Annotated in this window: 173 protein-coding genes, 26 pseudogenes and 1 riboswitch (1 of these 200 cut by a window edge); of the genes and pseudogenes, 97 read left to right on the top strand and 102 right to left on the bottom strand. The window is 57.2% G+C overall.

Annotated elements, in window-relative coordinates; genetic code table 11:
- The 5 genes and pseudogenes from PSPTO_RS24490 to PSPTO_RS30385 all read left to right on the top strand — a co-directional run.
- Positions 1 to 410: the 3' portion of an IS66-like element ISPsy5 family transposase gene (locus tag PSPTO_RS24490; protein ID WP_003409202.1), read on the top strand. Its footprint begins 1,144 nt before the window's first position; 410 of the gene's 1,554 nt are visible here — the last part of the coding sequence; its start codon lies beyond the left edge, outside the window; it ends in the stop codon at positions 408 to 410.
- An 89-nt stretch (positions 411 to 499) separates the two neighbouring features.
- Positions 500 to 835, top strand: a pseudogene (locus PSPTO_RS24485) (transposase); the annotation flags it as partial.
- A gap of 85 nt (positions 836 to 920) precedes the next feature.
- Positions 921 to 3,443: an ATP-dependent helicase HrpB gene (gene hrpB, locus PSPTO_RS24480; RefSeq protein WP_011105140.1), complete on the top strand. Its 2,523-nt coding sequence runs from the start codon at positions 921 to 923 to the stop codon at positions 3,441 to 3,443.
- A gap of 478 nt (positions 3,444 to 3,921) precedes the next feature.
- A pseudogene (locus PSPTO_RS24475) lies at positions 3,922 to 4,152 on the top strand (phosphoribulokinase); the annotation flags it as partial.
- 97 nt (positions 4,153 to 4,249) lie between these two features.
- Entirely contained in the window at positions 4,250 to 5,056 is an 807-nt protein-coding gene (locus tag PSPTO_RS30385) for a hypothetical protein (protein ID WP_226992658.1), read from the top strand.
- Positions 5,057 to 5,834: 778 nt separating this feature from the next.
- Here PSPTO_RS30385 and PSPTO_RS24465 read toward each other — a convergent pair.
- The 3 pseudogenes from PSPTO_RS24465 to PSPTO_RS24455 all read right to left on the bottom strand — a co-directional run.
- Positions 5,835 to 6,227, bottom strand: a pseudogene (locus PSPTO_RS24465) (hypothetical protein); the annotation flags it as partial.
- A 161-nt stretch (positions 6,228 to 6,388) separates the two neighbouring features.
- A pseudogene (gene xopG / locus PSPTO_RS24460) lies at positions 6,389 to 7,015 on the bottom strand (XopG/HopH/AvrPtoH family type III secretion system effector).
- A gap of 119 nt (positions 7,016 to 7,134) precedes the next feature.
- Positions 7,135 to 7,698 (bottom strand): annotated as a pseudogene (locus PSPTO_RS24455) (IS5 family transposase); the annotation flags it as partial.
- Between the two features lie 86 nt (positions 7,699 to 7,784).
- Between PSPTO_RS24455 and istA (PSPTO_RS24450) the strand changes: the two are divergent.
- Together istA (PSPTO_RS24450) and istB (PSPTO_RS24445) are read left to right on the top strand one after the other, a co-directional pair.
- On the top strand, positions 7,785 to 8,807 hold the full coding sequence (gene istA, locus PSPTO_RS24450) for an IS21-like element ISPsy4 family transposase (protein ID WP_002551322.1): 1,023 nt from the start codon (positions 7,785 to 7,787) through the stop codon (positions 8,805 to 8,807).
- On the top strand, positions 8,804 to 9,613 hold the full coding sequence (gene istB / locus PSPTO_RS24445) for an IS21-like element ISPsy4 family helper ATPase IstB (protein ID WP_005741073.1): 810 nt from the start codon (positions 8,804 to 8,806) through the stop codon (positions 9,611 to 9,613). The genes istA (PSPTO_RS24450) and istB (PSPTO_RS24445) overlap by 4 nt, the downstream gene beginning before the upstream one ends.
- A gap of 50 nt (positions 9,614 to 9,663) precedes the next feature.
- On the opposite strand, the pseudogene PSPTO_RS24440 reads toward istB (PSPTO_RS24445), so the two are convergent.
- A pseudogene (locus PSPTO_RS24440) lies at positions 9,664 to 10,083 on the bottom strand (transposase); the annotation flags it as partial.
- Positions 10,084 to 11,004: 921 nt separating this feature from the next.
- Between PSPTO_RS24440 and xopAG the strand changes: the two are divergent.
- A complete protein-coding gene (gene xopAG, locus PSPTO_RS24435) occupies positions 11,005 to 12,486 on the top strand; it encodes a XopAG/AvrGf1 family type III secretion system effector (RefSeq protein ID WP_011105137.1) in 1,482 nt (493 codons plus the stop codon).
- 233 nt (positions 12,487 to 12,719) lie between these two features.
- On the opposite strand, the gene xopB is transcribed toward xopAG, so the two are convergent.
- The 3 genes and pseudogenes from xopB to PSPTO_RS30380 all read right to left on the bottom strand — a co-directional run.
- The gene (xopB, locus tag PSPTO_RS24430) at positions 12,720 to 14,252 is read right to left on the bottom strand and encodes a XopB/HopD1 family type III secretion system effector (protein WP_005888834.1); all 1,533 of its coding nucleotides are present in this window, start codon (positions 14,250 to 14,252) and stop codon (positions 12,720 to 12,722) included.
- Between the two features lie 253 nt (positions 14,253 to 14,505).
- Complete coding sequence (locus PSPTO_RS24425; protein ID WP_010213957.1) at positions 14,506 to 15,483, bottom strand: IS5 family transposase; 978 nt, start codon at positions 15,481 to 15,483, stop codon at positions 14,506 to 14,508.
- 85 nt (positions 15,484 to 15,568) lie between these two features.
- Positions 15,569 to 16,069 (bottom strand): annotated as a pseudogene (locus tag PSPTO_RS30380) (Effector protein AvrPphD); the annotation flags it as partial.
- Between the two features lie 777 nt (positions 16,070 to 16,846).
- Between PSPTO_RS30380 and cmaL the strand changes: the two are divergent.
- From cmaL to PSPTO_RS24405, 4 genes are all read left to right on the top strand, one after another.
- Positions 16,847 to 17,143 carry a coronamic acid biosynthesis protein CmaL gene (gene cmaL, locus PSPTO_RS24420; protein ID WP_005888835.1) on the top strand — a complete coding sequence of 99 codons (297 nt, stop codon included), beginning with the start codon at positions 16,847 to 16,849 and terminating at the stop codon, positions 17,141 to 17,143.
- A 503-nt stretch (positions 17,144 to 17,646) separates the two neighbouring features.
- Positions 17,647 to 19,053: an effector protein hopD2 gene (locus PSPTO_RS30560; protein ID WP_011105134.1), complete on the top strand. Its 1,407-nt coding sequence runs from the start codon at positions 17,647 to 17,649 to the stop codon at positions 19,051 to 19,053.
- Positions 19,054 to 19,440: 387 nt separating this feature from the next.
- Entirely contained in the window at positions 19,441 to 19,833 is a 393-nt protein-coding gene (locus PSPTO_RS24410; RefSeq protein WP_007251972.1) for a CesT family type III secretion system chaperone, read from the top strand.
- Between the two features lie 9 nt (positions 19,834 to 19,842).
- The gene (locus PSPTO_RS24405; protein WP_226992657.1) at positions 19,843 to 21,090 is read left to right on the top strand and encodes a type III effector; all 1,248 of its coding nucleotides are present in this window, start codon (positions 19,843 to 19,845) and stop codon (positions 21,088 to 21,090) included.
- Between the two features lie 189 nt (positions 21,091 to 21,279).
- On the opposite strand, the pseudogene PSPTO_RS24400 reads toward PSPTO_RS24405, so the two are convergent.
- Both PSPTO_RS24400 and PSPTO_RS29975 read right to left on the bottom strand, forming a co-directional pair.
- Positions 21,280 to 21,381, bottom strand: a pseudogene (locus PSPTO_RS24400) (IS5/IS1182 family transposase); the annotation flags it as partial.
- Between the two features lie 53 nt (positions 21,382 to 21,434).
- A pseudogene (locus tag PSPTO_RS29975) lies at positions 21,435 to 21,602 on the bottom strand (hypothetical protein); the annotation flags it as partial.
- Between the two features lie 447 nt (positions 21,603 to 22,049).
- Here PSPTO_RS29975 and PSPTO_RS24395 point away from each other — a divergent pair.
- Entirely contained in the window at positions 22,050 to 23,423 is a 1,374-nt protein-coding gene (locus PSPTO_RS24395; RefSeq protein WP_024691294.1) for a hypothetical protein, read from the top strand.
- A 182-nt stretch (positions 23,424 to 23,605) separates the two neighbouring features.
- Here PSPTO_RS24395 and PSPTO_RS24390 read toward each other — a convergent pair whose 3' ends face one another.
- The 3 genes from PSPTO_RS24390 to PSPTO_RS24380 are packed head-to-tail and all read right to left on the bottom strand — an operon-like array spanning position 23,606 to position 24,809.
- Positions 23,606 to 24,025, bottom strand: coding sequence for a hypothetical protein (locus PSPTO_RS24390; RefSeq protein WP_005888840.1), 420 nt, complete (start codon positions 24,023 to 24,025; stop codon positions 23,606 to 23,608).
- 9 nt (positions 24,026 to 24,034) lie between these two features.
- Positions 24,035 to 24,286: a hypothetical protein gene (locus PSPTO_RS24385; protein WP_024691293.1), complete on the bottom strand. Its 252-nt coding sequence runs from the start codon at positions 24,284 to 24,286 to the stop codon at positions 24,035 to 24,037.
- A gap of 25 nt (positions 24,287 to 24,311) precedes the next feature.
- Complete coding sequence (locus tag PSPTO_RS24380; protein ID WP_011105131.1) at positions 24,312 to 24,809, bottom strand: hypothetical protein; 498 nt, start codon at positions 24,807 to 24,809, stop codon at positions 24,312 to 24,314.
- Positions 24,810 to 25,638: 829 nt separating this feature from the next.
- Here PSPTO_RS24380 and PSPTO_RS24375 point away from each other — a divergent pair.
- A pseudogene (locus tag PSPTO_RS24375) lies at positions 25,639 to 25,839 on the top strand (IS5/IS1182 family transposase); the annotation flags it as partial.
- Between the two features lie 152 nt (positions 25,840 to 25,991).
- Here PSPTO_RS24375 and PSPTO_RS24370 read toward each other — a convergent pair.
- From PSPTO_RS24370 to PSPTO_RS30365, 14 genes and pseudogenes are all read right to left on the bottom strand, one after another.
- Positions 25,992 to 26,603: a LysE family translocator gene (locus PSPTO_RS24370; RefSeq protein ID WP_005888844.1), complete on the bottom strand. Its 612-nt coding sequence runs from the start codon at positions 26,601 to 26,603 to the stop codon at positions 25,992 to 25,994.
- A gap of 18 nt (positions 26,604 to 26,621) precedes the next feature.
- Positions 26,622 to 27,260, bottom strand: coding sequence for an alanyl-tRNA editing protein (locus PSPTO_RS24365; protein WP_005888845.1), 639 nt, complete (start codon positions 27,258 to 27,260; stop codon positions 26,622 to 26,624).
- A gap of 5 nt (positions 27,261 to 27,265) precedes the next feature.
- Positions 27,266 to 28,027, bottom strand: coding sequence for a thioesterase II family protein (locus PSPTO_RS24360; protein WP_007251966.1), 762 nt, complete (start codon positions 28,025 to 28,027; stop codon positions 27,266 to 27,268).
- A gap of 9 nt (positions 28,028 to 28,036) precedes the next feature.
- Positions 28,037 to 28,459, bottom strand: coding sequence for a coronamic acid synthetase CmaC (cmaC, locus tag PSPTO_RS24355; RefSeq protein WP_005888847.1), 423 nt, complete (start codon positions 28,457 to 28,459; stop codon positions 28,037 to 28,039).
- Positions 28,460 to 28,468: 9 nt separating this feature from the next.
- On the bottom strand, positions 28,469 to 29,398 hold the full coding sequence (locus PSPTO_RS24350; protein WP_005888848.1) for a chlorinating enzyme: 930 nt from the start codon (positions 29,396 to 29,398) through the stop codon (positions 28,469 to 28,471).
- Positions 29,385 to 31,172 carry an L-allo-isoleucine:holo-[CmaA peptidyl-carrier protein] ligase gene (cmaA, locus tag PSPTO_RS24345; protein ID WP_011105130.1) on the bottom strand — a complete coding sequence of 596 codons (1,788 nt, stop codon included), beginning with the start codon at positions 31,170 to 31,172 and terminating at the stop codon, positions 29,385 to 29,387. The genes PSPTO_RS24350 and cmaA overlap by 14 nt, the downstream gene beginning before the upstream one ends.
- Positions 31,169 to 32,017, bottom strand: coding sequence for an alpha/beta fold hydrolase (locus tag PSPTO_RS24340; protein WP_005888850.1), 849 nt, complete (start codon positions 32,015 to 32,017; stop codon positions 31,169 to 31,171). The genes cmaA and PSPTO_RS24340 overlap by 4 nt, the downstream gene beginning before the upstream one ends.
- A 10-nt stretch (positions 32,018 to 32,027) precedes the next feature.
- On the bottom strand, positions 32,028 to 32,258 hold the full coding sequence (locus PSPTO_RS24335; RefSeq protein WP_005888851.1) for an acyl carrier protein: 231 nt from the start codon (positions 32,256 to 32,258) through the stop codon (positions 32,028 to 32,030).
- A gap of 233 nt (positions 32,259 to 32,491) precedes the next feature.
- Positions 32,492 to 32,668 (bottom strand): hypothetical protein, encoded by a 177-nt coding sequence (locus PSPTO_RS24330; RefSeq protein ID WP_007251965.1) that lies wholly within the window; start codon positions 32,666 to 32,668, stop codon positions 32,492 to 32,494.
- 227 nt (positions 32,669 to 32,895) lie between these two features.
- Positions 32,896 to 34,371 (bottom strand): sensor histidine kinase, encoded by a 1,476-nt coding sequence (locus PSPTO_RS24325; protein ID WP_005888854.1) that lies wholly within the window; start codon positions 34,369 to 34,371, stop codon positions 32,896 to 32,898.
- A complete protein-coding gene (locus tag PSPTO_RS24320; protein ID WP_011105129.1) occupies positions 34,368 to 34,967 on the bottom strand; it encodes a response regulator in 600 nt (199 codons plus the stop codon). The genes PSPTO_RS24325 and PSPTO_RS24320 overlap by 4 nt, the downstream gene beginning before the upstream one ends.
- A 150-nt stretch (positions 34,968 to 35,117) precedes the next feature.
- Positions 35,118 to 35,369, bottom strand: a complete 252-nt coding sequence (locus PSPTO_RS24315; protein WP_005906196.1) for a type III effector — start codon at positions 35,367 to 35,369, stop codon at positions 35,118 to 35,120.
- A 329-nt stretch (positions 35,370 to 35,698) separates the two neighbouring features.
- The gene (locus tag PSPTO_RS24310; protein ID WP_007247571.1) at positions 35,699 to 36,676 is read right to left on the bottom strand and encodes an IS5-like element ISPssy family transposase; all 978 of its coding nucleotides are present in this window, start codon (positions 36,674 to 36,676) and stop codon (positions 35,699 to 35,701) included.
- Positions 36,677 to 36,889: 213 nt separating this feature from the next.
- A pseudogene (locus PSPTO_RS30365) lies at positions 36,890 to 37,109 on the bottom strand (type II toxin-antitoxin system RelE/ParE family toxin).
- 61 nt (positions 37,110 to 37,170) lie between these two features.
- Here PSPTO_RS30365 and PSPTO_RS24305 point away from each other — a divergent pair.
- From PSPTO_RS24305 to PSPTO_RS24295, 3 genes and pseudogenes are all read left to right on the top strand, one after another.
- Positions 37,171 to 38,020: pseudogene (locus PSPTO_RS24305) on the top strand (IS5 family transposase).
- A 953-nt stretch (positions 38,021 to 38,973) separates the two neighbouring features.
- Positions 38,974 to 52,569 (top strand): amino acid adenylation domain-containing protein, encoded by a 13,596-nt coding sequence (locus tag PSPTO_RS24300; protein ID WP_011105127.1) that lies wholly within the window; start codon positions 38,974 to 38,976, stop codon positions 52,567 to 52,569.
- A gap of 94 nt (positions 52,570 to 52,663) precedes the next feature.
- Positions 52,664 to 53,514, top strand: a pseudogene (locus PSPTO_RS24295) (IS5 family transposase).
- Between the two features lie 449 nt (positions 53,515 to 53,963).
- Here PSPTO_RS24295 and PSPTO_RS24290 read toward each other — a convergent pair.
- Positions 53,964 to 54,568: pseudogene (locus tag PSPTO_RS24290) on the bottom strand (IS5 family transposase); the annotation flags it as partial.
- A 33-nt stretch (positions 54,569 to 54,601) separates the two neighbouring features.
- A pseudogene (locus PSPTO_RS30075) lies at positions 54,602 to 55,736 on the bottom strand (IS3 family transposase); the annotation flags it as partial.
- A 151-nt stretch (positions 55,737 to 55,887) separates the two neighbouring features.
- Here PSPTO_RS30075 and tnpB (PSPTO_RS24280) point away from each other — a divergent pair.
- From tnpB (PSPTO_RS24280) to PSPTO_RS30725, 3 genes and pseudogenes are all read left to right on the top strand, one after another.
- Complete coding sequence (gene tnpB / locus PSPTO_RS24280) at positions 55,888 to 56,247, top strand: IS66 family insertion sequence element accessory protein TnpB (protein WP_003409203.1); 360 nt, start codon at positions 55,888 to 55,890, stop codon at positions 56,245 to 56,247.
- Positions 56,248 to 56,264: 17 nt separating this feature from the next.
- The gene (locus PSPTO_RS24275; protein ID WP_003409202.1) at positions 56,265 to 57,818 is read left to right on the top strand and encodes an IS66-like element ISPsy5 family transposase; all 1,554 of its coding nucleotides are present in this window, start codon (positions 56,265 to 56,267) and stop codon (positions 57,816 to 57,818) included.
- A gap of 347 nt (positions 57,819 to 58,165) precedes the next feature.
- A pseudogene (locus PSPTO_RS30725) lies at positions 58,166 to 58,457 on the top strand (multidrug transporter MatE); the annotation flags it as partial.
- Between the two features lie 12 nt (positions 58,458 to 58,469).
- Here the strand turns inward: PSPTO_RS30725 and hopAD1 are convergent.
- From hopAD1 to PSPTO_RS24215, 13 genes and pseudogenes are all read right to left on the bottom strand, one after another.
- Complete coding sequence (gene hopAD1 / locus PSPTO_RS24270) at positions 58,470 to 60,368, bottom strand: type III secretion system effector HopAD1 (protein ID WP_011105124.1); 1,899 nt, start codon at positions 60,366 to 60,368, stop codon at positions 58,470 to 58,472.
- Positions 60,369 to 61,053: 685 nt separating this feature from the next.
- Positions 61,054 to 61,220: pseudogene (locus PSPTO_RS30360) on the bottom strand (carbon storage regulator); the annotation flags it as partial.
- Positions 61,221 to 61,366: 146 nt separating this feature from the next.
- Positions 61,367 to 62,110: a thioesterase II family protein gene (locus PSPTO_RS24265; RefSeq protein WP_005894403.1), complete on the bottom strand. Its 744-nt coding sequence runs from the start codon at positions 62,108 to 62,110 to the stop codon at positions 61,367 to 61,369.
- 55 nt (positions 62,111 to 62,165) lie between these two features.
- Positions 62,166 to 63,371, bottom strand: a complete 1,206-nt coding sequence (ccrA, locus tag PSPTO_RS24260) for a crotonyl-CoA carboxylase/reductase (protein ID WP_011105123.1) — start codon at positions 63,369 to 63,371, stop codon at positions 62,166 to 62,168.
- A gap of 49 nt (positions 63,372 to 63,420) precedes the next feature.
- Entirely contained in the window at positions 63,421 to 63,864 is a 444-nt protein-coding gene (locus tag PSPTO_RS24255) for a PaaI family thioesterase (protein WP_005894402.1), read from the bottom strand.
- The gene (locus tag PSPTO_RS24250; RefSeq protein WP_011105122.1) at positions 63,861 to 70,061 is read right to left on the bottom strand and encodes a type I polyketide synthase; all 6,201 of its coding nucleotides are present in this window, start codon (positions 70,059 to 70,061) and stop codon (positions 63,861 to 63,863) included. Before PSPTO_RS24250 ends, PSPTO_RS24255 begins: the two co-directional genes overlap by 4 nt.
- Positions 70,062 to 70,066: 5 nt before the next feature.
- Entirely contained in the window at positions 70,067 to 78,226 is an 8,160-nt protein-coding gene (locus PSPTO_RS24245; RefSeq protein ID WP_011105121.1) for a type I polyketide synthase, read from the bottom strand.
- Entirely contained in the window at positions 78,114 to 79,532 is a 1,419-nt protein-coding gene (locus PSPTO_RS24240) for an AMP-binding protein (RefSeq protein WP_007252518.1), read from the bottom strand. The genes PSPTO_RS24245 and PSPTO_RS24240 overlap by 113 nt, the downstream gene beginning before the upstream one ends.
- Entirely contained in the window at positions 79,529 to 80,062 is a 534-nt protein-coding gene (locus tag PSPTO_RS24235; protein WP_011105120.1) for a coronafacic acid synthetase, read from the bottom strand. Before PSPTO_RS24235 ends, PSPTO_RS24240 begins: the two co-directional genes overlap by 4 nt.
- Complete coding sequence (locus tag PSPTO_RS24230) at positions 80,059 to 81,168, bottom strand: beta-ketoacyl-[acyl-carrier-protein] synthase family protein (RefSeq protein WP_005894389.1); 1,110 nt, start codon at positions 81,166 to 81,168, stop codon at positions 80,059 to 80,061. The genes PSPTO_RS24235 and PSPTO_RS24230 overlap by 4 nt, the downstream gene beginning before the upstream one ends.
- Before the next feature lie 29 nt (positions 81,169 to 81,197).
- Positions 81,198 to 81,695: a 3-hydroxyacyl-ACP dehydratase FabZ family protein gene (locus tag PSPTO_RS24225; RefSeq protein ID WP_011105118.1), complete on the bottom strand. Its 498-nt coding sequence runs from the start codon at positions 81,693 to 81,695 to the stop codon at positions 81,198 to 81,200.
- An 11-nt stretch (positions 81,696 to 81,706) separates the two neighbouring features.
- Positions 81,707 to 81,958: an acyl carrier protein gene (locus PSPTO_RS24220; RefSeq protein WP_005894385.1), complete on the bottom strand. Its 252-nt coding sequence runs from the start codon at positions 81,956 to 81,958 to the stop codon at positions 81,707 to 81,709.
- Positions 81,959 to 82,044: 86 nt separating this feature from the next.
- On the bottom strand, positions 82,045 to 83,574 hold the full coding sequence (locus PSPTO_RS24215) for a class I adenylate-forming enzyme family protein (protein WP_005894383.1): 1,530 nt from the start codon (positions 83,572 to 83,574) through the stop codon (positions 82,045 to 82,047).
- Positions 83,575 to 84,333: 759 nt separating this feature from the next.
- On the opposite strand from PSPTO_RS24215, the pseudogene PSPTO_RS24210 reads away from it, so the two are divergent.
- Together PSPTO_RS24210 and PSPTO_RS24205 are read left to right on the top strand one after the other, a co-directional pair.
- A pseudogene (locus PSPTO_RS24210) lies at positions 84,334 to 84,844 on the top strand (recombinase family protein).
- Positions 84,828 to 85,142, top strand: a pseudogene (locus PSPTO_RS24205) (IS481 family transposase); the annotation flags it as partial. The pseudogenes PSPTO_RS24210 and PSPTO_RS24205, both read left to right, overlap by 17 nt.
- A gap of 1,546 nt (positions 85,143 to 86,688) precedes the next feature.
- On the opposite strand, the gene PSPTO_RS24200 reads toward PSPTO_RS24205, so the two are convergent.
- Positions 86,689 to 87,153 carry a helix-turn-helix domain-containing protein gene (locus tag PSPTO_RS24200; RefSeq protein WP_005894372.1) on the bottom strand — a complete coding sequence of 155 codons (465 nt, stop codon included), beginning with the start codon at positions 87,151 to 87,153 and terminating at the stop codon, positions 86,689 to 86,691.
- 199 nt (positions 87,154 to 87,352) lie between these two features.
- On the opposite strand from PSPTO_RS24200, the gene PSPTO_RS30355 reads away from it, so the two are divergent.
- The 4 genes from PSPTO_RS30355 (at position 87,353) to PSPTO_RS24190 (ending at position 89,878) form a co-directional block, all read left to right on the top strand.
- Positions 87,353 to 87,817: a hypothetical protein gene (locus PSPTO_RS30355; protein ID WP_005894370.1), complete on the top strand. Its 465-nt coding sequence runs from the start codon at positions 87,353 to 87,355 to the stop codon at positions 87,815 to 87,817.
- A 57-nt stretch (positions 87,818 to 87,874) separates the two neighbouring features.
- On the top strand, positions 87,875 to 88,654 hold the full coding sequence (locus PSPTO_RS24195) for an SIR2 family NAD-dependent protein deacylase (RefSeq protein ID WP_005894368.1): 780 nt from the start codon (positions 87,875 to 87,877) through the stop codon (positions 88,652 to 88,654).
- Complete coding sequence (locus tag PSPTO_RS30555; protein WP_310886738.1) at positions 88,596 to 88,922, top strand: BPSL0761 family protein; 327 nt, start codon at positions 88,596 to 88,598, stop codon at positions 88,920 to 88,922. The genes PSPTO_RS24195 and PSPTO_RS30555 overlap by 59 nt, the downstream gene beginning before the upstream one ends.
- A 683-nt stretch (positions 88,923 to 89,605) precedes the next feature.
- Positions 89,606 to 89,878 (top strand): hypothetical protein, encoded by a 273-nt coding sequence (locus PSPTO_RS24190; RefSeq protein WP_032710924.1) that lies wholly within the window; start codon positions 89,606 to 89,608, stop codon positions 89,876 to 89,878.
- Positions 89,879 to 90,379: 501 nt separating this feature from the next.
- Here PSPTO_RS24190 and PSPTO_RS24185 read toward each other — a convergent pair.
- Both PSPTO_RS24185 and PSPTO_RS29970 read right to left on the bottom strand, forming a co-directional pair.
- Complete coding sequence (locus PSPTO_RS24185; protein WP_005770253.1) at positions 90,380 to 90,637, bottom strand: hypothetical protein; 258 nt, start codon at positions 90,635 to 90,637, stop codon at positions 90,380 to 90,382.
- A gap of 57 nt (positions 90,638 to 90,694) precedes the next feature.
- Positions 90,695 to 90,853, bottom strand: a complete 159-nt coding sequence (locus tag PSPTO_RS29970) for a hypothetical protein (RefSeq protein WP_005770251.1) — start codon at positions 90,851 to 90,853, stop codon at positions 90,695 to 90,697.
- A 58-nt stretch (positions 90,854 to 90,911) separates the two neighbouring features.
- Here PSPTO_RS29970 and PSPTO_RS24180 point away from each other — a divergent pair, with 58 nt between their 5' ends.
- On the top strand, positions 90,912 to 91,904 hold the full coding sequence (locus tag PSPTO_RS24180) for a serine hydrolase domain-containing protein (protein ID WP_005770249.1): 993 nt from the start codon (positions 90,912 to 90,914) through the stop codon (positions 91,902 to 91,904).
- Between the two features lie 133 nt (positions 91,905 to 92,037).
- Positions 92,038 to 92,841 carry a hypothetical protein gene (locus tag PSPTO_RS24175; RefSeq protein ID WP_005770247.1) on the top strand — a complete coding sequence of 268 codons (804 nt, stop codon included), beginning with the start codon at positions 92,038 to 92,040 and terminating at the stop codon, positions 92,839 to 92,841.
- Positions 92,842 to 92,856: 15 nt separating this feature from the next.
- Here the strand turns inward: PSPTO_RS24175 and PSPTO_RS24170 are convergent, their stop codons facing one another.
- Together PSPTO_RS24170 and PSPTO_RS24165 are read right to left on the bottom strand one after the other, a co-directional pair.
- On the bottom strand, positions 92,857 to 93,999 hold the full coding sequence (locus PSPTO_RS24170) for an endonuclease/exonuclease/phosphatase family protein (protein ID WP_005770245.1): 1,143 nt from the start codon (positions 93,997 to 93,999) through the stop codon (positions 92,857 to 92,859).
- Positions 94,000 to 94,034: 35 nt separating this feature from the next.
- Positions 94,035 to 94,697, bottom strand: coding sequence for a YciC family protein (locus PSPTO_RS24165; protein ID WP_005770243.1), 663 nt, complete (start codon positions 94,695 to 94,697; stop codon positions 94,035 to 94,037).
- A 195-nt stretch (positions 94,698 to 94,892) separates the two neighbouring features.
- Here PSPTO_RS24165 and PSPTO_RS24160 point away from each other — a divergent pair, with 195 nt between their 5' ends.
- The 4 genes from PSPTO_RS24160 (at position 94,893) to PSPTO_RS24140 (ending at position 98,420) form a co-directional block, all read left to right on the top strand.
- Entirely contained in the window at positions 94,893 to 95,597 is a 705-nt protein-coding gene (locus tag PSPTO_RS24160) for a DUF2076 domain-containing protein (RefSeq protein ID WP_046463346.1), read from the top strand.
- Between the two features lie 270 nt (positions 95,598 to 95,867).
- A complete protein-coding gene (locus tag PSPTO_RS24150; RefSeq protein ID WP_011105112.1) occupies positions 95,868 to 96,344 on the top strand; it encodes an NYN domain-containing protein in 477 nt (158 codons plus the stop codon).
- Positions 96,345 to 96,365: 21 nt separating this feature from the next.
- On the top strand, positions 96,366 to 96,977 hold the full coding sequence (locus PSPTO_RS24145) for a 3'-5' exonuclease (RefSeq protein WP_046463347.1): 612 nt from the start codon (positions 96,366 to 96,368) through the stop codon (positions 96,975 to 96,977).
- A 114-nt stretch (positions 96,978 to 97,091) separates the two neighbouring features.
- A complete protein-coding gene (locus PSPTO_RS24140) occupies positions 97,092 to 98,420 on the top strand; it encodes a DEAD/DEAH box helicase (protein WP_011105110.1) in 1,329 nt (442 codons plus the stop codon).
- An 84-nt stretch (positions 98,421 to 98,504) separates the two neighbouring features.
- Here PSPTO_RS24140 and PSPTO_RS24135 read toward each other — a convergent pair whose 3' ends face one another.
- Both PSPTO_RS24135 and PSPTO_RS24130 read right to left on the bottom strand, forming a co-directional pair.
- Positions 98,505 to 99,743 (bottom strand): TIGR03862 family flavoprotein, encoded by a 1,239-nt coding sequence (locus PSPTO_RS24135; RefSeq protein WP_007243792.1) that lies wholly within the window; start codon positions 99,741 to 99,743, stop codon positions 98,505 to 98,507.
- Between the two features lie 89 nt (positions 99,744 to 99,832).
- The gene (locus tag PSPTO_RS24130; RefSeq protein WP_011105109.1) at positions 99,833 to 100,750 is read right to left on the bottom strand and encodes a histone deacetylase family protein; all 918 of its coding nucleotides are present in this window, start codon (positions 100,748 to 100,750) and stop codon (positions 99,833 to 99,835) included.
- Between the two features lie 134 nt (positions 100,751 to 100,884).
- Here PSPTO_RS24130 and PSPTO_RS24125 point away from each other — a divergent pair, with 134 nt between their 5' ends.
- The 3 genes from PSPTO_RS24125 to PSPTO_RS24115 all read left to right on the top strand — a co-directional run bounded on the left by PSPTO_RS24125 (position 100,885) and on the right by PSPTO_RS24115 (position 103,048).
- Positions 100,885 to 101,454, top strand: a complete 570-nt coding sequence (locus tag PSPTO_RS24125; RefSeq protein WP_011105108.1) for a GNAT family N-acetyltransferase — start codon at positions 100,885 to 100,887, stop codon at positions 101,452 to 101,454.
- 137 nt (positions 101,455 to 101,591) lie between these two features.
- On the top strand, positions 101,592 to 102,461 hold the full coding sequence (gene tesB, locus PSPTO_RS24120) for an acyl-CoA thioesterase II (protein ID WP_011105107.1): 870 nt from the start codon (positions 101,592 to 101,594) through the stop codon (positions 102,459 to 102,461).
- A complete protein-coding gene (locus PSPTO_RS24115) occupies positions 102,458 to 103,048 on the top strand; it encodes an HAD family hydrolase (protein ID WP_046463348.1) in 591 nt (196 codons plus the stop codon). The genes tesB and PSPTO_RS24115 overlap by 4 nt, the downstream gene beginning before the upstream one ends.
- 176 nt (positions 103,049 to 103,224) lie before the next feature.
- Here the strand turns inward: PSPTO_RS24115 and PSPTO_RS24110 are convergent, their stop codons facing one another.
- From PSPTO_RS24110 to PSPTO_RS24085, 5 genes are all read right to left on the bottom strand, one after another.
- The gene (locus tag PSPTO_RS24110; protein ID WP_005770225.1) at positions 103,225 to 104,214 is read right to left on the bottom strand and encodes a hypothetical protein; all 990 of its coding nucleotides are present in this window, start codon (positions 104,212 to 104,214) and stop codon (positions 103,225 to 103,227) included.
- 4 nt (positions 104,215 to 104,218) lie between these two features.
- The gene (locus PSPTO_RS24105; protein ID WP_004397257.1) at positions 104,219 to 105,109 is read right to left on the bottom strand and encodes a KPN_02809 family neutral zinc metallopeptidase; all 891 of its coding nucleotides are present in this window, start codon (positions 105,107 to 105,109) and stop codon (positions 104,219 to 104,221) included.
- A 136-nt stretch (positions 105,110 to 105,245) separates the two neighbouring features.
- Positions 105,246 to 106,529, bottom strand: coding sequence for an MFS transporter (locus tag PSPTO_RS24100; RefSeq protein ID WP_005770220.1), 1,284 nt, complete (start codon positions 106,527 to 106,529; stop codon positions 105,246 to 105,248).
- A 948-nt stretch (positions 106,530 to 107,477) separates the two neighbouring features.
- Positions 107,478 to 108,563 carry a tRNA (uridine(54)-C5)-methyltransferase TrmA gene (gene trmA / locus PSPTO_RS24090; RefSeq protein WP_011105105.1) on the bottom strand — a complete coding sequence of 362 codons (1,086 nt, stop codon included), beginning with the start codon at positions 108,561 to 108,563 and terminating at the stop codon, positions 107,478 to 107,480.
- Entirely contained in the window at positions 108,560 to 109,855 is a 1,296-nt protein-coding gene (locus PSPTO_RS24085; protein ID WP_011105104.1) for an NCS2 family permease, read from the bottom strand. Before PSPTO_RS24085 ends, trmA begins: the two co-directional genes overlap by 4 nt.
- Positions 109,856 to 110,119: 264 nt before the next feature.
- Here PSPTO_RS24085 and PSPTO_RS24080 point away from each other — a divergent pair, with 264 nt between their 5' ends.
- Genes PSPTO_RS24080 through PSPTO_RS24070 form a run of 3 tightly spaced genes read left to right on the top strand, consistent with a single transcriptional unit; the run spans position 110,120 to position 113,834 of the window.
- The gene (locus PSPTO_RS24080; RefSeq protein WP_011105103.1) at positions 110,120 to 110,650 is read left to right on the top strand and encodes a (2Fe-2S)-binding protein; all 531 of its coding nucleotides are present in this window, start codon (positions 110,120 to 110,122) and stop codon (positions 110,648 to 110,650) included.
- A complete protein-coding gene (locus tag PSPTO_RS24075) occupies positions 110,647 to 111,636 on the top strand; it encodes an FAD binding domain-containing protein (protein WP_011105102.1) in 990 nt (329 codons plus the stop codon). The genes PSPTO_RS24080 and PSPTO_RS24075 overlap by 4 nt, the downstream gene beginning before the upstream one ends.
- Positions 111,633 to 113,834 (top strand): xanthine dehydrogenase family protein molybdopterin-binding subunit, encoded by a 2,202-nt coding sequence (locus tag PSPTO_RS24070; protein WP_011105101.1) that lies wholly within the window; start codon positions 111,633 to 111,635, stop codon positions 113,832 to 113,834. Before PSPTO_RS24075 ends, PSPTO_RS24070 begins: the two co-directional genes overlap by 4 nt.
- A 216-nt stretch (positions 113,835 to 114,050) precedes the next feature.
- Here the strand turns inward: PSPTO_RS24070 and PSPTO_RS24065 are convergent, their stop codons facing one another.
- A complete protein-coding gene (locus PSPTO_RS24065; protein ID WP_011105100.1) occupies positions 114,051 to 114,224 on the bottom strand; it encodes a hypothetical protein in 174 nt (57 codons plus the stop codon).
- A gap of 3 nt (positions 114,225 to 114,227) precedes the next feature.
- Here PSPTO_RS24065 and PSPTO_RS24060 point away from each other — a divergent pair, with 3 nt between their 5' ends.
- Genes PSPTO_RS24060 through PSPTO_RS24050 form a run of 3 tightly spaced genes read left to right on the top strand, consistent with a single transcriptional unit; the run spans position 114,228 to position 116,867 of the window.
- Positions 114,228 to 115,667, top strand: coding sequence for a cytochrome ubiquinol oxidase subunit I (locus PSPTO_RS24060; protein WP_011105099.1), 1,440 nt, complete (start codon positions 114,228 to 114,230; stop codon positions 115,665 to 115,667).
- Positions 115,668 to 115,670: 3 nt separating this feature from the next.
- Complete coding sequence (gene cydB / locus PSPTO_RS24055; RefSeq protein WP_011105098.1) at positions 115,671 to 116,678, top strand: cytochrome d ubiquinol oxidase subunit II; 1,008 nt, start codon at positions 115,671 to 115,673, stop codon at positions 116,676 to 116,678.
- Positions 116,679 to 116,699: 21 nt separating this feature from the next.
- Positions 116,700 to 116,867 (top strand): DUF2474 domain-containing protein, encoded by a 168-nt coding sequence (locus tag PSPTO_RS24050; protein ID WP_003381744.1) that lies wholly within the window; start codon positions 116,700 to 116,702, stop codon positions 116,865 to 116,867.
- Between the two features lie 87 nt (positions 116,868 to 116,954).
- Here the strand turns inward: PSPTO_RS24050 and PSPTO_RS24045 are convergent, their stop codons facing one another.
- Together PSPTO_RS24045 and PSPTO_RS24040 are read right to left on the bottom strand one after the other, a co-directional pair.
- A complete protein-coding gene (locus tag PSPTO_RS24045) occupies positions 116,955 to 118,079 on the bottom strand; it encodes a methyltransferase (protein WP_005770191.1) in 1,125 nt (374 codons plus the stop codon).
- Positions 118,080 to 118,208: 129 nt separating this feature from the next.
- The gene (locus tag PSPTO_RS24040; RefSeq protein WP_005770190.1) at positions 118,209 to 118,442 is read right to left on the bottom strand and encodes a helix-turn-helix domain-containing protein; all 234 of its coding nucleotides are present in this window, start codon (positions 118,440 to 118,442) and stop codon (positions 118,209 to 118,211) included.
- Between the two features lie 118 nt (positions 118,443 to 118,560).
- On the opposite strand from PSPTO_RS24040, the gene PSPTO_RS24035 reads away from it, so the two are divergent.
- The gene (locus tag PSPTO_RS24035) at positions 118,561 to 119,538 is read left to right on the top strand and encodes an IS5-like element ISPssy family transposase (protein ID WP_007247571.1); all 978 of its coding nucleotides are present in this window, start codon (positions 118,561 to 118,563) and stop codon (positions 119,536 to 119,538) included.
- A gap of 433 nt (positions 119,539 to 119,971) precedes the next feature.
- On the top strand, positions 119,972 to 120,748 hold the full coding sequence (locus PSPTO_RS24030; protein ID WP_011105097.1) for a ferredoxin--NADP reductase: 777 nt from the start codon (positions 119,972 to 119,974) through the stop codon (positions 120,746 to 120,748).
- A 199-nt stretch (positions 120,749 to 120,947) separates the two neighbouring features.
- On the opposite strand, the gene mscL is transcribed toward PSPTO_RS24030, so the two are convergent.
- Positions 120,948 to 121,394, bottom strand: coding sequence for a large-conductance mechanosensitive channel protein MscL (gene mscL / locus PSPTO_RS24025; protein ID WP_007243783.1), 447 nt, complete (start codon positions 121,392 to 121,394; stop codon positions 120,948 to 120,950).
- A 194-nt stretch (positions 121,395 to 121,588) separates the two neighbouring features.
- On the opposite strand from mscL, the gene radA reads away from it, so the two are divergent.
- Positions 121,589 to 122,956: a DNA repair protein RadA gene (radA, locus tag PSPTO_RS24020; RefSeq protein WP_005770187.1), complete on the top strand. Its 1,368-nt coding sequence runs from the start codon at positions 121,589 to 121,591 to the stop codon at positions 122,954 to 122,956.
- A 20-nt stretch (positions 122,957 to 122,976) separates the two neighbouring features.
- Here radA and PSPTO_RS24015 read toward each other — a convergent pair whose 3' ends face one another.
- On the bottom strand, positions 122,977 to 123,345 hold the full coding sequence (locus PSPTO_RS24015) for a PilZ domain-containing protein (RefSeq protein WP_005770186.1): 369 nt from the start codon (positions 123,343 to 123,345) through the stop codon (positions 122,977 to 122,979).
- A gap of 285 nt (positions 123,346 to 123,630) precedes the next feature.
- Between PSPTO_RS24015 and PSPTO_RS24010 the strand changes: the two genes are divergently transcribed.
- The 3 genes from PSPTO_RS24010 to yjiA all read left to right on the top strand — a co-directional run bounded on the left by PSPTO_RS24010 (position 123,631) and on the right by yjiA (position 127,004).
- A complete protein-coding gene (locus tag PSPTO_RS24010) occupies positions 123,631 to 125,706 on the top strand; it encodes a carbon starvation CstA family protein (RefSeq protein ID WP_005770185.1) in 2,076 nt (691 codons plus the stop codon).
- A gap of 27 nt (positions 125,707 to 125,733) precedes the next feature.
- Positions 125,734 to 125,931 (top strand): YbdD/YjiX family protein, encoded by a 198-nt coding sequence (locus PSPTO_RS24005; protein WP_011105096.1) that lies wholly within the window; start codon positions 125,734 to 125,736, stop codon positions 125,929 to 125,931.
- A gap of 95 nt (positions 125,932 to 126,026) precedes the next feature.
- Complete coding sequence (gene yjiA, locus PSPTO_RS24000) at positions 126,027 to 127,004, top strand: GTPase (protein ID WP_005770183.1); 978 nt, start codon at positions 126,027 to 126,029, stop codon at positions 127,002 to 127,004.
- Between the two features lie 27 nt (positions 127,005 to 127,031).
- On the opposite strand, the gene PSPTO_RS23995 is transcribed toward yjiA, so the two are convergent.
- From PSPTO_RS23995 to PSPTO_RS23980, 4 genes are all read right to left on the bottom strand, one after another.
- Entirely contained in the window at positions 127,032 to 127,601 is a 570-nt protein-coding gene (locus PSPTO_RS23995) for a YdcF family protein (RefSeq protein WP_011105095.1), read from the bottom strand.
- A 454-nt stretch (positions 127,602 to 128,055) separates the two neighbouring features.
- On the bottom strand, positions 128,056 to 128,343 hold the full coding sequence (locus PSPTO_RS23990) for a hypothetical protein (RefSeq protein ID WP_044391909.1): 288 nt from the start codon (positions 128,341 to 128,343) through the stop codon (positions 128,056 to 128,058).
- Positions 128,340 to 129,053 carry a peptidoglycan recognition protein family protein gene (locus PSPTO_RS23985; RefSeq protein WP_011105094.1) on the bottom strand — a complete coding sequence of 238 codons (714 nt, stop codon included), beginning with the start codon at positions 129,051 to 129,053 and terminating at the stop codon, positions 128,340 to 128,342. Before PSPTO_RS23985 ends, PSPTO_RS23990 begins: the two co-directional genes overlap by 4 nt.
- A gap of 6 nt (positions 129,054 to 129,059) precedes the next feature.
- On the bottom strand, positions 129,060 to 129,593 hold the full coding sequence (locus tag PSPTO_RS23980) for a PAAR domain-containing protein (protein ID WP_011105093.1): 534 nt from the start codon (positions 129,591 to 129,593) through the stop codon (positions 129,060 to 129,062).
- Between the two features lie 217 nt (positions 129,594 to 129,810).
- Between PSPTO_RS23980 and PSPTO_RS23975 the strand changes: the two are divergent.
- Positions 129,811 to 130,226, top strand: a pseudogene (locus PSPTO_RS23975) (helix-turn-helix domain-containing protein); the annotation flags it as partial.
- Positions 130,227 to 130,263: 37 nt separating this feature from the next.
- Here PSPTO_RS23975 and glyA read toward each other — a convergent pair.
- The 3 genes from glyA to PSPTO_RS30720 all read right to left on the bottom strand — a co-directional run bounded on the left by glyA (position 130,264) and on the right by PSPTO_RS30720 (position 136,499).
- Positions 130,264 to 131,517 carry a serine hydroxymethyltransferase gene (gene glyA, locus PSPTO_RS23970; protein ID WP_007243779.1) on the bottom strand — a complete coding sequence of 418 codons (1,254 nt, stop codon included), beginning with the start codon at positions 131,515 to 131,517 and terminating at the stop codon, positions 130,264 to 130,266.
- Between the two features lie 164 nt (positions 131,518 to 131,681).
- Positions 131,682 to 135,518 (bottom strand): sensor domain-containing protein, encoded by a 3,837-nt coding sequence (locus PSPTO_RS23965; protein ID WP_011105092.1) that lies wholly within the window; start codon positions 135,516 to 135,518, stop codon positions 131,682 to 131,684.
- A 786-nt stretch (positions 135,519 to 136,304) separates the two neighbouring features.
- Complete coding sequence (locus tag PSPTO_RS30720; protein ID WP_226992706.1) at positions 136,305 to 136,499, bottom strand: antitoxin Xre/MbcA/ParS toxin-binding domain-containing protein; 195 nt, start codon at positions 136,497 to 136,499, stop codon at positions 136,305 to 136,307.
- A 903-nt stretch (positions 136,500 to 137,402) separates the two neighbouring features.
- Here PSPTO_RS30720 and PSPTO_RS23955 point away from each other — a divergent pair.
- Positions 137,403 to 137,687, top strand: coding sequence for a helix-turn-helix domain-containing protein (locus PSPTO_RS23955; protein ID WP_011105091.1), 285 nt, complete (start codon positions 137,403 to 137,405; stop codon positions 137,685 to 137,687).
- Between the two features lie 740 nt (positions 137,688 to 138,427).
- A complete protein-coding gene (locus tag PSPTO_RS29965; protein WP_162839073.1) occupies positions 138,428 to 138,595 on the top strand; it encodes a hypothetical protein in 168 nt (55 codons plus the stop codon).
- Positions 138,596 to 139,644: 1,049 nt separating this feature from the next.
- On the opposite strand, the gene PSPTO_RS23950 is transcribed toward PSPTO_RS29965, so the two are convergent.
- Together PSPTO_RS23950 and PSPTO_RS23945 are read right to left on the bottom strand one after the other, a co-directional pair.
- The gene (locus tag PSPTO_RS23950; RefSeq protein ID WP_226992655.1) at positions 139,645 to 142,101 is read right to left on the bottom strand and encodes a P-loop NTPase fold protein; all 2,457 of its coding nucleotides are present in this window, start codon (positions 142,099 to 142,101) and stop codon (positions 139,645 to 139,647) included.
- Positions 142,102 to 142,475: 374 nt separating this feature from the next.
- On the bottom strand, positions 142,476 to 142,727 hold the full coding sequence (locus tag PSPTO_RS23945) for a hypothetical protein (protein WP_057443232.1): 252 nt from the start codon (positions 142,725 to 142,727) through the stop codon (positions 142,476 to 142,478).
- A 321-nt stretch (positions 142,728 to 143,048) separates the two neighbouring features.
- Between PSPTO_RS23945 and PSPTO_RS23940 the strand changes: the two genes are divergently transcribed.
- Positions 143,049 to 143,435: a hypothetical protein gene (locus PSPTO_RS23940; protein ID WP_057443230.1), complete on the top strand. Its 387-nt coding sequence runs from the start codon at positions 143,049 to 143,051 to the stop codon at positions 143,433 to 143,435.
- A 276-nt stretch (positions 143,436 to 143,711) separates the two neighbouring features.
- Here PSPTO_RS23940 and istB (PSPTO_RS23935) read toward each other — a convergent pair whose 3' ends face one another.
- Positions 143,712 to 144,521: an IS21-like element ISPsy4 family helper ATPase IstB gene (istB, locus tag PSPTO_RS23935; protein ID WP_005741073.1), complete on the bottom strand. Its 810-nt coding sequence runs from the start codon at positions 144,519 to 144,521 to the stop codon at positions 143,712 to 143,714.
- Positions 144,518 to 145,540, bottom strand: a complete 1,023-nt coding sequence (gene istA / locus PSPTO_RS23930) for an IS21-like element ISPsy4 family transposase (protein WP_002551322.1) — start codon at positions 145,538 to 145,540, stop codon at positions 144,518 to 144,520. Before istA (PSPTO_RS23930) ends, istB (PSPTO_RS23935) begins: the two co-directional genes overlap by 4 nt.
- Before the next feature lie 261 nt (positions 145,541 to 145,801).
- Between istA (PSPTO_RS23930) and PSPTO_RS23925 the strand changes: the two genes are divergently transcribed.
- Entirely contained in the window at positions 145,802 to 147,421 is a 1,620-nt protein-coding gene (locus PSPTO_RS23925; protein WP_011105087.1) for a methyl-accepting chemotaxis protein, read from the top strand.
- Between the two features lie 125 nt (positions 147,422 to 147,546).
- Here PSPTO_RS23925 and PSPTO_RS23920 read toward each other — a convergent pair.
- Positions 147,547 to 147,882: pseudogene (locus tag PSPTO_RS23920) on the bottom strand (DUF1264 domain-containing protein); the annotation flags it as partial.
- A 222-nt stretch (positions 147,883 to 148,104) separates the two neighbouring features.
- On the opposite strand from PSPTO_RS23920, the gene PSPTO_RS23915 reads away from it, so the two are divergent.
- On the top strand, positions 148,105 to 148,329 hold the full coding sequence (locus PSPTO_RS23915; protein ID WP_003425025.1) for a DUF6555 family protein: 225 nt from the start codon (positions 148,105 to 148,107) through the stop codon (positions 148,327 to 148,329).
- A gap of 87 nt (positions 148,330 to 148,416) precedes the next feature.
- Here PSPTO_RS23915 and PSPTO_RS30345 read toward each other — a convergent pair.
- Positions 148,417 to 148,625: pseudogene (locus PSPTO_RS30345) on the bottom strand (hybrid sensor histidine kinase/response regulator); the annotation flags it as partial.
- A gap of 137 nt (positions 148,626 to 148,762) precedes the next feature.
- The gene (locus PSPTO_RS23910) at positions 148,763 to 149,197 is read right to left on the bottom strand and encodes a MerR family transcriptional regulator (protein WP_003425026.1); all 435 of its coding nucleotides are present in this window, start codon (positions 149,195 to 149,197) and stop codon (positions 148,763 to 148,765) included.
- Between the two features lie 91 nt (positions 149,198 to 149,288).
- On the opposite strand from PSPTO_RS23910, the pseudogene PSPTO_RS23905 reads away from it, so the two are divergent.
- The 10 genes and pseudogenes from PSPTO_RS23905 to PSPTO_RS23860 form a co-directional block, all read left to right on the top strand.
- Positions 149,289 to 149,927: pseudogene (locus PSPTO_RS23905) on the top strand (arsenic resistance protein); the annotation flags it as partial.
- A gap of 115 nt (positions 149,928 to 150,042) precedes the next feature.
- Positions 150,043 to 150,366: a DUF190 domain-containing protein gene (locus tag PSPTO_RS23900; protein WP_003425054.1), complete on the top strand. Its 324-nt coding sequence runs from the start codon at positions 150,043 to 150,045 to the stop codon at positions 150,364 to 150,366.
- Between the two features lie 95 nt (positions 150,367 to 150,461).
- A riboswitch (Fluoride riboswitch) is annotated at positions 150,462 to 150,534 on the top strand.
- Positions 150,535 to 150,614: 80 nt separating this feature from the next.
- Positions 150,615 to 151,961, top strand: a complete 1,347-nt coding sequence (locus PSPTO_RS23895) for a voltage-gated chloride channel family protein (protein WP_011267047.1) — start codon at positions 150,615 to 150,617, stop codon at positions 151,959 to 151,961.
- Entirely contained in the window at positions 151,958 to 152,323 is a 366-nt protein-coding gene (locus PSPTO_RS23890; protein ID WP_003317538.1) for a hypothetical protein, read from the top strand. Before PSPTO_RS23895 ends, PSPTO_RS23890 begins: the two co-directional genes overlap by 4 nt.
- Positions 152,324 to 152,403: 80 nt before the next feature.
- Entirely contained in the window at positions 152,404 to 152,727 is a 324-nt protein-coding gene (locus PSPTO_RS23885; protein ID WP_003425060.1) for a DUF190 domain-containing protein, read from the top strand.
- A gap of 42 nt (positions 152,728 to 152,769) precedes the next feature.
- Positions 152,770 to 153,036, top strand: a complete 267-nt coding sequence (locus PSPTO_RS23880) for a hypothetical protein (protein WP_003317536.1) — start codon at positions 152,770 to 152,772, stop codon at positions 153,034 to 153,036.
- 94 nt (positions 153,037 to 153,130) lie between these two features.
- Complete coding sequence (locus PSPTO_RS23875; RefSeq protein WP_003317535.1) at positions 153,131 to 153,472, top strand: hypothetical protein; 342 nt, start codon at positions 153,131 to 153,133, stop codon at positions 153,470 to 153,472.
- 73 nt (positions 153,473 to 153,545) lie between these two features.
- Entirely contained in the window at positions 153,546 to 154,829 is a 1,284-nt protein-coding gene (eno, locus tag PSPTO_RS23870) for a phosphopyruvate hydratase (protein WP_011105084.1), read from the top strand.
- Between the two features lie 115 nt (positions 154,830 to 154,944).
- Positions 154,945 to 155,490 (top strand): inorganic diphosphatase, encoded by a 546-nt coding sequence (gene ppa, locus PSPTO_RS23865; protein WP_003317533.1) that lies wholly within the window; start codon positions 154,945 to 154,947, stop codon positions 155,488 to 155,490.
- Positions 155,490 to 156,092 (top strand): uracil-DNA glycosylase, encoded by a 603-nt coding sequence (locus PSPTO_RS23860; protein ID WP_003317532.1) that lies wholly within the window; start codon positions 155,490 to 155,492, stop codon positions 156,090 to 156,092. The genes ppa and PSPTO_RS23860 overlap by 1 nt, the downstream gene beginning before the upstream one ends.
- Positions 156,093 to 156,100: 8 nt before the next feature.
- Here the strand turns inward: PSPTO_RS23860 and PSPTO_RS23855 are convergent, their stop codons facing one another.
- The gene (locus PSPTO_RS23855) at positions 156,101 to 157,270 is read right to left on the bottom strand and encodes a TDT family transporter (protein WP_011105083.1); all 1,170 of its coding nucleotides are present in this window, start codon (positions 157,268 to 157,270) and stop codon (positions 156,101 to 156,103) included.
- Between the two features lie 117 nt (positions 157,271 to 157,387).
- Between PSPTO_RS23855 and PSPTO_RS23850 the strand changes: the two genes are divergently transcribed.
- The 3 genes from PSPTO_RS23850 (at position 157,388) to PSPTO_RS23840 (ending at position 160,145) form a co-directional block, all read left to right on the top strand.
- The gene (locus tag PSPTO_RS23850; protein WP_003317531.1) at positions 157,388 to 158,284 is read left to right on the top strand and encodes a LysR family transcriptional regulator; all 897 of its coding nucleotides are present in this window, start codon (positions 157,388 to 157,390) and stop codon (positions 158,282 to 158,284) included.
- A gap of 157 nt (positions 158,285 to 158,441) precedes the next feature.
- Positions 158,442 to 159,434, top strand: coding sequence for a beta-propeller fold lactonase family protein (locus PSPTO_RS23845; RefSeq protein ID WP_057443217.1), 993 nt, complete (start codon positions 158,442 to 158,444; stop codon positions 159,432 to 159,434).
- 330 nt (positions 159,435 to 159,764) lie between these two features.
- The gene (locus PSPTO_RS23840; RefSeq protein WP_003317528.1) at positions 159,765 to 160,145 is read left to right on the top strand and encodes a COG4315 family predicted lipoprotein; all 381 of its coding nucleotides are present in this window, start codon (positions 159,765 to 159,767) and stop codon (positions 160,143 to 160,145) included.
- Positions 160,146 to 160,859: 714 nt separating this feature from the next.
- Here PSPTO_RS23840 and PSPTO_RS23835 read toward each other — a convergent pair.
- The 6 genes from PSPTO_RS23835 to PSPTO_RS23810 form a co-directional block, all read right to left on the bottom strand.
- Entirely contained in the window at positions 160,860 to 161,822 is a 963-nt protein-coding gene (locus tag PSPTO_RS23835; protein WP_003425065.1) for a tyrosine-type recombinase/integrase, read from the bottom strand.
- Between the two features lie 366 nt (positions 161,823 to 162,188).
- Positions 162,189 to 164,666, bottom strand: a complete 2,478-nt coding sequence (locus PSPTO_RS23830) for a hypothetical protein (protein WP_057443220.1) — start codon at positions 164,664 to 164,666, stop codon at positions 162,189 to 162,191.
- A gap of 411 nt (positions 164,667 to 165,077) precedes the next feature.
- Positions 165,078 to 165,476: a hypothetical protein gene (locus PSPTO_RS23825; protein WP_011105079.1), complete on the bottom strand. Its 399-nt coding sequence runs from the start codon at positions 165,474 to 165,476 to the stop codon at positions 165,078 to 165,080.
- Positions 165,477 to 165,478: 2 nt separating this feature from the next.
- Entirely contained in the window at positions 165,479 to 167,716 is a 2,238-nt protein-coding gene (locus PSPTO_RS23820; RefSeq protein WP_011105078.1) for a hypothetical protein, read from the bottom strand.
- A complete protein-coding gene (locus PSPTO_RS23815; protein WP_011105077.1) occupies positions 167,713 to 169,308 on the bottom strand; it encodes a site-specific integrase in 1,596 nt (531 codons plus the stop codon). Before PSPTO_RS23815 ends, PSPTO_RS23820 begins: the two co-directional genes overlap by 4 nt.
- Positions 169,305 to 170,570, bottom strand: a complete 1,266-nt coding sequence (locus tag PSPTO_RS23810; RefSeq protein WP_011105076.1) for a site-specific integrase — start codon at positions 170,568 to 170,570, stop codon at positions 169,305 to 169,307. The genes PSPTO_RS23815 and PSPTO_RS23810 overlap by 4 nt, the downstream gene beginning before the upstream one ends.
- Before the next feature lie 147 nt (positions 170,571 to 170,717).
- Here PSPTO_RS23810 and ettA point away from each other — a divergent pair, with 147 nt between their 5' ends.
- A complete protein-coding gene (gene ettA, locus PSPTO_RS23805; protein WP_011105075.1) occupies positions 170,718 to 172,409 on the top strand; it encodes an energy-dependent translational throttle protein EttA in 1,692 nt (563 codons plus the stop codon).
- Between the two features lie 52 nt (positions 172,410 to 172,461).
- On the opposite strand, the gene PSPTO_RS23800 is transcribed toward ettA, so the two are convergent.
- Positions 172,462 to 172,959 carry a GreA/GreB family elongation factor gene (locus PSPTO_RS23800; protein WP_005770161.1) on the bottom strand — a complete coding sequence of 166 codons (498 nt, stop codon included), beginning with the start codon at positions 172,957 to 172,959 and terminating at the stop codon, positions 172,462 to 172,464.
- Between the two features lie 76 nt (positions 172,960 to 173,035).
- Positions 173,036 to 173,389, bottom strand: coding sequence for a lipoprotein (locus PSPTO_RS23795; RefSeq protein WP_005770159.1), 354 nt, complete (start codon positions 173,387 to 173,389; stop codon positions 173,036 to 173,038).
- Between the two features lie 198 nt (positions 173,390 to 173,587).
- Between PSPTO_RS23795 and PSPTO_RS23790 the strand changes: the two genes are divergently transcribed.
- Together PSPTO_RS23790 and PSPTO_RS23785 are read left to right on the top strand one after the other, a co-directional pair.
- Positions 173,588 to 174,061, top strand: a complete 474-nt coding sequence (locus PSPTO_RS23790) for a CesT family type III secretion system chaperone (protein ID WP_005770157.1) — start codon at positions 173,588 to 173,590, stop codon at positions 174,059 to 174,061.
- A gap of 12 nt (positions 174,062 to 174,073) precedes the next feature.
- Positions 174,074 to 174,430: a type III effector gene (locus tag PSPTO_RS23785; RefSeq protein ID WP_011105074.1), complete on the top strand. Its 357-nt coding sequence runs from the start codon at positions 174,074 to 174,076 to the stop codon at positions 174,428 to 174,430.
- Positions 174,431 to 174,564: 134 nt separating this feature from the next.
- On the opposite strand, the gene PSPTO_RS23780 is transcribed toward PSPTO_RS23785, so the two are convergent.
- Both PSPTO_RS23780 and PSPTO_RS30715 read right to left on the bottom strand, forming a co-directional pair.
- Positions 174,565 to 175,542, bottom strand: a complete 978-nt coding sequence (locus tag PSPTO_RS23780) for an IS5-like element ISPssy family transposase (protein WP_007247571.1) — start codon at positions 175,540 to 175,542, stop codon at positions 174,565 to 174,567.
- Positions 175,542 to 175,835, bottom strand: a complete 294-nt coding sequence (locus PSPTO_RS30715) for a hypothetical protein (protein ID WP_327437556.1) — start codon at positions 175,833 to 175,835, stop codon at positions 175,542 to 175,544. The genes PSPTO_RS23780 and PSPTO_RS30715 overlap by 1 nt, the downstream gene beginning before the upstream one ends.
- A gap of 128 nt (positions 175,836 to 175,963) precedes the next feature.
- Between PSPTO_RS30715 and PSPTO_RS30520 the strand changes: the two genes are divergently transcribed.
- The 7 genes and pseudogenes from PSPTO_RS30520 to PSPTO_RS30710 all read left to right on the top strand — a co-directional run bounded on the left by PSPTO_RS30520 (position 175,964) and on the right by PSPTO_RS30710 (position 181,098).
- The gene (locus PSPTO_RS30520; RefSeq protein ID WP_230853349.1) at positions 175,964 to 176,167 is read left to right on the top strand and encodes an ADP-ribosyltransferase domain-containing protein; all 204 of its coding nucleotides are present in this window, start codon (positions 175,964 to 175,966) and stop codon (positions 176,165 to 176,167) included.
- 12 nt (positions 176,168 to 176,179) lie between these two features.
- Positions 176,180 to 177,076 (top strand): ADP-ribosyltransferase domain-containing protein, encoded by an 897-nt coding sequence (locus PSPTO_RS23770; protein ID WP_011105072.1) that lies wholly within the window; start codon positions 176,180 to 176,182, stop codon positions 177,074 to 177,076.
- Between the two features lie 5 nt (positions 177,077 to 177,081).
- Positions 177,082 to 178,251 (top strand): type III effector, encoded by a 1,170-nt coding sequence (locus PSPTO_RS23765; protein ID WP_007243772.1) that lies wholly within the window; start codon positions 177,082 to 177,084, stop codon positions 178,249 to 178,251.
- 346 nt (positions 178,252 to 178,597) lie between these two features.
- Positions 178,598 to 179,503: pseudogene (locus tag PSPTO_RS23760) on the top strand (ADP-ribosyltransferase domain-containing protein).
- A gap of 102 nt (positions 179,504 to 179,605) precedes the next feature.
- Complete coding sequence (locus PSPTO_RS23755; RefSeq protein WP_225982976.1) at positions 179,606 to 179,908, top strand: type III effector; 303 nt, start codon at positions 179,606 to 179,608, stop codon at positions 179,906 to 179,908.
- 168 nt (positions 179,909 to 180,076) lie between these two features.
- Positions 180,077 to 180,550 (top strand): CesT family type III secretion system chaperone, encoded by a 474-nt coding sequence (locus PSPTO_RS23750; protein WP_007243769.1) that lies wholly within the window; start codon positions 180,077 to 180,079, stop codon positions 180,548 to 180,550.
- 260 nt (positions 180,551 to 180,810) lie between these two features.
- Positions 180,811 to 181,098, top strand: a complete 288-nt coding sequence (locus PSPTO_RS30710; protein WP_005771667.1) for a hypothetical protein — start codon at positions 180,811 to 180,813, stop codon at positions 181,096 to 181,098.
- On the opposite strand, the gene PSPTO_RS23740 is transcribed toward PSPTO_RS30710, so the two are convergent.
- Both PSPTO_RS23740 and PSPTO_RS23735 read right to left on the bottom strand, forming a co-directional pair.
- A complete protein-coding gene (locus tag PSPTO_RS23740) occupies positions 181,037 to 182,890 on the bottom strand; it encodes an Lnb N-terminal periplasmic domain-containing protein (protein WP_005771665.1) in 1,854 nt (617 codons plus the stop codon). The genes PSPTO_RS30710 and PSPTO_RS23740 overlap by 62 nt on opposite strands.
- 62 nt (positions 182,891 to 182,952) lie before the next feature.
- Entirely contained in the window at positions 182,953 to 183,441 is a 489-nt protein-coding gene (locus tag PSPTO_RS23735; protein ID WP_003379721.1) for a DUF3015 domain-containing protein, read from the bottom strand.
- A gap of 276 nt (positions 183,442 to 183,717) precedes the next feature.
- Between PSPTO_RS23735 and PSPTO_RS23730 the strand changes: the two genes are divergently transcribed.
- From PSPTO_RS23730 to PSPTO_RS23710, 5 genes are all read left to right on the top strand, one after another.
- Positions 183,718 to 186,153, top strand: a complete 2,436-nt coding sequence (locus tag PSPTO_RS23730) for a Lon protease family protein (protein WP_005771663.1) — start codon at positions 183,718 to 183,720, stop codon at positions 186,151 to 186,153.
- Positions 186,154 to 186,360: 207 nt separating this feature from the next.
- Positions 186,361 to 186,657, top strand: a complete 297-nt coding sequence (locus PSPTO_RS23725; RefSeq protein WP_024666223.1) for a hypothetical protein — start codon at positions 186,361 to 186,363, stop codon at positions 186,655 to 186,657.
- 125 nt (positions 186,658 to 186,782) lie between these two features.
- Positions 186,783 to 187,271, top strand: a complete 489-nt coding sequence (locus PSPTO_RS23720; protein ID WP_003379718.1) for a TIGR00645 family protein — start codon at positions 186,783 to 186,785, stop codon at positions 187,269 to 187,271.
- A gap of 111 nt (positions 187,272 to 187,382) precedes the next feature.
- Positions 187,383 to 187,691, top strand: a complete 309-nt coding sequence (locus PSPTO_RS23715) for a DUF6482 family protein (RefSeq protein WP_007243764.1) — start codon at positions 187,383 to 187,385, stop codon at positions 187,689 to 187,691.
- Between the two features lie 154 nt (positions 187,692 to 187,845).
- Positions 187,846 to 188,463, top strand: a complete 618-nt coding sequence (locus PSPTO_RS23710; RefSeq protein ID WP_005736691.1) for an FKBP-type peptidyl-prolyl cis-trans isomerase — start codon at positions 187,846 to 187,848, stop codon at positions 188,461 to 188,463.
- Positions 188,464 to 188,544: 81 nt separating this feature from the next.
- Here PSPTO_RS23710 and PSPTO_RS23705 read toward each other — a convergent pair whose 3' ends face one another.
- Positions 188,545 to 188,787 (bottom strand): PA4570 family protein, encoded by a 243-nt coding sequence (locus PSPTO_RS23705; RefSeq protein WP_002555214.1) that lies wholly within the window; start codon positions 188,785 to 188,787, stop codon positions 188,545 to 188,547.
- A gap of 349 nt (positions 188,788 to 189,136) precedes the next feature.
- Positions 189,137 to 190,720: a peptide chain release factor 3 gene (locus PSPTO_RS23695; protein WP_011105068.1), complete on the bottom strand. Its 1,584-nt coding sequence runs from the start codon at positions 190,718 to 190,720 to the stop codon at positions 189,137 to 189,139.
- A 344-nt stretch (positions 190,721 to 191,064) separates the two neighbouring features.
- On the opposite strand from PSPTO_RS23695, the gene PSPTO_RS23690 reads away from it, so the two are divergent.
- The 4 genes from PSPTO_RS23690 to PSPTO_RS23675 are packed head-to-tail and all read left to right on the top strand — an operon-like array spanning position 191,065 to position 194,507.
- Positions 191,065 to 191,778 carry an ABC transporter permease gene (locus tag PSPTO_RS23690; RefSeq protein WP_011105067.1) on the top strand — a complete coding sequence of 238 codons (714 nt, stop codon included), beginning with the start codon at positions 191,065 to 191,067 and terminating at the stop codon, positions 191,776 to 191,778.
- Between the two features lie 14 nt (positions 191,779 to 191,792).
- Positions 191,793 to 192,686, top strand: coding sequence for a glycine betaine ABC transporter substrate-binding protein (locus PSPTO_RS23685; protein ID WP_005771655.1), 894 nt, complete (start codon positions 191,793 to 191,795; stop codon positions 192,684 to 192,686).
- 13 nt (positions 192,687 to 192,699) lie between these two features.
- Positions 192,700 to 193,353 (top strand): ABC transporter permease, encoded by a 654-nt coding sequence (locus tag PSPTO_RS23680; protein ID WP_003400010.1) that lies wholly within the window; start codon positions 192,700 to 192,702, stop codon positions 193,351 to 193,353.
- Positions 193,350 to 194,507 (top strand): osmoprotectant ABC transporter ATP-binding protein OsmV, encoded by a 1,158-nt coding sequence (locus PSPTO_RS23675; RefSeq protein WP_003368676.1) that lies wholly within the window; start codon positions 193,350 to 193,352, stop codon positions 194,505 to 194,507. Before PSPTO_RS23680 ends, PSPTO_RS23675 begins: the two co-directional genes overlap by 4 nt.
- Before the next feature lie 47 nt (positions 194,508 to 194,554).
- On the opposite strand, the gene PSPTO_RS23670 is transcribed toward PSPTO_RS23675, so the two are convergent.
- On the bottom strand, positions 194,555 to 197,038 hold the full coding sequence (locus tag PSPTO_RS23670; protein WP_011105066.1) for a M60 family metallopeptidase: 2,484 nt from the start codon (positions 197,036 to 197,038) through the stop codon (positions 194,555 to 194,557).
- Between the two features lie 433 nt (positions 197,039 to 197,471).
- Between PSPTO_RS23670 and PSPTO_RS23665 the strand changes: the two genes are divergently transcribed.
- From PSPTO_RS23665 to PSPTO_RS23650, 4 genes are all read left to right on the top strand, one after another.
- The gene (locus PSPTO_RS23665; protein WP_005769400.1) at positions 197,472 to 198,635 is read left to right on the top strand and encodes a type III PLP-dependent enzyme; all 1,164 of its coding nucleotides are present in this window, start codon (positions 197,472 to 197,474) and stop codon (positions 198,633 to 198,635) included.
- A 275-nt stretch (positions 198,636 to 198,910) separates the two neighbouring features.
- Entirely contained in the window at positions 198,911 to 200,110 is a 1,200-nt protein-coding gene (locus PSPTO_RS23660) for an alpha-xenorhabdolysin family binary toxin subunit A (RefSeq protein ID WP_011105063.1), read from the top strand.
- 35 nt (positions 200,111 to 200,145) lie between these two features.
- Complete coding sequence (locus tag PSPTO_RS23655) at positions 200,146 to 201,159, top strand: alpha-xenorhabdolysin family binary toxin subunit B (RefSeq protein WP_011105062.1); 1,014 nt, start codon at positions 200,146 to 200,148, stop codon at positions 201,157 to 201,159.
- Between the two features lie 147 nt (positions 201,160 to 201,306).
- Positions 201,307 to 203,829, top strand: a complete 2,523-nt coding sequence (locus PSPTO_RS23650; RefSeq protein WP_046463395.1) for a PepSY domain-containing protein — start codon at positions 201,307 to 201,309, stop codon at positions 203,827 to 203,829.
- Positions 203,830 to 203,944: 115 nt separating this feature from the next.
- Here PSPTO_RS23650 and PSPTO_RS23645 read toward each other — a convergent pair.
- From PSPTO_RS23645 to PSPTO_RS23580, 14 genes and pseudogenes are all read right to left on the bottom strand, one after another.
- Positions 203,945 to 204,613: pseudogene (locus tag PSPTO_RS23645) on the bottom strand (oligopeptide/dipeptide ABC transporter ATP-binding protein); the annotation flags it as partial.
- A 43-nt stretch (positions 204,614 to 204,656) separates the two neighbouring features.
- Positions 204,657 to 206,210, bottom strand: a complete 1,554-nt coding sequence (locus PSPTO_RS23640) for an IS66-like element ISPsy5 family transposase (RefSeq protein ID WP_003409202.1) — start codon at positions 206,208 to 206,210, stop codon at positions 204,657 to 204,659.
- Positions 206,211 to 206,227: 17 nt separating this feature from the next.
- On the bottom strand, positions 206,228 to 206,587 hold the full coding sequence (tnpB, locus tag PSPTO_RS23635; RefSeq protein WP_003409203.1) for an IS66 family insertion sequence element accessory protein TnpB: 360 nt from the start codon (positions 206,585 to 206,587) through the stop codon (positions 206,228 to 206,230).
- A gap of 84 nt (positions 206,588 to 206,671) precedes the next feature.
- Positions 206,672 to 206,986, bottom strand: a pseudogene (locus PSPTO_RS23630) (ATP-binding cassette domain-containing protein); the annotation flags it as partial.
- The gene (locus PSPTO_RS23625) at positions 206,986 to 207,954 is read right to left on the bottom strand and encodes an ABC transporter ATP-binding protein (protein ID WP_011105060.1); all 969 of its coding nucleotides are present in this window, start codon (positions 207,952 to 207,954) and stop codon (positions 206,986 to 206,988) included. The gene PSPTO_RS23625 and the pseudogene PSPTO_RS23630, both read right to left, overlap by 1 nt.
- Positions 207,955 to 207,964: 10 nt before the next feature.
- The gene (locus tag PSPTO_RS23620) at positions 207,965 to 208,876 is read right to left on the bottom strand and encodes an ABC transporter permease subunit (protein ID WP_007243753.1); all 912 of its coding nucleotides are present in this window, start codon (positions 208,874 to 208,876) and stop codon (positions 207,965 to 207,967) included.
- 10 nt (positions 208,877 to 208,886) lie between these two features.
- Complete coding sequence (locus tag PSPTO_RS23615; protein WP_005769384.1) at positions 208,887 to 209,897, bottom strand: ABC transporter permease subunit; 1,011 nt, start codon at positions 209,895 to 209,897, stop codon at positions 208,887 to 208,889.
- Positions 209,898 to 209,971: 74 nt separating this feature from the next.
- Complete coding sequence (locus PSPTO_RS23610; RefSeq protein ID WP_005769383.1) at positions 209,972 to 211,567, bottom strand: ABC transporter substrate-binding protein; 1,596 nt, start codon at positions 211,565 to 211,567, stop codon at positions 209,972 to 209,974.
- Positions 211,568 to 211,632: 65 nt separating this feature from the next.
- A complete protein-coding gene (locus PSPTO_RS23605) occupies positions 211,633 to 213,012 on the bottom strand; it encodes an OprD family porin (RefSeq protein WP_005769381.1) in 1,380 nt (459 codons plus the stop codon).
- Positions 213,013 to 213,167: 155 nt separating this feature from the next.
- On the bottom strand, positions 213,168 to 214,760 hold the full coding sequence (locus PSPTO_RS23600; protein WP_011105059.1) for an ABC transporter substrate-binding protein: 1,593 nt from the start codon (positions 214,758 to 214,760) through the stop codon (positions 213,168 to 213,170).
- Between the two features lie 329 nt (positions 214,761 to 215,089).
- On the bottom strand, positions 215,090 to 216,712 hold the full coding sequence (locus tag PSPTO_RS23595; protein ID WP_011105058.1) for an ABC transporter substrate-binding protein: 1,623 nt from the start codon (positions 216,710 to 216,712) through the stop codon (positions 215,090 to 215,092).
- Positions 216,713 to 216,969: 257 nt separating this feature from the next.
- A complete protein-coding gene (locus PSPTO_RS23590; RefSeq protein ID WP_011105057.1) occupies positions 216,970 to 218,577 on the bottom strand; it encodes an ABC transporter substrate-binding protein in 1,608 nt (535 codons plus the stop codon).
- A 96-nt stretch (positions 218,578 to 218,673) separates the two neighbouring features.
- On the bottom strand, positions 218,674 to 220,230 hold the full coding sequence (locus PSPTO_RS23585; RefSeq protein ID WP_044393109.1) for an HET-C-related protein: 1,557 nt from the start codon (positions 220,228 to 220,230) through the stop codon (positions 218,674 to 218,676).
- 207 nt (positions 220,231 to 220,437) lie between these two features.
- Positions 220,438 to 221,151: an SIMPL domain-containing protein gene (locus PSPTO_RS23580; protein WP_005769371.1), complete on the bottom strand. Its 714-nt coding sequence runs from the start codon at positions 221,149 to 221,151 to the stop codon at positions 220,438 to 220,440.
- Positions 221,152 to 221,344: 193 nt separating this feature from the next.
- Between PSPTO_RS23580 and PSPTO_RS23575 the strand changes: the two genes are divergently transcribed.
- From PSPTO_RS23575 to PSPTO_RS23535, 8 genes are all read left to right on the top strand, one after another.
- On the top strand, positions 221,345 to 222,604 hold the full coding sequence (locus PSPTO_RS23575; RefSeq protein ID WP_011105055.1) for an ATP-binding protein: 1,260 nt from the start codon (positions 221,345 to 221,347) through the stop codon (positions 222,602 to 222,604).
- Positions 222,601 to 223,164, top strand: a complete 564-nt coding sequence (locus tag PSPTO_RS23570; protein WP_003395104.1) for a response regulator transcription factor — start codon at positions 222,601 to 222,603, stop codon at positions 223,162 to 223,164. Before PSPTO_RS23575 ends, PSPTO_RS23570 begins: the two co-directional genes overlap by 4 nt.
- 89 nt (positions 223,165 to 223,253) lie before the next feature.
- Entirely contained in the window at positions 223,254 to 224,987 is a 1,734-nt protein-coding gene (locus tag PSPTO_RS23565) for an ABC transporter ATP-binding protein/permease (RefSeq protein ID WP_011105053.1), read from the top strand.
- Positions 224,988 to 225,084: 97 nt separating this feature from the next.
- Entirely contained in the window at positions 225,085 to 225,834 is a 750-nt protein-coding gene (locus PSPTO_RS23560) for a FadR/GntR family transcriptional regulator (protein WP_007243745.1), read from the top strand.
- 290 nt (positions 225,835 to 226,124) lie between these two features.
- Positions 226,125 to 227,036, top strand: a complete 912-nt coding sequence (gene kdgD, locus PSPTO_RS23550) for a 5-dehydro-4-deoxyglucarate dehydratase (RefSeq protein ID WP_005620479.1) — start codon at positions 226,125 to 226,127, stop codon at positions 227,034 to 227,036.
- A 165-nt stretch (positions 227,037 to 227,201) separates the two neighbouring features.
- Entirely contained in the window at positions 227,202 to 228,587 is a 1,386-nt protein-coding gene (locus PSPTO_RS23545) for an MFS transporter (RefSeq protein ID WP_005769363.1), read from the top strand.
- A 10-nt stretch (positions 228,588 to 228,597) separates the two neighbouring features.
- Complete coding sequence (gene garD / locus PSPTO_RS23540) at positions 228,598 to 230,151, top strand: galactarate dehydratase (protein WP_011105052.1); 1,554 nt, start codon at positions 228,598 to 228,600, stop codon at positions 230,149 to 230,151.
- Positions 230,152 to 230,317: 166 nt separating this feature from the next.
- The gene (locus PSPTO_RS23535; RefSeq protein WP_011105051.1) at positions 230,318 to 230,557 is read left to right on the top strand and encodes a PLD nuclease N-terminal domain-containing protein; all 240 of its coding nucleotides are present in this window, start codon (positions 230,318 to 230,320) and stop codon (positions 230,555 to 230,557) included.
- The last annotated feature ends 129 nt before the right edge of the window (positions 230,558 to 230,686 follow it).

Raw genomic sequence — 230,686 nt, 5'->3', positions numbered from 1 at the left:
GGCAGGAGAAAAGCCTGCCAATCTTGGCTCAGTTGAAAAGCTGGCTGGATAAAACTCAGTCCCACGTGACGCCGCAAAGCGTGCTGGGCAAGGCAGTTGGTTATCTGGCGAATAACTGGAGTCGGCTGAAGCGTTACGTGGAAGCCGGCTTTTTACCGATCGACAACAACCCGGCAGAGCGCGCAATAAAGCCGTTTGTTATTGGGCGCAAAGCCTGGCTGTTCAGCGACACGCCTAAAGGCGCCACCGCCAGTGCACAGATCTATAGCTTGGTCGAGACCGCCAAGGTCAACGGCCAGGAGCCCTATACGTGGCTGCGCCACGTACTGGAGAGGTTGCCACTTGCGCAGTCGGTGGCCGACTATGAGGCGTTGCTGCCGTGGAACTGCTCACCGGAAATGCCAAGATAAACGGAAGCCGCATCTGATGGTAGGTGTGGTTGGTGGATCGCTTACGATCAAGCTGCTGCGTGACCGTATTTTTGGTCGAAAGTCCGAACAAAAGCGTGCTGGGCAAGGCAGTTGGTTATCTGGCGAATAACTGGAGTCGGCTGAAGCGTTACGTGGAAGCCGGCTTTTTACCGATCGACAACAACCCGGCAGAGCGCGCAATAAAGCCGTTTGTTATTGGGCGCAAAGCCTGGCTGTTCAGCGACACGCCTAAAGGCGCCACCGCCAGTGCACAGATCTATAGCTTGGTCGAGACCGCCAAGGTCAACGGCCAGGAGCCCTATACGTGGCTGCGCCACGTACTGGAGAGGTTGCCACTTGCGCAGTCGGTGGCCGACTATGAGGCGTTGCTGCCGTGGAACTGCTCACCGGAAATGCCAAGATAAACGGAAGCCGCATCTGATGGTAGGTGTGGTTGGTGGATCGCTTACGATCCACCGGGTATACTACTCTCTTGATTTGGGAGCTCCGATGATTTCTCTGCCTATCGACCTCGTTTTGCCAGACCTGCGAGAGGCGCTGGTCAACCGCAATGAAGTGATCCTTGAAGCGCCTCCAGGTGCGGGCAAGACCACTCGAGTACCTCTGGCGCTGCTGAACGAATCTTGGCTTGGCGACCAGAAGATCTTGATGCTCGAACCTCGGCGACTGGCCGCTCGGGCCGCTGCTGAACGCTTGGCGAGTGAATTGGGAGAGAAGGTTGGGGAAATTGTCGGCTACCGCATTCGCCTTGAAAGCAAGGTAGGGCCGCGCACTAAGATTGAAGTGGTCACGGAAGGTATCCTGGCTCGCCGGCTCCAAGATGATCCTGCGCTGGATGGTGTTGGCGTGGTCATCTTCGACGAGTATCACCTGCGCAACCTGCACTCTGACCTTGCACTGGCTCTTTGCCTGAGTGGCCGTGACCTGCTACGTGATGACCCACCACTGAAACTGCTCCTGATGTCCGCAACGCTGGAGGGAGCTCGTCTTTCTAAGGTTTTGAACAATGCTCCTGTGATCACCAGTGAAGGCCGGATGTATCCGGTCTCCACGATCTGGGGCAGCCCGTATCAACCGGGTGAGCGTATCGATGCGCGAGTTACGGACACCTGCTTAGCCGCCATCAATGAGCAGCAGGGAAGCATCCTGGTTTTCCTTCCTGGGCAGGCAGAGATTCGTCGAGTAGCCGATTTTCTCGAAGAGCAACTCAGCAACCGTTCAGACGTGACCGTATGCCCGCTGTATGGAGACCTTGATCTCAATGCCCAGCGCGCCGCGATAAATCCGGCACCAACTGGCTCGCGGAAGATCGTTCTGGCCACAAACATTGCTGAGACCAGTTTGACCATCGAAGGCGTAAGAGTGGTCGTGGACAGCGGCCTTGAGCGAGTACCAAAATTCGATCCTCGCAGTGGTATGACTCGCCTCGACACTCAGCGCATCTCGAAGGCCAGCGCTACTCAGCGTATGGGGCGAGCAGGGCGCTTGGAGCCAGGTGTGTGCTATCGCCTATGGTCGGAAACGCAACACGAGCAAATAGCCGGCTACAGCACCCCTGAAATCCTGCAGGCGGATCTCTCAGCCTTGGCACTTCAGTTGGCCCGATGGGGAATGAAGCCAGAGGAAATGACTTGGCTCGACCAACCTCCGTCAGCTCCCTTCGCCCAGGCCAGAGACCTGCTGAAGCGCCTAGGCGCACTCGATGCTGCTGGCCAGCTCACATCGCACGGATCCGCCATGAGCGAGCTTCCAGCGCATCCACGGATCGCTCACCTTCTCATCAAGGGCAATGCGATGGGGCTGGATGACCTTGCGTGCAACATTGCCGCGTTGCTGGGTGAGAAAGATATCCTGCGCGGTGCAGGCGCCGATCTTCACACTAGGCTGAGTGCCTTGTCAGGCGAGCATTACTCACGTCGAGGTGGTGGTTCCTTCCAGCGGGTAAAACAGTCTGCTCGGCAGTATCGATCCCTGCTGCGTGGGAGGGCCGCCAGCCCTGTTAGTGAGCCCGATCACCTAAGGTGGGTAGGGTGCCTACTGGCATTCGCTTACCCTGATCGAATCGGTCTCCAGAGGCGTGCGAATGCCTCTGACTACCGTCTCTCCAACGGGCGGGCTGCTGTGTTCTCAGAGCCTGATGCTCTCACTAAACATGAGTGGCTAGTAGTGGCCGATCTGGGTAGCCGGCAAGGGCAGCGCGAGGAGCGGGTCTACCTTGCGAGCGATCTCGATCCTGCTTTGTTCGATGGCGAGCTGGCTGACCTTGTAGGGTCAGTCGATGAGGTTGACTGGGACGAGAGGGAGGGGGTACTCAAGGCTGAGCGGCAGCTAAAGGTGGGGCAGTTGGTACTGTCCGCAACACCTTTGCCAAGCCTTGATGAGCAAGCTCGTTCGCTAGCCTTGGTCAATCTGGTGAGGCGCAAAGGCATCGAACTTCTGCCTTGGAACCCTGAGTTGCGCCAGTGGCAAGCGCGGGTTGATATGCTGCGTCAGCTGGATATCCAAAATGGCCAAGCAGAAAGCAAGTGGCCTGATCTCAGCGATACCAGCCTTCTAGAAACGCTGGAAAAGTGGCTCGCACCGTACTTGGGCAAAGTCACGAGGCTCAGCCACTTCAGCCACCTGGATCTGTCATCGATTGTCATAAATCTTCTGTCTTGGCCGCTTCCACAGGAGTTGGAGACTCAGGCACCTCTGACCATCCAGGTGCCGTCTGGGTCGAATATCCGAATCGACTATTCGCAGCATCCTCCGATCTTGGCTGTGAGGCTGCAGGAGCTTTTTGGTCTGTCAGATACACCTCGGATTGCCCAAGGTAAACAGCTCCTGACGTTGCATCTTTTGTCGCCGGCGCGGAGGCCTGTACAGGTCACCCAAGATCTAGCCAATTTCTGGCGCAGCACCTACGTGGAAGTGAAGAAGGATCTTAAAGGCAGATACCCAAGACACTACTGGCCCGAAGATCCATTAGTGGCTGAGGCGACGGCCAACGCCAAGCCCCGAAAGTCCTGACCTTCGGGCCAAATCATCCTCACGTCAGGCCCGCTTCTTCGCCTACCGTCGCAGGCAAAATAGCCTAAGGCCATTAGGCGTGGACGTCACATGTGTTTTTCCATGGCCTTGGGCATCAAAAGCGATGGAAGTAGGTGATGGACTCAAGCAATGCGGGGGGCGTACCTATGCCACGCACCTGCAGGCATTGTCTTACACGACTAAGCCGGACGCCACCGATGCGGGTAGCGTCGTAGGCATCACATCCGTCCAGAACCACAATTTCGATCCACCTGATCCTTCGCCGCTTTTTGTACACCCTCCGGTGGTAGCTACTACCGGAGGGTAGCAATCTAGTAAAGTCTAGAGGATCTAATCTGTCTTTCCTTGAGATACTTTATGAACGGTGAGTTAACTGAAGAAGAAATGCGGCGCGCGCTGTTCGGTGAAACTGCTTCCCCTATTCCGGACGTCGCCCCCACACAGGTAGAGGAGGCCGTACTTGACCGGCGACAAACCTGTCTCAGCTGAGTTTGTGGCGTCCGTGCTGTCCCGGCAACTGGATGATTTGGAGCCTACCCTGACACGCCATGGCTATCGCATCAAGGATCTGGTCGAGCAGTTCGACGCCAAGCCTACCGAGATCAAGGCACTGTTTAGTAACGCACTCGATCCGGCTCGCACTACAGAACTGCGCGACTGGATGCTGGCGGCGGGGTTGCCGATCTGAGGCTCGGGCCAGTTGCAGTTGATCTGCCCGAAGCCACGCTTGTCGCAGGCCATTGCAGGTAGCATTGCAGGACAGCGCATTCAGCTAAAGAGCAGCCATGAAAGTAGGGATAGCAGTAACAATTACATTCGGGGCTTTTGTTAAGTGGATGCCGAACTCAGATACCGGCAAAGACAAAAGCCAAGACATATACAAATTTTCGCAGGGGGCTGCGATAATAGAGCAGTTCGGGAATGCCCATCTGCGCAGAGTAAAGCTCTGGCGTCGTCCACGTTTGCGGGGAACCAAATCCGCCTCAAAGTCCACTCAAGCCTACGTCATAGGAAGATACAATAAGGGATCGGAGTTTCGAGCAGCAGAGCTATTGTGCAGAACTTGTGAGCGCCGTCATTGTGCTATGGATCAATTTTTAGAGGCCGGCATGCAAACCTATATACCCTATCCAAAAAACCCTCCCACCGTTGGTACAGTTCTGCTGACTTCCTATGGCTCATTCGCCCATGAAAACGAGATACCTAAATCTTGTGCTGCCGACGCTTTAAGAGTAGGCAAAGAGCTCGCTGATGGTTTCGATGGCGAGGTTCATCATCTAGGCGCTCTGATGCTGATGATTTCCGACTTTCCAGCAGAGCCGCTGCTGAAAGCATCTGCTGCTAAGAAAGGTTCTTTGCTAGGAATTACTTCGCTTGGCTACCTATTATCCTATGGATCTACTGGTGAAAAAGCGAAGCGAATCATCGAAGCAGGTTGTGGTATTTTTCTCGTCAGAGTGAGTGGTGATATTGAAAACCCTAAAGCAAAAATTGAAGTTTATAGCTCTTGGTCTGAATACCAGAAGTTCCTTGAACCCATTTTGAAGACAGGTGACTTTTATCCAGTGAAAACGTCGTCGTTTTCCGAATAACAGTTATTGAGGGCTGGGTTGGAATCCGGCACAAAAACGTCGCCGTTACAGGTCTAAAAAGGGGATCATTGCCACTCGATGCGCGACCGGCGCAGGCCGGGCAGCCATGAAACTGCGAGGCATCAACCTATACTCTCAGCACCAATGCAAGCTTGTATTGGTCGCTGGTTTCGGTCTGCACGTACGCCTCAAGCGTTGTCCGTAAACCCTCGTGCTGCTTGGTCGGCTCGATAAAGCCACCGTCTGGTGGACTCCAAAATCATCGATTTTTCAGTCGCATTTAATCTTGGTCGGCCGCGCTCTATTGCAGGTCGAAGCGGATGAATGCGGGTTCGTTTGCAGTCAACACTGGTTCGCGGAGCCAGATAGACTCAATTAATGTCGGTCGAAAAACGCGATGATTACAGGTCGGCGCCATTTCGATTGCAGATCGTTACAGCTACAGACTGCTATTTGGTCACCAACGAACGCCCCCGGCTCTTTACGACAAACTGGCCAGCAGCTTTAAAGTCATGGTCACACTGACCTGCATCGGAATATGCTTGCGGGCTGACTTTTCAGACAACCCTAGCACACGGCAAGGAGGATAAGACGGCAAAGGTTCGTGTGTAGTATTCAAAACCCTACACATCGAGAGGGCAGCTAGAAAAAGAATATGCTTCGTCACCGGCTCAGCTGACAGGCATGACAGAGTGACCACCAAGTATTGTCTTCACTCTGCCAGGCCATCGTCGCTGCCAAACAAGGAGGCCTGTTTCCTGTAGGCATTTGCCGTGGGTCAATCCGGGACTGCCGTCGACTGGACAAGCGCAGATTTGGATAAAGCGGACATCAATAATTTTGCTTTCTCTGGATGCGTTACATCATCTGGACCTACTTGCTCTAGAACACCAAATCCCTCTGAGTGTGTAGCTTTGGGTTTAAAGAGCAGTTTCGCCGCGCCCGGGACTGAGGCCATTAATGTCAGAAGATCATACAGGTTTAGCTCCGTCACTTTAGGCCAGATATCATCAAACGACCTCTCTTTATTTTTATCCATCTGTGCTGCTTCAATCTGTGCATTCGGCATGAACGTCCGAAAGAACCACGAGTCATCCAACCCAGGAAGCAATCCAGCTTGAATACCTTCCCAGAGGCCTTTCAACGCACTCTTCTGAACGTCTCTCAGGTATTGGTCTACTGGGTGTGCAAGCATCTCGCGCTGTGCAGAAGTCAATAACGTTGGCGCACTTTTCGATCGCTCCAAAGCTGGGCTGCTCATACTTTTTTGCTGAGGAAGTGCTGATTACACGCTACTTTCCGATGGGGTACGTGATATCTGTTTTGATTGATCTAGGATGAGGCGTGAAGTGGTACAGACTGTGGTGATAGAGGCAGCCCGTGTTCAGCACGGATGGAGTTCTCTGAAGGCTTTTTTGTAACTGAATAACGATAATTCTCTAGTCCAGCGGCGTGCAGCTCCTCTTTGCCAGAACCTGTCCGGGGATTATAGCGGGCCCCGTCATCGGCTAAGGAACTGCCACTCAAAATATGTCGAGCATTGACAAACTCATGAGCCAATGTCGTTATCTTGTCCACATTGTCCATTCCGAGGTGTAACGGCGAGCTATTTTGGTTTAAGCGGATACTTGCTTTGTTTGGTGATCAGCTAATAATCGCATTGCTTCCTTCGCCCTTAGTAAAGGTTCCCTTTCGTGAAAGGTGTGATGCAATGCACTTATTCTCGGTGAGATCTTTTGGTTTGTACTTTTCCAGTTGTCTCCTGCTCAGAACAGGTTCCGTATAGCATTGGTTATTTATTTCAATCTCTTTTAGGGTTATTTTTCTTTCTTTTTGACTGCTAAGGGTAGATATTTTTCGCAAAAGTTTATCGCCAGAGGGACCTGCGTTGGTATGGTCCAGCGCCTCCTCTGCCTTTTCTTTGAAAGCGTTCGCTGCAGTAAGATCATTGCTAAGGATGCTCCGATCAACTTGCTACGCAGCGGCGGCGAGTCGCAATTTGCCCGGCACCCAGCGCTATTTGCTGAAAATGGCCTGATGCAACGCGCGTTGAGGGCGTTTCCGCCCGGTTTTCCGTGTTAAACGCGCAACTCACCCATACCCATCAGCTGTTTTCGAGCCATCCACAGATTCGACAGGGCGAACAGCGTGGTCAGCTGAGCTGTGTTTTTCATCAGCCCACGAAAGCGCACTTTCACATAGCCAAACTGACGCTTGATTACCCGAAACGGATGCTCGACCTTGGCCCGTGTCTGAGCTTTGCAGTACTCGATCTTGCGCTTGGCCTTGTAGAGCACGCTGCGTTTATTGAGCCTGGAATACGTGCTGCGCCGCGCCGCGATTTGCCAGATGACCTCACGACTTTCATGCTCTTCACGCTTCTCGACACCGGTGTATCCAGCGTCTGCATACACCGCGCTTTCTTCGCCGTGGAGCAGTTCGGCGACCTGCGTGACATCGGCCACATTGGCCGCAGTGCCATGAACATGATGAACCAGTCCCGACTCCGCATCGGCGCCGATATGCGCCTTCATGCCGAAGAAGTATTGGTTACCTTTCTTCGTCTGATGCATCTCGGGATCACGCTTTCCTTCCTCGTTCTTGGTCGAGCAAGGGGCATGAATGATGGTGGCATCGACGATGTGTCACCGCCACTGTAAAAATGACCCCCTAACGCCAACCTAGAATTGACCCCCCTGGGTAAAACTGGCGGCTTTGAGCTGCCAATATGTTGACCCAGGAGCAGTCTGTGGAAATTAAAGTGTTGGCCCGTCAGGGCCATGGCATCAAATTCATCGCCCGTGAGCTGGGTATTTCGCGTAACACCGTGCGCAAGTACCTGCGAAAGGCCCGGTCGCTACCCAGTGACAAGGTGAGACCCGCACGTCCGTGCAAAATCGACCCCTTCAAGGACTACCTGCACGAGCGTATTGAGGCGGCGCGCCCACACTGGATTCCGGCGACCGTCCTGCTGCGTGAGATCACGGCATTGGGGTACAGCGGCGGCGTCAGTCGTCTGAAGGCTTATATTCGCCCCTTCAAACGTAAGGCAGAAGAGCCGGTGGTACGTTTCGAGACACTGCCCGGCAAGCAGATACAGGTGGACTTCACCACCATTCGACGAGGCCGTCAGCCGCTTAAGGCGTTCGTGGCGACACTTGGTTTTAGTCGAGCAAGCTTTGTCCGTTTCTCCGAGCGAGAGGACAGCGAAGCCTGGCTGACAGGGCTTCGGGAGGCGTTCGCTTACTTTGGCGGCGTGCCCGAGCAGGCATTGTTTGATAACGCCGGAACCATCATCACCGAGCGAGATGCTTTTGGGGAGGGCCAGCACCGTTGGCATCCCCGATTGGCTGCGCTGGCCGATGAGTTTGGTTTTATTCCCAAGGTCTGCCGCCCTTACCGTGCCCAGACCAAGGGCAAGGTTGAGCGCTTCAACGGGTATCTGAAGGGCAGTTTCATTACCCCGTTGGCCGCTACGCTCAAGAGTGCGGGTCTGACGCTGGATGTGGTGACGGCCAACGCACATATCGGCCAATGGCTCGACGAAGTCGCTCATCAGCGGATTCACGGCACGACGGGTGTTCAACCGGCGGTACGTCTGGCCCAAGAGCAGCAGGTACTATTACCACTGCCAACACAGAGCCTGCGCCCACAACCCGCCCAAGGCCTACGCCTGGGACGGGTCCTGCCGTACGAGAGCTTGCAGCATCCGCTGTCGGTTTATGAGCAACTGCTGGAGGTGAGAGCATGAACCTTCAACATGCTCGCCTGACAGAACTATGCAAGGGGCTAAAGCTTGAGCGCGTCGGGGTGGACTGGCCGCACCTGGCCCAACAAGCAGCAAGCGGCGAAGACAGCTTTGCCGACTTCCTCGAAAAGCTGCTGGCTGCCGAGACCGATGCCCGAAGTGAACGCTCTCGACAGGCCCTGCTGAAAACTGCCGCGCTGCCCGCTGTGAAAACGCTGGAGCAATACGACTTCGCGTTTGCCACCGGCGTCCCCCGGGCACAGCTCCAGGAGCTGGCAGCACTGAGTTTTGTTGGACGTGCCGAGAACATCGTGTTCCTGGGGCCTAGTGGTGTAGGCAAGAGCCACCTGGCTATCGCCCTGGCCTACCGGGCAGTGATGGCCGGTATCAAAACCCGCTTCGTCACGGCGGCTGACTTGATGCTGCAACTGACCGCTGCGCACCGCCAGGAACGGCTCAAGGAATACTTCAGTCGTGTGGTGATGGCCCCTGGGTTGTTGGTCATCGATGAAATCGGCTACCTGCCGTTTGGTCGTGATGAAGCCAACCTGTTCTTCAATGTTGTCGCCAAGCGCTACGAGCAAGGCAGCCTGATCCTCACGAGTAACTTGCCGTTTACCCAGTGGGCCGGAACCTTTGCGGATGATCAAACACTGACAGCGGCCATGCTGGACAGGCTGTTACATCATGCCCATATCGTGCAGATGACAGGTGAAAGCTATCGACTCAAGGACAAGCGCAAAGCAGGAACCAAATCTTCTCGGGCCGAACCGGCTCGAAAATATGAACCCGAGGGGGGTCAAAACTAAGTTGGCGATTTAGCACGGAAGGGGGTCACTTTTTAGTTGGCGTTGACAACGATGGTGCCCTGGCGCAGGGACAGGCCTTTGTCTTGCAGATAACCATTGATGACCGCGAGGATCGCAGGGGCCAGTTGATGCTTTTCCAGCAGGTGCCGGAAGTTCATGATCGTGGTGTCTTCAGGTATCGGGGCGCTCAAGGTCAGGCGTGCAAACTGGCGCATGGGCGTGATTTCGTAGAGCGCTTCTTCCATGGCCGGGTCGCTCAGGGAGAACCAGTTTTGCAGCAGATGAATGCGCAGCATGGTTTCCAGAGGATAAGGTTTTCTGCCTCCGCCGGCCTTCGGGTAGAACGGCTCGATCAGGCCCAGTAGACCTGTCCAGGGCACGACCTGATCCATCTCGGCGAGAAAACGTTCGCGGCGTGTCTGCTTACGCTTGCCGGCATATTCGAAATCGGAAAAGCTCATCTGGCTCATGGGCGGCTCGGATCAGGTGGTCAGGCGTATTTCATCACATTTGGGGACTTGTTCGGAGATTCCCTAAGAGGCGCAATATAGATGCCTGGGTATCGCGATGGGGTTATCATAAGTTTCCCTGATAGGTGGTCAAACTAATCTAATAAGTAAGTGATTTTTGAAGCTTCTCAATGAGCGCTGAGTGATGGATGGATCTAGTTTTCTGGTAATTTTTCGAAAGTTTATTCTAAAGCTTGTGCCGCTATTGTTTTCATAGTCGCACACTACAAGTGCATCACTGTAATTGTGCTTCTGATAAGTATGTTTGCATTTTTTGAATGATATTCCATTTCACAGGTGGCCTCATTGTTTGAAAATTAACGTGCGTCGGGCGTAACTCTTATTTAACTGCGACAATGCAGATGTGGTTTCCCTCTGGAAGCCAAGAAGCCACTTCGATCTGGATTGTCGGACGTTTCGACGTAGATGCCAATAAAGCTAGTTGGATTAATGCGGGGCATGGGGGGAGTCCAGTGATCACGGAGAGGCTAAGTGGCTCCGTGTGGGAAGATAGTTCCATCCTCCATGACCTCGCTTCAACGGAATCGCTGTCGCCTTGGCTGCTCGGCTGCTCGCAGGTCCTGTAGTTTTGTAGCTGTAGTGGCTTGCAATCGAAAACGGCAATGCTCGCAATCAGTGCGCATTTCGGATCAGATAACTATGACAATCTCTGACTCATGTTAATAGTTAGTTGATTTTGTCTAGCGGACAGTAAACCGTCCAGAGCGTCGGCAAGATGAACAACCTGAATGCGTTCTGGGCTGGCGCTGGAGAACGAAGAAAACTTACTAGTGGAACTCTACGCTTGGCGATGACCACGTATGACCACGTATGACCTTGTAAAATGAGCTAATGACCCGCAGCACATAGGATATGTAGATTATGCAAATAAAGAACAGTCATCTCTATTCAGCTTCAAGAATGGTGCAGAATACTTTTAATGCCTCGCCTAAGATGGAAGTAACTAATGCAATAGCAAAAAATAATGAACCTGCTGCGCTGAGCGCTACGCAAACTGCAAAGACACACGAAGGCGATTCAAAAGGCCAATCCAGCAATAACTCTAAATTGCCCTTCCGCGCCATGAGGTACGCTGCATACCTTGCAGGCAGCGCCTACCTCTACGATAAAACTGCCAATAATTTTTTTCTTTCTACCACTTCTCTGCATGATGGCAAAGGTGGTTTTACCAGCGATGCCAGGCTTAACGATGCACAAGATAAAGCGCGAAAGCGCTACCAAAACAACCATAGCAGCACTCTTGAAAATAAAAACTCGCTTTTAAGCCCGCTTAGGCTTTGCGGAGAGAATCAGTTCTTAACGATGATTGATTATCGTGCAGCAACTAAGATTTACCTCTCCGACCTAGTTGACACGGAGCAAGCGCACACATCAATTCTGAAGAATATTATGTGCCTGAAAGGTGAGCTTACCAATGAAGAGGCAATAAAAAAACTCAACCCGGAAAAAACACCAAAAGACTATGACCTTACAAATAGCGAAGCCTATATAAGCAAGAACAAATATTCTTTGACCGGCGTTAAAAATGAGGAGACGGGATCTACTGGTTATACATCTCGTTCTATCACAAAGCCATTTGTGGAAAAAGGCCTGAAACACTTTATAAAAGCGACTCATGGCGAAAAAGCTCTCACGCCCAAGCAGTGTATGGAAACTCTTGATAACTTACTTCGAAAAAGTATCACGCTCAACAGTGATTCCCAATTCGCAGCAGGCCAGGCACTTTTGGTTTTCAGACAGGTCTATGCGGGTGAAGACGCTTGGGGGGATGCGGAACGGGTCATATTGAAAAGCCATTATAATCGGGGCACTGTACTCCAAGATGAAGCTGATAAAATAGAACTAAGTAGGCCGTTCTCAGAGCAAGATTTAGCAAAGAACATGTTTAAGAGGAATACCAGCATTGCAGGGCCAGTGCTCTACCACGCATATATTTATATACAAGAAAAAATCTTCAAGCTACCCCCCGACAAAATAGAAGATTTGAAACATAAATCAATGGCAGACTTGAAAAACCTGCCTTTGACTCATGTTAAGCTTAGCAATTCCGGTGTGGGATTTGAAGACGCCTCAGGGTTAGGAGACTCGTTTACAGCTCTCAACGCGACGTCCTGTGTTAATCACGCAAGAATAATGAGTGGTGAGCCTCCCTTGTCAAAAGATGATGTTGTGATTCTGATAGGTTGCCTCAACGCCGTATACGACAATTCGAGCGGAATAAGGCATTCTCTCCGCGAAATTGCACGAGGGTGCTTTGTGGGTGCTGGTTTTACGGTCCAGGACGGTGACGACTTCTACAAACAGATCTGCAAAAACGCCTCTAAGCAGTTTTACAACGGCTAAAGTGTGGGGACGGTCGACATAAAGCATGCCGATCGTCCCTCCGGTCTCAGGATGGTTGTCGCCTCTCAGATGTTTCCTAGGGTTTGTCTGAAAAGTTGCTTTGAATTCCCAGAGCGTCATATCGGCTGCAGTCGAAGCCGACTTTGAAAGCGCGACGCAATTCAGCCGAGGCTACACGCGGGTACCCGCTTGGCCGCTCCTCGTGTAGTCCGGCAGATCGCGGCGACTATGGTTCAGGGGGCGGGCTGACGCGGCGAGTCGCGCACAGCCAGGTCTTGATACGGAATACGTTCGGCCAACGGAGCCTCACCATATCCAAGCTTCCGAGCCAGCGCGGGAATTGCCTCAAAGCTGGCATTCATGCCGTTGACAATCGCAGATCCCACATGGCGCAGGAACTCGCTCCGGGGAGCCAGCATTTGATGTAGCTCCTCTGCGGAAATGTTACGGTCTCCAGCTTCCATTTGCTGGCTGGCCCGCGCAAGAATGGTTTGTACCACGCGTGCATGCTTTGCATTGTCGGAATCAAATAGCCCGGGAACGTTGACACGCCCTCCTAGCGCCAACGCGTTCAGAGCGATGGCTTCGATTGGATTGAAGACGGCGCTCCGAAAAATACGCAGTACCTGTTCTGACAGCAGCCCGGTTGCCTTGTTGCTGGCAATCAGTGGAATCATCCCGACAATCGATGCCAGCCCCATGGACTTGACAGCGGTGCTTTCACCCGGAGCGATATCCAGCGCATGGCGCGTCATCCGCTCAATCGTCTCTTTGGTGTCCACCCCCTCGCCGGGATGAGCCATCACGCCGTCCTTCATGCTTTGGAACAAGCCAGCACGCATCAGCTCTTCACTTTCCTTGACCTCGGGTGGAATACCGGAGGCGGCGCCAAAGATTGCCGCTTCAGTTGTCACCGAGTTTGCGGCAAGATCGCCGACTCTGGATTTGAAGCCTGCATACTGCAAAACATTATTGGGGAATGAGACCACCGATGAGATGGCGCCGGCCTTCAACGCCTTGGGGAGTAGATCGCTCATGGACCACTCCTCACCTTTCATACCCTTGATGATGGCAAGTACGCACATGGTGTCCATGGACTCGATCATCAAAGGAGGCACCGAATCGATCCCGGCCAATTGCAGGGCATATTGACTGGGTGAGAAGTTTTTGCCGAAGATGGCATTTTTCAACAGTTCCGAAGCTCCAAGCTCCCATGCCGAGCCGAGTATGCTGCTGACCCCGATGCTGCCGGCAAGACCGCCGAGTTGAAACTCTTTCTTGGTGGCGACGTGCAACAATTCCTGTGCGCCTAGGCGTACCTTAAGATCATCGTCCCCCTTCAGCTTCTGGTTGATGAACGCTGAGAGGACATCGTCATTAGACGTGATCGTGGGAGCACACGAGGCGAGAAACGCTTTCGCGCTATTCTGGCCGATCGATGCGTTTGGGCCAAATGCCGCAGCACCCTGCTCAATGGCCTTAAGCAATAACGGGATATGGATGTCTGCGTTGATATCCTCATCTGCCCGCTCCGACGAGTTTGTAACGGACATCAGTTGCGCCTTCTCCACCGTGAAGGCATCTTTGAATTTCTTAAGTGCTTGCTCAATATCTCGAGTTGGCCGCATTTCCAGCTGGACTCCGTCAATGCTAGCGGCCTGTGGTGGGAATGCCTGGTCGGCCTGCGCGAAGGCTAGCAGTGCGTGCACTACCGGGTTATCGGAAACAAGGCTGCCAGAGTCCCTGCGGACTGATCCGATATGCACGGGCTCTGGCTGTGATGGCGGACGAGAATGTGCTCGCGAGCTCAGTAACGGACTTTCCAAGCCACTGCCATCTACTGCATCTTGTGAGAGAACGCGACTCATACCTAGGGAGACGCTGAAAAATTAACCCGTTCGCACCGTCTTCATTTCCAAGCCGGTTTTTTTCAACCTGCCGGCCTTGCTTTGCGTTTCTCGGGCAGATTTCTGCCCTCCTTTTGCTGATTGGCGGGCCAGTCCCGCCTTTCAGACGGATTTATCCTGCCGCCTGTTGCAAATACCGCTTGGCCAGCATCAGATTGGCCAACCCAAACAAACTGAACAACTGCGCTGTATTCTTTTCCAGCCCACGGTAGCGAACCTTGCGATGATTGAAGCGCACCTTGATTACCTGGAAGGGGTGCTCGACCTTGGCGCGCAGTTGCGCCTTGGCATATTCAATTTTACGCTTGACCCGATACAGCACGCTGCCTTCGCCGTGCTGCTTGTAACTGCTTGGCCGTGCTGCAATCGACCAGATAACGTCCCGTTCAGCATGCTCCGGTCGCTTGGCCGCACCGGTGTATCCAGCGTCACCCGAAACATAGGTTTCGTCACCGTGCAGCAACTGGCCAACCTGGGTGACATCCGCCACGTTAGCGGCCGTCCCTACTACGCTGTGCACCAGCCCCGACGTGGCGTCTACACCAATGTGGGCCTTCATCCCGAAGTGCCATTGATTGCCTTTCCTGGCCTGATGCATCTCAGGATCACGCTTGCCTTCTCGGTTCTTGACCGAGGGCGGCGCGGCGATCAGGGTAGCGTCGACGATAGTGCCTTCCTTGAGCAGCAGCCCCCGGCTGGCCAGATGCTGGTTAATCGTTTCAAACAGCAGCCGCGTTAGCTGATGGGTTTCCAGCAAGCGGCGAAAACGCAGCAAGGTGGTGGCATCCGGTGCCGACTCGCGACCCAGGTCGATACCCATAAAACCGCGGATGGCCTGGCTGTCGTAGACGGCATCTTCGCAACCTTCATCGGAGAAACCGAAACACTGCTGCACGACGTACATGCGCAACATGCGCGACACCCCTATCGCAGGGCGTCCGCGCTTGCCTGCGGTGTTGCTATAAAACGGCGCCACTTGCGCCTCCAGCTGGGCCCAGGGCACCAACTGTTCAAGGTCAGCCAGGAAGCGATCTCGGCGAGTCTGCTTTTTCTTGCCGGTATATTCGAGTTCGGAGAAGGTTTTCTGCACGCGCGTAACGCTCACGGAGAGGGAGGCTGGTTGAAGGAACTTAGTGTGCCAAGGGTGGGGACAGTTGGCTATTTTTGCAGCGCCTCCCTAGATGGGTCCGTTCACTCAAGGCTGAAGATGCTGAGCCATGTGCAGGCGGTGGGCTGGGCACATCGAAGGATATGGATCTCGAAGAGCCATGCAAATGGGCACTGACGATGTCGTACTCCGATTGATCATTTAATCGGGCCTGAACCGTCAGCTCGTTATTAATCAAGCGTTCGGTTCTCACGGTATCGGTATCGGTATCGGTGCTGGTGTCAGCTGGCAGGCATACTGGCGCTTTATAGGTTACTTGCTTGTCGTTACTGGATTGAAATTGAAGTGTGCCATCCTGCAGAGCGTTGCGTACCAGTGATGCAATGCGTTGGTGTTCGGCATTAGCTGAAGGGCGTTTTAGAGCCTGGTGAGCGCCTGGGCTCAATTGAGAGGGTGAAATCCTTTTAGGGTGAGATTGCTGGGCCTGAGGGCCCACAGCGTCTAATGGCCGACCGCCACTGATTAGGGGAGTTGTAATGCTGTGTTGAGTAGATTGTAGAGGATTCATAGAGCTATGAGCTGTCCCGGATGAATTAATTGGATCCCATATGTGGTCACAAGGGCTCGTGGGTTCCGAAGACAAACTCAAAACTGACGAATGCGTTGATCTGGAAGCATCACGCTGACGTGGACATTTAGTGGTCAACTCATCCCGGAAACGACATTGAGTCTTTTTTCGTACAAAGCTGGTGCGAGTCCGTTATTGAACTGGTGTCACTTGCCCACCTGGCGGCGCCTATTCCAGTGCTGGTGATACTCCAGAGCGCCTGTAGGAGCAGCTTGCCGAAGGCCTATCAGCTATCGGGAAAAAGACGTCGCTCAGCATCAGCTACCACCGGCCTGACCAAGGGAGATGCACGCGGAAAGTGCTGCAGTGCCCTTCTCGGGACACCAGGGTTCAGGAATGACCCAAGAGACGCGTCTTGGGTGAGAACGTCATCGAGCGTGCTGGCTTCGTTGACCGTCTTCTGCGGCAGCCTCATTTCCAACATCAGGACCATGCTGGAACGGAACAAGGCGTGATCATCAGTGAGCAAGATCGAAGAGCTCGGGATGGACTACGTATATCTCCAGTAAAGCGTATCCCCGGAGCACTTTTGGTCAAAATGGACGATGGGCGCTAGCCCATTACGCCTTTAAGGTCGATTCATGGTTGAGCGTGGGCCGTCTCCTTGAACGATCAGATGGCTTGCATCCCGATGCTAAGCCCATGGCGAAGGTGACTCTCTTGGAAAAAATTATGGCACCCGCTGTCGGGTTTTTGCTTTGATGTGTGGAGGGTAAAATGAGCGCCTATCTTATTGGTAAAATGAGTATCACCGACCAAGCTCGGTATGATAATTACAAGCGGCTAACGCCTGACATTGTGAAAGCTCATGGAGGCCGCTTCATCTCGAGAGGAGGCCAGAAGTTTCTTTTGGAAGGAGAGGCTGAAAGCCGTCGTGTGGTGATTGTAGAGTTCCCTTCAGTTGAGGCAGCACAGAAGTTCTACAATTCTGAAGAGTATACAAAGGCTAGACACCTCCGCGAAGGTGCAGCCGACGAGATGCAATTGTTCATTGTGGAGGGAGTGGATAACTAGAATTTACGCCATGAGCTCTTAATATAATCATGAGTAAGAAAAATGCCACTTCGGAAGATATCTAAAGTATTAACGCTATAAGAAGATCCTCGTACTAACCTGTTTGTCTTTATGCGGCCCATGCTTGCTGCAACAAAATATCCTCCTTTGGGTTTATCCAAGAGCAGTGGCAGAGAGACCCCGAACGATGCAAGCATTATCCAAACCACTACTTAACGGGACTTAAGGAAACTCTGAAGAAGACCTGATTAGCACTGTAGATGAGATGTCCTTAGTTTTCACGATCTGCATTGGTAACTCCCTGCTCGATCTCAGGGCGCGAAAAGCTCCCTCTCCTAGTGGCCAAGCCCGCCTTGTGGCGGGCTTGGTGGTGCAGCGGTTTTTCCGTTTTCTCTGTTGTCGTCTTGAATCTGTCTTCGGAACCCCACAAGCACTTATGACCACGCATTAGGATCCAATGCCTTTCGTCAGCCAATTACTCAACCGAGATAGTTCATACAGCTATGAATCCCCTGCAACCTATTCAGCACAGCATTACAAATTCCCAAATGAGTGGTGGTCAGCAATTAGAGGCGGAGGGCTCTCAGGCCCACAATTCCTATTCCCATCCTGACAGGATTTCGCTTTCCCAATTGAGCCAAAGCGCTCACCTAGCTCTAGATCACCTTTCAACTCAGCCTAATACCGATCACCAACGCGTTGCATCACTGGTACGCAACGCTGTGCAGGACGGTAAGTTCCAACTTCAATCCAGTAACGACACGCAAGTAACCTATAAAACTTCAGTCTGTCCGCCAGCTAACGCCGACACCATGGGGGCCGCCCACTTAATTAATAACGAGCTGACGGTTCAGGCCCGATTAAATGATCAACTTGAGTACGACATCGTCAGCGCTCATTTGTATGGCCCTTCGGAAGCCATATCCATCGATGCATCCAGTCCTCCCTCGGCCAACGATCTAGCGTCCTCTGGCTTGAGCGAACGTACGCATCTAGGTATGAATCGTGTCCTCTTACGCTACGCGGTGCCCCCTCGGGAAACCGAAGACCAATGTGTTATGGTGATCGACAAAATGCCCCCCCCCAAACACGGCAAAATGTCTTTCTTCCGTACCACTAATGACTTGAGCAAACTGCCTTTGGGAATGGAGACGGGCGGGTTGTCCGACCTGAAATTGGCTGGTTGTGAACGTATTTCTTCCGTCGAGCAGGTGAAGAGTATCCGCGCAGCGCTTGGAGGCGGGCCGCTCACCGTACTAGATCTGCGCGAAGAATCTCATGCGATTGTCAACGGTTTGCCTATCACCTTACGTGGCCCGATGGATTGGGCCAACGCCGGCCTATCCCAGGTTGACGGAGCGGCACGTGAAAGTGCCATGATTACAGAACTGAAGCGCACTAAGTCTTTAACGTTGGTCGATGCCAATTATGTAAAAGGTAAAAAAAGTAATCCTCAAACGACAGAACTGAAAAATTTGAATGTCCGGAGCGAGCGAGAAGTCGTTACAGAGGCCGGCGCGACCTATCGCCGCGTGGCCATTACCGACCATAACAGGCCTAGTCCGGAAGCGACCGACGAGCTAGTAGACATCATGCGCCACTGCCTGCAGGCAAATGAGTCGCTAGTTGTGCACTGTAACGGCGGTCGGGGCCGTACTACCACGGCTATGATAATGGTCGACATGCTTAAGAACGCTCGTAACCATTCCGCAGAAACCCTCATCACGCGTATGGCCAAGCTAAGCTATGACTACAACATGACGGATCTAGGCAGCATTTCTGCACTCAAGCGGCCATTCCTAGAGGACAGACTAAAATTTCTGCAGGCCTTTCACGACTATGCCCGCAACAACCCAAGCGGATTATCTCTTAATTGGACACAGTGGCGCGCAAAAATAGCGTTAGAATGATAGGCCCAGCCCTTTAGTGTTTCTCGCGCTAGCTGTCACCAGCTCTAGGTAAGGCTCATCACATGTCCACAATTAGCCTATCTGCTGGGTACTGGTGTCGCCGCTGATGCAGAGTTGACCCAGCTGCCGAAATTTCGCTGACCCAAACTTCTGCTCCGTAAAGCGTTAGCAGGTCTGACCTTGGGCTGAATACTTATGGGGCAACGCCAAGTCGGCACATGGGTCAATTCTGCTTCAGCGGTATCATCCTACGCATCGCTATGAAGCCATGAAGCTCCTTTCATAGCGTCAGCTTGATGCGTAGGCATTTGAAATTTCTATGTACCGAGGGAACGTGTCCGCTGTTACGGCCACTTAGTACAGATATTGCTATCTACGGATGTAATCATGAGCTTATCGCCGACGCTGCAAAAGCTAACTAATATATTGGGCCCGACAAAAAATGCCAAGCCTGTCACAGAGGCTATCCAGTGGCAGGAAGGCATGGATATAACGCTGCATGTCAGCGGCGACAGCCTTACCTTACTAGCTAAAATCATAGAACTGCGTACAGACCCTAAAGACGACATTTTATTGCGCAAGCTGCTTACCCATACGTTTCCGGGCCTGCGTCTGCGCCGTGGCGCGCTTACCATCAACCCTGATGAAAGTGCCCTGGTTTTCTCTTATGAACACGATTTTCACCTTCTGGACAAAGCCCGTTTTGAGAGCCTGCTGGCCAACTTTGCTGAAACGGCGCAGGAGCTTCGAGACACAGCGACACATTTTCGTTTTAACTGAGGAAAGAGTATGTTGGATAAAGTGGGGAACAGTGCTCGTGTAGATAATGCCCCGCATGTCGAAGCGCCTGCAGGGGCGGAGCCTATGCGGTTTGATGCTGCCCGAGGCCAGAAGCCCAAAGCCCCTATGGATGCACCGTCATCATTACGTTTGCGAGCGATAGCAGGTGGCATGCCCAGTGAAGAAGCAGGAACGACTGCACCTGCTGACGTGAATCAGCCTCCACCTGCTGATGTTCGTCCAGAAATGGGTGTAGGTCCTGTGAGACTCTTCGTTAAACTGATGGTAGGAACTCTGGCGCTGTCGACAGGAGTCCGTTTTGCAAGATACCCAGGTGATTTCGCGAAGGATCCGGGAGGCAGTGTATGGGCAGCAATCAATCTGCAGCATCGCTCGAGCGTCACACATCTTGAACAAGGCAATAAGACGGTTCTTGAGCGTTTCGGTGCACATATTCCAAAAGACAGTGCGTGTTTCAAAGCTCGCGCTGACGTCACACACGATGTTCCCTCAGGCGTGGCAGGGCAGTGGAACCACAAAACCCAACGGGTAAAACTGAACCCTAACATTCATTTCGAGAGCCATCCGGCACAGGTCGCCGGACATGAGTTCATACACTGTTACACGCATCCTGAGTTTGTCGAACGCCATATAAAACATCCGCACTGGAAAGCCCTGAACGAAGGGTTGACGACTCGTTTGACAGAGAAACTGCCAGACCCTAAGCGTCTCTTGCCCATTCCCTTGGCAAAGGATCCCTATCATGGTTTCAAGCTGTCCACCGGGGACTCCTGGCCGGATGCGGCCAGGCGAATCGAAGACGAAGTTGGCGAAGATGTGTTGTTGAAAGCGTTCTTTGGCGGCGATGACCAGGCTATTAGTGAAGTAGCTAAAGCCGCTGCTCAGATCTACCCCAAGATTGCCTCACGTATTACCGAGAGGGAGTTGTATCAAGCGGGCAGCATGCGTGGAGGACAACAGCTGGCCGAGTGTTACGTAGGTGCTTTGCTCAAAAACGGTCAGAAACTGCCTGACAGTTTTACGAATTATCTGCTACCTGTATTTAGCTATTCAGATATAAGCCCTGGTCACGCGAAAAAAATACAGGCGCAAGCGGAAAAAAGTCAAAAGCGGATGGGAATTGTGTTCGATACAGCGTTTTTTTCACCTGACCTGAAGACCCAGAGACTGGCACTTGGCATGCTACGGGAGGACCTGCTGATGCACTGGAAAAAAGTTATTCCGGATAGAAAGTAAATGTATAGGGAGGGTCTGAAGTAGGCATCGATTTTTGCCGCTATCATGGCCTGAGGTTTAAAAAAAGCCCGCCCGATTAGATAATCAGACGTTTTCCGCTCTTAACTCATCGAGTTTCCTACAAACAGCACCTTTACAAGGCGTTTTTCCGCATTACAGGCGCACCTCTCACATCGCCAGCAGCCGTTTTCAAACCATCCAGAGGTTCGACAAGGCAAACAGAGTGGCCTGTTGCGCGGTGTTTTTAGCCAGCCCGCGAAACCGGACTTTCGTATAACCAAACTGGCGCTTGGTGTAGAGGGGGAGCCTACAGAATTCGGAAAAAATCGTACGCTAAGGTTTTCCTACTGTCCGTCAGGGTCAACCGCGACCCACGCTTTTGCGCCGTTGTAGTCATCACCGCCTTGTGCCATGTAGACCAGCCCGGCCAGGTCCACGGCGTATGCGCCTGGTCGTTCGCTTTCTGGATCGCGCAGTTCGTTTTTCCAGCCATACACTTCGCCTTCCCACATCGCTGGCTAGAATCGCTTGGTAGACCTGCTGGGCAACCTTCTCGTATTCGGTGCTGTTATTTACGTCGAGCACTGCGGACTCCCTATCTGCTTTTGGCGGACGCGAAACCGCGCCCTGGTACTGCCAAAGCCCGCGACTGGGCGAGCTGGTAGTGCAGCGATGGAACCGTTAACGGCCCAGCGACTACACAGCTTTTTGTAAATCCAGTTCAACTGGAGTGTAGCCTGACGTTTCCGCTGTTTCTGGCGCTGTTTGATCGAAACTTCTCTGTATTGCTTTCACGCAAACATTCGCTCCGGACAAGCCTGACTCAGGATACAGCTGCTCAAACTTCCGTAGACCGAGATAGAATTTCCATGCACATCAACCAATCCGCCCAACAACCGCCTGGCGTTGCAATGGAGAGTTTTCGGACAGCTTCCGACGCGTCCCTTGCTTCGAGTTCTGTGCGGTCTGTCAGCACTACCTCGTGCCGCGATCTACAAGCTATTACCGATTATCTGAAACATCACGTGTTCGCTGCGCACAGGTTTTCGGTAATAGGCTCACCGGATGAGCGTGATGCCGCTCTTGCACACAACGAGCAGATCGATGCGTTGGTAGAGACACGCGCCAACCGCCTGTACTCCGAAGGGGAGACCCCCGCAACCATCGCCGAAACATTCGCCAAGGCGGAAAAGTTCGACCGTTTGGCGACGACCGCATCAAGTGCTTTTGAGAACACGCCATTTGCCGCTGCCTCGGTGCTTCAGTACATGCAGCCTGCGATCAACAAGGGCGATTGGCTAGCAACGCCGCTCAAGCCGCTGACCCCGCTCATTTCCGGAGCGCTGTCGGGAGCCATGGACCAGGTGGGCACCAAAATGATGGATCGTGCGAGGGGTGATCTGCATTACCTGAGCACTTCGCCGGACAAGTTGCATGATGCGATGGCCGTATCGGTGAAGCGCCACTCGCCTGCGCTTGGTCGACAGGTTGTGGACATGGGGATTGCAGTGCAGACGTTCTCGGCGCTAAATGTGGTGCGTACCGTATTGGCTCCAGCACTAGCGTCCAGACCGTCGGTGCAGGGTGCTGTTGATTTTGGCGTATCTACGGCGGGTGGCTTGGTTGCGAATGCAGGCTTTGGCGACCGCATGCTCAGTGTGCAATCGCGCGATCAACTGCGTGGGGGGGCATTCGTACTTGGCATGAAAGATAAAGAGCCCAAGGCCGCGTTGAGTGAAGAAACTGATTGGCTTGATGCTTACAAAGCGATCAAGTCGGCCAGCTACTCAGGTGCGGCGCTCAATGCGGGCAAGCGGATGGCCGGCCTGCCACTGGACGTCGCGACCGACGGGCTCAAGGCGGTGAGAAGTCTGGTGTCGGCCACCAGCCTGACAAAAAATGGCCTGGCCCTAGCCGGTGGTTACGCCGGGGTAAGTAAGTTGCAGAAAATGGCGACGAAAAATATCACTGATTCGGCGACCAAGGCTGCGGTTAGTCAGCTGAGCAACCTGGTGGGTTCGGTAGGCGTTTTCGCAGGCTGGACCACCGCTGGACTGGCGACTGACCCTGCGGTTAAGAAAGCCGAGTCGTTTATACAGGATAAGGTGAAATCGACCGCATCTAGTACCACAAGCTATGTTGCCGACCAGACCGTCAAACTGGCGAAAACAGTCAAGGACATGAGCGGGGAGGCGATCTCCAGCACCGGTGCCAGCTTACGCAGTACTGTCAATAACCTGCGTCATCGCTCCGCTCCGGAAGCTGATATCGAAGAAGGTGGGATTTCGGCGTTTTCTCGAAGTGAAACACCGTTTCAGCTCAGGCGTTTGTAAGCGGCCTGTGGGTTGCAACTGGGGTTTGCGGAGCAATGTAACTGAAAACCATCGTAAGGGGCATGATCAGAGTTCGCTTTTCCCGTCAGGTGGTGTGGATTAGCGAACTTTGATTTGCTGAGCGAGTTCATCGCACCGCTTTGCGGGGGGATTGCTTCCGTAGTGCTTGCTGAAGCGATTTCCTATAAGTCTGAGTTGGGCAGTCCGGCACCCCTGAGAACTGCTCGAAGCACTTCACGCTCTTCGCGATATGTCCATGCGCTTGGATGATGAACTGCAAGGTGCCGCGATTCCTCCTCCCAAGAGGTGTACCAGCTGTCTCTAGCAGCGATGTAGACCGGCGGACGTCCTTCAAATTGGTCGCTGGTAATGTCGATGACGACACCCTTTAACTCGACCCATGCATGGGAGCCACCGTCCTTTTCTCCACATACATACTCAACCTGCAGGCCTAGCTGCGCGTTCAGATAGTCACCGAGCAGTTCCGACACCACACCACAGCAGCCCCTGGGAAAACTCTTCAAATGACACGGGAGTTGATCCAAACTCTTCTGCTTTTCAAGCTCTTCACGGAAGGCATGCGCAACATGGATGTGGTCCATTGTGATTTCCTATTGCGTATCAGGGTCAACCGCGACCCACGCTTTTGCACCATTGTAGTCATCGCCGCCTTCGGCTCTGAAGATCAGCCCAGCCTTGTCCAAGGCATATGCACTTGGGCGCTCGCTGTCTGGGTCGCGCAGTTCATTCTTCCAGCCGTACACCTCGCCGTCCCACACCAGCACGACGCCTTCACGGTGTTCCTGGTTGCCTGCTCGCCACTTCGCGGCGGTCGAGCGTAACGCCTCGATCAGTTGTGCAATGGTCACGATTGCCTTCAAATTTTTATTACTGATCTGAGTCTGGCAGGCGCTCGTCGCACCACAAATCCAGACCACCGGCACGGTGCACAGTCGATCCCTGTTCGATCCGAAGCCAGTTTTCGCGTAACACGCGATAGAGCTCTGCGTCTCGGCGCAGCGCGTTCAGTTCGTTGTCTGCAGCCTCAATCAGATCAACTGTGATAGAGCTGGCTTTGCCTTTTACTTCTCCCCAATGGTTTGGTTCGTGATCCGCAGGCCGAAGATCCACAATGTCTCCGCCAAATCGCGGAGGTCCGTAGAAGATCACAAGGGCATCCCGCATCGCGATTGCAGGGTTGCCATAGCAGCAATCGGAATGCTGCTCGACCAAACCGTTGGCATGCACGAGACGCCATTCATAACTAGCGTTCTCAGGATCGCCAAAAACTTCAGCTGTCACGCCCGAACTCAGGTCAAGCTTGCAGGCTTCCTGGGTGCGAACATCTGTGGTGAACTTCAGATTCAATTCATTGCGAGCCTTCACATTTGCCTCCAATTTGCTGCTCGATCCTGGGAGCGGAAAGCCTCCCTATCTACATACTCGGCCCCAACTTTTAGGCCAGAGGTTGAGAGTGCATTTGAACGCTTTCCTAATTTTGATTAAACATGTCGAGCTGAGTGTTCCCCGGATCTGCTTTCGGCCTATTCAGCGGGTGGCCCAACTGATGGCGAATCTTGACCAACCAAACCTTGTAGGGATAGTTTCTCGCGCACCCCTTGGGTAAGCTTCAGCCAACTCCTTGCGCAGCGCTGTCATGTCATGACGGCCTAGGCAAACCGATAAGTAATCTGAGGTGCCCCTCAGGATTGTCTTCAGTCCTTGGAGAACAAGGGGCTGCCTCCACGAGACATGACTTGAGGTACAGTTCCGACGCGAGAGCGGAGGTCATCGCTGCTGGCTACTATAGAGCTACATCACCATCAGAGGCGCTCTGTTCAAGCAGCCGCGAAGCCCTCAAAAGTACGTGCTTCCTCAATTACCCAAGAGCTCGGCAGAGACTCGTAATCCATTTTTCCATACCTTCTATATAAAAAATCAGCGTCTTGGCCAAGGTTTATCAGGCTCTAAATGTCGTTTACCGTGATCGGTGTCTGGCCTAGGGTGATCTTGAGGCCTTGGCCTGGGTGGGTCCTGAGGAGTTTGTCTTGGGGGTTGTCTGTCTTTACTCATTGAAGGCCGCTCCAGGGATATAAAACTGATGATTTGGCAGCTCGGATAATACTTGCTGTTCGCAGATTTTTTTATGCCGGCCACCTCTATTCTTTCAGGGGACTTATCTACAAAATTTCGCAGCCTTTCTTTGATGTGTTGCCGCAAGATCGAGTTCACGAAAACCCAGGTGCGAGCGAAGGTTGAATATCCATTTCGTGCGATCGAGCGCCAGTTTGGTTATACGAAAGTGCGGTTTCGCGGGCTCGTTAAAAATACCACGCAACAGGCCAAACTGTTTGCCTTGTCGAACCTTTGGATGGTACGAAAACGGCTGTTGGCGATAGGAGAGGTGCGCCTGTAATACGGAAAAACACCTTGGAAAGGTGCTGTTTGAAGAAAAGTCGATGAGTTAAAAGCTAAAAAAGTCTGATTATCTGATCGGGCGTGCGTTTTATGAATCTCAGGCCACGAGGGCATCAATGATCGATGCCTACTTCAGAGCTTCCCTAACACCTAAAATGCCAATTTGGTCTTGATCAGTGAGTCAGTCAATTGGGAAAGGATCGCCACCGCGAAGCAGCAAATGATCACCGAGGCTGTGCGATTAATATTCAGCGTTGTCAGCCAAGCATGCCCGCTGCGTTTGATGTATGCGCCAAGCAGCACCCAGGCGCAGCCAATCGGGATTACCACCATACTGAGTTGCGCGACAAAATACAGGTACAACTTGATATCGGTAAAGGTCTGCTCGGGAGCGATGAACGAAACCACCAGTAGACCCTTGGGGTTGATCAGGGTCAGCCGAAAAAAGTACATTCTGGAGATATGCACGTTGGGTGAGGAATGGTAAGGGTTATCGGGGTTGCGCCATAGCCGGTGTGAGGTTTTGAACAGATAAGCCATCGACGCCAGTTGTACCACCTGCAGGCACCAGGGAGCGCTGTCACCGATATGGCTGAGCAGATACCCCCAAAAGGAAATCTGCAGCAGGTAGGCCGAGTACTCCAGCAGGCTCAAAGACCAGGCGTGTCGGAATCCGCTCAGTGCTCCAGACCGCAGCAGCAATGTATTCGTGGGCCCTGGCATCAAGAGCAGCAACCCAAGTACAGACATGATGTTGAACATGATAGCTCTCCTGGGCGGTCAATCCACTAGGTAGATTTCGACACGCTCTTTGTGCGCGCCGATGTTATTGCGCTTGAGCCGAATACGCCCGACCTCGCCCGTGGTACGCAGATGTGTACCGCCACAGGGCACCTCTGAAAACCCCTTGATGTACCAGCAACGGCGCAAGCACTTGGTGTCCGTAAAGCGGCTTTCAATCGGTAGGCCGGCGGCTACGAGGTGCTCTACGCCCTGCAGGATTTCCGGAAAGTACTGGCTGACATTACCCTCCAGCGAGAAGTCGATCCGCGCTTTGTGTTGGCCGATATGGGCACCGATCTTTTCCAGGTCTGGGAATTTTTTATAGAAAAACTCCAGCACAATTTCAGCGGCGAAGTGCAAACGCATAAGCGCATACCGACGAGGCCAATCGATCTCCACGCTAACCAGATCGCTCACGGCAAAGTCTGGATCTTCGGCAAGGCGATAGATGATGCGCTCGTCAACAACCGTGGCCTGGGTGACTTCGATACGGTTGATGCAACCCTTATCCGATTCCTGGCCGCCGGATTCGGCGAAGAAAATCGTCGGGCTGATCACCACGTCGCGCCCGTCAATACTTAGCACGCGGGCGTCTAGGGACGAGAGATAAGGGGTGTTCCAAAATGCACGTTCCATAACGCTCAACTGCCTTGTTCATCTAGAGCGGTTAACAGAGGCAAATACAAAAGCTGAAAATTGATGTTGAAGAAAAAATGTCCGCCGGGTACGTACTCGCTATGGAAGCTTGTGCTGGTGTAGCGCTGCCATTCGTCTAGGCGATGGAGCTCAAGCAACGGGTCGTCCTGGCCGTTGAGAACGTAAAGGGGCACTGGCAGCGGTCGGATAAAGCGATAAGTGAGTTGTGCATTGAGCGCTAGATCGGCTTTGAGCTTGCCCAGCGCATGTCTGGCAAAACTGCACGAGGCATCCGTCGGCAGTGGTAAGAGGCTCTCTGAGCATACGTGCTGCCACAGTTGGTTGTCGTCCATCGCACCCAGTAGCGGTGAGTAGCCGGTGTGGGGCGGCATGCGCCCGGACAGGACCAAATGCGTCGGCAGCGGCCGGTCGCGTTCGGCTAGCGCGTGGGCTACATCAAGCGCCAACCCGGCACCGAAGCTGTGACCGTAAAACGCGTACGGTATGCCTACGCTTTGCAGTGCATCGACGATCGCCTCGATAACATTCGCGACCCGCGTGACCGGCGCTTCCATACTTCGGTCCTCGCGTCCAGGTAGTTTCACTGCCCATGTCGCAACGCCGACATCGGCTAGTCGGCTCAAATCATTGAACGCTGAGGCGCCACCCCCTCCGTAGGGGAAACACAGCAGCAGGCGACATGCGTTCATAGGGGCGCCTGGCAGTGGTGCAAGCCAGGGTCGTTGCACCACAAAAGGATCGGCCATGGCTGCTCCTTAACCGGTGATCTCGAACAGGCCCACCGCGGGGTGGAACATGTGCGAGGTTGTCAGCGAGCGATGTTCCTCGGTGGCCGGGTACGGAATGGTCATGGGGTTGGTTACCGAGACGCCTCCCATACTGGCCAGAGAAATCTGAGTAGTCTGGATATCGCGGACCCTAAAGGCCGCGTGGTAGATACACGCCTCCACATTCACCAGCAGCCGGCTGACCACGCTGTCAGGTCGAAAGGGTTCGACCACTTCCACGATTTCGCCTGCTGGCGAGCGGAGCTTGGTTATCAACACGCCAAACTTTTCGATTGGCTGTTTATGGAACAGCACCTCGAACCCCAGGGCCGTGAAGAACTCCGAGGTTTTCTCCGTAGACCGCGTGGCATACGCGATGTGATCGATTGCCAGGTAGGAGGGCTGTTCCATGATCAATCCTCAATAAATGACTAGGGGCTTCAGGTCCATGCCGCTTAGGCTCTTGCGGGCCACTCTGTTCTTGGGGTCGGTGGTGGTACCGGACACCTGCACCACGCCGAACCGATCAAGTCGATACTCGCCCCCGAATTCCTTAACGTAATCTGTATCTGGATAAACCTTGACCCGTCCGGGTACGTAGCGGGCCACATAGCCCAGGCGGGTCTTGTCGGGTGTCGAATTGGGTAGCGAGGAGTGCATAAGCATCGAGCGGAAGATTACAAATTGGCCCGCTTTCATCACGATCGGTACTGCCGATGCTTCATCCGGCTTCCATGACTTGTCCTTTTGCAGAGTGGTGTAGTCGTAGCCGTTGAATCCACGTGGGTACTGCCCCTTGACCACATTATTGTTGGTGACCGGGTCGAAGGTCATGCCTCTGGTTTCGTCGTAGTTCATTTGCTTGTGGCTGCCGGGGATGAACTGCATGCAGCCGTTTTCTTGGGTGGCATCAGTGAAACCCGTCCACACATTAATAGCGCCGCCGAACGGCTCGCCCTCGGGCCACACCAGTTGCGGCTCGCCGGAGGCGTGAGCGAAAGTGTCTGCCTGGTGCCAGTCAGTGCCTTCGTTGCCAGGGTATTTGGGGATGAACTCGCTGCGCCAGCAGATTACATCCGGGCCGAGGATGCTTCGCACTCGATGCACGATTTCCTTGCGAAACACATGACTGGTCAGCAAGTCCACATCCAGGTGCCGGTCGTAGTTGGTGATCGCGACATCCAGTGGCGCGTCGTAGGGAGCATGGGTGCGGTTGAACAGTTGTGCTCGGATGGTCTTATGCATCTGTTTCATCTCTTCAGGCTCATAGAGCGTGAAGGGACCGATGAACCCATCTCGATCAAACTGCTGAAGTTCCTGTTTCGTCAACGAAAAGTCAGTCATTTCCATGTTGGCTCCTGAGAGAAGTTACTGGGTCTTCATGTGTTGCGTAGTACTGCACCCACTCTTGAAAGGTGCTCAGCCTGGCGACTTCGTCGAAAGGGGTCGTTCTGCCAAGTATTTCGTTGATGCGGCTATGGGCCATGACCACGCTCAGAGATGAGGCGCCATAGCCGTAAATTGAGTGTTCCAACTGCAGGTTGCGGGTGCCGAGGATGCCGGACCAGATATCTAGCACTGCCGAACCGGCCTGAGGGGGCGCCGCCGCTGCTTTCTCCGGTGGCTGTAAGGAACGCTTGTCGACCTTGCCATTGGCCGTCAGCGGAAGTTCCGCTAGGTAGTGGATCCGCCTCGGTACCATGTAATGAGGAAGCCGGTCGCCCAATAGGCTCATGAGCTTGCTTTCTTCGATAGTTGGCGAGCCATGCCGGAGCACGATGAAAGCGTGTAGGCTTTTTTCCAAATCGTTCATGACGTGCGCCTGCACCACAGCCTGGGCGACGCCAGGCAGTTGGGTCAGCGCATGTTCGACCTCGGCGATCTCCACCCGGAAGCCTTTGATTTTTACCTGTTCGTCGATGCGGCCTTGGTAGAAAAGCATGCCGTGCTCATCTTCGATGACATAGTCACCGGTCCGGTAATAGGTGCCTTCCGGCAGTTGTAGAAAGCGGGTTTGGGTCAAAGCGTCGTCGAGGTAACCTAGGGCTAGATTCGCACCCGTGAGCAGCAACTCGCCGGGCGTGCCGACCTCCACCTCTTGCAGTTTGGCATCGACGATTTTGCCGTACACCTGGTGTAGGAACTGCCCGATGGGCATTACGTCTCGCTCGGCGTCCTCAGGTTTGTTCAGACTGTACCAAGTGGAGAACACAGTATTCTCGGTCGGGCCGTAGCCATTCACCAAGGTAATGCGAGGATTGGCCAACAGCAGCGCGCGGGCGTGCACCGGTTTAAGTACTTCACCGCCGACATAGAGCACGCGCACAGCGTCTAGCATTGAAAGGCGGTGTTGCGCCACCAGGTGGAACAGTGAGGTGGTCAGTAACAGCACATCGCAGCTGGCCGCGCGTACGCAGTGATCCAGTGCATCTATATTGAACGCGCCAGGTTGCAGGGTGACGCAGGCGCCGGTCAGCAGCGGTACCCAAACTTCAAACAAGGCAGCATCGAAGCCGATGGACGAGTGATGTACGTAGCTGCGGGGCTTGCCTTGGACCTGTTGCTGTACGTTGTCTACTAGATTCAGCAACCCGTCATGGCTGATGCGTACACCTTTGGGGAGGCCGGTAGTGCCAGAGGTAAACATCACGGTTATCACCGAGGCATCATCCAGACGCCTTCGGATAGGCGGACGTAGGGCAGGGCCGTCGTAGCACAGAGTGCCGCAGTCGTCCAGGCGAAAGCATGTCAGCGTTGGGTCAGGGCGCAAGTCCGTTGGCTGACCGAGCAATAGCAAATGATTGCAGCCCAATTGTTCCAGCACGGCGATCAGGCGTTTGCTTGGCGTGCCTGGCTCGATGGAGACGTAGGTAATTCCCAGTTTGCAGCAGGCCAGCATCGTTATCAGATACTCAAGGCAACGGTTGGCCATCAGCGGCATGTAAGGATGGTCTGCCAGGCCTTGACGTATCAGTGCTTCGCTACGTTCCAACACCTGCGTCTGGAGCTGTTGATAAGTGACTAGTTTTCCTTCGTCCACCACCGCAATTGCGTTTGGCGCTTGCGTGCAGACCGACTCAAATCGGCGGTAGGCTTTGGGGGGATGTGAATGGTAGGAGGTCATTGAATGGCCCTCTGCTTGTGACGGGTCAGAAAATGGGTCATCGTCAGGTACAAACGTTCGTGGCCATCGACAAAATCGTGATGCTGGCCATCAGGATCTTCCACCAGTTCACTGTGAGGCAGCAGCTGGGCAATGTACCGGGAAGATGCGGTGTCGGTATAACGGTCCTGGCTGCCGCACCACACCAGCGTGGGGGTCTTTACGGTCTGCGCAATTCTGACCGATTCCAAGCTCGCCAAGCTGTTGAGGAACGTAAGGTACTGGCGGAACGCAGACAGTTCTCGCAGAGGGCGAACCTGCTGGTAGCGGTAGTCACTCGGGGTATAGGCGCTTTTGGTGTGCAACAGACTCACGGCTTCGTAGACTTGGGCGCAATTGCCTTGGGGAATGGACTGCATCATGCGCTCCACGTCGCGCTCGTATTGGCTCTTGATCACCCCGTCGTCTTTGAGAAAGTACGCGCCATTAAGCAGTAGCAAGGTGCGACAAGCACCTTGGTTGGCTGCCAAGAGTGCCAAAGGCGCTGAGGAGCAATAGCCCACCAGTGCATCTACACGCACGGGTTCTGGCAGCGCTGCATTGAACTGGCGGATGAAGTCCGCAACGCCTTCTTCGGGATTGACCCCGGCTTCGTTGGCGTACGCCAGCCAGGTGTCGCTTTCCAGGATGATCAAATTGAAATGGCTGATCAAAAATAGTGCAGCGTTCTTCATGTAGCAGCACTGGGTGCCCACGGGCGACAACAATAGGAGGGTTTCCCGGGCAGTGTCGAACGGCAAGCTCTGGACACAGATCACCTTGCCCGCTCGCTCTAGGTCCAGGTTTAGTGTGAACAGGCTGTGCATGGCAACCCTCTCAGGCTTTATCCGCCGCAGCGGCGACTTGCAACTGCGCAAGCACCGTTTGCTTGCAGGGCGTCAAGAAGAACTGCTCCATATTGATATTGGCGCCAAACGCCTCGTTGACCTGACCAATCAATTGGATAGCGGTAAGAGAATTGGCACCCAGGTCGAAGATATCTTCGTCATTTTCCACCGGACGCTGAAAAATTGCCTCGAAGATCTGATCGAGTTTTGCTGAGCTCATGGTTTACATGCCTCGTCGTCAATAAGGGAGCCGGTTCCCCGGCACATTGGTAAGCTTCACGCCGAAAGCCATCTGCTCGCTCAGGGAGATGGCCCACGCTGAACCACGGACCGACTTTAAAGGCGTACCGCGCGAGCGCCCATCGTCCATTTTGACCAAAAGCGCCCCGGGGATACGCTTTACTGGAGGTATACGTAGTCCATGCCGAGCTCTTCGATCTTGCTCATCGATTATCACGCCTTGTTCCGTTCCAGCGTGGCCCTAATGTTGGAAATGAGGCTGCCACGGACGACGGTCAGCGAAGCCAGCAGGATCGAGGAGGCGCTTGCCCAAGCGTGCCGGCCCCCGATCTCATCTTGCTCGATTTGCAAATGAAAGGTACTCACGGTCTGGAAGGCATAGCCTTGCAAGATCGCTAGTCCTCGGCGAGAGTGGTGATCGTGTCCGCCTTCGAACGGGATCAGTGTGCGAGGCGATCCAGCGCGGTACGGTGGAGTTTCACTCTAAGACAGAATGTCCAGAGCACCTGCTACAGCGGATCTAGGCGCTGCTCTCCTGTGGCTCCTCGCCCCTCATCACCACTCCGTTGTCGCTCACTCTACGATGCCGCTCCGCGCCAGGCTTTGGTTGAGGTGCGCTAAAACGGCGCCGGCACACAAGACTCTCGCTCAGTCTTGGATGTATTGGGCACAATGACCGTCTCACCATCAGCTCTCACCGGCCTGACCAGGGGGAGATGCACCCGAAAAGTGCTGCCGTGCCCCTCTCGGGAAGCCAGGGTCAACGGATGGCCTAATAGGCGAGCCAGCCTGGCAACGATGGCAAGCCCCAGGCCTAGCCCTTCGTGGTTGTTCCGGGTCGGATGATCGAGTTGGTGAAAGTCGCGAAAGATTTCCTGCTGGTGCTGGAGAGCGATACCGACGCCGGTGTCGACGACCTCGATCTGAAGGTAGCCATGGCGCCGCTGGCAAGCGATCAGGACGCCGCCTCTCAGGGTGTAGCGGATCGCATTGCCGATGAGATTTCGCAGTATCAGCTCCAGCAAGGTTGGATCGGATAGAGACAATAGCTCCGTATCCAGCGTGCGGTAGCTGAGGCCCTTGCCGTTGGCGAGGGGCGCAAGCTCCATTTCCAGTTTATCCAGCAGTGGCTGCAGGGCAAAGACTTGCAATGTCGGCTGCAAGGCTCCTAGTTCGATGCGTGATAGGTCCAGTAAGGTATTCAGCATGTCGGTAGTAGTCTTGACGGCCGTTCGGGCCCTGACCAGCAATTGCCGCTGTTGGGGATCTAGCGGACTGCCGGCCAGGGCTGCCAGAAAAAAGCCCTGAGCCTGCAGGGGCTGGCGCAGATCATGGCTGGCTCCAGCCAGCAACTGACAGCGCGCCGTATTCGACTGCCGCGCCCGTTGCAAAGCGATGCGGAGCTGCTGCAGGTCACGGCGTGCCCGCTTGGCGGTTTCATCCAGAAGCAATTGCCTTTTCAATTGCTTCACCAGGTGCTGACAACCCGAGCGCGCCAATCGGCAGAGACCCAAGCCGTAAAGCAGCACGGTGATCCCCAGAATCCTGTGCAGGTCATCACCAATGCGCAGAAACCACATAGCGATCAGTGCCACCGGCAGCAGGATGCGTCCCAGATAAAGACTGGGCACGGCACAGTTCAGCGACACCATGGCATGGCCGAGCGTGGCGAACAGCACCAACAGCAAGCCGATGAAGGGCGTAGGAAAGGCCTGTTGGAGGGCAATTTCGCACAGTATTACCCAGACGACGCTTTCCAAGATACCGGCCAGCATTAGGACCCGAGCCACTGGCTTAACCCGGCCAGCGTCCAGGCGGAGTAGCAATACCTGACGCGCATAGATGACTTGGCCCACCCTAAGACTCACGACGGCGACATACCAAAGCAACAATTGCGTTTGGATGGCGTCAGGGTCCCAGTCGCCGCTCAGTTGCGCTAGGGCTGACCAAGACACGCGGGCCTGAAAGCCGTCGATCAGGCTGAAGGTCAGGATCAGGCTGGTAGCGAGCAGGGTAGTCTTGACCAGCGACTGGGTGAGTTCGACCAGAATGAGTCGCAGGGCCTCCTGGTATGAGCGAGCGTCGTGCCTCACAGGACGAGTCCTAGGCGGCGCGCGGTATCGGCTGCCTCCGTACGGCAGGACGCTTGGAGGATGGTCAGTATCGCCTGGACATGGCTGCGGACCGTGTGCTCCGAGCGCCAGAGCTGCGAGGCGATCTCCTTGTTCGTCAATCCCTGGCACAGCAACCCGAGCACTTGGCGCTGGCGTGAAGTGAGCGTCAACGGGGTGGAGGCGATAGTCCTCGGTTCGGGAGGCTCTCCAGAGAGCAGCGCCTGGATCCGCTGCAGTAGATGCTCTGGACACTCTGTCTTAGAGTGAAACTCCACCGCACCGCGCTGGATCGCCTCGCACACGATCGCATCCCGATCGAAGGCGGACACGATCACCACCCTCGCCAAGGGCCAGCGCTCTTGCAACAAGGCGATGCCTTCCAGGCCGTTGGCACTTTCCAGCTGCAAATCGAGGAGGATGAGATCGGGTGCCGGCAACGCCTGGGCAAGCGCCTGCTCGATCCTACTTGCTTCGCTGACTGTCGTACCAACCGGCAGCCTTATTTCCAACATCAGGGCCACGCTTGAACGGAACAAGACGTGATCATCAATGAGCAAGATCGAAGAGCTCGGCATAGACTACTTATATCTCCTGTAAAGAGTATCCCTAGGTGTAATGACCTGTAATCGAAATGGCCTAGACCTGCAGTTATCGCGTTTTTCGAACCGCATTAATTGAGTCTATCCGGCCCCGCGAACCAGCACTGACTGCAAAAGACCCTGCATTCATGCACTGCCACCAGCAATCGAGCGCGTCCGACCGAGATTAAATGCGACTGAAAAATTGATGATTTTGGAGTCCATCAGACGGTGGTTTTTATCGAGTCGACCAGGCTGCACGAGGGTTTGGGTGATAGATGTTGTGGTGGCAACTAGAGGGGAATTGTCGGGCGCTGAGGCGAAGCGGTTTTGCGCTTCCTTCGTAGGGGCCGTGTAATTGAAGCTGGAATTTACTGAGCTGGTTGAAATTCGATTCATTGAAAAACCTCTTTGTCAAAAAAATCACGGTGCAGGAGCAGGCCTGCAGTCCTCATTTTTACGCTTGTGGAGAGGACGGAGGTTTTAGTGGAGCCGCACCAGCTTGCAGTTCCTAGCCTACTGGGAAATATTTGCTCTCTGGCAAGCTGTTGAAATTCGCCAGCATGTAACGTGGTTCGGTTAGGGAAGGTCTGAAGTAGGCATCGATTTTTGACGCTCTCATGGCCTGAGGTTCAAAAAAAGCTCGCCCGATCAGATAATTAGACGTTTTCCGCTCTTAACTCATCGATTTTCCTTCAAACAGCACCTTTCCAAGGCGTTTTTCCGCATTACAGGCGCACCTCTCCCATCGCCAGCAGCCGTTTTCGCACCATCCAAAGGTTCGACAAGGCAAACAGAGTAGCCTGTTGCGCGGTGTTTTTAGCCAGCCCGCGAAACCGGACTTTCGTATAACCAAACTGGCGCTTGATCACGCGAAACGGATGTTCAACCTTCGCCCGTAACTGGGCTTTCGTGAACTCGATTTTGCGATAGACCCGTGCGATCAAACTTTTCTCGCCATGCTTTTTATAACGGCTTGGGCGGGCCGCAATTGACCAGATCATCTGACGATCCTGATGCTCCGCACGCTTGTCCACGCCGGTGTAGCCCGCATCACCGCTGACATAGGTTTCCTCACCATGTAGCAATTGATCAACCTGAGTCACGTCCGCCACATTCGCCGCAGTACCCACCAGGCTATGGACTAAACCCGACTCGGCATCGACGCCGATATGCGCTTTCATGCCGAAGAAATACTGGTTTCCTTTCTTCGTCTGATGCATTTCGGGATCGCGTTTGCCGTCCTTGTTCTTGGTCGAGCTCGGCGCATGAATGATCGTCGCATCGACCACCGTACCTTGGCGCAGCATCAAACCTCGATCACCCAGATAGCCATTGATGACCTGCAAAATCCCGCCTGCCAACTCATGCTTTTCCAACAGACGCCGGAAGTTGAGAATCGTGGTTTCATCGGCGATTCGATCCAGACTCAACCCTGCGAACTGGCGCAGGATCGTTGTCTCGTAAAGTGCTTCCTCCATCGCCGGATCGCTGTAACCAAACCAGTTCTGCATCAGGTGAATACGCAGCATCGCCATCAGCGGATAAGCCGGACGGCCACCTTCGCCCTTTGGATAATGTGGTTCGATAAGGGCAATCAAGCCTTTCCAGGGCACAACCTGATCCATCTCGATGAGAAAGCGCTCGCGGCGGGTATGCTTACGTTTACCCGCGTACTCGGCATCGGCGAAGGTCATCTGTTTCATCAGGGAAGCTCGGTGAAAGGTGTTGGGGTATTTTGCCAAATCAGGAAACCTTTTTCAGAGTTTCCTTAGCAATGGAACAGAAAATGCATTTAAGGAGTCCGCAGAGTCCGGGAAAAATCAACCGATTGGTTATTACGAGTCTTTGTAGGGCTTCAGTTACCTGTCATCGCGTGTGTGCCACAGGCACAGCAGGTACTTAGTCGAATCTACTATCTAGTAGCGCATCTCGTGACAGCTGATATGGATTCGGCTTAAATCCCCTCGGTTCAAATTTTTCAAGTCGCTCACCAATGCGTGTATTGGCCAACAGCGCAGTCATGGCAATAGATTAGTTGCTGCACGATGTTTGGGCAGCAGGCTGATTCGCCGCTGCCAAAAACTCGTACAATCGGATAATGTCGGAAAGCACCTTGCTTGTACACTTCAACTCCATTAGGTTTTGTACGAAAAGTCGGTAGGGGTAGAGTTGCCGCCATGATTGGCTGGAGGCCCGCATGGCAACGCTTTACGAACTCTCCGACGCATCGTGGGAATTGATCAAGGATCTGGTTTCTCCCGAGCAGAAAATGGGTCGCCCACGTAGCGATGATCGTCTGGTACTCCACGGAATCCTTTGGATTTTGTGCTCAGGTGCTGCCTGGCGTGATCTGCCGGAACGCTTTGGGCCTTGGTCGGCGGTGTATCAGCGTTTTCGTGACTGGCGCGATAACTGCACGTTCGACCGGAAGCTGGAACGCTTGCACATTCGACTCAACCATGAAGGACTGATTGATCTGGACACCTGGATGATCGACTCCACGGCGGTACGTGCAACCCGAGCCTCTTCAGACGCCGGGAAAAGGGGGCCTGAAGAACCGCTAGACCATGCTCTGGGGCGAAGTCGAGGCGGCCTGACAACCAGGATTCATATGGTTTGCGACGCTAATGGCTTGCCATTGCGCTTCATGCTCTCACCGGGACAGGCTAGCGATATCGCCCACGCCCGGCCGTTACTGGATCAGGTGCGCATTCTCGGTAAGCCGGGGCGACCGCGAAAGCGCAGTAGATGGTTACTGGCTGACAACGGCTATGACGCAGAACACCTGCGTTACTACTGCGACCGTTATCGAATGCAGCCTGTGATCCCGCTACGCGCCATGCCACGCAAACCCGGCCTGGCTTGCCCAGACTCTTTGATCGTCCAAAGTATCGGGAGCGCAACATCATTGAGCGGATGTTTGGCTGGCTAAAAGAGAACCGCCGAATCGGCACTCGCTACAACAAGCTGGCCAAAACCTACGCAGCCATGGTCACGCTGGTCTGCAGCCTACGTTGTAGCGGCGATACTTTTCGTACAAAACCTAGGCGGGCTGATTTGCCTGATGGGATTTTTTTCAACCACCGTGCGCCGTCTTGAAGACGGCATACACCAATGATGTTCACTTAAAAATAAAGTTCATGGCATGGAACCGATAACAAATTTTTGGCCACATACATGTTTTAAGGACATTCTGATGAAGCTGTTCTAGGTTTGGCAGAGTGTTTGATCTCCACAGCTTAGGCACACCAAGGACGCAGATGATATTCCCCGACGCCGATTATGCTGGCAAACGTAAGCAAGTCCCTAAAGAGCGTTCTGGTCAAGCCTCAATGTCCGAAATGCGAATGGGGACGTATGGCAGTTCTGTCGACGGCCGTGTTGCGCACGAAGCATGAGTAAGCAGGCGGGATAAGCGGTAATGCGGGTTACACCGCCGTGGACAAGTGTCAGGAACATCAGGATTGTCAAATTAGCTGGCCGATGCGGTACGTCCGAGCCGCTAAAAGCGTGGTGAGACAAGTTGGATCGTGGAGGTGTCCGCAAAGTCGAGCATTCGTTCTGCGTGATCAAGTGCCAGTTTGCGTACACAAAGTTGCGGCTCCGCGGTTGGGCTAAAACCACCGGGCAACAGGCCGCGCTATTTACCCAGTCTAATATTTGGATGGTGCGAAAGAGCTGCTTAGGATGGGAAACCTGCACCTAAATACGAAAAACGTCTTGGGAAGGTGCTAATCGACAAAAATTAATGAGTTAAACACGGGGAAAGTCTGATTATCTGAAAGTAAGGAAGTTTTTTAAATCTTAGGTCAAAAGCTGAACAAAATCTGATGGCTACTTCAGAACCTTCCTAGGTTCTGACACCCAGTTCATCTGCGAAAAATTGTGCTGTAACTACCCATCTCTGTATGAAACTTGGCCAGCACTACAGGAATTCGGTAGGGCCGCGAACATCATCATTCAGCTGCCGGAAGAATATTAAAATCATGGATGTTTACGCATGAAGCCATCAAATCAAAAAGCATCGAAAAACTCAAATTTCTCGTATGAACTGTCCTCTGTACAGCAGGGTATCTGGCTCGGTCAGATAGCGGATTCGAACATACCACTGTACAACATTGGCATGAGACTGGAGATCAATGGTGATCTCGATATTCCGATGTTCGAGAAGGCTATCAATCTGGTTGCCAAGCATAACGATGCACTACGGCTTGCCTTGTTCCATGAGGGCGATATAGCCAGGCAGAGGGTGCTGCCATCTGTCGATATCAGACTCGCACTCGTCGATTTTTCAGACTACGTTGACAGTGTCGAGCGAGCGCTGGAATACCTTCAACAATCATTTTCCCGACCGTTCAATCCCTTGGAAGGCATTCTTTGGGAGGTGCAGCTCGTACGGTGCAGTGCATCCCATCATTACTGGCTGGGGCGGTGCCATCATTTGGTCATGGATGGCGCAGGGGTAACGCTGTTCTGCCATGCAGTGGAGAAAGCCTACAATAATTTGTTGGCGGGCATCGACGAGCTCGAGGAAGCCCCTTCCTACAGCGACTTCCTGATCAAAGACAAGGCCTATCTGAGTTCGTCGCGCCTGGAGCGCGACAGGGCGTTTTGGCGCGAACGCTATACACAACTGCCGCCACCTCTGCTGCAGTGGTCCGGCGATCATGCCGTGGGTTCAATGTGCAAGAGCGGTCATATTCGCTCGACGATAAAGCGTGACCTGTTCAATGCCCTGGTCGCCGTTGCCACCGAGCATGACCTTTCTCCTGTCGCGATATTCTTTGCCGCCGTAGGCGCCTATTTTTCACGTGTTGGTGATGCTGAAGAGGTCATCATCGGCATGCCCCTGCATAACCGCACGACGGCCTGTCAGAAAAAGACGATCGGTATGTTTTCTTCCGTTATTCCGATCGGCGTACGGGTCGACCCCAATCGCTCCCTGCTCGAATTGATGGGCAATGTGGCCGCCGAATTGCGACGCTGCTACCGCCATGAGCATTTTCCAATCGCGGAACTGAATCGCGCCCTCAATATTGGGCATTCCAGGCGCAAGCAGATCTTCGATATCACGCTTTCATTCGAAAAATTTGACGCGGACTTTATCTTTGGCGGCTCCCCTGCGCAGGCGATCAGGATGTACAGCGGCTTCGATCAGACGCCACTCTCAATCGCTATCTGCGATTACTATTCAGACGATGACATTGTCGTTGACTTTAACTTCAATCTGACCTGCTTTGGCCAAGACGAAATTGAACGGATTCGGGACCGCATTACGCTGCTCCTGAAGTTGGTTGCCGCTCATGACTCAACACCGATTAGCCAGCTTGCGCTGATGGGCGAAACCGAGCGCCGGCAAGTGCTCGTCGAGTTCAACGCAACACATCAGGCATTGCAGCAGGATCTATTGGTCCATCAGCTTTTCGAACAGCAAGCGCAGCAGCAGCCTCAAGCGCTTGCACTGGTGTGCGGCGACGAGTGTGTGACTTACGCGGACCTCAACAGACGCAGCAGCCAGGTGGCTCATGTCTTGCTGTCACTGGGCATTGTTGCCGACGACCGCGTGGCGATCTGTGTGGAACGCAGTGTGGAGATGGTGGTGGGCTTGCTGGGGATCCTGAAGGCTGGCGGTGCATATGTGCCGCTGGACCCTGGGTATCCGCTGGAGCGGTTGCGCTACATGCTGGAGGACAGCGCGCCGGTGGCGGTGCTGGTGCAGCCCGAAACCCGGGAGCTGCTGGGTGCGCTGGCGATGCCGGTGCTGGATCTGCAAAGCGCGAACTGGGCGGTTAAGGCCGAGCTTGATCGCGTGTCGCCGACAGTCACGCCACAGCACCTGGCTTATGTGATCTATACCTCGGGTTCGACCGGCCAACCCAAGGGCGTGATGATTGAGCATCGCAATCTCGTTAACCTGGTGGCTTGGCACTGCGATGCATTCGATCTGACCCATCACAATCGCGTTTCGAGCGTGGCGGGAGTCGGTTTCGATGCCTGCGCCTGGGAAATATGGCCAGCTTTGTGTGTGGGAGCCAGCCTGTCGCTGCTGCCTGGACAAGCGCTTGGCAACGATGTGGATGCACTGCTGTGGTGGTGGCGTCGGCAAGATCTGGATGTGAGCTTCCTGCCTACGCCGGTTGCCGAGATGGCATTCACCCAAGAGATCGAACCGGCCACGCTGCAAACGTTGCTGATTGGCGGAGACCGGTTGCGTCGGTTTCCCAATCCGGATAGTCAGGTCGCGCTGATCAACAACTATGGTCCGACCGAGACAACGGTTGTGGCGACATCCGGTCTGATCGATGCAACACAGTCGGTATTGCACATAGGCCGTCCTATAGCCAATACGCAGGTTTATCTGTTGGATGCCCACGGCCAGCCAGTACCCATTGGGGTCAGCGGCGAGATCCATATCGGCGGTGCGGGGGTTGGCCGTGGCTATCTGAATCTGCCGGAACTGACGGCGGAGCGTTTCGTCGAGGATCCGTTCAGTGCCGAGCCGGCAGCGCGGATGTACAGGAGCGGCGATCTGGGGCGCTGGCTGGCGGACGGTAATATCGAATACTTGGGGCGCAACGACGATCAGGTCAAGATACGAGGCTTGCGTATCGAACTGGGCGAGATCGAGACGCAGCTGAAACAGATAGCGAACATCAGGGAAGCGGTGGTGGTTGCCCGAGAGGACACGCCGGGCGAGAAGCGTCTGACGGCGTATTACACACAGCAGGAAGCGAAACAGGCGATTACGGCGCAGACATTGCGTACTGCCTTGCAGGCGAGGCTGCCTGAATACATGGTGCCGGCAGCGTATGTGAAATTGTCGGAATGGCCGCTGACGCCCAATGGCAAGCTGGACCGGCGGGCATTGCCGACGCCGGGGGACGACGCTTACGCCAGTGGTGACTACGAGGCGCCGGCAGGCAAAGTCGAACGTGCACTGGCGGATATCTGGCAAGAGCTGCTCGGTATCGATCGGGCAGGGCGCCACGATCACTTCTTCGAGCTGGGTGGGCATTCGTTGCTGGCGATGAGACTGATCTCCCTGGTCCGACAGCGTTTGAACGTAGAGTTGCGATTGGCCGAGTTATTCGCACATCCGCAGCTCGAGGCGCTTGCCTGCGTGGTTGAGCAGGCACAAAGCAACGCGCTGCCGCAGATTGCGCCAGTCTCACGAGAGATGCCATTGCCGCTGTCGTTTGCTCAGCAACGGCAGTGGTTTCTGGCCCAGATGGAAGGTGCCAGCGTTGCTTACCACATACCGGCGGGGCTGCGCATACTCGGCGCGCTGGATGAGCCCGCCTTGCAACGATCGTTGAACCGGATAGTGGCGCGTCACGAAGTACTGCGCACAACGTTTGTCCAGCAGACCGCGGACCAGTCCGTGGTGCTGCGCATACATCCCGAGGAAACAGGCTGCCCCTTGCGCAAGTACGATCTCACGACGCATGCCGATGGCTCGCGTGAGTTGGCACGACTGGTGGACGAAGAAGCCATTAGGCGCTTCGATCTTCAGCAGGGACCGCTGATTCGAGGGAGCCTGGTTCGTCTGAGCGATGAAGAGCATGTGCTGCTGTTGACCATGCACCACATCGTATCGGATGGCTGGTCGATGGGCATTTTGACGCGCGAGTTGGGAGCGCTCTACGCGAGCGGTTGCCAAGATGAGGCAGCCCCGTTGCCGCCGTTGTTGATTCAGTACGCGGACTACGCGATGTGGCAACGAAGTTGGTTGAGCGGCGAGGTATTGCACAAGCAAAGCACTTACTGGCAGACGGCTCTGCTCGATGCGCCGGCATTGCTGATGTTGCCCGCTGACCGTGTACGTCCTGCGCAACAGGACTATACGGGTGCGTCGGTAGCTGTGGTGCTGGATGCGACGCTGAGCAATGAGCTCAAGACGTTGAGTCGGCGGCACGGCACCACTCTTTTCATGACACTACTGGCGGGCTGGGCAACGGTATTGAGTCGTTTGTCAGGGCAGGATGAGGTGGTAATCGGTTCGCCGGTGGCGAACCGGATGAGCGCGGAGGTCGAGGGCCTGATCGGTTTTTTTGCCAACACCCTGGCGTTGCGGGTAGATGTGTCAGACGACCCGACGGTCGAGGCATTGCTGAGTCGAGTCAAGGCCTGCACGCTGGCGGCGTATGAACACCAGGATCTGCCGTTCGAGCAGGTGGTGGAGTTGCTCAAGCCGGTGCGCAGCTTGTCCCATAGCCCGCTGTTCCAGGCGATGCTGTCGTGGCAGAACATGCCGACGGCGGAACTCGCGATCGACGGGCTGGAGCTGACGCTGCTGGATTCGGTAGTACGCACCACCAAGTACGATGTGTCGCTCGACTTGGCGGAGGTAGAGGGCCGGATCGTCGGTTCGCTGGAATATGCGACGGCGCTGTTCGACAGAGATACGGCGCAAAGCTACGTGGCGTATCTGGAACGGGTGCTGCGTGCAATGGTCGAGAACGAGCGCCAGGTAGTCGGAGCGATCAAGCTCTTGGGCGAAACCGAACGCCGGCAAGTACTTGTCGAGTTCAACGCAACACACCAGGCCTTGCGACAGGATTTATTGCTCCATCAGCTTTTCGAACAGCAAGCGCAGCAGCAGCCGCAAGCGCTTGCGCTGGTATGCGGCGACGAACGAGTGACTTACGCCGATCTCAACAAACGCAGTAATCAGGTTGCTCATGTCTTGCTGTCACTGGGCATTGTTGCCGACGACCGCGTGGCGATCTGTGTGGAACGCAGTGTGGAGATGGTGGTGGGCTTGCTGGGGATCCTGAAGGCTGGCGGTGCATATGTGCCGCTGGACCCTGGGTATCCGCTGGAGCGGTTGTGTTACATGCTGGAGGACAGCGCGCCGGTGGCGGTGCTGGTGCAGCCCGAAACCCGGGAGCTGCTGGGTGCGCTGGGTGCGCTGGCGATGCCGGTGCTGGATCTGCAAAGCGCGAACTGGGCGGCTGAAGCTGAGCATGATCGCGTGTTGTCGACGGTCACGCCACAGCACCTGGCTTATGTGATCTATACCTCGGGTTCGACCGGCCAGCCCAAGGGCGTGATGATTGAGCATTGCGCCATTGTGAACCGCCTGTTATGGGCGCAGGACCACTATCGGCTGAGTCGCGAAGACCGCTTCTTGCAGAAGACACCGTTCGGGTTTGACGTGTCGGTCTGGGAGTTTTTTCTTCCTTTGCTCGCCGGTGCGCAATTGGTGATCGCACGTCCGGCAGGCCATCAGGACCCCGAGTATCTGGCCGAGTTGATCGCAGGCTCGGGAGTGACGATATTGCATTTTGTACCCTCCATGTTGCAGAGCTTCCTCAATCAGGTTGGCCCGCTGGCATGTAGCACATTGCGGCAGGTGTTCTGTAGCGGCGAGGCGTTGCCCTATAGTTTGCAAAAGCACTTCGAGCAACGCTTTGCGCATGTGCAATTGCATAACCTGTATGGCCCTACTGAAGCCGCTGTCGACGTCACCTACTGGCACTGCGTGCCCGACCTGCATACGGGGATCGTGCCGATTGGCCGGCCCGTCGCCAATACCCGGCTGTATCTGTTGGACCCGCATATGCAACCGGTCCCGGTTGGCGTGCGCGGCGAGATTTACATCGCGGGTATACAGCTCGCTCGCGGCTATTTGAATCGTGATGCGCTGACCGCGGAGCGATTCGTGAAAGACCGTTTCAGTAACGACCCGACGGCGCGGATGTATAGGAGCGGCGATCTGGGGCGTTGGCTGGCAGACGGTAATATCGAGTATCTGGGACGCAACGACGATCAGGTCAAACTCCGTGGGTTCCGTATCGAGCTGGGCGACATTGAAGCGCATCTGGCTGGGTGTGCTGGTGTCGGAGAGGCTGTGGTGGTTGCCCAGGAGGACACGCCGGGTGAGAAACGCCTGATCGCTTATTACACGACGAGGGAAGCGAAAGAGATTATTGCAGTGCAGACGCTACGTGCGGCCTTGCAGGCGAGTCTCCCTGAGTACATGGTGCCGGCGGCGTATGTGAAATTGTCGGGGTGGCCGCTGACACCTAACGGCAAGCTGGATCGCCGGGCGCTGCCCGCGCCGGAGGGTGATGCTTATGTGAGCCGCGGCTACGAAGCGCCTCGCGGGAAGGTGGAGATGGCGCTTGCCGAAATCTGGCAGGAGCTGCTTGATGTCGAACGGGTAGGGCGCCACGATCATTTCTTCGAACTGGGCGGGCATTCGCTATTGGCCGTCAGTCTGATGGGCCGGATGCGTCAAGCGGGACTGTCGGCGGATGTACGGATGCTGTTTGCTCAGCCGACTCTTTCGGCGTTTGCCGAGGTTTTGGGTAACGGTCATGAGGTGGAGGTGCCCGCCAACGGAATCGTGGTCGGGTGCACACGAATTACCCCGTCGATGTTGCCGCTCGCAGACCTCAGCGAGGACGCCATCGAGCGAATTGTGAGTACTGTGCCGGGCGGTACGGCGAACGTCCAGGATATCTACGCACTGGCGCCACTGCAGGAAGGGGTGTTGTTCCACCACCTTGCGTCGCTAGAGGGTGACCCCTATTTGCTGAATACGCGTTTTGCGCTGCCAAGCGAAGACCACCTGAAGGCTTTCGTGCGGGCACTTCAGGGCGTGATTGCCAGGCATGACATCTTGAGAACGGCGGTGCTGTGGGAGGGGCTGGACGAGCCGGTCCAGATAGTCTGGCGTGAAGCGCCATTGGCCGTGGAAGCATTGGAACTGAAGGCGGCTGACGGAGACATCGAACAGCAACTTCAGGAGCGCTTCGATCCCAGGCATTGCCGGCTGGATTTGACAAAAGCCCCCTTGATGAAGATGGCTTACGCCTACGACGACGCAAATAGTCGCTGGGTGGCGATTCTGCTGTTTCACCACATGGTGCTGGACCACATGGCGCTGGAAGTGGTGCAACATGAGGTACAGGCGGATCTGCTGGGGCAGGCAGCGCGACTGCCGACGCCGGTACCTTATCGTAACCATGTTGCGCAGGCGCGATTGGGAGTAAGCCAAGCGGCCCACGAAGCGTTCTTCCAGGAAATGCTCGGTCAGGTGACGGAGCCGACGCTGCCATTCGGTTTGCACGATGTGCAGGGTGACGGTCGGGACATAAGGCAAGCCAGGCAGGCAGTGCCCGCAGAGCTGGCGGGCAGGATCCGTCGGCAAGCCAGGAGTCTGGGTGTGAGTGCTGCCAGCCTGCATCATCTGGCGTGGGCGCACGTTCTGGGACGCACGTCGGGCAGGGAAGAGGTTGTGTTCGGTACGGTGTTGCTGGGGCGGATGCAGGGTGGCGACGGTGCCGACCGCTCGTTGGGGATGTTCATCAATACCTTGCCGGTGTGCTTGAACGTGGGTGAGCAAAGCGTAAGTGAGGGGGTGAAGGCCACGCATGCCCGCCTGACTGCGCTGCTTGGTCACGAACATGCGTCGTTGCCGCTGGCGCAACGCTGCAGCGCCATTGCCCCGTCGTTGCCGCTGTTCAGCGCGCTGCTGAATTATCGGCACAGCGCCCAGCCGGAAATATCGGATCAAGCAGACCGCCCTTGGGGCGAAATCGAGGTCTTGGGCTGGAATGAGTGGACCAACTATCCGTTGACGCTTGCCGTGGACGATCTGGGCGAGGGCTTTGCACTGACCGTTCAATCCACGGCGGGGGTCGATCCGCAAAGGGTATGTGCTTACATGGAGACGGCGCTGGAGAGTCTGGTCGAAGCGCTGGAGCACTATCCCGAGTCGTTGCTGCGCCGTCTGGATGTGCTGCCGCGAGCCGAGCGTCAGTTGCTTCAGGAGTGGAATGCGACGGCCGTGGATTACCCGCAAGACACCTGCGTCCATCAGTTGTTCGAAACGCAAGTGGAAAAGACGCCAGAAGCGATTGCGCTGGTATTCGAGGCGCGCAAATTCACTTATGCGCAACTGAATGCGCGTGCCAACCAGTTGGCGCATTATCTGATCGGCCTGGGCATCGGGCCGGATGACCGGGTGGCGATCTGCGTGGAGCGCAGCCCGGAAATGGTGGTGGGCTTGCTGGGGGTTTTAAAAGCGGGCGCTGCCTATGTGCCGCTGGACCCGACGTATCCGGAGCAGCGGTTGCGCTACATGCTGGAAGACAGCGCGCCGGCGGCGGTACTAGTGCAGCGCATGACCCGGGCGTTGCCAGGCAAGTTGGCAGTGCCGTTGCTCGACCTGGAAGGCGGGGGCTGGGAGTCTGAGGCTGACTATGATCCAGTGGCGCGAGCAGTCAAGCCGCATCATCTGGCCTATGTGATTTATACGTCAGGCTCAAGCGGCCGACCCAAGGGCGTGTTGATTGAGCAAAAGGGTTTTCGCAATCTGATGCACTGGTATCTCGACGAGCTGAAACTGGCGTCCGATGATGCCGTACTGCTTGTTTCATCCTATAGCTTCGATCTGACGCAAAAAAACATTCTGGGGCCGTTGTTGGTCGGTGGAACGCTGCATCTGGCCAGAGAGGCTTTTATTCCCGACGTGCTGCTGAAGCAGATTCAACGCGAGCGTATTACCCACATCAATCTTTCACCCAGTGCGTTCAACGCGCTCATCAATGCAAACGATTCAAGGCAACTAGACAGCATTCGCCGGGTGGTACTGGGCGGAGAGCCTGTTCAGTTCGCCAGATTGGAAATGCTTCCCGAGCCGAGGCCGGAATTCATTAACAGTTATGGGCCCACGGAGTGCAGCGACGTGGTGGCCTGGCATAGACTGGTTGAGGATATCGACTGTTATCGGTCTTCGGTGTTTCCGATCGGCCGTCCGATCGCGAATACACGGATTTACCTGTTGGATGTGCACGGCCAGCCAGTGCCCATCGGGGTCAGCGGCGAGATTTATATCGGCGGTGCGGGGGTTGCCCGTGGCTATCTCAATCTGCCGGAACTGACGGCGGAGCGTTTCCTGGATGACCCGTTCAGTGCTGAGCCGGCGGTGCGGATGTACAGAAGCGGCGATCTGGGCCGCTGGCTGGCGGACGGTAATATCGAGTACCTGGGGCGCAATGATGATCAGGTCAAGATCCGGGGCTTTCGTGTCGAGCTGGGCGAAATCGAGTCGCAACTGGCGGTTTGCCCCGGGGTCAGGGAAGCGGTGGTGCTGGCACGCGAGTATAGCCCCGGAGACAAGCGCCTGGTGGCGTACCTGACGGCGCAGGAAGGTGCCGTATTGTCAGCAGCGCAGTTGCGCGAGCAACTGTCGCAAGGGTTGACGGAACACATGATCCCGAGCGCCTTTGTGACGCTGGCGAGTTTCCCGCTGACGCCGAACGGCAAACTGGATCGTCGGGCATTGCCGGCGCCGGAGGACGACGCTTATGCCAGTCGTGATTACGAGGCGCCTGTAGGTGAAGTCGAACCTGCGCTGGCGGAGATCTGGCAGGCGTTGCTCGGTATCGATCGGGCAGGGCGTCAAGATCACTTCTTCGAACTGGGCGGGCATTCGTTACTGGCCGTGCAACTGGTTTCACGCCTGCGTCGGCAGTTCGGAGTCGACGTGGCACTGCGAGATGTGTTTGCCGAGCCTACATTACAAGGTCTGGCACGGCAGGTGACGAACGCCAGGCTCACGGCGCAGCCGCCGTTGACGCCGGTCGACCGCAATCTGCCATTGCCGTTGTCGTGGGCGCAGCAGCGCTTGTGGTTCCTCGATCAACTGGACCGTGCGGCGGGAGCCGCCTATCACATCGCTGCAGGGCTACGCTTGCGCGGCCAATTGAATCGCGACGCCTTGCAAGCCACGCTGGACCGCATCGTGGCTCGCCACGAAATCCTGCGCACCCATTTTGTCTTGCACAAGGGCCAGGCGATACAGTTGATCGCACCAGCGGCCCAAGGGTTTGCCCTGGCTACCCACGACCTGCGCTCTCTGGGCAGCACGGCGCAGCACGAGGCGGTCGAGCGGCTCGCTCGCGAGGAGTCGGTTGCACCGTTCGACTTGTCGAGTGGTCCGCTGATTCGTGGGCGGCTTGTGCAACTGTCGGAGACAGAGCACGTCCTGCTGGTGACGCAGCACCATATCGTTTCGGACGGTTGGTCGACGGGCGTTCTGCTGCAGGAAATCGGTACGTTATACCGTGCCTTCAGCCAGGGGCTGGCCGATCCTCTGCCGGCACTGGCCTTCCAGTATGCCGACTACGCGGCGTCGCAGCGGCAGTGGTTGCAGGGCGAAACCCTGCAAACGCAGGTCGACTTCTGGCGCCAGCACCTGAGCGGAGCTCCGGCCCTGCTGGAGCTGCCCACCGACCACCGCCGGCCACCATTGCGCAGTTACGCGGGCGGGCGGGTGAGTCTGGCCCTGGGCCCAGCATTAACGGCAGGGCTGCGACAGTTGGGTCAGCGTCATGGTGCGACGCTGTTCATGACATTGCTGGCGGGGTGGTCGAGTCTGTTGAGCCGGTTCAGCGGGCAGGATGACGTGGTGATCGGCACACCGGTGGCAAATCGTCCGCGTAGCGAACTGGAGTCGCTGATCGGCTTCTTCGTCAACACACTGGCGCTGCGCATCCGGCCGGAAGGGAGCCTGAGCGTGGCGGCGTTGCTGGAGCAGGTCAAGGCGGTCATGCTGGCGGCGCATGCGCATCAGGACCTGCCGTTCGAGCAGGTGGTGGAGGCGTTGCAGCCACCGCGCAGCCTGGGCCATAGCCCGATCTTCCAGGTCATGCTGGCGCTGAACAACACCCCGGGCGGCGGCGAACTCAGCCTGCCGGAGCTGAGCCTGGAGCCGCTGCAAACGCCGCACACGACAGCCCAGTTCGACCTGTCGCTTTCACTTGTCGAGGCGAAGGGTGGGTTGCTCGGTTCTCTGGAATACGCGAGCGATCTGTTCGAGCGTGCGACGATCGATCGGATGGCGGGGCATTTGCAGGTGCTTCTGGAAGGGATGGTGGCGGATGACCAGCAGCCGGTCGGAAAACTACCGCTGCTGTCCTGCGCGCAACGTCGGCAGGTGCTGGAGACGTTCAACGATACGGCGGCGGCCTACCCGGCGGACAAGCTGCTTCATCAACTGTTCGAGGAGCGGGTGGCACAACATCCGGATGCCCTGGCGGTGGTCGATGAAGCCGGAAGCCTGACCTATGGCGAACTGAATGTGCGGGCGAATCGACTGGCACATTATCTGATCGGCCTGGGTGTCCAGCCGGACGATCGGGTGGCGATCTGTGTTCAGCGCAGTCTGGAAATGGTGGTGGGCTTGCTGGGAATTTTGAAGGCGGGCGGTGCGTATGTGCCGCTGGACCCTGGATATCCGCCAGAGCGGTTGCGCTATATGCTGGAAGACAGTGCGCCGGTGGGGTTGCTGTTGCAGGGCGAAACCCGGATGTTGTTGGGCGAGTTGGCGGTGCCGATGCTTGATCTGCAAGAAGGCGACTGGGAGGTTGAGGCTGATCATAATCCCGTGGTGCCGACCATCAAGCCGCAGCACCTGGCCTATGTGATGTATACCTCAGGTTCCACTGGTAAACCCAAAGGTGTGGCCAACCAGCATAACGGCGTCGTAAACCGGTTGTGGTGGGCGCAGAGTGAATACCAGCTCGGGGCCGACGATTGTGTCTTGCAGAAGACTCCATTCGGCTTCGATGTATCGGTCTGGGAGATCTTTCTTCCTCTGCTTGCCGGAGCACAGCTGGTCATGGCCCGCCCCGGAGGCCATCAAGACCCTCACTACCTGATGGAAGTGATCGAGCGCCGAAGCATTAGCATGCTGCACTTCGTTCCTTCCATGCTGCAGGCCTTTGTCAATCAGACGCCAGCAGGGCGGTGTTCGACGCTCAAGCGAGTAATTTGCAGTGGAGAAACACTGCCGCATACTTTGCAATTGCAAAGCCAGGCGCATTTCCCGAAAAGCGAGTTGCATAATCTTTATGGACCCACCGAAGCAGCCATTGACGTCACTGCATGGCATTACGTGGCAGAGCAGGAGATCGGGATCGTTCCGATCGGCCGTCCGATAGCGAATACACGGATTTACCTGTTGGATATGCACGGCCAGCCAGTGCCCATCGGGATCAGCGCCGAGATTTATATCGGCGGAGTAGGGGTCGCCCGCGGTTATTTGAATCGACCGGAATTGACGGCGGAGCGTTTCCTGGAGGATCCGTTCAGTGCAGGGCCGGCGGCGCGGATGTACAGGAGCGGTGATCTGGGGCGCTGGCTGGCGGACGGCAATATCGAGTACCTGGGGCGTAACGACGATCAGGTCAAGCTCCGGGGCTACCGTATCGAACTGGGCGAGATCGAGTCGCAGCTTGCGGCTTGTCTCGGGGTCAGGGAGGCAGTGGTACTGGCGCGCGAGCACAGTCCCGGAGACAAACGCCTGGTGGCGTATCTGACAGCGCATGAAGGTGCCGTGTTGTCGGCGACGCAGTTGCGCGAGCAACTGTCGCAAGGGCTGGCCGAATACATGATTCCGAGTACCTTTGTAACGCTGGAGAGTTTCCCGCTAACGCCGAACGGCAAGCTGGATCGACGGGCATTGCCGGCGCCGGAAGACGACGCTTATGCCAGTCGTGGTTACGAGGCGCCGGTAGGTGAAATCGAGCATGCGCTGGCAGAGATCTGGAAGGCGTTGCTGGGGCTGGAGCGGATGGGTCGCCATGACCATTTTTTTGAACTGGGCGGGCATTCGTTACTGGCGGTGCAACTGGTTTCGTCCCTACGTGAGCGTTTCGAGGTCGAAGTGGCATTGGGCGATCTGTTCCTGCATCCGACAATCTGTGAACTTGCCGCGTCTTGTCTTAGTGGTTTGAACAAGTCTCTTCATCCGAATCTAACCACCATTCGCAAAGAGGGGACTCAATACCCCTTGTTCCTCATTCATGAAGGCTCAGGGGATATTGGTTATGCCCAACAGCTGGCGAAGCAAATTTCCTCTGATATCCCGGTGTATGGCTTTTCGGCGAGCGGACTGCAAATCGGAGAGGAGCACCTCACCACTATCGAGGCAATGGCCTCACGCTACATTCAGGGTATCCGCCATATACAGCCGGATGGGCCGTATCGCGTCGCCGGTTGGTCTGCCGGGGGAACGATCGCCTATGAAATTGCCCATCAGTTGATAGGGGCCGGTGCTACAGTAGAGTTTCTCGGGCTTATCGACACCACCAGTGACTATAGGCATTTGTTTAATGCGCAGGAGGTTGAACACGCTCATCCCTATGAGACGCCTGAGATCGAAGCCTTGTTGAGGCTTTTGTCCCCTGATGCACGTCACGGGGCTGTCAGCCACCTGGCTGCTGCTCGGGATTTCGAGGCCTTATTGGCTTATACGCAAGTTCAAGGTCTGCTTCCCGAAGGGATAGATAGTGATCTCGCAAAAAGATACCTGGCACTGATCCACAGTATCGGTCTGGCCCTCTACCGTTACGTTCCGCCAGCGCTACCGACACGCCTCACTTTATTCTCGGCGACCGGAGAAAGTCGCAGTGATATCAGCATTGGTTGGGGGGGGCTTATCCCCAAGGAGCAACTGCAAATCATCTCCGTCAGGGGAACTCATCACTCTATTTTGAAAGAACCCGACATTCGTGCTCTGGGACGGGCGATCCTTGAGGTAGTCACCAATAAGGGGGCAGCCAAAACCAGTTTAGTTTAGTGTGACTTTTTTTTGCCATCACCCGAAGCCCTAGGGTTTGTCTGAAAAGTCGCTTTGGCTAGAATGATGCCCTCTGGTTGCAAGGAGAGCCGGTATGACAAGCCGTTATGAAATTTCATCTAAGCGTTGGGCGATCATTGAAGCCATTGTTTCTCCTCAATACATGGTGCGGCCAAGGCGAGATGATCGTCAGATGCTTAACGGGATCTTCTGGATTTTGTGCTCTGGTGCCAAATGGCGGGATCTTCCAGAACGTTTCGGGCCTTGGAAGACCGGTTACTAGCGTTTCAGACAATGGCGTTACAACGGCACGTTCGAGCAGGTTCTGCGCCACCTTCATCTTCATTTGCGAGAAGACGGTTTCATCGATCTGGACACCTGTATGTTCGATTCCACGCCAATCTGGGCCACCCGAACAGCCAGCGGCGCTGGAAAAAAAGAGCCCGCAGGAACTGCCACATCACTGTCTCGGCCGAAGCGGGGGCGGGCTGAATACCAAGATATACCTAGCCTGCGACAGCCATGGCTTCCCGCTGGCCATCCTGCTGTCGCCTGGCGAACAGGCTGACTCGCGCTATTTCACGCCGTTGCTGGATCAGATCAGCCTTCCTGGCAGCAAGGGGCACCCGCGCAAGCATTGCCGTTATGTGCTTGCCGACAAGGGTCATGACAGCCAGATCTTGCGTCAGTACTGCGATCGCTACGGCATGCAGCCGGTGATTCCTCTGCGCAGGATGCACCGCAAGCCTCGACCTGGCGTGCCTCGGCTGTTTGACGGGACTCAGTGCAGAAAACGCAACGGTATTGGGCGGCTGTTCAGCTTGCTCAAGGAAAAACGTCGGATCTGTACGCATTACGACAAACTGGCCAGTAGCTTTAAAGCCATGGTCACACTGGGTATGCATCGAAAGATGCTTGCGGGCTGACTTTTCAGACAATCCCTAGCTCTTTGTAACCAGTCCGAATGGCCCGGATTTCGGGTGTTCCTTCCACAAATATCAGTGTGCAGACCCAATTGTTACCTTCGGAGATGCCTGCCGCAGGCTCAGGCGGGCATAACCAATTTGCTCTTATAACAGGTGCTGCAACATGGTTGCAAAGTCTGGCGCTGAGGCACCGTCAGTAGGCGCAACGTGCCCATGAACGTTAGCAGCCGGCGCAGCTGTGTTGTGAAGTGGTCACGGCCAACCAGCTGCGCTAGGGGGGAGTGAAAGAATGGCTTCGCCTGTGCGGGAGGATATTTCGACCTGTCCAAAAAAATGATCATTCGAGGTCATCGCTGTGTGGTCCTTGATGGGATCGATAGATAAAACGGAAAAAATCGTACGCCTAGCATGTAGCCTTTCAGGTTGAATCCATAGAAGCTGACCGCGAGGTGTAAGGAAATACCAAAGCTAGGTTTTGTAAGAAAAGTATTGCTGCCTACAACGTAGGCTGCAGGCCAGCGTGATCATGGCTGCGTAGCTCTTGGCCAGCTTGTCGTAGCGAGTGCCGATTCGGTTGTTCTCTTTTAGCCAGCCAAACATCCGCTCAATTATGTTGCGCTGCCGATACTTTGGACGATCAAAGAGTCGGGGCAAGCCAGGCCGGGTTTGCGTGGCATGGCGCGTGGCGGGATCACAGGCTGCATTCGATAACGGTCGCAGTAGTAACGCAGGTGTTCTGCACCATAGCCTTTGTCAGCCAGTAACCATCTACTGCGCTTTCGTGGTCGCCCCGGCTTACCGGGAACGCGCACCAGATCCAGCAACGACTGGGCGTGGGCGATATCGCTGGCTTGTCCCGGTGAAAACATGAAGCGCAATGGTACGCCATTAGCGTCGTAAACCATATGAATCCTGGTTGTCAGGCCGCCTCGACTGCGCCCCAGAGCATGGTCTAGCGGTTCTTCAGGCCCCCTTTTTCCGGCGCCTGAAGAGGCTCGGGTTGCACGTACCGCCGTGGAGTCGATCATCCAGGTGTTCAGATCGATCAGTCCCTGCTGATTGAGTCGAATGTAATGGTCAACGGATCCCGAACACGACGTTAAGGTTTTCTCGTACTGAGCGGGCGCCAGTCCATCATTGAACTGGTGTGGCCGAACCCGGTTGTAGCGATGCATCAGATAATGACTAATATCCCCTTGTGCCTCTTGGGCCGTCATGTAGCCCACGGCGGGTATCCACTCGGTTTTCAAGCTGCGGAATACACGCGCCATCGGCGAGTTGTCGTAGCAATTACCTCGGCGACTCATGCTCTGGCGCACGCGATATCGCCAAAGCCGCTTGCGAAACTGTCGGCTACCGTATTGGGCGCCCTGGTCCGAATGAAACAGCAGGCCCTGAGGCTTGCCGCGTTGCTCATAAGCCATGTCCAGCGCCTTGATCACCAAGTCCGTATCCGATTTTTTTGAAAACGCCCAGCCCAGCACCCGACGCGCATAAAGATCCATAACCACCGCCAGGTAATGCCATTTTCCTTGCGCCCAGATGTAGGTGATGTCGCCACACCAGACCTGATTGGGCGCGGTTACATCGAACTCCCGATTCAAAATGTTCGGAATGTCAGGTCGCTCCACTGTTGCTTTTTTGTAATCATGCGAGCCCGGTTGCTTGCTGATTAATCCCAGTTCCCGCATCAGGCCACGCACCTTGAACCGACCGATTTGCTCGCTATCTTCCTGCATCAACGACACAATACTGCGGCTGCCAGCAGCGCTTCGACTTTGTGTAAACAGCTCATTGAACCGCCCGCGTAGCCGCACCAGTTCGGAGTTGGTGGACCGGCGTCGCAAGCAATGGTCGTAGTAGCATGAGCGAGGTATCTCGAACACTTCGCACGGCAACTCGATCGGCTCATGGCACTGAGCTGATCGATCAGCGCATGCGCTCGTGCTCTTCCGACATCAAGAGCGCGTTGGCCATTTTTAAAATGGATTTCTCCCGCTCAAGGCGAGCGATCCGGGCTTCCTGCTCTTGAATTTTCTGCTGCTCGGGCGTCAGGGCTTTGCTCTGGGGCGTTACGCCATTGCGCTCCTGCTGGAGCTGGCTCACCCAGCGACGCAGCGCAGATTCCACCACCCCGAGCGAGCGGGCGGCTTCGATATGGCTATAGCCTTGATCGAGCACGAGGCCTGCGGCCTCGCGCTTGAATTCAGTGGAGAAGGTACGGCGTTGTTTTGTCCTCAGACACCTCTATCTGGCGACATTCTTGCCTAAGTGAGTGTCCGGAATCATTAGACCAGTACAAATATTGCGTATCCGATCCACGAACCCCACATTTCAAGCCACTGGCTGACGCCTGATGCTGTGCTCCCGTTTTCTTTCAGGAGCCAGCACCATGATGCGACCCGACGCCAAAGTCGAGAAAGTCTACCTCTATCCCAAACCCGTGGATTTCAGAAAATCCATCGATGGCTTAGCTGCTTTGGTCGAGTTGGATATTAAAGTGGCGGTCTTTGATCCGGTGCTCTTTGTCTTTCTCAACAAATCCCGGAATCGAGTGAAGATTTTGTATTGGGAGCGTAACGGCTTCTGCCTTTGGCTCAAGCGTCTCGAGTCCGAGCGTTTCAAAATCTCGCCAGATGATGTCGACGAAGCCATTGTGCTGACGGTTCAGGAATTGAATTGGCTGCTGGATGGATTTGATCTGTGGCGCAACCGTCCTCATAAGATTTTGACTCCAAGGTTTGTTGCCTGACGGGTATAATCCAGGGCATGCGACCATTGCCCGACAACCTTCCTGACGATCCCGTATTGCTCAAACAGATGCTGCTTGAGAGCTACGAAGCACGCTCGCGCGAACAGGAAGTTAAAGACGCCTACGCCACTCACATCGTTGATCTCAAAGAGCAGATCAAGCTGCTGCGTGACCGTATTTTTGGTCGAAAGTCCGAACAAACCGTCGAGCCTAATACCCCTCAACTTGCCTTGTTCAATGAACCTGAAAGCGAGCCTATGCTCCCGGTCGGCGATGCTGATGAGGAAGTAGTTGCTCCTGCGCCACGCCGTGGCAAGCGCAAGCCACTGTCGGCTGATCTGCCGCGCATTGAAGTCATCCACGAGCTGCCCGAACACGAACTGACCTGTGCCTGCGGTTGCCGCAAGCATGTCGTCAGCGAGGAAACCAGCGAGCAACTGGATATCGTGCCGATGCAGATTCGGGTGATCAAACACATCCGCAAAGTCTACGGCTGTCGTGGCTGTGAGTCGGCACCGGTCACAGCCGGCAAGCCTGCGCAGTTGATTGAAAAGAGCATGGCCAGCCCCAGCGTGTTGGCCATGCTGCTGACCACCAAGTATGTCGACGGCTTGCCGCTGCATCGTTTTGAAACGGTGCTAAGCCGACATGGCATAGAAATCCCGCGTCAAACGTTGGCCCGCTGGATTATCCAGTGCGGCGAACATTTGCAGCCGCTGTTAAATCTGATGCGTGATCGATTGCTGGAAAGCCCGGTCATCCACTGTGACGAAACCCGCGTTCAGGTACTGAAAGAACCAGATCGAGACCCGACCAGCCAATCCTGGATGTGGGTACAGGCCAGCGGGCCTCCAGATCATAAAGTCGTATTGTTCGACTACACTTCCAGCCGCGCGCAGGACGTACCGTTACGGCTGCTGGAAAGTTATCGCGGCTATGTGATGACTGATGATTACGCGGGCTATAACGCGCTGGCGTTACAACCGGGCGTGGAGCGCTTGGCGTGTATGGCCCATGCGCGGCGCAAATTTGTCGAAGCACAAAAAGTGCAACCTAAGGGCAAGACCGGGCGTGCCGATATCGCGCTGACGATGATCAATAAGCTGTACGGTATCGAGCGCGAATTGAAAGACGGCAGCGACGAACAGCGCTTTACCGGTCGGCAGGAGAAAAGCCTGCCAATCTTGGCTCAGTTGAAAAGCTGGCTGGATAAAACTCAGTCCCACGTGACGCCGCAAAGCGTGCTGGGCAAGGCAGTTGGTTATCTGGCGAATAACTGGAGTCGGCTGAAGCGTTACGTGGAAGCCGGCTTTTTACCGATCGACAACAACCCGGCAGAGCGCGCAATAAAGCCGTTTGTTATTGGGCGCAAAGCCTGGCTGTTCAGCGACACGCCTAAAGGCGCCACCGCCAGTGCACAGATCTATAGCTTGGTCGAGACCGCCAAGGTCAACGGCCAGGAGCCCTATACGTGGCTGCGCCACGTACTGGAGAGGTTGCCACTTGCGCAGTCGGTGGCCGACTATGAGGCGTTGCTGCCGTGGAACTGCTCACCGGAAATGCCAAGATAAACGGAAGCCGCATCTGATGGTAGGTGTGGTTGGTGGATCGCTTACAATATTGCGCAGTGCTGGCTTCGGCAAACAGTCGGTTTTGACCCTGCTAACGGCGACTGCCGTCGCCTACCTGATGTCGAGCCTAGGGGCTGTACGAAAAGTGGCTGCGGTTATGCTGCGTTAAAAACAGGCTCGGATGCGAGTCCAATCGGAATGCTCATTTACAACACGTAGAGTCGAACGCCACCCCGGCCGTTCCTCGCCTGTTTTTGCCTTGCCTGACCTTCGCGCGCCGACTTTTCGTACAGAACCTAGTAGCGGCATGTCTGGGTTTATTACGTCCACTGAGTCACCCATCAGACCTTTCAGGTGACATCAGCAATATCGGCCGAACTGTCTTGCCTGCGATGGCGCCGTTCTGCTCTCAGGAGCTGGCCGCTATGGGTGTTATCGGCAGTGTCATTCAGGTTGCTCTTTGTGTCGAGTTCGCCTTGTCCGGTGCGCTGATCCGGAGACTGGTGCAGAACCTCTGTGCACACTGCTCGCTTTTCGCAAGCCATAACGACAACGTAGGGGTTGTTGATCGGATACGGCGCAGTCACCTCGATGTTACTGATTCTGCTGGTTGAGCCATTAGCCGACCTGTCCCATGTTGTCCCTGTGGAACTATTTTTTGGGCAGCCAGCGCTGACTTAACGGCGTACCATCGTGCGCTCCAGAATTCAGCGCGTGCAAGTAAGCCTCATAAGCAGTCCTGACCGACGCCGGGACACCTAGGACCGGGGGGCGTAACGACACCAGTGGTTGAGCTCCTTTGTCCATCATTTCGCCTGCTACCTTCTCAATAAAACGCTGACTATTAAGGTGACGCAAAGTTACTACTTCATCGATAAATGCACTGGCTTCAGCGTTACCTATATTCGGATATCTTGCTGCAATGCCGGCACGGAGCATAGTTCGATTATCGGTGGTAAAGTTATTTTCGCCGTTAGCCACATATGCTGGCATAAGTCCCGACAATGCTGCAGCGGAGGCCTTGATCGTGCCTAACTGTGGTGACACGATGACCGATGCAACCTCGGTTAAGGTTTGATTTTTTACCTCTGCGGCAACCCCGTCCAGGTTGCCCTTTTGTTCGTTGGTTTGCCGCTGGAAGTAGTCTCGGGCCGCCAGATAGTTTTCTACTTGATTCTGCAGTACCTGTTTATCTGGCGGTTGACCGCTATCTAACTGCCAGGTTTTTAGATATGTCTGGATCTGTACTGATGGCGCACCTTCTAACAGCATTTGTGATAGCTTTTCTGTTTGCTTTTCGGGGAGCCTGGTCATTTCCTCAAGTATACGATCCAACGCGTGGTCCTTATAGCTATGCTGAACATTAGTGGCCAGCTGAGCAACTGCCGCCCCGACAATAATTAAACCATTATCGCTATTGGAGCCGCGACTTTGCAAGCCTATTACTGTCTTGAAAGGCTGGTCGCTATAGACTTGATCGTAGTCATATATAGGTTCTAGGTGGTCAAGAAGACTGCCTAGTATGGCCGCTGCGCTACCCGGCTTATGAATATCTTGACCCATGGCGTACACATAATAGTCCGCATCTAGCACCTTCTTTGGCTCCCGTGAGTCTTGTCCTAGCGAACTGTAATGTAGTCGCAATGCGAAACCATTCTCTAGTTTTGTTGGGCGAATATCTAATTTGTCAACTTTATGTATAGCGCTTTTGGCCAGCTCTGGCGCGAATTTTAGTTGATTGCCATCCAGCAATACCGGATTCGTACTGCGGGTAAACCAAACCGCATTTGCCCCAAGCTCCCCGGCACGTTCAGCTGCATCAATGCCTGCATTTGGTCCATGTATCACCACCGTTTTTCCAGCAAACGTCTGGGGAGAGGCATCACTCGCTCGCATAAACTCATCCAGGTCCAGCACCTTGCCACGCAAGGCTTTCTGCTCATGCAATTTGATGTTGTCCAGTCGTTTTTCTGCTTGAGTGTGTGATGTAACGCTGTTCCAGATACTGGTATGGGGTCCGGCACCAGTCCCCAGTACAATCTGTCGGCTTTGCAAAATCTGGCCATTGTCCAGATTTATTCGAAAACAACCGTCATCCAATCGCGAAATGCCTGTTACCTGTGCTTTCAAATGTTCTGCGCCTAACTCCACTGTTCGCGTCAACTGTCTTCGGTTACTCGCAGAAAATTCGGCACGAGCAGCATAGTTAGGATCATATTTTGGAACCTGTTGGTCCCATTGGCTTATAATTTCAGTCTGGTGGTTAATATAACCTTTCCCACGAACATTCTCGGCCCAAGAGTCGTCCTTGCCTACAATACTGACTTTTCCTAAAAACGGCGTTGTTACCCCGCTATCGGCAAAGCGACCATTAAGCTCATTGAGTAGGTAGGCAACACTACTACCCACTCCGATGAATGTAAGTTCACGGACACGATGCGGATCCAGCCGACTTTTGGTATTGCTGATAGTCTGGCTAGTTGCGGAAGTTGGTAGGCTAGAATCCACAGCAGTGGGTCGCATGTGATGCAAGCTGTGCCCGATAAGCATTGTGTGGTGCTCTCTCTAAAATCAGTTAGGAAGCATTAAGATCTAATACGAGCTTGCAATACCTGCCCGTTTTTGTACTACTATGGAAATTCTCGGTTCAAATTTTCCTTCGCATTGGCCGCGGCTTGCGGCGATTATGTAACAGCACGTCAACTTGGGTAGGCACGGTACGAGTGGTAGCAATATGTTTTGCAACCGCAGTTTTGGAGCTTTCAATAGCGATCGCCCCTAGGTCAACGTCTTATCCGGCGTTATCGTTTGCCAGGCGGTATCGCTGAGACTGTTTTGGTGACGCAAATAGCTTCTCGTGGTTTCAACTTGGGAATAGTGACGTCTCTTTTCTCTTTCAGCTTCCCCCCCCCTTCCTTAATTTGCCCCTGATCGAGTTTCAACTCATCAGAAGTTTGAGGGGTAATAAGCTGATCTGCCAGTCCCGCCACGGACGCGATTAGTCACGGATATTACCTCTAAATGGTAGTGATTTTCGCTATGAATTTGCCTTTAGACCCTTAGTCATTCAATGACATATTCTCTTTCTTTACGCCACTGTCAGTCTGTGGCGCTATGCAAGAAAAAGGTTCCTGAAAGAGGCTAGCTTTTGCTGGAAAAAAACAGGTGGGCCGGGCAGGAAAATCACTTTGCCTTGGCCGACGCGGCGCAAATTGCTCATCCAAGCCCAAAACAAACGCCACCGGCGCTTATGAATAATGACAGGGCCAGCCTTGCGTTCGGTCACTTTGCTATCAACGTGTTTGGACTGTGCCGCAAAAAAACCGGTGCTTCAATCTGGATACATAAATTCCCAGCGCCTTCTGAAATGCATATGACTTGGATCGTAAGCGGCCGGCGAATACACCTTCAAACCCCCAGCATTAATGACGATGGTGTCCACTTTGAAATACGTGGACACCATAGCCCTTATTGCCAGGTTCACCATGCGTCAACGCACAACTTATCCCAAGCTCTTCAAGTCTCAAATCGTCCAAGAATGCCCGACTTTATAAGGATTTTAGCAAGAATTGATTCATGATCTGTAGTACGTCGTAATGATGGTCCTTAATAAAGAAATGGCCGCCGTCGAATGCTTGGAAGGTGGTTTCACCAGAGGTTACGTCGCGCCAACCCTGGGCCACGTCGGGACCATGGGTGGAGTCTTGGCGACCGCTCAAAATCAAGAGGGGGATCGGCAGGCGGGGTTGCGGCTGCCAGCGATAGCTACGAACTAGGGTCAGGTCTGCCTTGATGGTCGGGAGGAAGAAACTCATCAGTGCCCGGTTGCTCAGGACAACTTCGGGCGTACCGCCGTAGGCGCGGATAAGGGCAATTGTATCATCGTCGGAAAGTGCTGGCTGCGCTACCGGTTCGAAGTAGGCGGGGGCTTTGCAGCCAGACAGGATCAAGCCGCGTGGCAAGGGTAGCTGTCGCTCTGCCAAGGCTCGGCATATCAGGAAGGACAGCAGGGCCCCGAAGCTATGGCCGAAGAAAGCGAAGGGTTTCTGGCAGTCGGCGAAAAGCGGCACCAGCGCCTGGACGAATTCCTGGACGTCGGCATAGGACGTTGCGGGGCAACTCCCTCGGCCTGGCAGTTCCAAGGTGATCCACTCGATGGAGGCATCGAGCCGGCTCGCCCAGCCTAAGTAGGCCTGGGCGTCGCCACCGGCATAGGGAAAGGCATAGAGGGTGCGCGGTCGTTGCTCGCGGCTGGCCCGTACCAGCCAGGGGTGGTCATTGGTTGAGGACATGGCTAGGTCTCAGAGCAATAGGGAGTAGGAGGTCGCGCGTCGAGCCGGCAACCGTTCAACAACCGACCCCTAGGCCGGGTCGCTCGGCCTTGACCAGCACGGCGGCATTGCCTACGACTTCTCCACTCAGTAGCGCCTGATGCGCCCTAGGTGTCTCCTCGAAGCGATAGAGGGTGTTCAGGGTCGGCACTACCCGGCGTTGTTCGACTAGTTGCAGGAATTCCTGGCACTCGCGGATGTTGGCGTAGTGGGAGCCCTGGATGCGCTTCTGGTGCATCCACAGGTGGCGGACATCGAAGTCGCAGTTGTAGCCGGACGTGCCACCCACGATGACCACCATGCCGGAGCGGTCGCAGATCTGCAGCGAGGTGGGGAAGGTGGCTTGGCCGGAGTGCTCGATCACCACTTTGGGCAGCTCCTTTTTCCCCAGCGTCATGAAGAAGTCGCGACGGAAACTCGCGAAGCTTTTGGTCCAGGCGCTGTGAGCGTCGGAGTTCAAGTCCGGCAGACGTCCCAGGTGCGGATAGTCGGTTCTGAGCAAGTACCCCACGGCGCCGAGTTCGCAGGCGTAGCGGCCCCTGTCTGGACTGGACACCACGGCCACCGGCAGCCCCCCGAGCGCGCGGGTCAACTGGATAGACATAGAGCCCAGGCCACCTGCCGCGCCCCAGATCAGGACTGCGTCTCCAGGCTTGACGGTATTGGGTGCCCAATGCGTGAGCTGCTTGTAGGCGGTCGGACCATTGAGCATCAGGGTGGCACTTTCCTCCCAGCTCAGGAACTTTGGTTTTGGGAAGCATTGGTAGTCTTCGACGAGGGTGTATTCGGCGAAGGAGCCGTAGCTGGTCTCGTAGCCGTAGATTTCCTGGTTGCTGCAGAACATGGGGTCGGGGGCGACGCGCGATTCGATGGCCGTGGCGTCGTAGACCGAGCAGGACACCACCACGGTATCGCCCACCTTGACGTGGGTGACAGCGTCGCCCACGGCTTTCACGTAACCGGAGGCTTCCGAGCCTCCGATGTGGAAGGGTTCGGCGTCACGGTTCCGCTTGCGCCGCGCGGCGATGATGTCCACCGGCTTACCCTGGGCGGCCCAGACGTTGTTGTAGTTGAGTCCGGCTGCCATCACTTCGATGAGGACCTGATGCGGACCCAGGGTGGGGATCTGGACCTGTTCGAGCTGGATGGCCTGCTGCGGTTCGCCATAGCGCTCGGGGCGGATCAGAAAGGCCTGCATGGTTTCAGTCAGTGCTTGATTCATGGGCTTCCTACTGGTTTTTAGGTTGAGAATCGGTAAGGCCGATCTGGGGCTAGTCGAGAGGGAGGCCTCGTTCGGTCGCCCCCCTGGTGGCGACCACGATGCCGGAGGCCGTGGCGCAAGGCGTCCCTCGCGAGTTGGTCAGGACCGCGGAAACGAATGTCAGACCCGGTGCCTGGCGATCGAGCCGTGTCGTGATGTAGCAGGGGAGGTGACGTACCTGGCGCAGCAGCTTCACCGACAACTCGATGACGCCCGCAGGCGTGTGACCGAGGGCGGCATGACCGCCGAGACCAATGGCGGCCTCCAAGGCAGCGCAAAGCACGGCACCATTGATACCAGGCAGGGTCATGTCTCCGAAGGCGCCACCATGGGTCGGGCACGACTCTGCGATGGCTAGGCAGACCCTGTCGGCGCTCAGGGTAACGACGCTCAGGCCCAGGCTCTGGAAGAGTGGCGACCGATCCAGGATATATTGGAAGTTCTCCGAGGTCATGACGCCGCTCCGCTGTAGTCCGCCAGCACCAGGATGAGGTGCTGTGCGGTTTGCTGCACCTCATCGCTGAGCAGGGCGAAGTGCCGTCCAGACGTCTTCACCACCTGCGTCAGGCGTGGCCAAAGTTGCGGCCAGGTGTCGCTGGCGCCCGCTGCGGAGGCCTGCTCCGCCTGCAGCAGCAGGACCGGAGCCTCCAGCGGCAGGGGGCTCCAGCGGCCAAAGAGCTCCAGGTAATAGGCCATGGCGCTCAGGCCGTCGTCGTCGGTCGACCAGAAGTCGCTGCGGCTTTCCAACCAATCGCTCAGGACTTCCTTAAGGACCGCCGAACGCATGGCGGCCGGCGGGTAGGTGTCGATCAGGCAGAGGGCCGCGGGGTGGATGCCGCGCTGTTGCAGGAGCTCGGCGACTGCATAGGCGACCAGTCCGCCGGTGGAAAAGCCGAGCAGCGTGAAGGGGCGACCGGCAGCGCAGGCTTCGACGGCGTGCGCGAGCGCCACTGCAACAGCTTCGGCGGAGGCCGGCAACGGCCCGTTATCGTAGCCAGGCAGGGGCAAGGTGGCCATGTCATAGTGGCCTTTGAGTTCGCGGCCCAAGCGCTGATAGGTGAGATTGGCCCTTGCGGGCAGAAAGGAGTTCAGGCAGATGAGCAGTGGCCGGTCACGCTCTTGTCGCGACCAGCTGGGCGCGGGCGCGTGCCCTTCGGCGGCATCCGGGGCAAACGTCGGACGTTTGGCCGCGAATTGCGCCAATCGTTCCAGCCCCTGTGCCAGACGCCCCTGCCGCATAGCCTCGCGCAATTCTTCGAAAAGCATGCCCACTGTCGCGATGGTTGGCGCTGGGGCGCGCTCCGGTTGGTCTAGGCAGGCGCTCAGGTGGTCGGCCAAGGCGCTGGGGGTCGGATGGTCGAACACGGCCGTGGACGGCAAGCGGATGCCGGTGGTGGCCGCCAGCCAACTGCCCAACTCGACGGCCGTGAGGGAATCGAAACCTAGGACAAGGAACTCGGTATCCCCAGGTATCGCCGCTGGATCGGGATGCTCGAGCACCTCACCGACCCCTTGGGCAATCACCGCGAGCAGGCGTGTCCGCCGCTCGGTGGGAGCCAGTTTCGCCAACGCTTCGGGGCCTTGGCTTGCCGTCTGCCCGCTGCCTTCGGCGAGCAATTCGCGCAGCAGCGCCAGGGGGCCATGGCGGCGGAGTGCCGGCAGGTCCAGGCGTGCAGGAATCGCGAGGGGCGGCAGGGAGCCGGTCAGCGCCAGATCCACTTGGCTCAGGCCATCCTCCAGGGCGATGGGCAACTGACCTCGGTCGAGCAGTTCCTGGATACCCGCGGCGGCCATTCGTTCACCCATGGCCGAGCGCTCGGCCCACAGGCCCCAGGCCAGGGCCACTGCGGGCAAGCCCAAGTGGCGACGATGGTGGGCGAGGGCATCGAGGAAGGTGTTGGCTGCGGCGTAGTGGCTCTGGCCCGGCTGGGGCAGCAGGCCGGCTGCCGAGGAATAGAGAACGAAGGCAGCCAGGTTTCGATGGCGGGTCTGGAGGTGGAGTTGCCAGGCCGCGTCCAGTTTGGGCCTTACCACCGCTTCGAGCTGTGCGGGGGTGAGTTGCAACAGAGGCGCCGGCTCGATGACGCCAGCGACATGGAAGACGGCGGTCAGTGGATGCCGTGCGGGCAGGCCGTCCAGCAACTGCGCGAGGGCCTGCGGGTCGGCGACGTCGCAGGCGGCGACCGTGGTGGCGGTCCCCTGTTCGGCCAGCTCTTCCACCAAGGCGGTGGCCTCGGGCGCGGCGGCACCGCTACGACTCACCAAGAGCAGGTGACGTACGCCGTGCTTGGCGACCAGGTGACGCGCGAGGGCCCGACCCAAGGTGCCGGTGCCCCCGGTGATTAGCACGGTGCCCTCCGGATCGAGCGAGACGTCCGATCGTTGCTCGGTTGCCGGCTCCACGCCACTGGATCGGACCAGTCGCGGTGTCAACAGACGCCCCTGGCGCCATGCCAATTGCGGTTCGTCGCCCTTTGCGGCTGCCAAGGCGCGCGCGAAGTCACGCGGGGTAGCGTGTGCGGTATCCAGGTCCAGCAGCAGGATACGGCCGGGGTGTTCCTCCTGTGCGGTACGCACGAGTCCCCAGAGCGCCGCCTGGGACAGGTTGGGCACGTCTTCGTCATCGGCGGTGGCCACCGCCCGGCGGGTTGCCACCAGTAACGGATGCCTTGCCGTCCGCTCATCTTCCAGCCACTCGCGTAGCGTGGCCGCTAGGTCTTGCAGGGCGCGGTTCGCCGCGGCCGGCGTAGCCGGGGGTACTGGCGGTACAAGAACGAGCGCCGTGCCGGGTGGCGTCGTTGCCAAGGTGGTGATCGCGTCGGCCAGGTGCTGGTAGGCAGCGCTGACGCAATCGCTCGGCAGGTCGTCCTTGGCGCCCAGCCAGAGCGCTTCGTGCGGGTCAGCCACGTGGTCGGGCGATACCTCGCGCCACAGTACCCGGTAGCCGACGAGGCGGCGTGGTAGGACGCCTGTGCTGGCCGACTTCAGCACCATTGAGTCCAGGGTGACGACGGCCCGGCCTTGGTAGTCCGCGAGGCGCATACGGTAGTCGCGGGGCGCGGTCGGCGAGGTGGGCCGCGCCTTGAGTTGCAGCAGGCCACGTAGCTGCGTGGCACCGGCTTGGTACAGGCGCATGCCACTCATGGAGAATAGCAGGCGTGGTGCGGCGGCGGAAGACGCCGCACCCTCGACCAGCAGGCCCGATTGCAGGCCTGCGTCCAACAGCGTCGGGTGCAGGGTAAAAGTCGAGCCTGGCTCGCTATGGGCACGCTCCGCTTCTACGTAGATGCCTTCGGGGCTCTGCCAAGCGCGGACGATCCGCCGGAAGGAGCCTTCCAGTACCACGCCCTGTTCGGCCAGGCGCGCATAGAGGTCGGCGAAGGCCGTCGGCTCGGCGTGGGCTGGCGGCCAGACGGCGGTCTGCAGGTCAGGCCAGAGCGGTGGCTCGGTAGGGTCGGGCAACAGCTGGCAACTGGCAAAGTGCTGCCAGCCACCCGTGGCATCTGGCTCCGCCGGGCGATAGTAGGCCGCGACGTTACGTACACCCTGTGCGTCGGGTACGTCGAGGTAAATCTGGATATCGACCGCACCCTGCTCCGGCAAGGGCACCAGGCGTTGCAGTGTCAGGTCCTGGAGCCACGGACAGCCCAGCCGGTTGCCTATTGTCAGGATGCACTCTGCGGTCATGGCGCCGGCACCGTACGCCTGGCCACCGACGCGATGTTCCAGCAACCAAGGCTGGCGGGAACCATCCAGTTGCCCCCAGAACACCCAACCTTGGCCATCGGCACGTTCGAGCCCGTGCGCCAGCAGTGGATGCTCCAGAGCTAGCAGGCCTGGCATGTTGCCCGCGTGGCCGTTCGCGCAGGAGCGCGGCTGCAACCAATAGTGCCGGTGTTGGAAAGGATAGGTGGGCAAGGCCAAGGTGGGGGCGGGCGGCAGCAGGCGGCGCCAGTCCAGCGCGGCGCCGCGGGTGTATAGCTGGGCGAGCGCTGCGAACAGCGGGCGAGAATCGTCCTTGTCGCGACGCTGGGGGGCGATCCACTGCGCCGCCGTATCACCGTTGGGATGGTGGCTCGCGTTGGTCCGGCCGAGCGCCGTGAGGACAGCATCCGGCCCGATTTCCACGGCCGTGGTCAGGCGATGCTCCAGCAGCCAGCACAGCGCAGCGGCGAAGCGTACCGGTTGGCGGGCCTGGTCGGCCCAGTAATCGGGCGAGCGCGCCTGCTCGGCGGTCAGCGGCATACCGGTGACGGTCGAGACGATGGGCAGGGTGGGGGCGTGGAAGCTGAGCCCTGCCAGGGTTTGGCGCAGTTCTGCGAGGATGCCGTCGAGGTGCGGCGAGTGGAAGGCATGGCTGACCCGTAACATTTGGGTGCGATGCCCCCGTTGCTGCCAGTCCGCGGCCAGGCGCTCGACCGCACTGCGATCGCCGGAGATCACCACGGCCGTCGGCGCGTTCACGGCGGCGATGGCGACGCTCTGTTCGAGTCCGGCCAAGGTGGCCCTGACGTCCTGCTCGCTCGCTTCGATGGCGACCATCGCGCCCTCATGGGTGATGGCTTGCATGAGGCGGCCACGCACGGCGACAAAGTGTGCGGCATCGGCCAGCGCGAAGACGCCAGCGACATGGGCCGCGGCGATTTCGCCGATGGAATGGCCCAGCAGCACGTCGGGGACAATTCCGAAATGCCGCAGCATCCGGTACAGGGACACCTCAAAGGCAAACAAGGCTGGCTGGGTGAAGTCGGTGCGATCCAGAAGCGCGGCGCGGTCGCTGCCCTTGTCGGCGAACATGACGTTCTTGAGCGGCTGCGCCAGCAAGGGGTCGAGGGCGGCGCAGACCTCGTCCAGCGCTGCGGCGAACGGCGGACAGAGGCGGTACAGATTACGGCCCATGCTCGGCCATTGCGCGCCCTGGCCTGAAAACAGAAAGGCGGTCGTGCCGCTTGGCGAGCGCTTGCCTTGGATCAGGCCCGGGGCATGCCGGCCTTCGGCTAGCGCGCGGAGTTGCATCAGGGCGTCTTCGCGCTGGGTGGCCAGAATCACCGCGCGATGATCGAAGGCGCTGCGCTGCAGTGCCAGCGATGCATTGAGCGCGGCCAGGTCGGTTGTCGGGTTTTCGAGCAGGGCGATGGTCTGGCGCGCCTGGGCCCGCAAGCCTTTCGCACAGGCGGCCGACAGCGGGAAACTGATGGCTGGCAGCCCTTCCAGCTCGGCGACGGTCGGGTGACAGGCAACCTGCGTGGCCGGTGGCGCCTGTTCGAGGATCAGGTGGGCATTGGTGCCGGAGAAGCCGAACGACGACACTCCGGCCCGCCGGGGCCGGTCGGTCTCGGGCCAAGGACGCGCCCTGTCGAGCAGGCGCACGGTCTGCTCCGACCAATCGATCTTTCGGGAGGGCTCCTGGGCATGCAGGGTCTTGGGGAGCACGCTCTGGTTCAGCGCCATCACCATCTTGATGACGCTGGCGACGCCCGCCGCCAACTGGGTGTGCCCGATGTTGCTCTTGAGCGAGCCCAGCCAGAGTGGCCGCTCCGGCGGGCGTCCGCGCCCATAGGTGTTGATCAGCGCGCCTGCTTCGATGGGATCGCCCAGCGCGGTACCGGTACCGTGCGCCTCGACCACGTCGATGTCGAGCGAGCGTAACCGCGCATTCTGTAGCGCCAGTTGGATCACCTGCTCTTGGGCCGAGCCACTCGGCGCGGTCAGGCCGTTACTGGCGCCGTCCTGGTTGATTGCGGTGCCGCGGATCACCGCCAGCACCGGATGACCGGCGCGCTGGGCGTCGGCGAGCCGCTCCAACAGCAACACGCCGGCACCCTCGGCGAAGCAGGTGCCGTCGGCCTGTTCGGCGAAGGCCTTGCAGTAGCCATCGGCGGCCAAGCCGTTCTGCCTGGTGAATTCTGCGAAGACCTCAGGCGTGGCCATGACGGTCACCCCGCCGGCCAGCGCTAGCGAGCACTCGTGGCTGCGTAGCGACTGGACCGCTAGGTGGATGGCGGTAAGGGAAGCGGAGCAGGCGGTATCGACCGTTACCGCCGGGCCTCGCAGGCCGAGGACGAAGGCGATGCGTCCCGAGATGATACTGCTGAGTCCTCCCTGCAAGCGATAGCCGTCGGCAGCCGGGTTACGCCGTTGCAAGTCGGCGAGATAGCCGTTCTGAGTCGCGCCGAGAAACACGCCGGTGGCGCTGTTTTTGAGGGTGTCGGGCACGATGCCGGCCCGTTCCAGAACCTCCCAACAGACCTCCAGCAGGAGTCGCTGCTGGGGGTCCATCGCCAGGGCCTCACGGTCGGAAATGCGAAAGAAGGCGGCGTCGAAGCCGGCGACCTTGTCGAGAAAACCACCCCGCCAGCCGGCAACGCGTTCGCGGAGCGGCGAGTCTGCGGGGAACAGGCTGTCTAGCTGCCAGCCCCGGTCGCTCGGCAAGGCGTTGCTCAAGGCCTCTCCCGCTTCGACGAGGCGCCACAGCGCCTCCGGTGAAGCCAGGCCACCGGGCAACCGGCAGCCCATGGCGACGATGGCGATGGGTTCCTGGGCGGCGGCCTGCAGCTCGTGGTTCTGCCGCTTGAGCGTTTCGTTGGCCATCAGACTAGCCCGCAGGGCTTCGGTCAGCCGCTCGCTGTCGGTGTTCTTGGTCTCGGTCATGGCGCTTACTCCTGGGTTCGCAGGGCGAGGGCAACGAGCTCGTCCGCGCTCGCCGTCGCGAGGTCGGCGGCAAGGGGCGGCGCCTTGACAAAGGGATGCTGGGCAAGCTGCAGCAGAGGGGCGAGTAGATCGGCTTCCCGCAAGGCGCTCAGCGACAGGCTGGCGAGCAGCGCCCGCACCTTAGGCTCGTCTATCGCCGCGGTGTCCGCGTCGGGGGCGCCGCCGTCGGGGAACAAGGCGTCGTTCAGGTAGGCCGCCAAGGCGGCCGGTGTCGGCTGGTCGTAGGTAAGGGTCGCCGCTAGCCTTAACCCCGCGGCGGTAGCCAACCGGTTGCGCAGCTCGAGCGCCATCAGCGAATCGATGCCACTCTCCTTGAAGGTCGCCTCCGGTAGCACCTGGCCCGGATCGTCCAGGCCCAGGATAGCGGCGACCTGGGTCGCGATGACGGTCTGCAACTGCTTGGTTCGTGCTTGAGGATCAAGTCCAGCCAGTAGCTGGCGCAGGTCCTGCACCTTTGCCGGACCCTCGCTGCCCCGCGCGCCGGGGCTGCCCCCCCCCAGACGCTCGAACAGCGGGTGCAAGGTACCCGCCTGGGCATTCTTGCGTAGCGTCTGCGGATTGAGCGGTGCCGCGACGAAGAATGCCTGGGGCGCGGCGATTGCCGTGTCGAGCAGCGCGTGACCATGCTCGGGGGTGATGGGCGCAAAGCCCGTGCGGGCGATCCGAGCATTATCCGCCGCCGTGAGGCGGCTGGAGAGCCCGGTGACCGGCTGCCACCAGCCCCATGCCAGGGAGGTCGCCGGCAGCCCCTGGCGCTGCCGCGTCTGCGCCAGAGCATCGAGGAAGCGGTTGGCCGCGGCATAGTTGGCCTGGCCGGGACTGCCCAGTGTGCCGGCGCTGGAAGAGTAGAGGACGAACGCCGCCAGATCCAGCTGGCGGGTGCGCTCATGCAGCATCCAAGCGGCGTCCGCCTTAGGCACGAAGACCCGCTCCAGCTCCTCGGGGCCTAGGTTGGGCAGGGTGGCATCGGCTAGGATCCCGGCGGTATGGATGATGGCGGTCAGCGGGTGCTTGGCAGGCAGCGAGTTGAGCAAGCGTTCGACGGACTCGGGATCGGCTAGGTCGCAGGCTGCCAGCCGGACCTGGGCGCCCGCGGCCTCTAACTCCTGGCGCAGCGCCAGGGCGCCGTCCGCTTGGGGGCCACTGCGGCTGGCCAATACCAGATGCCGGGCTTGCCCGGTGACGACCAGATGGCGTGCCGCCAGGCTACCTAGGGTGCCGGTGCCGCCGGTGATCAGTACCGTGCCGTCCGGGTCCAGGGTGCGCGGCAGGGTCAGCACCACCTTGCCGGTGTGGCGCCCCTGTTGCATCCAGCGCAGGGCCTGGACAGCATCGCGCAGGTCGAAGGCTGTGACCGGCAGGGGCGTCAGTATCCGGTCGCACATCAAGCCGAGCAACTCGTCGAGCATACGCCCGGTGTCCTGTGGATCCTGGTCCGGTCGGTCTAGGTAATGATAGTGGCGTCCGGGATACTGAAGCGCGACCGCGGCGGGCTCGCGTACCTCGGTCTTGCCCAGTTCGATGAAGCGTCCGCCGCGACCGAGCAAGGCCAAGGAGACGCCGATCGCCTCGCCGGCCAGGGAGTTGAGCACCACATCCATCCCCGCTTCGCCAAGCAGGGCGCCGAAGCGGCCGGCGAAACTCAGATCCCGCGAAGTGGCGATATGATCCTGGGCGATGCCCAAGGCCTTCAGGATCGGCCATTTGTCCGGGTGGGCGGTGGCGAAGACCTCGGCGCCCAGATGCTTCGCCAACTGGATTGCCGCCTGGCCGACACCGCCTGCGGCCGCGTGGATCAGCACCTTGTCACCGGGGCGCACCTGGGCGAGCCGGACCAGGCTGTAGTAGGCGGTCAGGAACGCTACCGGGAAGCCGGCGGCCTGGGCGAAGGTCCAGTCGGCGGGCAGTTTGCGCGCCGTGCGCTGGTCGGCGACCAGCAGCGGGCCGAAGGCGCCTTCGCTCATTACCAGAACACGATCGCCGGGCCGCAGGTCGGTGACGCCCGTGCCGACTTCGGTGACGATACCTGCGGCTTCCGTCCCCAGTTTGTGTTGCGGCGGAATCAGCCCTAGGGCACAGACCACGTCGTAGAAGTTGACCCCGGCGGCGCGCACTGCCAAGCGTATCTGGCCGTTTTCCAATGGAGCATCGGCCTGGGGTTCCGGTTGCAACGCCAGGTCGTCGAGATTGCCTGCACGCGTGATCTCTAGCCGCCAGGCGCCACCGCCAAGCGGCGGGGTGAGAACGCTGTTCGGGCCGCTGCGGGTAAGGTGCGGAACCAGCAGCTGGCCGCGCCGCAGGGCCAACTGGCGCTGGTCGCTGGCCAGCACGGCCTGCAATGGTGCCGGATCGGCCAAGGGCCCCTCGGTGTCCAGCAGCAACAAGCGCCCCGGATTCTCGTTCTGCGCGCTGTGCAGCAAACCCCAGAGGGCAGCATGAGCCGGATCGACGGCTTCACCGGCGACCGTGGCGTTGGCCTTGCGGGTCACTACCAGCAGCCGGGTATCGGCCAGACGCTCTTCGGCTAGCCAGACCTGCAGTTGGGCGATCACCTCGACGCATAGCTGGCGGGTCGCCAGCGCGCTGTTCGCGCCCTGCACCTCGGGCAAGGGCCAGACCAGGACATCGGCTGGTGTGGTGCTGGACTCCAACGCTTGGCCGAGAGCCGTAAGAGAGGGATAGGTCGGCGCGCTGCTGAGCCCTGGCTCGGCAGTGCCTATCCGTACCCAGCGCGTCACGGCTCGCTGCACGCGCGGTCGTGCCGACAACTGACTCCAGGTGAGCCGCAGCAGGTCATGGGCGGGCTGGACACGGGCCAGATCTCGCAGGGTGTCACGGGAGGCCGGGCGCAGCTGGAGCGCGGCGATGTGCAGCAGGGCGTTACCCGTCTCGTCATAGGCGCTGACCGAATAGGTCTCGGCCTGAGTGCGCTGCAGCACTGCGCGGAGCTGGCGCGGGCGCTCCGCGGTCACGCTGACGCCTGAGAAGGCGAAGGGCAGCCGTAATGGCGCGGCGGCTTCTTCGTCAGCCAGTGCCAAGGGATGCAGGGCCGCATCCAGCAGGGCGGGGTGCAGGACGTGGGTGCCGCTGGGCAGGGTCTCGGGTAGTGTTACCTCGACGTAGGTCCGTTCGCCGTCCTGCCAGGCGGCGGTTAGCCCCCGGAAGGCCAGGCCGTACTCGTAGCCGGCCTCGCTGAGCCGTTGATAGAGCGCGGCGCTGTCCAAGGGGATGGCGGCCGTCGGTGGCCAAGCCTGGTCGAGCGGAATAAGTGTCTGGGGGGGCATCGGCACCAGCTGCGCACTGGCGTGCAGGGTCCAACCGGCGGTGGCATCGCCATGGCGTCGCGCATGCAGGCTGGCCTGGCGCAGGCCTTCGGCTTCCGCTCGGCTCACCGTGAGCAACAGGTCGATCTGCCCCTGCTGCTCCAGCACCAAGGGTGCCTGTAGCGTCAGCTCCAGCAACTGGGTGCAGTCGGTCTGGGCCGCAGCGAACAGCAGCATGTCCAGGTAGGCGGTCCCGGGCAGCAGTACCACGCCGGCCGCAGCGTGATCCGCCAGCCACGGATGGGCGCCGAGTCCGAGGGTGCCGGTCAGCAGCATGCCACCCTCGGGTAGATCCACGGCCGCGCTCAGCAGTGGGTGCTGGGTGGCTCGCTGGCCCGCACCGGTGACATCGGTCGGTCCTTGTCCGGTAAGCCAGAACGGCTTGTGATCGAACGGATAGGTGGGCAGTTCGACGATGCGTCCCTGGGGATACAGCGCCCGCCAGCTCAACGGGTGACCCTCAAGGTAGAGCTGCGAGAGGCCTGCCACAAGGCAATCGACCGCAGGCTTGTTGCGTTGCAGCGAACCGAGGCTGCTGGTCTGGTCGCCAATCGTTTCTTCCAGTGGTGGCAAGAGCACCGGATGGGGACTGCATTCAATGAAGGTGACGTCGCCTGCACTGCTCAGCGCCTGGACCGTGTCGGCGAAGCGCACTGGCAGGCAGAGGTTGTCGCACCAATAGCCCGCGCCCAGCTGGCGGCCATCCAGGGAGACGGCAGGATTGTGTCCGGCGACGGTGCTGTAGAAGGGGATCTGCGTCGCCTGGGGTCGCAGGTCGGCGAAGCGCGCCAGCAACTGGGGACGCAGGACTTCGATCTGTGGGGAGTGCCCCGCCACGTCGACCGCGACGCGCCTGGCTACGATGCGTTCTCGCTTGCAGGTTTCCAGGAGCCGCGCGATGGCATTGGTGGCGCCGGAGATCACCGTGCTGCTAGGACTGTTGAAGACCGCCAGCGTCAGCGAGGCGTCCACCCGCGCGGCCAGTTCGGCGGCCTGCTGCTCCGGCAGGACGACGGTAGCCATGGCGCCGGTGCCGGCCTGGGCCAGCATCAGTTGCGAGCGGATGGCCAGGATCTTGACCGCATCCTCCAGCTTCAGGGCCCCGGCGATATAGGCCGCGGCGATCTCGCCCTGCGAGTGACCAATCACCGCGTCCGGGGTGCAGCCCAGCGACTGCCAAAGGCGGGCGATGGCCACCATCACCGCGAACAGGGCGGGCTGGACCACGTCGATACGCTCAAGCGAAGGTGCACCTTCCTCGCCACGCAGCACCGCGACCAGCGACCAGTCGACATAGGGCTGCAGCGCGGTCTCGATCTGGTCGATGGTTTGGCGATAGACGGCGAAGGCGGCGTACAGCTCCATACCCATGCCGGCCCACTGGGAGCCCTGACCGGGAAAGATGAAGACCCGCTTGCGCGCCCGGACCTGCGCCGTGCCCTGGAGCAGGCACGGATGGTCCGTACCGCTCGCTAGCGCATGCAAGGCTTCCAAGAGTGCCTCGCGCGAGGTGCCGCGCAGAGCGGCGCGGAAGGGGAAGCCGCTGCGTGAGATGCCTAGGGTGTAGCCGATATCGTCCGGCGCCAGGTGCGCTTGCTCGAGCACATGGCCGTGCAGGCGTGCGGCAACATCGCGCAGGGCTTCGGTGCTCTTGGCTGCCAGCGGCCACAACGGAGCCTGGGTCTCGGGCACCTGGCAGGCGCTTGTAGCCGCGGGGGCGACGTATTCTTCGACAATCAGGTGCGCATTGGTGCCGGAGACCCCGAAAGAGGAAATCCCGGCGCGGCGCGGCCGGTCGGCTACGGTTGGCCAAGGGCGCCGTTCGCTGAGCAGCTCGATGGCACCGGTCGACCAATCCACCTCGGTGGAGGGCGCGGTGATGTGCAGGCTGCGGGGCAGGGTGCCTGTGCGCAGGGCCATCACCATCTTCATCAGGCTGGCGACCCCGGCGGCGGCCTGGGTATGGCCGGTGTTCGACTTGATCGAGCCCAGCAGCAGCGGCCGCTCCGCCGGGCGCTGGCCATAGGTGGCCAGCAGGGCATTGGCTTCGATGGGATCGCCGAGGCGGGTGCCCGTGCCGTGGGCATCGACGGCATCCACGTCCTCGGGCTGCAGACCCGCATTGGCTAGGGCGTGGCGAATGACCTGTTGTTGCGCGGTGCCATTGGGCGCGGTCAGGCCGTTGGAGGCGCCGTCCTGGTTGACGGCGCTGCCGCGGATGACGCCGAGGATCAAGCGCCCCTTGGCTTGCGCTTGGGAGAGGCGTTCGAGCACCAGCATGCCCACGCCTTCGCCCAGGCCAACGCCATCGGCCGACGCCGAGAAGGCCTTGCAGCGGCCGTCCGGGGCCAGAACCCGCTGCTGGGAAAAGTCGATCAGCACCCCGGGGGTCGGCATGACCGTGACCCCGCCGGCCAAGGCCAACTGGCAGTCGTTGCTACGCAGCGCTTCGCAGGCGGTATGGATGGCCACCAACGAGGACGAACAGGCGGTATCGATCGCCAGCGCCGGTCCCTGCAGGCCTAGGCAGTAGGACACCCGGCCCGCGGCTACGCAGGTGGCCGTGCCCATGTAGCCATAGCCGGTCACGTCCTCCGAGGCGTGCTGGATCTGGGTACCGTACTCCGTCCCCATGATGCCGGCGTAGACCCCGGTCAGGGAGCCGTGCAACGAGGCCGGGTCTATTCCAGCACGCTCTAGGGCCTCCCAGGAAACCTCCAGCAACAGGCGCTGCTGAGGTTCCAAAGTGAGGGCTTCACGCGGCGATATACCGAAGAAGGCTGGATCGAAGGCCGAGGCATCATGCAGAAAACCACTGGTGCGGGTGGATATCTTGCCGAACCGTCCGGGCTCGGAATCGTAGAGCTTGGTGGTGTCCCAACCGCGGTCGGTCGGGTACTCGCTGATCGCGTCCCGCTCTTGCATCAACAGCGTCCAGAGCGCTTCCGGGCTGTTGGCGCCACCCGGATAACGACAGCTCATGCCGATGATGGCGATGGGCTCGTCATGGTGCGCGCCCGTCACGATGGGTGCGGCCTGGCGCTGGCTCGGTGACTGCAGCCCAAGGACGCCGCGCAGATAGGTGACGACGGCGCGAGGGGTAGGATGGTCGTATACCAGAGTCACCGGCAGGCTGACGCCGACCGCGGCCGACACGGCCTGGGCAAATTCGACCACATGCAGCGAGGTGAAGCCGCAGTCGCGAAATGCCTGGGTCTCGCTGGCAAATGGCTGGCCGATCAGCGTTTCCATCTCCTGCGCCAGCAGCTTGAGCAGCAGCCGACACTGTTCAGGCTCACCGAGTTGGGCGAGGTTCGCCGCGGCGAGGGTATCGTCACCTGCCGTTGCGGCGGTGGGCGCCAGCTGCGCTGACATCGACCCTTCCGGCAGCAACCGCTCGATCACCTGCGACCAGTCCACCGGGGCGCCGTGCACGAAGGCATGGGCCATGGCCTGCAGCAGGCTTTCACGATCATCCTTGCGCTGGTCTAGGGTAGCCACGGCCCCGTCGACGACACCAGCGCCACGTAGGGCTTCGTCGATAAGCGAGGTGAGCACCGGATGCGGGCTCACTTCTATGAACAGGCGGTGCCCATCGGCAATCAACGCCTGCAGGCTATCCTGGAAGCGCACGGTTTCGCGGAGTACGCGGAACCAATAGTCCGCATCCAGATGCTCGCCGTTTTGCCGTCCGCCGCTGACCGAGGAATAGTAGGGAACCTGTCCGTCCATGACTTTGGCCGGGGCGCGCGACGTTACGGCGTCGCGTAGCTGCTCCACCTGCGGCCCATGACCCGCCACCTGACCACCAGGTACGCGCCAGGCCCAGAAGCCAGCGTCGGTGAGTCGCGCCTGCAAAGCATCGAGGGCCATCAGGGTGCCGCTCAACGTCACACTGCGCGGCGCGTTGATGGCCGCGACGCTGAGGCTTTCTTGGTCGTCCAGCAGGGGCTTGATGTCGTCCAGCGCTGCGGCTACCGACAGCATTCCGCCCTGGCCTTCGATGGCGGTGAGCGTCTCGCCCCAGAGCACTGTGAGCGCGGCACCGCTGGCCTCGTCCAGATAGCCGCCGACGTGGGCGGCGGCGGCCTCGCCCACGGAGTGACCGATCACGGCAGCGGGCTCGATCCCGAAGGCCCGCCAGGTTTCTGCCAAGCTACAGGCCAGCGCGAATTGCAGCGGTTGGATTCGCAGGAGGCGCTCGATTCCCTCGCCCTCGGCGAGGGCCCGTGCTGGATTCCAGCCAATACGCGCCTCTATGACATCGCCATGGCGGTGCAGGGCCTGCTGGTAGCTCGGCAGGGTCGCGCTCAGTCCGGTAGTCATCCGCGGCCATAGCGGTCCTTGGCCTGGAAACACCAGTACCGGCTGTCGCAACTGGTCGGCGCGGCCCAGCACCAGATGGCGCGAGGCTCGGCCGCGGGCCAGCATATCCAGCCCTTTGAGTAGGCTGGCTTGATCGGTGGCTAAGATGGCCGCGCGGTATTCGGCATGGTCGCGTGTCAGTTGCTGTCGGCAGAATACTTGCCATTCGGCGAAGGAGCGCGTCTCGTGCTCGGCGCGCAGACGTTGCGCGGTAGCGGCGAGTGCCGTGGGGCTTGCATCCGACAGAATCAGGGGCACGGTGAAGGTGGTCACGGGCAGACTCCTGCAGAAATATTGGAAACGATTAACGGCGGCCTTTTTGCCAGATGGCGTGCTGCGCGAAGGTGACGTCCAGTCGATCCGGTTGCTCAGCGCGCAACAGGATCCCGGCAAGTTGTTGCCGTAGCGCTTGTTCATTGAGATCGGGGTCCTGGCTCTGCACATCGAGGATCAGCGCTACCTCGTCGTTCGGCCCGGCGTTCGGCCGTACCCAAGCCTCGGCACTGACGATTCCGGGCAGGCTTTCGACGATTTCGCAAATCGAGCGGGGACAGAGCTTTTCCCCTCGGCGCATGACGAACGTCGGGTTACGCTGGCGGAAGAACAGATAGCCATCCGCATCGATATGGAAGTGATCACCGGTGGCGACCAGGCGCTTCTGGCCGCGCAGCGGCGGCAAGCGGTCCGTTTCACCGGCACGGATGCGCCGCTGCATGGCGGTGTCTGTGACCACCAACAACTCCCCTTCACTAGCACCCGGCGCTCCTCCCAGCTCGACCTCGACCTCCGGTAACGGCCGACCGACCGACGCGTGCCGTTCGGCGGGCTCGAGGTGCGCGGCCAGCGTCGCTACGCGTGGGCCGGCCTGGGTCAGGCCATAGGTCAGATAGAGCTCGAGGTCCGGGTTGCGGGCCAGCAGCCGCGGCACAAGATTGGCGGCCAAGGCGTCGCCACCGATCGTCAACCGGCGCAGTGAGGGCGGCAGCCCATCCAGGTCCGCCGCACACAACGCCGTAACCATCACGGGCGTCAAGGAAGAGAGGGTGATGCCAAGGTCCAGGAGCGTGCGGTGATAATGGATCGGAGTGAACGGCGGCGTAGCCAGGACCACCTCGTTGCCCAGGACATAGCTGCTGAGCAACTGCGCCACGAAGGCGAAAGAGTAGAATAGCGGCAGGTTGATCAACAGCCGATCGGCGGCGCTTTGGCCAATGGAGGCGGCATGTCGCCTAGCGTTGAGCAGTAGCGCCGCGCTGTCGAACACACAGCCGCTGAAGATGCCGGAAGTCCCAGAGGTGAGCAGCACCACTTCGCCTGGTTCGTAGGGCAGGGTGACGATGTCCTTCAGTCTGGCCCATTGCAGTTCGCTCGATAGCCGTCCGGCCTCCCGCGCGTCGAGCGCCTTGATGGCGGCGCCGCAGGGCAGGATCAACAGGTCGGCGCCTAGTAGTTTGGCGAAGCGGCGAATACGTCCAGGCGGTGCTGCGTAGGGCAAGGGGGTCGGTACCGCACCCAGCAGCAGCAGCGCAAACAGCAAGGCCACGAAGTGGGTCCCGTTGGGCAGCGCCACCAGCACCGCGCGTCCGGGCTTGACCCCGAGGCGCTGCAAGCCCTCGCACAGGGTGGCGAATCCCTCAAAAGGCTCGCGTCCGCTGCCCGCTTCCATAGGCAGTACCCGCTCGAAGAGCGCCTGGACGCCTTGGGTGTCGACAACCACATTCATGGGCTCACCTGCTCGGTCTGCAGTTGCAGCAAGGTGCAGCGCACTCGATGCTGTGCGCCGTCCGTGTCGTGGGCACTCACCAATACGTAACTGGCAGCGCCGCTATCGAGCCAGTCCCGGGCGAGTAGGGCGGCCGGCCTCAGGCCGCCCTGGGGGGGCATGGACAGGACCAGGCTGGGACCGCTAAAACGCAGCAGTTGGCCTGGCAGGCTGCAGACCAGTCCCGGACAGGCACCGGAAAAACGTAGCGGCGACAGGCGATTCCTACCCAGATCGCGGGCGATATGCTGCATGGTGTGCAGGGTGCAGACGTCGCTCACGACAATGTGCCCCACCGTCTGGCCGGCGGCCAGCACCGCATCGCGGCAGTTGTCCAGGACGTAATCCACGGCCTCGAACACCAGCCAGGAGAGTGGATCGGCATAGGCGGAGGCTTTTTGCGCCGCGCCTCCCTCCGAGCCAAGGGCGGCCACTGACTCCGCTTGACCAAGGGCGTTTAGATGGTAGACGCTCCAATCGAGGTCGGTCATCGCATCGCCTCTCGTGCACGTTGAAAGACTAGGCAGGTATCGAAGCCACCGAAGCCTAGGGTCACGCTGATGCCGACCTCGGCGGGACAGGCAAGCGCCGTCCGCATGGCCAAGGGCAGCGCTATCCCTGTCAGGGGATTTTCCAGGCCGACGATTGGCGGTACCTGCTGGTTACCTAGCGCCAGCAGGAGACTGATAGCCTCCAGCGCGCCGGTAGCCCCGAGCGTATGCCCGAAGGCGCCCTTGGTGCCGAACAGCAGTGGAAGGCGTGGCGAGCTGGCGAATAGATCGCTGTAGGTTTTGGTTTCGACCTCGTCGTTGAGCCGCGTGCCGGTACCGTGGGTACTGATGCAACCGACTTCGTGGGCGGTAAGGCCCGCGTCGCAAAGAGCGCGTCGTACTGCCAAGGCCAGACAGTCGCCCGACAGGTCCGGCGCGACCGCGCTCACGGCGTCGTTGGCCGAGCCAGCCCCGGCGAGGATGCCGTAGGGCCGCGCGCCCCTGGCCAGTGCGGCGGCCCGCGTTTCCAGCACCAGAAAACCCGCGCCTTCGCCCAGTACGGTCCCGCTGTGCGCGCGATCGAAGGCACGCAGACCGTCCGCCGACAGCGTACCCAGTTGCGAATGCCCGAGCCGCTTGGCCGGGGTGAGGATGTCAGCACCGCCGCACAGGCAAGTATCGGTGAAGCCCCTGCGAATCAGGCTCAACCCCAGCAACAGCGCATCGGCCCCTGCCGAGCAGGCCGTGCTAACGGTGATCGGCGCGTGCTGGCAGCCTGCCTCTCGCGCCGCCTCCACCGCCCAGCGGGAGAGCGATTCGGTCTCCGGCACGTCCAGATGGTGCCCATAACTGGTGGCCAGGACCGGCACCACTTCCTCGGTAGCTTTCGCCAGTCCAGCGTCCTGCAACGCCCGGCGCAGGGTCGCCACCGTCAACCGGTGCTGACGCTCCGGCAGCGGCAGGGCTGGGTCTAGGTCGGGCAATGGCGAAGCCAAGGGACTGCGCAGCGCAACAGGGAAGTCAACCGAGCGGATGCCCGAACGTCCGGCGAGCAGGCTTTGCCAGACGACTTCCAGATCGTCGCCCAAAGCGGTTGACCAAGCCATCCCCGTGACCCATACCTCCACGGGGCGGCTCACCATAGGTGCTCTCCCAAGTCGGCGAGCGACTTGCGGACCAGCGAACCCTTGAGCATCCCGACACTGCGACCGTCCACCGTCGCTCGGCAACTGAAAGTGAAGAAATCCGGCCTCAGGCTTTCGCAATCGAGCTGGAAGATCACCAGGTCGCCCGGTACCACGGGGCGGGTGAAGCGCGATTTGATCGAGCCGACCAGCGTCATCTCATCGCCCGCCAGGCGCGAGGTCGATAGCTGGAACAGTATGATCGCCGACTGAGAAATGGCCTGCATCAGGTGGCTCGCCGGGTAGATCGCCCGTTCCGGGAAGTGGCCGGCGAGCGCGTCGGTCTGCCCCGATACCGCCATCAGCGTCTTGATCTGGACGCCTGGCTCGTAGTCGAGCACACGATCCAGGTACACCATTGGATGGCGATGGCGCAGCCAGGTCTTGAGTTCGGTGAAGCCCATAGTGCGTTGTGCACGGGGCTGCTTATCGCTCTCGGGAAGGCTCATGGCGATAGCCCTCACTTGGCCTGCAGGGCGGTCAGCAACTGGGCCAGCGTGTGGACCGAGTCGAAGTGCTTCGGATTGAAGTCCTCGTCCTCGATTTTGACGCCGAAGGCGTATTCGCACTGGGCCCGCAATTCGCTGAACCCGAGTGAATCCAGCCCCAGGGCGTTGCGTAGGTTGGCGTTGAGGTCGATATCCGCGCGGGGCGTGCTGATGAACAGGTCATCGACCAGAATGTCGACGATGGTTTTTTCGATCTCGTTCACGTTGAGAGCTCCAGTGGTGGGCAAAGGGTTGGTATCGGGGCCGGCTGTAGAGCCGGTCCCGCAGGCAACGCGCGTCACTGACGGGGCTAGGTCGATGGGGCGGCGCCGAGGATCTCTCGGTAGTCGCTTGCCAATTGTTTACGGCTCACCTTCCCCGCGGAGGACAGCGGAATACGTTCGACGAACAGGTATTGGCGGGGGTGCTTGTATTCTGCGATCAACGCCTTCAAGTGCTGCTTCAGCTGTTGCGTGGGAAGCTCCCGCCCACTGGTAGTACGCAACAGAGCGACTGGGCGCTCGCCGATGGTGGCATCAGGAACACCGAACACCACGGCTTCGGCGATGTCGGGCAGCTTGAGCAGCTCCTGCTCGACTTCCACGGGGGAGATGGAGTAAGCGTCGCATTTCAGCATGTCCTTTTCCCGACCGATGATGAGATAACCGCCATCGTCCTGGCGCTGCACCAGGTCGCCCGTAGCTATCCAGCGCGCAGCAGGCAGGCGATCTGCATCCTGGCCGTTCCACAGTCCCGGGGTATTGGCTGGCGAGCGAATCAACAGCTCGCCGTTCTCCGTCTGCTGCAGCGCGACGCCAGGCAGCGGCCAGCCGATCGATGACTGCTCGGTGGCGGCTACATCGGGTTGGCAGAAGATCGGGCCAGACTCCGTCGTACCGTAGGAACCACGCAACGTGCCGCCCCATAGGTTGTGCCAACGCCTACCCAGCTTCGGAGGGCAGGGGTCACCGCCGCTGACGCTATAGGTGCTCGTCAGAGAGGGAAGGGGGGTGGCTGCCGATGCCTCGCCTGCAGCGAGCAGATTATTGAAGTGCGAGGGAGCGCCTTTGAGAAAACTCAGCGGCAGTCGTTGTAGTAGCGCCAGGGTCGTCTCCGCCGTAAGTACGGGTAGCAACACGACGGCCCGCCCCAGACGGTGCGCGGCCAGGATCATCAGGATGCTCCAAGGCACGATCGCATCCATCATCGAATGGACGGCCCCCGTGTCGAGGGCACCTTGGGCCGTGCGGGGTGGCATCATAGCCTTCATCAGATCGACGGCCTGCGCCAGGGTCGCTTGGGAATGCACGATACCCTTAGTTAGTCCTGTGGTGCCGGACGTATAGAAAATCGCCGCGAGCGAATCCGCGTGGCTAGGCGGCCGCTTACTTGGCGACGAGACGAGCAGATCGGACCAGGGCAGATACTGCTCCTCCTTGAGCGCTTCCTCGCCCGCGACGATCCAGGCCCGTTCCACCGTGGCACTACCCGCGATCACAGCGGCGTAACGGCTGTAGGTCTCCTGGTCGCCGATGTAGTAGCGGGCGCCGCTGTGGTGGAGCAGATGCTCAATTTCGCCGGTGACGAGGCGCCGATTGATAGGCACTGTCACTGCGCCGATTTCCAGGCAGGCATAGTACAACGCCACCAGTTCCAGCCGATTACCTAGGTGAATAGCCACGCGATCGCCCGGCTGCAGGCCCGCTTGCAACAGCCCAGCGGAGACTTTGTCGGCCAGTTGTGCCAGCTCTGTGAAGGAAACCGCGCGCTGATCTTCCACTACGGCCGTGGTATCCGGCTGCTGGGCGACGACGCTGCGGAACTCAGAAATCAGACTCATGCTAGATCACCTTTTTTTGCACCTGCGTGCAGATCGGAAAATACGAGGCGTGTTGTGAAGCTGCGTCCCTAAGCAGGACCGGATTCAAGGGCCTCCGTACGGGAGGCCGTCTTACAGACGTACCGGTCCGCTAATGCTTGGTTTTGGGAGGGCCCACAGTCGCGAGCAGCGCATGGTGTCGGAGCATAAAGCGCTGCTGCGGAAGCGTCGGCTTCATTGATGCTGCCCGGTCAAGGAGCAGAGGCGGACAAGTCTGAAGCCCCATTGGGAAGGGGGAGTGGATTAAGTCCGCTTGGCGTAAGGCACCTGCAAAGCCGTTTTCTAGAACGGTTCTGTAACGCTGAATGACTGATCGCAATGAGGGTAACCTTCGCCAAAGTATTATCATCGGGACGCAAACCATCTGCTCGTTCAGGGAGATAGCCCACGCTCAACCACGAACCTACGTTAAAGGCATAATGGGCTAACGCCCATCGTCCATTTTGACCAAAAGCTCCCTAGGCGTAACGACCTGCAATCTGAATGGCCTCGACCTGCAATCATCGCGTTTTTCGACCGGGATTGATTGCGTCTATCCGATCCGGCAAACCGGGATTATTTGCGAATGAACCTGCACTCATCTGGTTAGACCTGCTAGCGACCGGCATGAACCAGAATTAGTTGCGAGTGACCACTCGCCTTCTAGAGCTTAAAGAGACAAATTTGACGATGGCCGTTTACGGATACACTCGTGTTTCCACAAGCGATTAAGATTTCGTTCTGCAAGAAAAACTTTGCGTGAAGCGGGTTATGATGTCGCGCGCGCCGAGAAAAAAGGCGGGGCTAGCCGGGTTGGTCGGACGGATTTGAAAACACTGCTCGATTTTCTACGCCTTGGCGATACGTCAGTGGTGACGCGTGTTGATCGTCTCGCGCGGAGCATCAAGGATCTTCAAGACATCGTTTATACATTCAAAGAACGTGGGGTTAGTCTCAAGAGGACGGAGCAACCAATCGATACGCAGAGCGCAGCCGGAAAAGCATTTTTGAACATGCTGGGCATGTTTGCTGATTTTGAAACTCACCTGCGACGCGATCGGCAGCTGGAAGGAATTGCTGACGCTAAAGCTCGTGGTGTTTTTACCGGGGCCGCAAACCGTCGATTGACCCGCTGTAAGTTCAGCGCTTATGGACCGAAGAAAATCTAGGTGCCACAGAAATTGCTCGAAAGCTCGGCGTTGGTCGTGCTTCAGAGTATCGAGCTCTAGCTCAAAATGGACGCCAAACGTAGTTCCATTCCTGTTGACTCGTTGCTGCAATTACGACAACGGCTTGACCGCTTACCGAAGAAAAGCCCGGAGCGGGCTACACAAGTGGCCGCGATAGCTGAGTTGTATGGCGTGTCCCCCAGCGCCGTGTACCGGGCGCTGAACCTCATTTATAAACCCCATGCGGTCCAGCGTGCCGATCGCGGTAAGTCGCGTGTATTGCAGCAGGCCCAGCTGGAACGCTAATGCGAGCTGATCGCTGCGCTCAAACTACGTACCACGAACAAGCAAGGGCGTCACCTTTCCACTCTGTTGGAAGATTAAGGAGTGGAAACTGAGCAAGGCTTGGTCAGGGCACCTGACCGGCGAGAAACCTGTCTCAGCTGAGTTGGTGGAGTCCGTGCTGTCGCGGCAACTGGATGATTTGGAGCCTACCCTGACGCGCCATGGCTGTCGCATCAAGGATCTGGTCGAGCGGTTCTGTGCGGGGGGGCGGCAGGTAACTGCTGTTCCTACCGCGACCGACCCGGTTCGATCGGCTGCCAGTGCGCCCATCATGTGGCGAAAGACAGGGTTGTTGATACCGCCCGACCCAAGCACGTCGCAGTCGATGCGCTGGAGCAGCACCGCGAGATTCTGCGGGGCCACCATCTCGAATGGCCTCTTCCAGGCTTCCCACGTTGCGGTTGCAGAGGGATGGCGAGACACCCATTGGTTCAGGGCATTCAAGGTTGAAGGCGGCAGATCAACTTCTGCTGCCATAGAAGGGATTCGATCAATACCTGACCTTCTAGCACACCTCTTTGTAATGAGCACCGTGGATAGGATCTCGAAGGGCTTGATCCCACGCGACGAAATCAGCGCTTGAGATGTTCTTGAAGATTCCAAAGCACTGTTTGATCGCCATTCCAACTATCGAGAAAGCCAACCTAGGTTCGAGACCATTTATTCCATGCTCCAGTGCCGGGCTCTAAGTCGAACGCAGCCGGAAGGAATGCCCAGGGTAGACATTCTCCTGATGCGACTCGTCCGGGAAATGACGACGCTGAATCCCCAGAACACTGCCGATACCGAAATTTAAGCAAAGGTAAAGCAAGCAGCGGTGATCGCATTGGGCCTCTCGCGCCGGTAATCCGTGCATTCCAGTCGAAGACGCCATCCCTGAGCCACGCCTTAATATCTCCACCCCAAGGCAAGAGGACGACCTGGTGTGCAGATGGGATGGGCTTGGCATACACGGTCACCAAGACGGCTAGCTTAAATACCAGATCAAGCATACCCGCCCACACTAGAAGCACTTTTAGCTCCTGATCCGCACCAGCCTGACACGACACCCCATCGAAGCACAGATTTCCCTGCCTTTGCGCAGAAGCGAGCCATAGATCTCGCCGTCTTGGTCGCCTGGATATATCTGCAGAAACCCCTCGCCATTCCTGAAGTACTTTTCGCTTATACGTCGCTCGATATCGTCCATGCCGCCCCCGTTCCCTTGATGAATGGTGGCGCACATAAAAGCCTCCAATGGTTATATGCCACAACCCATTTACATCGTGCTACCCGCAAAAAACAACCTACTCGGTCGTCGGCGAAAACAGCCACTAATTAACCTTGAACCAAACCGTGACATTTCTCAGCTCCACCGTATGCGCTTGCCGAACTCACCCTCTGACCTCCAGCGCTTAGGGCGCTTGATTTTCGGTTTAGCGATATGGACGATTCATAAACGATGAATTTATGTAACCGTCCGTCCGGGCCATCTTCGAACCTCGCTCGGGCGGGGGATCAAGCGTCGGGTTGGCTGATGAGGGTGGCCGTCACAACCGAGTTTGAGCGTCGCTTAGCTGACCTCTCAAGCGGTTTTGCTGAGTCACTCCTTGTCAGCTTTCAGCCAATACCGATCAACTGTGCTGAGTCCAACGCCAAGTCTCCGAGCGACTTCTGTTTTCGTAGATCCCTCTGCCTTCAAGGCTTGAATAGACTTTCGGGTGATCTCAGCGCGCTTGCCGCGAACCCCCTCATGCACTTTTGTGTCGGCAGTGTTGCGCAGTCTCTCAGCATCAACGTGTGCTCTTATTTGGTGGTCCTGCCTTGTCCGGTAGTCCTCCAAGCTCAAAGCGGCTAAGCGTGCTTCTGCTGCAAAAAGCACCAAGCTTGGTGTTATGCCCAGACAGTCACAGATTGAGTGAAGCTTCTCAATAGAAATGCTTCGCTGGCCTCGTTCGACGCCGGCAAGGTATTCGCGACTAAGAGCTGCCGAACAATCCTCCCTACGTAATCCTGCTGCCACTCGAATTTCTCTTAACACCTGTCCAAGGGCTTCCCGATATTCCATGAATAATCCGTGGCCTTAAAAGAAACTATAAGGCCACGCTTTGACACCCATCATCGTGTACCTATAAGATTACGAAGTGGTGATGTTGTGAGATTTAGGCTTCTTTTTTGATCGCACGAGACCGTCCACTGCTCATGGTGCAATTCCCCAACTCAAGTGGTTTAACGTGCTTGGCTAGCGACACACAATGGTGTAACCAGTGATATACGTGCTTGACCCCGTCACCAAAGACGTCGATGCAAGGTCGCACTGCGAAGTTGAAGGCCTATGTTTCTTAGCAACAATTACGTGCATCCAGACAGGGAAGCGAGACAGAGCTGCAATCGTTCGTTGCGCCTATGAGCTTCAGGCGTACCTCCTCAACGCTGAAGACGTTGTGATCGAAGGAGTCCAGATGCTATGCCCGCCGGCTTTGACCGGTAGAAGCGTCTGGAGTCTGGAGGAACTGGTAGAGATCATCTTCTTCAATGGCGTGGATATTGATGAATCCGCAGTGATTTATCGGACATCAGGAGGGACATACAAACTAGGTGATCTCGATCTTCGTAGAAAGAAAACATCGCGCGCTTGGTTCTCCGAGGCACAGGTTCGCTCCCGTTTGCCCCGAACCTCTGATCGTGCGATCGAGCTGAGCGAGCAACGTCTTTATTCCGCGAGGCGATAAGGCGAATTTTTGAGTCGCTTTATCCGAGGCGAGCTGCTGATAACAACGAGGAATCCGATGGCGGTTTTGAGACTACCTGCAGAGGCGTTGAAGGATGCCAGAAAAATTGTCTGCTTCTCTGGTGCAGGGATTTCTGCTGAGAGCGGCATTCTGACGTACCTAGACCAGATGCCTAAGTTGTGGGCACCTTATGACCCTCGTGCGCTTGAAACAGCCAACGCCTTCCGCGAAAGCCCAGCATTGGTTTGGGGCTGGTACCTATGGCGACGGCGCCAGGTAGACCGCGCCCAACCCAACGCAGCACATTTAGTGTGGCCTCAAATGGTTAATCTTGGCTACGAGGTTTCTGTCGTCACTCAAAACGTTGATGACCTTCATGAACGAGCCGGGTCTACAGATGTGATTCATCTCCATGGCAGTCTTACGATGCCCAAGTGTTTCGCTTGCCATCGACCAGCCGAGCTGACATCTGATCAGATGGAAATACCGGATGAAGGAGCGCTCGTCGAACCTCCCCGCTGTAAAAGGTGTCGAGGCAAGTTGCGTCCTGGCGTTGTCTGGTATGGAGAGGATCTGCCACCGGGCACATGGAAGAATGCAGTTTCACTCGTGAAGAACTGCGATGCTCTGATATCTGTGGGTACCTCTGGAGTAGTTACTCCGGCTGCTGATCTCCCCCACATTGCACTGGCGTCGGGAGCAACGGTTATTCATGTCAATACTGTTGATGTCGGAGCGCAAGCGGCTAATGAACTCATGCTCGTAGGTCGGGCTACCGATGTGCTCGCGAAGATTCACGAGTCTCTGTCGACCGGGAAGAACAATGACAATGGTTGATGAGCGAACCCGTAGCGTTGTTCAGGCGGGCGAGTTTCTGGCTGAAATAGTTAAAGACACTGCGTTGCCAGACTTCATCCGTAATGAGGCCAAAAGGCTGTTACGTCATTACCCCAGTGCACACGAAGTCTGGCTGGCCGGGCGTCTCGAGCTGTTAAGGCAAAATGAAATCCTTCAACTCTCTACTACGCCCGTGCCTTTGCCAGCAGTCCTCCTAACCTGGCCACTCTGCGAACCGTTTTTTTGCGATTCTCAGGACAAAATGTGACCGTCAGCCGTGCCGGTGTCGACCTGATGCGATGGGGATTGAGAAGCCTAAACCCACAGGTGGCCATCACATGACGAAGCGTTACGGCTCGATGTATGGGGAAGTCTCTTAGTCTCTTTTTGAGCACATACCCGCGTTGATTAAGATGCAGGCTTGGTGGGGGTAAGGTTGTGAGTCAGAGCTCATTTCCCATTTTATGACGATGTTGGAGCTGTCCTATCTCATGCCTGCCATGAGGAAGTGTCAATCCTGTCACGCCTACCCGGGAAGTCGCGCTGGATCGAGTGTCAATCAAGCGGTATTTCAGTCTAGTTACTGTCAATAAAGCGTATATGGATTGACGGTCAACCAGTGTCACGAGCATCTCTCATGGAGTATATATTTTACTGGTTCTGGAGCCTGTCAATCTTCAGAGCACTCACGTGGTACTAATCATTACTGGCCGGATGACCCGTTGGTGGCGGAGGCGACGGCGCGGGTGAAGCCGAGGGGGACGTAGTGAGGCGGTTCCCGGATGTATCAAGAGAGATTGACTGATAATGCTCTCGTTAACTGACAGTACAATAGGCCGGTATTTTCCGGTCAGCAGGGAGCTCGCATGGACGACGCAGCAAGATTTGCTTTTTACGAGCTAGAGCGCAAAGTGGCATACGGTTATGTTGACGTTCAGGGGGATAGTGACTTTGCAAGTTGAAAAATTCGTTAAGAAACTCACTGAGTTCATACTTTGCTTCATCCTAGCCTTTGCGATTTCTCGCTATGGCATGCCGCTCTATCCGATAACGAGCTGGCTTGTCGATCACTCCTACCAGTACTTCAGCCATTATCAGGATGACATCTACGAGTTAGGTGCTGATCCAGTAACGTTTATCTCTTTGATGGTTATTATTTTTGTCTATTCGTTAGTTTTATACAGCCTATTGAGATGGCTTTTAAAAAAAATGTTCCCGCTATGATGGGGGGAGGGTCTGTTGTTGCTGGCAGTCATATCTATCTCGGGATGCATTCAAACTGCTTACAGCAAAAGCATCGCAGTGACCAAGGACGCTTCGGGTCGCGTTGTGCAGACTGTGGAAACAGAGACTGTCACGCAGCCGGGTCAAGGTTATGAAATGCGCCTCGAAAAAATCCAGGGCGTGCAACGTTGAGTTGATCTCCAGAGGGGGCTTGTGCACCGCGTTATTCTGGCAACTTAGCGTATCGGCAAAAACGTTACCCAGAGAACGCCCTCTGCGTTGTACACAAATCCGTTAGAGGTCGTGGGAGCGAGCTTGCTCGCGAAATGGCTAGTACAGTCACAGAAACCTGGTCGTCTGAAACACAGTCTTCGCGAACAATGCGGATCGCCGCCCCGGTCGCTCCCACGCCCTGCGGGCAGAAGCCTGCAACCTCCGTTTCCGCGCTCGTCAAACGATGAGATGAACGCCAGGGCGCAACGCCCTGGCAGGCAGCAGGTGTCACTTTTTCTTTTTAGCGGGCTTTTCCGCTTTTTCTGACTTGTCTGATTTCTTGGCCTTTTCTGGCTTGCTATCAGCTTTTTTGGCAGCTTTCTTTGGCTCGGCGTCTTTTTTCTTGTCTTTCTTTTCAGAAGACTTGGAAAGCGTCGAGGCCGCTTCTGATTTCTTCGCCGGTGAGGCCTTCTTGTCCTTCAGGTCCTTGCTGGCTTTCGAGGCTTCGCCTTTGCTTTTCTTGTCGTCTTTAGCCACGTTGATCACCCTTTGGTGTATGCCGGTATTGGCACGTCGCCTGTGGAAGTATCCAAAGGCTAATCATTAGGCGAGCGCGCTCAGAAACGGTTCAAACTGTTTTGATTCTATCTGCCGTAACTGTCCGGTCGAAGGGGGGAAAGCGTGATCGCGCTGCCCTGACGGCTGCTGCCAGCCCATCGACTTCTCGCCGCAAATTACCTGTTCTGGCAGAATCGGCGCCATGCCTTTGCTTTCCACTGTCGATCACCGACGTTTCAACAAATCGATGACGGCTTTATCCATGCCTCTCTTTGAGTCAAAACACCAGAATCCTGGTTTTATCTCATTACTCTGTTTTGATCAGGGCGGGTGCCATGAGCGCAGTGTTGGCGTGGAAAGCATCGCAACCCAACAGCCGCTGAGCCGCGATACTATTTTCGATCTGGCTTCGGTTTCAAAGCAGTTCACTGCGTTTTGTTTGCTGCTGCTGGAGCAAGATGGACGTTTATCTCTGAGTGACCCGGTCAGCCGCTTTGTACCAGAAGTAAGCGGCTATTCAGGCCAGGTTACTTTGCAGGATCTGGTCTATCATGTTGGCGGAATGCCCGACTTCATAGACATCGCGTTGTCGCATGGTATCAACTTTGAAGACACACTCAGTGCCGCCGGGGTACTTGATAAGTTGAGGGGGCAGACCAGGGCTGACTTTCCGGCGGGCACTCGTTTCGAGTACAGTAATACAGGTTATTTTCTATTGGGGACAGTTATAGAGCGCGTGAGTGGAGTCCGCTATGCCGACTATGCCAGAGCCCGCATTTTTACACCCCTCAGTATGCGGGACACCTTCATTTTAGACGGCATGAGCCAAGACAAGCGGGTTGCGACTGGGTATGCAAAGGGCAGCGGCGGAGTTTATACCGCCTCACGAAACCCTTGGAATTCCCTTGGCGCGAGTCTGGTGCATTCATCCGCGGCAGACCTCATGAAGTGGGGCGAAAATTTTCTCACCGCTAAAGTAGGCGGGCATGCAGCCATACAAAAAATGCTAACGCCACTCGCTCGAATAAATGAGCGGGGAGAAGCGATAGCTGAGCATTCTGCTTATTGTTTTGGACTGTCAATGGACGAAGACGGCGAAGGCGTGAAGTTCTGTCATGAGGGCGGCACGGCGGGTTTCAGTAGCTATTTCGTGCGTTCACTGCAAAAGGGCTATACCTTGGCTGTTTTATCAAACATTGAAGATTATGACGTAGAGCAACTGGCCGATGACTTATGTGCGGAGTATGGTCTGTAAATATTTTACAATTCATCGAGGGCCACAGCGCCGCCACTCCCACTTCATTCAGGTATTCCAGTCACTGAGATATTCACGGATCACGGAAAACCGCCCAGCCACCGGGTAATCAAGGGGAAAATTGAGCACTGCCATGTTTATGTTCAAATCGCTTATCAAGCGCTGGATGAAGAACCTCTTTAGCCGGGATGACAGCCGCAACCGCGAGCTCAAACCCGAGTGGACATCCCAGGGCCCGGGTGCAATCCGCATGGAGCGGTACCACCACATCGACGCCAGCGAGCAGGATAAGGACGGCTTCTATGACTATTACTATGAGTACGATATGTACTACTTCACCGAAGGCACCTTGTCCCTCGTCGCCCGTTGTTACACGGATGATGCTGATGAAGCTAACTTTATGGGCATCGAGTTAGACGGGTATGACCGTGCGCTTGAGTCTGACGATCAGTCTCTTCCGTTGGTGAGCGCAGCCCTTGCCCAGTTGAAGGCTGATGGAAAAACGAAATTCTTTACGTTCACCGGAAAAGGTTACGAGCCTGTATTTGGTAGCACTGAGCATGCAGGCGACATCATGCGCCGCGAACATATTGAAGTCATCGCGCTGTCGCCCAGCGCTCGCTACCGTGTGCAGGCGACGCCTTACGAGGCACTTGCCACGCACTGGATTTATCCACCCGAGATAATCGACATCAGGCGCGACATCCGCGTGTTTGCTTTCGAAGACAATGGCTGGTCAGCGGATCAGGCACGCTGGCTGGATTGCTCGTGTGTTGAGCTGAAACTGCGTAAATATCCGGGACGGCTCACCGGCGCGGGAATAGCGGTGACTATCGATTGCGGTCGCGGTACGGCGGTTTACGGAGAGGGTATTGAGGTGGAACTATCGAAGCTTGAGCAAGCACTCGACTCTATGTTGGGCACAGCTGAAACCTGAATGCCGATTGCCCCCTCATGGCAAAACCGGCAACAAAAACCGCCCAATCACTGGCAGGTGATCAGATATCAACAACGTGTCATCCCTCCTTACCCTCGCGCTGACGCGCTTCAAGCTCGGGCTGTAAAACAGATAATCCACGGTCCTGTCCGGCCCGTTGATGCGGTTGTCGTTGGGGAAGTGGGTCAGCCATTGGCTGCGGTCGGTGCCGCTGGATTCGGTGTTGTTGGGGATCATCGGGTATTTTTCCCACAGCGCGTGCAGTTCGCTGTCGGCTGCGTAGCCGTGGCGCTGTTGTTCGGGGAGGCGTTGGTATTGACCCAGCGGCAGCAGGTTGAAGTCGCCGCCGATCAGCCAGGGTGTGCCGCCGCCTTCCAGTTTGCTCAACAGGGTTTCAGTTGAGGCGATTTGCTTTTGTGCGGTGCCGTCGCCGGGTTTTGCGGTGGCCAGGTGGGTGTTGATCACGGCGAGCTTGCCACCGTCGCGCAAGGGCAGGTAGCTGACCAGCAATGCGTTTTTTGGCTGGAACTGGCGGCTGATGATATTGGCGTCGGGCATTGGCAATTGCAGCCGTTCGGCGCTGTCGATGTGGAAGCGGCTGAGGGTGGTCAGTTTTCTGCCGACGCTGCCCCAGATATGCGGGCTGGGCACGAATTCCGCTTTCCAGTAGAAGGCCTGGGTGCTGCATGGGTACAGGTCGGCGAGGCGCTCTTGGAGCAGTTTCTGCTGGTCCTGGTAGTCGGAGTTCTTGGCGCCATCGTCGACACCTTGCAGCAGCACTATGTCTGGCTGTTCGTCACGGATCACCCGTGCCACTTCATCCAGGTTGTAGGCGAGGTCTTCAGGCGTCGGGCGTTCGTCCGGGCCGCTGCCGTCGGCCATGTCGTACCAGAACACATAGCGTTTGCCAGCCAGGTACTGGATGTTCCAGGTCATGACCTTCAGGGCCTGGCCAGGCACCAGTTTTGGTGCCTGGACCGCAGTACTGCAACTGGCAGTCAGTAACTCGTGAGCGGGCGGGCGCCAGGTCAATTGGTAGACCAGCAGCAGCGCCACGGCGATCAGCAGCAGGCAGGACAGGGTCAGGCGTAACAGAACACGGGGCATCGGCTCGACTTGGAGCGCCTGGCGCTCGGTGAGGGATTCGGGTTTGAGCATACCGCGAATAGAGGGGCCTGACGCCAGCCTTTGGATCAGGCCCTGTGCGCAGGCTCGCTGACCAGCATGAACAGGCGAAACATTACGATGGTGGTGAACAGTTGCAGGAAGCTGCTGAGGCTGTCGATGGCGACTGAAATCGGCAGGCTCTTTGGCTCGGGGAAGGCGTAAAGGCTCGCGCCTTCGAGCAGCCACAGCGGAATGTAGACGCTCAGCACGCACACCAGAATGCGCGTGAAATGCCCGGTGGTCATTTGCATGCTTTCGCGCATGGCCATGAACGGCGTGAGTTTGCGCAGCACCAGCAAGTATTCGCTGAACGCCAGCTTGACCATCACCCAGATGCCGGGAACGACGAACAGCGAGAGGCCGAACATGATCAGCAACGTGCTCATGGCCGAGAGCACCGCGAAGGTCGGCCACAGGCGCAACGCCATGGCCAGCAGGTCGCGGGTGGTGGCTTCTTCACCGCGGCTGCGCGAGTCGAGAAACAGAATCAGGGCCGCCGTGTAGATCGGGTAGAAAAACAGCCCGATCACCAGCGTGTAGGCCGATGAGGCCTGGGCGGGCATGGCGCTGCTCAGGGCTTGCTTGGCGAGGACTTCGAGGATCACCAACGGCAGGCACAGCACCAGAATGCTGACCAGATGGCGACGGAAAAAATAAAGCGAATCCTGGATGACGTTCAACGGGTTCATGTAGATAGATCGCAGGCTAAAAGCAGGTCGCCACTTTAGCCCATGCCCTTTGCTGAACCAAGCGCAGTGGCGGTAGGCAGGGGATTTCTTATCTTTTTCTTCATGTCATTGAAGCGCGTTGATGAGGCCCCATTTTCTGAGCATGGTCCTGCCCGTGCGGCGGGAAAATTCCAGTGGCAACTCAGTGAGGTGGTCATGAACAGCGAAGAGCAAACCCTGATCGATGGTCTTTTCTCGAAACTGAAAGACGCCGAAACGGCATCCGCCCCCCGCGATGCGGCGGCCGAGGCGCGTATCAAAGAGCACCTGACCCGTCAGCCCGCCGCTCCTTATTACATGACTCAGGCGATTCTGGTGCAGGAAGCGGCGGTCAATCAGCTGAATCAGCAGGTGAAACAGCGCGACGAGCAGATTCAGCAGTTGCAGGCCGAGCTTCAACAGGCCAAGGGCCAATCCTCATCTGCACCGGCCAGCGGCGGGTTTCTGTCGAGCATCTTTGGCAGCAGCGCACCGCGCGCGCCTCAGGCTCAGCCGAGTCAACCTTCCGGTGGCGGCTGGCGTGATGGGGCTGGCTTCAATCCAGCACCTGCGCCCGCCGCGCCGCAGGGTGGTTACGCCGCACCTGCGCCTGCTGCGGGCAGTGGTTTTCTCGGCGGCGCACTGAAAACCGCGGCCGGTGTGGCGGGTGGCGTGCTGCTGGCGGAGGGCATCAGCAGCATGTTCAGCCATCACAGCCAGCCGCAGGAGATCGTCGAGGTCATTCATGATGCGCCGCCGGTACAGGACAGCGGTTCGTTCAATGACCAGGGCAATTGGGGTCAGCCGGATCAGCAGTACACGGCCGATGACAGCTTTGATGAGGGTGGCGACATGTTTTCGGATGATGATTCGTTTGTTTGAGAGCGCAGTGATCGCTCCTCACGCTCCAGAACAGACAACTATCGTTGCGCACGCTCCAGCGTGGAAATGCTCTGGGTGACGCTCCTCGTCACAGGTCTGCGCCGCGCCGCCTATTCAAGATCGGACGCAGAGCGTCCAGAAATGCATGCGACGCGGAGCGTCGCACGATAGTTGAAGCTCACTTCCTTCCTCAAGCTGGCATACTGGTCGCCGATTCACATTCCGGATCGCTGTAACCAGTGGGCTTGTTGCCCGCCATGAGGAATTGCGGTGAAGAAGATCGCGGTGTTTGCCGACGTGCAGAACCTGTATTACACCGTGCGCCAGGCGTATGGCTGTCATTTCAACTACGCCGCGCTGTGGGCGGACATCAGCAAGCGTGGCGAGATTGTCCACGCGTTTGCGTACGCCATCGACCGCGGCGACAGCAAACAGCAGCAGTTCCAGCAGATCCTGCGCAATCTGGGTTTCACCGTCAGGCTCAAGCCATACATCCAGCGCAGCGATGGTTCGGCCAAAGGGGAATGGGATGTCGGCATCACCATCGATATCATGGACTTCGCGCCTCAGGTGGATGAGGTGGTGCTGGCGTCAGGTGATGGCGATTTCGATATGCTGCTTGATCGGGTGATCAGCAAGCATGGTGTCGAAGCGGTGGCTTACGGGGTACCGGGGCTGACCGCGAATTCGCTGATCCGTGCTGCAAGCCGTTATGTGCCCATCGAAGGCGCATTGTTGTTGAAATGAATTTACAGGGTCAGGCCAGTGTTGGAACGTGTTGCAGTCATCGACTTTGAAACCACCGGAATCTCGCCGAACCCCGGTTGCCGGGCGACCGAGATTGCCGTGGTCATCATGGAGCAGGGGCGTATCGTCGAGCGCTTTCAGAGCCTGATGAACGCTGGCGTGCGCATTCCGGCGTTCATCGAAGGGCTGACCGGTATCAGCAATAACATGATTCGCACCGCCCCCAGCGCCGAGCGGGTGATGGGTGATGTGGCGGACTTCGTCGGCTCGACGCCGCTGGTGGCGCACAACGCCTCGTTTGACCAGAAGTTCTGGGATTACGAACTGTCGCGCATCCAGCGCAAGCGCGAACAAAGCTTTGCCTGTTCGATGCTGCTGGCCCGACGCCTGATGCCCGGCGCCCCGAATCACAAGCTCGGCACATTGACTAGCTATGCGCGCCTGCCCAACACCGGCAAGGCTCACCGGGCGATTGCCGATGCGGAAATGGCCGCCAACCTGACGGCGTACCTGACCAACGAACTGCGCAACACCCACGGCATCGCCGGGATCTCCCACCAGATGCTGTGCTCGCTGCAAAAAGTCCCGGCCGCAAAAATCGGCGAAACGCTCAAGCGTCAGCGCGGCTTCTGATCTCGGGTTTGTTTTGTCTGGTCAGATAAGCCGGATCGACACGCACGAGCTAACCGACGCGGGCCGGACAGGTTAAACTGCGCGCCTTGCGTGAATTTTCCCTACGGTATCCCCATGACATTCGCCTCTCTTGGCCTGATCGAACCCTTGCTGCGCGCCCTTGAAGCGCTCGGTTACCAGACACCGACGCCTGTGCAGACGCAGGCAATTCCTCCGGTACTGGCGGGCCGCGATCTGATGGCAGCGGCCCAGACCGGCACCGGCAAGACCGCCGGTTTTGCCCTGCCGCTGCTGCAACGCCTGACCATGGAAGGCCCGAAAGTCGCACCCAACTCGATTCGTGCGCTGGTGCTGGCCCCCACCCGCGAGCTGGCCGATCAGGTTCATGAAAGCATTCGTCAGTACGCCGAACACCTGCCGTTGAGCACGTATGCGGCCTACGGCGGTGTGAGCATCAACCCGCAGATGATGAAGCTGCGCAAGGGCGTGGACGTGCTGGTTGCGACGCCGGGTCGCCTGCTCGATCTGTATCGTCAGAAGGCGATCAGGTTTTCCCAGTTGCAGACCCTGATTCTTGATGAAGCCGACCGCATGCTTGACCTGGGCTTTGCCGAGGAGCTGCGCGGCATTTATGCCGTATTGCCTAAGCAGCGTCAGACGCTGCTGTTTTCCGCGACGTTCTCCGATGAGATTCGTCTGCTGGCCGCGCAGATGCTCAATGACCCGCTGACCATCGAAGTCAGCCCGCGCAATGTCGCGGCGTCTTCGGTCAAGCAATGGGTCGTGACTGTGGACAAGAAGCGCAAGGCGGATCTGTTCATCCACCTGATGAAGAAGCATCGTTGGGGCCAGGTGCTGGTGTTCGCCAAGACCCGCGTGGGCGTCGATCAGTTGGTGGACCGTTTGCAGGGGTTGGGCCTGAACGCCGACGGCATTCATGGCGACAAACCACAGGCCACTCGTCAGCGTGCGCTGGACCGTTTCAAGAGCAACGATGTGAAGATTCTGGTCGCCACCGACGTGGCGGCTCGCGGTCTGGATATCGACGACCTGCCGACCGTGGTCAACCTGGACCTGCCGATCGTGGCCGAGGATTACATTCACCGTATTGGGCGCACCGGTCGTGCGGGCCAGACCGGTGAGGCTATTTCGCTGGTGTGTGCCGATGAAGTGGAACTGCTGTCGGCCATCGAAGTGCTGACCCGCCAGACGCTGGAACGCAAGGAAGAACCTGACTTCGAGCCGGAACACCGGGTGCCGAGCACTGATGCCAGCGGCCAGATCCTCAAAAAGCCCAAGAAGCCGAAAAAGCCCAAGGTATCGAGCAGCAAGCGCAATCTGGGCAAATGGGTAGACAGCGGCGAGTCCGAGCCAACGCCGGCGGTCAAGCCAGTGCGTAAAGTGCCAGTCTTCAACACCGGGCCACGCAAGAAGAAGCCTTGATATACGCATGTGGGAGCGAGCCGGGCGACGCTCCCACAGAAAGGATTTATGTATAACGCTGAGCGCAGAGCCTACGCACAGGAATCACTGTGAACTCAGCCACTCCACCATTCCCAACCCCGCAGCGCGGCCGCTGGCGAAGCAGGCGGTCAGCAGGTAGCCGCCGGTGGGCGCTTCCCAGTCGAGCATTTCGCCTGCGCAGAACACGCCGGGCAGTTGCTTGAGCATCAGGCGCTCGTCCATGGCTTCAAAGGTCACGCCACCCGCTGTGCTGATGGCTTCGTCGATCGGGCGCGGCTTGATAAGGTTCAGCGGCAGGGCCTTGATGGCCTCGCTCAACAACAGCGGATCGGCAAATGCCTCACGAGGCGCCAGTTCGCGCAACAGTGCGGCCTTCGCGCCGTCCAGCCCCAATTGGCTGTGCAGGTGTTTGGCCATCGAGCGCGAGCCGCGGGGTTTGTTCAGGGCTTTTTGGACGTCTGGCAGCGCTTTACCGGGCAGCAGGTCGATGTGCACAACTGCTGAACCCTGAAGGTTGATCTGTTCGCGAATCTGCGCTGAAAGTGCATAAACCAGACTGCCTTCAACGCCAGTCTCGGTCAGCACGCATTCGCCCAGACGCAGCGCTTGGCCGGTCAGGCCCATAGCTATGTTCTTCAGGGGCGCACCGGCAAATTTGCTGCGCAACAGATCGCTCCACGCGCTCACCTCAAAACCACAGTTGGCGGCTTGCAAGGGCGCGACGTTTACCTGCTGTGCTTGCAGCCACGGCAGCCAGGCGCCATCTGAACCGAGTCGCGCCCAACTGGCACCGCCCAGCGCCAGCAAGGTGGCTGCCGGTCTGAGCGCCAGTTCGTCATCAGCATGTGCGACGCGCAGGCTGCCATCGGCATTCCAGCCCAGCCAGCGATGCCGGGTGTGAATAACCACGCCCGCATCACGCAGCCGCTTGAGCCAGGCGCGCAGCAGGGGCGCGGCTTTCATGTCGGCAGGAAACACCCGGCCGGAGCTGCCGATGAACGTCTCGATTCCCAGCTCATGAATCCACTGGCACAACGCATGGCTATCAAACGCACGCAACATGGGCGCGATCATCGCCGATCGTTCAGCATAACGCGCCAGAAACGCAGGGTAGGCTTCGGAATGGGTAATGTTCATCCCGCCAACCCCGGCAAGCAGAAACTTGCGCCCCACCGAAGGCATGCCGTCGTACAGGTCTACCTTGAAACCGGCCTGGCTCAATACTTCGGCCGCCATCAAGCCCGCAGGGCCGCCTCCGATGATGGCAACGGATCGGGAAGCAGGGGAGGCGAGGTCGGTCATGGTCAGCAGAGCATCGGCAGCAGAAGGGTGGGGCATTCTACCCGAGGGTTGTTTTCCGGTGTGCAACTCAGGTGACGTACAGCGTTTGGTCACAGCCCCATGTCGTTCCAGACCCTCTGCGCGCTGTGATGCAAAATGCCGTGCCGCCTCGCCAGCGCGTGGCGGTCCTTGCTGTAGCCGCCACCGATTACGGCCATGACCGGAATGTCGCGGCCCAAGCAATGACGCAGCACGGCTTCGTCGCGATTGGCCAGGCCTCGGTCGGTCAGTTGCAGATAACCCAGCGCGTCGTCCTTGTGCACGTCCACGCCTGCGTCATACAGCACCAGGTCCGGTTTATAGAAGGGCAGCAGGTAGTTGAGCAGGTCGTCGACGACGTTCAGGTAATCCGCGTCGCCCATGCCCATCGGCAGAGGAATGTCCCAGTCGCTCTGGGCCTTGCGCGCCGGGAAGTTCTTCTCGCAATGCAGCGAGACGGTGATAGCGTCCTCGGTGTCGGCCAGAATCCGCGCCGTGCCGTCACCCTGATGCACGTCGCAGTCGAAGATCAACACCTTGCCCACGCGACCGCTTTGCAGCAGGTACTGGCTGATCACAGCCAGGTCATTGAAAATGCAGAAGCCCGCCGGGTAGTCATAGTGCGCATGATGGGTGCCGCCCGCCAGGTGACAGGCGAGGCCGTGGGTCAGGGCCTGCTCGGCGGTCAGCAGCGAGCCGCCCACGGCGCGAATGGTGCGACGCGCCAGTGCCTCGCTCCAGGGCAGGCCGAGACGCCGCTGGTCTTCACGCGACAGGTCGCCGCTCAGGTAGCGACTGATGTAGGAAGGGTCGTGAGCCAGCGCCAGAATGTCCACCGGGCATAACTCGGGACGCATTAATTGAACGTCGCGGGTTAGCCCGCTGTCGACCAAGTAGTCACGTAATAAACGAAACTTGTCCATCGGAAAGCGATGGTCCTGCGCGAATGCAGGGCTGTAGTCGTCATGGTAGATAAGCGGCAGTGACATTTTGCGTCCGTTCATTGCGTCGGATGATGGGTTTGAAGCCCGATAGTGCCAGTAATGCGTCCTCCCGCCCAGTTGCCTGGCGTGTCGGGTGGCTACACTGGTGCCCACTCACGTCTCGTTACATGGGGGAATCGATGGAACCGATACTCAAGCTTGATAGCGCTCGGTTGCTGATGCGCCAGTGGCGTGACGACGACCTGCCAGCCTTTGCCGCCATGTGCATGGACCCGCAGGTCATGCGCTATTTCCCTGAGCCGCTGAGCCGCCTTGAAAGCGCGGCCATGATCGGGCGACTGCGTGGGCATTTCGCCGAGCTGGGTTTTGGCTTCTGGGCGCTGGAGCGCAAGGACACGGGGGAATTCATCGGTTTCACCGGGCTGCACGTGGTGGGTTTCAAGGCTCCCTTTACCCCGGCTGTCGAGATCGGCTGGCGCCTGGCGCGTGAACACTGGGGGCTGGGCTTTGCCAGCGAGGCGGCGTGGACGGCGCTGGGCTGTGGTTTCGAGCGTTTGAAGCTGGACGAGATCGTGTCGTTCACTGCGGTCAGCAACGAGCCGTCGCAAAAGGTCATGCAGGCGATCGGTATGCAGTACGACGAGTCGGACGATTTCGACCACCCCAACCTGCCTGACGGCCACCCGCTCAAACCACACGTGCTGTACCGCATCAGCCGTGAACAATGGCTCAATACGCTGAAGCCCTGATGGATTTGCGCGCAGGTTCGCCCTCTTAAAACTGTATCATTCCATTTAATTAATAGTGCAGGCTCCGGGGCCTGCCAGGACCTGCGTCGACTGTTGTTTCCTTGCGGATGCAGCGTCGATGTGTGCGAGGAGTGAGAATGAGCCAAGTGCTGGATGATCTGGTTGCGTTGCTGACGCTTGAAGCTATCGAAGAAAACCTTTTTCGCGGCCACAGCCAGGATCTGGGGTTTCGCCAGCTATTTGGTGGTCAAGTGTTGGGGCAGTCTTTGTCTGCCGCCAGCCAGACGGTTGAAGAGGACCGGCACGTTCACTCGTTGCACGGCTACTTCCTGCGCCCCGGCGATGCCGGTCTGCCGGTGGTCTATCAGGTTGACCGGGTGCGCGATGGCGGCAGTTTCAGCACACGCCGCGTGACCGCCATTCAGAAGGGCAAGCCGATCTTCACCTGCAGCGCCTCGTTCCAGTACGACGAAGAGGGCTTCGAGCACCAGACGGTGATGCCGCAGATTGTCGGCCCGGAAAACCTGCCGTCCGAGCTGGAACTGGCGACTCGTCGCGCGCACCTGATTCCTGATGCGATGCATGACAAGTTTCTGCGCCCCAAACCGATCGAGTTTCGCCCGGTGACCGCCGACGATCCTTACGATCCCAAGCCTGGCGAGCCGGTCAAGCATGTGTGGTTTCGCGCCGATGGCAGCTTGAAAGACGTGCAGTCACTGCACCGCTACATGCTCGCTTATGCCTCTGACTTCAACCTGCTGACCACGTCCCTGTTGCCCCACGGCAAGACGGTCTGGCAGCGCGATATGCAGGTCGCCAGCCTCGATCACTCGCTGTGGTTCCACAACGACCTGCGCACCGATGACTGGCTGCTCTACGCGATGGACAGCCCTTGGGCAGGTAATTCCCGAGGTTTCTCGCGCGGCAGCATCTTCAATCGCGCCGGGCAACTGGTCGCATCGGTCAGTCAGGAAGGGCTGATCCGCCACCGTAAGGACTGGGCATGACACTCGACGGCATTCGGCACTGGGTGTTCGACATGGACGGCACCCTGACCGTCCCGGTCCACGACTTTCCGGCGATCAAGCGTGAACTGGGCATCCCGCAGGACGACGACATTCTGGGCCACCTTGCGGCATTGCCTGCCGACGAGTCGGCGGCCAAACATGCCTGGTTGCTGGAGCACGAGCGAGCGCTGGCGCTGGGCTCGCTGCCTGCCGACGGGGCAGTTGAACTGGTTCGCGAGCTGGCTGCACGTGGCTATCGTTTAGGCATACTGACCCGTAACGCTCGGGAGCTGGCGCACATCACCCTGCAGGCTATCGGCCTGGCGGACTGCTTTGCTGTCGACGATGTACTGGGCCGCGACGAAGCAACGCCCAAGCCCGATCCTGCGGGCTTGCTGAAGCTGGCCAGCGCCTGGCGTGTCGAGCCACAACGCATGGTCATGATCGGCGATTACCTGCACGACCTGAGCTGCGGCCGTGCGGCGGGTTCGAAGACCGTTCTGGTCAACCTGAAGGACAACCCCTGGCCTGAACTGACCGACTGGCATGCGGTTGATTGCACGGCGCTGCGCGGGATGTTGGGGTGAAGGCGGGAGGCTGACCCCGCCTATCGTGCCAATGCTCGGCGTTGGCATGCATTTCGTGACGCTCTGCGTCACAGCTCTGCGCAGCACTGCACACCAGGATAGGACGCAGAGCGTCCCGACATGCATCCCCACGCGGAGCGTAGGGACGATAGTTATAGTGCTCGGACGTCACCCCCTCAAAACGGCTTGAACAACACCGCCTGCCCCTCAGGCGAGGTGAAGATACCGTCGCCGTTGTGGCCGACTTTCGGCACGATCACCAAGCGCTGATTCAGACCTTCAGGATGGCGTTTCTTGAGGTAGTTGAAGTAGTTCTGGCCACGAATCAGGCGATACGCGCCTTGTGCTTCGGCGGCGCAGGTCTTATCCAGGGCAGGGTGGTTGCGGTCGGTGTCCAGCTCGCCCATCAGGTAAGTGATGTCGCGCTTCACGTAATTCTTCTCGATGTCAGCCGGTTTTTCCTTGCCCGAATAGAACGGCATCTTGTTCAGGCCGTATTTCCATTCGTCGAAATCAGGGCAGCTCTGCGCCGTTACCGGTTCAGGCCGCTCTGCGTCGAAATAAGCGTAGGACGACGGGTTGGCGATCACATAACGCAGCTTCACACCTTCACGCTGCAGCAAGGCATCTTCCTTGCCACCGATCATTGCGTAGCGCTGCACCACCTGAGCACCACCGGAATGCCCGGCGATGACCACTTCCTTCAGATTCGGAAACAGCTTGCTGTCGCTCAGGCGCTTGAGGATATGGTCCAGTACCAGAAACGAGCTGACGGGCTTGGGACCGGTGGAGGTTGCGCCTTCCATCCAGCTGTTCTGACGCCAGCGCAGGATCGACTCTGGCAAGTGATGCGCGACGATGTCCTTCTCATCCAGAAACTGCGGCGCAATCAGCAGGGTCTTGCCGCGCTCTTTTGACTGGTTGGCGGCACGCTCGATGCTGCGCAAATAAGTTTGCGCATTGCGCAGACGACCGTGCAGCACGATCACCACGCGCTCGATCTTCGGCTTGGGGTGCACCCACTCCTGGCTCAGCCCCAGAGTCGCCTCTGCGCCGTTGATCGCCAGACGATCCGGGCTGATAGACGTAACCGCTTGATCCTCGGCATGCGCCCCGAGGCTCACGAAGGCAGTGCTCAACAACAGGACCAGAAGCGGTTTAATCATGTGCTCAGAGACTCTTGGCGGCGAACGTGTCGCATTGATTGATTTGGCCTTGCGCAAAACCGGTTTTGAACCAGCGCACGCGCTGGGCGGAGGTTCCGTGCGTAAAGGAGTCCGGAACGACTCGCCCACTGCCTTGCTGCTGTAAGCGGTCATCGCCAATGGCATTCGCCGCATTCAGCGCCTCTTCAATATCACCCGGCTCCAGCCAGTTCAAACGATTTTGTGCGTTATAGGCCCAAACGCCTGCAAAACAGTCAGCCTGCAGTTCCTGGCGCACCAGCAAACCGTTGCTGCCTTCCATCTTTTGACCGGCCTGACGGGCCTTGTCGACCTTGGCCGAAATGCCCAGCAGGGTCTGCACGTGGTGGCCGACCTCGTGGGCGATCACGTAAGCCTGGGCAAAGTCGCCGGCAGCCGAGAAGCGCTGAGACATTTCACGGAAGAAATCCAGGTCCAGATAAACCTGCTGGTCTGCCGGGCAATAGAACGGACCTGTCGCCGAGGTGGCGCGACCACAGGCGGAGTTCACCTGACCGCTGAACAGCACCAGGGTCGGGTCCTTGTATTCGCGGCCATTCTGGGCGAACACGGCGCGCCAGGTGTCCTCGGTATCGCCCAGAATGCTGCGCACAAATTCAGCCTGCTGATCGTTGGCCGGTGGCGCCTGTCGCGTCTGCGCACTGGGTGGCGCGCTTTGCTCGGTGCCCTGGCCGGTCAACTGGCCAAGAATCTGCATCGGGTCCTGGCCGGTCAGCAGGCCGATGGCAACAATGATCACAATGCCGCCCAGCCCCAGGCCCTTGCCGCCGATGCGCATACCGCCGCCGCCCCCACTGCTGCCGCCATCGCGTGCATCGACTACGTTGTCGCTGCGTCGGCCTTTTTTCCAGAGCATGTCGGATCCCTCTTCTTTTCGTGCAATGAGTGTCGCTGCTGATGCACGTCTGCGCCAGTCCGGCGGTCCGGCCAGCGTGTGCAGGATGCGAGGGTATAGAGGTGCGAGAGAGGCGATTGGTTCGGGAAGTCCGTACCTAGCTTTTCACCGCCTGCGCCTGCAACACATCAAGCGGCGACGCATCGGCGAAACGATCGACCTGACGCAGCGACTTGAAGCCCGCCATCCACGCACCAACCACGCCCAGAGTACACACGCCGCCCATGATTGCGGCCGGGATTGCGCCGACCAGTGAGGCACTGGTGCCCGCCCGGAATTCGCCCAGCTCGTTGGAGGAACCGATAAACAGCATGTTCACCGCATTGACCCGGCCGCGCATGTTGTCTGGCGTCGAAAACTGTACCAGCGCCGAGCGGATGTAGACGCTGACCATGTCCGCCGCGCCCGCGACCAGCAATGCCAGGCACGACAGCCAGAACAGCGTGGACAGGGCAAACACCAGATTCGCCACACCGAACAGGCCGACGGCGAAAAACATGGTCATGCCGACATTGCGGTCCAGCGGGCGCATGCTCAGGTAAATCCCGACGCCCAGTTCGCCCAGGCTCATCGAAGCGCGCAGCATACCCAGCCCTTGCGGGCCCAGGTTCAGCACTTCATGAGCGTAGATTGGCAGCAGCGCGACCACGCCACCGAGCAGCACGGCGAACAGGTCCAGTGAAATGGTGCCCAGGATGATCGGCCGCGAGCGGATAAAGGCAATGCCCGCCGTGAACCGGCCCCAGGCGCTGGAGCCCAGATCCACAGGCTTGCCGGCAAAGGGCGTGGCAACCCGGGCCAGCAACAGGATCCCGGCGATGAATGCGGCCACACACACCGAATACGTAAGCTCTGCGCCGCCCAACCAATACAGATAACCGCCGATCAGCGGGCCGCCGACGGTCGAGCAGCGCATGATCACGCTGTTGGTGGCGATGGCTGAAGCGAGTTGGTCGCGCGGGACAATCTGCGGCAGCAGGCTTTGCAGGGCCGGGCCGGTGAACGCGCGGGCACAGCCGTAGAGCATCAGCGCGCCGTAGATCAGCCGCAGGTCGTGCAGCTTCAGCGCCGAGAACGCGAACAGAATGACGCCGCACACCGCCTGCACGCCCCAACTGATCATCAGGATAACCTTGCGGTTGTAACGGTCGATCAGGTCCCCGGCAGGCATCAACAGCAGTAACATGGGGATGAACTGAGCAAGGCCGACATACGCCAGCGCCATCGGCTCGCGGGTCATGTCATAGACCTGCCAGGCAACCACCACTGCCTGAATCTGCATGGCAAACACAGCCATCAGGCGCGAGAGGATAAAACTGACGAAACCGGGCTGGCTGGACAACTTGACCGGGGCAGAAGCAGCGGAGAACTCAGAACTCAAGATCGGATCCCATCGGGCGTGTAAATCGGGTCTCGATTTATACCTCAGCGGATCGATAGGAAGCTAATAAATAAACTGACAGTTTCGCAGTGAAGCGCCTATCGTTCCTCACGCTCCGGCCCAGACACCTATCGTTCCTCACGCTCCAGCGTAGGAATGCTTTGCGTGACGCTCTGCGTCACAGATCTGCGCCGCGCCGCGCATTCAGGATAGGACGCAGAGCGTCCAGAACGGCATGCGACGCGGAGCGTCGCACGATAGTGAGGTTGTCGTTCCGTGCGCTCCAGCCCAGGCGGCTATCGTTACTCACGCTCCAGCGTAGGAATGCTTTGCGTGACGCTCTGCGTCACAGATCTGCGCCGCGCCGCGTATTCAGGATAGGACGCAGAGCGTCCAGAACGGCATGCGACGCGCAGCGTTGCACGATAGTGAGGTTGTCGTTCCGTGCGCTCCAGCCCAGACGCCTATCGTTCCTCACGCTCCAGCGTAGGAGTGCCTTGCGTGACGCTCTGCATCACAAATCTGCGCCGCGCTGCACATTCAAGATCGGACGCGGAGCGTCCAGAACGGCATGCGACGCGGAGCGTCGCACGATAGTGAGGTTGTCGTTCCGTGCGCTCCAGCCCAGACGGCTATCGTTCCTCACGCTCCAGCGTAGGAATGCCTTGGGTGACGCTCTGCGTCACAAATCTGCGCCGCGCTGCACATTCAAGATCGGACGCGAAGCGTCCAGAACGGCATGCGACGCGGAGCGTCGCACGATAGTGAGGTTGTCGTTCCGTGCGCTCCAGCCCAGACGCCTATCGTTCCTCACGCTCCAGCGTAGGAATGCTTTGCGTGACGCTCTGCGTCACAAATCTGCGCCGCGCCGCGCATTCAGGATAGGACGCAGAGCGTCCAGAACGGCATGCGACGCGGAGCGTCGCACGATAGTCAGTCAGATAAGCCTCAACGCCTGACCAGCAACACCCCCGACTCCATATGGTGGGTATACGGAAACTGGTCGAACAGGGCGCAGCGTTCGATCCGGTGGGTGTCGTACAGTTGGGCGATGTTGGCGGCGAGGGTTTCGGGGTTGCAGGAGATGTACAGAATGCGCTCGAAGCGGCGGGTCAGTTCGCAGGTGTCCGGGTCCATGCCGGCGCGAGGCGGATCGACGAAGACGCTGCCGAAATCGTAGCTTTTCAGGTCTATGCCCTGCAGACGGCGGAACGGGCGCACTTCGTTCAGTGCCTCGGTCAATTCTTCGGCCGACAGGCGCACCAGCGTGACGTTGTCCACGCCGTTGTCATCCAGATTGCTCAGTGCAGCGTTGACCGAGGTCTTGCTGATCTCGGTCGCCAGCACCTTGCGCACGCGGGTGGCCAGCGGCAAGGTGAAGTTGCCGTTGCCGCAATACAATTCCAGCAGGTCGTCTTGACGCTCGCCCAGTGCATCAAAGGCCCAGTTGAGCATCTTGCCGTTCACGGTGCCGTTGGGCTGGGTGAACGCGCCTTCTGGCTGGCGATAGCTGAAGGTGCGGCCAGCCACGTCGAGCTTCTCGGTCACGTAGTCATGGCCGATGATCAACTTCTGACCTTTGGAACGGCCAATCAGGCTTACATCCAGCTCGACAGCCAATTGCTCGGCAGCGGCTAGCCACTCATCGTCCAGCGGCCGGTGATAGCACATTGTGATCATGGCATCGCCCGCCAGTGTGGTCAGAAAATCCACCTGGAACAGCTTGTGGTTCAACGTCGGGCTGGCTTCCCAACGCTCGCGCAGCACCGGCATCAGTGCGTTGATGCGCTGGCTGGCAATCGGCAGGCCTTCGAGCAGGATCGGCGTCTTGTTGTCGCCCGGCGCGAACATCGCGTAATAGCGCTTCTGGTCTTCGCGCCACAAGCGAAACTCGGCGCGCAGCCGGTAATGCTCGCGCGGTGAATCAAACACCTGCGGCTCGGGCGCGTCGAACGGTGCCAGCAACTCGCGCAGGCGGGCGGTTTTTTCTTCGAGCTGACGGTCGTAGCTCGCAGGGTCGAAAGGAACACTCATGCGTTGAACCAGCCCAGCTTGATCACGAACAAAATCGACAGGATCACCAGCGCGGAATTCAGCTCGCGCCAGCGTCCCGACAGCACTTTGATCGCTGTCCAGGAAATGAAGCCAAAGGCGATGCCGTTGGCGATGGAATAGGTGAACGGCATCGCCAGCGCAGTGATCACCACCGGTGCTGCGACGGTGATGTCGTCCCAGTCGATCTCGGCCAGGCCGGAAGCCATCAATACCGCGACGAACAGCAGGGCAGGAGCGGTCGCGAAGGCTGGCACGCTGCCAGCCAACGGGGCGAAGAACAGCGCCAGCAGGAACAGCACGGCGACGACCACGGCAGTCAGCCCAGTGCGGCCACCGGCGCTCACGCCCGCAGCCGACTCGATGTAGCTGGTTGTGGTCGAAGTACCCAGCAGCGAGCCGGCCATTGCCGCAGTACTGTCGGCGATCAGCGCACGGCCCATCTTCGGCATGTGCCCGTCCTTGCCCATCAGCCCGGCGCGCTTGGCGACGCCGATCAACGTGCCGGAGTTATCGAAGATATCCACGAACAGGAACGCGAAGATGATGCTGACCAGGCCGACATCCAGTGCGCCCATGATGTCCAGTTGCATGAAGGTCGGTGCCAGCGACGGCGGCATCGACACCACGCCGCCGAACGGCGTGAAGCCCAGACCGATGGACACCAGCGTGACGGCAAGAATGCCGATCAGCACGGCGCCGCGCACTTTGAGGTGGTCCAGCGCTACGATCAGAAAGAAACCCAGGGTGGCGAGCACCGGAGCAGGCTGCTTGAGGTCGCCCATGCCGATGATGGTGGCCGGGTTGCTGACCACAATGCCGGCGTTGTGCAGGGCGATGAGTGCCAGAAACAGGCCGATACCGGCGGCAATGGCCGAGCGCAGGGGCAGGGGGATGCTGTTGATGATCCACTCGCGAATGCGGAAGATCGACAGGATGAAGAACATCACCGCCGAAATGAACACTGCACCCAGCGCCACCTGCCAGCTATGGCCCATGTGCAGCACAACGGTGTAGGTAAAGAAGGCGTTCAGGCCCATGCCCGGTGCCAGGGCGATCGGGTAGTTGGCGATCAGGCCCATCACCGTCGAGCCGATGGCCGCTGCCAGGCAGGTGGCAACGAACACTGCGCCTTTGTCCATGCCGGTTTCGCCGAGGATGCTCGGGTTGACGAACAGGATGTAGGCCATCGCCAGGAAAGTCGTGACGCCCGCAAGAATCTCGGTTCGCACGTTGGTGTTGTGTGCCTTGAGTTGAAACAGCCTTTCCAGCATGTCTGGCTCTCCGTGACGCGGCGCGCGTCGTGAATGATCGACTCCAACAGCAAAGCACAGACTGCAGTGGCAGCCCGTTTGATTTTTGCGGGTCGGAAAAAGCCGCGCATCATACCAGCAGCGTGTCGGGATGGCTGCCTGTGGATCACGCCCTTTCGATGATCAGTACGCTCATCCATAAAGCCTGAACGTTGCATACCTCACGAAGTCCCACCCTCAAGACGCATAAAAATGCGCTAAGCGAACGCCTACCGTGAGGTTTCCATGAGTGCAACAACCCCGAACCCGAAGGATTTCGCGACCCACGCGATCTCGCTAACCCTCAACGGGCAGCCCCGCCAGCTTGATGTGCTGCCCTGGACCACCTTGCTGGACCTGCTGCGCGATCAGCTCGATCTGGTCGGCACCAAGAAAGGCTGCGACCACGGCCAGTGCGGCGCTTGCACCGTGCTGCGCGACGGGACGCGCATCAATGCCTGCCTGACGCTGGCGATCATGTGTGACGGCGCCGAGCTGACCACGATCGAGGGCCTGGCCAATGGCGAGGAACTGCACCCGATGCAGCAAGCCTTCATCAAGCACGACGCGTTTCAGTGCGGGTATTGCACGCCGGGGCAGATCTGCTCGGCCGTCGGGCTTGCCAACGAAGGCCGCGCCAGCACCCGCGCCGAAATTCAGGAACTGATGAGCGGTAACCTGTGCCGTTGCGGTGCGTACAGCAACATTCTGGCCGCCGTAGAAGAAGCGCTGCCACAGTTTCACAATGCGGCACCCAAGCCGGAGGTGAACGCATGAACCCGTTTACCTACAGCAAGCCGACCGACGTCAGCGCGGCCGTCAACCTGAGCGGACCCGCCACACGCTTTATCGCGGGCGGCACCAACCTGCTCGACCTGATGAAAGAAAACGTCACGCAACCCGAGCACCTGATTGATATCACCGGCCTGCCGTTGCGCGATGTCAGCGAGACGGCGTCTGGCGGGCTGATGATCGGTGCGCTGGTGAGCAACGCCGACCTGGCGTATCACCCGTTGATCGAAGCGCGTTATCCGTTGCTGAGCAAGGCCGTGCTGGCGGGTGCCTCGCCACAGTTGCGCAACATGGCCAGCACGGGCGGTAACCTGTTGCAGCGCACCCGTTGCTATTACTTCTACGACACCGGCGTGCCGTGCAACAAGCGCGAGCCTGGCACCGGTTGCCCCGCACGTGAGGGCCTGAACCGCAACCACGCGATCCTCGGTGCCAGTGACGATTGTGTTGCCACGCACCCGTCGGACATGTGCGTGGCGCTGGCTGCGCTGGACGCCGTGGTGCACGTCGAAGGGCGTGCCGGCAAGCGGACTATCGAGTTCGCAGACTTCCATCGTTTGCCTGGCGATGCGCCACAGCGCGACAACCTGCTGGCCGACGATGAGTTGATCACCGCCATCGAGCTGCCGGCCGAAAGTTTCGCCAGCCATAGTGCGTACCTGAAAATACGTGATCGTGCTTCTTATGCGTTTGCGCTGATATCTGCCGCTGCGGCCTTGAGCCTGGAAAATGGCGTGGTGCGCGACGTGCGCGTGGCGCTGGGCGGGGTTGCGCACAAGCCTTGGCGTGACAAGGAGGTCGAACGCCTGCTGATCGGCAAGCCGGTGACCCGCGAGAACTTCGCCGCCGCCGCCGACGCCATGCTCAAAGATGCGCAGCCTCTTGCGCAAAACGGTTTCAAAGTCAGACTGGCCCGCCGCGCGATCATTCGTGCCCTGAGCGATGCCGCAACAGGAGGGAGCGCCCAATGAATCAGCCATTTTCGCCAATGGGCAAACCCGTGGACCGCGTTGACGGCCGACTGAAAGTAACCGGCGGCGCACGTTACGCCGGGGAGTACCCAGAAGAAGGCCTGCTGCACGGCAGCGTGGTCTCCAGCACCATCGCCAAGGGGCGCGTGCTCAGCATTGATATCAGCGAAGCGCTGAAAGTGCCCGGCGTTGTGGCGGTGCTCGATCACAGCAATCGCCCGGCGCTGGCCAGCTACGACGAGAATTACGAAGACGCCGACTCGGCGGATGGTTCGCCGTTTCGCCCGCTGTATAACGACAACGTGCTGTACAGCGGTCAGCCGCTCGCGCTGGTGGTGGCCGAGACGCTTGAACTGGCGCGGCATGCCGGTTCGCTGGTGCGTATCGAGTACGAACAGGCGCCCCACGAGACCGATCTGCAGGCCATGCTCGACACAGCCTACAACGCGCCTGCAGAACTGCCACCACCGCGTGGCAATTTCGAGGGCGAGCTGGCAAGTTCGGCGCTGAGTGTCGATGTGACCTACAGCACGCCCAGCGAATACCACAACCCGATGGAACCGCACGCATCGACCGTTCTGTATCAGGCAGACGGCGGCTTGCAGATTCATGACAAGACCCAAGGCCCGCAGAACTGTCAGGACTACCTGCACAAGGTTTTCGGCCTGGAGAAGGACAAGATTCGCGTACTGGCCGCGTTTGTCGGCGGTGCTTTCGGTTCTGGCCTGCGTCCGCAGTATCAACTGCCTCTGGCGGTTATGGCCGCGCTGCACCTGAAACGCTCGGTGCGCCTGACCCTGACCCGCCAGCAGATGTTCACCTTTGGTTATCGCCCGCGCACGGTTCAGCGCTTGCGTCTGGGCGCTGCTGCCAATGGTCGTCTGCTGGCCGTAGGGCACGAAGCCATCGGCCAGACCTCGCGTTTCGAGGATTTCAGCGAGCACGTCGTGGAATGGAGCGGCATGCTTTATCACTGCGACAACGTGCAACTGACCTACAAGCTGGTGCCGCTGGATGTATTCACGCCGCTGGACATGCGCGCGCCGGGCGCCGCATTGGGGATGATCGGTCTGGAATGCGCGATGGACGAACTGGCCTGCGCGCTGGCCATCGATCCGGTGCGCCTGCGACTGACCAACTACGCCGAGCGTAATGGCAACGAAGACAAGCCGTATTCCAGCAAGGAACTGCGCGAGTGTTACAGCCAGGGCGCCGAGCGTTTTGGCTGGGAGCGCCGCAATCCTGAACCGCGCAGCATGCGTCAGGGTCGCCAACTGGTCGGCTGGGGCATGGCGGGCGGTGTATGGGAAGCGATGCAGATGAAAGCCAGCGCCAAGGCGCGTCTTGAAGCGGATGGCTCGCTGGTGGTCAGCAGCGCCACGACCGACATCGGCACGGGTACGTACACCGTGATGACGCAGATTGCGGCCGAGTCTGCAGGTATTGATGTCGAGAACGTCACCTTCCTGCTGGGCGACTCTTCATTGCCGACCGCGCCGTTGCAGGGCGGCTCGTTTACAGTGTCGTCGGTGGGCACGGCGGTGCAACAGGCGTGTCAGGCCTTGCAGCGTCAGGTGCTGGAAGTGGCCAAAGGGCTGCATCCGCAGTTTGCGTCTGTTACGCCGGATGAAGCTCGCTTTGAATCAGGCAAGCTGTACCTTGGCGATCAGGTGTTGTCGATGGCAGACCTGGCGGCGTCTCAGGCCAGCGGCGTGATTGAGGTACAAGTGGACGCCGAGCCGGACAAGAAGCGCGAAGCCTACGCAGCGGCGACGCACTCGGCGGTGTTCGTCGAGGTGCTGGTTGATGAGGACCTGGGCACCATCAAGGTCAGCCGTGTGGTCAGCGCTGTGGCGGCGGGCCGTGTGGTCAATCCGAAGATGGCACGCAGCCAGATTCTTGGTGGCGTTGTCTGGGGCATGGGCATGGCACTGCAGGAAGAAGCTCTGCTGGACCACGCACTGGGCCGCCCGATGAACCACAGCCTGGCCGAGTACCACGTTCCGGTGAACGCAGACATCGGCGACATCGACGTGCTGTTTGTCGAAGAACATGACGAGATCGTCAACGCGCTGGGCTCCAAGGGCGTGGGCGAAATCGGCATCGTCGGTGTCCCGGCAGCGATTGCCAACGCCATCTACCACGCAACGGGTAAACGGATACGCGAGTTTCCGATAACGCTGGATAAGTTGTTGTAGCAGTACCTGCTTCCCGTGGGAGCTTGCTCGCGAAGAAAGACTGGCTGATCAGTAGGTATTCAGCGTCTGCACCGGCCTCTTCGTGAGCAAGCTCCCTCCCACAAGGACACTGTGCACATGGCCTGCGTGGGAGCGACCGAGGCGGCGACCTGCAGGCTAAGGTGAGACAACTCGCCACGCGACAATAGACCACACGGCTCAAGTGGCTGAACAGGACTACTCTTTCATGGTCGATTGATCTACGTCAGTGCTCCATTCAAACAACGACGGATCGACCAGCGCTTTTTCCACTGAAAGCGCTGCATAAAAAGAAACAGAAGCACTCATTACCGTGGGGGCAATCGCTGTTGGCTTTTGGCCGGCGGCAGGTTTCATCTGAGAGAGGAACATCTTATGTTCGGTTTAGAGGCTATCGAGCTCGCCCGAATTCAGTTCGCATTCACGATTTCGTTTCACATCCTGTTTCCTGCCATCACCATTGGTCTGGCAAGTTACCTGGCTGTGCTCGAAGGCCTGTGGCTGAAGACCCGCGAAGACGTCTACTGTGATCTGTACCACTTCTGGTCGAAGATATTTGCCGTCAACTTCGGCATGGGCGTGGTGTCCGGGCTGGTCATGGCCTATCAGTTTGGCACCAACTGGAGCCGCTTCTCCGACTTTGCAGGCGCCGTTACCGGACCGCTGCTGACCTACGAGGTGTTGACCGCCTTTTTCCTGGAAGCCGGCTTCCTGGGTGTGATGCTGTTCGGCTGGAACCGCGTGGGCCGCAACCTGCACTTCTTCTCCACGGTGATGGTTGCCATCGGTACGCTGATCTCGACATTCTGGATTCTGTCCTCCAACAGCTGGATGCAGACGCCACAAGGTTTCGAGATCATCGACGGTCGTGTGATCCCGACTGACTGGTTCGCGGTGGTCTTCAACCCGTCGTTCCCGTACCGCCTGACGCACATGGCAATTGCCGCCTTCGTGGCGACGGCCTTCTTCGTAGGCTCTTCGGCGGCCTGGCACTTGCTGCGCGGTCGTGACACGCCCGCCGTGCGCAAGATGCTCTCGATGGCCATGTGGATGGCCCTGCTGGTTGCGCCAGTTCAGGCAGTGGTCGGTGACTTCCACGGCCTGAATACGCTCAAGCATCAGCCCGCCAAAATCGCCGCCATTGAAGGCCACTGGGAAAACATCGGCGACGAGCCGACCCCGCTGATCCTGTTCGGCATCCCCGACATGAAAGAGGAACGCACCAAGTACAAGGTGGAGATTCCGTACCTGGGCAGCCTGATCCTGACCCACAGCCTCGACAAGCAAGTGCCGGCGCTCAAGGAGTTCAAACCCGAGGACCGCCCGAACTCGCTGATCGTGTTCTGGTCGTTCCGGGTCATGGTCGCCCTCGGCATGCTGATGATCTTCACCGGCCTGTGGAGCCTCTGGCTGCGCAAGCGCGGCACACTGTATAGCTCGCGTCCGTTCCTGTACCTGGCGCTGTGGATGGGGCCGTCGGGCCTGGTCGCGATCCTGGCGGGCTGGTTCACCACCGAGATCGGCCGTCAGCCGTGGGTCGTGTACGGCTTGATGCGCACCGCAGATGCATCGTCCGGCCACAGCGTGGCGCAGATGAGCATCACCCTGGTGTTGTTCGTGGTGGTTTATTTCGTGCTGTTCGGTGCAGGTCTCGGTTACATGATGCGTCTGGTCCGCAAGGGCCCGAAAGCGTATGTCGAGCATGTGCCTCATGGTGGTCCCGGCCAGCAACGCACACCGGCCCGCCCGCTCTCCGCTGCTGTTGAAAGCGAAGACGATGGCGACAGTCCTGACCGTCTCGGCAAGGGGAATTAAGCCATGGGTATCGATCTTCCGCTGATCTGGGCCATCATCATCGTCTTCGGCATCATGATGTACGTGGTGATGGATGGCTTCGATCTGGGCATCGGGATTCTCTTCCCGTTCATGAAAGACAGTTCCGACCGCGATGTGATGATGAACACCGTCGCCCCGGTCTGGGACGGCAACGAGACCTGGCTGGTACTGGGCGGCGCTGCGCTGTTCGGTGCCTTTCCGCTGGCCTATTCGGTGGTGCTGTCGGCGCTTTATCTGCCGCTGATGTTCATGCTCATGGGCCTGATCTTCCGCGGCGTGGCGTTCGAGTTCCGCTTCAAGGCGACCGAAGAAAAGCAACACTTGTGGGACAAGGCGTTCATCGGCGGTTCGCTTGCCGCGACGTTCTTTCAGGGCGTTGCGCTGGGCGCTTACATTCAGGGCATTCCGGTGGTCGATCGCCAGTTCGCGGGCGGTTCACTGGACTGGCTGTCGCCGTTCCCGATGTTCTGCGGCCTGGCCCTTATCGTCGCTTACGCGCTGCTGGGCTGCACCTGGCTGATCATGAAAACCGAAGGTCCGTTGCAGAAGGCAATGCATGATCTGGCTCGCCCTCTGGCTGCGGCAGTGCTCGTGGTCATGGCCGTGGTCAGCCTGTGGACGCCGCTGGCCCACGCAGACATCGCGCATCGCTGGTTCAGCATGCCGAACCTGTTCTGGTTCATGCCAGTGCCGATTCTGGTGCTGGTGACCATGTACGTTCTGTTCAAGGCTGTCGCCCGCAATGCCCACTACACGCCGTTTTTGCTGACCCTGCTGCTGATATTTCTCGGTTACAGCGGCTTGGGCATCAGTTTGTGGCCGAACATCATTCCGCCGTCGGTATCGATCTGGCAGGCCGCTGCGCCGCCACAAAGCCAGGGTTTCATGCTGGTGGGCACGCTGTTCATCATCCCGTTCATTCTGGGGTACACCTTCTGGAGCTACTACGTGTTCCGCGGCAAGGTGACTGCTGAAGACGGTTATCACTAGTCCGAACCGAGGAGAATGACGATGTCTGGCAAAAATCCCCTGCACGACCCGGATCCGGCACTGAGCAAACCGCTCTGGCAACGACTGGCCTGGCTGGTCGGGATCTGGGCGGGCAGCGTGTTTGCGCTGTTTATCGTCGCCAGCCTGATGCGCATGTTCATGAGCGCTGCGGGCCTGACGACTCACTGACCCTCACTCAATTCCCGTTCGTGTCTTCCAGACACGTTTTGTGACCCTCTTGCCGCCAGCTGTGGCAAGAGGGTCTTTTTTTGTGTGCTATTTACGTGCTTTCAGGATCACGAATTTCGGTGTGGCCGCAACCTGCTCGACGCCGCGGAACAGGCGCGACAGCTTGGTGTGATACCCCAGATGGCGATTGCCGACGATGTACAGCGCACCGCCTGTAACCAATGCTGCACGGGCCTGAAGGAACATGCGCCAGGCGAGGAAATCCCCCACCACCTGTTGCTGGTGGAAGGGCGGGTTGCACAGCACCACGTCCAGCGAGTCGGGTTGCTGGGTGTCCAGCCCGTCGGCGGCACGCAGCACGACGTCTCGCTCGCCCAGATGTGCCCGCCAGTTTTCTGTTGCCGACTGCACCGCCATGTACGACTCGTCCACCAGCGTATAGTGCGCGTCGGGGTTTTCCAGCGCGCTGGCGATGGCCAGTACACCGTTGCCGCAGCCCAGGTCGGCGACCCTTGCCGCGCCGAGGTTTTTCGGCAGGCAGGGCAGGAGGGCGCGAGTGCCGATGTCCAGCCCGTCGCGGCAAAACACGTTGGCGTGATTGAGCAATTCGATAGCCGGCTCGTCCAGCGTGTAACGCGTCGGATAAGGCGACGTTCGTACCTCTTGGGGCCGCGGCGTCGCAAACAGCAGGCGGGCTTTTTTTACCGCCAGCGAGGCCTGCACCGGCCCCACGTACTCTTCCAGCAAGTCACCGGCCGAGCGTGGCAAATGCTTGACCATCGCGGCCGCAACAACGCGAGCACCGGGGGCCAGTTGGCCTTGCAGGCGGATCAACTGCTCTTCCAGCAGGGCCAATGTCTTGGGGATGCGGATCAGTACCCAGTCGAAAGGGCCGCTCAATGGCTCACTGGCCGGGATCAACGGCACGGCGTCGTAGGCCATGCCGTTGCGCGCCAGGTTCTTTTCCAGCCCCTGCGCTGCCAGAAACGAATCGGTACTGCTGACCACATTGGCGTGGCGCGCCAGACTCGCCGCCAGCGCGCCGAAACTGTCATTGAGCACCAGGACGCGGCTGTCCAGGCTCAGCCCGGTTTCTGCGACATGGCTGAGCAGGTACTCGTCAGCAGCATCGAATGCCTGCAACGGCTCATCCTGTTGCTCGGGTTGGCGAATGAGATCAAGTTCGGCGAAACGGCTGATGAGCAGGGGCATTGGCGGGAAAACTCTGTGCAATCGAAAGTGTGCCAGCGAACCCGACGACACGTGGGCTCGCTGAAGCAGACGATTTTACGTATTTTTTCGCTCTGATACCCGCTTGATTGTTGTTCTGCTAACGCTTTATCAGAACATCCCGCTCAATGCGGCCTGTACGGCTGCGGCGGTCTTGTTGCAGACCCCCATTTTCTGAATGGCGCTGGCGATGTGGAAGTGAATCGTGCGCTCCTTCAAACAGAGAATCATGGCGATGTCGCCAGCTGTTTTACCTTCGGCGGACCACTTGAGGACTTCAATTTCTCTCTGCGTCAGATTTTTTGTGGGTGAGGGCTGTGTAAAATTGATGTCCATGGTGCTCATGTAGCCTCCTTGCAGCACACAGCCAAACCTTGCTGTGTGTTTGTCCAGTCTAGGGAAACTCTGAAAAAGGTTTCCTGATTTGGCAAAATACCCCAACACCTTTCACCGAGCTTCCCTGATGAAACAGATGACCTTCGCCGATGCCGAGTACGCGGGTAAACGTAAGCATACCCGCCGCGAGCGCTTTCTCATCGAGATGGATCAGGTTGTGCCCTGGAAAGGCTTGATTGCCCTTATCGAACCACATTATCCAAAGGGCGAAGGTGGCCGTCCGGCTTATCCGCTGATGGCGATGCTGCGTATTCACCTGATGCAGAACTGGTTTGGTTACAGCGATCCGGCGATGGAGGAAGCACTTTACGAGACAACGATCCTGCGCCAGTTCGCAGGGTTGAGTCTGGATCGAATCGCCGATGAAACCACGATTCTCAACTTCCGGCGTCTGTTGGAAAAGCATGAGTTGGCAGGCGGGATTTTGCAGGTCATCAATGGCTATCTGGGTGATCGAGGTTTGATGCTGCGCCAAGGTACGGTGGTCGATGCGACGATCATTCATGCGCCGAGCTCGACCAAGAACAAGGACGGCAAACGCGATCCCGAAATGCATCAGACGAAGAAAGGAAACCAGTATTTCTTCGGCATGAAAGCGCATATCGGCGTCGATGCCGAGTCGGGTTTAGTCCATAGCCTGGTGGGTACTGCGGCGAATGTGGCGGACGTGACTCAGGTTGATCAATTGCTACATGGTGAGGAAACCTATGTCAGCGGTGATGCGGGCTACACCGGCGTGGACAAGCGTGCGGAGCATCAGGATCGTCAGATGATCTGGTCAATTGCGGCCCGCCCAAGCCGTTATAAAAAGCATGGCGAGAAAAGTTTGATCGCACGGGTCTATCGCAAAATCGAGTTCACGAAAGCCCAGTTACGGGCGAAGGTTGAACATCCGTTTCGCGTGATCAAGCGCCAGTTTGGTTATACGAAAGTCCGGTTTCGCGGGCTGGCTAAAAACACCGCGCAACAGGCTACTCTGTTTGCCTTGTCGAACCTTTGGATGGTGCGAAAACGGCTGCTGGCGATGGGAGAGGTGCGCCTGTAATGCGGAAAAACGCCTTGGAAAGGTGCTGTTTGAAGGAAAATCGATGAGTTAAGAGCGGAAAACGTCTAATTATCTGATCGGGCGAGCTTTTTTTGAACCTCAGGCCATGAGAGCGTCAAAAATCGATGCCTACTTCAGACCTTCCCTAGGAACAAATACCCGGCAATCGGCACGCTGCGAAACTGGTCTGACGGATGGGCTGATGGCACTTGGCAGTCTATTCTTGGCGTTTAAGCTGAAAGCCCCGAGCAAGAGCGGCCGAGGTGATTGGCCGTGCAGACGTTCAACCCGGCATTGGTGGGCGTCAAGAACCAAATACTCTAAGCGGCTACAACGATTTCAGGCAATCCACTACAAACCACCGGTGTTTATCGAGCCTGCTTTGCGGGACACTGGGTCTTGCTTGCCATTGTTCAGGAGTTTAAAGCGCACCATGACCGTCAGTGACGACAAATTCACCCGCCAGACGCTGCAGCGTGTCACACCGCTGACCACGAATCTGTTTACCCTGCGCACCACCCGCGACCCCGGCTTTCGCTTTCGCGCAGGGCAGTTCGCGCGGCTGGGTGTGACCAAGGCTGACGGCACGACGGTGTGGCGTGCGTACTCGATGGTTTCTTCTCCGCACGACGAGTTTCTGGAGTTTTTCTCAATCGTGGTGCCCGATGGGGAATTCACCAGCGAGTTGAGCCGCCTGCGCGAGGGCGACAGCCTGATGGTGGAGAAGCAGGCGTTTGGTTACCTGACCCTGGACCGCTTCGTTGATGGTCGCGACCTGTGGCTGCTGTCCACCGGCACGGGCGTTGCGCCGTTTCTTTCGATTCTTCAGGACTTCGAGGTCTGGGAGAAATTTGAACGGGTGATTCTGGTGTACAGCGTTCGCGAGTCCAGCGAGCTTGCCTATCAGCCGCTGATCAGCGAATTGATGCAGCGTGATTACCTGGCCGAGTACGCGCACAAGTTTATGTTTCTGCCCACCGTCACCCGCGAACAGCATACGGGTGCACTGAATGGCCGTATCACCCAACTGATCGAAAACGGAGCGCTTGAACGCGCCGCAGGTATCGACCTGACGCCGGAGCATTCGCGGGTAATGCTGTGCGGCAACCCACAGATGATCGACGACACCCGCGCATTGCTCAAGCAGCGCGACATGCGCCTGAGCCTGTCCCGCAAACCGGGGCAGGTGGCGGTGGAAACGTATTGGTAGGGGGCGGACGGCAGGAGCAGACCGGGCGACGCTTCGCTTGTCCGCGAATGCTGCACTACAGGCGATAAATATTCTGCGGATGTAAAGCCCTCTTCGCGGACAAGTCCGCTCCCACGGCCTTCGGCCAGAATCCAGAGCGAAGCGTCGCCCGGTCCGCCCCTACGCCCTCCGGGCAGAAGCCTGTTTTTCAGGCTTCCAACTACAGCGTACGAGCAGGGTCCACGGTAATGGGTGCTGCCGGTGTGTTCTGTGCCTTGAGCAGGTCGCGAATCTCGCTCAGCAACACTTCCTGCTTGGAAGGCGTTGGCGGCAGGGTCGGTGCCTTGGCTTCTTCGCGCTTGAGGCGGTTGATGGCCTTGACGCCCATGAAGATCGCGAACGCGACGATGATGAAGTCGATGACGGTCTGGATGAACTTGCCGTACGCCAGCAACACCGCAGGCGCTGTGCCTTGCGCAGGACGCAGGGTGACTGCCAGGTCGCTGAAGTCCACGCCGCCGATCAGCAGGCCCAGTGGTGGCATGATCACGTCGCCGACGAACGATGAAACGATTTTGCCGAATGCCGCGCCAATGATGATACCGACGGCCATATCGACCACGTTACCTTTGACCGCGAATGCCTTGAATTCTGTAAGCACGCTCATGGGTAATTCCTTGTAACAGATAAATTTGATCCAGTTGAGTGTAGCCCAGCCGTGCTCTTGCCGCCCGGTCTACGTTTAATCGACAGAAGCGGTCTGTGTAAGTTTTATAAGGTTTTGAAAGTTGTGGTCCGTTGCGCGGGTAACAGGCGCTGCAACCTGCGTTATCATGGGCGTTTTTTACGACTGGGGTTGTCATGGCCAAGGCCAAACGCTTGTACGGCTGCACCGAATGCGGCGCGACATTTCCCAAGTGGGCGGGCCAGTGTGCTGATTGCGGCGCCTGGAACACACTGGTCGAAACCATGATCGAAAGCGGTGCCGCCGCGCCTCCCAGCGGGCGCACCGGCTGGACCGGCTCACAGGCGCAGATCAGAACCCTGGCGCAAGTCAGCGTTGAAGAGATCCCGCGTTTCTCCACCAACTCCGCCGAACTCGACAGGGTGCTCGGTGGCGGTCTGGTGGATGGTTCTGTGGTGCTGATCGGCGGCGACCCTGGCATCGGCAAGTCGACGATTCTGTTGCAAACGCTGTGCAACATCGCCCAGCGCATGCCTGCGCTGTATGTCACCGGCGAGGAATCCCAACAGCAGGTGGCCATGCGCGCCCGCCGTCTGGGCCTGCCGCAGGACAAACTGCGGGTCATGACCGAAACCTGCATCGAAACCATTATTGCCACCGCCAAGGTCGAGAAGCCCAAGGTGATGGTGATTGACTCGATCCAGACGATCTTCACCGAGCAATTGCAGTCCGCACCGGGTGGCGTGTCGCAAGTGCGCGAAAGCGCCGCCTTGCTGGTGCGCTATGCCAAGCAGAGTGGCACCGCGATTTTCCTGGTGGGGCATGTCACCAAGGAAGGCGCACTGGCGGGGCCGCGTGTGCTTGAGCACATGGTCGATACCGTGCTGTATTTCGAGGGCGAGTCGGACGGTCGTCTGCGTTTGCTGCGCGCTGTAAAGAACCGTTTCGGCGCGGTAAACGAACTGGGTGTGTTCGGCATGACCGACAAGGGCCTGAAAGAAGTGTCCAATCCGTCGGCGATTTTTCTGACCCGTGCGCAGGAAGAAGTCCCCGGCAGCGTGGTCATGGCCACATGGGAAGGCACCCGGCCGATGCTGGTCGAAGTTCAGGCGCTGGTGGATGACAGCCATATGTCCAATCCGCGCCGCGTAACCCTGGGCCTGGATCAGAACCGTCTGGCGATGCTGCTGGCGGTGCTGCACCGGCATGGCGGCATTCCAACCCACGACCAGGACGTGTTCCTCAATGTGGTGGGCGGGGTCAAAGTGCTGGAAACCGCGTCCGATCTGGCCTTGATGGCCGCAGTCATGTCCAGCCTGCGCAATCGCCCGCTGCCGCATGACTTGCTGGTGTTTGGCGAGGTGGGGCTGTCGGGTGAGGTCAGGCCGGTGCCCAGCGGGCAGGAGCGCTTGAAAGAGGCTGCCAAGCACGGCTTCAAACGGGCCATCGTGCCGAAAGGCAATGCGCCGAAAGAAGCGCCTCCCGGTCTGCAGATCATTGCGGTCACGCGTCTGGAACAGGCGCTGGATGCGCTGTTCGAGTAAGCGGCCCTTAGAACTGAAGCCTAAAGTTCGATCAGTGCCGCCAGCTCCCTGTCGAGCTCTGCCGGGTCCCCCAGATTAAGTTCGATCAGCCGCCGCAGATGGCTGATCGACTCCAGCCCGATGTGGCGGCAGACGAATCCCAATTGCTGGTTGTGATCGTGAGTCATCTCGACATCCATTTTCACGTGCACGTCATTGCTGAGGCGGATATCCACTTCAAAAGGCTGCGTCGGATCAGCGCTCCACAGTTCAGGCTTCTCGATCAGCAAACCTTTCAGGGAAAGGTCGACCAATTGCGCTTTCCAACTGTTGTCGCCCTGCTTCACGTCGGTCTTTGCGTCGAAGGCAATACGTTTGAAACGACGGCGCTCTGCATGTGAGTCGGTCATCGAATGAGCTCTCTTGTTGACGGCCACCGGGGGTCAGCGGGCAGGTTGTTTTCTGATCGATTCTCTTGTTTATGCACGATAGCCCTGAAAGCCATTACAGAACAGTTCCGCATGACGGTTTTGTGATCCGGCCACCCTCTGCCTACGCCATTCCAGCCCTCTATGCCGGGTATCTGCCGCAATTGATCAATTTTCGGTCTAGACCATGGTTGGGGGTGGCCTTTCGCTGATCCGGCGCTAAACTCGCACTGCTTGCCTTCTAGTCAACTCTGCTGGAATAAAAAAATGAAAAATAATAATAGCCTGATGCGCCACGTTCCCTGGCTCATCGTCGCAATTGTCGGGGCATGTGCCCTTGGGGTCGTGGCCTTGCGCCGCGGAGAGGCGATCAACGCCTTGTGGATAGTGGTCGCTGCGGTGGCCATTTATCTGGTTGCTTATCGTTACTACAGTCTTTTCATCGCCACGCACGTCATGCAGCTCGATCCGCTGCGGGCGACACCGGCGGTGGTCAACAACGATGGTCTGGACTACGTGCCGACCAACAAACACATCCTGTTCGGTCACCACTTTGCCGCCATCGCTGGCGCAGGCCCGCTGGTCGGCCCTGTCCTGGCTGCGCAGATGGGGTATCTGCCCGGTACGCTGTGGCTGATTGCCGGGGTGGTACTGGCCGGTGCGGTGCAGGACTTCATGATCCTGTTCCTCTCCACGCGCCGTGACGGTCGCTCGCTGGGCGATATGGTTCGCGAGGAAATGGGCCGCATTCCCGGCACCATCGCCTTGTTCGGCTGCTTCCTGATCATGATCATCATCCTCGCGGTGCTGGCGCTGATCGTGGTCAAGGCCCTGGCCGAAAGCCCGTGGGGCATGTTCACGGTCATGGCGACGATTCCGATTGCGATGTTCATGGGCATTTACATGCGTTACATCCGCCCGGGCCGTATCGGTGAAATCTCGCTGGTGGGCGTGCTGCTGTTGCTCGGTTCGATCTGGGTCGGCGGCATGGTTGCGGCCGACCCGACCTGGGGGCCGATGTTTACCTTCACCGGCATCCAGATCACCTGGATGCTGGTGGGTTACGGCTTTGTGGCTGCGATGCTGCCGGTCTGGCTGCTGTTGGCACCGCGTGACTACCTGTCGACGTTCCTGAAAATCGGCACCATTCTGGCGCTGGCAATCGGCATCCTGATTCTGGCACCCGAGCTGAAGATGCCGGCCCTGACCCAGTTCACCGACGGCACCGGTCCGGTCTGGAAGGGCGCGCTGTTCCCGTTCCTGTTCATCACCATTGCCTGCGGCGCGGTATCGGGTTTCCACGCACTGATCTCCTCGGGCACCACGCCCAAGCTGCTGGATAACGAGAAAAACGCCCGTTATATCGGTTATGGCGGCATGTTGATGGAGTCGTTCGTGGCCATCATGGCAATGGTCGCCGCTTCGGTGATCGAGCCAGGCGTCTACTTCGCCATGAACAGCCCGGCCGCTGTGGTCGGCAGCGATGTGGTGACCGTCGCGCAGACAGTGTCCAGCTGGGGCTTTGCCATCACGCCGGAGCAACTGACCGCCGTGGCCAAGGACATCGGTGAAAACACCATCCTGGCCCGTGCCGGTGGTGCGCCGACGCTTGCTGTGGGGATCGCGCAGATCCTCCATCAGGTACTGCCGGGTGAAAACACCATGGCGTTCTGGTATCACTTCGCGATTCTGTTCGAGGCGCTGTTTATCCTGACGGCGGTTGACGCCGGTACACGTGCCGGGCGCTTCATGCTTCAAGACCTGCTGGGCAGCTTCGTTCCGGCCCTCAAACGCACAGAATCCTGGACGGCCAACGCTATCGGCACAGGGGGGTGCGTGGCGCTGTGGGGTTATCTGCTTTATCAAGGCGTCATCGACCCGCTGGGCGGCATCAATACCTTGTGGCCGTTGTTCGGTATCTCCAACCAGATGCTTGCCGGTATCGCGTTGATGCTGGCCAGCGTCGTGCTGATCAAAATGAAGCGTCAGCGCTATGTGTGGGTCACCATGCTGCCTGCCGTCTGGCTGTTGATCTGCACTGTGACGGCGGGCCTGATCAAGCTGTTCGATGCCAACCCTGCGGTCGGCTTCCTGGCCCTGGCCAAGAAATACAGCGCAGCGGCAGATGCCGGCCAGATTCTGGCGCCGGCAAAAACCATGGACCAGATGCAGCACGTGATTTTCAACGCGTACACCAACTCCGGGTTGACCATACTGTTCCTGTTTGTGGTGTTCAGCATTCTGTTCTACGCCATCAAGGTGGGCCGTGCGGCCTGGACGACCGAGGCGCGTACCGACAAGGAAGCTCCTTACCAGGCCATGCCGCCCGCGTCGCAGGTGTGATGATGGTTATCCACAGAGGATTTGCCCATGTTCAATGACCTGAGTCGCCTCGGGAAATACCTCGGTCAGGCCGCCCGCCTGATGGTGGGCATGCCCGACTACGACACCTACGTCGAGCACATGCAGAACACGCACCCGGACAAGCCGATGATGATCTACGAGCAGTTCTTTCGAGAGCGGCAAGAGGCGCGTTACGGCGGCAAGGGCGGTCCGAAGTGCTGCTGATCCTCTGAACTGCGTTATTGTCTGACCCGACGCGCCACAGGCCATCACCTGTGGCGCGTTTTCATTCCCGCTGAAAGCATCACGCCAGGAGCCTTATGACCGAGTTGCAACCCATCCCAGTGACCGTGCTGACCGGTTTTCTGGGCGCAGGCAAAACCACCTTGCTGCGCCACCTGCTCAAGGCCGAACACGGCCTGAAAATCGCCGTGATCGAAAACGAATTCAGCGATGCCGGTATCGACAGCCAGTTGCTGGGCACCGACCCGGTGCAGATCATGACCCTGTCCAACGGCTGTGTGTGCTGCACCATTCACACCGACCTGACCAAAGCGCTTTACCTGTTGCTGGAGCGTCTGGACAGCGGCGAAATTGCCTTCGACCGACTGGTGATCGAATGCACCGGCCTGGCCGATCCTGCGCCCGTCGCCCAGACCTTTTTCATCGATGAAGAACTGCGCGAGCGCTACATCCTCGACGGCATCATCACGTTGGTCGACGCTGCCCACGCCGACACCCACCTGACGCAAACCATCGCCCAGGCGCAGATCGGCTTTGCCGACCGCTTGCTGGTCAGCAAGCGCGATCTGGTCGACGACGCAGCCTTCGATGCCCTCAGCGCACGCCTGACCCGCATCAACCGCCGCGCCCCGATCCGCATCGTCGAGCACGGCAAGATCGACCTCGCCGAGCTGCTCGACGTACGTGGCTTCAACCTCAACGCCGATCTGGGCGGCAGCATGACCCTGCGCCCGCTGGCCCCGGCCGGTAAATCCAGCGACCGCATCACCAGCCTCGTCCTGCGCAGCGACAAACCCCTGAACCTGGACCGCCTCAGCGAGTTCATGAACGAACTGCTCGAAGACCACGGCAAGCAACTGCTGCGCTATAAAGGCGTGCTCAACATTGAGGATGAACCGCGCAAAATGGTATTTCAGGGCGTGCTCAAACTGTACGGCTTTGACTGGGATACTGAATGGGCCGAGGGCGAGCTGCGTGAGAGCGTGATCGTGTTTATTGCCGATGAGTTGCCGGAGGAGAAGATTCGGGCGGGGTTTGCGGCGGTGGTGGGGTGAGGTTGTTGCGTGGGTGACTGGGCGCTGTCAGGTATTTTCAGCCCACCAATAGGCGGGCAGCGCTGCAACTTCCCGCGCAAGTGAATACAGGTCGCGCCATTCGAAATATCGGGCATGTGCCGTCGATACCTGGGTAACGCCCGCCTGATACAGGGCATACCGACTTCGGGTGATGTGGAAGTATTGCGTCACCACAACAGCACTTTTGAAGCCGCGCTGTTTCATGATCTGAGCGCTGTTGCGGGCCGTGTCTTTCGTGGTGTTGCCCTGCTCATCAAGCAGAATCGCTTCACGCGGCAGCCCTGAGCGCTCCGCAAGGTAGTTGGCCATGCCGACGGCTTCGCTGAAACCCTCCACGCCGGTGCCTCCACTCACGATGATGTTCCTGACCCGTCCTTGCCGGTAAAGCTCCACTGCGCGATCAAGCCGGGCTTGCAGGCGTGCGGACGGAACGCCGTCTGGCGTGACTTTTGAACCAAGAACAATGGCGACATCGCTGGTCTTGGCTGTATCAGATACTCCATCAATGACGAGGAGGCTTGCCGACAGGATAAAAAGCGTGCCAAGCGAAAGTAGGGTGAGGTAAATCGTTTTCATCTATCGTCGTCCTGATTGTTCAGTCGGTCCAATCTGATCTTGCGCTGGTCGGCGTAAATTGTGCCGCACATGCCTGGCTCATCGAGCCCTAATTTAATACGACAGAGTTTTGTGAAGGCAATCTACTTGTTTGAAGGAAACGCCTAAAAGTCAGATGCTTCACTGCATACTGCGGATAGCTGAATTCTACAAATCTATAGGCCTCGCGCTTTATAGAATACCTCCTCTGAATTAATGTTCAGATAGCCCTTGAGCTCAAAGCCTGGATCGTATTTATTTAAGTAGCGTTCAAATATTCTTAGCGGGTTTGCTTCTGTATTAACTTTTAACGCGCCAGTGAACAAAATTCAACGTATGCATGAGGTGCTTGACGTCGTAAAAGGGACACAGATTATTCCGAAAGTATCACGCTGGCAGCGAGCCCTCATAGGCGACTATTAGACTCGGGTCAGACCTATCTCTGTTTGCATTCTTCAAGCTCGTGTTGGTTTTTCAAAGTCGTAGTCACGCCTAGGCGATACTTGCAATACTGAATGACCAGTTGGCGCTCGGTTTCGCTTAATTGACTCAGCTTTTTGTCATCTGATTCGTAAGCGAAAATATTTTCAAACTTGATCCTGGTTGTTGGGCTTTTCTTGATGAAGAAAACTTTTTCCGGATAGGCATCCTCTATCTTTTCGTAGTAGCCGACATAAAGGACGGCGGCGAGTGTGATTAGAGCACTGATAAGCAATAATTTCATGATGAGGGTGGCCGCAAAAGTTTAGTTTTGACTCGAAGATTTCTCACTAACTCCATTCCAATGTTACCAGGGCAAATTTTCCCTTCACCGGCCTGCATAGGGAATTCACGGTGTCCGCCTAAAGTTGTAACTTTAAAAACACTGGTTAGGGCGTGAATCAAAGTCAGAAGAGCGTCGATTTGTACGGCAGGTATTTTCTGGTCCATGTTACCGTTTAGGGTTTCAAGAGCCTGGCGAGCCAGAGCTACAACATCGCCACCTTCTTCGGCAGTTGTCAGGTTTTCTAGTAAAACGATACCAATTACACCTGTGTTGTAGTTATGTACACTTGAGCCTTTGAATCTTATGTCCCTCCCTTCGAAGACTTTTCCCATGCAGTCGATGCCGTAGTGGTAACCGATATCATCAAATTTAGCCTGATGCTCTTTTTGAATGTCGCGCATTTGTTCTGCGCCAAGACCGCAGCCTACACTCCGGCCTGCATGGTGAAGGGCTATCATCGTGTAGTCCCAATCATCAACCATCTCACCTTTTGCTTTATGCGCCCCCCAAGACGATCGTTCTGAGAACTCGCATTTGTATTTTTTAAGAAGCCTGATTATCGCTTCTCTGGTCGCGGCTCTATCGTTAATCGTGATGGTGGTGGAAGCTTTAGGCGGGCCGGGTTTTACTTCAGTTGCTTTTGCTTCAGTGGTAAATTTTTCTGCCATTTTAGATCAGTCCGTGAGTTCGCTGAGCGTCCGAGCCGGTGAGATAAAATCAATGCTAATAGAAATAGCGGCATCTTTGCTTGAGGTTTTGACGCTGGCTACTCCGGCGCGATCAGTAACACCGGTAATCTTTTGGCCATCTACAGTGGCTGTGAAGTTTCTTCCGGCTAGAGGCTGACCTGTTTCGCTATCAACTATGCTGAAAGCATGTCCATAAGTTTTTTTCAGTAAAATCGGGAGTGGGGGTATAAACGGTGCCGGCGTGTGCGAATCACCGATTATCACGGTGCCCGAGCCACCAATCACGATGTCTCCGTGGGTGCCAAAAGTCCCGACCAGCGCGGCATTTTTACCGTTAATGAACACGGTACTCGAAACGGCGGAATCTAGAATGCTGCCGCAGGTGCAGGTATCGCCTTTGGTTGCGGCAGCAAGGCCGTCGAAAAACACATTGGGAGATCCGGACGCAATGGCTTTGGTGCCGTGTCCAGGCATGGGGCAATTGGTGGGGTCGGTTATACGTGCGGCTGGCTTGGCCATGTTTGAGTCCTGTCGTCTAACTTTCCAAGTCAGACTATACCAGACTTGCTGTGAACTTCCTTTTCTGCAAGCTCAGGTATTGACTAGGTCAGGATTTCGGACAGAGCCAACGGTTCCTTCGAGAGGTGTTTGCGGGTAGCCAGTGTGCTGTTCGAGAAATAGCTTTTCGTTATTTTGGGCTACACCTCAGATGTCGTCCTGCCCTGGAGAGCTTACAGTGAGCGCTCTGGACGTCACGCTTAGCTTTGAAGAAAAGACCGAGCTGAAAAGATGCGTTGCTCTGCGACGATCCCTCAGCGAGAAGGCCGTCAAGCGCGCATAATCCTGCTGGCTGCCGAAGGCGGAATCCCAGACAACGTTGCAAGGTTCACGGGCTTTTCCTGGCCAACGATCACGGTCTGGTGTCAGCATTTCCAGGCACGTCGGCTGAACGGACTGGTCGACGAGCCTGAGCCTGGACGCAAGTCATCTTTGCCTGAGGAAACGGTTCGGCGGGTCTTAGAACTGGTCACCTCACCCCGTATCGGAGAGCCGCGCTCGAACTGTCGGAGCATAGTAAGGGCAGCGGATATTTCCTTGGCCGCCGTCCATAAACTGTGGACACCAAGCAAGAAAAAGCCCCGGCTCTCACGAACCGGGGCTTTTCATTACCGCGTTTAAACGATGCTCATCAAGCGCCGTAAACCGGCAGCTTCGCGCAGATGGCCTTGACCTTCTCACGGACAGCGTCGATCACGGCTTCGTTGTTCAGGTCCGCCAGGATGTCGCAGATCCAGCCGGCCAGTTCTTTGCACTCTGTTTCCTTGAAGCCGCGAGTGGTCACTGCCGGGGTGCCGAAGCGCAGGCCGGAGGTGACGAACGGGGAGCGTGGGTCGTTGGGTACCGAGTTCTTGTTGACGGTGATGAAGGCGCGACCCAATGCGGCGTCGGCGTCTTTACCGGAGATGTCCTGCTTGATCAGCGAGAGCAGGAACAGGTGGTTTTCAGTACCGCCGGACACCACGTCGAAACCGCGCTCGATGAACACGCCGGCCATTGCCTTGGCGTTCTTGACCACTTGTTGCTGGTAGGTCTTGAACTCAGGCTGCAACGCTTCCTTGAAGCAGATGGCCTTGGCTGCGATGACGTGCTCCAGCGGACCGCCCTGGGAGCCAGGGAATACGGCGGAGTTGAGCTTCTTCTCGATGTCGGCGTTGGCGCGAGCCAGGATCAGACCGCCACGTGGACCGCGCAAGGTCTTGTGCGTGGTGGTGGTGACGACGTCGGCGAACGGCACCGGGTTCGGGTAGACACCTGCGGCAACCAGACCGGCTACGTGCGCCATGTCGACGAACAGGTAGGCACCGACCTTGTCGGCAATGGCACGGAAGCGCGGGAAGTCGAGGATCTGCGAGTAGGCAGAGAACCCGGCAACGATCATTTTTGGCTTGTGTTCAACAGCCAGGCGCTCGACTTCGTCGTAGTCGATCATGCCGTTGCCGTCGATGCCGTACTGAACAGCGTTGTACAGCTTGCCCGAGGAGGACACGCTGGCACCGTGGGTCAAGTGACCGCCGTGAGCCAGGCTCATGCCCAGAATGGTGTCGCCGCCTTGCAGCAGAGCCAGGTAGACCGCCGAGTTGGCTTGCGAACCGGCGTGTGGCTGGACGTTGGCGTAGTCGGCGCCGAACAGCTCTTTGGCACGGTCGATAGCCAGTTGCTCGACAACGTCGACGTACTCGCAGCCACCGTAATAACGCTTGCCTGGGTAGCCTTCAGCGTACTTGTTGGTCAGTACCGAGCCTTGAGCTTCCATGACGGCCGGACTGGTGTAGTTTTCCGAGGCGATCAGCTCGATATGTTCTTCCTGACGCAGAGCTTCTTGCTCCATGGCGGCAAACAGATCGGCGTCGTACTTGGCGATAGTCAAATCACGGCTGAACATGGCAGTCCTCAACAGGGCATGGCGGAAAAGGCGGGTATTCTACCCCATCGGGTTTTATCTGGCATATGAAAGGGAGTCATCTTGAGTAGCAAATAGGTTCAAGCTGCAAGCTAGAAGCTAGAAGCTAGAAGCTAGAAGCTTGCAGCTAAACACTCGCCGCTGCCTTAATCCAGCATGAACAGGGCATCGTTGCTGAATTGCGCTTCGAACTGGCTGGGTGGCATAGGGCGGCCGAAGAGGTAGCCCTGGACTTCGTCACAGCCGTGCTCACGCAGGAACTCCAGTTGTTCGTGGGTTTCCACGCCCTCGGCGATGACCGAGAGGTTCAGGCTGTGGGCCATGGCGATGATGGCGCGGGCGATCTGGGCGTCCTGTTCGCCTGAGGGCAGGCCATCGACGAAGGTGCGATCGATCTTCAGCACGTCGATCGGGAACTGTTTGAGGTAATTCAGCGACGAGTATCCGGTGCCGAAGTCATCGACGGCGATGCTCAAGCCAAGGTTTTTCAGGCCGTCGAGGATCTGCATGGCCTCGTTGACCTCGCGCATCAGGATGCTTTCGGTCAGTTCCAGCTCAAGACAGGCAGGCGACAGACCCGTCTGTTCCAGTATGTGGGCGATGCGTTTACCCAACTGGCCGTCCGAGAATTGCCGCGCCGAGATGTTCACCGATACTTTCGGCACGCGAACTTTCGCCTGATGCCAGTGCTTGAGCTGGCGACAGGCTTCGGTGAGCACCCAGTCGCCGACTTCCACCACCAGCCCGAGCTCTTCGAGCACCGGGATGAAGTCGTTCGGCGGCACCAGCCCGCGACGCGGATGGCGCCAGCGCAGCAACGCTTCTGCGCCCGTCAGGCGTTTGCCGTCACCACTGAACTGCGGCTGGTAATAGAGGGTGAACTCCTGCTGTTCCAGGGCGTGACGCAGATCGCTCTCCAGCTCCAGACGCTCCAGCGCCGTGGCGTTCATGTCGGTCTGGTAGAACTGGAAGTTATTTTTGCCGCGCTCTTTGGCGTGATACATCGCCGTGTCGGCGTTCTTCATCAACTTGCTCAGTTCGCTACCGTCCTGCGGGCTGAGCGCGATGCCGATACTGGCGGTGACAAAGAACTCACGGCCTTCAAGCACAAACGGCGTCACCAGACTGGTCAGGATCCGCTCGGCCACGTGAATGGCGCGCGTCAGCGCGGCTTCGCGCGTGATGTCCGGTTGCAGCAACAGCGTGAATTCATCACCGCCCATGCGTGCCACGGTGTCGTCAGCGGATACACAGGCCAGCAGGCGCGTGGCCATTTCCTGCAGCATCCGGTCGCCGGCGGCATGGCCCAGAGAGTCATTGATCGGTTTGAAACGGTCGAGATCGAGGAACATCAGCACCACCCAGGCCTGCTGGCGCTCTGCCTGCTGCAACGCCGAATGCAGGCGATCCTGAAACAGTGTGCGGTTGGGCAGGTGCGTCAGCGCGTCGTAATAAGCCAGGCGGTGGATGCGGTCCTCACTGGCCTTGCGCTCGCTGATGTCGCTGAAGAAGCACACATAACTGGCCAGGTCGCCTTCGTCATCGACCACTGCCGTGATGCCGACCCAGGCCGGATAGTGTTCGCCGTTGCGTCGCTTGAGCCTGATTTCACCTTCCCAGGTGCCTTGCCCGTTCAACTGCCTGAGGATGTAGCGCAAGTGCGCTTCCTGTTCGCTTTCAACGGTGAGCATGCCCGGCAGTTGGTCGAGCACCTGAGCGACTTCGTAGCCGCTGACGCGCGTGAAGGCCTCGTTGGCCTGCACGATATAGCCTGCGGGGTCGGTGATGAGGATGGCCGAGGCGGAATGCTCAAATACTGTGGCAGCCATGCGCAGGTCTTTTTCGGCGCGGCGTTGCTGGCTGATGTCCCTGCCGACGCCGAAAATGCCCTCGAAATTGCCGTGTTCATCCCATACCAGTACCACGCGCAGTTCCACCGGGATCTTGCGACCGTCTGCACGCAGGCAGTCGAACAGAAACATCCGGGTGGTCACTTCGTCGCGCAACCGCGCCAGCTCCTGCGGCTTGTGGAGGACTTTGCTGATGCGGCTGATGAGCGCATCAAAACCGGTCAGTTGCTGGGGGTTGGCAATGGCGGCAGACCAGCCGTTCCGGGTAATCCAGTCGGCGCTGTAGCCCAGCGCGCGCTCGACCGAGGGGCTGACGTAATTGACGGTCAGATGGGCGTCGGTGGAAAAGATCACGTCGCTGATGCTTTCGGCGAGCATACGGTAGCGCTGTTCGCTGTCGCGCAGCGACTGGCTGGACGCAACCTGCTCGGTGATGTCCTTGGCAATGCCGATGATGCGCGTGACAAGATGTTCTGTGTCCCAGGCCAGTGCCTGCTCGCGCACGTCGAAGCAACGCCAGTTGTTCTCGTGATCGCGAAAGCGCAGCACGCATTGCAGCAACTCGTTGTGCCCGTGGTGGCGCTGGCGCAGGCGCATGTCCTGATAGCTCTTGGCATCGTCCGGGTGCAGCAGTATTTCCCAGAAGAACTCGCCCATCGCGCGCAGTTCGAACTTGTTGTAGCCCAGCGTATGGCCAAAATGGTGGTTGCTGTAGATCATGCGCTGGCTGAGCACGTCCTGCACATACAGGTGGTCCGGCACGGTGCGGATCACATCGGACCAGAAGCTTTCGCGGTCCAGCAGTGACAGCTCGGTCTGTTTGCGGCTGGTGATGTCGCCGATGCTGAGAATCACGGCATCGAAGTCGCTACGCGCTTCGGGCAGGCGCATGACCAGCCACAGATGCTGGTCCTGACCACTTGCACGTGTCAGGCAGATTTCCAGTTCCAATCGTGTCTGTCTGGCAAGCACGGCATGTATCACCTGAATGCCGATGCCTGGGCGCGTGCGCGATTCGCCCTCGATCAACTGCTGCCAGGCCTGTTCGTTGCACTCGATTTCCAGCAGGCCAAGCGCAACTTCGTTGAGCTCGTTGATGCGCAGTTGCTGCAGCAGCCTTTTCAGCGAGGCAGGCTGGCTCTTGAGCAGCCGATCAAACTCTTCGCCCGTGCTGATCTGAAGGGCGTCGAGTTGCTCCTGCAGGCCAGACATATCCATCACGCAGATCGCCACGCCCGCGCCTTCGAAGATGTCCCGATAGCGGCGTCGACTTTGCAGCATCTGGCGCTGACGTCGGCGCAGGCTGATCAGTGCGATCAATGGCAGGATCGAGAGCAGCAGGCCGATCACACATTTGCCGATCAGTGGCGTGAGCAGTTCGCTGCGCGCCTTGTAGGTGTCGAACAGGCCGCGCAGCTGCCAGTCACTGTTGCTGAGCGGTTGCAGAAGAATGGTTTCGGACAGACCGCTGTCGGCATCATTGGAGGGCAGCGGTTCGCGGAGGATGACCCGTTGTGTCTTGCGTTGCTCCAGACGCCACACGTGCTGAAAGTCCTGAGCCGGCTGGCTGGCCAGGTCTTTCAGCGCGTCCGGTGCCATGCGCAGCGCCCAATAGTCACCGGTAATGCCGCCGCCCTGGCGAATCAGCACGTAGAGCTGGTTGCCGTCGTCGGTACTGGTGTAGAAATAAGGGCGGCCCAGCGCCTGCCTCATGGCATGCCTGAGGAAGTCGCCGTCGCGGGGCACTTCGGCGCTGTCGCTGACGATGTCACCGGCCGGGTTCAGGCGAGCAACGCTGCGCAGCGCGGGCAGGGCAGTGCGCAGGCCTGCCAGCATGACGGGCTGCTCCAGACGTTCCCCGGACGATTGCGCCTCGTCCAGCAGGTTCATGGCGATCTGCGCCTTGAGCGCCATGTTCAGGCTCATCCGGTCGGAAAGCTGGATGCTGTATTCCAGGCTGCGCTGACGCTGGCGTTCCTGAGTCTGGTGAAACTGCTCGATCAATTGCCAGAGCAACATGGCAAGCATCACCAAGACCAGCGCCGCCAATACACCTTTCACTGACCCACGCAGAGGCCTTGTCGCACTGTCTGCAGCAACATGGGATGACGGCAAAGGCGTTGAAGTGGGCAAATCGTTGTTCCCTGACTGCTGGACTGGAAGCCGTAATGCTTAGTGCAAAAATGCCCGTCGCTTAAAGGGCGGCTAGCATGCCTTTACTTGTGGCAGAGTGCCAGCCCCATTGGGCCGGATCGTTTGCCCTGCAGGCTGCATTCGGGTAGCTTTGCGCAACGCGCGGTATCTACCGACTCCTGCACGAGTGACTCCACTCTTTGCAATACCGACCAGGCTTTATAGTTGCCAGCACTGCCCGATCTGCTTCTACCTGGTTTTATTCAAGGCTCGGAACGGTCTCGCGGCAAGTCTTACGGACAAATAAAAGCTTTTTTCCGGCCGGAGCTTTAAGCTCGCGCTTCAAATCGGTCCTCATCACAGACGCTAGGTTTTCATTCCATGGCTCAATATCGGTATCTGCCCTATTAATTTTTAGTCATGTTTTGCGATCCGCAGTTGAACCCTGATGGTTACTGGGTTGCCAGCCTATCCAGTCTTAAATTTTCCCCTCGCTCCTGTGGTAGCTCAGAGCTTTTGGTTAGCTTTTGCGGATTAAGGTTAAATCTAGGCATCAAAACTTAACTTTTTCGAAGTGTTCCCAAGCGGCTCGTGACCGTGAGTGGACCAAACCCCGGTGAGCTTGTCACGAGACGTAGTAATCTCACTCTCCGCCGAAACACCCGCGCTGGAAAAAAGCAATGTTTTTCGCCGCGTTCAACTCAGCGACTGCCCGATCGATATCAGGCACACAGCAGCGTCTTTCAAAAAGTGGAATGGGTTTACTTGATTGTCTTTCGGCTGCAACTACACGTATACCCCGTGTTGAATCTGCGTGAGATAACGCTCAACCGTAGTGAACCCAACTGACGTTTCGATGAGCTCAACTGGAGTGAGTCCCGATAAATGCCTAGATGGTCGGCACAGCCAGTCTTCCGCCATCGCTTGTGTACCTAAAACCGCAATCGCGTGCTCTAGCGTTTTCGCGAACTGGAATGCCATTGCGCTTTGTTGGGCATTGAGCCGATCCATTCCTAGGCCAGAATTTAGCAGCTGATTGACCTTCCGCTGAGACTTCCCTGTTATCAGCCCGATTACATTTCGCTTCGTGTACAGCGTCGAACTGGAGAGCATCATCTGTACGTCCCGCAGCGCAAACCCCTGCAAGACGAGTATCACGAGGTTCAGGTCTCCAAGGTCCTGAAGAGGGCGCTTTGTCAGCGTCTCTGTCGGCCCCCGAGCCTCGCCAGGTCTGGAATCAGAGTACGGTATTAGATCTTTCATCGCCATCATTGCCGGTTCAGACGGGGGTAGCCTGCCACAGGATCTAGCCGATGCGGCTTATACACTGATGGCGAGCAACGCTATCGGGAATTCTTAAGATCGGTTGCGGCGTCGAAGATCACCTGTATCAAGGTGGCATTCTCTAAAACCCCCGATCCAGAAAGGCTATAGCAGTTACCCCCATCGACCTCGAATGCCTCACATGGTCCGCCTAGGCTGGGGGATTCGAGGACAGATATTTTTTTAACGGGCTCCATAAGCCAGCGATCAGTACCGTTAACGTGTGCAGGGGTAACAATTTGGACCTCCTCAACCCTCATCCGAGGGGTTTCACGACGCACTAGTGAAACGACGTCCCGTGCATGCTGAATCATAAGCATGTACGTATCCGACTCGGTCGCGCCTACCCGAACTACGCTTAGGTAAAACCACGGATACATGAGTTCCTGCTCAACGTATGGCCAGATCTGCGTGTCGCCATATCGAGGATAGCCGAGGTCTGGTAACTGAATCTCAGAGCTTCGGTAGGTAGTGAACATAAGTCCCTCCAAAATGAACACTATAGATTGTAGCTCTATAGGACTCAAGAAGGCTTGATCGTTCCTTTTGTGAGCCTGAAAATTGGAACTGAACATCGCGTTTGGGCAGGTCCTTCGGGACATCCGCAAGCAAAGGGGCCTCACCCAAGAAGACTTCTCAGAAGTTAGTAGCAGGACGTATCTGAGTACGCTGGAACGTGGGTTGAAGTGCCCGACCATTGACAAGGTAACGCAGCTGGCTGAGGTACTTAGCGTCCACCCTGCCACGCTCATCACGGCAGCATTCCTAGCCCAAGAACGTGCGGTTGCGCGTAAGGCGCTGCTCCAACAAATCAACATGGAGCTGGAGGAACTCGGCATGCTTTAGCAGCGGACACATCAATACGTCAGACGCGTGTCGGCGCTGATTGAGCATTAACCCACCCTGTGGGTTGAATGATCCAAGGCTGCTTGCCGATTTTGACCTTGGCGATCGTGGATAAGGCTGCAAGCAAAGTGCTGATCCTGAGCTCAGCAAAGCCGGCGGCATGAGATCAAAACGGGTCGTCCTCCTTATCCTCGATAGCCACCTACGCCCACTCGCCTGAATCTTGGTGCTGGCCACCATAGTGCGTTTTTGCAAGCGATACGATTTGTTCCCCCTCTCAACTATCTATCAGTATGGCCCTACCGCTGGCATCATCCATGGACTGATCAGCGAGCACCTTGCTACCGGCGAAGACCTGTAGGTTGACCCGCACGCGATTGTGATCACGTCGGGATACCAGGAAGCAGGCCTTTCTCTGCCATTATCCATTGTAAAACGACTGCTTTGGGTCGATAGCCGTCAGTCGACCATGCGCGAGCGCAGAAGATGAGTTCAACCACGATGCCCGAGTCGGACATACGTCAATAAGTGAATTTGTGCTGAAAATTGCGAGATGCCATAGCCCCGGGATTGCAAAGTATCGAGTTGGCCGATGGAGGCGTAGCACTCAAGGCACTAAGTGCTGAATCGGGTGCCAGCGCAGAGAACCGAGACCAGGTATCCGTCGATACCGGAATGCGTTGACATCCCAACTGCAAAAGCTAACGTTGTCCACAGCGAACCGATCCTGGAGGACGGGCATGAAAACCAAAGAAAATGAAGACGTGAAGGCCGCAGCGCGTGCGAAGCTAAAGAAGATCCAGCAATCGGCAGGGTACAAAAGCTTTTTTAATGACTCTGCAATTGAGGCATTTGGTCGCGTTGGGGCCACCGCGTTTGCTGGCAAGCCTTTGAGCGGTAAAGCTTAGGCTGCCCCGGCCCGACTTTCCCATGGTTAGCGCGGCCTGAATTCGCAAGGATATGGGCGGCTGCTTTGGCTCGATACCTGCTTCAGGACTTCGCTTAAGCATCAGGGATCGGCTTTAGCATTGCTGACCCCGCGACCAGCCTGCAACGAGTCGTCTCAGGTTCGCATACTGTGCAGCCGGGGCATCTTCGCTCCAGTTGAATACAATGCCTTGGAGGTAGCGATTATTTGCAAACAAAAAAAAGCCGCCTTTAGTAGGGCGGCTTATGGTGGCAAAACGGTTGGGAGCGTTCTGCCAGATCTCACAGTGATCATCTGACGCGATCCATCTTCCTAGGAGCTGCCAAGCAAGGCAACCATTTTGCGGAGCGTGCTGCTGGTCTAGCAACAATCTAGTGTAGGGTGAACTCCATTACAGCGTAGCGCACAAACTATGGAGTGGCTGGCTCTGGCCGATAGCTGACCCACGAGACTGCTCGGCGGGTCTCAGAGGCGTGACGTGGTAAGGTTGAGTTGGCTAGTTATCCTCTGGCGCAGTCCAGGATGTCGTGTAGCGCAATCCACGGGTGCTTAGATTTCTCATCGTAAGTCTTGCACGCGTGGGCGTGAGAAAACGGGTTCTCGCTGTCTTCCAGTGCCTGGCTTTCAAGGCATCCAGTGCACACCGCTCGCCCAGCAACGATCATCCAACATGCATTCCATTGCTCAACCCTTTGCTCGCTGTCCATATCCCGCCTCCTTCCGCATGCGCTTTGAGTAACCGACGATACATGCGCTTCCGCCGCTTTTATACGCCCAGAACGATACCCTCAATTGAAGGTTACGCTACTGGATTGATAACTAGATCTGTACTGGATGGCTTTGTTCATCAACGTCAGCAGTCGGCCATAAACGGTCATTCCGTAATTAGACTTTCTCGTGCGACTGGGTTACCTGCGCACGTCACCTATTTGTCGGCTTAAAAGGAGCACTAATAGAGCAGAAAGGAGAATTGCGAATATGCTCGATGGGGCGTGCGTATATTGCAACTTTTGCCCCGGACCTCGGCTGTTACTTCCCATAAAGCCGCTGAGCTGAGTGGAGTGCTTTAGAGGTGTCCGCGTCGAAAGCAGCCCGCATCTCTTCCAGAGGATTTCCCAACCAAACTGGATTCAAGCCCCTTTTTCTTGCTTCCTCCAACAGGGGTAAATACTGCTCAGTCATCAGGTGGTAAAAAATTTTGGCACGTTCCACCCTGATTTCCATCCGGACGACAATTTCGCGTTCATCCCTAATTTTTTGAGTGATATCTCGGAGCCGGTCCCATACCTCTTTGTCAGATATAAAAGTATCCATTAAGATATTTTCAACGAAGGTCAAATCGGCGATCAAAGCCCGCACGACATGGCCACCCAGTCTACTTGCATAATAGCCGCTGTTGAGGTCGGCTTTGCCATGCGATTTAGTATGAATAAATCTTAGCTCGGTCAGGTCGCCCAAGACTTTCAGAGTGTCGTCTTCGGAGAAACCGATAGATCGAATATTGTCACGAATGTCGGGGCCATCAATGTGCCCCCCTTCAGCATTACTTTGTTTAACCAACGCCGAGAGGATGAACATTCTCAGTAATCCACCATTGGATTTCCCTAGCCGTGAGTCAAAGGGATTGCCGATTACGGAGAATTCTTCGCTATATACAGATTGGTTGCCTAACAAGATAGAGCGGAACGCTTCTTGCTTTGGCAGCACGTAAGTGTTTTTATTTTTATGACTCTGGAGAGCCTTTGCTGGATCAGTATATCCTTTCGCTAGAAATTCCCTAGTCATCCGAAGGGCGAGGCGTACATCGTGGTTGGCTAGAACATCAATGCGCTCGCCAATTTCTGTTCCCAGTACCGAAGCCTTCACGATATCAATGAAGACCGACAAGTCTTCGACTTTGAAATTTACGCCTCCATGGGTCGTAAAGCTCCCGCTTTTTCCACTTAGCATTTGGCCGGTCATAAAAAAGCGGCGGCTTAATACTGCGGGAATTTCAGGCGGTTCGATATGCAAAGGGTCAAAATCAAAAGCATCAAAAGTCGAAGACCCCCTATGCGCTACATAGGTAGATTCGCGCATGGAGATGATAAGGTTAAGGGACAATCGTCCTGCGATCGCCATGGCATCGGAAAATATTCCTGATTGCGTACTGCCATCTTCAAACTGGTCAACGTTATCAATCACTAGGAAGATTGGAGCATGCTTCGCACCATGCGCAATCATCTTATCGACGTAGGGACGTTTAGCGTTATAGTCGTTGAGAATCAGCTCCGTTATTTTTTTATCGAATTCGGTCTGGTTCTGGGCAATGAGAAACATAGGCCCTGATTGGAGCGCTTCAATTTCTTCGCGGTAAGCGGGTTTGATAGCCCTTTGAAAATCCCTAAAATATGGGTCAGTGCTCAGATAGGTGAACAGGTGCGCGTATATGAATTCCAGCGGATTCTCGCTGCGCGAAAAATTCCGGAAATCGATATCAATCCAGTGCGGGTAGGGCGCTCCCTGATTTTTTTCAAAGTACGCTGCGGAAGCAACCTTTCGCGTATATTGAAGGAAGGTTGTTTTGCCTGTGCCTACTGTACCTAGGATCAAAATCGCCAGCGGTCGTCGCGACGCAGAGGCGGAGCTTATCGAGTCTATTAGAGAGGAAGATTCCTTCTTTCGCATCGGCTTTTTGGGCTGCGTTGAGAAGAGGGGCTCTCTGCGCTGCAAATGCATCCTGATACGACTATCGAATTTTTGCCGGTCGGCATTTTTCACATAGCACTTTTCGAGGAGCGAGCTTTCAGCACCTACGATTGAATCTGAGAATGCGCTAATCACCTCGTTTTCAATCAGAGGGTAGATAGGGTTATGCCGTTTTACAGTTGACCCTTTGAAGAACTTGTTGAGGCGCCGTTCCTCAAACTGGTCCGTAGTCCGACCTATAAGTTCGATGGCGAGGTTTCCTTCGACCACGGCTGTCCGTGATAGCAGGTCGACGAAATGCTCTAACTCTTCTCCGAGGATTCGACTCAGTGAGTCGAAAACGATCGCATAAGAATCGGAGAAAGAAACGGCATCGGTGCGGACCGCCGGGAATATGATCCATTGCGCACCATTGGTGACAACAGCAAAAGGAATCGACTTTTTCCTACAGTAGTCCCGAGCTTGGACGATAGCTGCCCCGGTATCTCCCTCCATAATGCGACCCGTGAGCTTGACTCGCTTCTGGGTAGGTACCACGTCGAAGCTGCGACCGACGCGCTTTGCCTCTATAAGCAAAGCCACATCTGCAGTCCGAATGATGTAGTCGGCATACGTCGTACCGCCATCTTCGGAAACGCGCTCCTCGTAAGAGATATCAGTGTCGTCCCACGACAAAACGTCCTCGACTATTCTGTCGATCAACTTTTTTCGTGTTTCTGCTTCATTGGCGTTGTGTAATACCAACTTTGCATGTGTGGTCAACAATCCGCTCGCAATGCTTTCGACCCCATCCATCATCCACTCTCCCTTACCATAGATCCATCAACGGCCGAGCAGCCTTATCGCGAATCTGGCAGGAACATCGCCATCGCAATAGCAACGAGCCATCCTAGCCCCCACGTGGTTTGCGGTAAAGGCGGTGGGTCTATGGACCGTCGATGTGGCTCCCAATCCTAGTCGAAGAAAGATCGCTGCGGCCTATGGCAGAGCGAGCCCCTGGGTCTTTAATCTTGACAAAATAAACGACTGCTTTGGGTCGATAGCAGCCCCTCCCCGGCGATCCCTCCAGCCCGTTGCAGACCATCTGATGTCGAAAGGGATCCCTTTCGGCACCTCAAGGCCGGCAATGGTTGGGAGTGTTCGTCGGGGAGGGACTGTCTGAAGGCTTCTTTCTATGAGCTTTGGAGAGGGATAGCAGAGGGCAAGGGTGTGCCGTCCTCGTAGCGAACCAATTCTGTTCGGGCGATCAGCACTAAATTTTCAACCTGTACGAATGGCAGATCCTCAGCGAATAGCGAAATTTTCAATGTGTTATCAGAATCACACCTGAAGACCTCGGCGCATACTTGATTGGTGGCGTTAATAAGCTCGAGTCCCAGGCCATCACGGATCACGTCCGAAGCAATCTGAATCCGATATTCCATGTCTCAATCCTCGTGTTTGAACGTAACCGGTCAGCTAAAGGCCCATACCGCGTTATCGTCCATCGTCTTGAATCATCGCAATTATGGCTCCTAGCCGACCCGCTCCTGCTCAATACGCCGTGTGTGGAGTGTCGGAAGGATCGTTTTCGTACAATTAGGAGACGACTTGGTGAGCAGCGGCCGATACCGCCCCATGGTGGACATTTGCCTGTACCTGAAGTTGACTGACCATGAATTCGTATTGCAGCATGGAATTGACGTGTGGCAGCGCTGTGCGGCCAATCTGTAAGTGCTATCTTCGCACCTAATCGGAAGAAGCTCATGATCATGGTGTTACCGAAGATCGAACTCAGGGAACTGTCGGTGAAAGCGGATGCAGACGGTTTAACGCTGGGTGGTCTTATCCCCATTTGCGAACGCTTCGGCGTTGCACCGCATGATGTGCTGAACGAGTTGTCCGTCGCGGTTGCGGAAGGCTATCTACAAGGATCTCTGCTCTATGATTTTTGCGACGGCGTTATGAACGGGATCATAAATGCTGTTGTTGAAGTAGGCATGACTAACGACATGCCTCAGCCCGCTTTCTCGCTTTACCAAGCATTCGATCAAAGTGAATGGCTCCGCAGTAACGATCCACCGGAGACTGACCCCAGCAATAGATACACGAAGCCGGTGGTCGAGGAAATAATGCGTACCCTTAGAGGCTAGCTTTCAAAGGTCGAGAGGTTTTCGCTTTTCTGCTGGACGGCAGTGGATCGAATGCCGCTTTTGGCCGGTAGCTGCCGTTCCACACGGAGGGACGGTTCACCCCCGAGGCTCTGGAGCAAAACCGCAGCCAAGCAGTGGTCATTTTCAACGGGTAAATAATGAACCTTGTTTATGCATCTCCTTCCGAGATCTGCAAAACCTGTCTCATACCTTGGTAGGCCAATTATTTGTCAACGCCAACTAAAAAGTGACCCCCTTCCGTGCTAAATCGCCAACTTAGTTTTGACCCCCCTCGGGTTCATATTTTCGAGCCGGTTCGGCCCGAGAAGATTTGGTTCCTGCTTTGCGCTTGTCCTTGAGTCGATAGCTTTCACCTGTCATCTGCACGATATGGGCATGATGTAACAGCCTGTCCAGCATGGCCGCTGTCAGTGTTTGATCATCCGCAAAGGTTCCGGCCCACTGGGTAAACGGCAAGTTACTCGTGAGGATCAGGCTGCCTTGCTCGTAGCGCTTGGCGACAACATTGAAGAACAGGTTGGCTTCATCACGACCAAACGGCAGGTAGCCGATTTCATCGATGACCAACAACCCAGGGGCCATCACCACACGACTGAAGTATTCCTTGAGCCGTTCCTGGCGGTGCGCAGCGGTCAGTTGCAGCATCAAGTCAGCCGCCGTGACGAAGCGGGTTTTGATACCGGCCATCACTGCCCGGTAGGCCAGGGCGATAGCCAGGTGGCTCTTGCCTACACCACTAGGCCCCAGGAACACGATGTTCTCGGCACGTCCAACAAAACTCAGTGCTGCCAGCTCCTGGAGCTGTGCCCGGGGGACGCCGGTGGCAAACGCGAAGTCGTATTGCTCCAGCGTTTTCACAGCGGGCAGCGCGGCAGTTTTCAGCAGGGCCTGTCGAGAGCGTTCACTTCGGGCATCGGTCTCGGCAGCCAGCAGCTTTTCGAGGAAGTCGGCAAAGCTGTCTTCGCCGCTTGCTGCTTGTTGGGCCAGGTGCGGCCAGTCCACCCCGACGCGCTCAAGCTTTAGCCCCTTGCATAGTTCTGTCAGGCGAGCATGTTGAAGGTTCATGCTCTCACCTCCAGCAGTTGCTCATAAACCGACAGCGGATGCTGCAAGCTCTCGTACGGCAGGACCCGTCCCAGGCGTAGGCCTTGGGCGGGTTGTGGGCGCAGGCTCTGTGTTGGCAGTGGTAATAGTACCTGCTGCTCTTGGGCCAGACGTACCGCCGGTTGAACACCCGTCGTGCCGTGAATCCGCTGATGAGCGACTTCGTCGAGCCATTGGCCGATATGTGCGTTGGCCGTCACCACATCCAGCGTCAGACCCGCACTCTTGAGCGTAGCGGCCAACGGGGTAATGAAACTGCCCTTCAGATACCCGTTGAAGCGCTCAACCTTGCCCTTGGTCTGGGCACGGTAAGGGCGGCAGACCTTGGGAATAAAACCAAACTCATCGGCCAGCGCAGCCAATCGGGGATGCCAACGGTGCTGGCCCTCCCCAAAAGCATCTCGCTCGGTGATGATGGTTCCGGCGTTATCAAACAATGCCTGCTCGGGCACGCCGCCAAAGTAAGCGAACGCCTCCCGAAGCCCTGTCAGCCAGGCTTCGCTGTCCTCTCGCTCGGAGAAACGGACAAAGCTTGCTCGACTAAAACCAAGTGTCGCCACGAACGCCTTAAGCGGCTGACGGCCTCGTCGAATGGTGGTGAAGTCCACCTGTATCTGCTTGCCGGGCAGTGTCTCGAAACGTACCACCGGCTCTTCTGCCTTACGTTTGAAGGGGCGAATATAAGCCTTCAGACGACTGACGCCGCCGCTGTACCCCAATGCCGTGATCTCACGCAGCAGGACGGTCGCCGGAATCCAGTGTGGGCGCGCCGCCTCAATACGCTCGTGCAGGTAGTCCTTGAAGGGGTCGATTTTGCACGGACGTGCGGGTCTCACCTTGTCACTGGGTAGCGACCGGGCCTTTCGCAGGTACTTGCGCACGGTGTTACGCGAAATACCCAGCTCACGGGCGATGAATTTGATGCCATGGCCCTGACGGGCCAACACTTTAATTTCCACAGACTGCTCCTGGGTCAACATATTGGCAGCTCAAAGCCGCCAGTTTTACCCAGGGGGGTCAATTCTAGGTTGGCGTTAGGGGGTCATTTTTACAGTGGCGGTGACAATTATTGGTGATAACGTATTTCTTACATTGGTAAGTAACGGCCATAACCGACAATGGTACGCATGCGCCGCCGGGGGACGTGGTGTCAACGAGCTGACGAACAGCCATAATCCTTCACGATTTCTAGCCGATAGCTTCAAGACCAGGCCTCTGGCCATCTTGCAGTGGGAAGTCCTATGCGGCTCAGAAATATAAACCTCGCTCCACGCGCCACCTTGTTTTTTTCGGCCATCATTTTGCTGGTCGTGGTCTTGGGCGTCATCGCCATACTGCAGATGGGCAAGCTTCGCGATACGGAAAAGGATGTCGAACTGAATTGGCTACCCAGTATTCGGCAAACCGCGATGATGAACTCCACCGTCCTTCGCGTCCGGTTGGAGACCCAGCGGGCCGTTGCCGATCCTCAAACCGTTCAGCAGACCATCGTCAAATTTCCTGCCTACCGGAAAGCCATGAAGGATGCGGTCTATAACTATGAGACCCTCATTGCGAGTGACCAGGAGCGACAGTTGTTCTTGGCCGTGAAAAAGTCCTACGACGATTACGCAAGCCAACTGGATCTGCTGGAACCTTTGTTGAAGGCAGGCGACACCGCTTCGATTGTCAAACTCGTCGCTACCGGTATACGTCCCCTCACGAACCAAATGGAAACTCAGGTCGAGGAATTAACACAATTCAATAACAAAGGCGCTGCGCTTGCCGGTGTTCAAGCGACGCAAGTTTATGATTCAGGTCTTTACATCGTCATCGGCCTGATTATCTTCGTCGCGCTCCTGACTCTTTGTTTGGCAACTCTTCTAACCAAAACGATTACGTCGCCCATCGGGAGCGCCCTTAGCGTCGCCGAACGCATTGCCTCAAGCGATCTGACGAAGGAGGTTGAGGTAAGCGGTACCGACGAGGCAGGCAGGCTTTTGAGCGCGTTGGCCACGATGCAGCAGAACCTTCGAAGCACGATCATGCAGATCGCTGACTCCTCATCCCAACTGGCTGCCGCCTCGGAAGAAATGACCGCGGTGACTGAGCAATCCAGCCTTGGCCTGGTGTCGCAGAATGATGAAGTAAATCAGGCTGCAACTGCTGTCACCGAGATGAGCGCTGCAGTGGACGAGGTAGCACGCAATGCCGAATCAGCTTCCGAAGAGTCCAGGAAAGGTCAGGGCTATACGGAGGTTGGTTTGGAGCGTGTATCGCAGACGCTTAAGTCCATCGAAAAGCTGTCGAGCAACGTGCGCGACACCAGCGAGCAGATCACTGGCTTGTCCAATCGTGCACAGAACATTTCCAAAGTGGTTGAGGTGATCAGAGCCATTGCTGAGCAGACCAATCTGCTTGCGCTCAATGCCGCGATCGAGGCCGCTAGGGCGGGTGAACAAGGCCGAGGCTTCGCAGTCGTTGCTGACGAAGTTCGAGCCCTCGCTCACCGCACGCAAGTGTCTACGCAAGAAATTGAGCAGATGATTCAGGCCATTCAGAACGATTCTGACCAGGCCGTGAAGGCGATGGCCACCAGCAGAGAACTGGCTGCAGAATCCCTAAGCGTCGCAGGCGATGCCAGCAGTTCGCTTGACCAGATCGCGACAGCTATTACGGGCATCAACGAGCGTAACATTCTCATCGCCACCGCTTCGGAAGAACAGGCGCACGTCGCCCGGGAAGTCGATCGCAATCTGGTTAGCATTCGCGAGCTGGCCTCCCAAAGTTCTGCAGGTGCAAGCCAGACTGCAAGCGCTTGCAACGAGATGTCGAAGCTTGCGGTTGGTCTGAATCAGCTGGTCAATCGTTTCAAGGTTTAAGGTATTCACGTACGTCAGCGGACTCGTCCGATGTCCTTGGATATCGGACCTAGACTGTCGACTGTGCCTTGGCGATATACCGTCCTCCCTGAGCGTGAGCCTGCAGGGATTGCACAGTCTATTGGCTATTGGGTTGATCGGCTGTTTGTGTTTTGTGGGGTGGGTGACGTTGCGGGCCCGTGAAGATGTCCCGTAGGATCGTTGATCTGAATTGTCTTCCCATGCTGCCATCCATCCGCACCTGGATCTGCTTTGGGGATCTGAATATCGGCTCGTTGAGCTTTGATTGCCGACTTGACGATTCCCAAGCGTTGGTTGCGTTGTTGCTGCATTGCGGGATCAGCCTGGCCGTCAGCTGTGAACCCCATCATCAGTTGTGGAACACCTAGGGGAAGTGTTTTGTCTTGATCGGTGTGCCAGGTGTGCCACGTCTTGCCATGGGTATGAGCCAGTCGCTCCACCCGGTCAGCAATCTGAGTGACTCCACAGCAATTGAGCTTCATGGCCTGAAGATTGGTTGATAACAGATCGGGGATTCGCCACTTGCCTTTAGGCCTCAGTGTGGACTAAACACTATGCCGCCATTGCCGGAGCTGGTGAGGTGATTCAAAGAGACGGAACTTAGGAACTTGGGGATTTTCCGAATAAGGGAACTTCGTCACATTCCGGGAAAGGAATTGCCCATGCCACACTCCGCTCATTATCGAATCGAGTACGTGCACAATGGTGCCGACAAGAGCTTTTACGTCAGCGCGGAAATCATGAGCAATGCTGAGGCCTGGCACTGGGCTGCAGTGGATTCGGGGGTAGCGCAGATCCCGAAATATCGCCGAGACAGGGTCCAGATCGTTAGCAAGCCACTCGCCAAGCGGCACGGTATTGTCCAGGTGCAGTGGTCGCACGCTTAGTAGTCAGCTCAGTCTCGCATGGTGTATCAATGCACCATTAGAGCAAGCTGGCGGGCTTTGACGGCTGCACTGAACAAGAACGAATAGTCATCTGACCCCGTTGGGCCCCTCCAGCACTTGCCTCACCTTCTTAGCCAGATCGATGGGCACGTAAGATTTGGATAACATCAAAATCCCCCCGCATCCGTAGGCTCTAGCGAGTTTTCGGAATAACCAGTTTTCAGCGACACCTTTGGAGTGGGGTAAAAGCGCTTGGCTTCCCGGGCCAGCGTCACGCCTTTCATTCCACTAGGAATTGATCAGGTCGTAAGCGTCTGCCGAACACATCTTGTACCAGCCCGTTTGGTGTAGACGGACGCTCGAAACACCCTGTCGAGGCTATCGCGCTATTCGGTTTCGATGGCAGCTTGCTCCCCCTATGCTCTTGACTCGTCTAGGAGCAGCAACCAGAGCGAACCCCAGCAGCAGGTTCAAAAAGTGACTCAACAATCGTGCAGTCTGGAGTGTTCGAACCTAAGCATGTTGACTCACACATACCTGCCATTGAGAGCAGCTCTACCCGGATTTGCTGAAGCTTTGCTACCTTCGACTCTACTTCCGCTAGGTGCTTCTTGACCACCGAAAGCGCGTCAGCGCACGGACGATCAGCATCTGCTGCGAGCGCGATGAGTTCTCGGATATCTTCGAGCGGGAAACCCAATTCACGATTCTGCCGGATGAAGACGAGTCTTGATCGATGCTTTTCAGTATAGATTCGATGACGCCCAGTCGACCGCAGGGCGGGAGGTAAAAGGCCTATTTTCTCGTAGTAGCGAATCGTTTCAATGTGGCAACCCGTTGATTTCGACAGCGCCCCGATTCCTGACATGCAAACTCCCCAAGCATTTTCTTGAACCTGTAGCAGCTACAGATATTAACCTGTCTTCAGAAAATAATTTCACGCGCTTGAAGGGCATTTTGTGGACAGAGAACAGCTAGAGACTAACCAGATTCCCATTTACTTCGTCGCGGTCATTGTCGCGGCCCTCGGAGGCCTGCTCGCCCCCAATGCGTCTGAAGCATTAGGGTCGACGGTGACACCCACCATCGCAGTGCTGATGTACGCCATGTTTCTACAGATCCCGTTCTTGGATCTCCGTAATGGCCTCGCAAATAAGCGTTTCATGGCGGCGCTGCTCACAGCCAACTTCGTGGCCATCCCCTTGCTGGTTTGGGCATTGACGATGGGGATAACCAATCACCCGGCGATTTTGGTGGGTGCCCTGTTGGTCTTGCTGACGCCTTGTATCGACTATGTGGTGGTTTTTACCCATATCGGTAAAGGCGACTCCAAACTCACTCTGGCGGCCACCCCATTGCTTCTTTTGATGCAGCTTGTACTGCTGCCGGTGTACCTGACCTTCATGCTGGGTAACGACTCAACAGTGGTCATTTCTATAGGCCCATTTGTTGAGGCCTTTGTGATGCTGATCGCTTTGCCTTTGGTCTTAGCGGTAGCAACAGCTGCCGGGGCAAAGAGATCACGCATCGTTGAAAGCTGGAACAACGCATGGGCCTGGATGCCTGTACCGGCTATGGCGGCTGTATTGGTCGTGATGGGTAGGCTGCCCTGGGCGCTAGGCTCAGTTTCACTACACGTCGTGGGCTCGCTGGTAATGACGGCTGCCGGGCTTCTGTCCTATCAAATAATCAACACGCGCTGAGGAGAGGAACATGAAAGCTTTTCTGGTGACCTTCTTTACTCAACAGAATCGTCGCTATCAGGGAAAGATGCTCGGCGACTGGGTCGTTGATTTGGCGAAAGAAATGGGACTGCGGGGTGCGACTCTGTCCACAGGTATCGAAGGCTTTGGGCATACCGGCCGGCTGCATTCCTCGCATTTTTTTGAACTAGCGGATCAGCCTACCGAAATTCGTATGGCCATTACCGAGGACGAATCTGAACAGTTATTCAAGCGATTGGAGCTTGAAGATATCTCGTTGTTTTACATAAAAACCCCAGTTGAGCTGGGCTTCGTCGGAACAGAGGTCACCTAGTTTGGCCCTCTTTCGTAAGCGGTGACTCGAAGACGCCTTCGCTTGCCTCGTACTCCGAAACACGATTTTACATTTTGGACAGACCTAGCTAAGATCGGCGCATTGGAGATGGCATTCCTCCATTAACAAACCGCTGCGCCCGTAGCAGCTGATGATGCCTACAGAAACCTGATCAAACCAGGTCTGTAGGCGTTCGCGCTTAGAATCCCTTCTTTGGTCAGGCCCACTTATTTTTTGTGGCTGGCCAAATGTCTAAATTTCGACGACCTGAACAACTCGACTTACTGCCCTATATAGCGAAATGGCTTGCGCTTGCTGGTCTTGTAGCTCTTTTGGCAGGCTCTGCTTCTGCGTTATTCCTGCTTTCTTTGGATCATGCCACCCAGTGGCGAGAAACCCATCCCTGGGTAATCTGGCTCCTGCCAGTGGCCGGCTTTGCTGTGGGACTTGCATATCACTTGATAGGCAAACCCGTTGATGCCGGAAACAACCTGATCATCGATGAGATCCATGATCCTAAGAAGATCGTGCCTTTGCGCATGGTGCCGATGGTGCTGATCGGAACCGTGGTTTCCCACCTTTTTGGTGCATCTGTGGGACGTGAGGGGACGGCGGTGCAAATGGGCGGTGCCCTTGCCGATCAACTGACGCATGTCTTCCGTCTGCGCCGCGAAGACCGTCGGGTGATTCTCATGGCCGGTATCAGTGCTGGCTTTGCGTCCGTCTTCGGCACCCCTCTTGCCGGGGCTTTATTCGGACTTGAAGTATTGGCCATTGGACGTATGCGTTACGACGCGCTTTTCCCTTGCGTGGTTGCGGCAATCGTTGCTGACCAGGTGGGGCAAGCCTGGGGCGTGGTTCACACGCATTACGTCATTGGCGAAGTGGTTCCGGTGCAGCTGTGGAGCGTCATGGCTGTGGTGGCAGCTGGGATTGTCTTTGGCCTTACCGGCCTGCTATTCGCGACTGCGACCCACAAGCTCGGAGCCTTCGTTAAGCGGCTTATCACCTATTCACCATTAAGACCCTTCGCCGGCGGCCTGCTGATCGCAGTCGCAGTGTGGGCGCTCGGTAGTAACCATTACATCGACGTTGATAAGTACATCGGGCTAGGCATTCCGAGCATCGTCCAATCCTTTCAAATGCCAATGGCCCCTTGGGACTGGCTTGGAAAGATGGTGTTCACCGTTGTCTCCCTGGGGACTGGATTCAAGGGCGGCGAAGTCACACCGCTGTTTTACATCGGTGCCACCTTGGGGAATGCGCTGGCTCCCCTCTTGCACCTTCCCTTCGGCATGCTGGCTGGTATCGGCTTTGTCGCCGTCTTTGCCGGTGCAGCTAATACGCCACTGGCAACCATCGTTATGGCCATGGAGCTCTTCGGGCCCGAAATTGCTCCGCTTGCAGCCATTGCCTGTATCGCAAGTTACCTCGTATCCGGACACACCGGGATCTATCACGCCCAGCGCGTCGGCCACAGCAAGCATCACCGTCCTCTTCCGGAGGAAATCCGGCTCTCTGATATCAAGCAATTTCATGCTCAAAGTGAATCCGCCAGCGAGCGGAAAGTGACTCTTGCGGGGGAAGAGAAATGATTGAACATCACCAAGATCGCCTGACAGCTTTGCAACTCTATTTTCCTGGCGCTAGCCGGGCTCGCGTGACCAGCTTCTGGCACCACCTAAGCGCACCTGCACTAGCCCAGCACCTCCTTAAAGTTGCTCAAAAAGCAAGAATTGAGCAGGTCATGCTCAAGACGATTTCTGCAGGTTATTTGCCAGGCCATCGCATCTCCCATCATCACCCGGAGCTTGGCGATATGCGTCATCCCCAGTGTCTGGAATTGCTAGATACAGAGGACAAGCTGCGCGCATACCTGCGCGACCACGCTGACGAGTTACGCAAGGTGCGAGCAGTTCTTCTCTTATGTGAGTTACCGCTCACTGACGCGTCGTAATTCAGTTTGAAAACAGCTCGGAAATGAAGAGGTAAGGCCGACCGAAGCGTCGGTCACTCGCGACATTAGAGGATGTAGCTATGAACGGCTTTCAACTGACGTTTTTCACCGAACAGAGTACCAACTACCAGCACCTTCCACTGGGAGAGTGGTTGGTCGAGTTCGCCAAGCGAGAGGGCGCGTTGGGTGCGACGTTGGTGAGCGGTACAGAGGGGCTAGATCATTTGGGGCATTTGCATACGGCGCATTTCCTCGGCGGTGCCGACCATCCCGTCACGGTGACTATATCCACTGATGAAATTGGGTGCGACAGGTTGCTGGAGGCATTGGCCAAGGAGTCGTTTTCACTGAGCTATATCAAATTGCCCATCGAATACGGTCGAGTGGGCCAGGCGAAAAACTAAAAAACGCACCTTGTTGGACAACCGATAAAAAGGATAAACGCCATGTACCGAGTTTATAACCTACGTCCACAGCCAGCCCCCGCTAACTGGGCTCATGACAACAGGCAGCTCCTCGTAGGACTGGTTTTTTGGTCGCTTTTTCTGGCGGGCATCGCAGACAATCAAAAGATTTCGAGCGAGGGGTGGTACGTCGTCACCCCGCTCGAAGGCGCATTAGTCACGATGCGTATGCCCAGTGAAAAGTCCTGCAAGGCCGACGTAGCCCAGACCTGCGTACCGGGCTACGAGCTGAGAGCACAGCAACATTGAGCGCGATGGCGGTTGGCAATCCAAAGATGAGATCGCGAAATGGAGCTCACCGACGTCGGCTCATCAAAATCATTTTAGAGAATTGGGAGACCACATGAGCGCAGTGACGCTGAGCATCGTATTCGGGCTTGTGATGGGCAGGTTTTTCACAGGATCCGTCTATGAGTTCGCCGCGCTTTTCATCGTAAGCGTTGGAGTGTCCTTGCTGACCTTTCATCTGCTAAATCAAAGGCGCGTCAGGCTACAAGCCCAGACGGCGTATTGCTGCTCTGTAATGGTTGCTTCAAACCAAATGATGGAGCTTTTCCAGATGGCAAAAAGAGGGCAGTTCATGCCCTTGGTGGGAGAGATTCCTGAACTAATTATTGGAGGCTTCTTGGTTCCCGCAATTGCGGTGTCGGCAGTGCAGCTGTTCAGGATACTCATGGAGAGCTGACGTCCGACATAGAGGCCTCTCAACGGATTCAAATGGTTAATGACGCTCCCGAATCGTTACTTGGAGAAGATCAATGAAAACGCAAATCCAGGCCATTCATGCACGTGAAATTCTCGATTCACGCGGTAACCCTACCGTTGAAGTCGACGTCACCTTGGAGTGCGGCGCCATGGGCCGGGCTTCAGTACCGTCCGGTGCCTCTACAGGCGCTCACGAAGCAGTTGAGTTGCGTGACAAAGATACACAGCGGTACTCCGGCAAGGGAGTGTTAAAGGCCGTTAGCAATGTGAATACCGAAATACTTGAGTCTGTGAGGGGCATGAATGCGATTGACCAGGAACAAATTGATCATTTGATGATTAAGCTGGATGGAACCTCTGATAAATCCAGGCTTGGAGGAAACGCGATCTTGGGCGTGAGCCTCGCCGTTGCCAGAGCGGCGGCTTCTGCGCTGAACTTGCCCTTGTTCCAATATCTGGGCGGCGAGCAAGCAGCAAGAATGCCCGTCCCGATGTTCAATATTCTCAATGGCGGTGTTCACGCCAACTGGCAAGGCCCTGACTTTCAGGAATTCATGATTGCACCTACAGGGGCTGGCAGTTTCAAGGAAGCCTTGCGATGGGGCTCCGAGGTGTACCACGAGCTGAAAGCGGTGCTTAAGGACGCCGGCTATTCAACAGCGGTCGGAGATGAGGGCGGCTTTGCGCCGGCACTCAAGAAAAACTCAGACGCCATTGAGCTGATCATCAAGGCAATCGAGAGGGCTGGTTACACCCCTGGATCTCAGATCGAGATCGCTATCGATCCAGCATCCAGCGGCTTCTATGAAAACGGCCTTTACCATCTGCGCTCTGAGGGTCGTAAGGTCGATGCTCAAGAGCTGATTAATCTCTATTCCTCCTGGGTCGACAAGTATCCGATTGCGGTACTGGAAGATGGACTCGCGGAAGACGATTGGTCAGGCTGGAAGCTATTGAATGCAGCTCTGGGTGACCGGATCGAGTTGGTTGGAGATGACCTATTTGTCACCAATGTCGAACGGATTCAGCGAGGCATCACAGAAAACGTCGCCAATGCCGTATTGATCAAACCTAATCAAATCGGAACGCTGACTGAGACCAAAGCCGCCATCGAAATGGCCTATGGGGCAAATTGGGGGGCGATGGTTTCTCATCGTAGCGGGGAGACGGTGGACAGCTCCATCGCTGATCTGACTGTCGCGATGGGGACTGGCCATCTCAAGACAGGAGCTCCATGCCGGGGGGAGCGGGTCGAGAAATACAATCAGTTTCTGCGAATAGAAGAGGATCTTGGCAGCCGTGCGTTTTATGCAGGACATGATGCATTCGTGCGCTGACGGCCTATCGCCGGTAAACCTGTTGGACTGGTTACCGTAAAAAAACGAACCACGTATAGCTGTTGGCAAAAACGTCAGTGGCATTGGCCTTTCCTAGACGCTTGGAGATATGAGCATGAGCTACACGGATATTCCAGCTGGTAACGCGATCCCCGATGACTTCTTCACCGTTATCGAGATTCCTGCAAACCACTCGCCGATCAAGTACGAGGTGGACAAGCCAAGTGGACAGATCTTCGTTGATCGCTTCCTCAGCACGCCGATGTTCTACCCGGCTAACTACGGGTTCATTCCAAATACCTTGAGCGATGACGGCGATCCTTTGGACGTCCTCGTGATTTGCCCTTACCCGGTATCACCTGGCGTTGTCATCCGCAGTCGCCCAGTAGGTGTGATGTACATGACGGACGAAGCTGGTGCGGATGCCAAGGTAATCGCAGTGCCTCATGAAAAACTCAGCTCTATGTACAGCAATGTAAAGGAATGCTCTGACCTCCCTGCGTTACTCCTCGCACAGATTCAGCACTTCTTCGAAAACTACAAAGCGTTAGAGCCGGGTAAGTGGGTGAAAATGGGCCGCTGGGGGAGCGCAGACGAAGCGCGGGAAGATATTCGTAAATCGGTAGCGGCCTATAACCTGAAGAAGGAGGCTTCCAAGTAGTGTTACTCAATCAGAAAAGCGCAGAGCAGGAAATTTCTCTTAAGGTAAGAGAAGACTTTTTGCTGCTGCCGAAAACTGCTGAATTGACGCGCTGGGTAATGGCCCAGTCCACGGGCGAAAGAACATTACCGTATTTCGATCCACTGGATGGCGGCGTCTTCGCAAGGGTATTGATCTTGTTGGAATCGCCCGCTCGAACGGTCAGTCTTCCACGGTATGTCTCAAGAGACAATCCGGGGCCTGCACAACGCAACCTGAAAGGTTTCATTGAGCAGGTTGGACTGGCACGTCACAAAACCGTCCTTTGGAATTTGTACCCTTGGTTACCAGATCTCGATAAGCCCAAGGGTCCGCTCCGCAGAGCGCAAATTGAGGAAGGTATCGAGATGCTGATCACGCTACTGACGCTTTTCCCTGATCTCGTCACTATCGTGTTTGCCGGACGTGTTGCCCAGAAAGCCATACCGCGTGTTCGGCTCGCCTTCCCTAATTTTTCATTGCTGGAAATGCCACACCCAAGCCCCCTTTCCGTTTGCACTCACCCGAATGTTAGGCAGCGCATTTTGTCCACACTGCGTCACGCCAAACAGTCGATCAAGTAGCCAAAGGCTCAGGTTTTGCTCGCCTTGCTCAGCGAGTGGATACACGGCGAGACGAACAAGTTGCCGCGATAGGCACCAGCCAGGGTTTTAGCCGCGACGATCATCCACATGACAGTCAGCATCAACACCAGCCCCACGCCAAAGAAGCTAAAGAACGTGAGGTGCAGCATAGAGCCCAATTTGAGGGTTGTTACGGCGTACACTCCCAGCGGAAAGGTGAAGCCCCACCAGCCGAGGTTGAAGGGAATGCCCTCCCTGAAGTAGCGCCCGGTAATTAGCAGCGCCAATACCATCCACCACAATCCCAGCCCCCAGAACAGCACACCACCGATCAAGCCAATGCCCTCGGCTACGCCGCCGATGCTTGCCATTCCATGGGCAGCAAAGATTGCTGGAGCATCGTTGCCCAGCAGCAACATCCCCAAAGCCCCGGTACCGATCGGCCCTAAAGACAGCCAGCTCGATGCTGCCATGCTTTCATGAGGTAGTTTGTGCAGAGCCATGCGCAGTAACAGGATCACCAGTATGCTCAAGGCGACGGGCACCGAGTAGGCCCACAGCACGTAGCTGGTGATGAGCATGGTGAACTGTGCGCTCGCATCAGCGAGGTGCGGAGCCAATAGACCGCCACTGGCGGCAGCCACCTCAGCCGCAACTACTGGCAGCAGCCATACCGCTGTCATCTGATCAATGCTGTGCTGCTGGCGAGTAAACATCATATACGGGATCAGCACCCCGCAGGCCAATGCCATGGTGACATCGATCCACCACAACACTTCGGCTAAAGCGACTACCCCACCCCCCCAGCGTGGCAAACCATAAAGGAGAAAACCGTTGATGATGGTCGCCAATCCCATGGGGATAGTTCCAAAAAACATCGATACAGTGGAGTGGCCGAAGATCTGTTTGGCCTCATCGAAGAACAATACCCAACGGCTCGCGTACATCAGCGTAAACAGGCAAAACAGCACGATATTAAAAAACCACAAGGCTTCCCCTAACGCTTTGGGCCACTGCGCAACAAAGGGCAGTTGGCCCAGAGCCAGCGCCAGAATCCCGGTGCCCATCGTGGCGGCGAACCAGTTGGGTGTGAACTGCCGGATCGCTTCTCGTGGATTGGACAAAGCCGCCAGTGGATGGCTGCCGCCCATTATAGCTGCGAGTCGTGTCTCACTCATTTTCGCGCTCCCGCTTCAGTGTGCCTTCGATATGACATGGTTGAAGTATAGCTTGATGGGAATAGCGGTAAAAACGGATAGTATAGGTTTATATGACCTATAAAGAAGGTAGATTACATGAAGCTAAGCCTACGCCAGCTACAAATTTTCTGCGCCGTCGCGCAGCACGGTAGCACCACCAGCGCCGCCATTTCGGTGTCACTGTCCCAATCTGCAACCAGCGCCGCACTGAACGAGTTGGAAAGCGCCTTGGATACCAGGCTGTTCGACCGTGTAGGCAAGCGTTTAGTGCTGAACGATAACGGCCATGCCTTACTGCCTCAAGCCAGAAGGATGCTTGAGAATGCACAACAGATAGAGGCCAGTTTCTTACCCGGCCATGCCGGGCTGAAGACACGCTTGCGGGTAGGATGCAGTACCACGATAGGCAATTATGTTCTGCCATTGATTCTCGGTGAGCTACGTCAATCAACACCACATTTGAGGGTCGATGTCGACATGGCCAACAGCATGGCTATCGCAAGAAGAGTCGCTGATTTCGAGATTGATATGGGCCTGATCGAGGGGCCTTGCCACCTGCCCGAACTCAGTGCCGAGCCTTGGCTAATTGATGAGTTGCTTATTGCCGCAGGCCAACGGCACCCCTTGGCACTAAAGCAGCAGGTCACACTTGATGATCTTCGTACCGCTGAATGGCTACTGCGCGAGCCAGGTTCTGGTACCCGTGAAGAAGTCGAACAATTGCTGCTGCGTCATTTGCACGATCTCGCCGAAACGCGCCAGATCGGCAGTTCAGAGGCCATCAAGCATACCCTCGCACAAGGCATCGGCATCAGTTGCCTGTCCCGCTGGGTCGTTCGGGATCTACTGGCCTCTGAAGTCTTGGTTGAACTGCCGCACGCGTTGCCTGCACTGACCCGACGTTTTTTTCTGATCCGTCACCGGGACAAATACATCTCGCCTGGGCTTGAGCGATTCTGGGAAAAATGCAGTCAATTCGTGAGCCAGGAGTAGCTAGACCTATTTATAAAACAGGTAAGAGCTACCAAAACAAGTTGTTTCCGGAATTTATCAACGACGCATAAAGTCAACTCATTGCCCTGCAGCGATGAACGAGTTGTATATGCCAAGGCGCGACTGGGTGCCTTGCTTACCCTATGAGGAAATTCTGATGAATGTGATAAAGAAAACCGTCACAGCCCTGACGTTGGGTGTTGCGTTGGCCGCATCGATGAGCGCGTGTGCCGCGCAAGATCGCTGGACGTTTGACGGCGATATTCACAACAACTCGCTGGCCGTCAGCCCTGATGAAACGACGGCGGTGGTCTCTTACAGTCAGCGTCCAGATGTAGTGGTTTATGATTTGAAAACCGGTAAGGTTCGCCAGGTTCTCACCGGCTACGTCACGCCGCGAAATATTGTGTTTTCGCCAACTGGCGATGTGTTCTACCTCTCCGACAGCAGTTTGGGGGTCGTGCGCAAGATTGACACCAAGACTTTAAAAGTGATCGCAGATATTCCGTTGGGCGCAGGTGCTTTTGGTACCACACTCAGCAAGGACGGAAGCCTGCTCTACGTCAACAATGAAGCGGCCAGCACGCTGTCGGTCATTGACCTTGATCACCAGCGGCCAGTAGCTGTGGTACCTGGCTTCTCCCAACCGCGCCAGGGCATCCGAGTAAGTCCTGACGGCAAAACCGTCTATGTCACCAACTTTCTTGGGGACAAAATTACCTTGGTCGACAGCAAGACCAATACGATTGAAGGTGAGATCACTGGCTTCAACAAGTTGCGCGCCATCTCCATATCGGCGGACGGCAATACGCTGTACGCGGCTAACAGCGGCAGTAACAGCATCGCAGTTGTCGACACTCAAAAACGCGCCATCACAACCACCGTCATTGTTGGCAAAGACCCCTACGGCGCAGCCCTCACTCCAGACGGGCTGCACGTCTACTCGGGTAACCTCGGTGACAACAGCCTTTCAGTGATCGACACCAAAACGCTGAAAGTGACCACCACTGTGACCGGTTTGAAGGCACCCCGCCAGGCCATTGTCTTCACCAAAGACAAGTCGAAGGCGTATGTCCTCAATGAGGACTTGAGTATCTCCACAGTCGATCTCGCCAGCAACAAGGTGGTGTCGACGCTCAAGGCCGACTGATTGAACAGCGCAGGCCTTCATGGGGGCCTGCTGATACTCCACGACCAAGTGAATAATAATGAGTGAAAATGATGAGTCCTGGATGATGGATCGCCGTCGCTCATTGAGATGAGCCAATGATGCTTGACCGTGAGCGTCGCTTTGCTCAATTGAGGAAGGCACAGGGTCCGGGGGGGGGGGAGAGCCCAGCATTCCAGCAAAAAATGATATCGGGACGTTTTTTCTATGGAGTCGAATTAACCTGTTTGTGGCTCGTCTATTGTCTGATCGCTTGCCGTTTCAGAGGCAGGTGGGTCTTCTAAAAATTAAAAATGACCAAAGGAAATACATATGTTCAAAAAGATGATTCTCACCGTCGCTGTTGCCGCCAGCTGCATGTCGGGTTTGGCGCTCGCCGATGCGCCAGTCAAGCTTGCTGAAACGGACAAGGGAAAAGTACTCGTAGACGCAAAAGGTATGACTCTTTATACCTTCGGTAAGGACACCTCGGGCAAGTCGGTCTGCAATGGGCCATGCGCTTCAAACTGGCCACCTCTACCGGTATCCGCAGACGCGAAAGCGGGTCATGATTACTCTGTCATCACTCGAGACGATGGCACAAAACAATGGGCATACAAAGGCATGCCACTTTACAGCTGGGTCAAAGATACCAAGCCAGGGGATACAACCGGTGACGGCGTCAACCAAGTCTGGCACGTTGCCAAGCCGTAACGTCAAATAATTAATAGGCTGGCTTACGCCACTGGCTTTGTCAGTGGCGCAAACCAGAAGAATACACACCTGATATTTTCGCCAACATACAGCCGCCGCGCCTCATAAATCTTTGATGGATCATTTCAACGAAAAATGGGGCCGAGGTACGGTACACCTTGGACGTATTCCCGTAACGCCAGCCTGAGGATTTCGTTTGGCCGGGAGTCTGTGACGATGCGCATGGTGGTTCCATCCAGCCGCTAGTGGACCGATATTCTGAGGCAACGCCAATTAGAACGGTAGGGCATCGTAAATATGCGGGCGAAGGTCTGCTTATGGCCGAAAGCTGCCGTTAATAAGCCGACCAACAGGCGTCGCTTTGTTGGTTGGTGCGCATGGCTTACAACTCAAACAAGGGTATGGTTTTGGGCGTATCAAATCGGCCCGCACAGCGCTACCTTCAGCATCTAACAAACGTACGCTGAGGAGTCGAAACAGTGGAGACTGAACGAGGTGTTGAGGAACGGAACGGTCGATGGTCGATCGTTGCCGGACGTGCTGTATGCACTGGCTGCATGGAAAGCCAAGCGCTGGAAGACTGCGAAAGCCCCTTTCTACATGCCGACACCTGTCCAGCCAGCGATGTGGAAGGTCATCATCCATGGGCAGCGTTGCACCACATCCTTGGCAGTGCGCGTGGGTGAGCTGCCGCTTAGGCCTCGATCACTTCAATTAATACTTCACTTTATAGGTGGGTGAATCCTCCGGCCGGTTCTCCCGCCGATCGTAGATCTTGGTCGTGCTGATGTTGGCATGACCCAGCCAGGCCTGGACCTTGGCGATATCGGCTTCATGCTCCAAGGCGTTGGTGGCTGCCGTTGCTCGGAGTCCATGAACCCCAAGGCCGTCGACCTCAATCCCGGCCTTTTTCGCGTAGGCCGTGACGACGGCATAGATGCCGTTTGCCGTGATACCGGCGCCGGTCAATTTACCTCGCAGCGGCATGAACAGTGGCACCTTCCGTTCGGCCAGATGATGCTCTGAGTTTTCCAGGTACTGATGAATACGCCCGGCTGCGATCGGGTGCAACGGGAGGTATCGCACCTTGCCGCCCTTGCCGTGAACCTTCAGATGCTGAATACCGCGGCGCTCCTGAATGTCGCTCACCTGCAGCAGCGCCGCTTCTTCACGGCGCAGTCCGTGATAGAGAAGAACAGCCAATAGCGCCCGGTCGCGCTGCCCTTTAAGTGTTGTTTCATCCGGCGCCTCGAGCAGCGCCTTCGCCTGGTGGTCACCCAACGCCGGCGTCTTGCCTTCATTGCTTTCTATCCTGGGACGTTTTACCCCATGCACTGGATTGCCGCCGGCGATCGCATTGTTCTCCAGGAGGTGATCAAAGAGGCTGGCCAGCGCGGCCAATTTGCGCCGGATCGTGGCTCCGGCCAAACCGCGATGCTCGAGGTGGGCTCGCCAGGCTAAAACATGCGATCGGGTCACGACCCGAAATTCATCGGCCGAAGCCAAGCCGATAAAACTACAGAAGTCTTCCAGGTCGTTTTGGTAAGCACGTCGTGTTCGAGGGTTGTCCAGGTTGGCAAACCACTCGACCGCGGCTGGAACCTTGGCCAGCGTCTGAAATTCGACCGCCGTGAGCCGACGCTGATCATTCGTATGGTTTTTCGTCAGTTCCTGCATATCGTTCTCATCATTGGCTATCCTGCAATCGCTCTCAAAGCTTTCGGTCACAAAATCATCGCTATATCAGTCCGCCGTTGCTAAAACCGATAAACGGCAATAAGTGGTGATAACCTATTTTATCGCCAGTTATAATGAGCGACACATGCCGCTTAGGCACTCTCCGCTGCTGTCAGTAAAGTGCGTTTGGGCCGATTGGTGCCCGTCACGAACGACCGCAACTGGCTGATAGCGGACTCGTCTGGGACGCAGAAAAGGACCAAAGCCCGCAAATAGCGCTGAGCAGTGGCTGACTGTCCCCGTCTTCTGTTATGTCAGAAAGGGGATAATCATCGCACGCTGCCTATTATAGGGTTGGCCTAATAATTACCTGCCTCGCCTGCTAGCAGGTGGCACTCTCGGTGCAAGATGCCTGGCAACCGTTTGAAAGGTTTCTTCCTGACTTGTTAGCAATGCGGCGAAGTCAAAATAGTTTACCGTAAAGTTCGCGGCATGCCATTGGCCTTCAAGGTAGTCCTTAAAGGCCGCTGTCTTTTTGTACCTGTCGGATATAGCAAAAGAAGCTGCAAATTTTGAAACCTCTTCCCGGGTAGCTTCATTAAAAATCGGAGTGTCGGTGGACATTGCGTCAAGGAAAGCGAACGAACCTGCCCAATACCTGATGTGATAGATCCCTATGGACGTGGCCCTAAAATAGAAATCTTCAGGGTCTTCGCTATCCTGGACGTGAATTTCTCTGTAGTGACCATGCGGTGTTTCAATGAGTCTGCGCTTCGCCAGTCCTTTCAGCGACTTCGCAATTTGGTCGCTGATGAAACCTTGAGTTGCGACTTCAGCACCGATTATCCTCCCGCTTACGAAGCCGTCATTGTCAGCGACCCCTTGGCTTGAAGCTAGATAGGCGACAATCAGCGATGCTAGAAAGTGCTCACGGGGGTCTGCCATGCTCTGAATATCAAAAAGGTTGCAGGCGACAAACGACGACTGTGCGTTGAAATATGCGTATTCACCCAGCAAAGCGTGTTTGGTGAACTCGTGCAACGGTATTCGATAGTTTCCTCGTTCTTCCTCAATGTTGACTATCTTCTGCGAGTCGACGTTAGGGCTCCCAAAAAAGCCAGTGATCAACTCAATCACCGAGCGGGTATTGCCACCAGTGACGTTGCTGAGAAACGTTTTGATCTGATCGTTTGCCCGTATCGAGCGGAGCGTCGCGTTTAAGAAAGCCACAACGCTTGTCAGGTGCACCCTGATGTCAGTCAAGGTTGCCGGAGCGACGCTGCCTTCCGCGACACGGCCAGCAAATATCAGACGTTTCTGCACTACCTCATCAGCGGGGGGCGGAGAGATCGTTAACACTTTGTTTTGATACCCGGACAGCGCACCTGTCGTCTTCGAGAGAAAGAATGTGCTAGGGCGTAAAGCCACAAAAACAAGCAGATTGCGCGTCGAGGCGAATTCCTGAGCGATTAAGAAGGTTTCCTGCTGTACCTCGAACGACCGCTGATCAGCATTGTCGAGAACTAAAATTATCTGTTTTCCTCGCCCTCTTGATAGGTGACCTAACGATGCGCGTAGGTGCATATCCGTCTTCTTGGTCAAGTCAATTAAAAAACTGGCTCGTTCATCGTCATACTTGGCGCGATTGGTATCCTTAAGTCGACCAGGCGTTGTTTTATCGAAATCGAGCAAGTCACGATGATAAATGGACTCAACAAAAGACGCTTCATAGATATCTAATGCGTAATTTTCTTTCAGGGCGCACGGTATTTCGGATAATAAAAAGTCTTTAACTGAAGTGCTGAGTGTCGCCTTGTTCCCTAGATTGAGGTTCAGAAAGTAAGTCTGAGCCCGTTCTGATATGCTCAGGCTCTCGTAGAGATTTTCAAAAAATGAGGTCTTGCCCACCCCAACATCACCGATGATCACAATCGGTCTTGATCCAGCCGCGGCTAATGATGGGTCGCTGAATTGCAAATTGCCTTCATCCACCACCGCTATTTCGTCAAATGCGGAAGGCGCCACCCCGACTTCTCCAGCACGTCGGTAACGGGCCTGGATAACCTTCCTGCTCAGCAGCAGGTGGCGGTTATTCGCTTCCAGCTTGATGTAACACTCCTTGTAAAAGTCTGTCTTAAGCTCTGGGTTGTCCTCTATTTCTTCTAGCAAGAGCGACGATAAGGATCGCAAGTTTTCCTGAAACTGGTTTCGGTACCTGTATTTGAGTGGTTCAGGTATTACCGTTGATGCTTTTGGCGGGATCCGGGGATGACGATGATGAGCCAATTCACGATAGGCTCGGTTTTCGGCAATTCCTTCTGGAGACATCAGTTTCCAAAGCATCGCAAAATTCGCTACATAGGAATCGAATCCGTTGAAAATGTAGCACTCGCCATCCAAAGGTTGGTAACCAGGGGATATCGCTTGAAAGATAGCCAACTGCGGCCCATTGCAGACGATTGCGATGGAGGCGCCCCTGATCGCACAGTATGGGATTACTTGTTTGACTGCAGATTCAAATATTTTTGAAGAGAGGATCAAGGAGGGCATCTTGCGTAGCAGATTGCCGCCAATCGACGGGAAATCGAAATAAGCCGATTCGCGTTTAGCCTCTAGTATGGCTTTCGCTGGGTTCCCAAAAATGTAGTCTGCACGACCGCCCAACTCGTCAGTCTTTTCTACGGTCACGTTCGGGTGTGCCCATCCAAGGCACTCGAAGATCAACCTATCAATGAACTGAAATCTGTTCTGTGCTTCGTTCCAGTGAGGGCTGTCAGCTGGGAGCTCCGCAAGGATTCGTTTTAAGTTCTCCAAACCTTCAGACATTTCAATAAGCGCCTGCATCAAGCCTCCATGCTGTGGGAACTCAAAGTCCGATCATATCGAATCGTTGAGGCGTTTCAATAGAAATTACTGTTCAGAAGCGGGTCCATGTACTGTTTCCTACAGTGTGATGGCTTAGGTCGATCTTGGCCGGTGTCAATAGCTGCCACCGCATGGGCAGCTATCGACCCATAGGCGACATTAGCGCCACGAGACATCGCGCCAAGACGCTCGTCTGCTTAGCGCGTGTTTGCTGGCTCACCGAGTACACAAGGGTGGGGCAAGGCTATGAAGATCATTGGGCGATTCGAAACAGAAGTCGTGACCGACGTGAGATGTGAAATTCGTACAGGCTCGACCCGTGTAGACGCCGGCGAGCTTCAGTTCGCCACCTCCGTAAGTCTTTCTAGGCATAAGTTTCTGAACACCGCATCAGGTCTTTTTTTGAAGCTGTGAAACCGGCTGTTCCAACATCGATCGCGTTAGTCCGTGCATATCCGCATTGGCTTGCCAAATCAAAAACCGGCTATGCATATCTCGAACAGCAGCTAGCAGCTTCTGATTGTTCGCTGTGAGTTTCTCAATGTGCTCGTTGGCTACCTGAATATCGCTAATCCACCCCGGTTTCAGCTTCTGAGCCTTCAATGCCGCCTTGCAATTCTTCATCGCTAAATCCACGGCAGGTAGATTCATCAGGGACTGGCGAGCACGACTGATACCCAGTTTTTCTTTGCAAGCCTCAACGAGCAAAGGCCAGGTCAGCTTCGGCTCTGACCATTCCTCAATCAGCTTAATGATGCGTTTCTCATCCTTTGGCGTTAAATGCCCCATCGTTAACCCTCGATCTCATCAAGCAAAGCCAAGACGTCATCCAGCGATGACAATGCCTCTTGCGCCTGGTTCTCTTCAATGACTTTGACCTCCATCAGCCCCGACATTACGGCGGCATTTTTGGTCAGCGTCCAACCGTTATCGGCGTTCCACACAATGTCACCGTTTTCGAGTTCGGAGTTTTCCAGCATTTGGATTAGCGCCTCGCACTTACAGAGCTTCTCACCCAGTTTTTTGGCCGACTCCGATGCCCCAAACACTCCACGAGACTGTGCATCCATGGCTTTGTCGAGGCGGCGTTTAAGGTCGTCGTGTTCTTCAATGAGGTTGCCCAGCTTCACCTCATCGCCTTTTACGCAACCGAGCCGGCCGCAGTCCAGACAGGCACCCATTTTCGGGCAGGGCTCGGACGCGAAGTTGTGCACACAAACGCCGAGATGGGTTTGATGGATAATGCGGTCCCGCTCACCCTCGCGCAGTTCCCTCACCTCAACCAGGTTCAGCGGCTGATTGGTTTTGATCTTGTCCAGGCGCTGAGCAGCGGTGCTGTGCTTCGTTTTGGGGTGGTAAGCCGCAACCCTTTGGGTGCGATCCTCGATGGTCTCATGGTTATAGACTGACCCCATCGTCGTGCGTCCGGAGAAGGCGTCAATTAGGAGCTGCGACAGACCGGCCTGGTGCATTGCCGTGTTCAATTCGTGCCGAAACGCGTGCGTGCTGACCTTGACCCCGGGATAGCCCCAACGCTCGAACAGGCTTTTCATTGCAGGGCGGTTCAAACTGCCTAATTGCGTATTCATTCGGCTGGTGTCCGCTGCGATCTCGACGCCAAACCCGTGTGTCGCAACGGTGTTACCTGAGCCTTCAGCCATTGCTCCAGTGCGCACGGTAAACAAGGCATCACGGTACTTCACCCGAGCTTTGCCATCCGTGTACGGCGTGGTGTATGGAAAATTCTTTGGAAGATACTTCTCCCGCAACAGCACATTGAGCTTGCGCAGCGTGATCACACTCCGATCGTCAAACTCATAACCCCAGACTCCATGCTTGCCTTTAACATATTTGCGCTTTCCTGCGCTGGAATCCCACCCGCCACGGATCTCGGCCAATAGGTTTCGGGCGGCGGGGCTGGGCGCTTTTAGCTTCTCCATGCGTTTCAGAAACTTGGCATTGAATACGCTTCGCGGGCTGTAGCCTTCATGAACGGTGAGTTTCAGCGCGGCACAGGCTTCGGCGTAGGTGAGCGGTTCATCAGGTCCCTTGGATGGCAGTCTTTCATGGGGCGGAAACTCATCGGGATGGTCTTCCAGCCAGCCGGCGTAAGCCCGCGCCTCATCGGTGACCGGTTTCAGTAACGTGATGACCCGCTCTACGACCGCCTCCATCTCAGGTTTAACGACGGGCTTCAGCGTCACCTGGTTTATCTTTTCTGCATACCAGCGCAGGAACATGCGCCGATTGCCTTGGGTATCCTCTTTGAATACCAAGCACTTCAATTCAACATCCGCCAATTCACCCACGCGACTGGGTGCGCTCAGCAACAGCGCACAGGCGGATGTCATCACGATATCGAGGGGCCTGGTCAAATCGTTATTGAACACTTCCCCGAGGGCTTTGATCGCTTCAGGGGCGGGCAGCTTCTGTTCTCGATCTGTTTTTTGCTGCTTGAGCGTGCCACGCTGCCTCGGCGTCAGCGGAGAGGTCCATCGGAAATCTGACCTAAGAAGTTTTTTGTCCCGCATCAGGGTGATGATGGCTTCAAGTGACTTACTGTGAATGTATGCGCTATTGCCTTTTGTCCAGTGAAGTTCCATGCGGTAACACGCTTTATTACAGACAGCGGCGGATACCCGCGTCACATCCCGCGTGCTTTTCACCTCGTAGAGGGCGACTTCCAGCGCCTTCAGGGCGTTCACCCAGTCATGCAGCGTCTTTTTCTGCAAATAAACCCTTCGGTACACCATTATGGCTTTGGCAAACTCAGTGAAGGGTGCCTGCATCGCCTTTGGGGCATCTTTGGTCGATCCTAACGCTGTGAAGCTACAGCTTGTGAGGCCATGCGGATGCCAACTGCTGTCTTCCCAGCGGATACTCTCGTTCACTCGATTGGGAATGCCTTTGGGCAGGGTATCTTTTGCCCATTCAATAAACGCCGCGAGGTGAGCCTCTGCAGCCAGTTGGCTCATGGGCTTAAAATCAGCAATGTTATTTGTCGGTTCAGAATCAAGCGCATCGGTCATTCCTCTGTTCTCCTTGAGTCCGATGATCGGCGCATGGCCTCACAATCCAAAATGACCTTCCGACAAGCCAGGATGGCCCGATCCCAGAGCACACCGGTCGTTTTATCTGTGTCAATGGTTTGGGCCCGACGACGTTCCAATCGCTCAAGGACCTCACGGTGATTGGCGTACAGAAGGGGTTGGAATTTTGCGCATGCGTAACAGGTAAACGGCGCATCTAGATGGCAGGCGGCAGTGGCACCGCATACTGCCACATCCTCGATTTGTCGATCCGCTCGATCTCCGTTTTTCGCTGAGGCGCGATCTGTGACGATGATTCCGGTAAACGCATTCACAACCAGGGCCAGGTGGTCGCTCATCTTCGCGTCCACCAACGCCATTAACTCCGCCGACACCTGTCGGTACTTTCGCACTGTCTGAGTATCGATGTGCATAAATGCGCGGGCCATCGTCCACTCATCCAGCCCTGCATTGGAAAGGTCCGTGCCTAGGGTGTGCCTGAACCGGTGCCCCCGCGTCATTTTCAGCGGCTGATGGGTGCGAGGCGAAATCGGAAAGCCCTCCATCCGCTCGATGCGAGCAAGCCATGACCTGAGCGTGCCTGGTCCGACATGAAAGGTCGGCTGCGGCGCGTCTTCGAGGCTTTTTTGATGGGGGCTATCGAGCAAAACAGGGGGAGTCAGCCGCTCCCAAAATTCTGCTTTATCCTCAAGCTTCCGGCGAAAGAGGGGCACATTCTCAATGGCTACATTCCAGTCGGCACCGTCTGGATACGCTTGCCAGAGTTGCGCCAGAACCATTGCCTTGTAAGCCTGCACGGTGTTGAAGAAATCCTCATCCAGAGTGAATGTTTCGGACTTTGCTCGCCAACCCGCCTCGTCGCCTTTTTGCTTTGCCCTGTGAAACCTGACCTTGCAGCCCTGATCGCTCTTGGTGAAATCACCAAAAACCATCATTCTCACCTGAGCGCCACGTTGCCCATAAATCATCAACAAACGCAGGTAAAGATACTGCTCGGGATCTAACTGAGCGTGACAAAACTGCTGATGTATCCATTGATGCAGCGCGTCCTGCTCCACCTGCGTGAACGGGCCTTGTTCGGGGTCTAGGCTGAGGATCACATCGTTTCTGGAACGCTTTTTCCTGGGCAGTGCTTGGTAGGCACCGATTAGGGGTTGCGACGGGCGCTGTTCGAGAGATTCGCAGTCGTGCCAAAACGCCATTAAAGCGGCAATGGTACTAAACTCACCTTCGTTCAAGCGCTCCCGCAGAGCGATCAGGTGATCCTCGTTGAGCGGGTCAATCCCGGCCTGAGCAGCACGCGACAACCCACTGGCGGCGTGAGCAACCGTGCTTGCTGCCATATCGGCCATTCGGTACGCCAGGGTGGCGTGCAACCATGGCTGCCAATCCGGCGAGACGCAGCCAATGGCCGCTTCCCAGTTGACTGATCGATTAGCCGATTTATCCGGTTTCCACATCGGTTCGGCGGGTGTGAATACCTTCCCACATTTCGCCAGGCGCGGCGTGTTCAGCCATGCATCTAGCGTGGTCTTCGTGGGTGCCTGAAGTGCATCGACGGCAATGTTCACTCTGAACCTCCTAGTGTCGTGCCGGCCTTCTGACGGATGGCCTTAAACCGCTCGGCCCGTTTCTGTATCGCTTCGTCTGCCTCTTCCTTCCAGAATTTCGCGCCGTAGCGGCCTGGCATGTCCGATCCGGGACTCCAGCCGAACATCCATGTGAGGGTCTTTTGAACTTGGGTGGTGCGATCCTCTGGCGTGAGCGCTGCCAGTTCCTCACACATGCTTTCCAACATCGTGTAGACCGCGTCATGTCTCAGAATATGTGGGTGCACATGAGCCAGTTCCGGCGCTATTTCTCGAACCCTGGATAGAACGGCATCGATTGCTTTGATGGTCAGAGGGCCACCCTCATTTCGCTTGTGTGCCACCAGCAAAAACGGATGCTTTCTCGCTTGCGATGTGCCGATACGGGGCTTTCTGTGGCGATAATTCGATTCGTAGTCAGTGATCGCGTCATACAGGTCATCGGTCATCACCAGCATCCGCTCGTGGGTTTTGAATTGCGGGGCCATGGTTCGTGGATCGAGGCTCTCATCCTCCAGGTTGACCACCGCTAGTTGACGACTGTGCCAGTGAATATCGCTGGTCTTGATCAGCAGCATCTCGGAGCGTCGCAGCCCCATGTCGAGACCCAACAGCAAAATGATGTAGTTACGCAGCCTGATGGCTTTATCTGGAAAGGGGTTCTCGGCGCTATCCGGATGCATGATTTTCAGCAGTCGAGTTCGCTCCTGGCTTGTCAGCCCCTTCATCTCATCGACTCGCGTATTTTTCCACGCAGGGCTGGCCGCTTTGATCTTGCGGTTGATGCGCTTCTTCAGATCGTCACCCGCCTCATATCGCGTTAAGTGATCACCTAATTTGTCATAGAGGAAGGCGACATAGTCGCGTACCGCCTCGATTCGCTGCTGCGCATGGACTTTGCCAACGGTTTTGTAGGCAGTCGGATGCAAACGCATCCCTGCATACTTCATGGCCAAGGTTTCCTTGCGAAACCCCGCGTCCGACACAAATCTAGAAAGCTCACTGTCTGTCAGGTATTGGCTGTGAGGGCGCTGTTCGAGGCGAGAAATCAGATCAATGGAAGAAAAGGACAGAAACTGCTCAAGCACAATAAGATGCTCAAGATACTTCTTTGTTGTTTCCAGTGCTCTGCCGGAGCGCTCCATGGTGATGTAAAGATTGGGGTAGTAGACCGGGATGCAGTCTTGCACCAGAAGCTTTCTACGAGCACCATTCACAATCTGCTCTATGACCTGGAAATCCATATTGCTCCCTCATAAAACATAACTTTTCTAACTATAGTCAGGGACAGAGTAAGGTCAATGCAAAACCTAACATTTTGCTTTCCAGAATTTATGCATTTTCGCTACCATTAAACCGCTGAAAACACAGGATTAAAGGCGAATCAAACCATGTCAAAAAGTGACAAAACAGGCAAAACAGGCTCTTACGTCTACACCATGCATCGGCTGAGCAAAGTTGTGCCGCCGAAGCGTGAAATCCTGAAAAACATCTCTCTTTCTTTCTTCCCCGGCGCCAAGATTGGCGTGCTGGGCCTCAACGGTTCGGGTAAGTCAACGCTGTTGAAGATCATGGCCGGCGTCGATACCGAATTTGATGGCGAAGCGCGCCCGATGCCGGAACTGAACGTGGGGTATCTGCCGCAAGAGCCACAACTTGATCCGGAAAAGACGGTTCGTGAAGTGGTTGAAGAGGCGGTCAGCGTCATCAAGGACGCCCAGGCGCGTCTTGATCAGGTTTACGCTGAATATGCCGAGCCGGACGCTGATTTCGACAAGCTGGCGGCCGAGCAGGCCAAGCTTGAGTCGATCCTGCAAGCCAGCGACGGTCATAACCTGGAGCGTCAACTCGAAGTCGCTGCCGATGCGCTGCGTTTGCCTGCCTGGGATGCGAAGGTTTCGGTACTGTCCGGCGGTGAAAAGCGCCGTGTCGCGCTGTGCCGTCTGCTGTTGTCCGCCCCCGACATGCTGCTGCTCGACGAACCGACCAACCACCTGGACGCCGATTCCGTCGCCTGGCTGGAGCATTTCCTGCACGATTTCCCGGGCACCGTGGTTGCGATCACGCACGACCGTTACTTCCTGGATAACGTGGCGGGCTGGATTCTGGAACTCGACCGCGGCGCGGGCATTCCTTATGAAGGCAACTATTCTGGCTGGCTGGAAGCGAAATCTGACCGTCTGGCTCAGGAATCAAAGCAGCAGACAGCCCATGAAAAGGCCATGAAAGACGAGCTGGAATGGGTCCGCAAGGGCGCCAAGGCACGTCAGTCCAAATCCAAGGCGCGTCTGCAACGCTTTGAAGAAATGCAGTCGCAGGAATTCCAGAAGCGCAGTGAGACCAACGAGATCTACATCCCGGCCGGTCCGCGTCTGGGCGACAAGGTCATCGAGTTCAAGAACGTCACCAAGGGTTACGGCGACCGTGTGTTGATCGACAACCTGTCGTTCTCCATGCCCAAAGGCGCCATCGTTGGCGTGATCGGCGGTAACGGTGCCGGTAAATCGACCCTGTTCCGCATGCTGATGGGCAAGGAACAACCGGATTCGGGCAGCATCGAAGTTGGCGAAACGGTGCAACTGGCCTGTGTCGACCAGAGCCGTGATGACCTGGACGGCAGCAAGTCGGTGTTCCAGGCGGTTTCCGATGGTTCCGACGTGATCCGTATCGGCAACTATGAAATCCCGTCGCGCACCTACGTGGGCCGTTTCAACTTCAAGGGTGGCGATCAGCAGAAGTTCGTCAAGGACCTGTCCGGTGGTGAGCGCGGTCGTCTGCACTTGGCGTTGACCCTTAAAGAGGGCGGCAACGTGCTGCTGCTCGACGAACCGTCCAACGACCTCGACGTTGAAACCCTGCGTTCGCTGGAGGAAGCGCTGCTGGACTTCCCGGGCGCCGCCATTGTGATCTCCCACGATCGGTGGTTCCTTGACCGCGTGGCCACGCACATTCTGGCGTACGAAGATGATTCGCAAGCGATCTTCTTCGAGGGCAACTACACCGAGTATGAAGCGGATCGCAAGAAGCGTCTTGGCGACGCTGCTGCCCAGCCACACCGCGTACGTCACAAGAAACTGGCCTGATCAGCCCCGGCAGCGCTGTTCCCTTTCGGGAGCGGCGCTGCCGTCGCCGGCCTTAATGATCGGCTTCGATCAGCAGCACTTCAATCGACAAATCTCCCGCGGGGCGCTGCCATGTCACCTCGTCGCCTTTCTGCGCGCCGATCAAGGCGCGGCCCAGTGGTGAACCCCAGTTGATCAGCCCCTTGGCCGCATCGGCCTGATCTTCACCAACCAACTGCACACGCTGATGGTTGTCGTCTTCGTCCGCAAACGTGATCCAGCTGCCAATCTGCACCTTCTCGGTCGACAGGGCCGGCGCAACTACCTGCGCGCTTTGCAGGCGCTGGTTGAAGTAACGCAGGTCACGCTCCAGGTCGGCGAGGCGTTGTTTGTCAGAGGCTTCACCCAGCGCACTTTGCGCGCTGTGCTGGGCCTGAAGGCTGCTGACATGCTCTTTGAGTAACCTCAGGCCGTGCGCCGTCACGTAATTGGTCTGTGCACTGACCAGCCGCTCTACCGGTTGTTCTGCCTCTGCGGCGGCGTTGTCTTCGTTTACGAATGCGCGACTCATGAAATGTCCTCCCTAATGGGTATTGGGCCACACGAGGAGGGCATTGGTTTCGTCGATCTTCAAGCCTGGCTGAGCGTCAGTTCGGGCGATAGGCCTTGGCTGCACTGCGGGTTTTTTCCCGCTCCCAGTCCCGGTCGCGGTCGTTGAAAACCTGGCCGGGGTCGAGGCGGTCACGGTTGTTCTGCGACGCCTGGCACTGCCGGAAACCGTCGGTCCAGCCTTCGGCGTACAGCTTGTCTTTCAAGTAGCGGGGCACGTTTTTCCTGAATTGGCCGGTGCTGGCGCCTGCTGCATCGCGGCCACTGCTACAGCCGTCCTGATAACCATCGGCAAAACCCGGTGGGTAACCCTCGGCCAGCATCTGCTCGCGGGCGGACTGACAACCCGCCAGCACAATGGCCAGCGACAACGACAGCCAATAACGCTTCATGGTGATTCCCTCTACTTATGAGAGGAGTCTAGAAGCAAATGTGTTGGTTATTTGTAAAAGCGACGTAGGGAATGTGTGATATCACGATAGTGGCTTTTTTCTCCCGTCGAATGCCACGGTAGCTTGAAGCATTGATTTGGAACCGGACGAGGCTTTTTACCACTCAATGGACAGGTCTTATTGCTAGGTATTAATGTCATGAATGCGTTCGCAACCGGTCAGCTTGAATACAGCCTGAAAAAGCTGGGATACGATGCCGCCGCTTTGCAGGCCCTGCGCGAAGAAGGGTACTTGCTGTGGAAAGGGAAAAACGACCAGACCAGCTTGCTGGTGCCCTCGGCCGATCTGGATGCACTTTTCGTTATCAACACGTTGAGCTACATCGACCCCGAGCATGACGGACGTCTGCTGGCGCTTGCATTGCACCTTAACCTGTCCCCTGTCCATACGATGAGCGCCTGCATAGCCCTCGATGTCGAGCAAAACACGTTATGCCTGCGCTACACCCATGACCTTGGCGGGAGCGGGGCTGATACCCTGTTGCTTGCGCTCGAAAACGCCCAGGCGCTGGCCGAACAGGTCAGGCAGGTGATCGAAACCTTCAGGCGTGACCAAGGGCGTCCGTCCGGGCAAACGTCTTTGTCCCGGCAATCCAGTGCTCTGATGCGATAAAAAGAGATTGGTATGAAAATATCCGGCTCCACATCGCCTGCACACACTTCAACGAATTCCGCGCAGAAGTCCTCTTCAAAAGGGCTGCTGAGTGGTTTGGCCAAGCATTTCAAGGGGATGCTCGTTTCTGGCAACACTTCTGGTCATTCGGCGCTCGGGCATTACGCGTCATCCAGCAGCGGCTCCAAAGGCAAGGCACCGGTACGGGACGATTACAGCAACGGACCGCAAACACGCCTTAACAACACACCTCTGAAACGAGCACTGGCCCGAGAGCTTGATCGCTTTGGCTACGGTTCATCGGCGACCGAGTCTTTTGACCGCTCATTGCAGCGTAAGGATAAAAATCCAGAGCTTGGGAAGGTCTGAAGTAGGCATCGATTTTTGACGCTCTCATGGCCTGAGGTTCAAAAAAAGCTCGCCCGATCAGATAATTAGACGTTTTCCGCTCTTAACTCATCGATTTTCCTTCAAACAGCACCTTTCCAAGGCGTTTTTCCGCATTACAGGCGCACCTCTCCCATCGCCAGCAGCCGTTTTCGCACCATCCAAAGGTTCGACAAGGCAAACAGAGTAGCCTGTTGCGCGGTGTTTTTAGCCAGCCCGCGAAACCGGACTTTCGTATAACCAAACTGGCGCTTGATCACGCGAAACGGATGTTCAACCTTCGCCCGTAACTGGGCTTTCGTGAACTCGATTTTGCGATAGACCCGTGCGATCAAACTTTTCTCGCCATGCTTTTTATAACGGCTTGGGCGGGCCGCAATTGACCAGATCATCTGACGATCCTGATGCTCCGCACGCTTGTCCACGCCGGTGTAGCCCGCATCACCGCTGACATAGGTTTCCTCACCATGTAGCAATTGATCAACCTGAGTCACGTCCGCCACATTCGCCGCAGTACCCACCAGGCTATGGACTAAACCCGACTCGGCATCGACGCCGATATGCGCTTTCATGCCGAAGAAATACTGGTTTCCTTTCTTCGTCTGATGCATTTCGGGATCGCGTTTGCCGTCCTTGTTCTTGGTCGAGCTCGGCGCATGAATGATCGTCGCATCGACCACCGTACCTTGGCGCAGCATCAAACCTCGATCACCCAGATAGCCATTGATGACCTGCAAAATCCCGCCTGCCAACTCATGCTTTTCCAACAGACGCCGGAAGTTGAGAATCGTGGTTTCATCGGCGATTCGATCCAGACTCAACCCTGCGAACTGGCGCAGGATCGTTGTCTCGTAAAGTGCTTCCTCCATCGCCGGATCGCTGTAACCAAACCAGTTCTGCATCAGGTGAATACGCAGCATCGCCATCAGCGGATAAGCCGGACGGCCACCTTCGCCCTTTGGATAATGTGGTTCGATAAGGGCAATCAAGCCTTTCCAGGGCACAACCTGATCCATCTCGATGAGAAAGCGCTCGCGGCGGGTATGCTTACGTTTACCCGCGTACTCGGCATCGGCGAAGGTCATCTGTTTCATCAGGGAAGCTCGGTGAAAGGTGTTGGGGTATTTTGCCAAATCAGGAAACCTTTTTCAGAGTTTCCCTTGGTCACCTTGATGACGACGAGTACCTCGCTTTGCGCATGTACACAACGCCGTTTTACAGGGCTGTCAATCATCAGCTTCGCGATGGTAAGCCGTCCGAGGACATGAAAGTGGTGGTGGAGGCCATGAATAAAGGCTTGAAACGCTTGGCAGAGCATCCTGATAATGTCGTTAAAGAGACACTTTATCGCGGCATCAACAAAGTGGTGGATGACAAGTTCATACATAAGAACTTCAAACTTGGGGAGGTATACCGCGACAAGACGTTTGTCAGCGCCACGCCTGATCTGTCGACGGTCAATGCAACGTTTACAAGGCACACGGTCAAGAGTTCCAAGGCAAGGCATCAGCACCTGTGTATCAACGCAGTCCATTATTGGAGATTGAGAGCCGTTCTGCAGTACGCGTCAGGCAAGTTTCGCTGTCGAGTGCTGAAGAGGAAGGGATTTTTGCGCCTGATACTCCCTTTCTGGTGGCGGACAAGAGCAGGACAGACTCGGGAAGGTGGCATATAAAGCTCAAGGAAATCGACGAGAGCGACGAATCTTCCGGACTATAAGAGACGCTGTGTATGAATATCAGTCCTGTATCGGGTGCCCACGGTAGCAGCTACCCTTCAGCTCAATCCACAGCATCGACGGCATCGAAAGGTCCCTCTGGATCCTTTCTCAAACAGCTCGGCGGCTGTTTTTCACCCTGCCTGGGTAGCAGCTCTACTGGGGCCATACTTTCTCCCGCTCATGAGCAGGTATTGAGCCACACCTATTCCAGCAATATTAAAGGAAAGTTGCGCACGACGCCCCCAAAAGGACCGTCGCCCAGGTTGTCTGACACACCTATGAAGCAGGCGCTTTCTTCAATGATCGTACAGGAGCGAAAACGGCTTAAAAGTCAACCCAAGTCATTGGCCTCGGATATAGAACGTCCAGACAGTATGATCAAAAAAGCGCTTGATGAAAAAGACGGCCACCCGTTTGGCGAGCGCTTTTCAGACGACGAATTTCTTGCGATTCATCTCTATACGAGCTGTCTTTATAGGCCGATCAATCATCATCTGCGGTATGCCCCGAACAATGATGTTGCACCGGTTGTCGAGGCACTGAAAAGTGGTTTGGCAAAGCTTGCTCAAGACCCTGATTATCAAGTGTCTAGCCAGCTTCATAGAGGCATCAAGCAAAAGATGAGTGATGGCGAGGTCATGAGTCGTTTCAAACCGGGTAAGACCTATCGTGATGAAGCGTTCATGAGCACATCAACTCATATGCAGGTTTCAGAAGAGTTTACCTCCGACGTTACGTTGCACCTGCGGTCCTCATCAGCTGTCAATATAGGCCCCTTTTCGAAAAATCCATACGAGGACGAAGCGCTTATCTCGCCCCTGACGCCTTTCAAAGTAACCGGTCTGCGCAAGCAGGACGATAAGTGGCACGTCGATTTGAACGAGATAGCAGATAATTCAGACGAGTGACTCATATGATCAAAACAGTCAGCGATAACTCGATACCTGGTACGTATGGCATCGCGTTTACGAGGGTGGATACTGCGGCGCAGATATCCAGGCCGGTTCCCAGTGATATCCAGCGCAACAGCAGTATCGAAAAGGCAGTCATCGAACACATTGCTGACCACCCGGCGGCGAAGGTGGTAATGAGTGCGTTGGTAGAGGCATTGACAGGTGTTTTCGTAAAGGCTCAAGGTGAAATCAAGGGCTGGGCGGAAATCGTCCAGGCTGCTTCGCGTCCCCATGACAGCAACCGTAAGGGCACTGGTGTGCTGAGTCCGCGTTTCGATGTAATGGGCTGTGTGGGTTGGAATGCTGCAACGATTCGGGCTACCTGCCGGGTTGGCACACTGCGTGAAAAAGGCACGTTGTTCACTAACCTTATGTTGAGTGACAACTTCAAGCGGATACTCGAGCGTTCGATGACCGATCCTGCCTTGCAACGCAAGCTGGAAGGCTTGGTGGATCTGGACTATCTGAAGACCACGGATGGAAATCTGTACGCAATGTCCGGCTGGGCAGCCCGCGCCAGTGAATCTCGTGAACAGATTGGCAAGGCGGCATTTGAGTCTGCTTCAAACCTCGGCTCGGCACAGATCAGCGCACGGGAGTTGGCTTTTCATCGCCATAATCCGGTTAATCATCCGTCGAATCAGGCAAGAGTGGGTTTCGGCATATCGTCCCCAGCGAATAATGATCTGCAAGTTCTAAGAGGTCATGGCAGCAGCGTATGGAAGGTGAAGCCAGGCAGCGATTTTGCCCGGCTGGCCAGTGCATCGGGTAAGCCAGTGATCGCAGGTCCATCCGGTACCGCGTCGCGCTTCATGGCGGTAGCACGCTTTATTTCACCCGGCTGCCTGCGTGACTTGGGGCTTGATAGTGAGCAAGCATTCAAAGAGCTGGTCCGCTATGCGTGCTACGGTTATTTCGGTCAGGACGACCACCACTCGATGCTGGAGGTCAATCTGGGTATTGCTCCCCACGGTCTGGATGAGCAGTGGGACGATAAGCTATACACCGAGCCTTTCAGTCACGTCATCATGGGGCGCGGCTTCAGTGTTGACAATGCAGCTCAGCAGCACATCGTAGCGCGTGCGACCGACGAGCCAGTCGAGCATTCAGCCGCTGATCGGGTAGGCTGACAACCCGCCAGCACAACAGCCAGCGACAACGACAGCCAATAGAACTTCATGGTGATTCCCTCTTATTATCAGAGGCGTCTAGAAGCGTATAGGTGAGTTACTTTAAAAACGGCGCATGGAAAAAGTGATATCGCAGTGCCTTTAATACTCGGCAACTATTCGACATGGTCAGGCGTCGCTGACGCGGCTTAGTGATGAGCACGAGGGGCTGTTCCCTATAAGCCCCTCTTTCCGGGGCCCCGACAAAGCAAAGACTGACGCTGGTCGCTGGCACATAAAGTTGCAGGAAATCGAGAAGACTCGTTCTTCATCTTGATCTCTTTATCGTCCGTCACAGGAAACACCTATGAATATTAACCCTTCCCTGGGCGCTCATGGCAGCGCCTACTCGTCGCCTCAAAGTGATACTTCGAAGGCCACTGGAAAAGCACCTGCGCCTTCTTTTTTCAAACAGTTGGGCGGCTGTTTTTCGCCGTGCCTTGGTTCCCATGCGTCAAGCAGCCAACAACTGTCCGCCAGTCATGCGCAGACGCTCAGTCAGAATTACTCCAGCAACATTCAGGGGACGAGCCGCACACGCCAGCCGAGAGCACCCTCGCCACGCCTGTCAGATACGCCCATGAAGCAGGCGCTTTCCTCAATGATCGAACGCGAGCGTTTGCGGCTTCAAGGTCTTTCGGGAGGAATGTTCTCGGGCATTGACTCCGCCGATGCCATGATTGGTCGAGCGCTCACGAAGAAGGATTCAAACCCAAAGGCTGCGCGTTTTAGTGATGATGAGTTTCTCGCCGTTCACCTCTACACAACTTGCCTCTACAGACCTATCAATCATCATCTTCGGTATCAACACTAGGATGATGTACCTCCGATTGTAGAGGCCCTGAAGAGTGGTCTCGCCAAGCTTGCCCGCGATCCCGAGTATCAAGTAGCTGTCCCGCTTCACCGAGGCATCGAAAAAACCATGTCTGATGAAGAGGTCATGAAGCGTTTCAATTCCGGTCGGCCGTACCGTGATGAAGCGTTCATGAGTACATCGACCGATTCGGTAATTGCGAACAGTTTGACCTCAAGCGTGACACTGCACCTTCAATCAACCTCTGCGGTCAATGTAAGCCCGTTCGCCATGAACGCCTACGAGAAAGAGGCGATTATCCCGCCTCAAACTCCTTTCGAGGTCGTGGGGCTCAAGAAAATGCACAGTACTTGGCATGTGGATTTGAAAGAAGTTCAGGACAACGCTGACGGGAGTTAGACGCAATGAGAGCTGTGGCTGGTGTTTTGCCGCCGCTCGTGCATGAACGGGTGTCGTATCACCCCAGCACGGGTTGGAAGTCCTAAAACAGAAGCTTCTGGATTGCAGCTCAACAGCCGCATTGAAAAGGTGGTTGTTGAACATATCTCAGGTCATCCAGCAGCAAAAATCACGATGCAGTCATTGGTCGGTACATTGGCCCATACTTTCGTCATGGCTCATGGGGAAATCAAGGGCTGGGCGGAGATCGTCCAGTCACCTTCGCGTCCGCACGAAAGTAACCGGAAAGGCAGCGGCGTTTTCAGTGCGTGCGTCGATCTGATGGCGTGTGTGGGGTGGAATGCTGCACTGACTCGGGCGACCGCTGATCCAGCGACAACAACAGCCAATAAAGCGTCATGGTGATTGTCTCTACTGATGAGTGGAATCTATAAGCGTATAGGTGAGTTATTTGTAAAAAACGACGCGGGGAAAAGGTGATATCACAATAATAGCGTTATTGGCTTAGTTGCCCGGAACCCCTGCGCGTCCAGCGCCACTCAGTGACAGGACTCACTGCAAGGTACTTATGCCATGATCGCGTTCGCAACCGGACTGCTAGAACACAGCCTGAAACGGCTTGGATACGACGCCGCAGATTTGCAATCCCTTCGGGATGAAGGGTATTTGCTGTGGCACGGGAAAAACGGTCACACCAGCCTGTTGGTGCCCGCTGCTGGCGGGGATGCGCTTTTTGTCATCAGCACCCTGAGCTACATCGATCCTGAACAGGACGGGCGGCTGCTGGCGCTTGCGCTGCATTTGAACTTGTCGCCAGCCCACACTCTGGGCGCCAGTATCGCGCTGGATATCGAGCAAAATACCTTGTGCCTGCGTTACACGCACGACCTCACTGGGCACGGCACAGACAATTTGTCCCGCGCGCTTGAAAGCACTCAGGCACTTGCCGAGCAGATCAAGCAGGTCATCGAAACCTTCCGCAGTGAATTCGGACGCCCGCCAATGCCCGCCCACACAGCCCGACGGCCAGATGCCGTGGCGCTTTAGCCGGAGAGGCCTTCGTGAAAAAGTCTGGCGCTGGAACTCAAGCCTATGCGTTGTTCGCCTCTGCGACGGGAAGCTCGTCGAAGGGCGTTCTAAGTACCATTGCCAGGCACCTGACGGGATGTTTTGCACCCAACAAGACTGCGCTTCATTCAGCAACAGCCGTTTCGTATGAGCTATTGCCGGGCAATTATTCTGTCGCCGCCAGTGTGCATGGCTTGTCGGTTGATCACCGCCAGCCGGCGCTGACACGACTGAGTAACGTGCTGTTCAATCAGGCACTGGCGCTGGACCTGGAGCGTTTTGACGAGGGCGCGCCAGCCGACGAAATGTTCAGGCCTTCACTGAAACGCGAAGGTGCCCATCCCCGATTGGCCGACTCACTGGGTGGCGAGCAACTGGCTGTGCAAACCATGGAGAAGGGCCTTAAACGGCTGGCAGAGGATCCTGCGCAGTCCTTTGCGCGATGCCATTCATTTTTTTACCCGATCAGTAGTGATACCACTTCACCTCAAGCATCACTTCATTCTGTGGCGAGCTCATCTGGCTGAATTCGCGTTGGGCGCTCAGGCGCAGGCCCAGGTTGCGCGACAGCTCCCACTGCTGATTGAGGCTGACACTGCGACGCACTTCGCCGTTGGTGAAGTAGTCGCCTTTGGCTTCCAGGCTCAGGTTGCCCAGCGGGTTGCGCCACAGCACGCCTGTGTTGAAGCCAGCGGCAGGGGAAATGAACTCGGCAAAATCATTGTTGTGCTCGACACGCACCGTGCCCAGCGCGAAGCCCAGCACTTCGTCACCCAGTTGCCAGGTTCCGCCACCGCCACCGTTCACATGGCTGACGAGGTTTTCGTCGCCATGCTTGCCTAACACACGCTCCAGCCCGCCAGTGACTTGCCATGACCAGGGTTTCAGCAGTTCGGTACGCGGCGTTAGCGAACGAATGGTGGCCAGATCCAATTGCTGCACTTGCCAATCGTTGCCTTCGTATTGCCGCACCTTGAGCTGCAGAATCTCGATCTGTGCGCCCAGCGGGAAGCCATAGGCGTTGTCGTTCAGGTCGTGATAGGCCATGCGCAGGCCGTATTCGGCGAAGGCCTTGTCGCCGCGGGTGCCCGCGCCCAACTGCCAGGTGCGTGACTCATGGCCTTCTTCCGGCAAGCCGGGGCGCGGTATATCCAGTTGTGGCGGAGGGTTCTGGTTGATGGCCTGCAACAGCTCGAAGCTGCGTTGCGAGCGCTGCGTGTCGCGTTCAAGGCCGTTGGCGCGATAACGTTCAAGGCGATAGGCCGCATCCTGAATCAGCGCGCGGCGCTCTTTTGGCTGGGCCAGATACTGGCTGTCCTGCAAGTGCTTCTGATCGGCGCTGACTTTTAATACCCACTGCTGCTCGTCGGCATCGAGGGGCGCTGCACGGCTGAGCAATTCACGCTCGCGGGACGGTCGATAGTCGATCTTTTCCACCAACCCTGCGGCCTTGATGGCTTTTACGGTGTCGGTGGGGATTGCGGTCAGGCCGAACTGTTCGGTCAGGTGCAGCCCCGGTCGGGCGACCTGCAACAATTCCAGCAGGCGATAGGAGCAGTTTTCATCAAAGAAAAAGTAGCTGAAACGGATCTGTTTCAATTCCCAGACGTGCTCGACCATGCGCCCGGTTTCTTCTGCGGTCAGGTTCAGCCGGTACTCCCACAGGTCACGGTTTTCCAGGCTGCGGTATTCCGAGAGCTTTTCCTGGTAGGGCACCAGTGCAAACAGCCCCGGATAGCCGCCCGCCAGGCCTTTCCAGGCGTACAGAATGCTGTTGTCCATGCCTTCGATGTAGGCACCGAAGTTGATCGCATAGCTCAACAGTGTGGTGTTGTTGGTTTTTGCGCTGGCCGGGTCGATGCGCAACAGCGTATGGCCAAACATTGAGGACGGGCTGTTGAGGTAGGCCGCCGGAAAAATCAGCACGGTGCTGTCCGGGGCCACATCCTTGTACCAGGCCTTGAATTCCTTGCAGTCCGGGGTTGGCAGGTCAGTCAGGCGCAACTGATCGCGCAGCCAGCGGGTACGTGCCGGGTACACGCACTGGGCGTGGGTTTGCTCGTTGGTCACGGGGGCGTAAATCGCCTCCAGCGTGGCGCTCAGCTCTGCCTTCGGGTCATGCGCACCGTCGGCGGCGAGAAAGAATTTGGGGTCTGTGACGTAGCTGCGCCAGCCACCCAGCTTGCCGGCTTCATAGTGGCCCAGTGAAATCCAGAATGGCTCGTTGGCCATTTGCTGCAAACGGTCTGCGGTGGCATGAGGCGCGGCAGACAAGGGGGCACAGACAAACAGCGCCAGCGTTACAAGACGTTTGAGCATAGAGGGCAACTAGTCAAGAAAGAGAGTCCCGCCCTTCGCGAAGGAAGGGCGGGCGAACGACTTTAAGCCTGAGTAGCGTACTTGGCCAGAGTCGGATCGTTTTTCAGAACGTTGACGGTGTTGGTGTGAACGTCTTCAGCAGTGGCGTCGGCCTTGCTGAAAATCTGCGAGAAGTGTTCATGAGTGACGGCCGCGAAGTGCTCGCGATCCTCAGGTGCAACGCCCAGTACCACAGCGTAAGTAGTCAGTGCTTCGCCCTGACCCATTGCCATGTCCTTGGAGAGTTCATCCATCATGCCGTTCATGGCAAGCCAGGATTTACCGCCGTAGGTGAGGGCGCTGTTGGTCGAGCAGCCGTTGGTGCCGGAGGTCATGCCGAACGTGGCGTTACCCGAGGTGCCGTTGGTGGTTGATGCCAGGAAGTGAGCTGGGGTACCGCGCTGGCCTTCAAACAGCATGTTGCCCCAACCGCAGTCGGGACCACCTGGAGCTTGAGCCATAGCGTTGATGGATACAGCGGCGAAGAGCGTTCCAAGAAGAATCCGTTTCATAGCTTTTTCTCTTTTTAGTTCAGCCAAGGGTCGAGTTTCTTGAGTAATCACATCAAGGCAGACGGCCAACCAGCAACCACCTGCGCAATTTGGAGCGTAGGCGGGTTCCAAGGGTTCCGCGATCTATTGCAGATTATTGCCGGAAAAAGATTTTTTTTCGCACAACGGTGAAGGCTTTGCATCCACGAGCGCTTTTCGGGGCTTTCCTGCCTTGCAAGTCGCGTGCGGCGAGCGCCAGAATGCCGACATCTGCCCCGCCTGATGTAAGGATTACTGATGCCCGATTCTGTCGCAGCCAACCTACGCCTGGCGCCAAACGCGCTGACCCGTCCGTTTTCCGCTGAGCAGTTCAGCTTTGCGACCACCCACGAGCTTGAACCCTTTCGCGGTGTACTTGGCCAGGAGCGTGCCGTAGAAGCCTTGCAGTTTGGCGTTGCCATGCCGCGCCCCGGTTACAACGTGTTTGTCATGGGCGAGCCCGGCACTGGCCGCTTTTCGTTCGTCAAACGCTACCTCAAGGCCGAAGGCAAGCGCATGCAGGCGCCTTCGGACTGGGTGTACGTCAATAATTTCGATGAGCCCCGTGAGCCCAAAGCCCTGGAATTGCCGCCCGGCACCGCCCATGAGTTTATGGCCGATATCGGCGGTTTGATCGACAACCTGCTGGTGACCTTCCCGGCAGTGTTCGAGCACCCGTCCTATCAGCAAAAGAAAAGCTCGATCGACCGTGCGTTCAATCAGCGCTATGACCGCGCACTGGATGTGATCGAGCGCCTGTCGCTGGAAAAGGACATTGCGCTGTATCGCGACAATTCCAACATCGCGTTCACACCGATGGCCGATGGCAAGGCGCTGGACGAAGCCGAGTTCTCGCAGTTGCCCGAGGCCGACCGTGATCGTTTTCACGAAGATATTTCCTCCCTTGAGGAACGTCTTAACGAAGAGCTGGCCAGCCTGCCGCAGTGGAAACGCGAGTCCAATAACCAGCTGCGTCAACTCAATGAAGAAACCATTACTCTGACCTTGCAGCCGTTGCTGGCGCCGCTTTCGGAAAAATACGCCGAAAACGCCGCTGTCTGCGCGTACCTGCAAGCGATGCAGGTGTACCTGCTCAAGACGCTGGTCGAGCAACTGGTCGACGACGCCAAGACCGATGCCCAGGCGCGCAAGTTGCTGGAAGAGCAGTACAGCCCGAGCCTGGTGGTCGGAAACACCCGTGACGGCGGCGCGCCGGTGGTGTTCGAGCAGCATCCCACGTACGACAACCTGTTCGGGCGCATTGAATACAGCACCGATCAGGGCGCGCTGTACACCACCTACCGCCAGTTGCGCCCCGGCGCGCTGCACCGTGCCAACGGTGGCTTCCTGATTCTGGAAGCGGAAAAAATGCTCAGCGAGCCGTTTGTCTGGGATGCACTCAAACGTACCCTGCAATCACGCAAGCTGAAAATGGAGTCGCCGCTGGGTGAACTGGGCCGTGTGGCAACCGTGACGCTGACGCCGCAGGTGATCCCGTGGAACGTCAAGATCATCATCATTGGCTCCCGTTCGCTGTATTACACCCTGCAAGACCTCGATCCTGACTTTCAGGAGATGTTCCGGGTGCTGGTCGATTTCGACGAAGAAATCCCGATGGTCGACGAGACGCTGGAGCAGTTCGCGCAATTGCTGAAAACCCGTACCTCTGAGGAGGGCATGGCGCCCCTGACCGCCGATGCGGTGGCACGTCTGGCGACCTACAGTGCCCGACTGGCCGAGCATCAGGGCCGTTTGTCGGCGCGCATCGGGGACCTGTTTCAACTGGTCAGCGAAGCCGACTTTATCCGCCAACTGGCCAACGATGACAAGACCGACGCCGGGCACATCGAACGTGCGCTCAAGGCCAAGGCCACGCGCACCGGAAGGGTTTCTGCGCGGATTCTCGATGACATGATGGCCGGCGTGATCCTCATCGATACCGACGGCGCAGCGGTCGGCAAGTGCAACGGCCTGACGGTTCTGGAGGTCGGTGATTCGGCGTTTGGTGTGCCGGCGCGTATTTCCGCGACGGTCTATCCGGGTGGCAGCGGCATCGTCGATATCGAGCGTGAAGTCAATCTGGGCCAGCCGATCCACTCCAAGGGCGTGATGATCCTCACCGGTTACCTGGGTAGCCGTTACGCCCAAGAGTTCCCGCTGGCGATCTCCGCCAGTATCGCGCTTGAACAGTCCTACGGTTACGTGGACGGCGACAGTGCGTCGCTGGGCGAGGCCTGCACGTTGATCTCGGCGCTGTCGCGCACGCCGCTCAAGCAGTGTTTTGCGATTACCGGTTCCATCAACCAGTTCGGTGAAGTGCAGGCGGTGGGCGGGGTCAACGAGAAGATCGAAGGTTTCTTCCGCCTTTGCGAAGCGCGTGGCCTGACGGGTGAGCAGGGCGCAATCATCCCGCATGCCAACGTCACTACCCTGATGCTTGATGAACGCGTGGTTCAAGCCGTGCGTGACGGGCAGTTCCACATCTACGCAGTGCGTCAGGCTGACGAGGCCTTGAGCCTGCTGGTCGGTGAGCCCGCCGGTGCGCCTGACGAGAACGGCGAGTTTCCGCAAGGCAGCGTCAATGCGCGCGTGGTGGAGCGCTTGCGTGATATCGCCGAAATGCTCAGCGACGAAGACCTCAAGGAAGAGCTGGAAAAGGAGCCTGCGCAACTGCAACCCGAGCTGAAAATCTGATAACGGTGCTCATTGAACCGGGCGGTGCTGATGCCGCCCGGTACTCCGTTTATCAGGGCGGTTTCGCGTAGAGCGGGTTTTCTTCTAGTCTTGATCATGACCGCAGCAGCCAGAGGGTTGGCGTGCATTCTGCTTATGAGAAGGATGAATACTGTCGCTGATCAGGAGCGCGTCATGCAGCGTAGCCTTTGCCTTACCCGAGAATGTATGGGGCTGATGACCCGCATCGAATGTGTCATCCGGCCTCTTCCTCATGACAATGGGCAGTGGCTGGTGCTGTTTGCGGCGGGCATGGCTCAAGAGCAGCCTTCGGCAATCAAGTCTCAGGGGCCCTTTAATGGCATGCCCGAAGCGCAGTCGGTGCTGACGAGCATCCTCGAAAACCTTTCGTTGCACGGCTACCGATGCCTCGACGATGTGCCGATCTGGTCGCTGCACATGCAGGCCGAGCTGAGGCGAATCGGCGGTGACGGGGCGGTTTGCCAGCGCTCATCACTCTTTTGATCCTGAACATCCAGCTCCTCGGCGGTGCCTTGTGCGCCGGCCGTGCGATATTTTGTCGCAGTTCCAGAGCAGCGCGTTACCGCTGATATACTCGCCCGTCCTTTCAAAACACCTTGCGAGTACCAATGGAACGTTTTTTTGAGAATGCCATGTACGCATCGCGCTGGCTGCTTGCGCCGATCTATTTCGGTCTTTCCCTGGGCCTGTTGGCTTTGTGTCTCAAGTTCTTCCAGGAAATCTTTCACGTCATCCCCAATATCTTTTCCCTGGCAGAAGCCGATCTGATTCTGGTGCTGCTGTCGTTGATCGACATGGCGCTGGTGGGCGGCCTGCTGGTGATGGTGATGATTTCCGGTTATGAGAACTTCGTGTCGCAACTGGACATCGATGAGGACAAGGAAAAGCTCAACTGGCTGGGCACCATGGACTCGTCTTCGCTGAAGATGAAAGTTGCGGCTTCTATCGTGGCGATTTCTTCCATCCATCTGCTACGGGTGTTCATGGATGCCACCAACATCAAGCCTGAATACCTGATGTGGTACGTGATCATCCACATGACCTTCGTGATCTCCGCGTTTGCGATGGGCTATCTGGACAAGCTGACCAAGCACTGAGCCTGTGAAGGATAAATAAAAAGGGAGTATGGTTTCGTTTCTGGCGTGTCGCCGCAGTGTGTTGTAAAACGTCCGTTCCGATGCATTAGACGTTGCGCAGGAGGTTCGACCATGAATTACCAGGAATTTACCGACCACGCCCAGGCCGGTCGGGTCGAAGAGCTGAACCTGATCTCTATCGAAGGCGGTATCTATCTGCTCGATGTGCGCATGAACGGCACTTCGGTGATGCTCAAGGATGCGGCCGGCAACACTTTGCACCTTCGTTCGGTCGAGCATGCCCGTGAACTGTTGAAGAATGTGCCTGTGGTGCCGTTTTATCTGGTGCATTGCGTGGTGCACGATGAGTTGTGCGGCATGCCGGTCAATGACCGTTCCGAGATGCGCATGCCGATTTCCTTTCATTCGTCATGGTCCTGACCACCTGGGGCCAATGGCTGCTGCAATAGGGCCTGCTGGCTCAATTGTGCTAGGCTGCTCGCCCTTTTGGTTCGGGGCGCATCAGGGGTAAAGCGTGATGACCGTTCAGGTTTTACGCAATTATCGACTGCGTGCCCCTCAGCGGAGCAGTGTCATGTCCGAAGTCAATCTGTCCACCGACGAAACCCGCGTCAGCTACGGCATCGGCCGTCAGTTGGGCGACCAGTTGCGCGACAACCCGCCACCGGGCGTCAATCTGGAGGCCATCGTGGCAGGCCTGCGCGATGCGTTTGGCGGTCAGCCAAGCCGTGTCGGTCAGGAAGAAATGTCCGCCAGCTTCAAGGTCATCCGTGAAATCATGCAGGCCGAAGCGGCCGCCAAGGCCGAACAGGCTGCAGGTGCCGGCAAGGCTTACCTGGCTGAAAATGCCAAGCGCGAAGGCGTGACCACACTGGCTTCCGGTCTTCAATTTGAAGCGCTGACTTCCGGTGATGGCGCCAAGCCAACCCGTGAAGACCAGGTGCGCGTGCACTATCACGGCACGCTGATCGACGGCACTGTCTTCGACAGCTCTTACGATCGTGGCGAACCTGCCGAGTTTCCGGTCAGCGGCGTGATCGCGGGCTGGACCGAAGCACTGCAATTGATGAACGCCGGCAGCAAATGGCGTCTGCACGTGCCGAGCGAACTGGCTTACGGCGCTCAGGGCGTCGGCAGCATCGCACCGCACAGCGTGCTGGTGTTCGACGTGGAACTGCTGGACGTTCTGTAATCGACACCCGTTCGATACAGAAAATCGCTGAACGAATCGTGCTGACTCGTTCAGCGGCGGGGTTGTGCTGATGCTTCATGCTCAGTGCAACTCACCCATCGGGCGCAACGCCCGCGCATAGCAGAACAGAAACAGGTTTCTCACCAGCTCCTTGAGCACCAGCGGCTCGCTTGAACTCAGGCTGCACACGTCCAGATCGCCCTGATCGCGCAACTCCTCCAATGCCTCTTCCTCCAGAACGGCACACACTTCCCCCGTCTCGCGATGAAGAATTCTCAGGTAAGGGTGTGGTCGGTCCAGCCATGCATCGATCAAATAAGTCATGTCTCATCTCCTGTTCGGGTTAGATGAGAATAATTCTTATCGGTATAATAGCAAGGCACTATTGAGATTAATTCTCATTTTGCGCTGAATGGTTGATTCAGGTCAGTGGATACCAACCGGGAGCGGACGCAGAGCGTATTTTTGGACACGTCCATCGTTCCTCACGCTCCAGCGTGGGAATGCCGTGGGTGACGCTCCGCGTCACAGATTTGCGCTGCGCCGCAGGTTCGGGACAGGACGCGGAGCGTCCAGAACTGCATGCCGACGCGGAGCATCGGCACGATAGGTGTTCTCTCGGACACTTATCAGTTCGTGACGCTCCGCGTCACACCGCGGCGCCATCGGCCCGTCAATGGTGCTCGCGGGTGGCGCTGAATTTCACGTCGGGCCAGCGTTCTTCCATCAGCGCCAGGTTCACGCGGGTAGGGGCGAGGTAGGTCAGGTGACCGCCGCCGTCCACTGCCAGGTTTTCCACGGCCTTGTTCTCAAACTCTTCAAGCTTCTTTTTGTCAGCGCAGTCGATCCAGCGGGCCGACCAGACGGTGATCGGCTCGTAGGCGCATTCGACCTTGTATTCCTCCTTCAGGCGGCTGGCGACCACGTCGAACTGCAGCACACCGACGGCGCCGAGAATGATGTCGTTGCTGCGCTGCGGGAAGAACACCTGCGTGGCGCCTTCTTCGGCGAGCTGTTGCAGGCCCTGGCGCAGTTGCTTGGACTTGAGCGGGTCTTTCAGACGCACGCGGCGGAACAGCTCCGGGGCAAAGTGCGGAATACCCGTGAAGCCCAGCGCTTCGCCTTCGGTGAAGGTGTCGCCGATCTGGATGGTGCCGTGGTTGTGCAGGCCGATGATGTCGCCAGCGTAGGCTTCTTCGAGTTGCTCACGCTCCGAGGAGAAGAAGGTCAGCGCGTCGCCGATTCGCACGTCCTTGCCCAGGCGCACGTGGCGCATTTTCATGCCTTTCTCGTAGCGCCCCGAGCAAATGCGCATGAACGCAATACGGTCGCGGTGCTTGGGGTCCATGTTCGCCTGAATCTTGAACACGAAACCGGCGAATTTTTCTTCTTCCGGCTCGACGGTGCGCTCGTTGGCAACCCGTGCCAGCGGCATCGGCGCCCAGTTCACCACAGCATCAAGCACGTGATCGACGCCGAAGTTGCCCAAAGCCGTCCCGAAGAACACCGGGGTCAGTTGGCCGTCGATGAACTCCTGCTGATTGAATTCGTGGCAAGCGCCCTGCACCAGTTCCAGTTGCTCTACGAAGCGGTCGTACTCGTCACCCAGGTGGGCGCGGGCTTCGTCGGAGTCCAGATTCTGGATGATTTTGGTGTCGGTGCGTTCGTGACCGTGGCCTGCGGTGTAAACAATGATGTAGTCGTCAGCCAGGTGATAGACACCCTTGAAGTCACGGTAGCAGCCAATTGGCCAGGTAATCGGCGCAGCCTTGATCTTGAGGACCGCTTCGATTTCGTCGAGCAGTTCGATCGGGTCGCGAATGTCGCGGTCCAGCTTGTTGATGAAGCTGACGATCGGCGTGTCACGCAGGCGGCAGACATCCATCAGGGCAATGGTACGTGGCTCGACGCCTTTACCGCCGTCGAGCACCATCAAGGCCGAGTCGACGGCCGTCAGGGTACGGTAGGTGTCTTCGGAGAAGTCTTCGTGACCCGGGGTGTCGAGCAGGTTGATCATGTGATCGCGATACGGGAACTGCATCACCGACGTGGTGATGGAGATACCGCGCTGTTTCTCCATTTCCATCCAGTCGGAGGTGGCGTGGCGGTCGGATTTACGCGACTTGACCGTACCGGCGACGGAAATGGCCTTGCCCATCAGCAGGAGTTTTTCCGTGATGGTGGTTTTACCCGCATCCGGGTGGGAAATAATGGCGAAAGTGCGGCGTTTCGCGACTTCGGCGGCCTGTTGGGTCATGGGAAATCGCCTGGGATGGGATCTAAAAAGGGCGCAGATTATAGCTCAAATCGCGGCAATGTCCGAACCGTTCAGACAATAAACGATGGCCAGATAATGTCTCGTGTGGGAACCTTTCAGGCCGTGGAGACGTCCACTCCCCCGTCAAGGCTCGCAACGAAGCCAACGCAAGGGGCTGATTCATCAGCATGTTGGCTTGACGAAGCTGCGCTTATGGCTTGTGTTTTCGCCGAGGTTAAACCCTTACCGGCGACCCACCCGCTGCTCTTCGCGAACGTTATTTCCGGTGTCTTTTCTGGACGCCCTGGTCAACGCGTTCGCCGACTGAAATAAGGAGTCCGCCTGTGGCTAATCGCTATGGCAAGGGGCTATTGGGAGGCGCGGTTGTGATCGCACTCCTGGCCCTGCTGATCCACTGGATCGGCATCAGTACTATCAAGCAATACCAGGATGACCTGCTGTTCTACCTTCAGGCTCACCTGATTCTGGTTCTGGTTTCAATGTTGGCGGCCCTGGTGATCGGTATTCCCGCAGGCATCGCCCTCAGCCGACCGAGCATGGTGGGCCGCGCCGAACGCTTCATGCAGATATTCAACATTGGCAACACCGTTCCGCCACTCGCCGTTCTGGCCATTGCCCTCGGGATTCTCGGGATCGGCAGCGGGCCGGCGATCTTCGCGCTGTTTCTCGCCTCGCTGTTGCCCATCGTGCGTAACACCTATGAAGGCCTGAAAAACGTTCAGGGTTCACTCAAGGAAGCCGCCGTCGGTATCGGCATGACGCCGCGTCAAGTGCTGTGGCGTGTCGAATTGCCCAACGCTGTGCCGATCATTATTGGTGGCGTGCGTGTCGCGCTGGCGATCAACGTCGGGACCGCGCCGCTGGCGTTTCTCATCGGTGCCAACAGCCTCGGCAGCCTGATTTTCCCGGGCATTGCCTTGAACAACCAGCCGCAACTGGTGCTGGGCGCGGCGTGTACCGCGCTGCTGGCGCTGCTGCTCGATGGCCTGGTGACACTGGCCAGTCGTCTCTGGCTGGAACGCGGACTGGCTCGCTGAGCGAAGGAATTCTCATGAAAAAAATATGCTTGTTTTTAGGCTTTGCCTTGCTGTTTCCGGCATTTGCCCAAGCCGCGGAAAAGCCGCTGTTGCGCGTCGGAGCGCGGGTGTTCACCGAACAGACCATGCTCGCTGAGCTGACTGCACAATATCTGCGCACCAAAAACTACGATGTGCAAATCACTGGCGGTCTGGGCAGCAACCTGGCGCGCAGCGCACAGGAAAGCGGCCAACTGGATCTGCTGTGGGAATACACCGGCGTTTCATTGGTGGCCTACAACCACATCGATGAAAAGCTCGACAGCGCACAGACCTATGCGCGGGTGAAGGAAGTCGACGCAAAGAAAGGCCTGGTCTGGCTTTCCCCGTCCAAGTTCAACAACACCTACGCGCTGGCACTGCCGCAGAAGATTGCCGACAAGTACCCGCAGGTCAACACCATGACCGACCTGACCAAAGTGCTCAAGGACGAAGCCAAAGAGGGGCACCTGGTCGCGCTGGACACCGAGTTTGCCAACCGTTCCGACGGCCTGGTCGGCATGGTCAAGCACTACGGCATGAATCTGGGACGTGAGAATACCCGGCAGATGGACTCGGGGCTGGTGTACACCGCATTGCAGAATGGCCAGGTGTTCGCAGGGCTCGTCTACACCACCGACGGTCGCCTGAATGCGTTCAAGCTCAAAGTTCTCGAAGATGACAAACACTACTTTCCGGACTACACCGCTGCGCCGGTGATTCGTCAGGAGTACCTGGACAAGCATCCGGACATCGCCACGCTGCTCAAGCCGCTGGCTGAGCTTCTGGATAATCAGACCATGATCGACCTCAACGCTCGCGTCGACGTCGGCCATGAGAGCCCATCCTCGGTTGCTGCAGATTTCCTGCGCCAGCATCCATTGAACTAAGGAAGGAGACGATATGAGTTTCTTGAGCGCCTTCTCCCATCTGGACTGGGCACAAGTCCTGCAACTGACCTGGCAGCACATCACGCTGGTCGGCATCGCGGTGACCCTGGCCATCGTCGTCGGTGTCCCGCTGGGCGTGTTGATGACCCGCTTTCCGGCGCTGGCCGGCCCGCTGCAAGCCAGCGCCACCGTGCTGCTGACCGTGCCGTCCATTGCGTTGTTCGGCCTGTTGCTGCCGTTCTACTCAAAGTTCGGTCAGGGCCTTGGCCCGATGCCTGCCATCACTGCAGTGTTTCTCTATTCGCTGCTGCCGATCATGCGTAATACCTACCTGGCCCTGACTGGCGTCGAGCCGGGCATTCGTGAAGCCGCCAAAGGCATTGGCATGACCTTCGGCCAACGCCTGCGCATGGTTGAACTGCCCATTGCCGTGCCGGTCATTCTCGCCGGTGTGCGCACCGCCGTGGTGATGAACATCGGTGTCATGACCATCGCCGCGACCATCGGTGCCGGTGGCCTGGGTGTACTTATTCTTGCTTCTATCAGCCGCAGCGATATGTCGATGCTGATCGTCGGCGCGGTCCTGGTCAGTATTCTGGCCATCATCGCCGACCTGCTTCTGCAATGGCTGCAACGCACGCTGACTCCAAAAGGATTACTGAAATGATCGAACTCCAGAACCTCTCCAAGACTTTCCAGAGCAACGGCAAAGAAGTGAAGGCTGTCGATTCGGTCAGCCTCACGGTCAACGAAGGCGAAATCTGTGTCTTCCTCGGCCCGTCGGGCTGCGGCAAGAGCACCACGCTGAAAATGATCAACCGTCTGATCATGCCGACCTCCGGCAAAGTGCTGATCAACGGCGAAGACACCACTGACCTGGATGAAGTGACCTTGCGTCGCAACATCGGCTACGTGATCCAGCAGATCGGTCTGTTCCCGAACATGACCATCGAGGAAAACATCGTGGTCGTGCCTAAATTGCTGGGCTGGGACAAACAGCGTTGCCATGACCGTGCGCGCGAACTGATGAGCATGATCAAGCTGGAGCCCAAGCAGTACCTGCATCGCTACCCGCGCGAATTGTCCGGTGGTCAGCAGCAGCGTATCGGGGTGATCCGCGCGCTGGCGGCCGATGCGCCGTTGCTGCTGATGGACGAGCCGTTCGGTGCGGTCGATCCGATCAACCGCGAGATGATCCAGAACGAGTTCTTCGAGATGCAGCGGGCGCTGAACAAGACCGTGATCATGGTCAGCCACGACATTGACGAAGCCATCAAGCTGGGCGACAAGATCGCGATTTTCCGTGGCGGTAAACTGCTGCAGATCGATCACCCGGACACCTTGCTCGCGCATCCGGCTGACGACTTCGTCAGCAGCTTCGTCGGCCAGGACAGCACCCTCAAGCGCCTGCTGCTGGTCAAGGCAGAAGACGCCGCCGACAACGCGCCATCGGTCAGCCCGGAAACCCCGGTTGCCGATGCGCTGGAGGTGATGGACGAAAACGACCGTCGCTACATCGTCGTCACCGACAGCGAGAACAAGGCGATGGGCTACGTACGACGTCGTGACCTGCATCGCCAGCAAGGCACGTGCGCGCAGTTCCTGCGTGAGTTCAACGCCACGGCGGCCTACGACGAGCACTTGCGCATCCTGCTGTCGCGTATGTACGAGTTCAACCGCGCCTGGCTGCCGGTGCTGGATGCCGAGAACGTGTTCCTGGGTGAGGTGACGCAAGAGTCGATTGCGGCGTATCTGAGTTCGGGCCGTTCGCGCGGCATGAAGACCAGTATTGTTTCGCCTGCCGAGCAAGTGGCTTCTTGATTTGCCGTGTTGCCGCCAGTCGTTGTGACTGGCGGTAACAAGTGCAGTTACAGGTCTCTCGGGTCGCAATGAGTAACGTACGGGTCTTGTGCCCAGGTTTCAGTGCGTCTATCTGCCGCATTACTCTCGTACAGGACGTAGGTTGCGCCCTTGTAATCACAAGTGACTTTGCAGTTGTCGTCGCTGTCATGCGTACCGGAAGTGGTCCACACCCCATTGCTCACGCTGGAGTAATAAGCCTTCCCTCGGGTGATCTCGGATGCATAAGCATTGTTGACAAGCATCTTGTAGTTGAATTGTTTGTACGCCTCCCCCGTAAAATGCACAGACAGGCTGCTCACTGTCCGTACTACTTTGGTGTAGGTTCTTGGAAGCAGTAACTTCTGTGCGATGTTCAGATAAGACCGATAATCTGCGCGTTTTTTGATGCTGATAACCGGGTTGCCATTGACCGTCGTATACAAGGCATCCACGGTTTTCTGATCGGCCAAGGAGGTGAGTTGAGTCATGGTGTTGTCGGTGAAAAGCGCCCGTATCGGCTGGACTATATTGTCTTCCGCGAGGGTTCCTGAAAAAAGTGTATAAGGTGTGCTTGAGTGGTCCAGGCTCACAGAGATGGAATACAGAATATTATGGGCTACGGATAATTTCGTTATCCAGGTGTTTTCAACCAGCTCCGAATAGAGAGGGTACCCCTTGTCAAGCCTTGCAAAAGTATATTTATCCACCTTTAGCTGGTAGTTATAATTTTTGAATTCGGCGGTTGCGAAAGTGACGCTGATACCTTGCGAGGTTATCTGTACGCTACGGATCATGTTTTCTAGAAAAATACGCTGCGCTCGATGCAACAAGCGAACATGAGTCGCGTTAGGTTTAAGGCTGTTAACCTCTGAAAAATACATGTTCAAAGCTTGCTGTGTAAGGCCGGGCTTTAGCACGACACAACGCTCATCGGTAAACAGATTTTTTATGCTGGCCAGCAGCAAAGGGTAGTCGTGATTGCTGGCGGCCTCGTAGTGGATTGTGACTAAATCGTTAGGTACGATATTTACAGCCCATCGCTCACCCGGCATGATCTGGATGGGGGTGTCTACATAGCAACGGTCACCATCAAAACTGACGCGGCAATTTACAGCAGACGTATGATTCAACGTTGACATAACCAGCCCATTCTTGGTCACGTTGTAGCGATATCTCCCGTACCATTTCTCATTAATGGAGAAGCGTGTGGTTTGCGTGAAGTCGGCCTGTAGGTCCGCCCGGATATGGGCCAGTTCAGGAAAATACGTCAGAACAGGCAAAAAAATCGGAAATGACGTTGTTGCGTCGGTTTCCCAAATGTTTTTTTCCAGCGGCAGCAAGTCTGATATTTGTCGCAGCGTCTCGGGTGTTGGATAAATTCCCCAACGGTCGAAAAAGGTCGACAGGTCTCTTCCGCTGAGCAGTGAGGTTTCCACGATAAAACGCTGAAGTACGTCTTCACTCCCCTGTGGCAGGTTTTGCATGAGCCGGTAGCGCTGGTGCAATTGAGGGTAGAAACCAGTGCGGAAGGTAAGGTGGAGTTGCCAAAGCATGACGACTCTCTGAAAGTGATCTGGAAGACGACTGAACTCCCTGTGTGGACTGTTCAGGTATTCTTTTATGAAAGGGTACTCAACGTCCAGGCGCGATGCACGGCCTTCCATTCGTTCCTGTGTTGCAAGTGAATATATATTAACTGTCACCTCAGTCATGTCCTCCCAATTCATGGGAGACAGCTGCCGCTGATGACCGCTTTCATGCCAAGGGCCCCACCCCTGTGCAGGATTGCCTGATAACAAGTAGCTCAAGGCCGTCGCGCCGGTGAACCCCATGTGCCCATTAGTTGCAAACATATAGAGCGAGTCGGCTTCTACATAAAGATGCTTATTGGGGTCTATTGCCCACTCCGTCTCCCCCTCGCCCAAAACCCCCGAGATGTCATCCTGAGACCGAATGAGCTCATCGTAGTAGGTCATCAGTTTTTCGGGGTCTGTGATGTAGTCCCGGGCGCTTTCGTGACGGACGACGATAATGGCTCGCTCGCTGGTCAGCATCACAACAGGTGCATTATTGTATTGGACCATCATGTTCTGCCACATCGCGTTGGTTGTTTCTTTCAACCAGAAGGCAGGCACACCGCTGTAAGCCCCCTTTATAATTACAGTGACGGAATGGCCCGCGTCTTGACAGATAAAGCTCAGCAGGCCGGACTCACGCACCTCAAAGCTGTTATAACCGAAAACCAGTAGCTCGGTGACGGGTTTATTGAGTTCGGGAACGCCGAAAACGGCCCAAATCTTTACTGTCGTGTCTTGGTAGTAGCTGAGTTCCACGTGTTCGCCTTTCGTGACATAGATACCGGTTGGTTGGTAGTCACTGTGCGGCAAGGATCGCCTCTGCCGAACCTTGTTCAGGTCGGCAGAGGTCCTCCCGATGACGGTAAAGCTTGTTTGACGTGGCGTGAGGCTGGAAGGCTCCGAGCCTGCGGTTTCATCGTGTCTATCGTCCATGATCGTTTCCAGATGAGGTGGCTTGAGGTTTTATTGGGCGCGCGGACAGCCAATCCGTCTACTGTCAGAACTGACAGGCAGGGCAGCCCTTGTCTCATCGTCGTTCCAGGTCCAAGGGAACATCTACCTGTCATGCAGGTCGGTTAAACAGGTCCTTGGGAAGGCAACTCAAGCGCCCTGTGCAAAAACGCGACATTTTTTGTTGATCTCCGGCCCCTCAGGTCCTAAAGTTCGCGCCGAACGTCCATGCTGGAAACGATCCATCCGGCTCAAGTACTGACGACGAGACAGCAAGGCCAGGAAGGCAGCCCTTCAGTGGCCTTTTTGCTTTCGGCGACATGCCTTGGGAAGTAGGCGAACCAAAGTGGGGATACGGAGGGCGTTCATTTGCACCCATTGACCAATACCGTTTGCCATCAGGAGTTCCAGCAGCATGTCGATCAATGTCGAAGACTACTATTCAGCCGACACCTTCAAGAAAATGAAGGCGTTCGCTGACAAGCAAGAAACGCCGTTCGTGGTCATTGATACCGCCATCATCAGCAAGGCCTATGACGACCTGCGTGCGGGCTTCGATTTCGCCAAGGTTTACTACGCCGTCAAAGCCAACCCGGCCGTTGAAGTCATCAATCTGCTCAAGGACAAGGGTTCGAGCTTCGACATCGCTTCGATCTACGAACTGGACAAGGTCCTGAGTTGCGGCGTTGGCCCTGAGCGTATGAGCTATGGCAACACCATCAAGAAATCCAAGGACATCCGCTACTTCTACGAGAAGGGCGTGCGTCTGTTTGCAACCGATTCCGAAGCTGATCTGCGCAACATTGCCAAGGCTGCACCGGGCGCGAAAGTCTATGTGCGCATCCTGACCGAAGGCTCGACCACTGCCGACTGGCCTCTGTCGCGCAAATTCGGCTGCCAGACCGACATGGCCATGGACCTGCTGATTCTTGCCCGTGACCTGGGCCTGGTACCTTACGGCATCTCGTTCCACGTTGGCTCGCAGCAGCGCGACATCAGCGTCTGGGACGCTGCCATCGCCAAGGTCAAAGTGATTTTCGAGCGCCTGAAAGAAGAAGACGGCATCGTTCTGAAGCTGATCAACATGGGTGGCGGCTTCCCGGCCAACTACATCACCCGTACCAACAGCCTGGAAACCTACGCTGAAGAAATCATCCGCTTTCTGAAGGAAGACTTCGGTGATGACCTGCCGGAAATCATTCTGGAGCCAGGCCGTTCGCTGATCTCCAATGCCGGTATTCTGGTCAGCGAAGTCGTGCTGGTCGCGCGCAAGTCGCGCACCGCCGTCGAGCGTTGGGTCTACACCGACGTGGGCAAATTCTCCGGCCTGATCGAAACCATGGACGAAGCCATCAAGTTTCCGATCTGGACCGAAAAAAAAGGCGAGATGGAAGAAGTGGTCATTGCCGGCCCGACCTGCGACAGCGCCGACATCATGTACGAGAACTACAAGTATGGCCTGCCGCTCAACCTGGCCATCGGTGACCGTATGTACTGGCTGTCGACCGGCGCCTACACTACCAGCTACAGCGCGGTGGAGTTCAACGGCTTCCCGCCGCTGAAATCGTTCTACCTGTAAATTTTCAGCTTCAGAAAAAACCCATGAAAATGGGTTTTTTTTTGGAAAATAAATATGTAAGCCTGTCATGACTCCAATGTACGGTAATTGCGGCGTTGTTTATTATCTTTTCTTTGCCGATACAGCGGCGCCTGAAACGTTCCGTTGCTTATTCCTACAGGCAATGTCCACGCCGCTCGCTATTTAAGTTTGACACCCTCTGTTAATTTTCAGTGGCCTGGAAGCGGCAGTTCAATACGGTCGCAAACAGGACACCCATAATAAGGAAATTAATAATGGTTACTTCAGTTGAACCGCAATTTACAGATGGCGAAGCGCACACTGTCGAAGACGTCGGTCGCGTCGGCAAGGATCTAATGAATGTCCTTTCCGGAAAAACGGAAGGCGTCGCGCGTGCGCCGGGTCTTCTGATTACCAATGAAGATGTTCGAAGCATCAGGCGTTATGTCAACACCGGTCTGTCACTTCCAACGAAGCTGGAAGAAGTCAGCCAGTTGGTCGGCGGCAGCGATAATGGCATCGCCGGTCTGGCACCAGACGCAATTGCTGAACTGCATGTGGGTATCCAGACCCATGCCAGAAGCTGGTCGGCGATTGAGACGAACATGCAGAAGGTCGGCAGCGATCTTTATGTTTTCTCGGGCAACCTGATTACCATCGCATCCCATGTCGTGGATTTCATCAAGGGGCTGGAATCTTATCAGACCCTGCAAGTGGGGGACCTGACCCCGGCGCAGATTGATCAAATGCCTCCTGTCGCGTTGATGGACCAGGACAGCAAGAAGATACCTGGCCTACTGGCCCTGGTGGATGACCTCAAGGTCTATATCAAGCACCACAGCGCAAGCACCACCCGTACCCGAGTCGGGGTGACTGACTTCAAACGTTGCCTCAAGGATGAGATAGCCCCCGGCGTGGCGCTGAAGATAAGGCTGGCCCGCTCGGGAAACGCAGGTGACGAAATCGCTCGGCTCACCGCCGATGTTGATCAGCTCAACAATCGCATCAATCAGAAACTTGCTGAATATGAGGAGTACTCGGAATACAAGTGGATCGGTTTCTGGTGGGGCGTTATCGGCGGGGTGGTGTCCTATTCCATCTATGGTCCCAAGGCTACTGCGGCGCTCAGTGAAAAGGATCACCTGATTGAAGAGAAGCGCCACATCGAACTGACGCTGAAAAAACAAAGCAGGTTATTGGGCGATCTGCTGGCGTTCGAAACCAGTCTTCAGGATTTGAAAACCAGAATCGATGGCGCGGCCAGTGGTGTCAGCAACGTCGAGAGTTTATGGGTGCTACTGGAAGAGTTGGTCGAGTCTTCTCACGATCGCATCAAGAATACCAATAATGCTTTATACCTCGTCAGTTTTGTTTCCCGTTTTCAAACACTGTTGGCCAACTGGAAAGAGATTCAAACTCAGTCCTTCGACCTGCTGACTGCGTTCAATAACGCACTTGAAGAATCCGCTGTTTAAGTGTCGACCCATTGATACCCAAAGAGAATGCCGTTATGAACGTTCACGCACTCAATACGCCTGTTAAACTGCCAAAACCCGATATGGAAATTGTTATTGGCAGTCGTGAAAAGCTGAAACACCAGGCCGATGCGCTAGGTGACATTTATTTACCTGTGATGAAGGAAACGCTGCGCAGCCTGGTGAGCGAGGTAGGCAATGTCGATAAAGAAGCACTGGATACGCTGACGCTCGTTCCGCATTTTTTCAATGACGATGAGATGCTGCCGTTTGTTGACGCTATTGCAAAGCTCAGGGGCGAGCCTGACGAGGCGAAAAGTGGTGCTGCCATTGCAGAGTTCAGCCAAGAGATCAGTATCCTTCTGGACACCCGCATTGCCTCTCTGGCCAGCCAGGCTAAAGTGCTCGATAAAGCGCTGATCAACTTGAACGCAGTGCAGGTCAACGCAGTGGATCATCTGACCCCCGCCCTTGATCAGGAGATCAGCGTACTACAGGCCAGGCTGGCGATTGAAAACACGCGTCTGGAAGAACTGTTGACGAAGGAAAAAGTGGTCAATGTACTGGTTACCGATCTAGAGAGCCTCAGCTTTTTCAACAAGCTGAAGCCTTTGATCGCTTCGCTGGAAACGCTGGCGGATATCGATCCCAAAAATCCGTTGATCGGGTCCATCAAGGCGGGTATCGCCGGCGTGTCCAATATGCTGGATCTGCTGGACGGTGCCGTTGATTATGATCACCTGATTACCCTGCGCGACACATTGCAGGCGCAGTTGCTCGTTCTGCAGGACGCGGTGGGTGAGGCTCGCGCGGCACTTGATGCCGACGTGAGCAAGCGCGATCAGATTTCGGGGCTGGCATCGGTTCAGGTCTACAAGAACGACTACGTTCGAGAAATCGGCAAACTGCATACGGCGCTGACTCAGGTCCTGGCCAATTGCCGACTGCCCGCCTCCAAAGGGCTCGAGGAGCGGGTCGAACATTTCAGGCGTCAAGCAGATGCACTGAATACCTATCTGGTAGATCTACGAGGAAGCTGGCGTAGCTGATACTTGCTATTGCCCCGCTTGTGCACATCGGCGGGGTTTTCGGCGTGTGGCAAAAACACCTTAAAGACAGACACGTTACAGATAGACACGATATGGCCGTCAGTGCATTAATTGCGCCGCGCAATATGAGTGAGAGTAGCGAGCGTGTTGAAGAAAGTCCTGTTTCAACTGCACTGGTTCTTCGGGATCACGGCAGGTCTGGTGCTGGCCCTGATGGGCATCACCGGCGCCCTGTATTCGTTCGAGGACGAAATTCTCGACGTGCTCAATCCTGACACTCTGCTTGTCGAAGAGCGCGCTGCTGCATTGCCTCCCCTCGAACTTGTCCACAAGCTGGAGGCCGCAACGGGGCTCACCGTGGCTATCTTGCGTGTCGAGACTCTCGGCAATCGCGCCGCTCAGGTGTATTTCACGCCGGAGCCGGGCGAAAGGCGTGGCCCCAAACGCAATTTCGATCCTTATACCGGCGAGCTGAAAGGCGATGCGCTGGGCGAGGGGTTTTTCGATTTTATTCTGCAAGTGCATCGTTATCTGGCTGCCGGTGAAGTGGGCAAGCAGGTCACCGCAGCCTGTACGCTGATTCTGCTGTTCTTCTGCCTGTCTGGGCTCTATCTGCGCTGGCCTCGCAATGCCTTGAGCTGGCGTGTCTGGCTGACGATGGACTGGGCGAAAAAGGGCCGCAGTTTCAACTGGGACCTGCATTCGGTTTTCGGTACGTGGTGCCTGTTGTTCTACCTGTTGTTCGCGATTACGGGCTTGAACTGGTCGTATGACTGGGTGAGCAATGGTCTGAACACTTTGATGGGGGATGCGCCGTCAGTACAGCGCAAGGCCTCTGTGGTCACGGCTAACAAAACCGCACCGTTGGTGGTCGATTACGCAGCGGTCTGGGGCAGTATTCAGAAGACGGCCGGGCCTGAACTGCGCGCCTATAATCTGCGCCTGCCTGCGTCCGGCGGCCAACCGGCCACGGTGTTCTATCTGCTCAAGGATTCACCACACCCGCGCGCCCTGAACAGCATCACCCTGGACCCTGCAAACGGCCAGGTCAGTGCGGTTTCGCGCTACGCAGAGCGTGGTTTGGGGGCGCAACTGCTGGCCAGCAACTATGCGCTGCACGTCGGCAGCTACTTTGGCCTGGCTGGTCGAATCATCATGACGGGTGCCTCATTGATGATGCCGCTGTTCTTTATTACTGGCTGGTTGCTGTACCTGGATCGCCGTCGCAAAAAGCGCGATGTCAGGAGTGCGCGTGGCGAGTTGCAGGATGATGCGTGCGGTGATGCGTCGTCCTGGCTGATTGGCTTTGCCAGCCAGAGCGGCTTCGCCGAGCAACTGGCCTGGCAGACTGCCGCCCGGTTGCAGGCGTCAGGCTTGCCCGTGCGTGTGAAGCGTCTAGGGGATTTGACCGAAGAAGATTTCAGCCAGAGCCGCAAGGCGTTGTTTGTCGTCAGCACGTTTGGCGATGGAGAGGCGCCTGACAGTGCGCGGGGGTTCGAGCGTAAGTTGCTGGGCCGTCGGCTGGCAGTGGAGCACCTCGATTATGCCGTGCTGGCGCTGGGCGACCGGCAATATCAGCATTTCTGCGGCTTCGCCCATCGCCTGCATGACTGGCTGGCAGAGCAGGGTGCGCGTACGTTATTCGCGCCTGTCGAGGTAGACAGCGCCGATCCTGCGGCACTGCAGCATTGGCAACAACAACTGGGGCAACTGACCGGCTCTGTGCCCTTTGCCCACTGGCAGGCACCGGTTTTCGAAAACTGGACGCTGGTCCGTCGCGAGCATTTGAACCCTGGCAGCAGTGGTTCCAAGGTGTTCAGGCTTGAGCTGATGGCATCCGGTTTGATGAGCTGGCAAGCGGGTGATCTGGTTGAGGTGATGCCGCGCAACGCTGCGCAGGTCATCGGGCAATACCTTCACGGCCTGGGCGTCGATCCTTTGAGCCCGGTCAGCGTTGAGGACTTGCAGGAAACGCTTGCTCAGGCACTGGCAACCCGCCAGTTGCCGCATAACCGTGCGCATCTGGTGGGGTTGCATGCACAAGCGCTGATCGATGCGCTGGTGCCGATATCCGCTCGAGAGTACTCGATTGCTTCTATTCCCGAGGAAGGGGGCCTGCACCTGATTGTGCGTCAGGAGGTTCATCCTGACGGCAGTCTGGGGCTGGGTTCCGGCTGGCTGACCGAACATGCCGCCCTTGACAGTACGGTCAGTCTGCGAGTACGCCGCAACAGCAGCTTTCATTTGCCGGCTGAACCTGTCCCGCTGATTCTGTTGGGCAACGGCACAGGGCTGGCCGGCTTGCGCAGCCTGCTCAAGGCCCGCATTGCTCAAGGGCAGACGCGCAACTGGCTGCTGTTCGGTGAACGCAATCGCGCCCACGACTTTCATTGTGGCGCCGAGCTTGAGGGCTGGCTTGAGTCGGATGCTCTGGCTCGCCTGGACCTGGCTTTCTCCCGTGATCAGGCAGAAAAGATCTACGTACAGGATCGCTTGCGTGAGGCTGCTGCCGAACTGCGTGTATGGCTGGACGACGGCGCGGCGATTTACATCTGCGGCAGTCTTCTGGGCATGGCGGCGGGAGTGGATCAGGTGTTGCACGAGGTGCTGGGCGCGGCGGTGGTCAGCGAGTTGATCGAGCAGGGGCGCTATCGGCGAGATGTCTATTGACTGGCGAAGATCGGACGCAGAGCGTCCAGAGCGGCGTGCCCACGCTGGAGCGTGGGCACGATAGTCTTCTAGCTTCTAGCTTCTAGCTTCTAGCTTCTAGCTTCTAGCTTCTAGCTTAAGCCGCCACAAACTGCTCGGCGTAGTGGCATGCCACCTGGCGGTTATCGACCAGACGCAGTTCCGGGACGTCTGTTGCGCAACGCTCGGTCGCGTAGGGGCAGCGCTTGTGGAAGGCGCAGCCGCTTGGCGGGTTGAGTGGGTTGGGCAGCTCGCCGACGATCTTGATCTTCGGTTTGAGCGGGTCCGGGTGAATGGTCGGGGTCGCCGACAGCAGGGCCTGGGTGTAAGGATGCAACGGGCGGTTGTAGATCTCTTCCTTGGGACCCATTTCCGCAGGTCGCCCCAGGTACATCACCAATACCGTGTCGGCGACATGACGCACCACCGACAGGTTGTGGGAGATGAACACGTAGGCGGTGTTGAATTCCTGTTGCAGGTCCATGAACAGGTTCAGCACCTGGGCCTGAATCGACACGTCCAGTGCCGATGTAGGCTCGTCCGCCACCAGCACTTTGGGCTGCAGCATCATCGCCCGCGCCAGGGCGATACGCTGACGCTGACCACCGGAAAACATGTGCGGATAGCGCTGGTAGTGCTCGGGGCGCAAACCGACCTGAGCCATCATTGCCTGCACCTTCTCACGGCGTTCAACTGCCGACAGTTTGGTGTTGATCAACAGTGGCTCGCCGAGCTGATCACCGACTTTCTGGCGTGGGTTGAGTGTAAGCGATCCACCAACCACACCTACCATCAGATGCGGCTTCCGTTTATCTTGGCATTTCCGGTGAGCAGTTCCACGGCAGCAACGCCTCATAGTCGGCCACCGACTGCGCAAGTGGCAACCTCTCCAGTACGTGGCGCAGCCACGTATAGGGCTCCTGGCCGTTGACCTTGGCGGTCTCGACCAAGCTATAGATCTGTGCACTGGCGGTGGCGCCTTTAGGCGTGTCGCTGAACAGCCAGGCTTTGCGCCCAATAACAAACGGCTTTATTGCGCGCTCTGCCGGGTTGTTGTCGATCGGTAAAAAGCCGGCTTCCACGTAACGCTTCAGCCGACTCCAGTTATTCGCCAGATAACCAACTGCCTTGCCCAGCACGCTTTGCGGCGTCACGTGGGACTGAGTTTTATCCAGCCAGCTTTTCAACTGAGCCAAGATTGGCAGGCTTTTCTCCTGCCGACCGGTAAAGCGCTGTTCGTCGCTGCCGTCTTTCAATTCGCGCTCGATACCGTACAGCTTATTGATCATCGTCAGCGCGATATCGGCACGCCCGGTCTTGCCCTTAGGTTGCACTTTTTGTGCTTCGACAAATTTGCGCCGCGCATGGGCCATACACGCCAAGCGCTCCACGCCCGGTTGTAACGCCAGCGCGTTATAGCCCGCGTAATCATCAGTCATCACATAGCCGCGATAACTTTCCAGCAGCCGTAACGGTACGTCCTGCGCGCGGCTGGAAGTGTAGTCGAACAATACGACTTTATGATCTGGAGGCCCGCTGGCCTGTACCCACATCCAGGATTGGCTGGTCGGGTCTCGATCTGGTTCTTTCAGTACCTGAACGCGGGTTTCGTCACAGTGGATGACCGGGCTTTCCAGCAATCGATCACGCATCAGATTTAACAGCGGCTGCAAATGTTCGCCGCACTGGATAATCCAGCGGGCCAACGTTTGACGCGGGATTTCTATGCCATGTCGGCTTAGCACCGTTTCAAAACGATGCAGCGGCAAGCCGTCGACATACTTGGTGGTCAGCAGCATGGCCAACACGCTGGGGCTGGCCATGCTCTTTTCAATCAACTGCGCAGGCTTGCCGGCTGTGACCGGTGCCGACTCACAGCCACGACAGCCGTAGACTTTGCGGATGTGTTTGATCACCCGAATCTGCATCGGCACGATATCCAGTTGCTCGCTGGTTTCCTCGCTGACGACATGCTTGCGGCAACCGCAGGCACAGGTCAGTTCGTGTTCGGGCAGCTCGTGGATGACTTCAATGCGCGGCAGATCAGCCGACAGTGGCTTGCGCTTGCCACGGCGTGGCGCAGGAGCAACTACTTCCTCATCAGCATCGCCGACCGGGAGCATAGGCTCGCTTTCAGGTTCATTGAACAAGGCAAGTTGAGGGGTATTAGGCTCGACGGTTTGTTCGGACTTTCGACCAAAAATACGGTCACGCAGCAGCTTGATCTGCTCTTTGAGATCAACGATGTGAGTGGCGTAGGCGTCTTTAACTTCCTGTTCGCGCGAGCGTGCTTCGTAGCTCTCAAGCAGCATCTGTTTGAGCAATACGGGATCGTCAGGAAGGTTGTCGGGCAATGGTCGCATGCCCTGGATTATACCCGTCAGGCAACAAACCTTGGAGTCAAAATCTTATGAGGACGGTTGCGCCACAGATCAAATCCATCCAGCAGCCAATTCAATTCCTGAACCGTCAGCACAATGGCTTCGTCGACATCATCTGGCGAGATTTTGAAACGCTCGGACTCGAGACGCTTGAGCCAAAGGCAGAAGCCGTTACGCTCCCAATACAAAATCTTCACTCGATTCCGGGATTTGTTGAGAAAGACAAAGAGCACCGGATCAAAGACCGCCACTTTAATATCCAACTCGACCAAAGCAGCTAAGCCATCGATGGATTTTCTGAAATCCACGGGTTTGGGATAGAGGTAGACTTTCTCGACTTTGGCGTCGGGTCGCATCATGGTGCTGGCTCCTGAAAGAAAACGGGAGCACAGCATCAGGCGTCAGCCAGTGGCTTGAAATGTGGGGTTCGTGGATCGGATACGGTTGAGTGAGGCGTAAGGGCTCTGGAAAACCATCTGCACGTCTTTGCGCAATTGCTTGCGCTCAGACTTGCTGGCCCCGGTCACTTCCTGGCCGGCGATTTTCAGCGAGCCGGAGGACGGCTCTTCAATCAGCGTCAGGGCGCGGGCCAGGGTCGATTTGCCGCAGCCGGACTCACCGACCACCGCCAGTGTCTTGCCGGCTTCCAGCTCGAAAGACACGCCGTTGAGCGCGCGCACCAGCGCTGTGCCTTTGAACAGGCCGCGAGAAACTTCGTAGTGACGGGTAAGGTCGCGGGCGGTAAGTACGATGCTCATTACGCCACCTCCTGATTCAAGGGATAAAAGCAGCGCGACAGGCTATGCGCCTTGGGGTCCAGGCCGGGACGTTCGGTTCGGCAGTTGTCGCGCACATACGGGCAGCGCGGCGACAGCAGGCAGCCTTGCGGACGGTCATAACGCCCCGGGACCATGCCCGGCAGCGTGGCGAGGCGTTCGGCGCCCATGCTGTGCTCGGGAATGGCCGCCAGCAGAGCCTCGCTGTACGGGTGACCGGGGACGTCGAACAGCCCTGGCACCTGACCCACTTCAACAGCTTGACCGGCGTACATCACGCAAACACGCTGCGCGGTTTCCGCCACCACCGCCAGGTCGTGCGTGATCAGCACCAGCGCCATGTCCTGCTCTTTTTGCAGGCTCAGCAGCAGTTCCATGATCTGCGCCTGAATGGTCACGTCCAGCGCGGTGGTCGGTTCGTCGGCGATCAGCAGCTTGGGCTCGCCGGCGATGGCCATGGCAATCGCCACACGCTGGCTCATGCCGCCCGACAATTGGTGCGGGTAGGCATTCAGACGCGCAGCGGCGCCTGGGATTTCGACTTTTTCCAGCAGCTCCAGCGCGCGCTGGCGGGCTGCCTTGCCCGACATGTTCAGGTGCTGGCGCAGGACTTCCTCGATCTGGAAACCCACGGTGTAGCTGGGGTTCAGCGCGGTCATCGGGTCCTGGAAAACCATCGCCATTTCTTTGCCGATGATGCGGCGACGCTGCCGGGAGTTGAGCTTGAGCAGGTCATTGCCGTCGAAATTGAGCGCGTCAGCGGTGATGATGCCGGGGGAATCGATCAGCCCCATCAGCGCCATCATGGTCACGGACTTGCCGGAACCCGATTCGCCAACGATGGCCAGTACTTCGCCCCTGTCAACGCTCAGGGACAGGCCGTCCACAACAGGTACGGCCTTGGCGTCGCCGAAGCGGACGTTGAGATTCTTGATTTCAAGAAGTGACATGCGAATCTCCTCAGGCGGCGTTCTTGAGTTTCGGGTCCAGCGCATCGCGCAGACCGTCGCCCATCAGGTTGATTGCCAGCACGCTGAGCAAAATGGTCAGACCGGGCAGGCTCACGACCCACCAGGCACGTTCGATGTAGTCGCGCGCCGAGGCGAGCATGGTGCCCCACTCAGGCGTCGGCGGTTGTACGCCAAGGCCCAGGAAGCCCAGCGCTGCGGCGTCGAGAATGGCCGAGGAAAAACTCAGGGTTGCCTGAACGATCAGCGGTGCCATGCAGTTGGGCAGCACGGTGATGAACATCAGGCGCGGCAAGGTTGCACCGGCCAGACGCGCAGCGGTCACGTAGTCGCGGTTCAGTTCGCCCATCACCGCAGCGCGGGTCAGACGAACATAGGACGGCAGCGACACGATGGCGATCGCGATCACGGTGTTGATCAGGCCAGGGCCGAGAATGGCCACGATGGCCACCGCCAGCAGCAGCGACGGCAGGGCCAGCATGATGTCCATCAGGCGCATGACCGACGGGCCAAGCACGCGCGGGAAGAAACCCGCCAGTAGGCCGAGCAGGATGCCGGGGATCAGCGACATGACCACCGATGCCAGACCGATCAGCAGCGACAGGCGCGAGCCCTGAATCAGGCGCGACAGCAGATCGCGGCCCAGTTCGTCGGTGCCGAGCAGGAACTGCCATTGACCGCCTTCGAGCCACACCGGAGGGGTCAGCAGGAAGTCACGGTATTGCTCGCTCGGGTCATGTGGCGCAACCCAAGGGGCAAACAGGGCGCAGAACACGATCAGGATCATGAACAGCAGGCCGGCAACCGCGCCTTTGTTCCTGGAGAACGCTTGCCAGAATTCTTTGTACGGGGATGGGTAAAGCAGGCTTTGATCGACTGCTACCGCAGGAGTAGGGGTGCTCATATCGATGATCTCAGCGCTGGTGACGAATGCGTGGGTTGGCAAAGCCGTAGAGGATATCCACCACGAAGTTGACCAGGATCACCAGACAGGCGATCAGCAGAATGCCGTTTTGCACGACCGGATAGTCCCGTGCGCCGATGGCTTCGATCAGCCACTTGCCGATACCCGGCCAGGAGAAGATCGTTTCGGTCAGGACCGCACCGGCCAGCAGAGCACCGACTTGCAGGCCGAACACGGTCAGCACTGGAATCAGCGCGTTGCGCAGGCCGTGCACGAACACTACACGAGCAGGTGACAGGCCTTTGGCCCGGGCGGTACGCACGTAGTCTTCACGCAGCACTTCAAGCATCGAGGAGCGGGTCATCCGGGCGATTACCGCCAGCGGGATGGTGCCCAGCACGATGGCCGGAAGAATCAGGTGATGCAGTGCATCGAGAAACGCGCCTTGCTCGTCACTGAGCAGGGTGTCGATCAGCATGAAACCGGTGACTGGCGGGATGTCGTACAACAGGTCGATGCGCCCGGAAACCGGGGTCCAGCCCAGGGTTACCGAGAAGAACATGATGAGGATCAGGCCCCACCAGAAGATCGGCATGGAATAGCCGGCCAGGGAAATCCCCATGACCCCATGATCGAACAGGGACCCTCGCTTGAGTGCGGCGATGACGCCGGCCAGCAAGCCGAGGATGCCTGCGAAAATCAGTGCTGCCAGCGACAACTCCAGGGTTGCCGGGAACAGCGAGGTGAATTCGCTCCAGACGCTGGTGCGCGTACGCAGCGATTCACCGAGATCGCCCTGGGCGAGCTTGCCGATGTAATCGATGTACTGGGCATACAGCGGTTTGTTCAGGCCAAGACGTTCCATGGCCTGAGCGTGCATTTCCGGATCGACCCGGCGTTCACCCATCATGACTTCGACCGGGTCGCCCGGAATCAGACGAATCAGCGCGAACGTCAACAAGGTGATGCCGAAGAAAGTGGGTATCAGCAACCCCACTCGGCGGGCGATAAAACTAAACATCTTGGTGTGTACCTCATCAGCCGGTTAGGCGTACTCCGGCGAGTCTCGGGTTATGAGCTCGCCGGATTGTTTTTCTACTTCACCCTGGTAGTGGTGAAGTTGTTATTGGTCAGCGGGCTTATTTGAAAGCCTTCGACATCTTTGCGCATTGCAACGAACAGTTTCGGGTAAGCCAGGCTGATCCAGGGCTGTTCGTGATTGAACACTTGTTGAGCCTGCTTATAGAGGGCGGCACGTTCCGCTGGTTCGGTTATTTTCCGGGCTTGAGTGATTGCGTCCTCGAACGCCTTGTTGCACCAGCGGGCATAATTCTCACCATTTTTGGCCGCGTCGCAGCTCAGGTTGGGGGTCAGGAAGTTATCCGGATCGCCATTGTCGCCAGCCCACCCTGCAAACACCATGTCATGTTCGCCATTTTTGGCGCGCTTGAGCATTTCGCCCCATTCCATGATGCGAATGTCTATCTTGATCCCGACCTTGGCCATGTCCGATTGAAGCATCTGTGCGCCTACCATCGGGTTGGGGTTGGTCACGGCTCCGCCATTGCGAGCAAACAGGGTGAAGACCTGGCCCTCGGGTACTCCAGCTTCCTTGAGCAGTGCACGGGCCTTGTCAGGATCGTATGCGGGACTCTTGCTGTCGGTGTCATAACCCATCATGGTCGGTGGATACGGGCCAACACCCTCAGTGGCCTTGCCTTCGCCAAACAGCGCCCTGATGTAGGACTTCTTGTCGAAGGCCAGATTGATCGCTTGCCGCACACGCACATCGCTCAGGTATTTGTGCGAGGTGTTGATAGCCACGTAGCTGGTCATCATGGACTCCATCTCGTCGATCTTGAGATTGGGGTCGGCCTTGATGTTGGCAATATCGTCAGGTTTTGGGTAAAGCGCAACCTGACATTCATTCGCCTTGAGCTTTTGCAGGCGTGTGTTGTTGTCCAGAGTGATGGCAAATATCAGCGTTTCACTCGGCACCTTGCCTTTCCAGTAATCCGGGTTGGCTTTATAGCGGACCTGAGCGTCTTTGGCATAGCGAGTCAGGATGAACGGGCCAGTGCCAATCGGTTTGCTGTTGAATTCGGCGGTCTTGTTATTCTTGAGCAACTGATCGGCGTATTCGGCGGAATAGATCGAGGTGAACGGCATTGCCAGATCACGCAGGAAGGGCGACTCGGGGTGCGCGAGGGTGAACTTGACGGTGGAGTCGTCAACTTTTTCTACGTCTTTGAGCAAGTCCTGGAAGCCCATGCTTTCAAAATAGGGGTAGCCGACCAGCGAAAGTGCGTGCCACGGATGCTTGGGGTCCAGCTGGCGCTTGAAGCTCCAGACCACGTCGTCGGCATTCATTTCGCGGGTGGGCTTGAAGTAGTCGGTGGTGTGGAATTTGACGCCTTTTCGCAGCTTGAAGGTGTACGTCAGACCGTCGGGGCTGATGTCCCAGCTTTCAGCCAGGCCCGGTACAGTATCGGTAGTGCCTGGAGTGAAGGCTACCAGGCGTTCAAGAATGGTTTCGGCCGAGGCATCTGCCGTTACGGCAGTCGAATACTGCACGATATCGAAACCTTCAGGACTCGCCTCGGTGCAGACCACCAGGGGTTTGGCCGAAACGGTTGCGGCGGCGCTGAGCAGCGCAATGGCAATCGACGCGCGGAGCGATAGCAGTTTCAATAGAAGCCTCCTTGTTGATAAAAGAAGCCGCGACTGACCTGTGTCAGTCACGGCTTCGGGATCGCTTAAAGAATGTTGAATGGAACAGTGGTCACCAGACGGAATTCGTTGATGTTGCCATCAGCCTGATTCTCGCTGGCGCGGTGAGTGGTGTAGGTCGCGCGAATAGCGGTGGCCTTGAGCGGGCCGGACTGCACCGAGTAGGACGAACCGATGCCGTATTCGTAGTGGGTTTCGCCGTCCATTGCCAGCACGTCGGTGTAGCCGGTGCCTTTGTAATGCGTACCGTCGATGTCCCAGCCGCGCGCCTGGTAGATGTTGAACTTAAGGCCCGGCACGCCGTATTCGGCCATGTTCAGCACGTAAGCGATCTGCAGGGATTTCTCGTTCGGGCCGTTGAAGTCCGAGAGCAGGGAGTTGGCCAGGAAAATCGCGTTGGTGTCGTGGGCGTAGTCGAAGTATTCGTTACCGTTCACTTCCTGATAGGCAAGGCTGACGCTGTGCGCGTTGTGCGTACCGGTGAAGGAAAGGCTATAGGTATCGTTGTCGATTGCGCCCAGTTTGCTCTGACCCGCATCCTTGGTCTTGTAGTAGTTCAGATTGGTGCTCAGCGCGAAGACCTTGCTGTCACCCAGTTCGTGGGTGAACCCGAAGTAGTACTGGTGCCAGAAATCTTCCAGGTTCGACGCATAGAAGCTGGCAGTCAGGCTGTCGGTCGGCTTGTAGTCACCACCGAACATGTCCAGACGGTCGGCGGTCTGGCTGCGATCACCGTACTCGGAGCGGAACTTGTCCAGGCTCTGTTCCATACGTGGCGATACACGGTCGAAACTACCGGCTTGAAAGGACAGGTTATTCAGCTCGTCGCTCTGTACGGCAACACCCTGGAAGCTGGAGGGCAGTGCGCGGTTGCCGATGAAGGCGATAACCGGGGTGTTCACCGATTGGCGACCCATGGTCAGAACCGTGTTGGAGACCCGCGCCTTGACGTTGCCCAGACCCATCTTGCTCCACTGACCGACTGCATCGCCGTCGCGGTGTGCCAGGGTACGGTTGGAGCTGCCTGCAAAGTCATCGGTGTCACGGTCCAGCGCAATGGCGTTGTACAGCGCCAGTTCGGTGGAGAAACCTACAACGCCCTGGGTATAACCCGAGGTGTAGTTGACGATGGTGCCCTGCTGCCAGTTGATGCGACGCGAGGTCTGCTCGGCAGTGCCATTGTCGTTGTAGCGGAACACTTCGCCGCGACGCTTGAGTTCATTGGCGTACCAGTTACGGGTCGTGCCGGTCAGGTGTTGATCTTCGATAAAGCCGTTGGCGTCGGCCTGTGCGTTCTTGGAACTCAGCTCGGTCGGTATGAACGTCTGGCTTGCCGGTTCAGCCTGAACCAGTGCGCCGAACGATGAGAGAGACAATGCCAATAACGCAGTGCTGGTTGTTTTCACGATATGCAGCTCCCTTATCACTTTTTTATATGCCAGTTTTTTGAACCCGGCTTTTGGTGGTGCAGGACTTTGGGTCCTGCGTTGTTATAGGTATCGACGCGCAAGTGCCCGCGCTCGCCGTGAAACAAGACGGCGAGCGTGTGCGGAGTTCTCTATCAATCGGCGATGCTCACGCCCGAAAAGTTGTTGCGGCCAAACGGGCTGACGTGGAAGTCCCTGACCTCGGCGCGCAACGGCTGATTGACGGTGGAGTGGGCCACCGGGGTAATCGGCACCTGCTCCTTGAGGTAGCGCTGCGCCTGTTGGTACAGGTCGGTGCGCTTCTCTCGGTCGGTGGTCGCGACGGCCGCCTTGACCAGTTGGTCGTATTTTTCGTCGCACCACATCGAGTAGTTGTTGCCGCCAATCGCCGCGCAGCTGTACAGCGTGCCCAGCCAGTTGTCCGGGTCACCGTTGTCCCCGGTCCAGCCGATCAGCGAGATATCGTGCTCGCCGTTCTTGGTGCGTTTGAGGTATTCGCCCCATTCGTAACTGACGATTTTGACCTTGATACCCACCTTGGCCCAGTCGGCCTGAAGCATTTCGGCCATCAGCTTGGCGTTGGGGTTGTAAGGACGCTGAACCGGCATGGCCCACAGGGTCAGTTCGGTGCCTTCCTTGATGCCCGCGGCACGCAACAGGGTCCTGGCTTTTTCCGGGTCGTAAGGTGCGTCCTTGATGCTGGCGTCATAGGACCACTGGGTCGGTGGCATGGCGTTGACTGCCAGTTGCCCCGCGCCCTGGTAAACCGCGTTGATGATGGCTTTCTTGTTGACGGCCATGTCCAGCGCCTGACGCACTTCCAGCTTGCCCAGCGGTTCGTGGCGCACGTTGTAGGCGATGTAGCCGAGGTTTAAACCTGGCTTCTCGATAATCTGCAGGCTTTTGTCTTCCTTGAGCTTGGCGAGGTCTGCCGGACGCGGGTTGACCGACACCTGGCACTCGTCGGCCTTGAGCTTTTGCATGCGCGCCGAGGCGTCGGTCACGATGGCGAAGATCAACTGGTCGATTTTTACCCGGCTCGGGTCCCAGAACTCCTTGTTGCCCTTGTAACGAATCTGCGAGTCCTTCTGGTAGCGCTGAAACACGAACGGCCCGGTACCGATAGGCTGTTGATTGATGTCGCGCACATCACCTTTGGCCATCAGCTGTTCGGCGTACTCGGCGGAGAGAATGCCGGCAAAGTTCATCGCGATGTTCTGGATGAATGCCGCATCGACCATGTTGAGGGTGAACACCACGGTCAGCGGGTCGGTCTTCTCGACGGACTTGATCTTCTTGTTCAGGCCCATACTGGTGAAGTAGGGGAACTCGGTCGGGTAAGCGACGCGAAACGGGTGGTCAGGTTTGAGCATTCGATTGAAGGTGAAGACCACGTCGTCGGCATTGAAATCACGGCTGGGGGTGAAGTTCTTGTTGCTGTGAAACTTCACGCCTTCGCGCAGATGAAACCTGTAGGTCAGGCCGTTCTCTGAAACATCCCATGAGGTCGCCAGCGCAGGCACCACCGTGGTATCGCCCTGCTTGAATTCGGTCAGGCGGTTGTAGATCGGCTCTGACGCGTCATTATCGGTGGAGGAGGTGTACTGCGCGCCGTCAAAGCCCGCAGGACTCGCTTCCGAGCAGAACACCAGATTGCTTGCCGCCTGGGTAAAAGGGGCCAGAGCCAAAAGCCCAAGGCATGACGTCACTGCAAGCGTTTTACGCATGATGATCCCTATCCTTAAAAGGACGAGCCAAGGCTCGAATGTCTGACTGGCCCAAAACCGCCAACCCGAAAAAGATTTCCGAACAGCCCGTCCGCACACATTGAGTTACAGCGGCTGCGGGGCGGCTGGCTTCCTGCCAGTTGCCACCACCTCAGGACGGTAATTCGTCAGGAGCGCGCGGTATATAGGCTCAAAGGCAGCAAAGTGTGTAGGAAATATCTTAGTGATAGTCGCAGAGTGCTGATGAAGACACTTTTCAACTAACCAACAGGTCTCTTGCTCGGGTAGAGCGGGAACTGCGCCGCATAAGCAGCGCAGTCAAACCGCTGTTACTTCACGCTGACACCGTAGAAGGAATTCAAGCCAAACGGGCTGATCTTGAAGTCCTGTACGCTGGTGCGCATGGGTTGGTAGACAGTTGAGTGCGCGATAGGCGTCATCGGCACGGCGTCTTTCAGGAGGTGTTGCGCCTGTTTGTACAGTTCGGTGCGCTTGGCCTGATCAGGCGTCTGTTTTGCCTGATGGATCAGCGTGTCGAAAGGCTTGTCGCACCACTTGGCAAAGTTGTTGCCATTGAGTGCGTCGCAGCCAAACAGGGTGCCGAGCCAGTTGTCCGGATCACCATTGTCACCGCTCCAGCCAATCAGCATGGCGCCGTTTTCACCATTCTTGGCGCGCTTGATGTACTCGCCCCATTCATAGCTGACGATCTTGGCGCTGATACCGATCTTCTTCCAGTCGGCCTGGAGCATTTCGGCCATCAGTTTGGCGTTGGGGTTGTAAGGACGCTGAACCGGCATTGCCCAAAGGGTAATTTCGGTGCCTTCCTTGATGCCCGCTTCCTTGAGCAGTTGGCGAGCCTTCTCGGGATCATACTTGGCATCCTTGATGGTGGTGTCGTAAGACCACTGGGTCGGCGGCATGGCGTTGACCGCCAATTGACCTGCACCCTGGTAAACCGAGTCGATGATCTGCTGCTTGTTGACTGCCATGTCCAGTGCCTGACGCACTTTCAGCTGAGCCAGCGGGTTTGGATGGTCTTCGCCTTTGATCTGAGGCATCACGTTGTAGGCGATGTAACCCAGGTTGAAGCCAGCCTGATCCGGCATCTTCAGATTCTTGTCGGCCTTGAGGGGGGCGAGGTCGGCAGGACGCGGATAAGCGGTGATCTGGCATTCGTTTTTCTTGAGCTTCTGCATGCGCACCGATGCGTCGGTGGTGATGGCGAAGATCAGGTTGTCGACTTTGACGTCCTCAGGCTTCCAGTAATCCTTGTTGCCGGTGTAGCGGATGTTGGAGTCTTTCTGGTAGCTCTTGAACACGAACGGACCAGTGCCGATCGGCTGCTGGTTGATCAGTTCCGGCTTGCCTTCCTTGAGCAGCTTGGCGGCGTACTCTGCGGACTGGATGGACGCGAAGCTCATCGCCATGTTCTGGATGAACGCGGCGTCGACCTTGCCCAGAACGAACTTGACGGTGTGGTCGTCGACTTTTTCGATCTTGGTGATGTTGGTGTCCATCGCCATGTCGGTGAAGTACGGGAATTCGGTCGGATACGCTTTGCGGTAAGGCATGTCCTTGTCGATCATGCGATTGAAGGTGAACAGCACGTCATCGGCGTTGAATTCGCGGGTCGGCTTGAAATAGGACGTGGTGTGGAACTTGACGCCTTCACGCAAATGGAAGGTGTACGTCAGGCCGTCTTCCGAGATGTCCCATTTTGTTGCCAGGCCTGGCACAACGGCGGTGCCGCCACGCTCAAACTGGCTCAAACGGTTGAAGATGGTCTCGGCCGAGGCGTCGAAATCGGTACCTGTGGTGTATTGACCCGGATCGAAGCCGGCAGGGCTGCCCTCGGAGCAGAACACCAGGTTCGATGCTGCGTGAGCGAAAGGTGCACTGGCGAGCAAGCTGGCGCCGACCAGAAACGGAATGACCGCGTGTTTGAGCATGGTTGCCTCAGTTGTTGTCATTTTTGATTAGAGGGAACGACCTCGTGAGCCGATCCGTCCGATACTTATGCAGGGGCCATACCCAAAGCAAGACAGTGACGCCAAAGAAGCGACAAAGAGTGGCACGATCGTACAAGAATGTCGCGAAAGTGTAACTTTCTTGAGAGTTGATCGTTTGCGCGACGCTTTTTCGATTGTTTCGCGCACCAATAAGGCGCAACCGGGTGAGAAAAATGCACCCGGTTGGCGCTGTGTTGTTACTTCACTGTTCCCAGGCTGACACCATAAAACGGTGTCAGGCCGAAGGGACTGATCTTGAAGTCCTGCACTTCCTGGCGCATTGGCTGGAACACCTTCGAGTTGGCAATCGGAGTGATCGGCACCTGCTGCTTGAGGATGTGCTGGGCCTGTTGATAGAGCTTGATGCGTTCATCCCGGCTGGTTGTGAGCTTGGCCTGTTGCACCAGCTTGTCGTAAGCCGGGTCGCACCATTTGGCGTAGTTGCTGCCCTTGACGGCTGCACAGCTGTAAAGCACGCCGAGCCAGTTGTCAGGATCGCCGTTGTCACCGGTCCAGCCGTAGATCATCGCGTCATGCTCGCCCGCCTTGGCGCGCTTGATGTACTCGCCCCACTCGTAACTGACGATGTTGGCCTTGATGCCGATCTTGTCCCAATCCGACTGGATCATCTGTGCCGACATGCGTGCGTTGGGGTTGGAGGCGCGCTGTACTGTCATGGCCCACAGATCAATCTTCGTACCCGGTGCCACGCCTGCTTCCTTGAGCAACTGCCTGGCCTTGGTCGGGTCGTAAGGCGCGTCCTTGATGGTCGGGTCATAGCTCCACTGACCTGGCGGCAGGGCGTTTTCGGCCAACTGACCGGCGCTCTGATACACGGCCTTGATGATCGCCGGTTTGTCGATGGCCATGTCCAGCGCCTGATGCACCTTGAGCTGGTCCAGCGGCGCATGGGTAACGTTGTAGGCCAGGAACCCCAGGTTGAAACCTGCCTGGCTGAGGACCTTCAGTTTCGGGTCCTTTTTCATCTCTTCGATGTCTTGCGGGCGCGGGTAGCCGCTCACCTGGCACTCGCCGGCCTTGAGCTTCTGCATGCGCACGGCGGCATCGCTGCTGATCGAGAAGATCAGGTTGTCGATTTTCACGTCCTCGGGCTTCCAGTACTCGGTATTGCCGGTGTACCGGATCTGCGAGTCTTTCTGGTAGCGCTTGAATACGAACGGCCCGGTGCCGATCGGCTTCTGGTTCAGCTCGTCTGCCTTGCCTTCCTTGAGCAGCTTGCCCGCGTATTCGGCGGACTGAATGGAAGCAAAGCTCATGGCCAGGTTCTGCACGAACGCGGCATCGGTGTTGTTCAGCGTGAACCTGACGGTCTGCGCATCGACTTTATCGACGCTCTTGATCGTGGTGTTCAGGCCCATGTCGGTAAAGTACGGCGACTCCGACGGGTAGGCCTTGCGGAACGGGTGGTTGGCGTCGAGCAGGCGGTTGAACGTGAACAACACGTCATCGGCATTGAACGTACGGGTCGGGGTGAAATAGTCCGTGGTGTGGAACTTCACGCCGTCGCGCAGGTGGAAGGTGTACGTCAGGCCGTCCGGCGAAACGTCCCAGCGCGTCGCCAGGCCCGGTTCCACTTCGGTGCCGCCGCGCTTGAACTGGGTCAGGCGGTTGAAGACGGTCTCGGCCGAGGCATCGAAGTCCGTCCCGCTGGTGTACTGGCTGGGGTCGAAACCCGCCGGGCTGGCTTCCGAGCAATACACCAGCGTGCTTGCCGCCTGTGCCAGTGGTGCGCAGGCCAGCAGCGCGGTCGTCAGCAGCAGCGGTTTGAAGAGTGTGTGTCCCATGGATCCCTCGCGTGGTACGGCAATAACCGTGCTTGAATATCGACAATCAGATAGGCAACGGATAGTGCCGTACTTGGTCGGGATCGGACAATACACTTACTTGCCGGTCATTCTCGCCCACAAGTCCGCCAACGAGGTGCTTTCGAAAAATACGTTCAGAAAGTTGCTGCTGTCCTGGCTGAAACGCTGCAAGTCTTTCTTCGCGTGGCGCTGCAATTGGGTCCGGGTCTGGTCCAGCTCGCTCTTGAGTGCGGCACGTTCGATTTGCGCCGGATTAGCCTCTGCCCATTCACGGACGACAGCGTCCTGCCAGTCACAGTCCATCGGGTGAGTGAAAAACCGTGCGGCAACGCGAGCCGGATGCTCGGCCCCCTCTTTGCCGTGCCATTGACCCAGTACGGCCTGACCCACTTGCAGCACGGCTTTTCGGGCGAGGGTTGCGGCGAGTACATGCAACGGGTGCTGCGCGTGATCTTTGGCCAGTTGTGAATGTGACGGGTCGGTCGAGCCGCTGGTATTGGGATCTTCGTTGAGCAGGGTTTGCAGATCGTCGACGCTGTTACCCAGCCAGACGGCCAGGCTCTGCATGGCGATACCGAAAGCATTGCCAAGCAAGCGCCCCGGTGTGCCGATGAATGCGTAAAACCTTTCCACCTGCTCGGAAAACGGCTGGCTTGCCCATTGGTCGCGTGCTTCCAGAAAGGCCTCGTAGCCCGCAAGCAATCCCGGTTCCGGGTGCTCGCCGAGGATGATCTGGATAATCTGGTCGCGCTCATAACGTTCTCCAGCCCTGAACGCTTCAAACGGTTTGTCCTTTGGCGAGAACAATATCCTGCCAAGCGGTTCGGCGAGGCTGGCGATGATATCGCTGCCGCCGAACGTGCCGGTCACCAGTGGCAACGGGTGCTTGCAGTTTGCCTTGGACGTCCAGGGCAGCACACGGGTATGGCCGAGCTTGATCAGGCTCAGTTCTGCGAAGTTGGAGTGGGCGAAGAAATCCTCGAGAATATGCAGCGCCGCGCCCATGTCCCGCAGACCGTCAGTGGATTGTGGACCTGCGTTTACGGCCGACTCCAGGCCGGCGACCATGATGTCCACCGAGCGCTGAATGTAACGCTTCATCGAGGTGTCATGATCGACCTGCAAGACCGGGTCATCGGGCTGTAGCCAGTCGTCAAAGTCGGCGTCGCGCTCTTTGGGGTTGGCCGGTTCGGGATTGATGGTCCTCGGGTTGTCGATGTGTTCACCGGGGCGATAGACACCAAGTCGCTCCGGTGTCACGACAAAACGCGAGCGGTCTATCCGCATCAGGTCGGTGAACTCTTTCACCGCCAGCACATCCACGATGCGGGTCAGCGCCTGGCGGGACAGCAGGTCCGGAAAGCTCTTCGGCATGGTCTTCGCCCGGACGATTTTCGGGTCCAGCAGTTGCGAATAATCGCGCAACCAGTTGCCGAAATAGATCGCGCGGATTTCTTCATGCCTGAAACCGGCAGATTCGAGAACCGCCTCGATAGCGCCGTGCGTATGTGTGTGTTCGTCGCCTTTTCCGGCTTCAAATCGCAAGGGGGTGGGCAGCGGCTCGGCGTTTGTATTCATAGCCTGGTCAGTGTCAGCGGCAAAACGTTCGGAGGTGCCGTCCGGGCGGTTCATCCTTGATTCCTTGTAGGTAAACAAGCGCTGGCCGTATCGCTCGGTCAGGGCGGTGGTATGCGAAGTGAGTGGGTAGTTTCGCGGACGGGGAGGCTTGTCGCCAATCAGATGACACGCCAGCAAACGTAGGAGATTGCCGAGGCGCAGAGGGGCCCGGAGAGGAGGGAGGTGGGAAGTTGGCGGCAGTCGAAACTGCCGCCCTGCGAATCAAGGAATCGCGACTTCGATCACGCCATCGGCCGCAACGCTGACCTGGCTGGTGCCGGCTTCGACATCGGGCGTCGGTGCCGACTCATCACGCGAGGATTTTGCCATCATCATGACCGGCGCACGCAGATACGGCTGCGGGTAGCCCGAGGTGTTGAGGTTCAGGTTGACCAGTTTGTAGCCCTTGCCGCCCAGCGCCTCGGTCACCAACTGTGCACGCGCCTTGAAGGCTGTTACGGCGTCCTTGAGCAGCGCGTCTTCGCTGGTCTTGCGGGTGGATGGCGAGATCGAAAAGTCCATGCCGCCCATTTTCAGGTCTGTCAGCAGTTCGCCGGTCAGTTTGGACAGCACCGCAAAGTCCGCGCTTTCGAGGCGCAGCTCGGCGCGTTCACGCCAGCCGGTGATCTTCTGCCCTTTGTCGTCGTAGACCGGATAGCTGTTGCGGCTGCCCTGGCGAATCTTCACGTCCTTGACCTGTCGCGCCTGACCCAGCGCTTTGTTCAGGGTTTCAGTGATTTGCGCCGCCAGTCTGGCCGGGTCGCTGTCCTGCGCTTCGGTATAAAGAGTGACGAGCATCAGGTCGCGCTGGACTTCCTGATTGACCTCGGCACGCAGGGAAATCTGGTTGTAGCGGGCTTCTTCAGCCAGCGCTGGCAGGCTGGACAGGGCGGCGGCCAGCGCGACGAGCGTGGCAGCAGGGCGAAGATTGAACATGAAGGCTCCTTGTTATCAAACGGCCAGCCGACAAGTGTCGGGCGGCGCAAAGTGTTCTGACTGTAGCGCTTTGGCCCGGTTCCTGCGATGCCGGACTGTTCGGGTGTGTGGCGCGTTGACGCACTTTTCCAGTTTTGCCTCGCGCTTGGTTATACTCGCTGCGATCCGCCTGGAGCACTCATCAGGAGAGCTCATGCTCGCCCCCGTTCAAATGCTTTCGGCCACACGGCAAAACCTGTGGCGCCTGACATTCATCCGTATTCTGGTGCTGGCCGCGCAAGCCGGCTCGGTCGGTATCGCGTGGTTGTTCGACTTTCTGCCCCTGCCGTGGCTGCAGTTGTCTATCACCCTGGCCTGCTCGCTGGTGCTGTGCGGGCTGACCGTCATCCGCCTGCGCACATCGTTGCCGCTCACCGAGCTTGAGTACGCCTTGCAACTGGCGCTCGATCTGCTGATCCACAGTGCATTGCTGTACTACTCGGGCGGCTCGGCCAACCCGTTCGTTTCCTATTACCTGGTGCCGCTGACCATTGCCGCCGCGACCTTGCCGTGGCGCTATTCGCTGATTCTGTCGGGCTTTGCGCTGACCATGTACACCCTGTTGATGGTTCGTTCATACCCGCTGGAAACCGACTCGATTGCCCGTGAAAACATGCAGGTGTATGGCATGTGGCTGAGTTTTGCGCTGGCAGCGTCGGTCATCACCTTTTTTGCGGCAAAGATGGCCGAAGAGCTGCGTCGTCAGGAGCAACTGCGTGCCGAGCGTCGGGAGGAGGGCCTGCGCGATCAACAGTTGCTCGCTGTCGCCACCCAGGCAGCAGGTGCGGCGCATGAACTGGGTACGCCGTTGGCGACCATGAGCGTATTGCTCAAGGAAATGCGCCAGGACCACAGCGACCCTGCATTGCAGGAAGACCTGTCGGTGCTGCAGGAGCAGGTCAAACAGTGTAAGCAGACTCTCCAGCAACTGGTACGTGCCGCCGAAGCCAATCGGCGCATGGCCGTGGAGCAGCAGCCCGCCACCCGCTGGCTGGACGAGTCGCTTAACCGTTGGCATCTGATGCGCCCGGAAGTGAGTTACCGCTTCTATCAATTGGGCAAGGGTGATGTGCCCATGCTGGCACCGCCGCCAGACCTGACCCAGGCGCTGCTCAACCTGCTCAACAATGCCGCCGACGCCTGCCCCGATGGTCTGCAAGTCAACCTGAACTGGGACAGTGCAGAGGTCTGCATCAGCATTCGTGACCACGGCGCAGGTGTGCCGCTGGCCATTGCCGAGCAGATCGGCAAACCGTTCTTTACTACCAAAGGCAAAGGTTTCGGCCTGGGTCTGTTCCTGAGCAAGGCCAGCGTCACCCGTGCGGGTGGCTCGGTAAAGCTCTACAGTCATGAAGAAGGCGGTACGCTCACCGAGTTGCGCCTGCCCCGAGAAACACGAGGAGAAGAAGCATGAGTGACGATGACATCCAGGTCGAAGGCGAAGAGCTGCCGCACCTGTTGCTGGTCGATGACGACGCGACATTCACCCGTGTGATGGCGAGGGCCATGAGCCGTCGCGGTTTTCGCGTTAGCACCGCAGGTTCCGCTGAAGAAGGCCTGGCACTGGCGCAGCAGGATATTCCTGAATATGCCGCGCTGGACCTTAAAATGGATGGCGATTCCGGTCTGGTGCTGCTGCCCAAACTGCTGGAAATGGACCCGGACATGCGCGTGGTGATTCTCACCGGTTATTCGAGCATCGCCACGGCGGTCGAGGCCATCAAGCGCGGCGCGTGCAATTACCTGTGCAAGCCGGCGGATGCCGACGATGTGCTGGCGGCCTTGCTGTCCGAGCACGCCAACCTCGACACCCTGGTGCCCGAGAATCCGATGTCGGTGGACCGCTTGCAGTGGGAGCACATTCAGCGCGTGCTGACCGAGCACGAAGGCAATATTTCGGCGACCGCGCGGGCGCTGGGCATGCACCGCCGGACCTTGCAGCGCAAGTTGCAGAAGCGCCCGGTCAGGCGTTGATGAAGGTTTTTTCATAGTGGTCGTGTAGGCGTTTTTTTGCTTCATTGTGCTCAGGCATCGTACGTTCAAAGAGAGCGAGCCTGACCCACATGAATCGCAATGCTGAATATTCTGCCGTCAACGATACTGTGAAAGGGGCGTTTTTCCCCCGTGTATGGAAGCTGATAACGCCGTATTGGCGCAGCGAAGAAAAGACCATTGCCTGGCTGTTGCTGGTCTCGGTGATTGCCCTGTCGCTGTTCAGCGTGCAGGTTTCGGTCCTGTTCAACAGTTGGTACCGGGACTTTTACAACGCCCTGCAAAACAAGGATCTGGCGGCGTTCACGCACCTGATCCTGTACTTCAGCGGCATTGCCGCCATCGCTATTCTGGCTGCGGTGTATCGCCTGTACCTGACTCAACTACTGACCATTCGCTGGCGCCGCTGGCTGACCGAGCAGCATTTCGCCCGCTGGCTCGAACACAAGAATTACTACCACCTGGAGCAGGGCGGCTATACCGATAACCCTGACCAGCGTCTGTCCGAAGACCTCAACGAGTTCACCACCAGTACCCTGAGCCTGGGGCTTGGCCTGATGAGCTCGGTCGTCAGCCTGGTGTCGTTCTCGGTCATTCTCTGGGGCGTGTCGGGCAGCATCGAACTGTTCGGTATCACGATCCCTGGCTACATGTTCTGGGCGGCCATGCTCTACGCGATCGTCGGCAGTCTGCTGACGCACTGGATCGGCAAGCGCCTGATCCCGCTGAACAACCAGCAGGAACGTTACGAGGCGGACCTGCGTTTTGCGCTGGTACGTGTGCGGGAAAACGCCGAAAGCATCGCCTTGTGCGAGGGCGAGCGCAACGAAAACCAGCGCCTCAGCGGGCGGTTTTCGATGATCTGGAACAACTTTCGGGCCTCGATGAAAGTCCAGAAGCGGCTGACCTTTTTTACCTCCGGCTATTCGCAGATCGCCCTGATCTTTCCCTTTATCGTCGCTGCACCGCGGTATTTCGCGGGCAAGATCGAGCTGGGTGATCTGATGCAGATCAACTCGGCATTCGGCAATGTGCAGGAGAACTTCAGCTGGTTCATCAGCGCCTACAGCACGCTGGCGTCGTGGCGCGCCACCTGTGACCGTCTGCTCAGTTTCCGCCAGGCCCTGACCGACCATGAAGCGCAGCAGCCCGCCATCGAACGGGTTCACGCCGACGATGCGCTGGACCTGCGCAATCTGGGCCTGAGCATTGCGGGCGGTCGACAACTGCTTAGCGAGGCTGACTTGCACATCGCCGCAGGTGAGCGGGTCATGCTCAGTGGTCGTTCGGGCAGCGGCAAAAGCTCGTTGCTGAGGGCGCTGGGCGGATTGTGGCCACACGGCTCAGGGCAGATTCGCTTGCCGGCAGAGCCTGCGTTGTTTTTGCCGCAACGGCCTTATCTGCCGATTGGCACGTTGCGTGAGGCGATGAGTTATCCACAGTCAGCAGATCACTATTCGCCGGAGCGCTTTGCCGACGCGCTGAAAAAGTGTCGGCTGGAGCATTTGATTCCGCGTCTGGATGAAAGCAATCACTGGCAGCGCTTTCTGTCGCCAGGCGAGCAGCAACGGATGGCGTTCGCTCGAGCCCTGTTGGTGGCGCCGCGCTGGCTGTACATGGATGAAGCCACCTCGGCCATGGACGAAGAAGACGAGGCCGCCATGCACCGAGTGATCATCGACGGGCTGCCCGGCCTGACATTGTTCAGCATCGGACACCGCAGCAGCCTCAAGCGCTTCCATAGCCGGCATGTGCGCGTCGAGGACGGCAAATTGATCGAACAGGCGGCGTCTGGAGCGGTTTGAAGCTGATTCTGTAAGGCCGGCGCTGCTTTGAGGGTGTGATCACCTAACCGCTGAGCTATGATTAGCCCTTGTTTAGCAGTCCAGAGATCGATGTTGGATGGAAAATCAAAGCGCTCCACCCCGCGCCCGTAGAAAACACCGCAGCCTCGCGCAGGAGTTGGTGACTGAGTTATCCGAGCGTATTCGCAGCGGTCAGCTCAAGCGTGGCGATAAACTGCCCACTGAATCCGCGATCATGGAAGAGCAGGGCGTCAGCCGCACGGTGGTGCGCGAGGCGATCTCGCGCTTGCAGGCCTCCGGTCTGGTCGAGACCCGTCACGGGATCGGTACCTTTGTGCTGGACACGCCTAGCCCTAGCGGCTTTCGCATCGATCCGGCGACCATCGTCACCCTGCGTGATGTGCTGGCGATTCTTGAATTGCGTATCAGCCTGGAAGTCGAGTCGGCGGGGCTGGCAGCTCAGCGTCGCAGTGATGAGCAGCTTGCAGCGATGCGCGCGGCGCTGGACGCACTCAACGAAAGCGCTGCGCATGCGACGGATGCGGTGGCGTCGGACTTCCAGTTCCATCTGCAGATTGCGCTGTCGACCGGCAACCGCTACTTCACGGACATCATGACCCATCTGGGCACCAGCATCATTCCGCGTACACGGCTGAATTCGGCGCGTCTGGCCCATGATGATCAACAGCACTACATGGATCGCCTGAGCCGCGAGCACGAAGAAATCTTCGACGCCATCGCCCGCCAAGACTCCGACGCCGCCCGCGCTGCCATGCGCCTGCACCTGACCAACAGTCGCGAACGCCTGCGCCACGCGCATGAAGAAGCAGAATCGCAGCGGGCCTGAGGTTTAAAAGAGGATGCAGAGCGTCCAGAACTGCATGCGACGCAGAGCGTCGCACGACAGTCGCAGTTGAGGTTATCGTTCCGCACGCTCCAGCCCGGGAATGCCTTGCGTGACGCTCTGCGTCAAAAATCTACGCTGCATCGCAGGAGTCAAAACCTGCCCCGTTCCCTCCCGCTGAAAAAACCCGAAATCCCTGTTGAGTGATTCCATTATCAGTTGTACGATGACTTACGACATCGGCACTGACCCGGTGATCTTCTAACAATTATGTCCTCCAGGGTGTTCGAATAATGAATCCACAAGAACTGAAGTCCATCCTCTCTTCCGGTCTGCTGTCTTTCCCGGTTACCGATTTCAATGCTCAGGGCGATTTCCATCGCGCGGGCTACATCAAACGCCTCGAGTGGCTGGCTCCGTATGGCGCAAGCGCTCTGTTCGCTGCCGGCGGTACAGGTGAGTTCTTCTCCCTGGCAGCCAGCGAATACTCCGAAATCATCAAGACTGCCGTTGATACTTGCGCCACCAGCGTGCCGATTCTGGCCGGTGTAGGCGGTGCAACCCGTCAGGCCATCGAGTACGCTCAGGAAGCCGAGCGCCTGGGGGCCAAAGGCCTGTTGCTGCTGCCGCACTACCTGACCGAAGCCAGCCAGGACGGCGTTGCCGCCCACGTTGAAGCCGTCTGCAAGTCGGTCAAGATTGGCGTGGTGGTCTACAACCGTAACGTTTGCCGCCTGACGCCAACCCTGCTGGAACAACTGGCCGAGCGTTGCCCTAACCTGATCGGTTACAAGGATGGCCTGGGCGATATCGAACTGATGGTTTCGATCCGTCGCCGCCTCGGTGATCGCTTCTCGTACCTGGGCGGCCTGCCGACTGCCGAAGTCTACGCCGCTGCCTACAAGGCGCTGGGCGTGCCGGTCTACTCGTCTGCGGTATTCAACTTTGTGCCGAAACTGGCGATGGACTTCTACCACGCCATTGCCCGTGACGATCATGAGGCGGTCGGCAAGTACATCGATGATTTCTTTCTGCCTTATCTGGAAATCCGCAACCGCAAGGCTGGCTATGCCGTGAGCATCGTCAAGGCCGGTGCAAAAATCGCTGGCTACGATGCAGGCCCGGTTCGCGCGCCACTGACTGACCTGACCCCGGACGAGTGCGACATGCTCGCCGCACTGATGGACAAGCAAGGCAAGCAGTAACACTTCTGGAGATAGAGCCGCTGAGCGATCAGCGGCTTTGTCGTTGGATTGCATGACCCTTACAGGTGGCAGATGTCGTCGCCGCGACGCTGCCAAGGGGCCTGTGACGCTACACCCAAAAAACAGCTTTACCCGCGTAAAAAAATAATCAGTGGGAGCTCTACCATGCAAAAGTCCAAGCCGACGCACGTCCGCTATTTGATTTTGTTGATGCTGTTTCTGGTCACCACGATCAACTACGCCGACCGTGCCACCATCGCAATCGCTGGTTCCAGCATCCAGAAAGACCTCGGCATCAGTGCTGTTACTCTGGGTTATATCTTCTCTGCATTCGGCTGGGCCTACGTGGCCGGTCAGATTCCCGGTGGCTGGCTGCTCGACCGGTTCGGGTCGAAAAAAGTCTACGCCATGAGCATTTTCACCTGGTCGCTGTTCACCTTGCTGCAGGGCTATGTGGGCGAGTTCGGTGTCTCCACGGCGATCGTTGCGCTGTTCATGCTGCGCTTTCTTGTCGGGCTGGCCGAAGCGCCTTCCTTCCCGGGTAACGCGCGCATCGTGGCCGCCTGGTTTCCCACCGCTGAGCGCGGTACAGCTTCGGCGATTTTCAACTCGGCGCAGTACTTTGCCACCGTGCTGTTCGCACCGCTGATGGGCTGGATCGTTTACACCTACGGCTGGCAGCACGTGTTCGTGGTCATGGGCGCGATCGGTATCGTGTTCTCGATGATCTGGATGAAGGTCATTTATGGCCCGCGCAATCACCCGATGATCAACGAGGCCGAGTTCGAGCACATCTCCAGCAATGGTGCGCTGGTCGATCTGGATCAGGACAAGGGCAAAGGCAAGGAAAAAGCCGCCAGCAGCGGACCGAAGTGGGACTACATTCGCCAGTTGCTGACCAACCGCATGATGCTCGGCATCTACCTGAGCCAGTACTGCATCAACGGTATTACCTACTTCTTCCTGACCTGGTTCCCGGTGTACCTGGTTCAGGAGCGCGGCATGACCATCCTCAAGGCTGGCATCATCGCCTCCCTGCCAGCCATCTGCGGCTTCATCGGTGGCGTACTGGGCGGGGTCATTTCCGACTACTTGCTGCGCAAAGGCCACTCGCTGACCTTCGCCCGCAAGGCACCGATCATCGGCGGCCTGCTGCTCTCGACCTCGATCGTGACCTGCAACTATGTGGACGTGGAATGGGTGGTCGTGGGCTTCATGGCCCTGGCATTCTTCGGCAAAGGCGTGGGCGCACTGGGCTGGGCTGTGATGTCCGATGTTTCGCCCAAGCAGATTGCCGGTTTGAGTGGCGGCCTGTTCAACACCTTCGGTAACGTTGCATCGATCACCACCCCGATCGTGATTGGTTACATCATCAGCAGCACCGGCTCGTTCAAATGGGCGCTGGTGTTCGTGGGCGCCAATGCGCTGCTGGCAGTGATCAGTTACATTTTCATCGTGGGTGAAATCAAGCGTGTGGAATTGAAAGAGCCGCCTGCCAAGGGGCCATTGCTGAACGACTCGGTCAGCGACCTTTCCGAAGCAAAATCCTGAGGAAACCGTGATGAACCTGATTCAACATGCCGACTCTCCGCGCTACATCCGGCTGCACCCGCTGGATAACGTCGTGGTCGTGGTCAACGACCAGGGTGTACCGGCCGGAACCGAATTCGACAACGGCCTGGTGACGGTCGATAACGTGCCGCAGAGCCACAAGGTCAGCACCGTTGACCTGGCCGTGGGCGAGGCCATTATTCGTTATGGTCACACCATCGGTTACGCGCTGCAGCCGATACCGCGTGGCAGTTGGGTCAGGGAAGACCAGTTGCGCATGCCGTCTGCGCCTGCGCTCGACAGCTTGCCAATGTCCGATGCGGTGCCCGAGAAACAGGCAGCGCTGGAGGGTTATACCTTCGAGGGCTACCGCAACGCCGACGGCACGGTGGGCACCCGCAACATTCTGGGGATCACCACCACCGTGCAGTGCGTGACCGGCGTGCTGGACCATGCAGTCAAACGCATTCGTGACGAACTGCTGCCCAAATACCCTAACGTCGATGACGTAGTGGCCCTGACCCACAGCTACGGCTGCGGCGTGGCCATTACCGCCACCGACGCTTACATTCCGATCCGTACCGTGCGCAATCTGGCGCGCAACCCGAACCTGGGTGGCGAGGCGCTGGTGATCGGCCTGGGCTGCGAGAAATTGCAGGCCGGGCAGGTCATGCATGAGGACGACAGCTCGGTGGACCTGAGCGAGCCGTGGTTGTATCGGCTTCAGGATTCCAGCCACGGCTTCAACGAAATGATCGAGCAGATCATGGAACTGGCCGAGACGCGCCTCAAGAAACTGGATGTGCGTCGCCGCGAAACGGTTCCGGCCTCCGAGCTGATTCTGGGCATGCAGTGCGGCGGCAGTGATGCGTTCTCCGGCATTACCGCCAACCCGGCGCTGGGCTATGCCTCGGATCTGCTGTTGCGTGCAGGGGCGACGGTGATGTTTTCCGAAGTGACCGAGGTGCGCGATGCCATTTACTTGCTGACCTCCCGCGCGCAGGATCAGGACGTCGCGCAGGCGCTGGTACGGGAAATGGACTGGTACGACCGTTACCTGGCCAAAGGTGAGGCGGATCGCAGCGCCAACACCACGCCCGGCAACAAGAAGGGCGGGTTGTCGAACATTGTCGAGAAGTCCCTGGGGTCGATCGTCAAATCCGGCAGCAGCGCCATCAATGGCGTGCTTGGCCCGGGGGAGCGCGTCAACAGCAAGGGTTTGATCTTCTGCGCCACGCCCGCCAGTGACTTTGTCTGCGGTACGCTGCAACTGGCCGCCGGGATGAACCTGCACGTGTTCACCACCGGGCGCGGCACTCCGTATGGTCTGGCGATGGCGCCGGTGGTGAAGGTCTCGACCCGCACCGAACTGGCCCAGCGCTGGCCTGACCTGATCGATATCGACGCCGGACGCATCGCCACGGGGCGTGCGAGCATCGAAGATCTCGGCTGGGAGCTGTTTCACTTCTACCTGGATGTGGCCAGCGGCAAGAAAAAGACCTGGACCGAGCACTACCGTTTGCACAACGACATCACCCTGTTCAACCCGGCACCGATCACCTGACAGTGTGTGGCGTGGAGCGTCACCAAATGCACTCTTGCGCTCTGCGTCCTCTCTCGAAAAGGATGCACAATCCGAAAGATTCTCTGAACTTTAGGCCGCTCTCAGGCCTCTTCTACTGTAGGGCAGCCGATCTGGCTGCCTTCGTTGAAGGTGCAGGAGATTTCAAATGGGTTGGATATCGGAAAATCATTTGTGGTGGTTCGCATTGCTGACTGCTCTGGTCGTGCTTTCGGACATTTGGGCCGTCATGCGCGTTCGCAAGAGCAAGACAGAGTCCAGCAACAAGTTGATGTGGATCATCGTGATCGTCGCTGTGCCTGTGTTCGGCGTATTAGCGCTCATCCTCGCTGGACCGCGTCACGTAGACACGCCTGCCAAGCCTGAGCAGCAAAGCACCAAATACTGACACCCCCGCCTTCCAGAAATACCCCGCCGACGGCGTGGGTATTTCTCTTGTTGATCACCCGTTGCTCTCCCCCCGACTCTTTGTTCACAAAGATGCACTGTCGGCTGGCAAAAATAAAAATCTCTGCAA

The sequence above is a fragment of the Pseudomonas syringae pv. tomato str. DC3000 genome, from assembly GCF_000007805.1.
GTDB classification, from domain to species: domain Bacteria; phylum Pseudomonadota; class Gammaproteobacteria; order Pseudomonadales; family Pseudomonadaceae; genus Aquipseudomonas; species Aquipseudomonas avellanae.
The sequence above is the reverse complement of the archived record's forward strand: the minus strand, read 5'-3'. Positions and strand labels throughout refer to the sequence as shown.

Excerpts from the sequence above, each read along its gene's own strand:
- PSPTO_RS23770 (WP_011105072.1), top strand. The coding sequence starts at position 176,180 with ATGAATATCAGTCCTGTATCGGGTGCCCACGGTAGCAGCTACCCTTCA.
- PSPTO_RS23710 (WP_005736691.1), top strand. The coding sequence starts at position 187,846 with ATGTCCGAAGTCAATCTGTCCACCGACGAAACCCGCGTCAGCTACGGC.
- PSPTO_RS24010 (WP_005770185.1), top strand. The coding sequence starts at position 123,631 with ATGAAAAATAATAATAGCCTGATGCGCCACGTTCCCTGGCTCATCGTC.
- PSPTO_RS24130 (WP_011105109.1), bottom strand. The coding sequence starts at position 100,750 with ATGTCACTGCCGCTTATCTACCATGACGACTACAGCCCTGCATTCGCG.
- PSPTO_RS23985 (WP_011105094.1), bottom strand. The coding sequence starts at position 129,053 with ATGGCAGAAAAATTTACCACTGAAGCAAAAGCAACTGAAGTAAAACCC.
- PSPTO_RS23995 (WP_011105095.1), bottom strand. The coding sequence starts at position 127,601 with ATGAAAACGATTTACCTCACCCTACTTTCGCTTGGCACGCTTTTTATC.
- radA (WP_005770187.1), top strand. The coding sequence starts at position 121,589 with ATGGCCAAGGCCAAACGCTTGTACGGCTGCACCGAATGCGGCGCGACA.
- PSPTO_RS23785 (WP_011105074.1), top strand. The coding sequence starts at position 174,074 with ATGAAAATATCCGGCTCCACATCGCCTGCACACACTTCAACGAATTCC.
- PSPTO_RS23925 (WP_011105087.1), top strand. The coding sequence starts at position 145,802 with ATGCGGCTCAGAAATATAAACCTCGCTCCACGCGCCACCTTGTTTTTT.
- PSPTO_RS24340 (WP_005888850.1), bottom strand. The coding sequence starts at position 32,017 with ATGCACAGCCTGTTCACACTAAACCTGGACCTAGAGCGAGCGGGCAAG.
- PSPTO_RS24060 (WP_011105099.1), top strand. The coding sequence starts at position 114,228 with ATGTTCGGTTTAGAGGCTATCGAGCTCGCCCGAATTCAGTTCGCATTC.
- ccrA (WP_011105123.1), bottom strand. The coding sequence starts at position 63,371 with ATGAATCAAGCACTGACTGAAACCATGCAGGCCTTTCTGATCCGCCCC.
- PSPTO_RS23545 (WP_005769363.1), top strand. The coding sequence starts at position 227,202 with ATGCAAAAGTCCAAGCCGACGCACGTCCGCTATTTGATTTTGTTGATG.
- PSPTO_RS24410 (WP_007251972.1), top strand. The coding sequence starts at position 19,441 with ATGAGCTTATCGCCGACGCTGCAAAAGCTAACTAATATATTGGGCCCG.
- PSPTO_RS24245 (WP_011105121.1), bottom strand. The coding sequence starts at position 78,226 with ATGAACAAGCGCTACGGCAACAACTTGCCGGGATCCTGTTGCGCGCTG.
- PSPTO_RS24170 (WP_005770245.1), bottom strand. The coding sequence starts at position 93,999 with ATGCTCAAACCCGAATCCCTCACCGAGCGCCAGGCGCTCCAAGTCGAG.
- PSPTO_RS24040 (WP_005770190.1), bottom strand. The coding sequence starts at position 118,442 with ATGAGCACCATGGACATCAATTTTACACAGCCCTCACCCACAAAAAAT.
- PSPTO_RS24230 (WP_005894389.1), bottom strand. The coding sequence starts at position 81,168 with ATGGCTTGGTCAACCGCTTTGGGCGACGATCTGGAAGTCGTCTGGCAA.
- PSPTO_RS24080 (WP_011105103.1), top strand. The coding sequence starts at position 110,120 with ATGAGTGCAACAACCCCGAACCCGAAGGATTTCGCGACCCACGCGATC.
- glyA (WP_007243779.1), bottom strand. The coding sequence starts at position 131,517 with ATGTTCAGCCGTGATTTGACTATCGCCAAGTACGACGCCGATCTGTTT.
- PSPTO_RS23575 (WP_011105055.1), top strand. The coding sequence starts at position 221,345 with ATGCTCGCCCCCGTTCAAATGCTTTCGGCCACACGGCAAAACCTGTGG.
- PSPTO_RS24225 (WP_011105118.1), bottom strand. The coding sequence starts at position 81,695 with ATGAGCCTTCCCGAGAGCGATAAGCAGCCCCGTGCACAACGCACTATG.
- PSPTO_RS23600 (WP_011105059.1), bottom strand. The coding sequence starts at position 214,760 with ATGCGTAAAACGCTTGCAGTGACGTCATGCCTTGGGCTTTTGGCTCTG.
- PSPTO_RS23665 (WP_005769400.1), top strand. The coding sequence starts at position 197,472 with ATGTCGATCAATGTCGAAGACTACTATTCAGCCGACACCTTCAAGAAA.
- PSPTO_RS23725 (WP_024666223.1), top strand. The coding sequence starts at position 186,361 with ATGGGGCTGATGACCCGCATCGAATGTGTCATCCGGCCTCTTCCTCAT.
- hopAD1 (WP_011105124.1), bottom strand. The coding sequence starts at position 60,368 with ATGCTTATCGGGCACAGCTTGCATCACATGCGACCCACTGCTGTGGAT.
- PSPTO_RS24195 (WP_005894368.1), top strand. The coding sequence starts at position 87,875 with ATGGCGGTTTTGAGACTACCTGCAGAGGCGTTGAAGGATGCCAGAAAA.
- eno (WP_011105084.1), top strand. The coding sequence starts at position 153,546 with ATGAAAACGCAAATCCAGGCCATTCATGCACGTGAAATTCTCGATTCA.
- PSPTO_RS24370 (WP_005888844.1), bottom strand. The coding sequence starts at position 26,603 with ATGTTCAACATCATGTCTGTACTTGGGTTGCTGCTCTTGATGCCAGGG.
- PSPTO_RS24030 (WP_011105097.1), top strand. The coding sequence starts at position 119,972 with ATGACCGTCAGTGACGACAAATTCACCCGCCAGACGCTGCAGCGTGTC.
- PSPTO_RS24110 (WP_005770225.1), bottom strand. The coding sequence starts at position 104,214 with ATGATTAAACCGCTTCTGGTCCTGTTGTTGAGCACTGCCTTCGTGAGC.
- ppa (WP_003317533.1), top strand. The coding sequence starts at position 154,945 with ATGAGCTACACGGATATTCCAGCTGGTAACGCGATCCCCGATGACTTC.
- PSPTO_RS23750 (WP_007243769.1), top strand. The coding sequence starts at position 180,077 with ATGATCGCGTTCGCAACCGGACTGCTAGAACACAGCCTGAAACGGCTT.
- PSPTO_RS30560 (WP_011105134.1), top strand. The coding sequence starts at position 17,647 with ATGAATCCCCTGCAACCTATTCAGCACAGCATTACAAATTCCCAAATG.
- PSPTO_RS30385 (WP_226992658.1), top strand. The coding sequence starts at position 4,250 with ATGAAAGTAGGGATAGCAGTAACAATTACATTCGGGGCTTTTGTTAAG.
- PSPTO_RS23720 (WP_003379718.1), top strand. The coding sequence starts at position 186,783 with ATGGAACGTTTTTTTGAGAATGCCATGTACGCATCGCGCTGGCTGCTT.
- PSPTO_RS24050 (WP_003381744.1), top strand. The coding sequence starts at position 116,700 with ATGTCTGGCAAAAATCCCCTGCACGACCCGGATCCGGCACTGAGCAAA.
- hrpB (WP_011105140.1), top strand. The coding sequence starts at position 921 with ATGATTTCTCTGCCTATCGACCTCGTTTTGCCAGACCTGCGAGAGGCG.
- PSPTO_RS23590 (WP_011105057.1), bottom strand. The coding sequence starts at position 218,577 with ATGGGACACACACTCTTCAAACCGCTGCTGCTGACGACCGCGCTGCTG.
- PSPTO_RS23670 (WP_011105066.1), bottom strand. The coding sequence starts at position 197,038 with ATGGACGATAGACACGATGAAACCGCAGGCTCGGAGCCTTCCAGCCTC.
- PSPTO_RS24275 (WP_003409202.1), top strand. The coding sequence starts at position 56,265 with ATGCGACCATTGCCCGACAACCTTCCTGACGATCCCGTATTGCTCAAA.
- PSPTO_RS24105 (WP_004397257.1), bottom strand. The coding sequence starts at position 105,109 with ATGCTCTGGAAAAAAGGCCGACGCAGCGACAACGTAGTCGATGCACGC.
- tnpB (WP_003409203.1), top strand. The coding sequence starts at position 55,888 with ATGATGCGACCCGACGCCAAAGTCGAGAAAGTCTACCTCTATCCCAAA.
- PSPTO_RS23560 (WP_007243745.1), top strand. The coding sequence starts at position 225,085 with ATGGAAAATCAAAGCGCTCCACCCCGCGCCCGTAGAAAACACCGCAGC.
- PSPTO_RS23695 (WP_011105068.1), bottom strand. The coding sequence starts at position 190,720 with ATGACCCAACAGGCCGCCGAAGTCGCGAAACGCCGCACTTTCGCCATT.
- PSPTO_RS24160 (WP_046463346.1), top strand. The coding sequence starts at position 94,893 with ATGAACAGCGAAGAGCAAACCCTGATCGATGGTCTTTTCTCGAAACTG.
- PSPTO_RS23885 (WP_003425060.1), top strand. The coding sequence starts at position 152,404 with ATGAACGGCTTTCAACTGACGTTTTTCACCGAACAGAGTACCAACTAC.
- PSPTO_RS24265 (WP_005894403.1), bottom strand. The coding sequence starts at position 62,110 with ATGTCCTCAACCAATGACCACCCCTGGCTGGTACGGGCCAGCCGCGAG.
- PSPTO_RS23810 (WP_011105076.1), bottom strand. The coding sequence starts at position 170,570 with ATGGATTTCCAGGTCATAGAGCAGATTGTGAATGGTGCTCGTAGAAAG.
- PSPTO_RS24200 (WP_005894372.1), bottom strand. The coding sequence starts at position 87,153 with ATGGAATATCGGGAAGCCCTTGGACAGGTGTTAAGAGAAATTCGAGTG.
- PSPTO_RS24125 (WP_011105108.1), top strand. The coding sequence starts at position 100,885 with ATGGAACCGATACTCAAGCTTGATAGCGCTCGGTTGCTGATGCGCCAG.
- cydB (WP_011105098.1), top strand. The coding sequence starts at position 115,671 with ATGGGTATCGATCTTCCGCTGATCTGGGCCATCATCATCGTCTTCGGC.
- PSPTO_RS23680 (WP_003400010.1), top strand. The coding sequence starts at position 192,700 with ATGAGTTTCTTGAGCGCCTTCTCCCATCTGGACTGGGCACAAGTCCTG.
- PSPTO_RS23895 (WP_011267047.1), top strand. The coding sequence starts at position 150,615 with ATGTCTAAATTTCGACGACCTGAACAACTCGACTTACTGCCCTATATA.
- PSPTO_RS24255 (WP_005894402.1), bottom strand. The coding sequence starts at position 63,864 with ATGACCTCGGAGAACTTCCAATATATCCTGGATCGGTCGCCACTCTTC.
- PSPTO_RS23675 (WP_003368676.1), top strand. The coding sequence starts at position 193,350 with ATGATCGAACTCCAGAACCTCTCCAAGACTTTCCAGAGCAACGGCAAA.
- PSPTO_RS23980 (WP_011105093.1), bottom strand. The coding sequence starts at position 129,593 with ATGGCCAAGCCAGCCGCACGTATAACCGACCCCACCAATTGCCCCATG.
- PSPTO_RS24315 (WP_005906196.1), bottom strand. The coding sequence starts at position 35,369 with ATGAATCGAATTTCAACCAGCTCAGTAAATTCCAGCTTCAATTACACG.
- cmaC (WP_005888847.1), bottom strand. The coding sequence starts at position 28,459 with ATGGAACAGCCCTCCTACCTGGCAATCGATCACATCGCGTATGCCACG.
- garD (WP_011105052.1), top strand. The coding sequence starts at position 228,598 with ATGAACCTGATTCAACATGCCGACTCTCCGCGCTACATCCGGCTGCAC.
- PSPTO_RS24320 (WP_011105129.1), bottom strand. The coding sequence starts at position 34,967 with ATGCCGAGCTCTTCGATCTTGCTCATTGATGATCACGTCTTGTTCCGT.
- PSPTO_RS23830 (WP_057443220.1), bottom strand. The coding sequence starts at position 164,666 with ATGCAGGCGCTTATTGAAATGTCTGAAGGTTTGGAGAACTTAAAACGA.
- PSPTO_RS23685 (WP_005771655.1), top strand. The coding sequence starts at position 191,793 with ATGAAAAAAATATGCTTGTTTTTAGGCTTTGCCTTGCTGTTTCCGGCA.
- PSPTO_RS23715 (WP_007243764.1), top strand. The coding sequence starts at position 187,383 with ATGAATTACCAGGAATTTACCGACCACGCCCAGGCCGGTCGGGTCGAA.
- PSPTO_RS23875 (WP_003317535.1), top strand. The coding sequence starts at position 153,131 with ATGAGCGCAGTGACGCTGAGCATCGTATTCGGGCTTGTGATGGGCAGG.
- PSPTO_RS24360 (WP_007251966.1), bottom strand. The coding sequence starts at position 28,027 with ATGGCCGATCCTTTTGTGGTGCAACGACCCTGGCTTGCACCACTGCCA.
- PSPTO_RS23595 (WP_011105058.1), bottom strand. The coding sequence starts at position 216,712 with ATGCTCAAACACGCGGTCATTCCGTTTCTGGTCGGCGCCAGCTTGCTC.
- yjiA (WP_005770183.1), top strand. The coding sequence starts at position 126,027 with ATGACCGAGTTGCAACCCATCCCAGTGACCGTGCTGACCGGTTTTCTG.
- PSPTO_RS23880 (WP_003317536.1), top strand. The coding sequence starts at position 152,770 with ATGTACCGAGTTTATAACCTACGTCCACAGCCAGCCCCCGCTAACTGG.
- PSPTO_RS23790 (WP_005770157.1), top strand. The coding sequence starts at position 173,588 with ATGAATGCGTTCGCAACCGGTCAGCTTGAATACAGCCTGAAAAAGCTG.
- PSPTO_RS23820 (WP_011105078.1), bottom strand. The coding sequence starts at position 167,716 with ATGACCGATGCGCTTGATTCTGAACCGACAAATAACATTGCTGATTTT.
- PSPTO_RS24300 (WP_011105127.1), top strand. The coding sequence starts at position 38,974 with ATGAAGCCATCAAATCAAAAAGCATCGAAAAACTCAAATTTCTCGTAT.
- istB (WP_005741073.1), bottom strand. The coding sequence starts at position 144,521 with ATGAACCTTCAACATGCTCGCCTGACAGAACTATGCAAGGGGCTAAAG.
- PSPTO_RS23570 (WP_003395104.1), top strand. The coding sequence starts at position 222,601 with ATGAGTGACGATGACATCCAGGTCGAAGGCGAAGAGCTGCCGCACCTG.
- PSPTO_RS24075 (WP_011105102.1), top strand. The coding sequence starts at position 110,647 with ATGAACCCGTTTACCTACAGCAAGCCGACCGACGTCAGCGCGGCCGTC.
- PSPTO_RS23740 (WP_005771665.1), bottom strand. The coding sequence starts at position 182,890 with ATGCTCAAACGTCTTGTAACGCTGGCGCTGTTTGTCTGTGCCCCCTTG.
- PSPTO_RS23705 (WP_002555214.1), bottom strand. The coding sequence starts at position 188,787 with ATGACTTATTTGATCGATGCATGGCTGGACCGACCACACCCTTACCTG.
- PSPTO_RS24310 (WP_007247571.1), bottom strand. The coding sequence starts at position 36,676 with ATGAAACAGATGACCTTCGCCGATGCCGAGTACGCGGGTAAACGTAAG.
- PSPTO_RS23735 (WP_003379721.1), bottom strand. The coding sequence starts at position 183,441 with ATGAAACGGATTCTTCTTGGAACGCTCTTCGCCGCTGTATCCATCAAC.
- PSPTO_RS24070 (WP_011105101.1), top strand. The coding sequence starts at position 111,633 with ATGAATCAGCCATTTTCGCCAATGGGCAAACCCGTGGACCGCGTTGAC.
- kdgD (WP_005620479.1), top strand. The coding sequence starts at position 226,125 with ATGAATCCACAAGAACTGAAGTCCATCCTCTCTTCCGGTCTGCTGTCT.
- PSPTO_RS23730 (WP_005771663.1), top strand. The coding sequence starts at position 183,718 with ATGCCCGATTCTGTCGCAGCCAACCTACGCCTGGCGCCAAACGCGCTG.
- tesB (WP_011105107.1), top strand. The coding sequence starts at position 101,592 with ATGAGCCAAGTGCTGGATGATCTGGTTGCGTTGCTGACGCTTGAAGCT.
- tnpB (WP_003409203.1), bottom strand. The coding sequence starts at position 206,587 with ATGATGCGACCCGACGCCAAAGTCGAGAAAGTCTACCTCTATCCCAAA.
- PSPTO_RS24165 (WP_005770243.1), bottom strand. The coding sequence starts at position 94,697 with ATGAACCCGTTGAACGTCATCCAGGATTCGCTTTATTTTTTCCGTCGC.
- PSPTO_RS29970 (WP_005770251.1), bottom strand. The coding sequence starts at position 90,853 with ATGGCGCCGATTCTGCCAGAACAGGTAATTTGCGGCGAGAAGTCGATG.
- PSPTO_RS24365 (WP_005888845.1), bottom strand. The coding sequence starts at position 27,260 with ATGGAACGTGCATTTTGGAACACCCCTTATCTCTCGTCCCTAGACGCC.
- PSPTO_RS24085 (WP_011105104.1), bottom strand. The coding sequence starts at position 109,855 with ATGCTGGAAAGGCTGTTTCAACTCAAGGCACACAACACCAACGTGCGA.
- PSPTO_RS23795 (WP_005770159.1), bottom strand. The coding sequence starts at position 173,389 with ATGAAGCGTTATTGGCTGTCGTTGTCGCTGGCCATTGTGCTGGCGGGT.
- PSPTO_RS23990 (WP_044391909.1), bottom strand. The coding sequence starts at position 128,343 with ATGAAATTATTGCTTATCAGTGCTCTAATCACACTCGCCGCCGTCCTT.
- cmaL (WP_005888835.1), top strand. The coding sequence starts at position 16,847 with ATGAGCGCCTATCTTATTGGTAAAATGAGTATCACCGACCAAGCTCGG.
- PSPTO_RS23855 (WP_011105083.1), bottom strand. The coding sequence starts at position 157,270 with ATGAGTGAGACACGACTCGCAGCTATAATGGGCGGCAGCCATCCACTG.
- PSPTO_RS23780 (WP_007247571.1), bottom strand. The coding sequence starts at position 175,542 with ATGAAACAGATGACCTTCGCCGATGCCGAGTACGCGGGTAAACGTAAG.
- PSPTO_RS29965 (WP_162839073.1), top strand. The coding sequence starts at position 138,428 with ATGAAAACCAAAGAAAATGAAGACGTGAAGGCCGCAGCGCGTGCGAAG.
- xopAG (WP_011105137.1), top strand. The coding sequence starts at position 11,005 with ATGCAAATAAAGAACAGTCATCTCTATTCAGCTTCAAGAATGGTGCAG.
- PSPTO_RS23615 (WP_005769384.1), bottom strand. The coding sequence starts at position 209,897 with ATGTTTAGTTTTATCGCCCGCCGAGTGGGGTTGCTGATACCCACTTTC.
- PSPTO_RS23660 (WP_011105063.1), top strand. The coding sequence starts at position 198,911 with ATGGTTACTTCAGTTGAACCGCAATTTACAGATGGCGAAGCGCACACT.
- PSPTO_RS30555 (WP_310886738.1), top strand. The coding sequence starts at position 88,596 with ATGTGCTCGCGAAGATTCACGAGTCTCTGTCGACCGGGAAGAACAATG.
- PSPTO_RS23535 (WP_011105051.1), top strand. The coding sequence starts at position 230,318 with ATGGGTTGGATATCGGAAAATCATTTGTGGTGGTTCGCATTGCTGACT.
- cmaA (WP_011105130.1), bottom strand. The coding sequence starts at position 31,172 with ATGACCTCCTACCATTCACATCCCCCCAAAGCCTACCGCCGATTTGAG.
- PSPTO_RS30715 (WP_327437556.1), bottom strand. The coding sequence starts at position 175,835 with ATGTATGAACTTGTCATCCACCACTTTGTTGATGCCGCGATAAAGTGT.
- PSPTO_RS23835 (WP_003425065.1), bottom strand. The coding sequence starts at position 161,822 with ATGCAGGAACTGACGAAAAACCATACGAATGATCAGCGTCGGCTCACG.
- trmA (WP_011105105.1), bottom strand. The coding sequence starts at position 108,563 with ATGAGTGTTCCTTTCGACCCTGCGAGCTACGACCGTCAGCTCGAAGAA.
- PSPTO_RS24180 (WP_005770249.1), top strand. The coding sequence starts at position 90,912 with ATGCCTCTCTTTGAGTCAAAACACCAGAATCCTGGTTTTATCTCATTA.
- PSPTO_RS24235 (WP_011105120.1), bottom strand. The coding sequence starts at position 80,062 with ATGACCGACCTCGATTGGAGCGTCTACCATCTAAACGCCCTTGGTCAA.
- PSPTO_RS24035 (WP_007247571.1), top strand. The coding sequence starts at position 118,561 with ATGAAACAGATGACCTTCGCCGATGCCGAGTACGCGGGTAAACGTAAG.
- PSPTO_RS24405 (WP_226992657.1), top strand. The coding sequence starts at position 19,843 with ATGTTGGATAAAGTGGGGAACAGTGCTCGTGTAGATAATGCCCCGCAT.
- PSPTO_RS23900 (WP_003425054.1), top strand. The coding sequence starts at position 150,043 with ATGAAAGCTTTTCTGGTGACCTTCTTTACTCAACAGAATCGTCGCTAT.
- PSPTO_RS23620 (WP_007243753.1), bottom strand. The coding sequence starts at position 208,876 with ATGAGCACCCCTACTCCTGCGGTAGCAGTCGATCAAAGCCTGCTTTAC.
- PSPTO_RS23765 (WP_007243772.1), top strand. The coding sequence starts at position 177,082 with ATGATCAAAACAGTCAGCGATAACTCGATACCTGGTACGTATGGCATC.
- mscL (WP_007243783.1), bottom strand. The coding sequence starts at position 121,394 with ATGAGCGTGCTTACAGAATTCAAGGCATTCGCGGTCAAAGGTAACGTG.
- PSPTO_RS23625 (WP_011105060.1), bottom strand. The coding sequence starts at position 207,954 with ATGTCACTTCTTGAAATCAAGAATCTCAACGTCCGCTTCGGCGACGCC.
- PSPTO_RS23890 (WP_003317538.1), top strand. The coding sequence starts at position 151,958 with ATGATTGAACATCACCAAGATCGCCTGACAGCTTTGCAACTCTATTTT.
- istB (WP_005741073.1), top strand. The coding sequence starts at position 8,804 with ATGAACCTTCAACATGCTCGCCTGACAGAACTATGCAAGGGGCTAAAG.
- istA (WP_002551322.1), top strand. The coding sequence starts at position 7,785 with ATGTTGACCCAGGAGCAGTCTGTGGAAATTAAAGTGTTGGCCCGTCAG.
- PSPTO_RS24045 (WP_005770191.1), bottom strand. The coding sequence starts at position 118,079 with ATGCCCCTGCTCATCAGCCGTTTCGCCGAACTTGATCTCATTCGCCAA.
- PSPTO_RS23655 (WP_011105062.1), top strand. The coding sequence starts at position 200,146 with ATGAACGTTCACGCACTCAATACGCCTGTTAAACTGCCAAAACCCGAT.
- PSPTO_RS23565 (WP_011105053.1), top strand. The coding sequence starts at position 223,254 with ATGAATCGCAATGCTGAATATTCTGCCGTCAACGATACTGTGAAAGGG.
- PSPTO_RS23580 (WP_005769371.1), bottom strand. The coding sequence starts at position 221,151 with ATGTTCAATCTTCGCCCTGCTGCCACGCTCGTCGCGCTGGCCGCCGCC.
- PSPTO_RS24140 (WP_011105110.1), top strand. The coding sequence starts at position 97,092 with ATGACATTCGCCTCTCTTGGCCTGATCGAACCCTTGCTGCGCGCCCTT.
- PSPTO_RS23945 (WP_057443232.1), bottom strand. The coding sequence starts at position 142,727 with ATGGAATATCGGATTCAGATTGCTTCGGACGTGATCCGTGATGGCCTG.
- PSPTO_RS23850 (WP_003317531.1), top strand. The coding sequence starts at position 157,388 with ATGAAGCTAAGCCTACGCCAGCTACAAATTTTCTGCGCCGTCGCGCAG.
- PSPTO_RS24065 (WP_011105100.1), bottom strand. The coding sequence starts at position 114,224 with ATGTTCCTCTCTCAGATGAAACCTGCCGCCGGCCAAAAGCCAACAGCG.
- PSPTO_RS23940 (WP_057443230.1), top strand. The coding sequence starts at position 143,049 with ATGATCATGGTGTTACCGAAGATCGAACTCAGGGAACTGTCGGTGAAA.
- PSPTO_RS23915 (WP_003425025.1), top strand. The coding sequence starts at position 148,105 with ATGCCACACTCCGCTCATTATCGAATCGAGTACGTGCACAATGGTGCC.
- PSPTO_RS24135 (WP_007243792.1), bottom strand. The coding sequence starts at position 99,743 with ATGACCGACCTCGCCTCCCCTGCTTCCCGATCCGTTGCCATCATCGGA.
- PSPTO_RS24350 (WP_005888848.1), bottom strand. The coding sequence starts at position 29,398 with ATGGAAATGACTGACTTTTCGTTGACGAAACAGGAACTTCAGCAGTTT.
- PSPTO_RS24335 (WP_005888851.1), bottom strand. The coding sequence starts at position 32,258 with ATGAGCTCAGCAAAACTCGATCAGATCTTCGAGGCAATTTTTCAGCGT.
- ettA (WP_011105075.1), top strand. The coding sequence starts at position 170,718 with ATGTCAAAAAGTGACAAAACAGGCAAAACAGGCTCTTACGTCTACACC.
- PSPTO_RS24215 (WP_005894383.1), bottom strand. The coding sequence starts at position 83,574 with ATGAGTCTGATTTCTGAGTTCCGCAGCGTCGTCGCCCAGCAGCCGGAT.
- PSPTO_RS23845 (WP_057443217.1), top strand. The coding sequence starts at position 158,442 with ATGAATGTGATAAAGAAAACCGTCACAGCCCTGACGTTGGGTGTTGCG.
- PSPTO_RS23825 (WP_011105079.1), bottom strand. The coding sequence starts at position 165,476 with ATGGGGCATTTAACGCCAAAGGATGAGAAACGCATCATTAAGCTGATT.
- PSPTO_RS23585 (WP_044393109.1), bottom strand. The coding sequence starts at position 220,230 with ATGAACCGCCCGGACGGCACCTCCGAACGTTTTGCCGCTGACACTGAC.
- PSPTO_RS30720 (WP_226992706.1), bottom strand. The coding sequence starts at position 136,499 with ATGGCATTCCAGTTCGCGAAAACGCTAGAGCACGCGATTGCGGTTTTA.
- PSPTO_RS23840 (WP_003317528.1), top strand. The coding sequence starts at position 159,765 with ATGTTCAAAAAGATGATTCTCACCGTCGCTGTTGCCGCCAGCTGCATG.
- PSPTO_RS24175 (WP_005770247.1), top strand. The coding sequence starts at position 92,038 with ATGTTTATGTTCAAATCGCTTATCAAGCGCTGGATGAAGAACCTCTTT.
- PSPTO_RS24240 (WP_007252518.1), bottom strand. The coding sequence starts at position 79,532 with ATGAATGTGGTTGTCGACACCCAAGGCGTCCAGGCGCTCTTCGAGCGG.
- PSPTO_RS24390 (WP_005888840.1), bottom strand. The coding sequence starts at position 24,025 with ATGGACCACATCCATGTTGCGCATGCCTTCCGTGAAGAGCTTGAAAAG.
- PSPTO_RS23910 (WP_003425026.1), bottom strand. The coding sequence starts at position 149,197 with ATGTCAGGAATCGGGGCGCTGTCGAAATCAACGGGTTGCCACATTGAA.
- PSPTO_RS24250 (WP_011105122.1), bottom strand. The coding sequence starts at position 70,061 with ATGACCGAGACCAAGAACACCGACAGCGAGCGGCTGACCGAAGCCCTG.
- istA (WP_002551322.1), bottom strand. The coding sequence starts at position 145,540 with ATGTTGACCCAGGAGCAGTCTGTGGAAATTAAAGTGTTGGCCCGTCAG.
- PSPTO_RS23640 (WP_003409202.1), bottom strand. The coding sequence starts at position 206,210 with ATGCGACCATTGCCCGACAACCTTCCTGACGATCCCGTATTGCTCAAA.
- PSPTO_RS24005 (WP_011105096.1), top strand. The coding sequence starts at position 125,734 with ATGTTCAATGACCTGAGTCGCCTCGGGAAATACCTCGGTCAGGCCGCC.
- PSPTO_RS23950 (WP_226992655.1), bottom strand. The coding sequence starts at position 142,101 with ATGATGGATGGGGTCGAAAGCATTGCGAGCGGATTGTTGACCACACAT.
- PSPTO_RS24115 (WP_046463348.1), top strand. The coding sequence starts at position 102,458 with ATGACACTCGACGGCATTCGGCACTGGGTGTTCGACATGGACGGCACC.
- PSPTO_RS24015 (WP_005770186.1), bottom strand. The coding sequence starts at position 123,345 with ATGACCGACTCACATGCAGAGCGCCGTCGTTTCAAACGTATTGCCTTC.
- PSPTO_RS23800 (WP_005770161.1), bottom strand. The coding sequence starts at position 172,959 with ATGAGTCGCGCATTCGTAAACGAAGACAACGCCGCCGCAGAGGCAGAA.